The 227,860-nt window shown below is 65.3% G+C and carries 209 protein-coding genes, 2 tRNA genes and 4 pseudogenes (2 of these 215 running past the window's edge); 101 read left to right on the forward strand and 114 right to left on the reverse strand.

Features of this window, described 5'->3' with window-relative positions; genetic code table 11:
* From AC2FAN_RS02545 to AC2FAN_RS02555, 3 genes are all read right to left on the reverse strand, one after another.
* On the reverse strand, positions 1-191 hold the 5' end (the start) of the coding sequence (locus AC2FAN_RS02545) for an ABC transporter permease subunit (protein ID WP_485172596.1). Its footprint begins 1,189 nt before the window's first position; 191 of the gene's 1,380 nt are visible here — the first part of the coding sequence; it begins with the start codon at positions 189-191; the stop codon falls past the left edge of the window.
* Between the two features lie 10 nt (positions 192-201).
* Positions 202-1,398 (reverse strand): amino acid ABC transporter permease, encoded by a 1,197-nt coding sequence (locus tag AC2FAN_RS02550; protein WP_265053024.1) that lies wholly within the window; start codon positions 1,396-1,398, stop codon positions 202-204.
* A gap of 617 nt (positions 1,399-2,015) precedes the next feature.
* The gene (locus AC2FAN_RS02555; RefSeq protein WP_485172597.1) at positions 2,016-3,038 is read right to left on the reverse strand and encodes an amino acid ABC transporter substrate-binding protein; all 1,023 of its coding nucleotides are present in this window, start codon (positions 3,036-3,038) and stop codon (positions 2,016-2,018) included.
* 264 nt (positions 3,039-3,302) lie between these two features.
* Between AC2FAN_RS02555 and metC the strand changes: the two genes are divergently transcribed.
* Complete coding sequence (gene metC / locus AC2FAN_RS02560; RefSeq protein WP_485172598.1) at positions 3,303-4,493, forward strand: cystathionine beta-lyase; 1,191 nt, start codon at positions 3,303-3,305, stop codon at positions 4,491-4,493.
* Positions 4,494-4,534: 41 nt separating this feature from the next.
* Here metC and ppx read toward each other — a convergent pair whose 3' ends face one another.
* The 5 genes from ppx to AC2FAN_RS02585 all read right to left on the reverse strand — a co-directional run bounded on the left by ppx (position 4,535) and on the right by AC2FAN_RS02585 (position 10,802).
* The gene (gene ppx, locus AC2FAN_RS02565; protein WP_485172599.1) at positions 4,535-6,109 is read right to left on the reverse strand and encodes an exopolyphosphatase; all 1,575 of its coding nucleotides are present in this window, start codon (positions 6,107-6,109) and stop codon (positions 4,535-4,537) included.
* Positions 6,045-8,240, reverse strand: coding sequence for an RNA degradosome polyphosphate kinase (locus AC2FAN_RS02570; protein WP_265053020.1), 2,196 nt, complete (start codon positions 8,238-8,240; stop codon positions 6,045-6,047). Before AC2FAN_RS02570 ends, ppx begins: the two co-directional genes overlap by 65 nt.
* Positions 8,241-8,363: 123 nt before the next feature.
* Positions 8,364-9,062, reverse strand: a complete 699-nt coding sequence (locus AC2FAN_RS02575) for a P-loop NTPase family protein (RefSeq protein WP_485172600.1) — start codon at positions 9,060-9,062, stop codon at positions 8,364-8,366.
* Between the two features lie 7 nt (positions 9,063-9,069).
* The gene (locus tag AC2FAN_RS02580) at positions 9,070-10,179 is read right to left on the reverse strand and encodes an AI-2E family transporter (RefSeq protein WP_485172601.1); all 1,110 of its coding nucleotides are present in this window, start codon (positions 10,177-10,179) and stop codon (positions 9,070-9,072) included.
* A gap of 92 nt (positions 10,180-10,271) precedes the next feature.
* Positions 10,272-10,802: a CDP-alcohol phosphatidyltransferase family protein gene (locus AC2FAN_RS02585; protein WP_476805886.1), complete on the reverse strand. Its 531-nt coding sequence runs from the start codon at positions 10,800-10,802 to the stop codon at positions 10,272-10,274.
* 142 nt (positions 10,803-10,944) lie between these two features.
* Here AC2FAN_RS02585 and purM point away from each other — a divergent pair, with 142 nt between their 5' ends.
* Positions 10,945-12,018, forward strand: coding sequence for a phosphoribosylformylglycinamidine cyclo-ligase (purM, locus tag AC2FAN_RS02590; RefSeq protein ID WP_476805885.1), 1,074 nt, complete (start codon positions 10,945-10,947; stop codon positions 12,016-12,018).
* A complete protein-coding gene (gene purN / locus AC2FAN_RS02595) occupies positions 12,015-12,638 on the forward strand; it encodes a phosphoribosylglycinamide formyltransferase (RefSeq protein ID WP_265053015.1) in 624 nt (207 codons plus the stop codon). Before purM ends, purN begins: the two co-directional genes overlap by 4 nt.
* Here the strand turns inward: purN and AC2FAN_RS02600 are convergent.
* From AC2FAN_RS02600 to AC2FAN_RS02610, 3 genes are all read right to left on the reverse strand, one after another.
* A complete protein-coding gene (locus AC2FAN_RS02600) occupies positions 12,566-13,396 on the reverse strand; it encodes a helix-turn-helix transcriptional regulator (RefSeq protein ID WP_485172602.1) in 831 nt (276 codons plus the stop codon). The genes purN and AC2FAN_RS02600 overlap by 73 nt on opposite strands.
* A 187-nt stretch (positions 13,397-13,583) precedes the next feature.
* On the reverse strand, positions 13,584-13,931 hold the full coding sequence (locus tag AC2FAN_RS02605) for a hypothetical protein (RefSeq protein WP_476805882.1): 348 nt from the start codon (positions 13,929-13,931) through the stop codon (positions 13,584-13,586).
* A 101-nt stretch (positions 13,932-14,032) separates the two neighbouring features.
* Entirely contained in the window at positions 14,033-14,230 is a 198-nt protein-coding gene (locus AC2FAN_RS02610; RefSeq protein WP_485172603.1) for a hypothetical protein, read from the reverse strand.
* A gap of 284 nt (positions 14,231-14,514) precedes the next feature.
* Between AC2FAN_RS02610 and AC2FAN_RS02615 the strand changes: the two genes are divergently transcribed.
* Positions 14,515-15,357, forward strand: coding sequence for a MipA/OmpV family protein (locus AC2FAN_RS02615; RefSeq protein ID WP_265053012.1), 843 nt, complete (start codon positions 14,515-14,517; stop codon positions 15,355-15,357).
* A gap of 110 nt (positions 15,358-15,467) precedes the next feature.
* Here AC2FAN_RS02615 and ndk read toward each other — a convergent pair whose 3' ends face one another.
* A complete protein-coding gene (gene ndk, locus AC2FAN_RS02620; protein WP_485172604.1) occupies positions 15,468-15,890 on the reverse strand; it encodes a nucleoside-diphosphate kinase in 423 nt (140 codons plus the stop codon).
* Between the two features lie 158 nt (positions 15,891-16,048).
* Between ndk and AC2FAN_RS02625 the strand changes: the two genes are divergently transcribed.
* A complete protein-coding gene (locus AC2FAN_RS02625) occupies positions 16,049-16,183 on the forward strand; it encodes a hypothetical protein (RefSeq protein WP_485172605.1) in 135 nt (44 codons plus the stop codon).
* A 47-nt stretch (positions 16,184-16,230) separates the two neighbouring features.
* On the opposite strand, the gene AC2FAN_RS02630 is transcribed toward AC2FAN_RS02625, so the two are convergent.
* On the reverse strand, positions 16,231-16,500 hold the full coding sequence (locus AC2FAN_RS02630; RefSeq protein WP_485172606.1) for a sel1 repeat family protein: 270 nt from the start codon (positions 16,498-16,500) through the stop codon (positions 16,231-16,233).
* A gap of 350 nt (positions 16,501-16,850) precedes the next feature.
* Here AC2FAN_RS02630 and AC2FAN_RS02635 point away from each other — a divergent pair, with 350 nt between their 5' ends.
* Positions 16,851-17,237, forward strand: coding sequence for a DUF2147 domain-containing protein (locus tag AC2FAN_RS02635; protein ID WP_485172607.1), 387 nt, complete (start codon positions 16,851-16,853; stop codon positions 17,235-17,237).
* Positions 17,238-17,348: 111 nt separating this feature from the next.
* Here the strand turns inward: AC2FAN_RS02635 and AC2FAN_RS02640 are convergent, their stop codons facing one another.
* From AC2FAN_RS02640 to gatB, 4 genes are all read right to left on the reverse strand, one after another.
* Positions 17,349-18,056 (reverse strand): glutathione S-transferase N-terminal domain-containing protein, encoded by a 708-nt coding sequence (locus AC2FAN_RS02640; protein ID WP_485172608.1) that lies wholly within the window; start codon positions 18,054-18,056, stop codon positions 17,349-17,351.
* A gap of 165 nt (positions 18,057-18,221) precedes the next feature.
* Complete coding sequence (locus tag AC2FAN_RS02645) at positions 18,222-18,716, reverse strand: GNAT family N-acetyltransferase (protein ID WP_485172609.1); 495 nt, start codon at positions 18,714-18,716, stop codon at positions 18,222-18,224.
* Positions 18,717-18,745: 29 nt separating this feature from the next.
* The gene (locus AC2FAN_RS02650; protein WP_476805876.1) at positions 18,746-19,252 is read right to left on the reverse strand and encodes an N-acetyltransferase family protein; all 507 of its coding nucleotides are present in this window, start codon (positions 19,250-19,252) and stop codon (positions 18,746-18,748) included.
* Between the two features lie 140 nt (positions 19,253-19,392).
* A complete protein-coding gene (gene gatB, locus AC2FAN_RS02655; protein WP_265053004.1) occupies positions 19,393-20,874 on the reverse strand; it encodes an Asp-tRNA(Asn)/Glu-tRNA(Gln) amidotransferase subunit GatB in 1,482 nt (493 codons plus the stop codon).
* A gap of 274 nt (positions 20,875-21,148) precedes the next feature.
* Between gatB and AC2FAN_RS02660 the strand changes: the two genes are divergently transcribed.
* The gene (locus AC2FAN_RS02660) at positions 21,149-22,303 is read left to right on the forward strand and encodes an efflux RND transporter periplasmic adaptor subunit (protein WP_265053003.1); all 1,155 of its coding nucleotides are present in this window, start codon (positions 21,149-21,151) and stop codon (positions 22,301-22,303) included.
* Positions 22,304-22,374: 71 nt separating this feature from the next.
* Positions 22,375-25,575, forward strand: coding sequence for an efflux RND transporter permease subunit (locus AC2FAN_RS02665; RefSeq protein ID WP_485172610.1), 3,201 nt, complete (start codon positions 22,375-22,377; stop codon positions 25,573-25,575).
* A 165-nt stretch (positions 25,576-25,740) separates the two neighbouring features.
* Here the strand turns inward: AC2FAN_RS02665 and gatA are convergent, their stop codons facing one another.
* The 3 genes from gatA to AC2FAN_RS02680 form a co-directional block, all read right to left on the reverse strand.
* Complete coding sequence (gene gatA, locus AC2FAN_RS02670; protein ID WP_485172611.1) at positions 25,741-27,255, reverse strand: Asp-tRNA(Asn)/Glu-tRNA(Gln) amidotransferase subunit GatA; 1,515 nt, start codon at positions 27,253-27,255, stop codon at positions 25,741-25,743.
* A gap of 83 nt (positions 27,256-27,338) precedes the next feature.
* A complete protein-coding gene (gene gatC, locus AC2FAN_RS02675; protein ID WP_265053000.1) occupies positions 27,339-27,626 on the reverse strand; it encodes an Asp-tRNA(Asn)/Glu-tRNA(Gln) amidotransferase subunit GatC in 288 nt (95 codons plus the stop codon).
* A gap of 114 nt (positions 27,627-27,740) precedes the next feature.
* Positions 27,741-28,439 carry a metal-dependent hydrolase gene (locus AC2FAN_RS02680; RefSeq protein WP_485172612.1) on the reverse strand — a complete coding sequence of 233 codons (699 nt, stop codon included), beginning with the start codon at positions 28,437-28,439 and terminating at the stop codon, positions 27,741-27,743.
* 122 nt (positions 28,440-28,561) lie between these two features.
* On the opposite strand from AC2FAN_RS02680, the gene ade reads away from it, so the two are divergent.
* Positions 28,562-30,262, forward strand: a complete 1,701-nt coding sequence (gene ade, locus AC2FAN_RS02685; RefSeq protein WP_485172613.1) for an adenine deaminase — start codon at positions 28,562-28,564, stop codon at positions 30,260-30,262.
* 131 nt (positions 30,263-30,393) lie between these two features.
* On the opposite strand, the gene AC2FAN_RS02690 is transcribed toward ade, so the two are convergent.
* Genes AC2FAN_RS02690 through AC2FAN_RS02700 form a run of 3 tightly spaced genes read right to left on the reverse strand, consistent with a single transcriptional unit; the run spans position 30,394 to position 32,992 of the window.
* Positions 30,394-31,326 (reverse strand): hydroxyacid dehydrogenase, encoded by a 933-nt coding sequence (locus tag AC2FAN_RS02690; RefSeq protein WP_485172614.1) that lies wholly within the window; start codon positions 31,324-31,326, stop codon positions 30,394-30,396.
* 32 nt (positions 31,327-31,358) lie between these two features.
* Positions 31,359-32,411 carry a YeiH family protein gene (locus AC2FAN_RS02695; RefSeq protein WP_485172615.1) on the reverse strand — a complete coding sequence of 351 codons (1,053 nt, stop codon included), beginning with the start codon at positions 32,409-32,411 and terminating at the stop codon, positions 31,359-31,361.
* On the reverse strand, positions 32,408-32,992 hold the full coding sequence (locus AC2FAN_RS02700) for a GNAT family N-acetyltransferase (RefSeq protein ID WP_485172616.1): 585 nt from the start codon (positions 32,990-32,992) through the stop codon (positions 32,408-32,410). The genes AC2FAN_RS02695 and AC2FAN_RS02700 overlap by 4 nt, the downstream gene beginning before the upstream one ends.
* Before the next feature lie 171 nt (positions 32,993-33,163).
* On the opposite strand from AC2FAN_RS02700, the gene ruvX reads away from it, so the two are divergent.
* The gene (gene ruvX, locus AC2FAN_RS02705) at positions 33,164-33,664 is read left to right on the forward strand and encodes a Holliday junction resolvase RuvX (protein WP_265052994.1); all 501 of its coding nucleotides are present in this window, start codon (positions 33,164-33,166) and stop codon (positions 33,662-33,664) included.
* A 33-nt stretch (positions 33,665-33,697) separates the two neighbouring features.
* Here the strand turns inward: ruvX and AC2FAN_RS02710 are convergent, their stop codons facing one another.
* A complete protein-coding gene (locus AC2FAN_RS02710) occupies positions 33,698-34,072 on the reverse strand; it encodes a hypothetical protein (protein ID WP_485172617.1) in 375 nt (124 codons plus the stop codon).
* Positions 34,073-34,212: 140 nt separating this feature from the next.
* Positions 34,213-34,779, reverse strand: coding sequence for a hypothetical protein (locus AC2FAN_RS02715; RefSeq protein ID WP_485172618.1), 567 nt, complete (start codon positions 34,777-34,779; stop codon positions 34,213-34,215).
* 48 nt (positions 34,780-34,827) lie between these two features.
* Between AC2FAN_RS02715 and AC2FAN_RS02720 the strand changes: the two genes are divergently transcribed.
* Together AC2FAN_RS02720 and AC2FAN_RS02725 are read left to right on the forward strand one after the other, a co-directional pair.
* Positions 34,828-35,742: an AEC family transporter gene (locus AC2FAN_RS02720; protein ID WP_485172619.1), complete on the forward strand. Its 915-nt coding sequence runs from the start codon at positions 34,828-34,830 to the stop codon at positions 35,740-35,742.
* 113 nt (positions 35,743-35,855) lie between these two features.
* Positions 35,856-36,104 carry a hypothetical protein gene (locus tag AC2FAN_RS02725; protein WP_485172620.1) on the forward strand — a complete coding sequence of 83 codons (249 nt, stop codon included), beginning with the start codon at positions 35,856-35,858 and terminating at the stop codon, positions 36,102-36,104.
* 56 nt (positions 36,105-36,160) lie between these two features.
* On the opposite strand, the gene dprA is transcribed toward AC2FAN_RS02725, so the two are convergent.
* The 5 genes from dprA to AC2FAN_RS02750 are packed head-to-tail and all read right to left on the reverse strand — an operon-like array spanning position 36,161 to position 40,580.
* The gene (dprA, locus tag AC2FAN_RS02730; RefSeq protein ID WP_485173045.1) at positions 36,161-37,378 is read right to left on the reverse strand and encodes a DNA-processing protein DprA; all 1,218 of its coding nucleotides are present in this window, start codon (positions 37,376-37,378) and stop codon (positions 36,161-36,163) included.
* Between the two features lie 15 nt (positions 37,379-37,393).
* A complete protein-coding gene (gene plsY, locus AC2FAN_RS02735; RefSeq protein WP_485172621.1) occupies positions 37,394-38,017 on the reverse strand; it encodes a glycerol-3-phosphate 1-O-acyltransferase PlsY in 624 nt (207 codons plus the stop codon).
* 31 nt (positions 38,018-38,048) lie between these two features.
* Entirely contained in the window at positions 38,049-39,395 is a 1,347-nt protein-coding gene (pyrC, locus tag AC2FAN_RS02740; protein WP_485172622.1) for a dihydroorotase, read from the reverse strand.
* Positions 39,388-39,630 carry a hypothetical protein gene (locus AC2FAN_RS02745; protein WP_485172623.1) on the reverse strand — a complete coding sequence of 81 codons (243 nt, stop codon included), beginning with the start codon at positions 39,628-39,630 and terminating at the stop codon, positions 39,388-39,390. The genes pyrC and AC2FAN_RS02745 overlap by 8 nt, the downstream gene beginning before the upstream one ends.
* A gap of 5 nt (positions 39,631-39,635) precedes the next feature.
* The gene (locus tag AC2FAN_RS02750; protein ID WP_265052986.1) at positions 39,636-40,580 is read right to left on the reverse strand and encodes an aspartate carbamoyltransferase catalytic subunit; all 945 of its coding nucleotides are present in this window, start codon (positions 40,578-40,580) and stop codon (positions 39,636-39,638) included.
* A gap of 139 nt (positions 40,581-40,719) precedes the next feature.
* On the opposite strand from AC2FAN_RS02750, the gene AC2FAN_RS02755 reads away from it, so the two are divergent.
* The gene (locus AC2FAN_RS02755) at positions 40,720-41,856 is read left to right on the forward strand and encodes a serine hydrolase domain-containing protein (protein WP_485172624.1); all 1,137 of its coding nucleotides are present in this window, start codon (positions 40,720-40,722) and stop codon (positions 41,854-41,856) included.
* 181 nt (positions 41,857-42,037) lie between these two features.
* Here AC2FAN_RS02755 and panB read toward each other — a convergent pair whose 3' ends face one another.
* Positions 42,038-42,856 (reverse strand): 3-methyl-2-oxobutanoate hydroxymethyltransferase, encoded by an 819-nt coding sequence (gene panB / locus AC2FAN_RS02760; RefSeq protein WP_485172625.1) that lies wholly within the window; start codon positions 42,854-42,856, stop codon positions 42,038-42,040.
* A gap of 206 nt (positions 42,857-43,062) precedes the next feature.
* On the opposite strand from panB, the gene topA reads away from it, so the two are divergent.
* Positions 43,063-45,714 carry a type I DNA topoisomerase gene (gene topA / locus AC2FAN_RS02765; protein ID WP_485172626.1) on the forward strand — a complete coding sequence of 884 codons (2,652 nt, stop codon included), beginning with the start codon at positions 43,063-43,065 and terminating at the stop codon, positions 45,712-45,714.
* 136 nt (positions 45,715-45,850) lie between these two features.
* The gene (locus AC2FAN_RS02770; RefSeq protein WP_485172627.1) at positions 45,851-47,761 is read left to right on the forward strand and encodes a methyl-accepting chemotaxis protein; all 1,911 of its coding nucleotides are present in this window, start codon (positions 45,851-45,853) and stop codon (positions 47,759-47,761) included.
* A 31-nt stretch (positions 47,762-47,792) separates the two neighbouring features.
* Here the strand turns inward: AC2FAN_RS02770 and AC2FAN_RS02775 are convergent, their stop codons facing one another.
* Positions 47,793-48,188, reverse strand: a complete 396-nt coding sequence (locus AC2FAN_RS02775; RefSeq protein ID WP_485172628.1) for a RidA family protein — start codon at positions 48,186-48,188, stop codon at positions 47,793-47,795.
* A 247-nt stretch (positions 48,189-48,435) separates the two neighbouring features.
* Positions 48,436-49,518 (reverse strand): DUF2778 domain-containing protein, encoded by a 1,083-nt coding sequence (locus tag AC2FAN_RS02780; protein ID WP_485172629.1) that lies wholly within the window; start codon positions 49,516-49,518, stop codon positions 48,436-48,438.
* 456 nt (positions 49,519-49,974) lie between these two features.
* On the opposite strand from AC2FAN_RS02780, the gene AC2FAN_RS02785 reads away from it, so the two are divergent.
* A complete protein-coding gene (locus AC2FAN_RS02785) occupies positions 49,975-51,231 on the forward strand; it encodes an MFS transporter (RefSeq protein ID WP_485172630.1) in 1,257 nt (418 codons plus the stop codon).
* Between the two features lie 7 nt (positions 51,232-51,238).
* Here the strand turns inward: AC2FAN_RS02785 and AC2FAN_RS02790 are convergent, their stop codons facing one another.
* Complete coding sequence (locus AC2FAN_RS02790) at positions 51,239-53,563, reverse strand: bifunctional salicylyl-CoA 5-hydroxylase/oxidoreductase (protein WP_485172631.1); 2,325 nt, start codon at positions 53,561-53,563, stop codon at positions 51,239-51,241.
* 234 nt (positions 53,564-53,797) lie between these two features.
* On the opposite strand from AC2FAN_RS02790, the gene AC2FAN_RS02795 reads away from it, so the two are divergent.
* The 6 genes from AC2FAN_RS02795 to AC2FAN_RS02820 all read left to right on the forward strand — a co-directional run bounded on the left by AC2FAN_RS02795 (position 53,798) and on the right by AC2FAN_RS02820 (position 59,353).
* On the forward strand, positions 53,798-54,553 hold the full coding sequence (locus AC2FAN_RS02795; RefSeq protein WP_485172632.1) for an SDR family NAD(P)-dependent oxidoreductase: 756 nt from the start codon (positions 53,798-53,800) through the stop codon (positions 54,551-54,553).
* A 1-nt stretch (position 54,554) separates the two neighbouring features.
* Positions 54,555-55,103 carry a MarR family winged helix-turn-helix transcriptional regulator gene (locus tag AC2FAN_RS02800; RefSeq protein WP_476805850.1) on the forward strand — a complete coding sequence of 183 codons (549 nt, stop codon included), beginning with the start codon at positions 54,555-54,557 and terminating at the stop codon, positions 55,101-55,103.
* Complete coding sequence (locus AC2FAN_RS02805; RefSeq protein WP_485172633.1) at positions 55,103-55,936, forward strand: enoyl-CoA hydratase family protein; 834 nt, start codon at positions 55,103-55,105, stop codon at positions 55,934-55,936. Before AC2FAN_RS02800 ends, AC2FAN_RS02805 begins: the two co-directional genes overlap by 1 nt.
* 1 nt (position 55,937) lies before the next feature.
* Complete coding sequence (locus AC2FAN_RS02810; RefSeq protein ID WP_485172634.1) at positions 55,938-57,197, forward strand: acyl-CoA dehydrogenase family protein; 1,260 nt, start codon at positions 55,938-55,940, stop codon at positions 57,195-57,197.
* A gap of 62 nt (positions 57,198-57,259) precedes the next feature.
* Entirely contained in the window at positions 57,260-58,900 is a 1,641-nt protein-coding gene (locus AC2FAN_RS02815; RefSeq protein ID WP_485172635.1) for a benzoate-CoA ligase family protein, read from the forward strand.
* Positions 58,901-58,945: 45 nt separating this feature from the next.
* Complete coding sequence (locus tag AC2FAN_RS02820) at positions 58,946-59,353, forward strand: RidA family protein (protein WP_265052973.1); 408 nt, start codon at positions 58,946-58,948, stop codon at positions 59,351-59,353.
* A 120-nt stretch (positions 59,354-59,473) separates the two neighbouring features.
* Here the strand turns inward: AC2FAN_RS02820 and AC2FAN_RS02825 are convergent, their stop codons facing one another.
* The 8 genes from AC2FAN_RS02825 to AC2FAN_RS02860 form a co-directional block, all read right to left on the reverse strand.
* Positions 59,474-61,126 (reverse strand): sulfate adenylyltransferase subunit 1, encoded by a 1,653-nt coding sequence (locus AC2FAN_RS02825; RefSeq protein WP_485172636.1) that lies wholly within the window; start codon positions 61,124-61,126, stop codon positions 59,474-59,476.
* A complete protein-coding gene (cysD, locus tag AC2FAN_RS02830) occupies positions 61,126-62,028 on the reverse strand; it encodes a sulfate adenylyltransferase subunit CysD (RefSeq protein ID WP_485172637.1) in 903 nt (300 codons plus the stop codon). The genes AC2FAN_RS02825 and cysD overlap by 1 nt, the downstream gene beginning before the upstream one ends.
* Entirely contained in the window at positions 62,025-62,834 is an 810-nt protein-coding gene (locus AC2FAN_RS02835; RefSeq protein WP_485172638.1) for a phosphoadenylyl-sulfate reductase, read from the reverse strand. Before AC2FAN_RS02835 ends, cysD begins: the two co-directional genes overlap by 4 nt.
* 154 nt (positions 62,835-62,988) lie before the next feature.
* Entirely contained in the window at positions 62,989-66,654 is a 3,666-nt protein-coding gene (locus AC2FAN_RS02840; RefSeq protein WP_485172639.1) for an error-prone DNA polymerase, read from the reverse strand.
* Positions 66,651-68,195, reverse strand: a complete 1,545-nt coding sequence (locus AC2FAN_RS02845; RefSeq protein WP_485172640.1) for a Y-family DNA polymerase — start codon at positions 68,193-68,195, stop codon at positions 66,651-66,653. Before AC2FAN_RS02845 ends, AC2FAN_RS02840 begins: the two co-directional genes overlap by 4 nt.
* The gene (locus AC2FAN_RS02850; protein WP_485172641.1) at positions 68,101-68,967 is read right to left on the reverse strand and encodes an ImuA family protein; all 867 of its coding nucleotides are present in this window, start codon (positions 68,965-68,967) and stop codon (positions 68,101-68,103) included. The genes AC2FAN_RS02845 and AC2FAN_RS02850 overlap by 95 nt, the downstream gene beginning before the upstream one ends.
* 358 nt (positions 68,968-69,325) lie before the next feature.
* Positions 69,326-70,504 carry a pyridoxal-phosphate-dependent aminotransferase family protein gene (locus AC2FAN_RS02855; RefSeq protein ID WP_485172642.1) on the reverse strand — a complete coding sequence of 393 codons (1,179 nt, stop codon included), beginning with the start codon at positions 70,502-70,504 and terminating at the stop codon, positions 69,326-69,328.
* A 143-nt stretch (positions 70,505-70,647) separates the two neighbouring features.
* Positions 70,648-71,025 (reverse strand): cupin domain-containing protein, encoded by a 378-nt coding sequence (locus AC2FAN_RS02860; protein WP_485172643.1) that lies wholly within the window; start codon positions 71,023-71,025, stop codon positions 70,648-70,650.
* A gap of 61 nt (positions 71,026-71,086) precedes the next feature.
* Between AC2FAN_RS02860 and AC2FAN_RS02865 the strand changes: the two genes are divergently transcribed.
* Positions 71,087-71,461, forward strand: a complete 375-nt coding sequence (locus AC2FAN_RS02865) for a VOC family protein (protein WP_485172644.1) — start codon at positions 71,087-71,089, stop codon at positions 71,459-71,461.
* A 366-nt stretch (positions 71,462-71,827) separates the two neighbouring features.
* Here the strand turns inward: AC2FAN_RS02865 and AC2FAN_RS02870 are convergent, their stop codons facing one another.
* Positions 71,828-72,094, reverse strand: coding sequence for a DUF6894 family protein (locus AC2FAN_RS02870; protein ID WP_476805836.1), 267 nt, complete (start codon positions 72,092-72,094; stop codon positions 71,828-71,830).
* Positions 72,095-72,178: 84 nt separating this feature from the next.
* On the opposite strand from AC2FAN_RS02870, the gene AC2FAN_RS02875 reads away from it, so the two are divergent.
* Positions 72,179-72,478 (forward strand): PRC-barrel domain containing protein, encoded by a 300-nt coding sequence (locus tag AC2FAN_RS02875; RefSeq protein WP_485172645.1) that lies wholly within the window; start codon positions 72,179-72,181, stop codon positions 72,476-72,478.
* A 59-nt stretch (positions 72,479-72,537) separates the two neighbouring features.
* On the opposite strand, the gene AC2FAN_RS02880 is transcribed toward AC2FAN_RS02875, so the two are convergent.
* A complete protein-coding gene (locus AC2FAN_RS02880) occupies positions 72,538-72,840 on the reverse strand; it encodes a DUF982 domain-containing protein (RefSeq protein ID WP_265052962.1) in 303 nt (100 codons plus the stop codon).
* Between the two features lie 304 nt (positions 72,841-73,144).
* Between AC2FAN_RS02880 and AC2FAN_RS02885 the strand changes: the two genes are divergently transcribed.
* Complete coding sequence (locus AC2FAN_RS02885; RefSeq protein ID WP_476807732.1) at positions 73,145-73,366, forward strand: hypothetical protein; 222 nt, start codon at positions 73,145-73,147, stop codon at positions 73,364-73,366.
* A gap of 235 nt (positions 73,367-73,601) precedes the next feature.
* Here the strand turns inward: AC2FAN_RS02885 and AC2FAN_RS02890 are convergent, their stop codons facing one another.
* The 3 genes from AC2FAN_RS02890 to AC2FAN_RS02900 all read right to left on the reverse strand — a co-directional run bounded on the left by AC2FAN_RS02890 (position 73,602) and on the right by AC2FAN_RS02900 (position 74,652).
* Entirely contained in the window at positions 73,602-73,847 is a 246-nt protein-coding gene (locus AC2FAN_RS02890) for a hypothetical protein (protein ID WP_485172646.1), read from the reverse strand.
* Positions 73,844-74,086, reverse strand: a complete 243-nt coding sequence (locus AC2FAN_RS02895) for a hypothetical protein (RefSeq protein ID WP_265052959.1) — start codon at positions 74,084-74,086, stop codon at positions 73,844-73,846. The genes AC2FAN_RS02890 and AC2FAN_RS02895 overlap by 4 nt, the downstream gene beginning before the upstream one ends.
* A 62-nt stretch (positions 74,087-74,148) precedes the next feature.
* Positions 74,149-74,652, reverse strand: a complete 504-nt coding sequence (locus tag AC2FAN_RS02900; protein WP_265052958.1) for a YciE/YciF ferroxidase family protein — start codon at positions 74,650-74,652, stop codon at positions 74,149-74,151.
* Between the two features lie 660 nt (positions 74,653-75,312).
* On the opposite strand from AC2FAN_RS02900, the gene AC2FAN_RS02905 reads away from it, so the two are divergent.
* The 4 genes from AC2FAN_RS02905 to AC2FAN_RS02920 all read left to right on the forward strand — a co-directional run bounded on the left by AC2FAN_RS02905 (position 75,313) and on the right by AC2FAN_RS02920 (position 80,580).
* A complete protein-coding gene (locus AC2FAN_RS02905; protein WP_485172647.1) occupies positions 75,313-76,482 on the forward strand; it encodes a zinc-dependent alcohol dehydrogenase in 1,170 nt (389 codons plus the stop codon).
* 151 nt (positions 76,483-76,633) lie between these two features.
* Positions 76,634-76,915: a hypothetical protein gene (locus tag AC2FAN_RS02910; RefSeq protein ID WP_485172648.1), complete on the forward strand. Its 282-nt coding sequence runs from the start codon at positions 76,634-76,636 to the stop codon at positions 76,913-76,915.
* 429 nt (positions 76,916-77,344) lie between these two features.
* Positions 77,345-78,199 (forward strand): class I SAM-dependent methyltransferase, encoded by an 855-nt coding sequence (locus tag AC2FAN_RS02915; protein WP_485172649.1) that lies wholly within the window; start codon positions 77,345-77,347, stop codon positions 78,197-78,199.
* A gap of 350 nt (positions 78,200-78,549) precedes the next feature.
* Positions 78,550-80,580, forward strand: a complete 2,031-nt coding sequence (locus tag AC2FAN_RS02920; protein ID WP_485172650.1) for a putative bifunctional diguanylate cyclase/phosphodiesterase — start codon at positions 78,550-78,552, stop codon at positions 80,578-80,580.
* Between the two features lie 192 nt (positions 80,581-80,772).
* On the opposite strand, the gene AC2FAN_RS02925 is transcribed toward AC2FAN_RS02920, so the two are convergent.
* The gene (locus AC2FAN_RS02925; RefSeq protein WP_265052953.1) at positions 80,773-81,666 is read right to left on the reverse strand and encodes a LysR substrate-binding domain-containing protein; all 894 of its coding nucleotides are present in this window, start codon (positions 81,664-81,666) and stop codon (positions 80,773-80,775) included.
* A gap of 134 nt (positions 81,667-81,800) precedes the next feature.
* On the opposite strand from AC2FAN_RS02925, the pseudogene AC2FAN_RS02930 reads away from it, so the two are divergent.
* The 4 genes and pseudogenes from AC2FAN_RS02930 to AC2FAN_RS02945 all read left to right on the forward strand — a co-directional run.
* Positions 81,801-81,878, forward strand: a pseudogene (locus tag AC2FAN_RS02930) (hypothetical protein); the annotation flags it as partial.
* Between the two features lie 79 nt (positions 81,879-81,957).
* The gene (locus AC2FAN_RS02935; RefSeq protein WP_476807931.1) at positions 81,958-82,944 is read left to right on the forward strand and encodes an aldo/keto reductase; all 987 of its coding nucleotides are present in this window, start codon (positions 81,958-81,960) and stop codon (positions 82,942-82,944) included.
* A gap of 107 nt (positions 82,945-83,051) precedes the next feature.
* Positions 83,052-83,884: pseudogene (locus AC2FAN_RS02940) on the forward strand (SDR family oxidoreductase).
* A 22-nt stretch (positions 83,885-83,906) separates the two neighbouring features.
* Positions 83,907-84,362: a cytochrome P460 family protein gene (locus tag AC2FAN_RS02945; protein ID WP_485172651.1), complete on the forward strand. Its 456-nt coding sequence runs from the start codon at positions 83,907-83,909 to the stop codon at positions 84,360-84,362.
* A 152-nt stretch (positions 84,363-84,514) separates the two neighbouring features.
* Here the strand turns inward: AC2FAN_RS02945 and AC2FAN_RS02950 are convergent, their stop codons facing one another.
* From AC2FAN_RS02950 to AC2FAN_RS02980, 7 genes are read right to left on the reverse strand one after another with little or no spacing between them, the layout of a single operon-like run.
* A complete protein-coding gene (locus tag AC2FAN_RS02950; protein WP_265052950.1) occupies positions 84,515-85,330 on the reverse strand; it encodes an HAD-IIA family hydrolase in 816 nt (271 codons plus the stop codon).
* Entirely contained in the window at positions 85,323-86,093 is a 771-nt protein-coding gene (locus tag AC2FAN_RS02955; RefSeq protein ID WP_485172652.1) for a glycerophosphodiester phosphodiesterase, read from the reverse strand. Before AC2FAN_RS02955 ends, AC2FAN_RS02950 begins: the two co-directional genes overlap by 8 nt.
* Complete coding sequence (locus AC2FAN_RS02960; protein ID WP_485172653.1) at positions 86,090-86,950, reverse strand: ABC transporter permease; 861 nt, start codon at positions 86,948-86,950, stop codon at positions 86,090-86,092. The genes AC2FAN_RS02955 and AC2FAN_RS02960 overlap by 4 nt, the downstream gene beginning before the upstream one ends.
* A complete protein-coding gene (locus AC2FAN_RS02965; protein WP_485172654.1) occupies positions 86,947-87,864 on the reverse strand; it encodes an ABC transporter permease in 918 nt (305 codons plus the stop codon). Before AC2FAN_RS02965 ends, AC2FAN_RS02960 begins: the two co-directional genes overlap by 4 nt.
* Positions 87,861-89,612, reverse strand: a complete 1,752-nt coding sequence (locus AC2FAN_RS02970; RefSeq protein ID WP_485172655.1) for a dipeptide ABC transporter ATP-binding protein — start codon at positions 89,610-89,612, stop codon at positions 87,861-87,863. Before AC2FAN_RS02970 ends, AC2FAN_RS02965 begins: the two co-directional genes overlap by 4 nt.
* Before the next feature lie 2 nt (positions 89,613-89,614).
* Positions 89,615-91,165, reverse strand: coding sequence for an ABC transporter substrate-binding protein (locus AC2FAN_RS02975; RefSeq protein ID WP_485172656.1), 1,551 nt, complete (start codon positions 91,163-91,165; stop codon positions 89,615-89,617).
* Positions 91,166-91,208: 43 nt separating this feature from the next.
* On the reverse strand, positions 91,209-91,994 hold the full coding sequence (locus tag AC2FAN_RS02980) for a DeoR/GlpR family DNA-binding transcription regulator (RefSeq protein ID WP_485172657.1): 786 nt from the start codon (positions 91,992-91,994) through the stop codon (positions 91,209-91,211).
* Between the two features lie 450 nt (positions 91,995-92,444).
* Here AC2FAN_RS02980 and AC2FAN_RS02985 point away from each other — a divergent pair, with 450 nt between their 5' ends.
* On the forward strand, positions 92,445-93,338 hold the full coding sequence (locus tag AC2FAN_RS02985; protein WP_485172658.1) for a hypothetical protein: 894 nt from the start codon (positions 92,445-92,447) through the stop codon (positions 93,336-93,338).
* A 558-nt stretch (positions 93,339-93,896) separates the two neighbouring features.
* Here AC2FAN_RS02985 and AC2FAN_RS02990 read toward each other — a convergent pair.
* Positions 93,897-94,141 (reverse strand): annotated as a pseudogene (locus AC2FAN_RS02990) (sulfatase-like hydrolase/transferase); the annotation flags it as partial.
* 463 nt (positions 94,142-94,604) lie between these two features.
* Here AC2FAN_RS02990 and AC2FAN_RS02995 point away from each other — a divergent pair.
* The 7 genes from AC2FAN_RS02995 to AC2FAN_RS03025 all read left to right on the forward strand — a co-directional run bounded on the left by AC2FAN_RS02995 (position 94,605) and on the right by AC2FAN_RS03025 (position 102,821).
* Entirely contained in the window at positions 94,605-95,381 is a 777-nt protein-coding gene (locus AC2FAN_RS02995; RefSeq protein ID WP_485172659.1) for a transporter, read from the forward strand.
* 508 nt (positions 95,382-95,889) lie between these two features.
* On the forward strand, positions 95,890-97,569 hold the full coding sequence (locus AC2FAN_RS03000) for an arylsulfatase (protein WP_485172660.1): 1,680 nt from the start codon (positions 95,890-95,892) through the stop codon (positions 97,567-97,569).
* 384 nt (positions 97,570-97,953) lie between these two features.
* On the forward strand, positions 97,954-98,340 hold the full coding sequence (locus AC2FAN_RS03005; RefSeq protein WP_485172661.1) for a hypothetical protein: 387 nt from the start codon (positions 97,954-97,956) through the stop codon (positions 98,338-98,340).
* A 264-nt stretch (positions 98,341-98,604) separates the two neighbouring features.
* Complete coding sequence (locus tag AC2FAN_RS03010) at positions 98,605-99,534, forward strand: formylglycine-generating enzyme family protein (protein ID WP_485173046.1); 930 nt, start codon at positions 98,605-98,607, stop codon at positions 99,532-99,534.
* Positions 99,535-99,592: 58 nt separating this feature from the next.
* Positions 99,593-100,627, forward strand: a complete 1,035-nt coding sequence (locus AC2FAN_RS03015) for an HAD family hydrolase (protein WP_485172662.1) — start codon at positions 99,593-99,595, stop codon at positions 100,625-100,627.
* Positions 100,628-100,982: 355 nt separating this feature from the next.
* The gene (locus AC2FAN_RS03020) at positions 100,983-101,630 is read left to right on the forward strand and encodes an LssY C-terminal domain-containing protein (protein ID WP_485172663.1); all 648 of its coding nucleotides are present in this window, start codon (positions 100,983-100,985) and stop codon (positions 101,628-101,630) included.
* Between the two features lie 108 nt (positions 101,631-101,738).
* Complete coding sequence (locus AC2FAN_RS03025; protein ID WP_485172664.1) at positions 101,739-102,821, forward strand: AI-2E family transporter; 1,083 nt, start codon at positions 101,739-101,741, stop codon at positions 102,819-102,821.
* Between the two features lie 321 nt (positions 102,822-103,142).
* Here AC2FAN_RS03025 and AC2FAN_RS03030 read toward each other — a convergent pair whose 3' ends face one another.
* A complete protein-coding gene (locus AC2FAN_RS03030) occupies positions 103,143-104,183 on the reverse strand; it encodes a helix-turn-helix domain-containing protein (protein WP_485172665.1) in 1,041 nt (346 codons plus the stop codon).
* Positions 104,184-104,411: 228 nt separating this feature from the next.
* On the opposite strand from AC2FAN_RS03030, the gene AC2FAN_RS03035 reads away from it, so the two are divergent.
* The 6 genes from AC2FAN_RS03035 to AC2FAN_RS03060 all read left to right on the forward strand — a co-directional run bounded on the left by AC2FAN_RS03035 (position 104,412) and on the right by AC2FAN_RS03060 (position 111,498).
* Positions 104,412-105,167: a hypothetical protein gene (locus tag AC2FAN_RS03035; RefSeq protein WP_485172666.1), complete on the forward strand. Its 756-nt coding sequence runs from the start codon at positions 104,412-104,414 to the stop codon at positions 105,165-105,167.
* Between the two features lie 178 nt (positions 105,168-105,345).
* Complete coding sequence (locus tag AC2FAN_RS03040) at positions 105,346-106,797, forward strand: DUF1254 domain-containing protein (RefSeq protein ID WP_485172667.1); 1,452 nt, start codon at positions 105,346-105,348, stop codon at positions 106,795-106,797.
* A 321-nt stretch (positions 106,798-107,118) separates the two neighbouring features.
* Positions 107,119-108,378: a transposase family protein gene (locus tag AC2FAN_RS03045; protein WP_485172668.1), complete on the forward strand. Its 1,260-nt coding sequence runs from the start codon at positions 107,119-107,121 to the stop codon at positions 108,376-108,378.
* Positions 108,375-108,536: a hypothetical protein gene (locus tag AC2FAN_RS03050; RefSeq protein WP_485172669.1), complete on the forward strand. Its 162-nt coding sequence runs from the start codon at positions 108,375-108,377 to the stop codon at positions 108,534-108,536. The genes AC2FAN_RS03045 and AC2FAN_RS03050 overlap by 4 nt, the downstream gene beginning before the upstream one ends.
* An 11-nt stretch (positions 108,537-108,547) precedes the next feature.
* Positions 108,548-109,492, forward strand: coding sequence for a TniB family NTP-binding protein (locus tag AC2FAN_RS03055; protein WP_485172670.1), 945 nt, complete (start codon positions 108,548-108,550; stop codon positions 109,490-109,492).
* Positions 109,489-111,498, forward strand: coding sequence for a TniQ family protein (locus AC2FAN_RS03060; protein ID WP_485172671.1), 2,010 nt, complete (start codon positions 109,489-109,491; stop codon positions 111,496-111,498). The genes AC2FAN_RS03055 and AC2FAN_RS03060 overlap by 4 nt, the downstream gene beginning before the upstream one ends.
* A 331-nt stretch (positions 111,499-111,829) precedes the next feature.
* Here AC2FAN_RS03060 and AC2FAN_RS03065 read toward each other — a convergent pair whose 3' ends face one another.
* The gene (locus tag AC2FAN_RS03065) at positions 111,830-112,858 is read right to left on the reverse strand and encodes a helix-turn-helix domain-containing protein (RefSeq protein ID WP_485172672.1); all 1,029 of its coding nucleotides are present in this window, start codon (positions 112,856-112,858) and stop codon (positions 111,830-111,832) included.
* 255 nt (positions 112,859-113,113) lie between these two features.
* Between AC2FAN_RS03065 and AC2FAN_RS03070 the strand changes: the two genes are divergently transcribed.
* The 10 genes and pseudogenes from AC2FAN_RS03070 (at position 113,114) to AC2FAN_RS03115 (ending at position 123,870) form a co-directional block, all read left to right on the forward strand.
* Positions 113,114-115,384, forward strand: coding sequence for a TonB-dependent receptor (locus AC2FAN_RS03070; RefSeq protein WP_485172673.1), 2,271 nt, complete (start codon positions 113,114-113,116; stop codon positions 115,382-115,384).
* A 15-nt stretch (positions 115,385-115,399) separates the two neighbouring features.
* On the forward strand, positions 115,400-115,777 hold the full coding sequence (locus tag AC2FAN_RS03075; RefSeq protein ID WP_265052928.1) for a hypothetical protein: 378 nt from the start codon (positions 115,400-115,402) through the stop codon (positions 115,775-115,777).
* On the forward strand, positions 115,774-117,033 hold the full coding sequence (locus tag AC2FAN_RS03080) for an MFS transporter (RefSeq protein WP_485172674.1): 1,260 nt from the start codon (positions 115,774-115,776) through the stop codon (positions 117,031-117,033). Before AC2FAN_RS03075 ends, AC2FAN_RS03080 begins: the two co-directional genes overlap by 4 nt.
* 48 nt (positions 117,034-117,081) lie before the next feature.
* Complete coding sequence (locus AC2FAN_RS03085; RefSeq protein WP_485172675.1) at positions 117,082-118,527, forward strand: phospholipase D-like domain-containing protein; 1,446 nt, start codon at positions 117,082-117,084, stop codon at positions 118,525-118,527.
* Positions 118,528-118,616: 89 nt separating this feature from the next.
* Positions 118,617-119,423 (forward strand): annotated as a pseudogene (locus AC2FAN_RS03090) (endonuclease/exonuclease/phosphatase family protein); the annotation flags it as partial.
* Between the two features lie 327 nt (positions 119,424-119,750).
* Entirely contained in the window at positions 119,751-120,314 is a 564-nt protein-coding gene (locus AC2FAN_RS03095; protein WP_265052925.1) for a chromate transporter, read from the forward strand.
* Between the two features lie 7 nt (positions 120,315-120,321).
* Positions 120,322-120,858 (forward strand): chromate transporter, encoded by a 537-nt coding sequence (locus tag AC2FAN_RS03100; protein ID WP_485172676.1) that lies wholly within the window; start codon positions 120,322-120,324, stop codon positions 120,856-120,858.
* Between the two features lie 116 nt (positions 120,859-120,974).
* Entirely contained in the window at positions 120,975-121,682 is a 708-nt protein-coding gene (locus AC2FAN_RS03105) for a GntR family transcriptional regulator (RefSeq protein WP_485172677.1), read from the forward strand.
* A 122-nt stretch (positions 121,683-121,804) separates the two neighbouring features.
* Positions 121,805-122,767: a dihydrodipicolinate synthase family protein gene (locus AC2FAN_RS03110; protein WP_485172678.1), complete on the forward strand. Its 963-nt coding sequence runs from the start codon at positions 121,805-121,807 to the stop codon at positions 122,765-122,767.
* Positions 122,768-122,868: 101 nt separating this feature from the next.
* Complete coding sequence (locus tag AC2FAN_RS03115; protein WP_485172679.1) at positions 122,869-123,870, forward strand: 4-hydroxyproline epimerase; 1,002 nt, start codon at positions 122,869-122,871, stop codon at positions 123,868-123,870.
* 262 nt (positions 123,871-124,132) lie between these two features.
* Here the strand turns inward: AC2FAN_RS03115 and AC2FAN_RS03120 are convergent, their stop codons facing one another.
* The 5 genes from AC2FAN_RS03120 to AC2FAN_RS03140 are packed head-to-tail and all read right to left on the reverse strand — an operon-like array spanning position 124,133 to position 130,090.
* Positions 124,133-125,311, reverse strand: a complete 1,179-nt coding sequence (locus tag AC2FAN_RS03120; protein ID WP_485172680.1) for a Gfo/Idh/MocA family protein — start codon at positions 125,309-125,311, stop codon at positions 124,133-124,135.
* Positions 125,312-125,371: 60 nt separating this feature from the next.
* Entirely contained in the window at positions 125,372-126,334 is a 963-nt protein-coding gene (locus AC2FAN_RS03125) for a substrate-binding domain-containing protein (protein WP_485172681.1), read from the reverse strand.
* 39 nt (positions 126,335-126,373) lie between these two features.
* Positions 126,374-127,390, reverse strand: a complete 1,017-nt coding sequence (locus AC2FAN_RS03130; RefSeq protein WP_265052919.1) for an ABC transporter permease — start codon at positions 127,388-127,390, stop codon at positions 126,374-126,376.
* Positions 127,377-128,897 carry a sugar ABC transporter ATP-binding protein gene (locus AC2FAN_RS03135; RefSeq protein WP_485172682.1) on the reverse strand — a complete coding sequence of 507 codons (1,521 nt, stop codon included), beginning with the start codon at positions 128,895-128,897 and terminating at the stop codon, positions 127,377-127,379. The genes AC2FAN_RS03130 and AC2FAN_RS03135 overlap by 14 nt, the downstream gene beginning before the upstream one ends.
* The gene (locus tag AC2FAN_RS03140; protein WP_485172683.1) at positions 128,894-130,090 is read right to left on the reverse strand and encodes an ROK family protein; all 1,197 of its coding nucleotides are present in this window, start codon (positions 130,088-130,090) and stop codon (positions 128,894-128,896) included. The genes AC2FAN_RS03135 and AC2FAN_RS03140 overlap by 4 nt, the downstream gene beginning before the upstream one ends.
* 594 nt (positions 130,091-130,684) lie before the next feature.
* Here AC2FAN_RS03140 and AC2FAN_RS03145 point away from each other — a divergent pair.
* Positions 130,685-131,854 carry a GGDEF domain-containing protein gene (locus AC2FAN_RS03145; protein ID WP_485172684.1) on the forward strand — a complete coding sequence of 390 codons (1,170 nt, stop codon included), beginning with the start codon at positions 130,685-130,687 and terminating at the stop codon, positions 131,852-131,854.
* A gap of 505 nt (positions 131,855-132,359) precedes the next feature.
* Here AC2FAN_RS03145 and AC2FAN_RS03150 read toward each other — a convergent pair.
* Together AC2FAN_RS03150 and recJ are read right to left on the reverse strand one after the other, a co-directional pair.
* Positions 132,360-132,434, reverse strand: a tRNA-Glu gene (locus AC2FAN_RS03150).
* 103 nt (positions 132,435-132,537) lie between these two features.
* Entirely contained in the window at positions 132,538-134,340 is a 1,803-nt protein-coding gene (gene recJ / locus AC2FAN_RS03155) for a single-stranded-DNA-specific exonuclease RecJ (RefSeq protein ID WP_265052878.1), read from the reverse strand.
* A 119-nt stretch (positions 134,341-134,459) separates the two neighbouring features.
* On the opposite strand from recJ, the gene AC2FAN_RS03160 reads away from it, so the two are divergent.
* Together AC2FAN_RS03160 and AC2FAN_RS03165 are read left to right on the forward strand one after the other, a co-directional pair.
* Positions 134,460-136,115 carry an FAD-binding dehydrogenase gene (locus tag AC2FAN_RS03160; RefSeq protein WP_485172685.1) on the forward strand — a complete coding sequence of 552 codons (1,656 nt, stop codon included), beginning with the start codon at positions 134,460-134,462 and terminating at the stop codon, positions 136,113-136,115.
* Between the two features lie 62 nt (positions 136,116-136,177).
* A complete protein-coding gene (locus AC2FAN_RS03165; RefSeq protein WP_485172686.1) occupies positions 136,178-138,259 on the forward strand; it encodes an ATP-dependent helicase in 2,082 nt (693 codons plus the stop codon).
* 96 nt (positions 138,260-138,355) lie between these two features.
* Here AC2FAN_RS03165 and glpX read toward each other — a convergent pair whose 3' ends face one another.
* Positions 138,356-139,354 (reverse strand): class II fructose-bisphosphatase, encoded by a 999-nt coding sequence (glpX, locus tag AC2FAN_RS03170; RefSeq protein WP_265052875.1) that lies wholly within the window; start codon positions 139,352-139,354, stop codon positions 138,356-138,358.
* Between the two features lie 47 nt (positions 139,355-139,401).
* Positions 139,402-140,742, reverse strand: coding sequence for a homoserine dehydrogenase (locus AC2FAN_RS03175; RefSeq protein ID WP_265054799.1), 1,341 nt, complete (start codon positions 140,740-140,742; stop codon positions 139,402-139,404).
* Positions 140,743-140,890: 148 nt separating this feature from the next.
* On the opposite strand from AC2FAN_RS03175, the gene AC2FAN_RS03180 reads away from it, so the two are divergent.
* Positions 140,891-141,610, forward strand: coding sequence for a hypothetical protein (locus AC2FAN_RS03180; RefSeq protein ID WP_485172687.1), 720 nt, complete (start codon positions 140,891-140,893; stop codon positions 141,608-141,610).
* A 15-nt stretch (positions 141,611-141,625) separates the two neighbouring features.
* Here AC2FAN_RS03180 and AC2FAN_RS03185 read toward each other — a convergent pair whose 3' ends face one another.
* From AC2FAN_RS03185 to AC2FAN_RS03195, 3 genes are all read right to left on the reverse strand, one after another.
* A complete protein-coding gene (locus AC2FAN_RS03185) occupies positions 141,626-142,057 on the reverse strand; it encodes a hypothetical protein (RefSeq protein WP_265052873.1) in 432 nt (143 codons plus the stop codon).
* 111 nt (positions 142,058-142,168) lie between these two features.
* Positions 142,169-143,389, reverse strand: coding sequence for an LL-diaminopimelate aminotransferase (locus AC2FAN_RS03190; RefSeq protein ID WP_265052872.1), 1,221 nt, complete (start codon positions 143,387-143,389; stop codon positions 142,169-142,171).
* Between the two features lie 183 nt (positions 143,390-143,572).
* Entirely contained in the window at positions 143,573-144,028 is a 456-nt protein-coding gene (locus AC2FAN_RS03195; protein ID WP_476807306.1) for a hypothetical protein, read from the reverse strand.
* Between the two features lie 116 nt (positions 144,029-144,144).
* Here AC2FAN_RS03195 and phaC point away from each other — a divergent pair, with 116 nt between their 5' ends.
* The 3 genes from phaC (at position 144,145) to AC2FAN_RS03210 (ending at position 148,012) form a co-directional block, all read left to right on the forward strand.
* A complete protein-coding gene (phaC, locus tag AC2FAN_RS03200; RefSeq protein ID WP_485172688.1) occupies positions 144,145-145,968 on the forward strand; it encodes a class I poly(R)-hydroxyalkanoic acid synthase in 1,824 nt (607 codons plus the stop codon).
* A gap of 24 nt (positions 145,969-145,992) precedes the next feature.
* On the forward strand, positions 145,993-147,117 hold the full coding sequence (locus AC2FAN_RS03205; protein ID WP_485172689.1) for an SGNH/GDSL hydrolase family protein: 1,125 nt from the start codon (positions 145,993-145,995) through the stop codon (positions 147,115-147,117).
* Positions 147,118-147,226: 109 nt separating this feature from the next.
* Positions 147,227-148,012 carry a hypothetical protein gene (locus AC2FAN_RS03210; protein WP_485172690.1) on the forward strand — a complete coding sequence of 262 codons (786 nt, stop codon included), beginning with the start codon at positions 147,227-147,229 and terminating at the stop codon, positions 148,010-148,012.
* 103 nt (positions 148,013-148,115) lie between these two features.
* Here the strand turns inward: AC2FAN_RS03210 and AC2FAN_RS03215 are convergent, their stop codons facing one another.
* Positions 148,116-149,774 carry an OmpP1/FadL family transporter gene (locus AC2FAN_RS03215; protein ID WP_485172691.1) on the reverse strand — a complete coding sequence of 553 codons (1,659 nt, stop codon included), beginning with the start codon at positions 149,772-149,774 and terminating at the stop codon, positions 148,116-148,118.
* A gap of 83 nt (positions 149,775-149,857) precedes the next feature.
* Between AC2FAN_RS03215 and AC2FAN_RS03220 the strand changes: the two genes are divergently transcribed.
* A complete protein-coding gene (locus AC2FAN_RS03220; RefSeq protein WP_485172692.1) occupies positions 149,858-150,706 on the forward strand; it encodes a fumarylacetoacetate hydrolase family protein in 849 nt (282 codons plus the stop codon).
* A gap of 274 nt (positions 150,707-150,980) precedes the next feature.
* Here AC2FAN_RS03220 and AC2FAN_RS03225 read toward each other — a convergent pair whose 3' ends face one another.
* From AC2FAN_RS03225 to AC2FAN_RS03260, 8 genes are all read right to left on the reverse strand, one after another.
* Entirely contained in the window at positions 150,981-152,081 is a 1,101-nt protein-coding gene (locus AC2FAN_RS03225) for a helix-turn-helix transcriptional regulator (RefSeq protein ID WP_485172693.1), read from the reverse strand.
* 123 nt (positions 152,082-152,204) lie between these two features.
* Complete coding sequence (gene argC / locus AC2FAN_RS03230; RefSeq protein WP_485172694.1) at positions 152,205-153,140, reverse strand: N-acetyl-gamma-glutamyl-phosphate reductase; 936 nt, start codon at positions 153,138-153,140, stop codon at positions 152,205-152,207.
* A gap of 351 nt (positions 153,141-153,491) precedes the next feature.
* Positions 153,492-154,448 carry an agmatinase gene (gene speB / locus AC2FAN_RS03235; protein WP_485172695.1) on the reverse strand — a complete coding sequence of 319 codons (957 nt, stop codon included), beginning with the start codon at positions 154,446-154,448 and terminating at the stop codon, positions 153,492-153,494.
* 14 nt (positions 154,449-154,462) lie between these two features.
* Positions 154,463-154,741 carry a hypothetical protein gene (locus tag AC2FAN_RS03240; RefSeq protein WP_476807298.1) on the reverse strand — a complete coding sequence of 93 codons (279 nt, stop codon included), beginning with the start codon at positions 154,739-154,741 and terminating at the stop codon, positions 154,463-154,465.
* Positions 154,742-154,933: 192 nt separating this feature from the next.
* Positions 154,934-155,725, reverse strand: coding sequence for an SDR family oxidoreductase (locus AC2FAN_RS03245; RefSeq protein ID WP_485172696.1), 792 nt, complete (start codon positions 155,723-155,725; stop codon positions 154,934-154,936).
* Between the two features lie 58 nt (positions 155,726-155,783).
* Entirely contained in the window at positions 155,784-156,263 is a 480-nt protein-coding gene (gene rpsI / locus AC2FAN_RS03250; protein ID WP_265052861.1) for a 30S ribosomal protein S9, read from the reverse strand.
* Positions 156,264-156,265: 2 nt separating this feature from the next.
* A complete protein-coding gene (rplM, locus tag AC2FAN_RS03255) occupies positions 156,266-156,727 on the reverse strand; it encodes a 50S ribosomal protein L13 (protein WP_265052860.1) in 462 nt (153 codons plus the stop codon).
* Between the two features lie 301 nt (positions 156,728-157,028).
* The gene (locus tag AC2FAN_RS03260; protein ID WP_485172697.1) at positions 157,029-157,445 is read right to left on the reverse strand and encodes a PaaI family thioesterase; all 417 of its coding nucleotides are present in this window, start codon (positions 157,443-157,445) and stop codon (positions 157,029-157,031) included.
* A gap of 141 nt (positions 157,446-157,586) precedes the next feature.
* On the opposite strand from AC2FAN_RS03260, the gene AC2FAN_RS03265 reads away from it, so the two are divergent.
* Complete coding sequence (locus tag AC2FAN_RS03265; RefSeq protein ID WP_485172698.1) at positions 157,587-158,399, forward strand: enoyl-CoA hydratase; 813 nt, start codon at positions 157,587-157,589, stop codon at positions 158,397-158,399.
* Between the two features lie 41 nt (positions 158,400-158,440).
* On the opposite strand, the gene AC2FAN_RS03270 is transcribed toward AC2FAN_RS03265, so the two are convergent.
* Positions 158,441-158,869, reverse strand: a complete 429-nt coding sequence (locus tag AC2FAN_RS03270) for a hypothetical protein (RefSeq protein ID WP_485172699.1) — start codon at positions 158,867-158,869, stop codon at positions 158,441-158,443.
* 148 nt (positions 158,870-159,017) lie between these two features.
* On the opposite strand from AC2FAN_RS03270, the gene AC2FAN_RS03275 reads away from it, so the two are divergent.
* From AC2FAN_RS03275 to AC2FAN_RS03285, 3 genes are all read left to right on the forward strand, one after another.
* The gene (locus tag AC2FAN_RS03275) at positions 159,018-159,548 is read left to right on the forward strand and encodes a CoA-binding protein (RefSeq protein WP_485172700.1); all 531 of its coding nucleotides are present in this window, start codon (positions 159,018-159,020) and stop codon (positions 159,546-159,548) included.
* Positions 159,549-159,576: 28 nt separating this feature from the next.
* The gene (locus AC2FAN_RS03280; RefSeq protein ID WP_485172701.1) at positions 159,577-160,800 is read left to right on the forward strand and encodes an FAD-dependent oxidoreductase; all 1,224 of its coding nucleotides are present in this window, start codon (positions 159,577-159,579) and stop codon (positions 160,798-160,800) included.
* Positions 160,801-160,871: 71 nt separating this feature from the next.
* Complete coding sequence (locus AC2FAN_RS03285) at positions 160,872-162,149, forward strand: O-acetylhomoserine aminocarboxypropyltransferase (protein ID WP_485172702.1); 1,278 nt, start codon at positions 160,872-160,874, stop codon at positions 162,147-162,149.
* Between the two features lie 269 nt (positions 162,150-162,418).
* On the opposite strand, the gene AC2FAN_RS03290 is transcribed toward AC2FAN_RS03285, so the two are convergent.
* The gene (locus AC2FAN_RS03290; protein WP_485172703.1) at positions 162,419-163,483 is read right to left on the reverse strand and encodes a COX15/CtaA family protein; all 1,065 of its coding nucleotides are present in this window, start codon (positions 163,481-163,483) and stop codon (positions 162,419-162,421) included.
* 140 nt (positions 163,484-163,623) lie between these two features.
* Here AC2FAN_RS03290 and AC2FAN_RS03295 point away from each other — a divergent pair, with 140 nt between their 5' ends.
* Entirely contained in the window at positions 163,624-163,833 is a 210-nt protein-coding gene (locus AC2FAN_RS03295; RefSeq protein ID WP_476794472.1) for a DUF2842 domain-containing protein, read from the forward strand.
* Positions 163,834-163,839: 6 nt separating this feature from the next.
* On the opposite strand, the gene AC2FAN_RS03300 is transcribed toward AC2FAN_RS03295, so the two are convergent.
* Positions 163,840-164,892 carry a polysaccharide deacetylase family protein gene (locus AC2FAN_RS03300; protein ID WP_485172704.1) on the reverse strand — a complete coding sequence of 351 codons (1,053 nt, stop codon included), beginning with the start codon at positions 164,890-164,892 and terminating at the stop codon, positions 163,840-163,842.
* Between the two features lie 130 nt (positions 164,893-165,022).
* Between AC2FAN_RS03300 and AC2FAN_RS03305 the strand changes: the two genes are divergently transcribed.
* Entirely contained in the window at positions 165,023-166,249 is a 1,227-nt protein-coding gene (locus AC2FAN_RS03305; RefSeq protein WP_485172705.1) for a GNAT family N-acetyltransferase, read from the forward strand.
* A gap of 16 nt (positions 166,250-166,265) precedes the next feature.
* Here the strand turns inward: AC2FAN_RS03305 and AC2FAN_RS03310 are convergent, their stop codons facing one another.
* Positions 166,266-168,431, reverse strand: a complete 2,166-nt coding sequence (locus tag AC2FAN_RS03310) for a GumC family protein (RefSeq protein WP_485172706.1) — start codon at positions 168,429-168,431, stop codon at positions 166,266-166,268.
* 176 nt (positions 168,432-168,607) lie between these two features.
* Between AC2FAN_RS03310 and AC2FAN_RS03315 the strand changes: the two genes are divergently transcribed.
* On the forward strand, positions 168,608-169,168 hold the full coding sequence (locus AC2FAN_RS03315; protein ID WP_485172707.1) for a polysaccharide biosynthesis/export family protein: 561 nt from the start codon (positions 168,608-168,610) through the stop codon (positions 169,166-169,168).
* Positions 169,169-169,187: 19 nt separating this feature from the next.
* Complete coding sequence (locus tag AC2FAN_RS03320) at positions 169,188-170,354, forward strand: glycosyltransferase (RefSeq protein ID WP_485172708.1); 1,167 nt, start codon at positions 169,188-169,190, stop codon at positions 170,352-170,354.
* Between the two features lie 7 nt (positions 170,355-170,361).
* Here the strand turns inward: AC2FAN_RS03320 and AC2FAN_RS03325 are convergent, their stop codons facing one another.
* Together AC2FAN_RS03325 and AC2FAN_RS03330 are read right to left on the reverse strand one after the other, a co-directional pair.
* The gene (locus AC2FAN_RS03325) at positions 170,362-170,697 is read right to left on the reverse strand and encodes an SMR family transporter (RefSeq protein ID WP_265052846.1); all 336 of its coding nucleotides are present in this window, start codon (positions 170,695-170,697) and stop codon (positions 170,362-170,364) included.
* Positions 170,694-171,059, reverse strand: a complete 366-nt coding sequence (locus AC2FAN_RS03330; protein ID WP_265052845.1) for a DMT family transporter — start codon at positions 171,057-171,059, stop codon at positions 170,694-170,696. Before AC2FAN_RS03330 ends, AC2FAN_RS03325 begins: the two co-directional genes overlap by 4 nt.
* A 527-nt stretch (positions 171,060-171,586) precedes the next feature.
* Here AC2FAN_RS03330 and AC2FAN_RS03335 point away from each other — a divergent pair.
* From AC2FAN_RS03335 to AC2FAN_RS03350, 4 genes are all read left to right on the forward strand, one after another.
* Entirely contained in the window at positions 171,587-173,140 is a 1,554-nt protein-coding gene (locus AC2FAN_RS03335; RefSeq protein ID WP_485172709.1) for an undecaprenyl-phosphate glucose phosphotransferase, read from the forward strand.
* Positions 173,137-174,411 (forward strand): O-antigen ligase family protein, encoded by a 1,275-nt coding sequence (locus AC2FAN_RS03340; RefSeq protein WP_485172710.1) that lies wholly within the window; start codon positions 173,137-173,139, stop codon positions 174,409-174,411. The genes AC2FAN_RS03335 and AC2FAN_RS03340 overlap by 4 nt, the downstream gene beginning before the upstream one ends.
* A gap of 785 nt (positions 174,412-175,196) precedes the next feature.
* Positions 175,197-175,274, forward strand: a tRNA-Pro gene (locus AC2FAN_RS03345).
* A gap of 761 nt (positions 175,275-176,035) precedes the next feature.
* Positions 176,036-176,767, forward strand: a complete 732-nt coding sequence (locus AC2FAN_RS03350; RefSeq protein WP_265052842.1) for an outer membrane protein — start codon at positions 176,036-176,038, stop codon at positions 176,765-176,767.
* Between the two features lie 551 nt (positions 176,768-177,318).
* Here AC2FAN_RS03350 and AC2FAN_RS03355 read toward each other — a convergent pair.
* On the reverse strand, positions 177,319-177,813 hold the full coding sequence (locus tag AC2FAN_RS03355; RefSeq protein WP_265052841.1) for an outer membrane protein assembly factor BamE: 495 nt from the start codon (positions 177,811-177,813) through the stop codon (positions 177,319-177,321).
* A 135-nt stretch (positions 177,814-177,948) separates the two neighbouring features.
* On the opposite strand from AC2FAN_RS03355, the gene AC2FAN_RS03360 reads away from it, so the two are divergent.
* The 6 genes from AC2FAN_RS03360 to AC2FAN_RS03385 all read left to right on the forward strand — a co-directional run bounded on the left by AC2FAN_RS03360 (position 177,949) and on the right by AC2FAN_RS03385 (position 182,236).
* Positions 177,949-178,488 carry a ubiquinol-cytochrome C chaperone family protein gene (locus AC2FAN_RS03360; protein WP_265052840.1) on the forward strand — a complete coding sequence of 180 codons (540 nt, stop codon included), beginning with the start codon at positions 177,949-177,951 and terminating at the stop codon, positions 178,486-178,488.
* Complete coding sequence (locus tag AC2FAN_RS03365) at positions 178,485-179,042, forward strand: YceD family protein (protein WP_485172711.1); 558 nt, start codon at positions 178,485-178,487, stop codon at positions 179,040-179,042. The genes AC2FAN_RS03360 and AC2FAN_RS03365 overlap by 4 nt, the downstream gene beginning before the upstream one ends.
* A gap of 114 nt (positions 179,043-179,156) precedes the next feature.
* The gene (gene plsX / locus AC2FAN_RS03370; protein WP_265052838.1) at positions 179,157-180,215 is read left to right on the forward strand and encodes a phosphate acyltransferase PlsX; all 1,059 of its coding nucleotides are present in this window, start codon (positions 179,157-179,159) and stop codon (positions 180,213-180,215) included.
* 12 nt (positions 180,216-180,227) lie between these two features.
* Complete coding sequence (locus AC2FAN_RS03375) at positions 180,228-181,205, forward strand: beta-ketoacyl-ACP synthase III (RefSeq protein ID WP_320109575.1); 978 nt, start codon at positions 180,228-180,230, stop codon at positions 181,203-181,205.
* 189 nt (positions 181,206-181,394) lie between these two features.
* Positions 181,395-181,709 (forward strand): integration host factor subunit alpha, encoded by a 315-nt coding sequence (locus tag AC2FAN_RS03380; protein WP_265052837.1) that lies wholly within the window; start codon positions 181,395-181,397, stop codon positions 181,707-181,709.
* Positions 181,706-182,236 carry a MerR family transcriptional regulator gene (locus AC2FAN_RS03385; RefSeq protein ID WP_485172712.1) on the forward strand — a complete coding sequence of 177 codons (531 nt, stop codon included), beginning with the start codon at positions 181,706-181,708 and terminating at the stop codon, positions 182,234-182,236. Before AC2FAN_RS03380 ends, AC2FAN_RS03385 begins: the two co-directional genes overlap by 4 nt.
* Before the next feature lie 8 nt (positions 182,237-182,244).
* On the opposite strand, the gene AC2FAN_RS03390 is transcribed toward AC2FAN_RS03385, so the two are convergent.
* Entirely contained in the window at positions 182,245-182,730 is a 486-nt protein-coding gene (locus AC2FAN_RS03390; protein ID WP_485172713.1) for a translation initiation factor 2, read from the reverse strand.
* Between the two features lie 213 nt (positions 182,731-182,943).
* Here AC2FAN_RS03390 and sugE point away from each other — a divergent pair, with 213 nt between their 5' ends.
* Complete coding sequence (gene sugE, locus AC2FAN_RS03395) at positions 182,944-183,261, forward strand: quaternary ammonium compound efflux SMR transporter SugE (protein ID WP_485172714.1); 318 nt, start codon at positions 182,944-182,946, stop codon at positions 183,259-183,261.
* Between the two features lie 28 nt (positions 183,262-183,289).
* Here the strand turns inward: sugE and AC2FAN_RS03400 are convergent, their stop codons facing one another.
* The 3 genes from AC2FAN_RS03400 to AC2FAN_RS03410 form a co-directional block, all read right to left on the reverse strand.
* Complete coding sequence (locus tag AC2FAN_RS03400) at positions 183,290-183,460, reverse strand: hypothetical protein (protein WP_265052834.1); 171 nt, start codon at positions 183,458-183,460, stop codon at positions 183,290-183,292.
* 109 nt (positions 183,461-183,569) lie between these two features.
* A complete protein-coding gene (locus AC2FAN_RS03405; RefSeq protein WP_485172715.1) occupies positions 183,570-184,532 on the reverse strand; it encodes a LysR family transcriptional regulator in 963 nt (320 codons plus the stop codon).
* Positions 184,533-184,578: 46 nt separating this feature from the next.
* Positions 184,579-185,004: a DoxX family protein gene (locus tag AC2FAN_RS03410; RefSeq protein WP_265052832.1), complete on the reverse strand. Its 426-nt coding sequence runs from the start codon at positions 185,002-185,004 to the stop codon at positions 184,579-184,581.
* 191 nt (positions 185,005-185,195) lie between these two features.
* Here AC2FAN_RS03410 and AC2FAN_RS03415 point away from each other — a divergent pair, with 191 nt between their 5' ends.
* Together AC2FAN_RS03415 and AC2FAN_RS03420 are read left to right on the forward strand one after the other, a co-directional pair.
* Positions 185,196-186,128 (forward strand): ring-cleaving dioxygenase, encoded by a 933-nt coding sequence (locus tag AC2FAN_RS03415; RefSeq protein WP_485172716.1) that lies wholly within the window; start codon positions 185,196-185,198, stop codon positions 186,126-186,128.
* A 133-nt stretch (positions 186,129-186,261) separates the two neighbouring features.
* The gene (locus AC2FAN_RS03420) at positions 186,262-186,885 is read left to right on the forward strand and encodes an alpha/beta hydrolase (RefSeq protein ID WP_485172717.1); all 624 of its coding nucleotides are present in this window, start codon (positions 186,262-186,264) and stop codon (positions 186,883-186,885) included.
* A 295-nt stretch (positions 186,886-187,180) separates the two neighbouring features.
* On the opposite strand, the gene AC2FAN_RS03425 is transcribed toward AC2FAN_RS03420, so the two are convergent.
* From AC2FAN_RS03425 to AC2FAN_RS03485, 13 genes are all read right to left on the reverse strand, one after another.
* Positions 187,181-187,999 carry a class I SAM-dependent methyltransferase gene (locus AC2FAN_RS03425; protein WP_485172718.1) on the reverse strand — a complete coding sequence of 273 codons (819 nt, stop codon included), beginning with the start codon at positions 187,997-187,999 and terminating at the stop codon, positions 187,181-187,183.
* Positions 188,000-188,233: 234 nt separating this feature from the next.
* Complete coding sequence (locus tag AC2FAN_RS03430) at positions 188,234-189,160, reverse strand: DMT family transporter (RefSeq protein WP_485172719.1); 927 nt, start codon at positions 189,158-189,160, stop codon at positions 188,234-188,236.
* A gap of 197 nt (positions 189,161-189,357) precedes the next feature.
* Positions 189,358-191,514 carry a sodium-translocating pyrophosphatase gene (locus tag AC2FAN_RS03435; RefSeq protein WP_476806730.1) on the reverse strand — a complete coding sequence of 719 codons (2,157 nt, stop codon included), beginning with the start codon at positions 191,512-191,514 and terminating at the stop codon, positions 189,358-189,360.
* A gap of 210 nt (positions 191,515-191,724) precedes the next feature.
* Entirely contained in the window at positions 191,725-192,525 is an 801-nt protein-coding gene (gene allE / locus AC2FAN_RS03440; RefSeq protein WP_485172720.1) for a (S)-ureidoglycine aminohydrolase, read from the reverse strand.
* Positions 192,526-192,562: 37 nt separating this feature from the next.
* Positions 192,563-193,765, reverse strand: a complete 1,203-nt coding sequence (locus tag AC2FAN_RS03445; protein WP_485172721.1) for an MFS transporter — start codon at positions 193,763-193,765, stop codon at positions 192,563-192,565.
* A gap of 35 nt (positions 193,766-193,800) precedes the next feature.
* Positions 193,801-194,796 carry a thiamine-phosphate kinase gene (gene thiL / locus AC2FAN_RS03450; protein ID WP_485172722.1) on the reverse strand — a complete coding sequence of 332 codons (996 nt, stop codon included), beginning with the start codon at positions 194,794-194,796 and terminating at the stop codon, positions 193,801-193,803.
* 155 nt (positions 194,797-194,951) lie between these two features.
* The gene (gene nusB, locus AC2FAN_RS03455) at positions 194,952-195,419 is read right to left on the reverse strand and encodes a transcription antitermination factor NusB (RefSeq protein WP_265052823.1); all 468 of its coding nucleotides are present in this window, start codon (positions 195,417-195,419) and stop codon (positions 194,952-194,954) included.
* Positions 195,416-195,937, reverse strand: a complete 522-nt coding sequence (ribH, locus tag AC2FAN_RS03460) for a 6,7-dimethyl-8-ribityllumazine synthase (RefSeq protein WP_476806733.1) — start codon at positions 195,935-195,937, stop codon at positions 195,416-195,418. The genes nusB and ribH overlap by 4 nt, the downstream gene beginning before the upstream one ends.
* A gap of 34 nt (positions 195,938-195,971) precedes the next feature.
* Positions 195,972-196,619, reverse strand: a complete 648-nt coding sequence (locus AC2FAN_RS03465; protein ID WP_476806734.1) for a riboflavin synthase — start codon at positions 196,617-196,619, stop codon at positions 195,972-195,974.
* Positions 196,619-197,716 carry a bifunctional diaminohydroxyphosphoribosylaminopyrimidine deaminase/5-amino-6-(5-phosphoribosylamino)uracil reductase RibD gene (gene ribD / locus AC2FAN_RS03470; RefSeq protein ID WP_485172723.1) on the reverse strand — a complete coding sequence of 366 codons (1,098 nt, stop codon included), beginning with the start codon at positions 197,714-197,716 and terminating at the stop codon, positions 196,619-196,621. Before ribD ends, AC2FAN_RS03465 begins: the two co-directional genes overlap by 1 nt.
* Before the next feature lie 85 nt (positions 197,717-197,801).
* Entirely contained in the window at positions 197,802-198,296 is a 495-nt protein-coding gene (gene nrdR, locus AC2FAN_RS03475) for a transcriptional regulator NrdR (RefSeq protein WP_265052819.1), read from the reverse strand.
* 39 nt (positions 198,297-198,335) lie between these two features.
* On the reverse strand, positions 198,336-199,634 hold the full coding sequence (glyA, locus tag AC2FAN_RS03480; protein ID WP_485172724.1) for a serine hydroxymethyltransferase: 1,299 nt from the start codon (positions 199,632-199,634) through the stop codon (positions 198,336-198,338).
* Between the two features lie 119 nt (positions 199,635-199,753).
* A complete protein-coding gene (locus AC2FAN_RS03485) occupies positions 199,754-200,221 on the reverse strand; it encodes a helix-turn-helix domain-containing protein (protein WP_485172725.1) in 468 nt (155 codons plus the stop codon).
* Between the two features lie 68 nt (positions 200,222-200,289).
* Between AC2FAN_RS03485 and AC2FAN_RS03490 the strand changes: the two genes are divergently transcribed.
* On the forward strand, positions 200,290-201,501 hold the full coding sequence (locus tag AC2FAN_RS03490) for an MFS transporter (RefSeq protein ID WP_485172726.1): 1,212 nt from the start codon (positions 200,290-200,292) through the stop codon (positions 201,499-201,501).
* 153 nt (positions 201,502-201,654) lie between these two features.
* On the opposite strand, the gene AC2FAN_RS03495 is transcribed toward AC2FAN_RS03490, so the two are convergent.
* The 4 genes from AC2FAN_RS03495 to AC2FAN_RS03510 form a co-directional block, all read right to left on the reverse strand.
* Positions 201,655-202,899: a L,D-transpeptidase family protein gene (locus tag AC2FAN_RS03495; RefSeq protein WP_265052815.1), complete on the reverse strand. Its 1,245-nt coding sequence runs from the start codon at positions 202,897-202,899 to the stop codon at positions 201,655-201,657.
* Between the two features lie 313 nt (positions 202,900-203,212).
* Positions 203,213-203,725, reverse strand: coding sequence for a transcriptional regulator LdtR (ldtR, locus tag AC2FAN_RS03500; protein WP_265052814.1), 513 nt, complete (start codon positions 203,723-203,725; stop codon positions 203,213-203,215).
* Between the two features lie 369 nt (positions 203,726-204,094).
* A complete protein-coding gene (locus AC2FAN_RS03505) occupies positions 204,095-204,535 on the reverse strand; it encodes a DUF6163 family protein (RefSeq protein ID WP_265052813.1) in 441 nt (146 codons plus the stop codon).
* Between the two features lie 2 nt (positions 204,536-204,537).
* Positions 204,538-205,593 (reverse strand): enoyl-CoA hydratase/isomerase family protein, encoded by a 1,056-nt coding sequence (locus AC2FAN_RS03510; protein ID WP_485172727.1) that lies wholly within the window; start codon positions 205,591-205,593, stop codon positions 204,538-204,540.
* 248 nt (positions 205,594-205,841) lie between these two features.
* Between AC2FAN_RS03510 and hemB the strand changes: the two genes are divergently transcribed.
* The 5 genes from hemB to AC2FAN_RS03535 all read left to right on the forward strand — a co-directional run bounded on the left by hemB (position 205,842) and on the right by AC2FAN_RS03535 (position 210,766).
* Positions 205,842-206,900, forward strand: coding sequence for a porphobilinogen synthase (hemB, locus tag AC2FAN_RS03515; RefSeq protein ID WP_485172728.1), 1,059 nt, complete (start codon positions 205,842-205,844; stop codon positions 206,898-206,900).
* A gap of 102 nt (positions 206,901-207,002) precedes the next feature.
* A complete protein-coding gene (locus tag AC2FAN_RS03520) occupies positions 207,003-207,518 on the forward strand; it encodes a 2'-5' RNA ligase family protein (RefSeq protein WP_485172729.1) in 516 nt (171 codons plus the stop codon).
* Positions 207,519-207,622: 104 nt separating this feature from the next.
* Positions 207,623-208,963 (forward strand): branched-chain amino acid ABC transporter permease, encoded by a 1,341-nt coding sequence (locus AC2FAN_RS03525; protein WP_485172730.1) that lies wholly within the window; start codon positions 207,623-207,625, stop codon positions 208,961-208,963.
* Positions 208,964-208,990: 27 nt separating this feature from the next.
* The gene (locus tag AC2FAN_RS03530) at positions 208,991-210,235 is read left to right on the forward strand and encodes a threonine ammonia-lyase (RefSeq protein WP_265052808.1); all 1,245 of its coding nucleotides are present in this window, start codon (positions 208,991-208,993) and stop codon (positions 210,233-210,235) included.
* A gap of 57 nt (positions 210,236-210,292) precedes the next feature.
* Complete coding sequence (locus AC2FAN_RS03535) at positions 210,293-210,766, forward strand: RDD family protein (RefSeq protein WP_265052807.1); 474 nt, start codon at positions 210,293-210,295, stop codon at positions 210,764-210,766.
* Positions 210,767-210,771: 5 nt separating this feature from the next.
* On the opposite strand, the gene AC2FAN_RS03540 is transcribed toward AC2FAN_RS03535, so the two are convergent.
* Positions 210,772-211,602, reverse strand: a complete 831-nt coding sequence (locus tag AC2FAN_RS03540; RefSeq protein ID WP_265052806.1) for a class I SAM-dependent methyltransferase — start codon at positions 211,600-211,602, stop codon at positions 210,772-210,774.
* 156 nt (positions 211,603-211,758) lie between these two features.
* On the opposite strand from AC2FAN_RS03540, the gene AC2FAN_RS03545 reads away from it, so the two are divergent.
* The 8 genes from AC2FAN_RS03545 to AC2FAN_RS03580 all read left to right on the forward strand — a co-directional run bounded on the left by AC2FAN_RS03545 (position 211,759) and on the right by AC2FAN_RS03580 (position 218,653).
* Positions 211,759-212,523, forward strand: coding sequence for an arginyltransferase (locus tag AC2FAN_RS03545; RefSeq protein ID WP_265052805.1), 765 nt, complete (start codon positions 211,759-211,761; stop codon positions 212,521-212,523).
* A 112-nt stretch (positions 212,524-212,635) separates the two neighbouring features.
* Complete coding sequence (locus AC2FAN_RS03550; RefSeq protein WP_485172731.1) at positions 212,636-213,283, forward strand: RraA family protein; 648 nt, start codon at positions 212,636-212,638, stop codon at positions 213,281-213,283.
* 150 nt (positions 213,284-213,433) lie between these two features.
* Positions 213,434-213,745, forward strand: coding sequence for a UxaA family hydrolase (locus AC2FAN_RS03555; protein WP_265052803.1), 312 nt, complete (start codon positions 213,434-213,436; stop codon positions 213,743-213,745).
* Positions 213,742-214,941 (forward strand): UxaA family hydrolase, encoded by a 1,200-nt coding sequence (locus tag AC2FAN_RS03560; protein WP_476806745.1) that lies wholly within the window; start codon positions 213,742-213,744, stop codon positions 214,939-214,941. The genes AC2FAN_RS03555 and AC2FAN_RS03560 overlap by 4 nt, the downstream gene beginning before the upstream one ends.
* A 61-nt stretch (positions 214,942-215,002) precedes the next feature.
* Complete coding sequence (locus AC2FAN_RS03565) at positions 215,003-215,392, forward strand: hypothetical protein (RefSeq protein ID WP_485172732.1); 390 nt, start codon at positions 215,003-215,005, stop codon at positions 215,390-215,392.
* 35 nt (positions 215,393-215,427) lie between these two features.
* On the forward strand, positions 215,428-216,789 hold the full coding sequence (locus AC2FAN_RS03570; RefSeq protein WP_485172733.1) for a PepSY-associated TM helix domain-containing protein: 1,362 nt from the start codon (positions 215,428-215,430) through the stop codon (positions 216,787-216,789).
* A 154-nt stretch (positions 216,790-216,943) separates the two neighbouring features.
* Entirely contained in the window at positions 216,944-217,969 is a 1,026-nt protein-coding gene (locus tag AC2FAN_RS03575) for a DUF2336 domain-containing protein (protein WP_485172734.1), read from the forward strand.
* 90 nt (positions 217,970-218,059) lie between these two features.
* Positions 218,060-218,653: an outer membrane protein gene (locus AC2FAN_RS03580; protein ID WP_485172735.1), complete on the forward strand. Its 594-nt coding sequence runs from the start codon at positions 218,060-218,062 to the stop codon at positions 218,651-218,653.
* A 176-nt stretch (positions 218,654-218,829) separates the two neighbouring features.
* On the opposite strand, the gene parC is transcribed toward AC2FAN_RS03580, so the two are convergent.
* From parC to AC2FAN_RS03595, 3 genes are all read right to left on the reverse strand, one after another.
* Positions 218,830-221,076: a DNA topoisomerase IV subunit A gene (gene parC / locus AC2FAN_RS03585; RefSeq protein WP_265052797.1), complete on the reverse strand. Its 2,247-nt coding sequence runs from the start codon at positions 221,074-221,076 to the stop codon at positions 218,830-218,832.
* Between the two features lie 122 nt (positions 221,077-221,198).
* Positions 221,199-221,945: a DNA repair protein RecO gene (gene recO / locus AC2FAN_RS03590; RefSeq protein ID WP_476806750.1), complete on the reverse strand. Its 747-nt coding sequence runs from the start codon at positions 221,943-221,945 to the stop codon at positions 221,199-221,201.
* A 182-nt stretch (positions 221,946-222,127) separates the two neighbouring features.
* Positions 222,128-222,511 (reverse strand): tautomerase family protein, encoded by a 384-nt coding sequence (locus AC2FAN_RS03595; protein WP_485172736.1) that lies wholly within the window; start codon positions 222,509-222,511, stop codon positions 222,128-222,130.
* A gap of 113 nt (positions 222,512-222,624) precedes the next feature.
* On the opposite strand from AC2FAN_RS03595, the gene AC2FAN_RS03600 reads away from it, so the two are divergent.
* Positions 222,625-223,464: a LysR family transcriptional regulator gene (locus tag AC2FAN_RS03600; RefSeq protein WP_485172737.1), complete on the forward strand. Its 840-nt coding sequence runs from the start codon at positions 222,625-222,627 to the stop codon at positions 223,462-223,464.
* 120 nt (positions 223,465-223,584) lie between these two features.
* On the opposite strand, the gene AC2FAN_RS03605 is transcribed toward AC2FAN_RS03600, so the two are convergent.
* The 3 genes from AC2FAN_RS03605 to AC2FAN_RS03615 form a co-directional block, all read right to left on the reverse strand.
* A complete protein-coding gene (locus AC2FAN_RS03605) occupies positions 223,585-225,798 on the reverse strand; it encodes a RelA/SpoT family protein (RefSeq protein WP_265054795.1) in 2,214 nt (737 codons plus the stop codon).
* 161 nt (positions 225,799-225,959) lie between these two features.
* Entirely contained in the window at positions 225,960-226,349 is a 390-nt protein-coding gene (rpoZ, locus tag AC2FAN_RS03610) for a DNA-directed RNA polymerase subunit omega (RefSeq protein ID WP_265052793.1), read from the reverse strand.
* Between the two features lie 102 nt (positions 226,350-226,451).
* Positions 226,452-227,860 carry the 3' portion of an ATP-binding protein gene (locus AC2FAN_RS03615; RefSeq protein WP_485172738.1) on the reverse strand. Its footprint extends 301 nt past the window's final position, so only the last 1,409 of its 1,710 coding nucleotides appear in the window; the start codon falls outside the window, past its right edge; its stop codon occupies positions 226,452-226,454.

A 227,860-nucleotide genomic window follows, 5' to 3' on the forward strand; every position in this document is an offset into this window, starting at 1 on the left:
ATCAGCCCCGGCACCGCATCGATCACCAGATAGAGGCAGAGCAGGGTCAGGATGGTGTTGAGAGGGCCCGAGAACAGGTGGGCCCTGATCCAGGCCAGGGGGCCGGCGACGGAAAGCGGCGCGGGCTCCTGCTCCAGCGTATCCCTGCGAACGAAGGCAAAGGGCGCGAGTTCGGTGGTTGCGTCGGTCATCGGTCAGCCCTCACCGTTCAACCAGCGCCATGCGCTTGTTGTAGATGTTCATGAAGAACGACGTCACCAGCGAGATCGTCAGATAGACCGCCATGGTGATCGCAACGACCTCTACCGCCTGGCCGGTCTGGTTCAGCACCGTGCCGGTGAAGACCTGCACGAGATCGGGATAGCCGATCGCCACCGCCAGCGAGGAGTTCTTGGTGAGGTTGAGGTATTGCGAGGTCAGCGGCGGGATGATGACGCGCATCGCCTGCGGGATGACGACGAGCTTCAGCGTCGGGCCGGAGCGCAGACCGAGCGCGTTGGCCGCCTCCGTCTGTCCTCTGGACACCGCCAGGATGCCGGCCCGCACCACCTCGGCGATGAAGCCACCCGTGTAGGTCGACAGGCCGATCAGCAGCGCGACGAACTCCGGATAGATCTGCATGCCGCCGGTCAGGTTGAAACGACCCTGCTGCGGATAGTCGAAAGTGAGCGGACGGCCCGTGATGAAGAACACGAGAAGCGGCAGCCCGACGATGAGCGCGAGCGCGACCCAGCCGTTGTGGTACTGCTTGCCGGTCTGCATCTGCTGGCGCCGCGACCAGACGAAGAAGGCGATCGCCCCGGCGATGCCGATGAAGAAGGCGATGACGACCGCCTCGAAGGCCGGGCCGAAATTCGGGCTCGGCAGGATGATGCCGCGGTTGTTGAGATAGATGCTGCCGGGCAGCGCAATCGAGTTGCGGGCATCAGGCAACGGCTTCAGCACCGCGTTGTACCAGAAGAAGAGCTGAAGCAGCAGCGGGATGTTGCGGATCACCTCGACATAGATCATCGCCAGCTTGGCGACGATCCAGTTGTTGGAAAGGCGCGCCACACCGACGAAGAAGCCGATCATGGTGGCGAGTACGATGCCGAGCGCGGCGACGAGCAGCGTGTTGAGCAGGCCGACCAGGAAGGCCTGGCCATAGGTCGAGCCACCGGATGCCGAGAACGGGATCAGCTTCTGATTGACGTCGAAACCGGCAGCGTTGTTCCAGAAGCCGAAACCGGAGGCGATCTTCTGGGCACGAAGGTTCTCGATGGCGTTGGATGCGGCGGACCAGATCAGGAAGCCGACGACCGCCAAAAGAAGGATCTGATAGACATAGCCGCGGATCTTGGGGTCGTAGAACAACGACGCCTTGCCGGGTGATACCGTTTCGGTCGGAATGCTCGACACTTGTCACGCCCTTTTTGCTTCGCTTGTTGCGGCCGGCGATCCTTCGGCGGTGCGGTTGCGCCGAGGTCGTGTTGTTGTCCGTGCCGCTATTCTTCGTGTTTCGTGCAGGAGGCGCGCTATGCGAGGGAGCGCCTCCCCGTCATTCAGGGAAGCGTCGCGCTACCGACGCCGATAGCTGCCGCCCCCGCGGCAGTCGCGATCTCTGTCCTCATGCCGCCGTACCCCTGTTCGGAGCGGGTTTGTCCCGCTCTCCCCGATTGTGCAAATCTTGAGCAGCAAATGCCGATGCGGCAAGTCCTGCTGACGTAAATTTCCAATCAGCAAATCCCGGACCAACCGCCCCGGTGGTCCTGTCTGGCGCCGTCCGCAAATTTCTGCGCCCCCGCCCTCGTCGTCAACGAACAATCCCGTCAGCGGGATGGAGCGGCACACAGCCTGCCGGAGACCCCTTTCCTGAAGACCGTGCCGGGCGAAATGAAGCGTTCTCGCGCAGGATCTGCCGGTGCCTGCCGAGATACAAGAACGCCGCGAAACGCTTGCAGGCGGCTCGCGGCGATGGTGCAGCGGATGTCACTAAAAAACGGGGCACCGGTCAGGCCGGCGCCCCGCAAGACGTATCAGCGAACCGGCGGGGCGTATTGCAGTCCGCCCTTGGTCCAGAGCGCGTTCTGACCGCGGGCGATCTTCAGCAGCGAGCCCTGGCCGACGTTGCGCTCGAAGGATTCGCCGTAGTTGCCGACGTGCTTGACGATGCGGACGACCCAGTCCGCCGTCAGGCCGACCTGCTCGCCGAACTTGCCCTCGGTGCCGAGCAGGCGCTTGACCTCGGGGTTATCCGACTTGAGCTGCTGATCGACGTTGGCCTGGGTCACGCCCAGTTCCTCGGCGTTCAGCATGGCGAAGCCGACCCACTTCACCAGGTTGAACCATTGCGGATCGTTGTTGCGGACGGACGGGCCGAGCGGCTCCTTGGAGATGATCTCCGGCAGGACGATGTGGTCGTCGGGGTTCGTCAGCTTCAGGCGCTCGGCATAGAGGCCCGAGGCGTCGGTAGTGAAGGCGTCGCAGCGGCCGGCGTCATAGGCCTTGATCGTCTCGTCCGCCGAGGCGAAGGCGACGACTTCGTACTTCAGGTTGTTGGCACGGAAGTAGTCGGCCAGGTTGAGTTCGGTCGTGGTGCCCTGCTGGGTGCAGACCGAGGCGCCGGAAAGCTGCAGCGCCGAGTTCACGCCGAGCTTCTTGCGGACCATGAAGCCCTGGCCGTCATAGTAGTTCGCGCTGGTGAAGAGCAGGCCGAGCGACGCGTCGCGCGTCATCGTCCAGGTCGAGTTGCGGACCAGCACATCGATCTCGCCCGACTGCAGCGCGGTGAAGCGATCCTTGGCCGAGAGCGGGATGAACTTCACCTTGTTCGGGTCGTTGAAGATTGTCGCTGCGATGGCGCGGCAGACATCGACGTCGAGCCCCTTCCAGTTGCCCTGCGCATCCGGAACGCCGAAGCCGGCGAGCCCGGTGTTGGAGCCGCAGTTGAGGGCGCCGCGCTGCTTGACCTGCGCGAGGGTCGCCTGGGCGGAGGCCCCGGTCGCCGAAATGGCCATGCCAATTCCCGCTGCGAGGGCGGCTGCTACAAACTTTTTCATCGGTACTCTCCCATTGAAGCCACGTTCCCGGCTCGCGCCGAACGCCATCCTGGTCTCGCCGCCGGCAGCGATTTCGCTGCTCGGTTCACCTTGCGGTTGCGCGGCGCTCCCCCGTCATCGAGTCGATTGCCAGAGCGACCCATGAGCGTCAAGCAACCGCCATACGCATGAGCCGCCCCTTGTCCACTGCATACATCACATGCGAGTTTGTGGGTCGTGGTCAAGTGCGACCGCATTCTCCCGCCTGCCGGACGTGCCGTTTCCATGAAAAAGTTGTCTTCGCCTGAATTTGCCCGCCTCGGCGAGCGGACACGCCTTGTGCTTGCCGGCCGCGACCCCGAGGACAGTTACGGCTTTGTCAATCCGCCTATCGTACGAGGCTCCACGGTCGTTTACCCGAACACGGCGGACTTCCTGGTTCGCAAGGCGCGCTACACCTACGGCACGGATGGCAGCCCGACGCTGGACGCGCTGATCGCGGCGGCCAACACGATCGAGGGCGGGGCCGGTGTGGTCGCCACCCCGTCCGGGCTTCTTGCCTGCACGCTCGCCTTCCTGACCATCCTGTCCTCCGGCGATCACGTCCTGGTGACGGACAGCGTCTACCGCCCGACGCGCATCTTCTGCGACACGTTCCTGAAGCGCATGGGCGTAGAGGTCACCTATTACGATCCGCTGATCGGCGGCGACATCGCCAAGCTCTTCAAGCCGAACACCAAGGCGGTCTGGACCGAGGCGCCTGGATCCCAGACCTTCGAGATGCAGGATATCCCCGCCATCGTGGCGGCAGCCCATGAGCGGGACATCCTGGTCGCGTTGGACAACACCTGGGCGACGCCGCTCTTCTTCGACAGCCACAAATTCGGCGTCGACTTCTCGGTGCAGGCCGGCACGAAGTACTACGCCGCGCATTCGGACGTGCTGATCGGCACCATCTCGGCGCGGACACCGGAACAGTTCAAGAAGCTCAAGGCCGCCTGGCACCAGCTCGGGATGATCGTGGCGCCGGAAGACGCCTTCCTCACCTTGCGCGGCATGCGCACCATGGCCGTGCGGCTCAAGGAGCAGATGCCGGCCGGCATCGCCATGGCCGAATGGTTGCGCGAGCGCCCGGAAGTCGCTCGCGTCCTTCACCCCGCCCTGCCGGGCGCACCAGGGCATGAAATCTGGAAGCGCGACTTCACCGGCGCCTCCTCGCTCTTCACGATCGAGCTCGAACCGGTTTCGATGACGGCGGTCGGCGCGATGCTGGACGGGCTGACGCTGTTCGGCATCGGCGCATCCTGGGGCGGCTATGAGAGCCTCGTCCTGCCCTTCGACTGCAAGGACTACCGCACCGCGACCAAGCCGGACTTCAAGGGTCCGACGATCCGCATCCATATCGGGCTGGAAGACATCGAGGATCTGAAGGCCGATCTCGATGCCGGCTTCGCGCGGTTGCGCGCCGCGGCCTGACAAACCAAGGCTGCCGGTCTCTCGGTCTCCGGCCGGCTCGTTCAGAGTCGGCCGATCTCGACATCACGCCCGAGCAGCTTGGCGAGCTGCTTGAGGCGGCCTTCGACACGGTCGCTGGCCAGAGCGGCGAGATCGTCCGGAAAGCGCAGCACCAGGCGGTTGTCGACACAGGCTGCCGGGATACGCGGCAGGATGCCGGCCATGCCGGCGGACAAGAGATAGGCGACACGGAAGATCGCCGCGATCAGCGTCGCACGGGCGAGCAGGGTCGGCTGCAGCAATGTCTTCAGGCCATCGGCAGCCGGAGAGCTTGCCTTGAGGCCGGCGTAACGATGGAAGATCGTCAGTGCCAGGAACGCCCGCCCGACATGGTCGATGCCCGTGAAATAGGCATGCGCGATCACGTTCATGCTCTGCTCGCCGCGATAGTCGGGATGGGCGCGCCAGCCGATATCGGACAACAGACAGACGGTCTCGATCAGCCGTCCCGACGGCTCGTCCTGCGGTAGGCCCGCGGTTTCGAGGATGCCGCTCGCCCAGGCGATCAGGTCGGCAGCATGGCGCGGATCGCGAGCCCGCAGGAGATTGTAGTCGCGCGCGGCCTGCAGCAGCGGATCGGCCACCTGTTCCGCCGGCGAAAGCTGCTCGTGCAGGAGGCCCTCGCGCACGCCCTGAGCTGAGATGACGATGTTGCGCGGCTTACCGCGCTTGATCAGTTCGTCGAGCACGAGCGCGCCATAGGCGAGCAACGGACGCCGCGCCGAGGACACCGAATCGATCGCGTCGAGAACGGACGCATCGGCCCGCTCGACCAGCTTGGCGAAATCGGCCGCATCCTTCGGCGGAATCGCATAGCCATGCATGACGTTGAGGGGGTAATTCGCGCGTCGCTGGTGCAGGGTCGCCAGCGCGCGCCAGGTCCCGCCGACGGCATAGAAGTCGCGGCCCTTCATCGCAGCGAGCTGCGGCAGCTTGTCGAGTTCGTCCCGGACGATCTTCTCGGCCGCCCGGATCGAGCCCTTCGAGCGATCGAGCAGCGCGAGGCCGCCAAGCGGCACGCTGGCGCCCTTCCCCACTGCGCCGTTCTTGACGGAAATCAGCTCAAGGCTGCCGCCGCCGAGATCGCCGACGACCCCGTCGGGGGCATCGAAACCGGAGATCACGCCGAGGCCCGAGAGAATCGCCTCGCGGCCGCCGGAGATCAGCTCGATCGGCTGGCCGACCGCCTTCTCGGCGCGGGCGATGAAGTCCGGCCCGTTCTCGGCATAGCGCGCCGCGGCGGTGGCGATGACGCGAATCTCGCCGACATGCATCGCCTCGCAGAGGATGCGAAAGCGCACGAGCGCGTGGATCGCCTTATCGATCGCATCCTCGGCGAGCCGGCCGGTCGAGGCGACCTGCCGGCCAAGCCCCGCCATCTCCTTCTCGTTGAAGACCTGCGAAGGCGCCCGCGCCAGCATCTCGTAGACGACGAGGCGGACCGAGTTCGAGCCGATATCGACGATGGCAATGGTGTCGGAGAGCGCAAGCCGCCCCGGCGCGTGCCTGAGCTCAGGCTTTACGGCCTCCCCGGCGCGTGAGGGAACGGGGACTTGAATTGGAGAGCGATTTTCCACGTCCAGACAGACTCGGGTTTGTCATGAAGTACTTATGCGCGTTGAACGGCTCTTCGTTCGCCGCCGGGACAATGCGGCGCGAGCCGCCATCGGCCAATATCGTCCAGCTCTGCTCGTTGTCGAGCAGGTTGGCCAACATAATCTGATCGAGCAACTGCTGATGCACCGTCGGGTTCAGAATCGGCGTCAGCGCCTCGACCCGGCGATCGAGGTTGCGCGGCATCAGGTCCGCCGATGAGATCGAGACCTTGGCCTTGGCCGAGGGCAGGCCGTGGCCGGCGCCGAAGGCGTAGATGCGGGTGTGCTCGAGGAAGCGGCCGATGATCGACTTGACGCGGATGTTGTCCGACAGGCCGGGCACACCCGGCCGCAGGCAGCAGATGCCGCGCACGACGAAGTCGATCTCGACGCCGGCCTGGCTGGCATCATAGAGCGCGTCGATGATCTCGGGATCGACCAGCGAGTTGCACTTGCCCCAGATCGCGCCCTTGCGGCCGGCCTTCACATGCGCGACCTCCTCGGCGATGTCGGCGAGCAGCCGCTGCTTCAGGCCGGTCGGCGAGATGGCCATGCGCTCCAGCCCGTCGGGCTCGGCATAGCCGGTGATGAAGTTGAAGACGCGCGCGACATCCTGCGCGATCACCGGGTCGGCGGTGAAGAAAGAGACGTCGGTATAGATGCGCGCCGTGATCGGGTGATAGTTGCCGGTCGCGATATGGCAGTAGCTGACGAGCTGGCCCGCCTCGCGGCGCACGACCAGCGAGAGCTTGGCGTGGGTCTTGAGCTCGATGAAGCCGTAGACGACCTGGACGCCGGCGCGCTCCATCTCCTTGGCCCATCGGATGTTCGCCTCTTCGTCGAAGCGGGCCTTGAGCTCGACCAGCGCGGTGACGGACTTGCCGGCCTCCGCGGCCTCCGTCAGCGCCTTGACGATCGGCGAGTTCGCGGAGGTGCGGTAGAGCGTCTGCTTGATCGCGACGACGTTGGGATCGCGCGCCGCCTGCTGCAGGAACTGCACGACGACGTCGAAGCTCTCATACGGATGGTGGACGAGCAGGTCCTTCTGGCGGATCGCGGCGAAGCAATCGCCGCCATGCTCGCGGATGCGCTCCGGGAAGCGGGCGTTGTAAGGCTTGAACTTCAGGTCCGACCGGTCGACGCCGACGAGCTGGGAAAGCTCGTTCAGTCCGATCATGCCGTCGACCTCGACGATCTCGTCGGCATCGACCTTGAGTTCGCGCACGATCAGCCGGCGCAGATGGTCGGGCATGCCGAGCGAAAGCTCGAGCCGGATGACGACGCCGAGTCGGCGCTGCTTCAGCATCGTCTCGAAGACGCGGACGAGGTCCTCCGCCTCCTCCTCGATATCAAGATCGGAGTCGCGGATGACGCGGAAGGAGCCGGTTCCCTTGACCTCGTAGCCCGGAAAGAGCTTGCCGATGAAGAGCGAGATCGCATCCTCGAGCGTGATGAAGCGATGCAGGCCTTCGCGGGCAAGATCGGGCAACTCGATGAAGCGATCGATCTTGATCGGCACGCGGATCAGCGCGTCGAGCTGGCGCCCGTCGTTCTTGCGCTCCAGCGCCAGCGCGATGGTGAAGCCGAGGTTGGGGATGAAGGGGAACGGGTGCGCCGGGTCGATCGCCAGCGGCGTCAGCACCGGGAAGACGTAGTTGAGGAAATAGTCCTCGAGCCAGATCCGATCCTGCGAGCCGATATCGGCGGGCTGCAGCAGGTGGATGCGGTTCTCATGCAGATCGTGCCGCAGCTCGGCCCAGCGGGCCTGCTGGTCACCGGTCAGTGCGTGGACGGCCTCGCCGATCGCAACGAGCTGCTCGGCCGGGGTCAGCCCATCCTGGCTGCGGGTGACGACGCCGGCTTTGAGCTGCTCGCGCAGGCCGGAGACGCGGACCATGAAGAACTCGTCGAGATTGTTCGCCGAGATCGAGAGGAAGCGCAGCTGCTCCAGCAATGGATGGCTGCGGTTCGAGGCCTCTTCCATGACGCGGCGATTGAACTGCAGCCAGCTGAGCTCGCGATTCATGAAGCGCCCGGGCTGCTGACGCAGCGCCAGCGAGTCGGTCTCGCCGGTGAGCCGCTCCGGCTCGTCGGTCACGGTATCGAGATTCATGCGCTTCACCCGCGTCCTGGTCGCTTTTTCGCTCATGGCGCCGTTGAAGCCATCCTAGCGTGACGGTTCGATGACAGGCGACATGATTTCACGCCGAGACATGTCGGTCTTGCCCGCGATCGCTCAACCCAGCTCTTCCGGGAAGAGTTCCGCCAGCACCTCCTGCACCAGCAGGCGCGTCACCCGCCGGCCGCGCTCCAGCGCCACGCGATCGAGACGGTCGACGACCTGCCGGGCGGCGGCGAAGGAGCGCTCCATCCTCAAGGCGAGGGCTTCAATCACGGCGGTGTCGACGACGAGCTGCCGGTCGATGAAGAGCTTGACCAGGACGGCTCGCAGAAGCCCGTCATCGGGCGGCTCGATGGTGGCGCTCGGCGCCAGCCGCAGCCGTGACAGCAGGTCCGGCACGCGCAGGCCCCAAAGATCGGGCTGGCGACGCGCCGTCAGGAGCAGCGAGCCGCCGCGCGCCTTGACCGCGTTCATCAGATGGAACAGCGCGGCCTCGTCAATCGGGCCGGCATCGCAATCCTCGATCACCAGAGCACCGCCCGAGACCAGATGCGGCACCTTGGCCTCGCTCAATTCGACGGCGGAAAGCGTCCAGGCATGGGCGGCGCGGGCCCAGATGGCGGCGAGATGGGTCTTGCCGGCGCCCTCGGGCCCGGTCAGGCGCAGCCAGGCATCCGGCCATTGCGGCCAGCTTTCGACGAGCCCGTAGGCCGCCTCATTCGACGGGCCGACCAGAAAATCCTCGACGCCATGGCGGCTGTCGACGGGCAGGTCGAAGGCGAGCTGGCGCGGGCGCGGCGGTATGTCGGACATGATCGGATCAGAGATCGGCGTCGGCGCGCGCCCTCGTCCGGGCCGTGCGCGTCGTTTCGCTGCCATGGTAGAGCTTGCTGGCCAGATATTCCCTGAGCGCGAAGCGGCAGAGCACGCCGGTGACCGCCGCAAGCGGCACCGCGAGCAGCAACCCGACGAAGCCGAACAGGGAGCCGAAGGCAAGCAGCGCGAACATCAGCCAGACCGGATGCACACCGATCGAATCGCCGACGAATTTCGGCTGGAAGATGTTTCCTTCGAGGAACTGCCCGGCAAAGAAGACGCCGAGCGTCACCAGCGGCCAGGTCCAGTCCGGCCAGAACTGCACGATGGCGACGCCGACCGACAGCACGAGGCCCGTGAGCGAGCCGACATAGGGAATGAAGGAGAGGAAGCCCGAGATGATGCCGATCAGGGCGCCGAAATTGACGCCGATCACGCTGAGTCCGATCGCATAGAAGCTGCCGAGCAGCACGCAGACCAGGGCCTGGCCGCGCAGGAAGCCGGCGATGGCCAGATCCATCTCGTGCAATAGCCCGCGAATGGTGTCGCGGTGGTCGCGCGGCAGCCAGCTGTCGACGGTCGCGACCATCCGGTCCCAGTCGACCAGCAGATAGAAGGCGATGACCGGCGTCAGCACCAGGAGCGAGAACACGCCGACGATGGCGGTGCCGCCGCTCCAGAGCGACTGAAGCAGGCCGCCGACCCATTTCGTCGCCTCGCCGACGAGGTTGCCAAGCGAGTTCTGCGCTTCCTGCTGCAGGTTTCCGCCACCGAAACGCTCGAGCCAGGGGGCGCCCTTCTCCATCGCGAGCGCCTGGAGCTTGGCGGCATCGGCGGGCAATCTCTCGACGAGCCCGGCCAGCTGCCGTCCCAGCAGCGGCGCCAGCAGCACGAGCGCCAGTACGAAGATGATCAGAAAGACGACCAGGATGACGATGGTCGCCGTAAGCCGGTTCATGCCCATCCGCTCCAGCCTGTCGGCCAGCGGATCGAGCAGATAGGCGAGCGCCAATGCGGCGATGAAGGGCAGCAGAATATCCCGCAGCACCACCAGCAGGAGGATGAAAACCAGGAGGGACCCGAGCCAAAAGCCGATCTGGCGTTGCAACGTCATCGATCAGCCTCTTTCGCGTCTCCGGCCGGCGGAAGGGGATAGATGTGCATGGAAGCCCATGGTTCCAAGCCGCGGCGGCGGGTGAAGACCGGTCAGCCCGCCATATGGCGCAGCCAGAAGGCGAGATAGGCCGTCATCGAGGCGAGCGTCAACAGAGCGACGAGAATCTCGCCAATTGTGGAGACGTGGCCGGGATCGACCCCGAAGGCGCGCGAGCCGAGCGCCAACGCCGCGAAGGCGATCTGCGCGGCCGTGTTGAGCTTGCTGACGAGCAAGGGGGCGATCGTCACCGGCCGGTCCATCAGCCAGGACAGGATCACCGCCGCCACGATCATCAGGTCGCGCGCCACGACGAAGATGACCAGCCAGGTCGGAATGGCGCCGACCATGGCCAGGGTGATGTAGATCGAGACGATCAGCGCCTTGTCGGCGATCGGGTCGAGATAGGCGCCAAGCTCGCTCGCCATGCCGCAACGCTTCGCGAGGAAGCCGTCGACGGCATCGGATATGCCGGCCACCACGAAGATGATGAAGGCGGCCTGCCAGCGCGCATTGACGATCATGACGATCACCAGCGGCACCAGGAAGAGGCGGCCGACCGTGATCAGGTTGGGGATCGTCATTCACAACGCCCGAGCGAAACTCGACAGAGAACGACGCTAAGGGCGCCGGCAGTGGATCGGCAAGAGCGAAAACGCCGATACGCCTTGCAAGGCGCGGCGTGCTTGCCTATCGCTCGCGCGACCACAAGGAAGGCGGAATTCAATGAGCAAGCCCGGTGCGAACGGACTGACCTATGCGCAGGCGGGTGTCGATATCGACGCCGGCAATGCCATGGTCGACGAGATCAAGCCGCTGGTGCGCGCCACGCGCCGGCCGGGCGCGGACGCCGAGATCGGCGGCTTCGGCGGGCTGTTCGACCTCAAGGCCGCCGGCTTCAGCGATCCGATCCTCGTCGCCGCCAATGACGGCGTCGGCACCAAGGTGAAGATCGCGATCGAAAGCGGGCTGCATTCGACGATCGGCATCGACCTCGTCGCGATGTGCGTCAACGACCTGATCGTGCAGGGTGCCGAGCCTCTGCTCTTCCTCGACTATTACGCCACCGGCAAGCTCGACCCCAAGGTCGGCGTCGAGATCGTGCGCGGCATCGCCGATGGCTGCCGCCAAGCCGGCTGCGCGCTGATCGGCGGCGAGACCGCCGAGATGCCCGGCATGTACGCCGAGCAGGACTATGACCTTGCCGGCTTCGCGGTCGGCGCCGCCGAGCGCGGCACCTTGCTGCCGCGCGAGGACCTGAAGCCCGGCGATGTGGTGTTCGGCCTGCCCTCCTCCGGCGTGCACTCCAACGGCTATTCGCTGGTGCGCCGCATCGTCCAGCTCAGCGGCCTCGCCTGGGAGGCGCCCGCCCCCTTCGCGCCGGAAAAGACCCTGGCCGAAGCCCTGCTGGAGCCGACCCGCATTTATGTGAAGCCCTTGCTTCAGGCGCTGAAGGCAACCGAGGGCATCAAGGCGCTGGCGCATATCACCGGCGGCGGCTTCCCTGATAACATCCCGCGCGTGCTGCCCGAGGGGCTCGGCGTCGCGCTCGACCTGCCCGCGATCCCCGTACCGCCCGTCTTCGGCTGGCTCGCACGGATCGGCGGCGTCGTCGAGCGCGAGATGCTGCGCACCTTCAACTGCGGCATCGGCATGATCGTGGCAGCCGATGCGGCCAAGGCCGACGAGGTTTTCGCCGCGCTGAAGGCGGCCGGCGAAGCTCCGGTCAAGCTCGGCGAGATCGTCCCGGTCTCGGGCGGCGAGGAGCAGGTCAGTTATCGCGGCAAGCTCTCGCTGTGAGCCCAAAGCCTGCCCGCATGCGCGTCGGAGTGCTGATCTCCGGGCGCGGCTCCAACATGGTCTCGCTGGCGGAGGCGGCGCAGTCGCCGGACTATCCGGCCGAGATCGCGCTCGTCATCTCCAACATCCCGGATGTCCTTGGGCTGGAACGGGCGCGGGGCTTCGGCATCGCCACTGCGACGGTCGACCACAAAACGTTCGGCAAAGACCGCGAGGCGTTCGAGCGCGCGATGGACGAGCTGCTGCGCGTCAACCAGATCGAGCTCATCGTGCTCGCCGGTTTCATGCGCATCCTGACCCCCTGGTTCGTGAAGCGCTGGGAAGGGCGGGTGATCAACATCCACCCCTCCCTGCTGCCGCTGTTCAAGGGCACGCATACCCACCGGCAGGCGCTTGAAGCCGGCGTCGTCGAGCATGGCTGTTCGGCGCATTTCGTCGTGCCCGACCTCGATGCCGGGCCTGTGATCCTACAGGCGAAGGTGCCGGTTCTGCCTGGCGACGACGAAGACAAGCTGGCACAGCGCGTCCTCGTCGAGGAACACAAGCTCTATCCGGCGGCGCTGGCCGAGGTCGCCTCCGGCCGGGCGAGGCTCGCGGGGGATGCCGTCATCCGAGCCTGATCGTCCTCAGGCCGCTTCGCACCGGGCGGAAGCTCGCCGCCGCCCTCGCGCTTGCAGCGCTCCCATTCCTCGCGGGTCTTCTCCTCTTCCTTCTGCCAGCGGCGGAAAAGATCGGCACGGCGGGCGGGATAACGCTCTTCCAGCGCGGTGAGCCCGGTCATGCGGTCGGTGCGGAAATGGCGGAAGGCCTGCCTGAGCTCGCACCAGGCGATGACGATGCGCACGCGCTCGTAGAAGGTCATGCCGATCGGCCAGATCATGCGCTGAGTCGCATGGCCGCTCTCGTCGCTGTACTCGATCGAAAGCTTGCGGCCATTGCGGATGGCGGCGCGCACGGCGGCGACATCGACCTGATCGGACGGCACATCGCCGGGATAAGAAGCGGCGAACAGCGCGCCGTCGAGCAGGATCGGCCGGAGATGCGGCGGTAACACGGCCGCGACCTTGCTGACCACATCCTCCGCCGCACGCGCCAAAACCGGGTCGGCGCGTTCGCTCAGCCAGCGCATGCCGACCAGCACCGCCTCGATCTCGTCGGGCGAGAGCATCAGCGGCGGCAGGTCAAAGCCGGCGTCGAGCACATAGCCGATGCCGGCCTCGCCGCGCACAGGCACGCCCTGGCGCACGAGCGCGCCGATGTCGCGGTAGACCGTGCGCACGGAGACGTCGAGCTCGGAGGCCAGCGTCTCGGCGGTAACGGGGCGCCTGCGTCGCCGCAGGCTCTGGATCATGTCGAGCAATCGTTCGGCGCGCTGCACGGCGTCGTCTCCCCACTCGTCTCCGGTCCAATGCCCGTTCCGTTCGACCGGAGCGATCGAACGGATGACGGCTTTGACCTGCGGCAAGATGGCTCAGCCGCGCTGACAGCTTCTGTCAGGAGTCTGTCAGCAGCAAGGCGGCGTGGGAAGAATGCGAACGCGCCAGTGCCCCGGCGCGTGGATCAGCTCAGAACGGGCGCTTGAGTTTGCACTGGTCGATGAAGCGCAGGCCCTTTTCGCGGGCCGTATCGTTGAAGTAGCCGGTGTCACGGAACGCCTGGATCTCGTCCTTGGTCATGGCGTTGACAGTGCCCTTGGCGTAGCAGCTGCAGGGCGTGTGCACGGCCTCGCGCGTCGTGCCGAGGAGCTGAGACTGCGTGACCAGGCAGGCGTCGAAGGCGCGCAGCTGGATCATGTAGGGGGTCAGGTTCTTCGCCGTCGGATCGGGAGCCGGCAGCGTCGTCGAGCTGCTCGCGGCGTAGGCCGAAACGCTCGCCAGGATCGATAGTCCACCGGCCAGCAAGACCGCACCCATCCGCCGCATCATCATGATTCCGCCTGCTCTTCGAGAATGGGGCACATCGAAGACCACATGCTGCGCCCGTTTCCCGGCATGGCCATAGAGCTAGCTCAACGTCAAGAGGATGCGTGTTCGCTCATCGCTGTTTTCAGGGACAGTGCTTCCGCTGCGACGCTCTCCGGCTCGTCGCCGCCCATATGCCGGGCGCCAGAGTCGATCCCGAGCCCCGCTTCGTCGATCACCGGAGCCCGGTCCGCCAGCTCGAGAAACACGGCGGCGCAAAGCAGCCAGACAACCGCCACTTCCATGATCATCGCCGCCTCCTGCGACCCTGTCGATCGGACCTTCAGATCCCTGGGACACATTCTGGCCACCATCGATTAACGAGCGGTTCCCGGTGCCCGCCGGCGCCAGCCTCCGGCACGGCCACGGCGGCTGCGATCAAGCCCGGCTAACGCCAAGAAAAAGCCCCGACGTCACAACACATTGATATTCCTGAGATAACGAAAAACTCACCTTAACCGCGCATTAATCCCCTTCCCGCAGATTGCCCCCATTCAAATCCACCGGGCGCGCTGCCGCGTCGGAGTTCTGGACTATGCGTTGCGTTGCGTATCTGGCGGGTCTGGCGACCTGCTTCTTCCTCTCGCTGCCTGGCCAAGCCCAGGCGCAGTCGAAAGACTACTCCACCCTGACCTCGCCCCAATCGGCGCAGAACTGGTATGTGACGCTTGGTGCAGGCGTGCGCTATCAGCCCGACTACACCGGCTCGGACGATTACGTGTTCCGCGCGCGCCCGATCATCTCGCTGGGCAAGGGCCTGAAGAGCACATGGTGGAGCGCCGAGGACGACGCGATGCTGAGCATCGGCGTCTTCTCCGGCCAGGGCTGGCGCATCGGCTTCTCCGGCGACCTGCTCTGGAAGCGCAGCGCCAAGGTCAATCCGTTGCTCGTCGCCGTGCCCGCGACCAAGTTCGGCGCCGAGGCCGGCGCCTTCGCCGAATTCTATCCGACGTCCTGGCTGCGAGGCCGGGTCGACCTGCGCCGCGGCATCGTCGCGCATGACGGCGTCGTCGCCGACCTCAAGCTCGATGCCTTCACCAATATGGGCCCGTGGACTCTCGGTGTCGGCCCGCGCATGCGGATCGCCTCGGCGGACTATGTCCGGACCTATTTCGGAACCTATGGAGCCCAGCCCGGTACCGGCGGCCTGCTGCAGCGCTTCAACACCGGCGTCCATACGGTCGGCGCCCTGGCGCAGATCACCTATCACTGGTCGGATCAGCTCAAGACCACGGCCTATGTCGAGTACAAGCACCTCGTCGGCGACGCGACCCGCTCGGCCATCGTCAGGCCGTTCGGCTCGCGCGACTCGCTCACCATCGGCCTCTCGGCGAGCTACTCCTTCGATACCGGGTCGAGCTATTCTCTAGGGCTCTGAGGACAACGGCATCGCGGCCGGGCTTGCCCGGCCGCGTACCGAGGCTCAGAAAAGAAAAAGGCGGACCGGGAAACCGGTCCGCCTTTCTGCTTTTCAGGAGGCGGCTGCGATCAGCCGACGATCTCGTTGCCCGCGAAGAACTGGGCGATCTCGACGGCCGCGGTCTCCGGCGCATCGGAACCGTGCACGGTGTTCTCGCCGACCGACTCGGCGAAGAGCTTGCGGATGGTGCCCTCGGCGGCGTTGGCCGGGTTGGTGGCGCCCATCACGTCGCGATAGGCGGCGATCGCATTCTCGCCTTCCAGCACCTGCACGACCACGGGGCCGGAGGTCATGAAGTCGACGAGCTCGCCGAAGAAGGGACGCGCCGAGTGGACGGCATAGAAGGTCTCGGCCTGAGCCTTGGTCATCTGGATGCGCTTCTGAGCGACGATGCGCAGGCCGGCCTTCTCGATGACCGCGTTGACCGCGCCAGTGAGATTGCGCTTCGTCGCATCGGGCTTGAGAATGGAGAAGGTACGCTGAACAGCCATCGAAAAATCCTAGGGTACGAAAAGGGAATTGCGGCGCGCTTATAGCCGCCGCTTTCGTCCCTCACAAGGCAGGGGGGCGGTCCGGCTCGTCCGCAATCCGCAAGCCCGAGGATCATTTTCGTGCTAGGATCGCGCCTGGAGAACAAGGGAGGCGATCCATGGGTATCGTCGCGATTGTATTCCTGGCCTGTCTGGCGTCGCTCTGCGAATTGCTTCTGGTGACGGCCGACGGCATCACCAAGGACCGCAGGAGCAACATGCCCCCGCCCTCGGGCGGTATCGGAGCCTTCTGAACCGCGCATACAAGCGCGGCGCGGCAGAATAGCAGAACGTGGCCCTCTCAGTGCCGCGTGAGGAAAGCGCGTGCTTCGCGCAGCGCCTCGGCGATCTCGTCCCGGCTCATCTCAAGCGCGAGCTCCTGACGATGGGCCGCTGCCCGGGCGCAACCGCGGGCAAAGGCGACGTTGAACCATTTCTGCGCCGCGACGAGGTCGACGTCCCCTGCCCGCCCCGAAGCATGCATCAGCCCGAGTTCGCAATAGGCCTCGGCCGACACCTCAGCCGGGATCACCAGCGAAGCCGGAACAGCGCTCATCTCCATACGTGCCATGACACCACCCTCTTTTCGTTGTCCCGGCCACCCGTCCAAGGCCCCGGTCGATGGATGCGAGAGTGAGCTCGACCTTTAAAATGCGCGCTAAATTTTGCGGTGAATCGAGTCTCAACGAGGCGTAATCGTCCGGTTAAAGTAACCAAGGATTCACTTCAGAATTCCGAAAATACAAGCGATTTCAACCGGATGCCGAAGCACCTTCGCGCGCGCCGTTGAGATTGGATTCACCTTGCGCAACGGAACGGGCCGCAACCTCTTCCCTTGCGGCAGCTTGAGCTGCGCCTAAACCCCGATATAGTTCATATCTGAACCATGCAGGCATAGCGGGTCGGATAAGGGAGGATCGAATGAAGGACGGGACCGGATCGAGGCTCGCGGGGCTGGCGGCGCTCGGCATGCTGGCGAGCGCCGCAACGGCGGCTGCGCAGGAAGTGGCAGGCGTCTGGGAGCGCGACACGGGCGCCTCACGCGTACGCTTCACCAAATGCGGCGAGGCGCTTTGCGGCACGATCTCGTGGCTCAAGGAGCAGAACGGGCCGGCCAAGGTCGGCCAGCGCATCTTCTACGACATGAAGCCCGACGGCGACGGCAAATGGGCCGGCAGCGCCTTCAACCCGGAAGACGGCAAGACCTATTCGGGAACGATGAAGCTCTCCGGCAGCACGCTGACCACCGCCGGCTGCGTGATGGGCGGGCTGATCTGCCGCTCGGTCAAGTGGACGCGGTCGAACTGACGTTCTCACGTCCTAGGCGGGGAAACGTCATCCTCGGGCGAAGCGAAGCGCAGACCCGAGGATCTCTTTTCCAGAGAAGCCCGGGTCAAGCCCGGGCATGACGATTTACGTTCATCGGGCCTTCTGGCCGAAGAGGACCGCCTTTTCCTCGGGCGTGCTGATGCCGGCGGGGTTGCGCAACTCCTCCGCAGCCTTCAGCCCGCGCTGGACCGCCGGGCGCGCCTGCATCGTCTCCAGCCAGCGCGCGACATTGGGGAACTGCCTGATGTCCTGGCCCTGCCGTTCCCAGCCGCGTGCCCAGCCGATGCAGGCCATGTCGGCGATGGAATACTCGCCGCAGATATAATCGCGGCCTTCGAGGCGCTTGTTCAGCACGCCGTAGAGGCGGTTGGCCTCGTTGGTGTAGCGGTCGATGGCGTAGGCGACCTTCTCGGGCGCGTAGATGCGGAAGTGATGGGTCTGGCCGAGCATCGGGCCGAAGCCGCCCATCTGCCAGAACAGCCATTCGTCGACGGCGACACGCCCGCGCTCGTCCTTCGGGTAGAACTTGCCCGTCTTGCGGCCGAGATACTGCAGGATGGCGCCGGATTCGAAGACCGAAATCGGCTTGCCGTCCGGCCCTTCGGGATCGACGATCGCCGGCATGCGGTTGTTCGGGGATATCGCGAGGAATTCCGGCTTGAACTGGTCGCCCTTGCCGATGTTCACCGGCACGATGGTGTAGGGCAGCCCGCACTCCTCGAGCATAATGGAGATTTTCCAGCCGTTCGGTGTTGGCCAGTAATAGAGGTCGATCGGCTTGGCGGCAGCTTCGGACATCAGTCTCTTCCTTCCTGGCGTGAGGCCTCGGCGCGAAACGTAAGGAGCACGCCGAAGCGCCGGAAGAGGCATGAGCCCGCCCTCAGCGCGACCTCGCCATGCCGCTGGAGCATCGGCCCGACAAGTGGAATGCGGTTTTCGGAAAAGCTGATGCAAGATCAAAGCTCAGGGCGAGACGACCTTCTTGAAGCCCTCATGGCTCTGGTCGAAGCCGAGATTGCGGTAGAAGCGATGGGCGTCGGGCCTCGCCTTGTTCGACGTGAGCTCGACGAGACCTACCCCTCTCGCCGCAGCGTAGGCGAGAGCATGGCGCATCATCACGCCACCGATGCCCAGGCCTCGGCACTCGGGCGCAACATGCACGCTCTCGATCTTGGCGCGAACACGCCCGCGCTCGGCGAGCCCCGGCAGCAGCGAGATCTGATAGGTGCCGACAACGACTCCGCCGCGCTCGGCGACGATCAGGCTGCAATAGGGATTGGCTTTCATCGCCTTGAACGCCTCGCGATAGGCTGGATGCAGCGCTTCGGCGGCAATTGCCTCAGGGGTGCGGGCCTGCGTCGGCGCCCCGTGCAGGATCAGCGTGGCGATCCGCGGCACATCGTCTGCCGTGGCTTCGCGCATGAGGATGTCGGATGCGTCGACGGCTTTCTGTTTCATTGCGCTTTGTCTCCGAGGCCGAGCGGCCTTCACTCTGCGAAGAGGCGCTTGGCCATCAGCAGCGTGTTCGGCGTGTCGTCGCGTCCGTCGAAGCGGGCCTGTCGCTGCAGGAAGAAGCCCATGCGCTCGTAGAAGGCGATCGCCAGCTCGTTCTGGCTCTCGACCTCGAGGCGGGCAACGGGCGCCTTCGGGAAACAGGCGAGCGCGATCTGCAGAAGCGTGCGGCCGATGCCGACGCCCTGCCAGGCCGGCAGCACGTAGAGCCGCGTCAGCAGCGCCGCGCCATCGCGCTCCGGCCGGGCCGAGGCGGTCGCAACGATATCCTCGCCGATCAGAGCGACGAGGAATACGCCCTCGTCGCGGCCGAGCTGGCTGCGCAGGTTTTCCGGCGAATGCCAGGCATTGGTGATCTCGGCGACCCGCTGCCAGCCGTAGACGCCGTCATAGGTAGCGTGCCAAGTCTCGACCAAAAGCGCCCTCACCGCCAGAATATCGGCGGCTTCAGCGTCGCGGATGACGAGACCTGCGGGCGTCATCCCAATCGTCCAGATTGCACAAGAAATACGGCCGTCATCCCGGGCTTAACCCGGGATCCATGCCGGCACGCTCCCGTTGAAGGTTCAGGCATGGATCCCGGATCTCCGCTTCGCTGCATCCGGGATGACAGCATGTTTGATCACTCGATGCCGAGCTTCTTCTTCAGGATCTCGTTGAGCGCCTGCGGGTTGGCCTTGCCGCCCGAGGCCTTCATGGCCTGGCCGACGAACCAGCCCAGCATGGTCGGCTTAGCCTTGACCTGCTCGACCTTGTCGGGGTTCGCCGCGATGATCTCGTCGACAGCCTTCTCGATCGCGCCGGTGTCGGTGACCTGCTTCATGCCGCGGGTCTCGACGATCTCGCGCGGGTCGCCACCTTCGGTCCAGACGATCTCGAACAGGTCCTTGGCGATCTTGCCGGAGATGACCCCCTCGCCGATCAGGTCGACGAGCCCGCCGAGCTGGGCAGCCGAGACCGGAGAGGTGGTGACGTCCTGGCCTTCCTTGTTGAGGCGGCCGAACAATTCGTTGATCACCCAGTTGGCGGCGGCCTTGCCGTCGCGTCCCTTGGCCACGGCCTCGAAATAGTCGGCCTGATCGCGCTCGGCGACCAGCACCGAGGCGTCGTAGGGCGACAACCCGTATTCGGCGATGAAGCGCGCCTTCTTCGCATCCGGCAGTTCCGGCAGCGCGCCCCTGAGCGACTCGACGAAGGCGTCGTCGAATTCGAGCGGCAGCAGGTCCGGATCGGGGAAGTAGCGGTAGTCATGCGCCTCTTCCTTCGAGCGCATGGAGCGCGTCTCGCCCTTGCCGGGATCGTAGAGGCGCGTTTCCTGGTCGATGGTGCCGCCGTCCTCGATGATGCCGATCTGGCGGCGCGCCTCGGTCTCGACCGCCTGGCCGATGAAGCGGATCGAGTTGACGTTCTTGATCTCGCAGCGCGTGCCGAGGGCGCCGCCGGGCTTACGAACGGAGACGTTCACATCGGCGCGCAAATTGCCCTTCTCCATGTCGCCGTCGCAGGTGCCGAGATAGCGCAGGATGGTGCGCAGCTTCGAGACATAGGCCTTGGCTTCGTCCGCCGAGCGCAAGTCCGGCTTCGAGACGATTTCCATCAACGCCACGCCGGAGCGGTTGAGATCGACGAAGCTCATGGTCGGATGCTGGTCGTGGATCGACTTGCCGGCATCCTGCTCGAGATGCAGCCGCTCGATGCCCACCGTGATCTGCTCGGTCGGCGAGAGATCGACGACGATCTCGCCTTCGCCCACGATCGGGCTCTTGTACTGGCTGATCTGGTAGCCCTGCGGCAGATCGGGATAGAAGTAGTTCTTGCGATCGAAGACCGAACGGTTGTTGATCTGCGCGCTCAGGCCGAGCCCCGTGCGCACGGCCTGGCGGATACATTCGGCGTTGATGACGGGCAGCATGCCGGGCATGGCCGCATCGACGAGGCTGACATGCTCGTTGGGCTCGGCGCCGAAGCCGGTCGAGGCGCCGGAGAACAGCTTGGCATTGGAGGTGACCTGGGCATGGATCTCCATGCCGACGACGATCTCCCAATCGCCGGTCGCGCCCTTGATCAGCTTCTTCGGGTCGGCGGGGCGGGCATGCGCATTCATCTGAAATCTTCCGGCTCGAATGGTCGCCTACGCGTTACGATGTCAGCGGGCGTGCGGCAAGCGTCGTTGCCTCGATCCGGCGCATCAAACCGCCCTGTCATGGTGCAGCGCCGTTGCGCTCCTGCAACCAGATGGCGGGAATATGACTTATATGACGCAATATTGCGCTCGATGATGGGTGATGGTTCTTGACATTCGTCACTCCCCATCCCTTTTTGCGGCACAGACCGGAAAACCCGCTATGTTGCGCCGGTCCGCCACACGGAGTTCCGTCATGCCACGCAGCCGTTTCATCGGCCTGGTGTTCACCGCTATTGCCACGTCGACCGGCTTCACCGCACTCGACGCCGCTGCCCAGGGAGCGCCGCCTGCCCCGCCGGTTCAGGTCGCCAGCCCGCTCGCCAAGCGCATCACCAACTGGGACGAGTATACCGGCCGCTTCGAAGCGAGCGAGCAGGTCGAGGTGCGCGCCCGCGTCTCCGGCTTCATCGACAGCGTGCACTTCCCGGACGGCTCGATCGTCCAGAAGGGCGACCTGCTCTTTACCATCGATCAGCGGCCTTACAAATTGGCTGTCGACGTTGCCCGCGCCGAAGTCGCCCGCTCGAAGGCCCAGGTCGAGCTCTCCCAGAACGAGGTCGACCGCGCCGAGGGCCTGACCCAGAACCGCACGATCACCGCTCGCGACGTCGACCAGCGCCGCGCCAACCTCAACAGCGCGATCGGATCGCTGCAGGGCGCCGAGGCCAATCTCAAGAACGCCGAGCTCAATCTCGAATGGACCGAGGTGCGCGCGCCGCTCTCCGGCCGCATCTCGAACCGCCGCGTCGATCCGGGCAACCTGATCGCCGGCGGGCAGTCGGGCGCGACGCTGCTGACGACCATCGTCGCGGTGGCTCCGATCTACTTCACCTTCGACGTCTCGGAAGCCGACTTCCTGCGGTACAACCGCATGGCCAATCTGCGCGATACGACCAGCAAGGACACCGGGACGCCGGTCGAGGTGCGGCTCTCCGACGAGACCAAATGGGGTCGCCGCGGCAAGGTCAACTTCCTCGACAACGCCCTGAACGCCCGTTCGGCGACGATCCGCGGCCGTGCCGTGTTCGACAACAAGGACCAGTTCCTGACGCCCGGCGTGTTCGGCCGCCTGCGCTTCTTCGCGGGCGAATCCGACGCGCTGCTGGTGCCCGATACGGTCATCGCCTCGGACCAGGCCAGCAAGGTCGTGCTGACGGTCGGCCCTGAGAACAAGGTCGTGCCGAAGCCGGTCGTGCTCGGGCCGATCAGCGAGGGCTTGAGGGTGATCCGCTCCGGCCTGACGGTCGAGGACAAGGTGATCATCGGCGGCAACGCCAATCCCATGGTCCGCCCCGGTGTCGCCGTCACGCCGCAGCCCGGCGAGATCAAGGTCGCGACGACGAACTGAGCGACCTCCTCCAAGATTGAAACATGGGCGCCTGCGGGCGCCCACCCGCCTTTTCCGGACAGGACATTTCCATGTTCCGCTTCGCCCATTTCTTCATCGACCGGCCGATCTTCGCCACCGTGCTCTCGGTGCTGCTGACGATCGCCGGCGCCATTGCCCAACGCTCGCTGCCGATCTCCGAATATCCCGAGATCGCGCCGCCGACCGTCTCGATCACCGCGACCTATCCAGGCGCCTCGGCCGAGGTCGTCGCCGCCACGGTGGCGACGCCGATCGAGCAGGAGGTCAACGGCGTCGACGACATGCTCTACATCACCTCGCAGTCGACAGGCGACGGGCGGGTGACGATCAACGTCGTGTTCAAGGCCGGCGTCGACATCGACCAGGCGCAGGTGCTGGTGCAGAACCGCGTCTCGCAGGCCGAGCCGCGCCTGCCGCAGGAGGTTCGCCAGCTCGGCCTGCAGACGCGCAAGGCCTCGCCCGACTTCCTGATGGTCATCAACATGATCTCGCCGGACGGGTCGCGCGACGCGCAGTACATCTCCAACTACGCCTCGCTCTATGTGAAGGACGTGCTCACCCGCGTCGACGGCGTCGGCGACGTGCAGGTCTTCGGCGCGCGCGACTTCTCGATGCGCATCTGGCTCGATCCGGCCAAGGTCTCGTCGCGCAACCTGACGGCGGGCGACGTCGTCGCCGCGCTCCGGGCCGCGAACGTGCAGGTGGCCGCAGGCGCGCTGAACCAGCCGCCGGCGAAGTCGGACGAGGCCTTCCAGCTCTCGGTCAACACGCTCGGCCGCCTGACGGATGTCTCCGAGTTCGAGAACATCGTCGTGCGTGCCGACGCCGATGGCGGCACGATCCGCGTGCGCGACATCGCCCGCGTCGAACTCGGCTCGCAGGATTACACCTCCAACGCCTATCTCGATAACAAGAACACCGTCGCCATCGCCGTCTTCCAGCGGCCAGGTTCGAACGCGCTCGCGACCTCAGACTCGCTGATCTCGACGATGAACACGATGGCCAAGCAGTTCCCGGCCGGCCTCGAGCACCGCATCATCTACAACCCGACCGAGTTCATCGGGGAATCCGTCGACGCCGTGGTTCACACCCTGCTCGAGGCGGTGGCGCTCGTCGTCGTCGTGGTGATCCTGTTCCTGCAGACCTGGCGCGCCGCGATCATCCCGATCGTCGCGATCCCGGTCTCGCTGGTCGGCACGTTCCTCGTGATGAGCGCGGTCGGAATCTCCTTCAACACGATCTCGCTGCTCGCGCTCGTCCTGGCGATCGGCATCGTCGTCGACGACGCGATCGTGGTCGTGGAGAACGTCGAGCGCTATCTGGCCGAGGGCATGTCGCCGAAGGAAGCGGCGCACAAGACGATGGACGAGGTCGGCGGCGCGCTGCTGGCGATCGCGCTCGTGCTCTGCGCGGTGTTCATCCCGACTGCCTTCATCAGCGGCCTGCAGGGCACCTTCTACCAGCAGTTCGCGGTCACGATCGCAGCCTCGACGGCGATCTCCTGCTTCGTCTCGCTGACGCTGTCGCCGGCCATGTCGGCGGTGCTGCTGAAGCCGCACAAGAAGCATGACGAGAACGAGCAGCACGGATTCTTCTACAAGCTGGGCGCGCCGATCCGCTGGTTCTTCCACTACTTCAATGCGGGCTTCGACTGGCTGTCGCGGACCTATGGACGCATCACCTCCCGGCTCATCCGCATCGCGGTGATCCTGCTGATCGTCTATTCCGGCCTGATCGCCGCGACCGTCTGGGACATCCGCAGGACGCCGACCGGCCTCGTGCCGCAGCTCGACCGCGGCTACTTCATCGTCGCGATGCAGCTGCCGCCGGGCGCCTCGCTCCAGCGCACCGACGCGGTGCTGCGCAGGGCCAACGAACTGCTGCAGTCGCGGCCGGGCGTCGCCCACACCGTGGCCTTCGCCGGCCTCGACGGCGCGACCTTCACGATCGCGCCGAATGCCGGCGTCGCCTTCGTCACGCTCGCTCCGTTCAAGGACCGCGAGAAGGCAGGGCTGACCTCCGCCGGCATCCTGAACGACCTGCGCCAGCAGATGTTCTCGATTCCCGAAGCCTTCGCTCTGGTCATCGAGCCGCCGGCCATTCCCGGCATCGGCACGGGCGGCGGCCTCAAGGGCTATGTGCAGGATCGCAGCGGCCGCGGGCTCCCCGCGCTGGAAGGCGCGGCCTGGATCGTCGCCGGCTCGGCCGGGCAGGTGCAGGGCATCCAGCAGCCCTTCACGCTGTTCTCGACCAAGACGCCGCAAATCTATGCCGATATCGACCGTACCAAGGCGGAGATGCTCGGCGTGCCGATCACGCGCATCTTCGAGACGCTGTCGGTCTATATGGGCTCGGCCTATATCAATGACTTCAACCTGCTGGGTCGCACCTATCGCGTCACGGCGCAGGCCGACAATCCGTTCCGCCTGACCACCCGCGACGTCGCCGGTCTCAAGACCCGCAACGCGGATGGCGAGATGGTGCCGATCGGCTCGGTCGCCTCCTTCCAAGACACGACCGGCGCCTATCGCGTGCCGCGCTACAACCTCTATCCGGCGGCCGAGGTGCAGCTCTCGATGGCGCACGGCTTCTCGACCGGACAGGGCATCGCGGCGGTCGAGAAGATCGCGGCGGAGCGGCTGCCGGCCGGCTTCGGCTTCGAGTGGACCGAGATCGCGCTGCAGGAGAAGCTCGCCGGCAACACCGCGATCGTCGCCTTCGGGCTAGCGGTGGTGTTCGTCTTCCTGCTGCTGGCGGCGCTCTATGAAAGCTGGCTGCTGCCGCTCTCGGTCATCCTGATCGTGCCGATGTGTATCCTGGCCGCGATGTTCGGGGTGAACTACGCCGGGCTCGACCGGAACATCCTCGTCGATATCGGCCTCGTCGTGCTCGTCGGCCTCGCCGCCAAGAACGCGATCCTGATCGTCGAGTTCGCCAAGCAGGCGGAGGAGGAAGGCATGCACCGTCGCGACGCGGCGATCGCAGCCGCCCGCACCCGTCTGCGGCCGATCCTGATGACCTCGATGGCCTTCATCCTCGGCGTGCTGCCGCTGACCATCTCGGTCGGCGCCGGTGCCGAGATGCGCCAGGCGATGGGCATCGCGGTGTTCTCCGGCATGCTGGGCGTGACGATCTTCGGCCTGATCTTCACGCCGGTGTTCTACGTGATGGTGCGCTGGCTTGCGGATCTGCGCGGGAGCAAGCGCAAGGTCGAAGCGCAGGTGCCGCAGCAGCCGAGCGGCGCGCACTGAACGCTCGGCCGTCTTTCCGGGGCTTCGCGACAGCGAAGAGCCCGGAACACCGCAGAAATGGAAAAGGGGCTGCACCGTCGCAGCCCCTTTTTTTGATTCTCACGGCTATGGGTTCCGGGCTCGGACCTGCGGTCCGCCCGGAATGACAAGGGAGGAGCTACTCCCTCACCCCCACCAGCGCTCGGAAACCGGGAAGCGGCCCGCCGCTTCCTCGATGACCTGCCCGAGCGAGAACAGCGTCTCCTCGTCGAAGGGGCGGCCGATGAGCTGCAGGCCAAGCGGCAGGCCCTGGGCGTCCAGCCCCGCCGGAACAGCGATGCCGGGAAGGCCCGCCATATTCACCGTCACCGTGAAGACGTCGTTGAGATACATCTCGACCGGATCCGCCGAACCCTTCTCGCCGATGCCGAAGGCGGCCGACGGCGTCGCAGGCGTCAGCACGGCGTCGATCCCGGCCGCATAAGCCTCGTCGAAATCGCGCTTGATCAGGGTGCGAACCTTCTGGGCGCGCAGGTAATAGGCGTCGTAATAGCCGGCCGAGAGGACGTAGGTGCCGATCATGATGCGGCGCTTGACCTCGGCGCCGAAGCCGGCGGCGCGGGTCTTCTCGTACATCTCGACGATGTCCTTGCCCTGCTCGCGCAGGCCATAGCGGACGCCGTCATAGCGGGCGAGGTTGGACGACGCCTCGGCCGGCGCGACGATGTAATAGGCCGGCAGAGCGTATTTCGTGTGCGGCAGCGAGATCTCGACGATCTCGGCGCCAGCGGCCTTCAGCCAGTCGATGCCCTTCTGCCAGAGCGCGTCGATCTCGGGGTTCAGACCCTCCAGCCGGTACTCCCTGGGAATGCCGATCTTCATGCCCTTCACCGAGCGGCCGACGGCCTGCTCGTAATCCGGCACTGGGGCATTGACCGAGGTCGTGTCCTTCGGATCATGGCCGGCCATGGAGCGCAGCATCACGGCGCAGTCGCGCACGGTCTTGCCGATCGGGCCGGCCTGGTCGAGCGAGGAGGCGAAGGCGACGATGCCCCAGCGCGAGCAGCGGCCATAGGTCGGCTTGATGCCGACCGTGCCGGTGAAGGCGGCCGGCTGGCGGATCGAGCCGCCAGTATCTGTAGCAGTCGCGGCCAGGCAGAGATCGGCAGCGACGGCCGAGGCCGAACCGCCAGACGAGCCGCCTGGTACGAGATGATTGCCCTCGATGGCGCCGCCTGAGCCTGCCGAGACATTCGAGCCTTTGCGGCGCCAGGGGTTGACGACGTTGCCGAAGGCCGATGTCTCGTTGGACGAGCCCATGGCGAATTCGTCGTTATTGAGCTTGCCGAGCATGACCGCGCCGTCGCGCCAGAGCTGGCTGGAGACGGTCGATTCATAGGCCGGCACGAAATTGCCGAGGATGTTCGAGCAGGCCGTGGTGCGCACGCCCTCGGTCGCGAACAGGTCCTTGATGCCCAGCGGCAGGCCCTCGAGCGGCCCGCCCTGCCCCTTGGCGAGCTTCTCGTCGGAAGCGGCGGCCTGCTTCAGAGCGTGATCGGGCGTTTCGAGCACATAGGCATTGAGGGCGCGGGCCTTCTCGACGGCGGCGATATGGGCTTTCGTCAGCTCTGTGGCGGTGAAGGTCTTGGCCTTCAGGCCGTCGCGAGCCTCGGTCAGCGTCAGGCGGGTAAGATCGGTCACGGGAGAATTCCGGCGTTATCTGGTCAGGAGACCCCGGATCGCGCGCGGCGCGTCCGGGGTGATCGAACGGGCGGCTTCACCCTTCACTCGATCACCTTCGGCACCATGAAGTAGTTGTCCTCGGAGACCGGCGCGTTGGCGACGATCTTTGCGGCGATCTCGCCGTCGTTCACAACGTCCTCGCGCTGCTTCATCGCCATCGGCGTCACCGAGGTCATCGGCTCGACGCCCTCGACATTCACTTCGTTGAGCTGCTCGACGAAGCCGAGAATGGCGTTGAGCTCGCCTTGCAGCTTGGGCAGATCGGCCTCCGGCACGGCGATGCGCGCGAGATGCGCGACGCGTTTGACGGTGGCGAGATCGACCGACATGGCGGACTCCTGAAAAGGTGGCGGCGCAGGACGCCGGGAAAGCTTCGCCGGGCTATAGCGCGGCGAGCATGCAGACGTAAATCAGCATTGCTCGATCGGCCGGGTTTCTCCGGCTCAAACCGAGAAAGCCTCGCCCTTCCTGGGCACGACGACCTCGATGCCGCTGCCCTTCACACCCGCAAGGAAGGCATCGGCGTTCTGGTCGATGATCGGGAAGGTGCCGTAATGGCTGGGGATCGCGACCTTCGGCTTGACGAAGCGCGTCATGGCGAGCGCAGCGACCTTGCCGCCCATGGTGAAGCGATCTCCGATCGGGCAGATGCAAGCCTCGACGCCGTGAATCTCCGCAAGCAGAGCCATGTCGGAGAAGATGTCTGTGTCGCCCATGTGCCAGAGCGTCTTCTCGCCCCTGGCCTTGATGATCGCGCCGTTCGCGTTGCCGACGGGAACGTTGACGCCGCCCTCGCCCATGCCGGCCGAGTGATCGGCACGGACGAGCGTGACGCTGAAGGGGCCGAGATCGACGGTGCCGCCGGTGTTCATGGGCTGGAAGCTCTTCAGCCCCTGCGCGGCCAGATGCATGGCGAGATCATAGTTGGTGATCACCGTCGCTCCGGTCTTCTCCGCGATGTCGAGCGTATCGCCGACATGGTCGCCATGGCCGTGGGTGACGACGATGTGGCTCACGCCCTTCGAGATTGCCGCGACATCGCCCTCGAAAGCCGGGTTCCCGGTGAAGAAGGGATCGATCAGAACGGCGGCGCCGTCGATGTCGACGCGGAAGGCGGAATGGCCGTACCAGGTGAGTTTCATGCGAAGGCTCCGGGCTTTCGAAATGCCGGCCTCTATCTAGGCCGATCCGCACGCCCGACCAAGTCGACAATGCCGTTCGGGAGTTGCAGGCTGGCGCAATGCCAAACCAACGGAATCGCCCCATGACCGACGCCGCCACACTCGCTCGCCGGATCGCCCAGGGCCATGGCGACGAGCCAGCCGATCTCGTCATCAAGGGGGCAAAGCTGCTCGACCTCGTCACCGGCGATCTGGTCGAGAGCGACATCGCGATCTGCGGCGACACCATCGTCGGGACCTATGGGCGCTACGAAGGCAAGCGCGTCATCGATGCCAAGGGCCTCATCGCGGTGCCCGGCTTCATCGACACGCATCTGCACATCGAATCCTCGCTGGTGACGCCGCTCGAATTCGAGCGCTGCGTGCTGCCGCACGGTGTCACCACCGCGATCTGCGACCCACACGAGATATCCAATGTGCTCGGGGCCGAGGGCATCCGCTATTTCCTCGCCTCTGCCGAGGCGATGCGGATGGACCTTCGCGTCAATCTGTCGAGCTGTGTGCCGGCGACCCATCTGGAGACTGCCGGCGCAAGGCTCGAAGCCCACGACCTGACGCCGATGATGGACCACCCCAAGGTGATCGGCCTCGCCGAATTCATGAACTTCCCCGGCGTGATCCACCGCGATCCCGGCTGCCTCGCCAAGCTTGAAGCCTTCTCCCACCGCCATATCGACGGCCATGCGCCGCTGGTGCGGGGCATGGACCTCAACGCCTATCTCGCCGCCGGCATTCGCACCGATCACGAGACGACCACCGCCGACGAAGCTCGCGAGAAGCTCGCCAAGGGCATGGCGATCCTGATCCGCGAGGGCTCGGTCTCGAAGGACCTGCATCAGCTGATTCCGCTGATCTCGCGCGACGCCTCCCCCTTCCTCGCCTTCTGCACCGATGACCGCAACCCGCTCGACATCGGCGAGGAAGGCCATCTCGACTACATGATCCGCACCGCCATCGCCGAGGGCGCCGATGTGCTGGCGACCTACCGAATCGCCTCGCTCTCGGCGGCGCGAAATTTCGGGCTGTTTGACCGCGGCTTCATCGGGCCGGGCAAGCGCGCCGACATCGTGCTGGTCGAGGATCTCGCTGCCTGCTCGGTCAAGCAGGTCTTCACCGGCGGGCGCTTGGTCGAAGACGCGCTGTTCGAGGGTCGGACGGAGGTGGCGCCGGTCGGGCATGGCAGCGTGAAGTGCCGACCTGTCACGCCGGAGGATTTCCGCGTGAAAGCGCGCGATGGCGAGACGCCGGTGATCGGCGTCGTGCCGGGCCGGATCATCACCGAGCGGCTGTCAATGCCCCTGCCCTCACGTGACGGCGAAGCCCTGCCCGATCTCGGCCAGGACGCGATCAAAGTCACCGTGATCGAGCGGCACGGTCAGAACGGCGGCATCGCCAGCGGATTCGTCCACGGCTTCGGCATGAAGCGCGGCGCCATCGCTTCCTCGGTAGGCCATGACAGCCACAACCTCTGCGTCGTCGGGGTCGACGATGCGTCGATGGCAGCAGCGGCCAACCGGCTGATCGAGATCGGCGGCGGCTTTGCGGTCGCGGATGGCGACGAGGTTACGGCTGAGCTGGCGCTGCCTGTCGCTGGGCTGATGAGCGAAGAGCCGTTCGAGACGGTGCGGCACGATCTGGAGCATCTGCGCGCTGCGGCGAAGGCGCTCGGCGTCGTGCTGGCCGAGCCGTTCCTGCAGGTCGCCTTCCTGACGCTCCCGGTGATCCCGCATCTCAAAATCACCGACAAGGGACTGGTCGATGTCGACCGTTTCGACTTCGTGTGAAGAGACGGAGGCTCCCATCATGCTCGGGCGTGACCCGAGCATCTCTCGCAGGACGAGGCTCCAGCGCTTTCTGGTCCTGAGATTCTCGGGTCTGCGCTTCGCTTCGCCCGAGAATGACGCCACCCCGGTAGCTAAATCCGCCCTTCCAGCGCGGCCATGACCTTCTCGGCAACCAGCCCGGAGACGCGGCCGTTCGACTCGACCGTGTTCCCGGCGATATGCGGGGTCAGGATCAGGTTGGGCGCCCCAGTGAAAACCTTGGCGGCATCCTTGCCGAGCGGCTCCTGCTCGTAGACGTCGATCGCGGCGCCGCCGAGCTTGCCGGCCTTCAGGGCCGCGACCAGCGCCGCATCGTCCATGATGCCACCGCGCGCGGTGTTGATCAGGATCGCGTCGGGCTTCATCCCGGCAAGCGCCTTCGCGTCGATCATGCCCCGCGTTTCGGCCGTCAGCGGCACATGCAGGCTGATGACATCGGCCTCGGCCAACAGTTCGGCGAAGTCGAGCCGTCGCACACCACTCCAGGCCGGATCGTCGACCGGCAGGCGCGGATGATAGGCCGCGACCTCCATGCCGATCGCGCGGGCATGATGGGCGACGTCGCGCGCGATGGCGCCGAAGCCAACGAGGCCCATCAGCTTGCCGGCGATCTCCCGGCCGATCAGCTTCGTCTTCGGGAATTCGCCAGCCAGCATCGCCGCATTGGCGAAATAGGCTCCCCGCAGCAGCGTCATCGTCGTGCCGATGACGTATTCAACGACGGAGAGGCTATTGGCGCCCGTCGCGGGAAAAACGCGGATGCCGCGGTCGGCGCAAACCTTCATGTCGAGATTGTCGAGCCCGACGCCGAGGCGACCGATCACCTTCAGCGCCCGCCCCGCGTCCAGCACCTTGCCACGCACCTGCGTCTGGTTGCGCACGATCACGGCCGGGACATCGGCGACCAATCGCGCGATCTCGTCTGGGCTGGCGAAAAGCTCGGGGTCGTAATGAACCGTGTAGCGCGCCTTGAGGTTCGCGACGGCGGTCTCGTCCATGAATTCGGTGATGACGATGTCGGTCATGATGCCCCCGGGGCCATTTTTCCTGTCGTGGCTCAGCCCAGCAAAGCGAGGCCGGCCGCGACGACCACGAGGATTGTCACGGTCGTTCCCGTGACCAAAGCCAGATGCCGCCAGCCGAGCCGGGCCATCGCCGCCATCGAAGTGCCCAGCCCCAGCGCCGCGATGGCGATGAGCAGGCCCCAGCGCGAGGCTTCGAGCAGGGCGTCGCGAACCGGCTGATAGAGCGGCGCCAGCGTGGGCATCAGCGCCAGCAGGCTGTTCAGCACGCACAAGATCAGGAAGACGATGGCGAAGACCGGGACCGGCACCTTGGCCTTCGAGAGCTCGCCGCTGTCGCGCACCAGCCACCAGCCGACGATCAGCACCGAAGGCAGAAGCAGGAAGACCCGGAAGAGCTTGACGATCACCGCCGCATTGGCGACCTCGTCCGAGACGGACTGGCCGGCGCCGACGACCTGCGCCACGTCGTGGATGGTGCCGCCGAGCATGATGCCGGTCTGCTGCGGCGAGAAGCCGAGCCAGACGCAGATCAGCGGATAGGCCAGCATCGCGACGGTGGCGAAGACATTCATGGCGATGACGGTGAAGGCGACGTCCGCCGCCTTGTTGCGATAGTCCGGCACGACCGTCGCCGTGGCGAGCGCGGCGGAAGCGCCACAGACCGCCGTGGCGACGCCGGCGAGCGCGCCCATGCCGGCCTCACGGCCGAGCAGGCGCGCCAGCGCGAAGCCGACGACGACCGTCACCACCATCGAGCCGACGATCAGAAGCGCCGTCGAGAGGCCGAGCGCCGCGATATCTCCCAAAGCGATGCGCAGGCCGAGCAGCGCGATTGCCCAGCGCAGCAACTTCTTGACGCAGAAGGTCATGCCTGGCGCGAAGCGCCGGGTGTTGGCCAGGGGGTGCAGCAGCATGCCGATCACCAAGGCGATGACGATGGCCGGGATGCCGATGCGGCCGCCCGCTGCGGCCTTGAAGAGCGGCTCGAGGAAGGCGGAGGCTATCGCGACCGCTGCAGACAGCAGGATGCCGGGCAGAAGCGGGCCAAGGGAGCCCGCTTTGCGGGAAGCGGCGATGTCGGTCATGGCGCGGTGCTGACGATGAAAAGAAGGCGTGGATCGGGGCTGTAGAGCGGAGCGACGAAGGTTTCGGCGAATCGACCGCCGTTTTTCTCGATGATACGGCGCGAGGCGTGGTTGTCGGCATCGCAGGTGATCGTGATCTCCGGCAGCCCGGCCTCATGCGCAACGCCCAGCATCGCCGCAAGCGCAGCAGTGGCGTAGCCATGACCGGCGTAGGCCGGAAGGATGGTGTAGCCGACATGGCCGAGCACATGCTCAGGCAAGGCCATCATCGGGCGGCCGTCGCCATCCTCCTGCCAACGCAGGTTGATCGAGCCGATGAAGGGGCGCTCGGCCCGATCCTCGGCGAAGATCCAGCGCGTCGGCCCGGGCATGCGCTCAACCTCGCGGCCATCGGGCAGACGGATGCGACCGGGTCCGCCGCGAATCTCGGCCAGGAATGCATCGGCATCGCGGGCGATGGCGGCGAGCTGTTCCGGCGCGACATCGCGCGTCGTGTTCGGCGACCAGCCCCCGCGCAGCGCCGCCTCATAGGCGCCGAGCAAGGCTTTGTCGGGAACTTGCAGGGAGATGCGCGCCGGCACGGCGAGAAGATCCTTCTACGCGGCAACGCCGCTCCAAGCGCGCGCATATAGCCTGATCGCCGCCGATACGCGATGGCTTCCGCGCTACAGCTGCCGGGAAGCCGCCATTCGCCGGGTGTATCGGAGAAGGTATTGCTCGCGAGGCAAGGCAGCGCGTGATACCGCCTTGCGATGGCCAGCCAGATCGTTTCGCTCGAAGCCTTTCTCGACCTTCCGGCGCATGCGCGCCTGCTCGGCCTCGACCTCGGCACCAAGACGATCGGGCTCGCGCTGTCCGATCTGGAGAGGCAGATCGCGACGCCGCTGGAGACGATCCAGCGGGTCAAGTTCGGTCTCGATGCCGCTGCGCTGCTGAAGATAGCGCAGAAGCATCAGGTTTCCGGGATGGTGATCGGCTTGCCGCTCAACATGGACGGCACCGAGGGGCCACGCGTGCAGTCGACGCGCGCCTTCGTCCGCAACCTCGCTCCCCTCACCGATCTGCCGATCGTGTTCTGGGACGAGCGGATGTCGACGCTTGCGGTGACGCGCACCCTGCTCGATGCCGACGCCTCCCGCGCCAAGCGCGCGGCAGTCGTCGACAAGATGGCAGCGGCCTACATCCTGCAGGGCGCGCTCGATCGGCTGGGCAGGCTCGTGCCGATCGAAGACGATGAAGACGGCCCGTACTGACAGCGCCCGAATTGAAAGCGGGCGGCGGCGTCTTTACTGGATGAATATTCCGCGCTTGATCGCCTTCTTCTGCGCCTCGCGCTCGTTCTTGATCGCCCGCTTGCGCTCGTCCAGCGACATGCCGGCCATCGGATCCTGCTGGCGACGGCCGCCATCCACGCCGGAACGGCGATCATTGCGCCAGTCGCCGCGGCCGTCGTCTCGCCCATAACCGCGACGGTCGTCGCGCCAGCCGCCACGATCGTCGCTACGACCGTAGTCGCGCCGATCGTAGCCGTCACCGCGCCGTTCATACGAACGGTCATAGCCGGGGCCACCATAATACTGCGCAGCTGCGGGCTGGACACAGGCCAAGCCGATCGCCGCCATTCCCAGCCCCGCGACCAGAGCGCTTCGAAGCGAGATCATGTGAAGATACCCCCAACCTTCCATCGAGATGCGACGCCATACATCTGACGGCGAATCGCAAAGATTTTCCTGACGCAGGCCCTCACATAGCAAGGCCCGCGCAGATTGCGCGGGCCTTGCAGGGAGCACGGAACCGCAGATCAGCGATTATCGCGGAAGTCATACGGCGCGTAGTAGCGGTAAGGCGCGTAATAACCCCGCGGATAGGCATAGACCGGAGCCGGCGGAGCCGCGTAGTAGTCGTCTTCGTAATACGGCGCCGCATAAGCGCGGTTATTCGCCGCAACCGCCGCAGCACCCAGAATACCCAGGCCGACGGCGCCGGCGATCGCCGCACCACGCGACGGGCCGCGCCAGCCGCCATGGTAACCGCGATAACCACGGTAATATTGCGAGTACCCGGCTTGCGCCTTGTCGAGGCGGGCGGAGTCGAACATCCGCTGCTCCTTCGCCAGTGCGGGGGCAACGAAGCCCCCAGCCGCGACGCTCGCTGCGGTCAGCGCGATGGCAACCTTCTTGTGCAGAGACCTCATGACGGCATCTCCTTTCTCGGGATCATCCCGAAACATGGCGAGAGTTTCGTTCGATCCGCTTGAATGAGACCTGAACCAATCGCGGCGGCATTGCGGCAGGAACACAGCGGCTTTCCATCCGCGCTCTTGCCGGGCGCAATCCGCCATGGGACAGGCCTGTTGATACGCGTTCATCAACCTCTGGCGGGTTCCGTTGTTCCCCCCGCCCCTTCCGGTTCAGCCATGCTCGACAGCCTGATTGCCGTTTTCCTCGTCATCGCGACGGGCTGGCTCCTGAAGGTCCGCAACATCGTCTCGCCGGCGCATTGGGTCGGCGTCGAGCGCCTGACCTATCAGGTGCTGTTCCCGGCCGTCGTCATCCACACGCTCGCCATGGCCGATCTGCGCGGCGTGCCCGTCCTCGCCATGGGGTCGAGCCTCGTGCTGGCCATCCTGAGCGTCGCGGCGCTGCTGCTGCTGACCCGGCCGGTGCTGGCGCGGGCGGGTATCGACGGCCCGGCCTTCACGTCGATCTTCCAGGGCTCGGTCCGCTGGAACACCTTCGTTGCCCTCGCACTCGCGGCCGGCCTGCAGGGCCGCAACGGCGCGACGCTGATGGCGATCGCGGTTGCCGCCATGATCCCGCTGCTCAACGTGATGTGCGTCGTCGTCCTCGCGCGCTTCGCAAACGGCAAGCCGATGAGCGTCGGTGCCACCATCCGCTCGATCCTCTACAACCCCTTCATCTGGTCTTCCGCCGTCGGTCTCATCCTCAATCAGGCCCAGTGGCTGCTGCCCTCGGCGTTCACCGGCTATCTCGACGTGCTGGGGCGGGCCTCCCTGGGCATCGGCCTCCTCGTCGTGGGTTCGGCGCTCGATCTGAACCGGCTGGCGCGCCCCCGCTTGGCCCACTGGGCCGCGGTCGGATTGAAGCTCGTGGTGATGCCGTTCGCGGCTTGGCTCTATGCCGGCTGGTTCGGCGTCACGGGTCCGGCCCTGACGATGACCGTCATCGCCGGCGCCGTTCCCACGGCCACCGCCGCCTATTTCCTCGCCCGCGATCTCGGAGGCGATGCGCCGCTCATGGCCGAGATCACGACGCTCCAGACCCTGCTGGCGCTGGCGACGCTTCCGGCTGCAGTGCTGATCCTGACCTAGCTACTTTAGCTTGAAATTTATTGGACACTACAATCTATAATTGTATACCGCCCGGAGGATCGAAGCCCCTCCACACGAGTTGGTCCCCGATCCTGCGAGGGAATCCAGTCGCCATGAAGCAAAAAGCCCAAGATCTGGCCTCGCTCAAGCCCGACCCTGACGACAATCAGGACGATGCCGCTCCCGATCGGTCGATGACCCCGCTGGAAGCCGCCTCCTTCATCGAGAGCATGACAGCCGAGCTACGGATCATGGCGCGCGACACGAAGCTGAACACATTGTCCTATTTTCTGGAGATGGCGCGGGTCGAAGCCTCAGCCGAAATCGTGCGTCAGGCGCGCTCGAGCGACGACAGCCAATAAGCCGATCTCGCCCGTCAAATCGTCCCCTCGACCACCGGCCTCCCGAACCCGGAAGGTCAGACGCGCGCCCGCGACAAGGCTCCTCCCGGATGCCGGCGCACTTCGCCTTCGAGCTCCAACTCGACAAGGACCCGGTTGATCTCGCGCGCCGCCTGGCCGCTCGCGCGGACGAGGTCATCGAGCGCGACCGGCGTCGGCCCAAGCAGGCCCATGACGAGGCGCCCGAGATCCGGTGCTCCGGCCGGTCCTTCCAGCGTCGCGGCAGATTGCAGCGAAGCATAATTCTCGTCATGCCGGACGAAGCCTGGGGCCGGTGTCACCTCCGGCAGGTCGAGTTCATCCCACATCGCCTCGCTTGGCGGCTCGCCCGAAGCCTCTCGCAGGGCGGAGCGTTCCAGCCAGGAAGCCGGCTCTTGCCGGCGCAGCGGCGCCAGCGCCTCGATGACATGGGATGCTTCGGCACAAAGCGTGGCTCCCTCCCGGATGAGGTGATTGCCGCCCTCTGCGCGCGGATCGAGCGGGGAGCCCGGCACGGCGAAGACCAATCGGCCCTGTTCGTTGGCAAAGCGCGCGGTGATCAGCGAACCGGAGCGCCGCGCCGCCTCGACGACGACCGTACCCAGCGAAAGACCCGAGACCAGCCGGTTGCGGCGCGGGAAGTCGCGCGCCCGTGCGACCCAGCCGAGCGGCATCTCGCTGACGATGGCACCTCTCGCGACGATACGTTCCGCCAAGGGAGCGTTCTGCGGCGGGTAGATCTCGTCGAGGCCGCCGGCGAGCACGGCGATCGTGCCGGTCTCGAGGCTCGCCTGATGGGCGGCCGTGTCGATGCCGCGCGCAAGGCCGGAGACCACGATGTAATCGGCCTCGCCGAGTTCGCGCGCCAGCCGCGCGGTGAACTTCATCCCTGCCGCGGAGGCGTTGCGGGAGCCGACAAGCGCTACCGCTGGCCTTTGCAAGGCTTGCACCTGTCCGAGCACCGCGATGAGTGGCGGCGCGGAATCGATCGCCTGCAGAGGCAAGGGATAGTCCGCCTCACCCAGTGCAACGAGGCGACCGCCGAGGCGCCGTAGCCCCTCCAGCTCGCGCTCCGCCTCGGCCAGCGTGCAGATGCGGATCGGGCGGCCGGCCTGACGGGCAAGGTCCGGCAGCGCCGCCAGCGCGGCTCCCGCCCCGCCGAAACGGTTCATCAACGAGAGGAAACTGCGCGGGCCGATGCTCTCGCTGCGGATCAGCCTCAGCCAATCGAGGCGCTGGCGATCGGAGAGAGCGATGCCAGCCATCCGCGTTCAGCCCTTCTGGCCGATCTTGCCTTCGCGCCCGGTCAGGAGCCTGGCGATGTTGGTTCGGTGCATGATCCAGAGCAGCCCCGTCAGGATGCCCATGACGATGGCGGCCTGGTGCATGCCGGCCCAGAACCAGAGCAGGAGCGGCGTCAGCAGGCTGGCGACCAGCGCGGAAAGCGATGAATAGCGCGAGAGATAGGCGATGCTCAGCCAGACAGCGGCGAAGACCAGCGCGATCGAGGCCTTCACGCCGATGAGCACGCCGAGATAGGTCGCCACGCCCTTGCCGCCCTTGAAGCGCAGCCAGACCGGGAAGAGATGGCCGATGAAGGCGCCAATGCCCGCCATCAGCGCTGCCTCTGGCCCGCCGAGCAGGCGCGAGCCGACGATGACCGCCACCGTGCCCTTCAGCATGTCGCCGACGAGGGTGGCGGCCGCGAGCTTCTTGTTGCCGGTGCGCAGCACATTCGTCGCGCCGATATTGCCCGAGCCGATGCTGCGCAGATCCGGCCCGCCGGCCAGACGCGTCAGGACGATGCCGAAGGGGATGGAGCCGAAGAGATAGCCGACGACAAGGGCAATCAGCGTGGCGGAGCCGGAGAGGCTCCAGTTCAAAACATCCGTCATGCCGCCCCTTTTCCCGCAGTCCGCATAGAGCCTAGCCCGGCTCGTATTCGTACACCACCCGTCCGCCGACGATCGTCGCCTGGACGATGCCTTCCAGGCGCGCCTCGTCGAAGGGCGAGTTCTTGGCGCGCGATTTCAGCTTGCGCTTGTCGACGACGAAGGGCGCTTCGGGATCGAACAGGATGAGGTCGGCCGGGGCACCGGGCGCAAGCCGCCCCGCTTCCAGTCCGAGCAGGGCGGCAGGGCGCGCCGACAGGGCGGCGAAAAGCTGCGGCAGCCCGATCTGCCCGGCCTGCACCATGCGCTGCGACGCCGACAGCATGGTCTCGATGCCGAGCGCGCCGTCCGCCGCCTCGGCGAAGGGCTGGCGCTTGGTCTCGACGTCCTGCGGATCATGGTCGGAGACCACGACATCGATCACGCCTTCGGCGAGCGCGGCGACCAAGGCGAGGCGATCGTCCTCGTGACGCAACGGCGGCGAGACCTTGCAGAAGGTGCGGTAGTCCCCGACGTCGTTCTCGTTGAGGGTCAGGTTGTTGATCGACACGCCGCAGGTGATGCGCACGCCGTCCTGCTTGGCGCGGCGGACCAGCTCAACCGATTCCGCGCAGGAGATCATCGCGGCGTGGTAACGGGCGCCGGTGGCTTTCGCGAGGCGGATGTCCCGCTCCAGCATCACCGTCTCGGCCTCGAGCGGGATGCCCGGCAGGCCCTTCCGGCTGGCGAACTCGCCCTCGTTCATCACGCCGAAGCCGCGCAGCTCGGGATCCTCGAGATGGTTCATGATGAGGGCGTCGAAATCGCGGGCATAGATCATGGCGCGGCGCATCACCTGCGGATTGCGCAGGCTCCTGGCGCCATCGCAGAAGGCGACCGCGCCGGCTTCGAGCAGCAGCCCGAACTCGGTGATCTCCTTGCCTTCCAGTCCCTTGGTCAGCGCCGCGCAGGGCAGCACGTTGACGATCGCCTTGTCGCGGGCGCGGCGCTTGAGGAAGTCGATGATCGCGGGGTCGTCGATCGGCGGATCGGTGTCGGGCCGGCACACCACGGTCGTGACGCCGCCGGCAGCGGCGGCATGCGAGCCCGTGCCCAGCGTCTCGCGGAATTCGGCGCCGGGCTCGCCGAGGAAGGCACGCAGGTCGACCAGGCCCGGCGTCAGCACGAGACCCTTCGCATCGACGTGGCGCACGCCCTCGGGCGTCGCGGGCGCGACGCCCCATTCGACCGCGGCGATCGCGCCGTCGCGCAGCAGCACGGAGCCGGCCCCGTCGCGCCCGGTCACGGGGTCGACCAGCCGGGCGTTGACGATCGCCAGGTCCCGCGATGCGATGTCCCGAGTTGCCAAGTCCTGCGCTGCGATGTCCTGAGATTCAGCCATGTTCGGTTCCATCCCGGCGATCAGCGCTCGGCCGGCGTGTGAAGACGTAGCTCGAGAAGGCGACGAGCCTCCAGAACAGCAGGCAGAGCAGGCCACCGGCGATCACGATGAACCATGTCCAGCCCGCACGCGGGTCGGCATAGAGGAAGCCCGCCGCGACCACGAAATAGAGCCCCGTGAAGACGAAGCGCGCCCGGCGCATCAGGGAGAGCAGCCAGGCGAGAGCTCCTTCCATCCCGCTCAGACATTCGGCAGGTGCTGGGCCAGCGCGTCGAGCACGGCCATGCGGACCGCGACGCCCATCTCGACCTGCTCGCGGATCAGCGACTGAGCGCCGTCGGCAACCTCGGAGGAGATCTCGACGCCGCGGTTCATCGGGCCCGGATGCATCACCAGCGCATCCGGCTGGGCGCGCTCCAGCTTCTCGCGGTCGAGCCCGTAATAGCGGAAATACTCTTTCGAGGACGGCACGAAGGCGCCGTGCATCCGTTCGAGCTGGAGGCGCAACATCATCACGATATCAGCGCCTTCCAAGCCCTTGTTCATGTCGGTGTAGAGCTCGACGCCCATGCGCTCGATGCCGGGCGGCATCAGCGTCGAGGGTGCGATCAGACGGACTTTCGCGCCGAGCGCATTGAGCAGGATGATGTTCGAGCGGGCGACGCGCGAGTGCACGATGTCGCCGCAGATCGCCACGGTCAGGCCCATGATGCGGCCCTTGTTGCGGCGGATCGTCAGTGCGTCGAGCAGCGCCTGCGTCGGATGCTCATGGGCGCCGTCGCCGGCATTGACCACCGAGCAGTCGACCTTGCGGGCGAGCAGGTTGACCGCGCCTGCCGCGTGATGGCGCACCACGATGATGTCGGGGCGCATGGCGTTGAGCGTCGCCGCGGTATCGATCAACGTCTCGCCCTTCTTCACCGAGGACGAGGCGACCGACATGTTCATCACGTCGGCGCCGAGACGCTTCCCCGCGAGCTCGAAGGAGGCCTGTGTCCGGGTGGAGGGCTCGAAGAACAGGTTGATCTGGGTTCGGCCGCGCAGCGTCGCGGTCTTCTTCTCCACCTGCCGGGAGAGCGCGACATAGGCCTCGGCCCGGTCCAACAGCGCCTCGATGTCCAGATGGGACAATCCCTCGATGCCGAGGAGATGGCGGTGCGGGTAGAGCGGTGCTGGCGATGTCATTTGAAGCAGGCTGTTTAGGCGCGAGTCGGGCCGGGCGCAAGCCGCTCATGGCCGGGATGGGGCCATGTCCTGTGAACCGTGGAACTTTCGATGAAACGGCGCTAGGTCACATCCTTTCCGCCGCGAGAGGACTCGAGCCTTGTCCAGCCCGATTGACGCTTACGCTCCAGCTGCCGACGGCGCCGAATGGCAGGTGATCTCGCCGGCCGATGCAGGCTTCGATCCGGAGAGGCTCAAGGCTGCCGTCGCTTTTGCCACCGAGAACGAGAGCCCTTGGCCGCGCAGCCTCTACTATCCGGACGGCAGCTATGTCGGGAATGTCGAATGGAACGAGCGCGGTCCCTGGACCGAGATCGTCGGCCCCGTGCGCGAGCGCGGCGGGCCGGCAGGCCTCGTCCTGAAAGGTGGCCGCCTCGTCGCCGAATGGGGCGACACCGCCCGCACCGACATGACCTTCTCGATCGCCAAGAGCTATCTGGCGGTGCTCGCCGGCATCGCCTTCGATGACGGGTTGATCCGCGATGTCGAGGAGCCGGTCGGCAAGAGCGTCGACGATGCCGCCTTCGCCGGCCCGCATAACGGCACGATCACCTGGCGGCATCTGCTGCAGCAGTCGAGCGAATGGCAGGGCGAGCTCTTCGGGAAATCTGACCAGGTCGATCACAACCGCCAGATCGGCCCGGGCGCCGACAACAGCCGCAAGGGCGAGCGCCGCGAGCTGAAGACGCCCGGCAGCTTCTACGAATACAACGATGTCCGCGTGAACGTGCTGAGCTATGCCCTGCTCCAGCGCTTCCGTCGCCCGCTGCCGGAGGTGCTGCGCGAGCGCGTCATGGACCCGATCGGCGCCTCGGCCGATTGGGAGTGGCAGGGCTACAGCACTTCCTTCGTCGAAATCGACGGCCGCCGGCTTCAGTCGGTGCCGGGCGGCGGGCATTGGGGCGGCGGCCTGTTCATCGGCGCGCGTGACCATGCCCGCTTCGGCCTGCTGATCGGCCGCAAGGGATTGTGGAACGGCCGGCAGCTGCTCTCGCAGGCCTGGGTCGAGCGGATGCTGACGCCCTCTCCCACCCTCGGCAATTACGGCTATCTCTGGTGGCTGGCACGCGGACCCGCGGCGCGGCCTAGCCTGCCGCCGACCGCCTTCTCGGCGCTCGGCGCCGGCAGCAACGTGATCTGGGTCGAGCCCGAGCAGGATATCGTCGCGGTGCTGCGCTGGATCAACGGTGCCTCGACCGAAGGCTTCATCGACCGGCTGCTGGCGGCGCGGGGCTGAAAGCTCGCCGCATTCGCCTGGAAACCACTTTCGTCATTCCGGGGCAAGCCGCAGGCTTGAGCCTGGAACCCATAACCGCAGCGCTTGCCGGATTAAATAACGGCCGGCCCGCTTTATCCCGTTCCATCGGCGGTTAGGGCTCTTCGCTGCGCGAAGCCGGAATGACGAGGCGGTTCCGGGCTTAATCCTTCACCGCATAGACATGCGCCGGCCCGGGGAAGCGCCGGGCCCGCACCGCGGCGGCATAATCGCCGACCGCCTTGTCCACCCCCTCGGCGAGATTGCCGAAGAGCTTGACGAATTTCGGCACGCGGCCGGTCAGGCCGAGCATGTCGTCAAGCACCAGGATCTGGCCGTCACAGGCGGCGGAGGCGCCGATGCCTATCGTGGGAACCGCGACCTTGCCGGTGATCTCCGCCGCCAGCGGCTCGGCCACGGCCTCGACGACCACCGAAAAAGCCCCGGCCCGCGTCACCGCTTCGGCATCGGCCATGATCGCCGGCCATTCGGCCCGGTCGCGACCCTGCGCCTTGAAACCGCCGAGCACGTTCACCGCCTGCGGCGTCAAACCGATATGCGCCATCACCGGGATGCCGCGTTCGACGAGAAAGCGGATCGTCTCCTCCATGCGCGCCCCGCCCTCCAGCTTGACCGCGCCGCAGCCCGTCTCCTGCATGACCCGGGCCGCGTTGCGGAAGGCCTGCTGCGGGCCTTCCTCATAGCTGCCGAACGGCATGTCGACGACGACCAGCGCCCGCTGCGAGCCGCGCATCACCGCCTGTCCATGCAGGATCATCATCTCCAGCGTGACCGGCACGGTGCTGTCGAGGCCGTGCACGACCATGCCGAGGGAATCGCCGACGAGCAGGAAATCGCAGTGCCGGTCGGCCAATGCCGCCATCGGCGCGGTGTAGGCCGTCAGCGAGACGACCGGCTCGCCGCCCTTGCGGCCGCGGATATTCAGCGCCGTCACGCGCTTGATCTGTGCTTGCGACGACACGCTCTTCTCCCCATGTAACGGCCGGTGCCCGCGAAAGGGCCTAAACGCTCTCCCCCGTCCCGAAAAGCGCAATCGGCGTTTGACAGGGCCGGCGTGCTGAACCACTTTCGCGCGCAATTCCGAACCGCCGGAGCCTCGCCGGTCGCTGAACCGCCCGTTAAGGGACGGGTCAGCGCTCTGAAAAGGCTGTCATCGAGACCAAAATCATGAAGCTCCTCGTCGTCGAGTCGCCGGCCAAGGCCAAGACGATCAACAAATACCTGGGCTCCGACTACGAGGTCGTGGCGTCGTTCGGCCATATCCGCGACCTGCCGGCCAAGGACGGCTCGGTCGAGCCCGAGAACGACTTCGCAATGAAGTGGGAGATCGAGGGGCGCGGCGCCAAGCAGGTCTCGGAGATCGTCAGGGCGCTGAAGGGCGCCGACAAGCTCATCCTCGCGACCGACCCGGATCGCGAAGGCGAGGCCATCTCCTGGCACGTGCTGGAAGCGCTGAACCAGAAGAAGGCGCTGAAGGGCATCCCGGTCGAGCGCGTGACCTTCAACGCCGTGACCAAGGACGCGGTGCAGAAGGCGCTGGCCGAGCCACGCGCCATCGACCAGGCGCTGGTCGATGCCTATCTGGCGCGCCGGGCACTGGACTATCTCGTCGGCTTCACGCTCTCGCCGGTGCTGTGGCGCAAGCTCCCCGGCGCCCGCTCGGCGGGCCGCGTGCAATCGGTGGCGCTGCGCATCGTCTGCGAACGCGAACGCGAGATCGAGGCCTTCCGGGCGCGGGAATACTGGTCTCTGGTCGCGACGCTCGCGACGGAGTCGGGCCAGACCTTCGACGCCCGGCTCGTCGGCGCCGACGGCAAGAAGATCACGCGTCTCGACATCGGCAATGCCGAGGAGGCCAAGGCCTTCAAGGAAGCTTTGGAGAGCGCGCTCTTCACCGTGACCGAGGTCGAGGCCAAGCCGGTCAAGCGCCACCCCCAACCGCCGTTCCAGACCTCGACGCTGCAGCAGGAAGCCTCCCGCAAGCTGGGCCTCGCCCCGGCGCGGACCATGCAGCTCGCGCAGCGGCTCTATGAGGGCGTCGATATCGGCGGCGAGACCGTCGGCCTCATCACCTATATGCGAACCGACGGCGTCGACATGGACGGCTCGGCGATCGCCGCCGCGCGCAGCGTCATCGGCAAGGAATTCGGCGAGCGCTACGTGCCGAATGCGCCGCGCAAGTACATGGTCAAGGCCAAGAACGCGCAGGAGGCCCACGAGGCCATCCGCCCGACCGATCTCGGCCGGCTGCCGGCCATGGTCGCGCGCCAGCTCGAGCCGGAACAGGCGAAGCTCTACGAGCTGATCTGGAAGCGCACCATCGCGAGCCAGATGGAATCGGCCGAGATGGAGCGCACCACGGTCGACATCGCGGCCAAGGTCGGCGCGCGCAACCTCGACCTGCGCGCCTCCGGTCAGGTCGTGCTCTTCGACGGCTTCCTGACGCTCTATCAGGAGAGCCGCGACGACGAGGAGGACGAGGATTCCAGGAAGCTGCCGGCGATGAAGGCCGGCGACAAGCTGGAGAAGCGCACTATTGCCGCCGACCAGCACTTCACCGAGCCGCCGCCGCGCTATTCGGAAGCCAGCCTCGTCAAGCGCATGGAAGAGCTCGGCATCGGCCGGCCCTCGACCTATGCCGCGACGCTCTCGACGCTGCGCGACCGCGAATATGTCCGCATCGAGAAGAAGCGCCTCGTGCCCGAGGACAAGGGCATGCTGGTCACGGCGTTCCTCGAGAGCTTCTTCAAGCGCTATGTCGAGTTCGACTTCACGGCGAACCTCGAAGAGAACCTCGACCGCGTCTCCAATGCGGAGATCGACTGGAAGGCGCTGCTGCGCGACTTCTGGCAGGAGTTCCAGGCTTCGATCGGCGAGACCAAGGATCTGCGCGTCGGCGACGTACTGGAAGCGCTGAACGGCATCCTCGGCGACTACATCTTCCCGAAAAAGGCCGATGGAACCGACCCGCGCATCTGTCCGACCTGCGGCAACGGCCAGCTTTCGCTGAAGCTCGGCAAGTTCGGCGCCTTCGTCGGCTGCTCGAACTATCCGGAATGCCGCTATACGCGCCCCCTCTCCGTCCCCGCCGCCGAAGGCGAGGCCTCGGCCGAGGGCGGCCAGGGCACGCCCGGCGTGCGCATCCTCGGCACCGATCCGGTGACCAGCCTCGAAGTCACGATGCGCGACGGCCGCTTCGGCCCGTATATCCAGCTTGGAGAGGGCGAGAAGCCCAAGCGCTCCAGCCTGCCGAAGGGCATGAGCCCGGGAAGCGTCACGCTCGACAACGCGCTGGCGCTGCTCTCGCTGCCGCGGGAGGTGGCGCGCCACCCGGTGTCGGGCGAGCCGATCCTCGTCGGCATCGGCCGCTTCGGGCCTTATGTCCAGCACGGCAAGGTCTACGCCAATATCGACAAGGATGACGACGTCCTGGAGCTCGGCGCCAACCGCGCCATCGACCTGATCGTCGCCAAGGAGAGCGGTGGAGGCGGCCGGCGCGGCGGCGCGGCAACGCCGGGTCGCGCACTCGGCGACCATCCCACGGGCGGCGGGCTCGAGGTGAAGGCCGGCAAATACGGCCCCTATGTCGCCTGGGGCAAGGTCTTCGCCACCCTGCCGAAGACGATGGCGCCGGAAAGCATCACGCTGGAACAGGCGATAGAGCTGGTGAACGCCAAGGCCGAGCTCAAGGGCGGCGCCAAGGGCGGCAGGACCAGCGCGCGGGCCAGCAGCACGAAGCCGGCAGCCAAGGGCAAAGCCGCCGGAGGCAAGCCGGCCGCAAAGTCACCGGCCCGCAAGAGCAAGACGTCGGAGGGCTGAAGGCGCTGCCTCGTTTCTCACCCCGCATGACGCTTATTTCGCCAGAGGTCACGCCCTTAGGTTAACCAGCCATTCAACGCCCTTTATTACAAGTTGTTTCGCGGCAAAGCCGTGGAGTGGCCGTCGGGGGGGTGGGATGAAGTCGATTGGGACCAAGATCCTGGGGCAGATCGCGATCGTCGCGGTCGGCGCCCTGATCGCGCTGGGCTGCGCGCTGCTCGCAATCTCGCGGATGGAGGCCATGTACGGCCGCTCTTCCGAACAGAACAACCTCGCCCTGATCGCCGAGCGCCTCAACGTCGCGGTCAACCAGGTCGTCGCCAACTCGCTGCAGGTCTATACCGCGCGCAATCCGCATGATGCCGGCATCGCCGCGGGCACGGTCGAGACCGGGATCAAGCAGGTCGACGAGCGCATGAAGGGGCTGGTCAGGCTCGCCCCCGAAAGCGAGCGCGAACGCATCGACAAGATCAGCAAGCTGATCGGCGAATTCGTCACTATCCGCACCGAGACCGCACGTCTCGCCCGCGAGGTCTCCGGCCGCGCCGCCGACGCCTGGGGCAACGGCGAAGCCAGCAAGAAGAACCGCGCCACTCTCCAGGAGGAGCTGACGGCCTTCAGCGGCTTCAACGAAGAGCGCGCCGATGCGGCCGAGGCAGAGACGCTCTCCTTCGCGTCGCAGGTCCGCACCTTCCTGCCGGTGGCCCTGCTCGTGCTGCTCGGCGGCACGATCGCCGGCGCACTGGCCTTCTCGCGCCGCTCGATCGTGCGCCCGATGACGGATCTGAGCGCGGTGATGGAGCGCCTGACCGAGGGCGACACCGCCGTCGAAGTGCCCCATACAAAGCGCGCCGACGAGATCGGCGTGATGGCTCGCTCCGTCGCGGTGTTGCGGGAGGCGACCAAGCAGGTCGCCGAGCTGCAGGAACAGGAACGGGCGGCTGCGGCGGCGCGTCTGGCGCGTGCCCAGTCGATCGAGGCGGTGGTCTCGGATGTCGGCGAGGTGGTGGCTGCCGCCGCTGCCGGCGACTTCAGCGCCCGGCTCGAGATCAAGGATTCCGATGCCCAGATGCAGCGCCTCGTCGAAGGCATCAACGAGATCAACGCGGTGGTCGATTCAGCGACGACCGAGTTCGCCGGGGCGCTCGCAGCGATCGCCGGCGGCGACCTGACCAACCGCGTCGAGACCGCCTATCGCGGCCGCTTCGCCGATCTCAAGCGCGCCATCAACGAGACCGTCGACCGCCTGTCCGAGACGGTCTCGACTATCCAGACCACCTCGGCCGATGTCGGGCTCGCGGCGCGTGAGATCAACATGGGCGCCGACGATCTCTCCAAGCGCACCGAAGAGCAGGCTTCTTCGCTGGAGGAGACCGCCGCCACCACCGAGGAGCTCGCGGCTTCCGTCAAGGCTTCGGCCCAGGCCGCCCGCCAGGCGACCGAGATCGCCGAGGAAGCCATGAGCGCGGCGCAGTCCGGCGGCACCATCGCCGGCCAGGCTGTCGATGCCATGGCCCGGATCGAAACTGCCTCGCAGAAGATCTCCGACATCATCCGGGTGATCGACGACATCGCCTTCCAGACCAATCTGCTGGCGCTGAACGCGGCGGTCGAAGCGGCCCGCGCCGGCGATGCCGGCAAGGGCTTTGCCGTCGTCGCCTCCGAGGTGCGCACCCTGGCCCAGCGCTCCAGCGCCGCCGCCAAGGACATCTCCGGGCTGATCTCGTCCTCGAACGCCGAGGTCACCGTGGGCGTCAAGCTGGTGCGTCAGGCCGGTGAGTCGCTGACCCGCATCCTGGAGGCCTCCCAGAAGGTCTCGGCCACCATCGCAGACATCTCGGCAGCGTCGGGCGAGCAGGCCAACGGCATCGACGAGATGAGCCAGGCGGTGGCGCATCTCGACGAGATGACCCAGCAGAATGCGGCGCTTGCCGAGGAGAGCGCGGCCTCCGCCTCGTCGCTCTCAAGCCGCATCGGCCAGCTCAACGACCTCGTCGCGACATTCCGGACCCGGCGCGAGGCCACCAGCGGACGCATGGCCGCCTGAAGTTCACAGGATGGAACAGGAATGCGGCTGATCAGCCGCGCGTCGCCACGCATTCGATCTCGATGTCGAACGGCAGGGGCCAGGGTTTGATCGCGGCGCTGGTACGCGCCGGGAAGCCTTCGCCGAAACGTTCCCTGTAGACGGCGTTGACCGCGCCCATCAGCGCCGGATCGGTCACGAACACAGTCGCCTTCACGACCTTGTCCAGCGACGAGCCGGCGTGGCGCAACGCCATGTCCAGCGCGTCGAGGCAGGCGTGCGTCTGCGTCCCGATATCGCCCGCCACGATCTCACCGGTGCGGATGTCGATCGGAGGCATGCCGCAGGTGAAGAGCAGATCGCCGGCCCGGACCAGCGCCGAGGTCGGCGCTCCCAGCTTGCGGATGGCTTCGGAGATGACGGGGATCTCGATCACTTCGCGCTGCATGCTGGCCTCGCTGCCGGAACTGGAACGGCTGTAGCACGCCGTGTCGATGCAGAGTCAGACTGTCATTCCTGGGCTTCGCGCCAGCGACGAGCCCGGAATCCATGAGCAGCGACGGAACGCAAAACGGCGGCGTCGCCGCAGCCTCTGTTTCGGAGCCGTGGTTTCGTGTGTTTCATGGGTTCCGGGGCTCAGGCCTTCGGCCTGCCCCGGAATGACCGGGTGTTTTCCGCGCAAATCCCGCGCCGGTTTAAAGACTGGCAACCACCACGATGCGCTTCACCTCGCCGCGCAGGAAGGCCTGCAGGAAGCGCTCGTAATCCTTGAAGGAAATGCAGCCATTGGAGTCGCCGCGCGGCCCGAGCAGATAGGTGTGAGCCAGCAGGCCGGCGCGGCCATGGATGGCGCCGCTGCCGCCGACCGGGTTCAGCCGGATGGCGCGCACGCCGTGGAACAGGGCCTCGCGCTCGGTCAGCGTGTAGGTGTGCGGCGGCGTGACGCCCTTCATCCGGACATGGGCATAGCGCGCATCGTCCATCATCTCGCCGAGGCCGGAATGGGCCTCGAGCCGCTCGCCATTCGGCATGTAGACCATCTTGGCGCCGATATCGTAGATCGCCGTGCCGGCCTCCGCTGTGCGCGGCGGCGTGCCGGCCGAGGGGCTGAGGCGGGTGATGCGCCCGCGATCGACGACATCGTCCTGCGGCGCGGCATAGGCCAGCGCCGTACCGGCCGGCTCCTGCTTCTGCACGCCGAAGAGCTTGTCGAAGAAGGAGCGATTATCCTCGGGCGTCGGAGCCGCCGCGGCGGTGCGGCTCCGGCGAGGCGCGGTCGGCTGCGCGACGCGCGGCTGGAGTGGCTGTTGAGGATCAGCCTTCGGCAGCAGGTCCAGGGGCCGCGGCACCGGCATGGGCATCGGCACGGACTTCTCCGCCAGGGTGACGGGCGGCTGCGGCGGCAGAGGCAATGCGGGCTCGGCAGCCGCGACGGAGGTTGAAGACGGGGCCGGGTTCGCCGACTGGAACGCAGAGCGCACCGGAGCGCCCGGCACGAAGGAAGCGGCATTGCCGCCGGACAACGCGGGATCGAGCAAGCCGCTATAGGCCGGGGCAGCCTGCGAAGCGGCACGGCCTGGCGGCGTCTTGCGCGCATTGGCGGAGGGGGCGTTCGCGGTGTCGTTTCCCGGAGTGCCCTGCCCGAGCATCCAGAAGCCCGACATGGCGCCGCAGCTCAGGGCGGCGGCCAGGAAGAACCCTTTCAGCAGAGGCCGGCGACGGCGGCGCGACCGCACATAGGGTACGCCACCTTCCCGCACATAGGTCGCATAGGTCATCCGCCGCACTCTCGATACGCTTACGCTACGCCCGACGGCCGCGGACACGGCTTCGCCGCTCGCACTCCAGCCGAGGGAGCGCGACGCACGTCGCGATGTGTCCGAGCATGCCGGGAAAACCAAACTTTGTTCTGTTCCGATAAGGCGCTTTGTTGGTTAATCGCCGGTGAACCGCATCGATAATTTTTGCGATGTCGCGGCGTTCGCCTGCCGCCGCGGCGCTCCCAAGGCCACGGAAAGACGGCGCCATGATGGCGGGCCGCTTCTTGGGCCGGAGGCGAAAATTTCTCGACCCTTCGCCCCGATTGGCCCATCATTCTGCGCAAGGCTGGATTTCCGCCCGTTTTTCCCACCTCAACGCTCGAATCGGATATGTCACAGGGATCGCAGCCCCAGGGACAACAATCCCAAGGACAGCAAGCCTTCGCCATGGCTGCGCAGGAGGCCGGAAGCGCCGTGACCAAACCAGCCGAGCCGAGGACCAGCTCCGTCGCGGCGCTGGGCGCCATCGTCAGCGGCGCGCTCATCCTGCAGATCGCCGCGACGATCGTGAACACGGTGGTGCCGCTGAAGATGGCGGTGGAGCAGAAGGCGCCGCTGCTGATCGGCCTCGTGGGCTCGGCCTATTCGGTCGGGTTCCTGGCCGGCTGCTTCGTGATCCCCGCCTTCATCCGCCGCGTCGGGCATATCCGCGCCTTCGCCGTGTTCGCGGCGCTGCAGGCCGTGCTGACCTTGAGCTTCGCGATGACGCCGCTGGATATCTGGGGCGCCTCGCGGCTGGGGATGGGCTTCGCCGGCGCGGGCCACGCCATCTGCATCGAAAGCTGGATCAGCGGACAGGCCAAGGCCGGCCAGCGCGGGCGCGTCTTCGGCTTCTACCAGATCCTCAACCGCCTCGCCCTGATCGGCTCGCAGATCGGCGTCGGCTATGTCTCGCTACAGTCGGGCGACATCTTCCTGTTCGCCAGCGCCGCCTTCTCGATCGCGCTGATCCCCGTCGCCATGACCAAGGCCAAGGGGCCGGAATCGGGCGAGGTCGTCTCGGTCAGGCTCAACACGATCTGGCAATATGCGCCGGCCTCGGTCATCGGCTGCCTCTATGTCGGGCTGATGGGCGGGGCGCTGACCAATGTCGCACCGGCCTACGGCATCCTGATCGGGCTCGACCAGGCCTGGGCGATCCTGCTGACGGCCGGCATCCAGATCGGCGCGCTCATGCTGCAATGGCCGCTCGGGCTGCTGGCCGACCGCGTCGAGAGCCGGATCATCATGCTGAGCGCCACGCTCTCTGTGGTGCTCTGCTCGCTGGCGCTGGGCGCCGTGCTCTGGCTCGCCGTGCCACATACCCGGTTCTGGCTGTTCGGGCTGTTCGCGCTGATCGGCGCGGGCAGCATGCCGATCTATACGGTCGCCGTCGCCCATGCCTATTTCCGGCTCGGCCGCGAGCGGGCGCTGGGCTTGTCGGCGCAGCTGCTGTTCCTCTGGGCGACAGGCTCGGCCATCGGCCCGCTGGTCTCGACCGCCTTCATGCAGGCCGTCGGCCCCAACGGGCTGCTGGCTTATCTCGGGCTGCTCTCGGCTGCGGCCAGCGCCTATCTCACCTTCCGGCTGAGGCGCAACCCGCCCTCGGCCAGCCCCTTCGGCGAGCGCCCGACGACGGCGCCGACCATCCCCGACGTCTCGCCGTCCGGCCGCTCGCAGGGCGGCAAATAGTCCGGGCCTACGCCGCCGGCGCGTGGCGGCTCGGCTTGGCCTTGAGTTTCAGCTCTTCCAGATCCTCGCGCTCGCGCGGCGTATTGCGCATGAGCTGGTCCTTGCCGGGCTGGTACTGCACCGGCTGGGCCGTATCCACGCCATACCAGGCCGCGGCGCGCAGCACGAAGGACGGATCGGCCAGATGCGGCCGGCCGAGCGCGACGAGATCGGCGCGGCCGGCGGCGACGATGGTGTTGACCTGATCGGCCGTGGTGATGTTGCCGACGCACATGGTCGCGACCTCCGCTTCGTTGCGGATGCGATCGGAGAACGGCGTCTGGAACATGCGGCCATAGATGGGCCGGGATTCCTTCACCGTCTGGCCGGTCGAGACGTCGACGAGATCGCAGCCCTCGGCGGCGAAGGCCTCGGCAATGGCGAGGGAATCCTCCGGCGAGAGCCCGCCATCAGCCCAGTCCGTCGCCGAGACGCGGACCGACATCGGCTTCTCGCGCGGCCAGCTCTCGCGCAGCGCACGGAAGACCTCGAGCGGGAAGCGCAGCCGGTTCTCGACCGAGCCACCATAGTCGTCCGTGCGCTTGTTGGTCAGCGGCGAGAGGAAACTCGCGAGCAGATACCCATGGGCGCAGTGCAGCTCCAGCATGTCGAAGCCGGCGCGTTCGCCGCGCGCGGCCGCCGCGACGAACTCGGACTTCACCTTGTCCATATCCGCCCGCGTCATTTCGCGCGGCACCTGGCTGTCCGGATAGTAAGGCAGCGGCGATGCCGAGACGATCGGCCAGGCGCCATCGGCGAGCGGCCGGTCCATGCCCTCCCACATCAGCTTGGTCGCGCCTTTTCGCCCGGCATGGCCAAGCTGGAGGCAGATCTTCGCGGCCGAATGAGCGTGGACGAAAGCGACGATGCGCGTCCAAGCCGCTTCCTGCTCGTCGTTCCAGAGGCCGGTGCAGCCGGGGGTGATGCGGGCGTCCGGCGCGACGCAGGTCATCTCGGTGAAGATCAATCCGGGGCCGCCGATGGAGCGCGAGCCGTAATGCATCAGGTGCCAGTCATCAGGCAGGCCGTCCTGTGCCGAATATTGGCACATCGGCGAGAGGGTCATGCGGTTCTCGACCTGCATGTCCCGGAGCCTGAAGGGCTGGAAGGCCGGCGGGACCGGCGAGCCGTCCTTGCGACGCCTCGCCAGCGGGCCGAGCCCCTGGGCGACCAGCTCGTCCACGGCCGACACCATCGCCGGCGCGCGCAGCGCCAGATTGTCGTAGGTGATCGCCTTCGAGCGCGTCATCAGACCGAAGGCGAAGCGCAGCGGCTCGAAATCCCAGAAGCGCCTGAGCTCCTCGAACCAGACCAGCGAGACATCGGCCGCGTGCTGCGTCTTCTCGACCTCCTCGCGGCGCTGCTTCTCGTACAAAGCTAGGCCGGAAGCGACATCGAGTTTGGCCTGCCCCATCGCCTTGTGCAGCGCGATGGCATCCTCCATCGCAAGCTTGGTGCCGGAGCCGATCGAGAAATGCGCGGTCGCCTTGGCGTCGCCGATCAGCACGACGTTCTCGCTCACCCAGTTGCGGCAGCGGATCATCGGGAAATTGCGCCAGAGCGAGCGGTTGGTGATGAGGCTGTGGCCCTGCAGTTCCTCGGCGAAGACGCCTTCGAGGAAAGCGGCCGACTGCGCTTCGTCTAGCTTATCGAGCCCGGCCTTCTCGAAGGTCTCGGGGTCGGTCTCGAGAACCCAGGTCGAGCGCCCTGCTTCGTACTGGTAGCAATGAGCGATGAAGACGCCATGCTCGGTCTGCTTGAAGAAGAAGGTGAAGGCGTCGAAGGGGCGGGTCGAGCCCATCCAGGTGAAGTGGTTGGGCCTGAGATCGACCTGCGGCTGGAAGCGCTCGCGCCAGTTCTCGCGGATGCGGCTGTTGATGCCGTCGGCAGCGACGACCAAGTCGTAATCGCGTTTCAGCGTATCGATATCGGCGATATCGGTTCCGAAATGCAGGTTGACGCCGAGTTCGCGCGCCCTCGCCTGCACCAGCATCAGCAGCGAACGGCGAGAGCAGCCGCAGAAGCCGTTGCCGGGCACGCGGTAGGTGTCACCCTTGAAGCGGATTTCGATATCGTCCCAATAGGCGAAGTTGTCGCGGATGGCGGCATAGCTCTCCGCATCCGCCGCCTTGAAGGTGTCGAGCGTCTGGTCGGAGAAGACGACGCCGAAACCGAAAGTGTCGTCGGCCTGGTTGCGCTCGAACACGTCGACGGTGAGCTGGGGCCAGTCCCGCTTCATCAGCAGCGCGAAATAGAGGCCCGCCGGCCCGCCGCCCACAACCGCGATACGCATCGACGCCTCCATCAGGGAACCGGCCGATCCGGTCTAGAAATTATTTTAAGCCTAAAATGATTTTGAACTCAAGGGGCTTTCGACCTTTCCGGCCCGAACATCACAACAGAGCCAAGTGTGGCCGGAAACGCCTTCGAATGCCGCAAAATCATCGCTGCATCGCATACTCACAGACAAGCCGCTTGCAAATTGATTGAGACTTAAAATATATTCGACGGCGGAGGTCGAACGGTCATGACTCTGCAGGGACAGCGCGCGCTGGTGACGGGAGGCGGACGTGGCATCGGCCGCGCCATCGCCGCCATGCTGACACAGGCAGGGGCGCAGGTCAGCATTCTCGGCCGCGACGAGGCTGCCTTGCGGGATGCCGTCGCAGCCGGCGCGGCAGCCGATTTCGCGACCTGCGACGTGCGCGACGAGAGTTCGGTTTCCGCTGCCCTGGATCAGCTCCCCGGCGGACGTGCCTTCGACATCGCGATTGCCAATGCCGGTGCGGTCGAGACCGGCCCGTTCATGCGCAGCGATAGCGAGCGCTTCCGCCGCATGGTCGAGATCAACCTGATCGGCACCGTCAATCTGTTCCATGCCGTGCTACCGGGCATGCTGGAGCGCCAGCGCGGCCGGCTGATCGCCATCGCCTCGACGGCCGGATATCGCGGCTACGCCTATGTCAGCGCCTATGCGGCGGCGAAGCATGCCGTGATCGGGCTCGTGAAATCGCTGGCGCTGGAGACGGCGCGCTCGGGCGTCACCGTCAACGCCGTCTGCCCGGGCTATGCCGACACCGACATGGTCGCGAGCGGGCTCGACGCCATCGCGGCGAAGACCGGCAAGAGCCGCGAGCAGGCGCTGGCCGAGATGGTCAAGGACAATCCGCAGGGACGGCTGATCGCGCCGGAAGAGGTCGCCGCCGCGGTGCTCTATCTCTGCGGACCGGGCAGCGATGCGGTCACCGGCCAATCGCTCCTCATCAATGGCGGGGAGTTCTGAGATGGACACGCCCTCTTCCGCCCTGATGCTCGATCGCGAGACCAAGGCGAGCGAACGCCCCGGCGACCACAAGGACGAGCTCAGGCTCTGGCTGCGCCTGCTCACCTGCTCGACCCTGATCGAGACCGAGATCCGCAACCGGCTGCGCGAAGAATTCAAGACCACGCTGCCGCGCTTCGACCTGATGGCGCAGCTCGACAAGAGCGTGGTCGGCATGACCGTCGGCGAAGTCTCGCAGCGGCTGATGGTCTCGAACGGCAATGTCACCGCCGTCGTGGCCGGCCTCGTCACGGATGGGCTGGTCGACAAGCGCTCCGCGCCGCAGGACCGGCGCGTGCAGATCCTCACGCTGACGGCGCAGGGTCGCAAGGCCTTCAGGGCCATGGCCGAGCGCCACGAAAGCTGGATCGCCGAACTCTTCGCCGGGCTCGACCAGCCCGAGATCGGGCAGCTCTTCCGCTTGCTCGGCGAGACCAAGACCTCGCTTCATCGCGCCATTGCCGGCCGGGCGAAGGACGCAGCCGACGCGGCCGCGAAGGGAGACGCCTGATGACGATCGCCAACGCCACCACCCTGCCGCTGGCCGGCTTCACGCCGCAGCATTTCGCCCTTTCGGTCGCCGGCAAGGTCGCGACGGTGACGCTCAACCGGCCTGAGAAAAAGAATCCGCTGACCTTCGCAAGCTACCGCGAACTCACGGATTTCTTCCTCGCCGCGCAGAAGGAGGAAGACGTCAAGGCGATCGTGGTGACGGGCGCCGGTGGCAATTTCTCTTCGGGCGGCGACGTCTTCGAGATCATCGGCCCGCTGGTCGCGATGGAGACGAAGGACCTGCTCAAATTCACCCGGATGACGGGCGAGCTGGTCAAGGCGATGCGCGCCTGCCCGCAGCCGATCATCGCCGCCATCGACGGCATCTGCGCAGGGGCCGGCGCCATCGTCGCGATGGCATCCGATCTCAGGTTCGGCACGGGCGGCAGCAAGATCGCCTTCCTGTTCAACCGGGTCGGCCTCGCCGGCTGCGACATGGGCGCCTGCGCGATGCTGCCGCGCATCATCGGCCAGGGCCGCGCCGCCGAGCTGCTCTACACCGGCCGCGTGCTCAAGGGCGAGGAAGCGGACCGCTGGGGCTTCCTCAACCGGCTCTGTGCGTCCGAGGCCGTGCTTTCCGAGGCGCAGACGCTCGCGGCAGAGTTGGCTGATGGCCCGACCTTCGCCAATGCCATGACCAAGCGCATGCTCGAGATGGAATGGGCGATGTCGGTCGAGAGCGCGATCGAGGCCGAGGCCGTGGCGCAGGCGCTGTGCATGCAGACCGAGGATTTCGCCCGCGCCTATCACGCCTTCGCCGAAAAGCGGAAACCGGTCTTCGAGGGCAACTGATATGCACCGCGCCGCTCATCTCGGCCTCGGCATCCTCGGCGATACGCTGGACTGGCCGTTCTTCGAGGAGCGCCATCGCGCTTTCGCTGAGGAACTCTCCGGCTGGGCCGATTCCTATCTCGCCGATCTGCCGCATGACGATGTCGACGAGGCCTGCCGGGCGCGTGTCGCCGCCTTGGGCGCAGCCGGCTTCCTGAAAGCCGTGGTGCCGGCTGCCTATGGCGGGCTTTCCGACAAGCTCGACGTGCGCACGCTTTGCCTCGCCCGCGAGATCCTGGCTGCTCATGACGGGCTCGCCGATTTCTCCTTCGCCATGCAGGGGCTCGGCACGGGCTCGATCAGCATCGCTGGTTCTGAGGACATGAAACGGCGCATCCTGCCGGATGTCGCGGCGGGCAAGCGCATCGCCGCCTTCGCCCTCTCGGAGAAGGAAGCCGGTTCGGACGTTGCCGCCATGGCGACGACCGCGACACCGGACGGTGCCAACTATGTCCGCATCGACGGCGAGAAGAGCTGGATCTCGAATGGCGGCATCGCCGACCATTACGTCGTCTTCGCCCGCACCGGCGAAGCGCCGGGCGCACGCGGGCTCTCCGCATTCCTGGTCGAGGCCGATACGCCCGGCCTGACGATCGCGGAGCGTATCGAGGTGATCGCGCCGCATCCGCTCGCGACGCTGCGCTTCGAGGGCTGCCGCGTGCCGCTCGATAACCGCATCGGCGAGCCGGGCGATGGTTTCAAGGTCGCGATGGCGACGCTCGACATCTTCCGCTCGACGGTCGGCGCCGCCGCGCTCGGCTTCGCCAGGCGGGCGCTGCACGAGACCCTCGCCCATGCCAATGGCCGCAAGCTCTTCGGCGGTACGCTCGGCGACCTCCAGCTCTCGCAGGCGGCCATCGCCGACAGCGCGGCGGAGGTCGATGCCGCCGCCCTCCTCGTCTACCGCGCCGCCTGGACCAAGGACCGCGGCGCGGCGCGCGTCACCCGCGAGGCCGCGCTCGCCAAGCTCATCGCGACGGAGAACGCCCAGCGCGTGATCGACCGGGCCGTCCAGATCCATGGCGGCCTCGGCGTCACCAAGGGCGTCAAGGTGGAGGAACTCTACAGGGAGATCAGGGCGCTGCGCATCTACGAGGGTGCCAGCGAGGTCCAGAAGGTCGTGATCGCGCGCGACCTGCTCAAAGCACATGCCGCTGGAGCACGCGCCGATCAGGTTGCACCGCAACCTGATCGGATAACGCGTTCTCCATTCAATAATTAGAGGCGGATTCACTGATCAGGTCTCTCGACCTGTTCAGATCCGGCTCTAGGCAGGGGAACGAGATGACAGCAACCGCATTCGCGAGATCGGGGCATAAGGACAGCTTCGCGCGGGACAACCTGCCCCCGCGCGAAAGCTGGCCCGATCTGAGAGTGGAAGAGGCAGGGCTCGCCTATCCCGAGCGGCTGAACTGCGTCGCAGAGCTGCTCGACAGGCACATCACCGAGGGGCGCGGCGGCCGGACCGCAGTGCTCGCGGCCGACCTGAACTGGAGCTATACCGACCTCGCGGAGCGGGTGAACCGCATCGCCAATGTTCTGAGCCGCGATCTCGGCATGGCCAGCGGCAATCGCGTGCTGCTGCGCGCCGGCAACACACCGATGATGGTCGCCGCCTATCTCGCCGTCATCAAGGCCGGCGGCATCGCCGTCGCGACCATGCCGATGCTGCGGGCTGGCGAGCTCGCCTATCCGCTGCGCAAGGCGAAGATCGCACTGGCACTCTGCGATCATCGCCTCACCGCCGAACTTGAAACCGCGAAAGCGCAGGCGCCGGAGCTCGCCCGCATCGTCGCTTTCGGTTCAGCCGGGAGCGAGCTGGAAGCGCTGATGGCGCAGCCGGGCTACGAGCATTTCGAGGCCGCCGACACCGCCCGCGACGACGTCTGCCTGATCGCCTTCACCTCCGGCACCACCGGCGAGCCGAAGGGCACCATGCATTTCCACCAGGACATGCTGGCGATTTGCGACTGTTACGGCGCGCGCGTCCTCAAGGCCTCGCCCGACGACCGCTTCACAGGCTCGCCGCCGCTCGCCTTCACCTTCGGCCTTGGCGGGCTCGTCCTCTTCCCGATGCGGATCGGCGCAGCGATGGTGCTGCCGGAGAAGGCGGGTCCGGCCGACCTGATCGACGCGATCGAGCGCCACAAGGTCAGCGTCGTCTTCACAGCGCCGACCGCCTATCGCGCCATCCTCGACAAGCTGGAAGGGCGCGACATTTCCTCGCTCAACATCTGCGTCTCCGCCGGAGAGGCGTTGCCGAAGGCGACATTCGACGCCTGGCAGGCGCGGACCGGTCTGCCGCTGATGGACGGCATCGGCGCGACCGAGATGCTGCATATCTTCATCGGCGCGCCGCGCGAGGCGATCCGGCCGGGCGCGACCGGGCTTCCGGTGCCGGGCTACGAGGCGAAGATCGTCGACGATGAGGGCAAGGACGTGCCGGATGGCACGCCAGGTCGGCTCGCCGTGCGCGGGCCGACCGGCTGCCGCTACCTCGCCGATCCCCGGCAGGCGAAATACGTCCTCGACGGCTGGAACATCACCGGCGACACCTATCTGCGCGATGCCGACGGCTATTTCTGGTATCAGGCACGCTCCGACGACATGATCATCTCGGCCGGCTACAACATCGCGGGGCCGGAGGTCGAAGCCTGCCTACTGACGCACGAGGCGGTGGCCGAGTGCGGCGTGGTCGGCGCCCCCTGCCCCGATCGCGGGCAGATCGTGAAGGCCTATATCGTGCTGCGCCAGGGCGTCACTGGCGATGCGGCGATGGCCAAGGCGTTGCAGGAGCATGTGAAGGCCGGTATCGCCCCTTACAAATATCCGCGCGCCATCGAATTCGTCGCCGCCTTGCCGAAGACGGCGACCGGCAAATTGCAACGCTTCGCCTTGCGCCAGATGGCGCGCGACGAGGCCTGATCCTCCGACCAACCAGAGCCGAACGGCCGAAACCGAGGCGACACCATGTCCAACGCTTCCTCTTCCCGCGCCATCCTGCCGGAAGGCTGGCCGCAGCCGCGCGGCTACGCCAACGGCATGGTGGCCGAAGGCCGCGTGCTGGTGACCGGCGGGCTCGTCGGCTGGAATGCCGAAGGCGTCTTCGCGCAAGACTTCATCGGGCAGCTGCGCCAGACCTTCCTCAACATCAAGGCGGTGGTCGAGGCCGGCGGCGGTTGCGTCGAGGATATCGTGCGCCTGACCTGGTACGTCACCGACATCGCGGCCTATCGCGCCAGCCTCAAGGAGATGGGGCCGATCTATCGCGAGGCCTTCGGCCGGCATTTCCCGGCGATGGCGGTAGTGGCCGTGAGTGCGCTGGTCGAGCCGGAGGCGCTGCTGGAGATCGAGGCGACGGCGGTTGTCGGGGGTTGAAGTCTTGCGTCATGCTCGGGCTTGACCCGAGCATCTCTCGTCCCGGAACGCTCCCGCGCCTCATCGGCCAGAGATTCTCGGGTCGGCGTTCCGCCGCCCGAGAATGACGGCTGGATATCCTCAGATCCCCGCGCCGTCCTGGAGCGCGCCGGCCGGTTGCTTGCGCCAAAGATGCATGTGCAGCGCGCGCAAGCTCGGCCGCAGCAGGATGTCGCCAAGGGCGAGCGCCAGTGAGACCGTGGCATTGGCGGTGAGCAGGAAGGCCGCGGCGAACAGCCCCGCGGTGCTCAGGACGCGCCAGCTCAAGGCGGCGAGCCAGGCGCGACGGTCCGGCGTGCCACGTCGACCGACGATGCGGATGAGGGCGCGCTTGGCCTTTGCCAGTGCCCCGCCCTCGCCCACCGCCTGCTGCGTATCACCCTCTCCGGGCTCGATGAAGCCGAAGGCAACCGTCTCGTTGCTGATGCGGTCGATCAGGATGAAGCCGCCGAGCTCGTGGCTTTCGGCATAGGGCAGCGAGACCAGCGGCCGGTCGAGCCGAAGCGTCACGAGGCCGATGCCGTTCATGCGCAGGCTCTGCGCCGGCTGGGGCCGGAAGCCCTCGATGTCGACGCTGTGATGCAGCGCCTCGATCGTGGCCGTCGCGCTCTGCGTCGCGAGCTTCACGAGGAACTGCGAGCCTTCCAGCATGGCGCGCTCGCCGGTCCAGAGTAGCCGCGCCTTCACGCCCCGGCTGATGCGCAACGCCGAGCCGGCGGCAGCGATGACATCGCCGCGCGAGATGTCGATGTCGTCCTCAAGCGTCACCGTCGCCGCCTGGCCTGCGCCGATCTGGCTGGCCTCGCCGGCCGCGCCGATCAGGCGGGCGATGCGGCTGGTACGGCCGGAGGGCAGCGCGATCACCGGATCGCCGACGCGGGCGCGGCCTGCGACGGGCGCGCCGGCATAGCCGCGAAAGTCCAGATCCGGACGATTGACCCATTGCACCGGCAGGACGAAGCTTTCGTCGCGCGGCGCCGGCTGCGTGATCGCGACGCTCTCCAGATAGGGCAGCAGCGCCGGCCCGTCATACCAAGGCATGGCCGCCGACGGCCGCATGACGTTCTCGCCGTCCCGCGCCGAGACCGGGATGAAGCGGATCGAGGCGAAGCCCAACGAGGCGACCGCCGCGCGGTAATCGGCCGCGATCTGCTCGAACACCGCCTCGTCGTAGCCGACGAGGTCCATCTTGTTGATCGCCACGACGATATGGCGGACGCCGACCAGCGAGACGATGAAGGAATGGCGGCGCGTCTGCGGCAGCAGGCCCTTGCGGGCGTCGATCAGGATGATGGCAAGGTCGGCGGTGGAGGCGCCGGTCGCCATGTTGCGGGTATATTGTTCGTGGCCGGGCGTGTCGGCGACGATGAAGCTGCGATTGTCGGTGGCGAAATAGCGATAGGCGACATCGATGGTGATGCCCTGTTCGCGCTCGGCCGAGAGCCCATCGACGAGAAGGGCGAAATCAGGGGCGGCGCCTTGCGTTCCGAACTTGCGGGAATCGCTGTCGAGCGCGCTGAGCTGGTCGTCGAAAACCGCGCCGGCCTCGTAGAGCATGCGGCCGATCAAGGTCGACTTGCCGTCGTCGACCGAGCCGCAGGTGATGAAGCGCAGCAGGGAGTGCTGGCCGGTTTCGCTGGCGCTGGGCGTGTCGTTGGCGGGGAGAAGGCTCTGCGCCGGCCTCAGTGCCTTCAGGTTCTTTTTGGCCAGGTTCCTGGCGATGGCGAGGCCCATCAGAAATAGCCTTCCTGCTTCTTCTGCTCCATCGAGCCCGAACCGTCATGGTCGATGACGCGGCCCTGCCGCTCCGAGGACCGGGAGGAGCGCATCTCGGCGATGATGTCGGTGAGATTGGCCGCCTCGCTCTCGACGGCGCCGGTCAGCGGGTAGCAACCCAGCGTACGGAAGCGGACCATGCGGGTCTCGACGACCTCGCCGGGGAGAAGCTCCATGCGCTCGTCGTCGCGCATGATCCAGGCGCCGTCACGCTGCACGACCGGGCGCGGCGCCGCGAAATAGAGCGGCACGACGGGGATATTCTCGAGCGCGATGTAGTCCCAGATGTCACGCTCGGTCCAGTTCGAGAGCGGGAAGACACGAAAGCTTTCGCCGCGATGCTTGCGGGTGTTGAAGAGCTGCCAGGGTTCCGGGCGCTGGTTCTTGGGGTCCCAGCGATGCTCGGGCGAACGCAAGGAGAAGACGCGTTCCTTGGCGCGACTCTTCTCTTCGTCGCGGCGCGCGCCGCCGAAGGCCGCATCGAACTTGTGGAAGTCGAGCGCCTGCTTCAGCCCCTGCGTCTTCATCACGTCGGTGTGGATGCGGGAGCCCGAGGTGAAAGGGTTGATGCCGGCCGCGACTCCGTCCTGGTTGATGTGGACGATGAGATCCAGCCCCAGGCGCTTCGCCGTCTCGTCGCGGAAGGCGATCATGTCGCGGAACTTCCAGGTCGTATCGACATGGAGCAGCGGGAAAGGCGGCTTGGCCGGATAGAACGCCTTCATGGCGAGATGCAGCAGGACGGCGGAGTCCTTGCCGATCGAGTAAAGCAGCACTGGCTTGTCGCAGGTCGCCACCACCTCGCGGATAATGAAGATGGCTTCCGCTTCGAGCTTCTGGAGATGGCTGAGCTGGATCATGCGTGCACCTGTGCCGGAGCGCTCTGGGCCCGCGCCAGCTTTCCGTCCGGCCCGACATGCAGGCCGCATTCCTTGGCGGCGTCGTCCTCCCACCACCAACGCCCCGCCCGCTCCGGCTCGCCGGGGCGGATGGCGCGGGTGCAGGGCTGGCAGCCGATCGAGACGAAGCCCCGCGCGTGGAGCGGATTGATCGGCACGCCATTCGCCTCGGCGAAGGCGAGCGCGCGCTCACGCGTCCAATCGATGAGCGGGCTCGCCTTGACGAGGCCGCGCGCCGGATCGGCTTCCGCAAGCTGGACATCGCCGCGCGCGGCCGACTGGTCGGCGCGCAGGCCGGTCAGCCAGACATCGGCGCCGGCGAGCGCGCGGCCGAGCGGCTCGACCTTGCGGATGTCGCAGCAGGATTTGCGAGCCTCGCGAGAGCCGTAGAAGCCGTTGATGCCGTTCTGACGGACATGGAGCTCGACTGCGTCGTGCCGGGGATAGTAGGGGCGGATCAGGATGCCGTAGCGCTCCTCCGTCTCCTGCCAGAGCGCATAGACCTCGGGGAAAAGCCTGCCGGTATCGAGCGTGGCGACGGTGACCGGCAGCTTCGCAGCCGCAATGAAATGGGTCAGGACCTGATCTTCGAGGCCAAAGGAGGTGGTGAAGACCACGGGCCCGGCCGCGCCTGCAACGATGCCGGCAAGGCGCTGGGCGACATCGGCTGCACCGAAGGCTGTATTGAGCGCGGCCGAACGGTGCGCCAGCGTGTCGATGGACTGCACGTCCGTCGTTATTTCATCCGGGCCGGGGCTTGTCGCCATCGTTTTGGCCGTTCGTTCGGTAAATCGAACGAACCACTTATACCCATAGGGCCAAAGCTTCAATTCACAGCCGGTAGCGTGTTTTTTCTTATTTTACTTCCATTGGAGAAGATTGTTTCGGCTGATGGTTTGCGGGTGGGCGACCTTCAGGATTTCAATGAAAATCCCGCGATTTCGGCAGGATGCGCACGTTGCGCGGGTGGCGGTGGCGCGGCAATGGCGGGTTCTTCAGCTCATCGACGCAGGGCGGCGGCATCTCGGCGCGGTGCGTATCGGAAAGCGAGAGCAGATCGGCGGAACGATCGAAGATGCGCTGGGCCATCAGGTGTGTGACGCCCTCGACGCTCTTCTGCACCCTGCCCTCGACCAGCATCAAACGAGCGCCCATGACCTCGCGGCGGAAACGCTCGAACAGCCGGGCCCAGATCACGACATTGGTGATTCCGGTCTCGTCCTCCAGCGTGACGAAGATCGCCTTGCCGTTGCCCGGCCGCTGGCGCACCAGCACGACACCCGCTGTACGGACGAAAGCGGCGTCCGGCTTCGCCTCGGTTTCGGCGCAGCTCAGGATGCCCTCGCGCCGGAAGCGCGGACGCAACAGCTGCATCGGATGGCCCTTCAGCGAAAGCCTGACCGTCTGGTAGTCGGTGACGATATGCTCCGCCAGCGGCATGGCAGGCAGCGCCATCGCCGGCTCGCGCCCAAGCTCGCGGGCCTGCGCGGCCGCGAAAAGCGGCAGTGCCGGATCGTCCGGCAGGCGGCGCACGGCCCAGAGTGCCTCGCGGCGATCAAGGCCGAGGGAACGAAAGGCATCGGCATCGGCGAGCAGGCGCATGGCGCGGGCCGGCAGCCCGGCCCGGCGCATCAGCTCCTCGACGTCGCGGTAAATGCCTCCCGCTTCCCGCGCCTGCACGATGGCGAGGCCCCATTCCTCCTTGAAGCCGTCGATCTGGCGGAAGCCGAGGCGGAGCGCGAAGGGGTGTTTTTTCGTCTCCTCCTTCTCAGCCCTCATCCTGAGGAGTGCCGCAGGCGCGTCTCGAAGGATGGTTCGTGAGGCACTGGACCGCTCTGGACCATCCTTCGAGACGCCGCTTCGCGGCTCCTCAGGATGAGGGCTGCGAAAGTTGGAAGAATGCTGGACGTCATCCCGGGCGAAGCGAAGCGAAGACCCGGGATCCATATCCGAGCCTTCATCGGAAACGCTCAGGCATGGATCCCGGGTCTCCCTACGGTCGCCCGGGATAACGATGTTCAGTTCCTCCAAAGGCTCCAACCCGTTGTCCCAACCGCTCGCATTCACATCGACGGGGCGTGGCTCGACGCCGCCATTCTCCTGCGCCTCCCGCACGATCTGGGCCGGGGCGTAGAAGCCCATCGGCTGGGAGTTCAGCAGCGCGCAGGCGAATGCCGCCGGGTGGTGCTTCTTCAGATAGGAGGAGATGTAGACCAGCTTGGCGAAGGAGGCGGCGTGGCTTTCCGGGAAGCCGTAGCTGCCGAAGCCCTTGATCTGGTCGAAGCAGCGCTGGGCGAAATCGCGCTCATAGCCGCGCGCGACCATGCGCTCGACCATCATGTCCTGAAAATGATGGATGGTACCGTCATTACGGAAGGTCGCCATCGCCTTGCGCAGGCCGTTGGCTTCCGGGTCGGTGAATTTGGCGGCAACCATGGCTAGGCGCATCGCCTGCTCTTGAAAGAGCGGCACGCCGAAGGTCTTCTCCAGCACCGGGTAGAGTTCATCCGGCAGCCCGTGCTCGGGTGACGGCGAAGGATAGCTCACCTCCTCCAAACCGGCCCGCCGCTTCAAATAAGGATGGACCATATCGCCCTGGATCGGGCCGGGCCGGACGATCGCGACTTGAATGACCAGATCATAGAACTTCCGCGGTTTGAGACGAGGCAGCATGTTCATCTGGGCGCGGCTCTCGACCTGGAAGACGCCTAGCGACTTGCCCTCGCAGAGCATGTCGTAGGTGCCTTCGTCGCCGTCCGTGAAGTCAGCGAGTTCGTACCGCTTTTTCTCATAGCCCTTAATCAAATCCCCATAGCCCTCGATCAGATCGAACGCTTTGCGGATGCAGGTCAGCATGCCGAGAGCCAAGACATCGACCTTCATCAGCTTGAGTTCATCGATATCGTCGCGGTCCCATTCGATGAAGGTGCGGTCCTTCATTGCGGCATTACCTATCGGCACCGTCTCATCGAGACGGCCGCGCGACAGTACGAAGCCGCCGACGTGTTGCGAGAGATGGCGCGGGAAGCCGAGCAGCCGAATGGCGAAACCGACGGCGCGGCGGATCGACGGGTTCGTCGGGTCCAGCCCGGCTTGGCGGACGCGGTCATCGCCGATCTCCGTGCCCCAGCTTCCCCATTGCGTATCGGCGATGCGAGCGGTGATGTCCTCGGTGAGCCCCAGCACCTTGCCGACTTCGCGGATAGCGCTGCGCGGCCGATAGCGGATCACGGTGGCGGCGATACCGGCGCGATGACGACCATACTTCTCATAAATCCACTGGATCACTTCCTCGCGCCGCTGATGCTCGAAATCGACGTCGATATCGGGCGGCTCGCGCCGCTGCTCAGATATGAACCGCTCGAACAGCACGTCGTTGTCGGTGGGGTCGACGGCGGTGATACCGAGCACGTAGCAGACGGCAGAATTGGCGGCCGAGCCGCGCCCCTGGCAGAGGATACCTTCGCTCTCGGCGAATTCGACGATCTGGCGAATGGTCAGGAAGTAGCGGGCGTATTCCAGCTTCTCGATGAGAGCGAGTTCCTTAACCAGCAGTTTCTCGACCTTGTCGGGAACGCCGTCCGGATAGCGGATCAGGCTGCGGCGGCGGACCAGCTCCGCGAGCCAGTCCTGATCCTTCCAACCGGGTGGGACGGGCTCCTCGGGGTACTCGTATTTCAGCTGGCCGAGATCGAACTCGACGCGGGAGAAGAGATGCTGCGTCTCGGCGATGGCCTCGGGCGCGTCGCGGAAGAGGCGGGCCATCTCCTGCGGCAGCTTGAGGTGGCGCTCGGCATTGGCCTCGAGTGACCGCCCGGCACGCTCGATGGTGACGCCCTCACGGATGCAGGTGAGCACATCCTGCAAGTCGCGCTGTTCGATGGAATCGTAGAGCGCGTCATTGGTCGCGATCAGCGGCGTGCGGGTCGCGGCGGCGATGGCCTTGAGACGCGCCAGACGGCGGCGGTCGTCGCCACGCCGGTGCATGGTGGCGCCGAGCCAGATCGCGCCAGGCGCGGCCTCGTCGAGCCGGGCAAGCAGCGCCGGCAGGCCATCGAGATTGCGGCTGGGCATCAGGATGAGCAGGAGGTCGCGCGCATCGTTCAGGAGATCGTCGAGGTGGAGGATGCACTCGCCCTTTTCCGCCCTGAGATTGCCTTGGCTGAGCAGCCGGCAGAGCCTCCCCCAGCCCTCGCGATTGGCGGGATAGACGATGATGTCCGGTGTGCCGTCGGCGAAGACAAGGCGGGTGCCGGTCGCGAGCTTGAAACTCTGCGCCATGGCCTGCATGTGCTCACGGGTGAAGGGCAGGTCGGCGAAATCCGGGTTCTCGATCCAGACATATTCGCCGGGGCTGCCGCCCTCGCGGATTCTCTCGGGCGACGGCAGGCCGTCCTCGCGCAGATGCTTCAACGCGGCCCAGGCGCGTACGACGCCGGCGACAGTGTTGCGGTCGGCGATGCCGATGCCGGCATATCCCAGCAGCAGCGCCGTCAGCACCATGTTCGGCCCCGGCGAGGCCCCGCGCAGGAAAGAAAAATTCGTCGCGGCAACGGGTTCGGCGAAGGAGCTCGCAATCTGATTCACGCGAAGAGCCCGTGCAGGAACCAGCGCGGCGGGGCGCTTTCGGCCTCGTAGAAACCGATCCGGAACAGCCAGAAGCGGCGCCCCTGCGCATCCTCGACGCGATAATAGTCGCGCATCGGCTCGTCACTGCCGTCGCGCCACCATTCCGGCGCGATGCGCTCCGGCCCCTCGGCGCGGGCGACGTCATGGATGAGGCGGCGCCAGCGAAAACGGATCGGGGGGCCATCCGGCACCTCGGCGATGGCCTCGACCGGCTGGGGCGGCTCGAAGAGCTGGAGCGGGCGGGCCGGCGGCTCCTGCGGCTCAGGCTCGGGCCATGCCGCCTCCGGCAACGGAGCGGCAGCCGAAAGCGCCTTCGCGGCACGGACGGGATGATGCGTATCCTGCGCCGCGAAGCGCAGCACGCGGTCGCGGCCGAAGCGGGTGACGAGCCGGTCGACCAGATCGGCCACTGCCTCCTCCTCGACGGCGCGGCCGTCGAGGCTTTGCTGCTGATCCGTCAGCGGCTCGCAGATCGGCACCGCGAGCTTGACCGCGTCGAAGCCGAAGCCGGGATCGAGCGGATCGGCCAGCGCCTCGATGCGCTCGCGATAGAGCCTGAGCAAAGCCTTCGCATCGCGCGAGGGCCGGCCGGTCTCGATGGCGAGGCGGCGGACGGCCCCGTCGCTGCGGAAAAAGCCGATCTCGAAGACGCGCCCGCCTTCGCCGCGCGCCTCCAGGACCCGCGCCGCCTCCCCGATCAGCCGGACGACGACCGCCTCAAGGCTCGCGGTATCGGCGAAAGGCTCGGCGAATTGGCGCTCGACCACGCAATTGGGCGGCGGCCGCAAGGGGGTGATGCGGCGATCCTCTCGGCCGAGCGTGCGCCTTAGCTTAGTCGCCAGCGCCTCGCCGAAGCGGGCCGAAAGCGTCTCGGACGGGCGTTCGGCGAGATCTGCCAACGTCTTGAGGCCGGCCCGCGACAGCGCGATCACGGTCTCCGCCTCGATATCGAGCGCGTTGACCGGGAGCGGGCGCAGCGTCACTTCCTCCCGCCCCGGAGCGATGATGCCGCCCTGCCCGAAACGGGCGCAGGAACGGGCGGCATCGGGCGTGCCGGCGATGGCGGTCTTCAGCCCAAGACCGATCCGGCGCATGACGTGGTCGACGCGGGCAACGAGCCCTTCCTCGCCTCCGAACAGATGGGAGCAGCCGGTGATGTCGAGCAGGAGGCCGTCGCGGGCGTCGAGCGCGACCAGCGGCGTGAAGCGGTCGCAGACACTCGCGACCTCCTCCAGAAAATGCAGATCCGCCTGCGGCTGCGCCTCCAGCGCGACGAGATCGGGGATGCGGGCACGGGCATCGGCCAGGGTCAGCCCGCGCGTCAGACCGAGCCTGACGGCGCGTCTGTCGCAATCGACGATGCGCAGCGCATTGTGCTGCGTCTCGACCAGGACATGGGGCTTTTCAGCCGGCGCGCCGAAGCCCGGAATCGTGCCCGTCCGCCGCAACCTGTCCGTCGCCAGATAGGGGAACCAGAGGGCGAGATAGCGGCGCGGCATGGTCTGTCCGGATTGCCAGTCTGTCGGAACGGTCGAAAACGCTGCGTTCCTCGAAAGATCGTCGGTCACGGTCCCACTCCACACGCCACTCACGTTCCGCCGCGCCGCCGCGCTGGCGCAGCAATCTCACGGCGAAAGCCGGAGCGCCGGGGGCATTGGCCTCCAGCGCCCGCGAAGCGAGCGCCCGCACCTGCCAGCGCGTGCGGGCTGCGCTCGGCGCCTCCGCAGCCGCCACCCGCAGCAGCAGGACCGGCACGCCCGCGCCTTCGGCAGCTAAAGCGAGGCGCCGGCTCGCCGTCAGGTCGAAAGGGCGCGGCTCACCCCAGGGCTCGATCAGCACGGCGCCTAACGCAGAGCAGCGCGCCGCCTCGGCACCCGCCCGCAAGACGCCCTCGCCGTCGCGCGCCCGCACCAGCAGGAGGCGCGAGGGATCGAGGCCAAGCTCGTTCAGCCCCGGCGCATGCAATCGGCCGGCTTCGGCATCGACGAAATCCTGCCGCGCCCAGAGGATCGGGCGCTCTGGCACCTCGCCCTCTCCGTGCCCAGCCCGCAGGGCGATCCCGAGCGCAAAGCCGGTCGCGGCCGCGAGATCGGCGACCTCGGCGGCATAGACCTCATGCAGCGCCGCTCGCGCGAGCCCGCCGCTCAGGGCTTCGTCGAGCGAAGGCACGCCAAGGCCGATCCGCCCACCCGCGACAGGGCCAGCCCGCAAAGCCGCCTCGGCGAGGCTGCGGCGCAGATCGGACAGGGTCTGGGCGGTCGCTGCTGGCATGGAAACTCGAAAATTGTTCTCTCTTTGTTCTTTTATAAAACGCACCGCGCCGGAAGGCGAGTCGAGTCTTCCGAACTCCGACTCGTCCCTGTGTGCGATACGCAAAGTTTGTCGGCTGGAAAGGGTAGTATGTCGGCATTTGCGCCCATAGTTTGTCGGCACAGCCCTTTTACGGCCTCAACCGCCTATCAGATCGAACCAGCCGCCTTCATCGATCACCTCGACGCCATGCTTGGCCGCGTCCCTGAGTTTGGACCCAGCGCCGGGGCCGGCGAGGACAGGAGTTGCTTCAGTGAATCGGCCGCCTGTAGGGAAACCCTGTCTGTTCGAGGCTCCCGCGATAGAATCGCAGCCTCTTTCACGCTGCGGCGGCTAAGCTGGCGATTGCTGCCGCGACACCGCCAGAGCCGTGCGGGATTTCTCTCGCCTGAAGCGCCATCTCAACTGCTCCGAGCGCGCCCAGCAAGGCTGCAGCGTTGAAATGGCCCATGTGGGCGATACGGAAGGCCTTGTTGTGATAGTCTCCTATGCCCAGGCCAAGCGTCACGCCACAGATATCGCGTGCGAAGGCGGTGATGACCCCTACGTCTACGCTAGGCGTCAGGACCGCCGTCACGGACGGCGCTCGCTCGGTTGCCTCCGTGACTCCGAAAGCCAGAGCCTGACCACTCGTCCAGAGATCGACGGCAGCATGTGTCGCCTTGGCAAGGGCGGTGTGGCGGCGCCAGATTGCCTCCAGCCCCTCCTCGAAGATCATGTCGAGCGCTGCACGCTGTCCAAAGAGCAGGTGCTCCGGCGCGGTCCCGCAATGTTTCATGTAGGCGAGCACGTTCATCCGACCGCTCCAGTCCCAATAGCCGGTGCGCAGGTCGGCGCGCTTGTGAGCGACAAGGGCTTTGTCGTTGGCCGCAACGAAAGCCAGGCCTGGCGATGACATCAGTCCCTTCTGTGAGGCGGAGACAGCGACATCGATGCGCCAGGCATCCATCTCGAATTCCATGCAGGCCAGCGATGCGATGGCATCGACCATGAAGAGGGCAGGATGGCCCGCGGCGTCGATGGCCCTTCGGATCGCGGGGATGTCATTGACGATGCCGGCGGCGGTATCGATCTGAACGACCATCACAGCCTTGATCGTGTGCTGCGTATCGGCGCGCAGCCGAGCCTCGACTGCGACGGGATCAACAGCCCGACGCCAGCTCCCAGGAAGCATCTCGACATCAACGCCCATGAAGCGCGCCATCTCGCCCCAGCCGATGGCGAAGCGTCCACTTTCAAGCACCAGCACCTTGTCGCCACGCGAAAGGACATTGGTGAAGGCTGCCTCCCAGCCGCCATGCCCGTTGGCGGCGTAGACGAAGGTTTCGCCGTCAGTCCGGAAGACGCGTTTGAGATCGACGAGAACCGTTTCAGTTAGGGTCACGATGCTGTCGGAACTTAGTTCCTCCGCTGGTCGCATCATCGCCTGAAGCACGCGATCGGGAATGTTTGTAGGACCGGGCATCGCGAGCAGCGGCCGGCCATTAGCCAGAGACATGCCGAATCCTCAGTACAGGAAATTCATCTCTGCAGAGTTCCGCTATGAGCATGTTCCGAGCAAGCTCGTGCGCGCATTGCTCGGCATCCCGCTTTGCATGACACATGAGCCCAGCTGGACCGGCAGAGAGCGCCCAGAAGCTCCTACGGGCTGTACCGCCGTTTCAGCTCTCCGCTGTCGTCGTAACTCGCCTCGAAAACCGGCGAGGCGAGAGTGGCGCGAACCTTCAGGATGCCGCTGCCGGTATTCGTGAACCCGTGACGGCTGCCGGCGGGCACGATGACCGACTGGTTGGGGAGCACGGACATCACCTCGTCCTCGATGCGTATCTCGGCCTGCCCCTCAATGACCTCGAGGATTTCTTCGACGGTGTGCAAGTGCATAGGCGCGCCCAGGCCAGGTTGGCAAAACTGCTCGAAGATGCAGAGCTGATGCGATCCCACAACCGCTGAGACCCGCATTGAGGTCAGTACGCCCTCTCGCCATTTTTCGAGCTCAGATTGCGGTTCAATCACGCGCATGCGTTCCTCCCTTCAGCCGCTCGCCCGCACTAGGGCGCGGGGCCTTATCGGAGATCAAAGCATGTTCACCCACGTCATGATCGGCAGCAACGATCTGGAGCGGTCAAAAGACTTCTATGACGCCACATTCGTCGCGTTAGGAGGCAAGCCCGGCGAGGTAGATGCCCGAGGCAGGCTGATCTACGCCCACAACGGCGGGCGGCTGATGATCACGAAGCCCATCGACGGCAATCCTGCTACTTCGGCCAATGGTGGGACGATCGGAATCGCCGCGCCAACCCGGGACCACGTTCTCGCGTGGCATAAGGCCGGCACGGCGCACGGTGGAATGGCGATCGAGAGCGCACCTAGTGAGCGCCCGAATGGGGCCTTCGTCGCGTATCTTCGCGATCCGGACGGAAACAAGCTTACCGCGCGCTCGCAGCCGACGGCATAGTACGATCGGTAACGGCTGCGCCGAAGGACCCCCCGCCACCGGAGACGGCCGCTCGAATTCTGCGGCAGGAGCGATGAGTTGCGGATGCGGCAGCAACGGGCGAAGGGTGACGCGCTCCATTAGGAGGAGTCGGTCTCCTGGCCGGAAGGCGGAGGAACCGTGCTCAGTCCAACCTACCACGTTGTGCCCACCGCCTCCTTCAGCTAAGCCGCACTCGCACTGCTATTCATGATGGTAGTATGGTCAGCCAAACCGGCACGCCTCAAGTCGCTGACTCACGGGCGCTCAGAATCCAATCTGGGAAGAGCACCTCACGCATCCTGCCAATGGCGCTCCAACGCCCCCACTCCTTTTCGCCATCCTCCTTCAGCTTCGCGCGTCCGGCTTCGCGTCAAGGGCCCTGGCCACTGCTTCAGCCGCATCATCCGCCGCGGTTTCCAAATCGGCAGTCTTAGATCGTGCCTGTTCGGCCGTTTCGCCGCGGAATTTGAGCGAGGCGTGATAGATTTCTTCGCCGGCCGAATTCTCTACAGCGGCAGTCAGATCGACGGATGTACCATCAGGTAAGACATCGTGAGCCATGTCCGCCAACGCCACCTGAGCCGCGTCTGCGGCGGCTTTGTCGCTGGCCAACAGCCTTTCAAGGACGATCTGTTCTGATCCTGGAACGCCTCAGACCTCAGCTCGTTTATAGGTATGGAGCATGAGGAGCTAACGATGGACCACCCCCACGATATCCCTCTCACCGAGACCGACTTGACTGGCGATATCCTCGATGGCGCGACGATCTACGGACCAGGCGATGAAAAGATCGGCTCAGTTTCCCATGTCCACGGCGCCGGCCCCGCCAGTCAGGTCGTGATCGACGTGGGTGGCTTCCTTGGCATCGGCGCAAAGCCCGTGGGGGTAGCTATCAGCGACCTTGAGTTCATGCGCGACGAAGATGGCAATGTTCACGCCGTCACGAACTGGACCAAGGATCAGCTGACGAAGATGCCGGAGCACATCGATCGCTGATTGATATCCCCAAGCCGCTCCTATTGGCCGTCAGCTCCGGCTGGCGGGGCCTCTTCGCTTCAGGCGGTGCCGTGCGAACCTTTCCGTCCGCTGCTGGCAAACGCCGCGATGTCTGGAGCCAAAATGTCTTGCTTCTCAGCCCACGAGGCAAAGAGACCTTTCGCAGTCTCGGGCTCGATCTCACCGCGGACCGCCGCCAAGCAGGCCTTCACCGCAAAGGCGTGGCCAGGGTCTCGCTGGCTTTTCGGCCAATCGGCCAGGAACATGTACGCCTCCATCGCCGACGAGACGGCGGTCGGAATTCCGAGACCGGTTAGAATGACGACGGGGCGTTCAAATTCATCCGAAGGCGTTAGTGCCATAGCCACATCCTCCTAGAATCAACATGGATTTGGGTCCGCGCGGCCGTTGGCGCCCGGATCACGATGATTTAGGTGTCCCATGTTGAGTCGTTCAAGACCCGGTCACGCTTGGGTGGACAGGGTGTTTTTATCCCTCCTGCCGGGAACCTCAGCGTCGCGCCGCTGTTAACCGATGATCTCCTTCGGTTTGAACGATCTGCCCCGCTGGCTTCCGCCGGCGGGCTTTTTTTGTCTCGCTTCAGTCTTGCAGCGGTGATGCGACTGCCTAAATTTTCGGCCGCACACCCAGGCGGAGGAAGGAGCCATGCCATTCTCATCGTTGAGTGACCCGGTCGACCTGGCCCGCGCGCAAGCAGCGCTCGATGCAGCCTGGTCCGAGATTCGATCGACCATTCCCGATGCGTTTGACGAGCAAGAGCGAACCAAGCTGGCTTACATCGTAGCAAGCTTGGTCGCGGTCGCTGAGGATGAGGACGATCTGACGCTACGTGCGATCGAGCGATATCGACGCTCTGTCGTTGCATGAGTCTTTGCCGCGGCGGAACCCGACCGTGGCTTACCCCGTTGTGGCAGCGCTACCGCTGCTTGTTACCAAGCGCCGGCAGCGATGGTTATCTGCCAAGATGACCATCGAAGGGAGCCGACATTACCCCGCTGACTCCCTTCTGCTACCGCCGATCGGGCGTTAGCCGCGGATGTACCGGCAGCGCCTATCGGCCGGTAGACCATGGCACGTGGGGTACTGCTCCGAATGGTACCAATCAGTCCTTGTATAGCCTTCCGAGATTGCCTAGCAGTCCAGAGAATGGAAGGTCGTCCGGCCGCAGCAGGCTCTGGTCCTCCTCTGGACCATGAGCATTATCGCCCTTGTGGGCTTCATCCCAGTCGCGAATCTCCGCCGTAAGACGACTGAACTCCCGGGCCTCTTCGGACCCCTCGGATGCGTCGCTAAGAGCCACCGCGCGCTCAACGGCCGCACGATACTCGTCGTGGTCGAGGATCGTCATTGAACTGCTCTGAAATCATTTGAGCTTAGCCGGCCCGCCGGTTGTTCATCGAGCAATTCGGCAGCTGCCCGAATAAGCGTTTCCGGAGGCATCATGTCTTCCTGCAGATGCCATTCGACAAAATCGCGGCCTGTGCCGGATCGCTCCGCGAGGAGCGCAACCCAATCGCGTTCGGGAAAAGCCGAGTTCAGACGCAATGCCAAATCCCGGCCGGTGGTGATCGGCTCTGAAGGGTCCATGCTCGCCTCCTATATTGGCTCGGCGAAGAGAGGGCCCCATCCGACGAGATGGGGCCTTTGCATCACGCAGCCTTGCGATTGATGCCGCTGACAGCGAGTTCGGTGAGTTTCTTATCCGTGGCAGCTTCCTCGTCCAGATTCTGCTGCAGCAGGGCTGCGCAATCGTCGCGTCCGAGCTGCTTCGCCCAAGCCACGAGGGTGCCGTACCGGGTAATCTCGTAGTGCTCCACGGCCTGGGCCGCGGCGATCAAAGCAGCGTCCAGAACCTGCTTGTCGTCGACTTCGCCAGCGATGTCGTTGGCCTCCTCGAGGATGCCGTCGATGGCGGGGCAGGTAATTCCCTTTTCCTCGACGCCATGGAGCTTGAACACCTCCTTGAGTCGAGTGATCTGCCCTTCGGTCTCACGTAGATGCATTTCGAAGCCGCGTTTCAGATCCGGGCTCGTCGCCTTCGAGACCATGTCCGGCAATGCCTTCCGGATCTGATTCTCGGCGTAATAAATGTCCTGAAGGGTGTGGACGAACAGATCGTCCATCGTGGCGATGTCTTTAGTGAACCAACCCATGCCGCTCTCCATCTGATTGAATTGTTCCAGCCTGATGGTCGAACGGTGCCCTCAGTCACTTGTTCCAACCTGAATGGATGTGGGCATCGGTCTGCCTCCGGGGCCCAATCTCACCAGCGTTAGAGCGTTCGCGCGGCCGGAATCCCCCGAGTGTCAGTCGTTCGCCCATGATTAGGTTCGCGCGCGGGGGCGCCAGCTTTGAAGTTGCCGTCAGCAACCAGACGCGTCGCTAGATTTTGCCGAGGTCGGTGCGCTGGAAGAATCCACGGGTTCGACCGGAACTATGTCCGTTCGCTCTCAGTTGGTGGCGTATCTGGAGCCAGCGCGACAGAGAGCTGCCGCCGGCAATTCCCGACAATATGCAGACCGCCACTACTCCTTCGGCTGAGGCTCAAGGAGAATCCGATGTTTGTGCCGGTCGATCACCTTCACGCCGAACTGACGTCCTTCAGCAATTGTTTGGCGGGAAGGACAGCGATACGTCGAGCCGCAGAACATGTTCCAGAGCTTGAGTTTCCGCGCAGCAAGGCGAAGTCGCATTTGCTCTGCATCGCCTGAATACTAGTCAGCCACATCGCGGCTAGCCGGCCGGGCCTAAGACGTGGGCTAGTCGAGCAGCGCGAGCCGATCGCGAATTATCCCCAAAGAGGAGTATCCCCAATGCGCGCGCTATGCTGGCACGGCAAAGGAGATGTCCGAGTCGATACGGTGCCCGATCCCCGAATTCAGCATCCGCGCGACGCGGTGATCAAAATCAACTGCTGCGCGATATGCGGGTCGGACCTGCATCTGCTCGACGGATATCAGCCGACAATGGAGAGCGGCGATATCGTCGGTCATGAGAACATGGGGGAGGTTGTCGAGCTCGGCTCAGAGGTAACCAATCTCAAGATCGGCGATCGGGTTGTCGTGCCCTTCACGATCAGCTGCGGCGACTGCTGGTTCTGCCGGCAAGGAATGTTCTCAGCCTGCGACCGCACGAACCCAAATGCGGAGATGGCCGCGAAGGCCATGGGCCAGTCACCGGCGGGCTTGTTCGGCTTCAGCCATATGCTCGGCGGATATAGCGGTGGGCAGGCAGAATATTTGCGCGTCCCAATGGCCGATATTGGCCCGATCAAAGTCCCCGACAGCGTCTCGGACGAGCAAGCGCTGTTCCTCTCCGACATTTTCCCAACCGGCTATATGGCCGCGGAGAATGCCCAGATTCAGGAGGGCGACACCGTCGCAATTTGGGGATGTGGACCGGTCGGCCAATTCGCAATCCGATCCGCCTTCATTCTCGGCGCCGGCCGGGTCATCGCGATTGATGAGGTTGCCGAACGATTGGCGATGGCTGAAGCCGGCGGCGCCGAAACGATCAACTTCTCCAAACTGGACGTCTACGACGAGCTGATGGTGCGGACGAAGGGTCGAGGCCCTGACAGTTGCATTGATGCCGTTGGCTGCGAAGCTGCCGGACACGGCGCAGCTGATGCCATACTCGACAAGGTCAAGACCGCGACGTTTCTCGCTACCGACCGGGTCCATGTTCTCCGTGAGGCGATAATGTGCTGCCGCAAGGGGGGCACGGTTTCAATCCCCGGCGTCTATGTCGGAATGGGCGACAAGATCCCGCTGGGCGCCGCGATGAACAAAGGCCTGACTTCTAAAATGGGCCAGACCCATGTCCAAGCTTACACCAAGCCGCTGCTGGCCAAAATCGAGGCCGGAGAAATCGATCCAGGCTTCGTCATCACCGATCCGGCGAACCTTGAGGATGCCCCCGAAATGTACAGAAAATTCCGCGACAAGGAGGACGGCTGCATCAAGGTTGTATTGAAGCCATAGCGGGAGGTCTGAGCCGAGGGGAGCTGCGGCCGGGTCCGCGGTCGGGCGCTTGCTATCACTTCAATACACGCGCCTAATATGCATAGCGCTGCCTTTGCGCGCTACCTCCCGCCGATTGCGGTTCGGCCGGACAATCAAAACCGAGAACGTCATGAAATCCGGCCAAGGCAGGTTGATCCTGCGCGACGGCACGGACCTCCCGATTGCTTATCGCCTTGTCCACAATGAATACGGCTCGTGGTGCAGTGGCACCCTTATCGGTGATATTCGATCGGTCGACCCCGGCAGCTTCTCACTAGGGATGAGGGCGCAGTTGGGGAATGGTCACGAAATTGTCCTCCTTGTTACCGCCTACTCCGACCGCCATCTCAGCTTCGTGGCAAAATTCGACGGTTCGGCGGCTCGTGGGCCGTCAGTGTTCACACCGGGTTAGCGTCTTGCCCGACGGCAGCTTGAAATAGCACTCGTCGTGGTATTCGACGGGAGTGCCATCTTCGAGCGAATATGAGGTGATCGAAAGACCCGGCCAATCTCGCCACACGATGACGTTAAAATGGCGGCCAGCTGTGTCCTGGCACCGCTCGGTGCAGAGCGCCCGCTTGACGAGGCTGGGGCGCTGATTTGGCCCGGCGGCTCCCCATATCGAAACCATGGCGATACCTCACAAACTCGCGCATTTGCCGATTCAAACGGACGGCCTTCGAGCGAGGTTCCGTAACGGAACCAATCATTCCGTCGCCCGTTGGCGACTCGGTTCGTTGCGTGGGTGTGTTCAATGCGTGCGCGTCAGGTTCTTGGCGCGGGCCTGCTGTCGACACCGCTGCATCACGGACGAGTGACGTCCTCATTCCAAGGCGGGCCAATGACCGACAAGCTAACGAGCCCCATGGTTGAGGCGACACGCAAACAATGGGACGCTGCTGCTGAAGGGTGGGACGCCGAATCTGCGGCGCTCGCGGCGTGGCTTTCGAAGCCGACGCAAACGATGTTTGACCTGGCGGGCGTCAAGCCGGGGGGATGCATCCTGGACGTGGCCGCCGGCGCCGGTGACCAGTCGATTGCGCTCGGGAAACGGTTGGGCCTGTCAGGTCGGATCGTTGCCACCGATCTGTCGCCGATGCTGGTCGATCGCCTTCAGCGCAACACCTTTTCTGCTGGCCTCTCGATCGTCGAAGGGCGGGTTGCAGACGCCCAAATGCCCCTGCCCGAGGTCGACGTCTTCGACGCAGCGATCTGCCGCCTGGGCCTCATGCTCATGCCCGAGCCGGCGCGCTGCCTCGCCGCTGTCCAAGCGGCGTTGAAGCCCACGGGCTGCTTCTCAGCCATGGTCTTCGCCGGGCCGGATCAGAATCCCTGTCTCCGCACTATCATGACGACGGCTTCACGCCATGCGGGGCTTCCGCCGCGAGATCCTTTTGCGCCCGGCGGCCTTCTCAGCCTCGGGCGCGTGGGGGACCTCGACCAGCTCTTTCTGGCTGCTGGCTTCGGCGAAGTTTCAACGGCTCGGCTCGAGGCGCCATTCCGCCTTCCATCCGTCGACGATTACGTCAAATTCCTGCGCGTGGCCGCCGCGCCCGTAATGGCCATGCTGTCACGACTTGCACCTCCCGCTCAGGAGGCCGCGTGGGCGGATATTCGCGACCAACTAGCGGTTTTTACGCAGCCGGACGGTTGGAGCGGGCCGAACACTTTGCTCATAACGACAGGGCGAAAGTGATGTCATACACGGCTGGTGATAACGATCAGCCTTTTGCTCACTCCGAACCGTTGCCGGTAGGAACACCTTCATCAGGCTTTTGCGCCGCGCGCTCGCCGACATCCTTCATCATGGCGAGCGCATCCTCGTAGCCGCCAGGTCTTGGTGGAGGCTAAACGGCGCTTTCGGGCAGCTGGGTAAAGGAAGGTCGTCCAAGCCATCGTTGGACACAGGATATCGGGCAAATCGATCTCGATCTTTCAGCATTTCGAAAGCGCGCGGCCATACCCTGATCGACCGTTAGCTTAGCGAGAGGCCGACGCTTGACTACTCAGCGCATGACTCGATCTTTCCCCGTGGACAGTGCTCTATTGAACGCTGTCCTGGAGCATGTGGACCAGGGAATTCTGATGGTCGATGCCAACGGCTATGTGGCCGTCTGCAATCAGCGCGCGATCGATCTGCTCGGCCTGCCACCCGACCTGATGCGTTCAAATCCATCTTTCGAGGCGGTGAAGAGATGGCAGATGGAACAAGGTGAATTTGGTACTGTCACCGAGGAGCTTCTTCGGGCCATCAAATATGAAGGGATACACGTAGAAATCCTGGACTACGATAGGCAGAGACCAGACGGCACGGTGCTGGAAGTTCGAACCAACCGCCTCCCCAACGGCGGAATGGTGCGCACCTTTACTGACATAACCATACGAAAAGCGGCCGAGAACGCGATCCGGGTGAGCGAGGAGCGCCTGCGGCTGGCTTTGCAGGCCAGCAGGATGGCTGCTTGGGAGCTCGATCTCGAGACGCAGTGGGTCGACCGCTCCGAGAATTCCATGATGCTGCTTGGCATTTCCTCGGGACCGGCAGGCGATTTCATCAACAGGGTCCATCCCGACGACCGAGAAATAGTGACGGCCTTCTGGAGCGCCGTCAGGTCGGAAGGGAGTGGCGCGGCCGAAGTGCGCTACCTTTCTCCTGACGGCTCGCAAACGTGGCTTGCTCTCAGGGCCGAGCGAAAGGACGAAAATCGGCTCATCGGACTGACCTTCGACATCGCAGATCGGAAGGCCGCCGAAGAGGCCATCTGGCGAACCGCCAATCACGACCCTCTGACGGGCCTGGCGAACCGGGCGCTCTTCCAGGCTCGCCTCAACGAGGCGCTGACGAATGCCGGAATCTCTGGGGCCGGCGTGGGGCTGTTGCTACTGGATCTCGACGACTTCAAGGATGTCAATGACACGCTCGGCCATGCGGTTGGAGACCTCCTCCTTCAGGAGGCTGCCCTTCGGCTCAGAAGCTTTATCGGAGAAGGCGATACCGTGGCACGCCTCGGGGGCGACGAGTTTGCCATCATACTCGCCGATATTTCAGCGGGAAGTGAAGCAACTGCCCTTGCTACGGAAATCGTAGAAGCTCTCCGTGCTCCCTTCCAGCACGAAGGACGAGCTCTTTCCACAACGGTCAGCATCGGGCTGGCAACCTTCCCTGAGCATCACCGCGATCCGGTCGAACTGATGAAGGACGCCGACATCGCGCTCTATCGCGCGAAGGAGCAGGGGCGCAGCCAAGCGGTTGCTTATACCAGCGCCGCCCGCGAGACGATGGAGCATCGCGTGACCATCGCACACGACGTCCGCGAAGGGCTCGCAGCACAGCAGTTCGTTCCCTATTACCAGCCAAAAGTGTCGTTGGTGACAGGCCGGATCGTCGGCTTCGAGGCCCTCGCGCGTTGGAACCATCCGACCAAAGGGCTTCTCACGCCTGACTATTTTGGCTCGATGTTCGCCGAGCAGGCCATTTCGATTGCTCTGGGCGAGCAGATGATCCGCCAGGTTGCGGCCGATGTTAGATTATGGCTGAATCAGGGTCTCGAATGCGGTCGCGTGGCAGTCAATCTGTCTTCCGCCGAGATCTCCGACCCGAGGCTCGCCGACAGGATTATCCGCATCCTGGAGGATACATGTGTCTCCTCGGCGCATTTTGAAGTCGAAGTGACGGAAACGGCTTTCCTCGGGCGCAGAACGGCGACGGCGTCCTTCATCTTGAACAAGTTGCACGACGCCGGCGTCTCCATCGCTCTGGATGATTTCGGGACGGGCTTTGCGTCGCTTCTCCATCTCAAGCAGTTCCCCGTGGACCACATCAAGATCGACCAGAGTTTCGTGCGGAACCTGATCAGCGACGACAGCGACGCTGCGATTGTCGCCGCCATCGTAAGCCTCGGTCACGCTATGGGAATGCATACGACGGCGGAAGGGGTCGAAAGCTCCCAACAGGCCGCACGCCTGCGAGAAGCAGGGTGCGATTCTGCTCAGGGCTATTTTTATGCGAAGCCGCTGCGAGGGGAAATGGTGCCGAAGACCATTCAGAGTTGGTTCCCGACAGGCAAGCCAGAGCTTTGAGGGTGAAAGTAGGAAACCCGGGAAGCGTGTATTGCGAGTTTACCGTTACTCGCCGTCTTCCCGGCTCCAAGTCACCGATGGTGTGCGACACCAAGTAGCCGCAGGCTAAACTTGCGCCAACTGCTGACATGACGTCGCTGCCGCAAAGCAGACGCAGAACTTGTGACTATCGCCCAGAGCGATTTCGCTGTTTCACCGTTTGACGCGCAACGCGTCCACTAGCAAGGCAAAAGCCGGCGTAGGCTGCCGTCTGCTGGGGTAGTAGAGGTGATAGCCTGGATAGCTTGGGCACCAGTCTTCAAGGACGCTGACTAAGCGGCCGGCTTCCAGATGATGCCGAACTTTATCCCGCGGCAGGAAACCCAACCCAAAGCCATCCAGCGCTGCCTTCTCGATCAACTCGATCGTGTTGAACGCCAGCGGTCCGTCAGCGCGGACCTTGAGCTCGCGTCCGTCCTTGCTGAAGTCCCACACGAAATGCCCCCGTGACGCCGAGAGGCGAAGGTTGATGCATCGGTGACGAACCAGGTCCTGGGGGACCATCGGCGGCGGCCGCTCGGCGAAGTACGCGGGTGACCCGACCATCGCGATATCCAGATCCGGCGCGATGCGGACGGCGATCATGTCCTTATCGACGTGCTCTCCCAAGCGAACGCCGGCGTCGAGTCGCTCGGCCACGATGTCGACCAGGCCGTAGTCGGAAACGATCTCGACGCTGACGTCGGGATATTTGGGCAGGAATGTCTTGAGCACCGGGTAGATGATGGTGTCGGTCGCATGCTCGACCGAGGTGATGCGGATCGTGCCCGCCGGTTTCTCGCGCATCTCGCTCAATGCCGCGAGGCTCGCGTCCAGCCCGCTCAGCGCCGGCACCAACGTCTCCAGCAGCCGCTCGCCGGCATCGGTTGGCGACACGCTCCGGGTCGTGCGACGCAGCAGCCGCAGGCCCAGCCGGCCTTCGAGCCGTCGCACAATCTGGCTCAGCGCCGACTGCGACATGCCGAGCCTCGACGCCGCCAGCGTGAAGCTCTCGGCCTCGGCCACGGCCAGGAACGCCGAGAGATCGGCTAGGTCCTCGCGTTTCATTCAGTGCGCCTGCTTCTAGGTTCATGCACTTCATAGCGGCTAATCGCTGGACGCGACAGCGCCTAGGCTCACGCCAACGGAACAGCGCTGGCCCTTGGGCATCCCAATGGCAGCCTCCATCGAAGGGAATGGCCATGACCGACGCGTCCGCCGAAACACCCGCCACCGTCTTCAACGGCCGGCGCGGATTCCTGAAATCGACCGCTTTGCTTGGCGCCGCCGCGGCGATTGCACCGCTCTGGGGCGCCCATACGGCAGACGCACAGCCAGCCGGAAACCAAAGGCACGACGATGAAAACCCGCAAGCTCGGCAAACTGGAAGTCTCGGAACTCGGCTTCGGCTGCATGAACCAGAGCGGCAACTACAACGGCCCGGTGCCCAAGGATCAAGGCATCAAGACGATCCGCGCAGCCTTCGAGAACGGGGTGACGTTCTTCGACACCGCCGAGGTCTACGGCCCCTACATTAACGAGGAGCTCGTCGGCGAGGCGCTCCAACCGTTCCGGGACAAGGTCAAGATCGCCACCAAATTCGGGTTCGCGATCGACGGCACCGTCGCCCTGGACAGCCGGCCGGAGCGCATCAAGCGCGTCGTCGAGGAATCCCTCAAGCGTCTGCGGACTGACCATATCGATCTCTACTACCAGCACCGTGTCGACCCCGCCGTGCCAATCGAGGACGTCGCCGGAGCGGTGAAGGACCTGATCAACCAGGGCAAGGTGTTGGGTTTCGGCCTGTCTGAGCCGAGCGCCAAGACCATTCGCCGCGCCCATGCCGTGCAGCCCGTCACAGCCGTTCAGAACGAGTATTCGATGTGGACCCGCAACGTTGAGCTGAACGGCATCCTCGACACCTGCAACGAACTGGGCATCGGCCTCGTGCCCTGGTCTCCGGTGGCGATGGGCTTCCTGACCGGCAAGTACGACCCGTCGACCAAGTACGACGAGAAGACGGATTTCCGTGCCGGCTTCCCGAGGTTCTCGAAGGAGTTCATGCCGCTCAACATGCCCATCGTGGAGTGGTTGAAGGAGTACGCCGCCAAGAAGGGCGCGACGCCGTCCCAGGTCGCGCTCGCTTGGCTGATGGCCAAGAGCCCCAACATCGTCCCGATCCCGGGCACCCGCAGCGAGACCCACCTGCTGGAGAACCTCGGCGCGACCCGCGTGCAGCTCGACGCCGCTGACGTCCTCGCGATCGACACCTCTCTGTCCAAGTTCCCGGTCTATGGCGACCGCATGGGCAAGGACCACATGCTCTCGATCGATTACTCGATCTGATCCGCAGAAGGGGGGCCGAGACGTTCTCGGCTCCCATCGAGCGCCCGATTCCCCAGGCGATGAGGCGGCCTCGGCACGAAGCGTCATCGCCAAAAGAAGCAAACATCATGACCAAGATTTGGTTCGTCACCGGTGCCAGCCGTGGCCTGGGCATTGATATCGCACGCAAGGCACTCGCGGCCGGCCATCGCGTCGTCGCGACGGGACGCGATCCGGAGAGGGTGCGCAAGGCGATCGGCACGCATGACAGCCTGCTCACGGTCGCGCTGGACATCACCGATCCCGAGGCCGCCGGCAGCGCCGCCAAGGCAGCGATCGATCGCTTCGGTCGAATCGACGTGCTGGTGAACAACGCCGGCAACTTCTACGCCGGGTACTTCGAGAACATCGGCCCCGACGATTTCCGGGCGCAGATGGAAACCAACTTCTTCGGGCCTACGATCGTCACCCGCGCAATCCTGCCGATCATGCGCAAGCAGCGCGCCGGCCAGGTCATCACCGTCACGTCCCTGCCGGCCTGATCGGGCAGGAATTCGTCGTCGCATACGCCGCCTCGAAGTTCGCCCTCGAAGGTTGGATGGAATCGCTCCGCTATGACGTGGCACCGTTTGGCATGGAGACGATGGCCGTCGAGCCGGGCTTCTTTCGCACCGAGCTCCTCGTCGAGGGCGCCTCGACGATCTGGCCCCAGTTGGCGGTCGACGATTACGCCGAGCGCACGGCCCAGACCGTCGCTGCCTGGTCAGGCATGAATGGTCTCCAGGGAGGTGATCCGGCGAAGCTGGCCGGTGCGATGGTCACCTTGTCCGATTCCGGGAAGCTCCCGCTGCGCTTCGTCGCCGGCGCGGACGCCATGGCGGCCGTCGAGGCGAACCTGAAGACCATCCAGCAGCAGATCGACGAGCATCGCGAACTCTCTGCCTCGCTTGCTCTGGATTGAACCGCATCGAAAGGGAAACAGCATGACGGTCCACCGCATAGCTGCGATCGCGTTCCTACTGTGCTCGATCGTGACGGCGAACGCCCAGACCAACCGCGCGACCTTCCCGAAGGACTTCGACAAGTACGTGCTCTACGCCACGTACGATCGGGGCTTCAACAAGGAGGAAGCGTTCGCACTGCCGGAGACGCTCGCTCTGGCCAAGGCCGGCAAGCCGCTCCCGCCGGGCACCCGGCTCGTCCTCGGCGTCTGGAGGGCGCGTCAGCTCGCCGAGTATTTCGTGATGGAGAAAGGGGTGAACTGGGGCGCGGATTTCCCGGCAGACGTCAGCACCGGCGACTGGCATTTCCAACAGTTCGATACCAGCCGCCAGATCAGGCGCACGACCTTCGCAGATCGGTGCCAGTCCTGCCACAGCTCGCAATCGCGCGACGACTATCTTTTCACGATCGACCGGATGCGAGCCTATGTTCCATAGGTTTTGCCCCGGAATATCGATCTTGCGCCATTTCCGGACATTCGGTGGCTGCCCGTAAGCGGACTCGGCCTTTTTATCATGTAACCCGGGATGGCTCGATCTCAGGCCGCTTCCCAAATCTGATTCAGGATCTTCGCTGCCAGCGGCACAACTCAGTTTTTGACGTCCAGAATTTCGGAGAGAGATCTCAGAATGTAGGTGGGTGCAATTGCGGAGCTTTCGGCCTCGTCCATGGACGTCGCTCCAGTGAGTACGAGTGCCGATGCAATTCCGGCGTTGTTGGCCATCACAATATCCGTATCCAAGCGATCGCCGACCAATAGGCAGCAACCGGGAGCGGCATCGAGCCGCCCCAGCAGATAGCGAGTCATGACATCGGACGGCTTGCCGACGATGGCTTCGCACTTCGCGCCGGAGGAAGCTTCGATCGCTGCGATGATCGCGGCGGCGTCTGGCTCGCCGCCGTCCACCGTAGGCCGGAAGCGGTCGGCGTTGGTCGCCATCAGCCGAGCACCGGCCCGAACCGCACGGAACGCGCGCTTCAGTTTCTCGTAGCAGAAGGCCCTGTCAAAGCTGGCTATGACGATATCGGTATCCGATATCTCGTCGGTCACGACGAAGCCCGCGAGTTCCAGCTCCATCACAAGGGCGCTCTCGCCCAGCACCATCAGGCGCGCCTCTGGTGTTTCCCGCTTGAGCAGCTCGATCAGGACATGCGCGGCGGTGACGACGTCCTCTGCCTCGACCGGCAGGCCCAGACGAGTCAGCTTGCAGGCGTATTCCGTCGAGCGAGCCGTGGTGTTGTTGGTCAGGAATAGGACAGTGCGACCTTGCGCCCGTAGCTCGCTGACGGTTCTAGCCGCCGTGGGCAGCAACGTCTCGCCGAGCAGGATCGTCCCATCGAGATCGAAAACGAATGCTTGGTAGCGCGACGCGATCGAGGCGATCCCGGCAAGGAGATCAGACATCAGAGGCAATGCCCTGCAACCCGTCTCGTACCCGTTTAGCGATGTCCGGATGATCGGTGAGGATGTAGGCTACCGGCTGCCTGAGCCAGTAGTCGAGCCGGCTCGCATCGTTGACGGTCCATATGCCGGCGGTAAGCCCGGCCTCGCCGGCCAGTGCGAGCATGTCGGGCGTGGTTCGTGCGAACGACAATCCGAGATCGTCGATTCCGGCCTCGGCCGCTTGCGCGACGACAGGCCTGAACGTTTGGATGGATGCCTGGGCGTGCGGCCAGACCGACAGGCTCGTCGGCACCCCCGAGCCCGTGAAGAACGCTAAAGCTGCCGGATCGAAGGACATGACGGTGATGCGGTTGCTCATGCCATGCTTGCCGGCCAGCAACATCACCTGGCGATGGGTCTTCTCGTAGCCGCCAGGCGAACCGCCAGGCTTGACCTCGATACGAACTCGCATCCGGCTAGGCGCGAGGGCGGCCAGCGCCTGGTCGAGCGACGGGGCGCTTTCGTCGATCTGACGCAACGAACTGGATTGGATTTCCGCGAGCGTGAAGCGGCTGATCGGCCCCGTGCCGAAGCTGGTCTGATCCAGTGTCTCGTCATGCATGACGAGCAACTGGTCGTCGCTGGTCAGATGAACATCCAGTTCAACCTGCTCGACGCCGTAAGAGGCAGCGTGGCGAAATCCCGATATCGTATTCTCCGGAAAGCGGCTGCCGCCACGGTGAGCTGCGATCTCCGGGAGCGGGAAATGCTGTGTATCGTTCATTTCAGACTCGGGTCCGTGACGTCGCGCAGCCAGTCGCCGATGGTGCTGATCGACAAGGTGAGGATGAAAATGGCGATGCCCGGGATCGTCGCGATCCACCAGGACGTGACGATATAATCGCGTCCGAGGCCGACCATGTTGCCGAGACTGGCGAGCGGCGGCTGGATGCCGACCCCCAGGAAGCTTAGCCCCGATTCCAGCAGGATGAGTTCGGGCAGCGCGATTGTCATGTTGACGATGATGATCGCCGCGACGTTGGGCAGCACATGCTTGACGGCGATCGCTACCTCTCCGGCGCCGAGTCGGCGCAGGGCGAGCACATAACCCTTCTCGTACTCGACGAGCGCGAGAGCGCGCACAAGCCGGGCATAGCGCTCCCAGCCATAGGTGCCGAGCAACACGACGAACAGAACGATGTTGTTTCCGAAGAAGGCGAGGATCGCTAGCGCGAAGATGAGGAAAGGGACGGATGCGTGGAAATCGATCGCGACCCGGATGAGGCTGTCCACCCAGCCGCGCAGGAAGGCGGCGGCGAGGCCGAGCGTGACGCCGATGGTCGCGGCGATGAGACAGGCGAGTACCGAAACGAGGAGGCTGACTCGCACCGAGATCATCAGACGGCTGAGGATGTCGCGCCCCAGTTCGTCCGTGCCCAGGACGTGGTGGAATGAGCCACCGAAAAAGATGGGCGGCGTGTTGCGCGCGCGCAGATCGATGGACGCGAAACCATAGGGCGCCAGTCGTTCGGCGAAGATCGCGACGAGGATGAACAGGATCACCATAACCGCAGCCAGGGTAACGGCGATCTCGCGCCGCCTGCGGGGCCGCGCGGGTCCGGGAGCGATCAGGTCCGTCATGAAGTGCGCAGCCGAGGGTCGAAGATGGCGTAGAGGAGATCCGTCGCGAGATTGGCGAACGCCATCATCGTCGCGACCAGCACCACGATTGTCTGGACGACCGCCACGTCGCGGCGTGCCACCGAGAACACGAGGAACCGGCCGACTCCCGGCCAAGCGAAGACTGACTCGACGATGGCCGCGCCGGCGATGATCCCTCCGAGCGAGAACCCAAAGAGCGTCAGCAATGGCAGTGCCGAACCCGGCAGCACATGGGCGCGAATGAAATACCAGCGCGGCAGGGGCTTGAGGCTTGCGACCGTGATGTAGGGCTGCGCCAGCACCTCCAGCGTGCTGGAGCGGACGAAACGGGCGACGACGCCGGCCTGGGACAGGCCGATCACCGCGGCAGGCATGACGAGGTGCAGAAGCGATGGCCCGCCGCCGCTCGGCAACAGGCGCAGCGCCACGGCGAGGAGGAGTATGAGCAGGATGCCGAACAGGAAGCTCGGTATGCTGTGAACAAAGATCGCCAGCGACATGATCAGACGGTCGGGAGCGCGTCCGCGATAGCTGGCGGCGAGAAGGCCCAGCGCCGATCCGACCGTAAAGGCAATGACAAGACCCGTCCCCATCAGCAGCAACGTCGCCGGAATCTTCTCGGCGACGACCCGCAAGGCCGGCTGTCTATCGTTCAGCGAGAGGCCGAAATCGCCGCTTGCCAGCTTCATGACGTAGGTGAGGTATTGTTCAGGAAGCGGCTTGTCCAAGCCCCATTCGGTCCGCACCGCCGCGATCTGGTCCTCGGGCGCATCGACGGGCAGCAGAGCGCGCGCAGGATCGCCACTGACGCGCAGGATGACGAAGACGAAGGTCACAGCGAGCAGGACGGTTATCAGGAGTCGCGCGAAGGCGGTCAGGACGGTTCTGGTCATGGGATCGCGTCCTTCAGCAGCGATTCGGTGCTGGGTAGCGACATGGGAATGCTTGCGCGCCGCGAGGTCGGGGCGGCGGCGAAGAGGCTGCGCGAATAGGCATGCCTGGGATTGGAGAGCACCTCCTGGGCCGGTCCCTGCTCGACCATCACGCCAGCGCGCATAACGCCGATCGCGTGCGACATATGGGCTACGACGCGGATGTCGTGGCTGATCAGCAGGATGGTCAGGTCGAGCTCGCGCTGCAGCCTGAGCAGAAGATTGAGGACCTGCGCCTGGATCGAGACATCGAGCGCCGAGGTCGGCTCGTCGCAGATCAGGATGTCGGGCTCGACGATCAATGCGCGCGCGATCGCGACGCGCTGGCGCTGGCCGCCGCTGAGCTGGTGCGGGAGCTTGGCGTAGTGCGCTTCGCCGAGGCCGACCGCCTGCAGCATACGCAGCGCATCCTCGCGCCGACGCGCCCCGGAGCGCTCAGGGAAATGGATGCGACATGCTTCCTCGATCTGCGGGCCGACGGTCTGGCGCCGATCCATCGATCCGTAATGGTCCTGGGCAACCATCTGGACCCGGCGTGCATAGGCCCGCCGCCCATGCGCCAGGAGCTCCTTCATGCTGCGGCCGCCGACGCTGATGCCGCCGCTCTGCGGCTCGCGATCGCCAATGAGCAAGCTCGCGAGCGTGCTCTTGCCGCAGCCGCTTTCACCGATGATACCGAAGGTCGTTCCCGCCGGAACCGCGAAGGAGATGCCGTCGACCGCCTTGGTGATATGCGTGGAGCGGCTGAACCAGCGCCGTTTCGCGAAATGATAGGCGACGTCCGAGACCTCGATCATGGCCGGCTGTTCGGCGGGCTCGGACGCAAGCTGCGGCCTCACATCCACCTTCCGCAGGTCCGGCTGTGTCGGCGATGCCGACAGCGGAGCGTCGAGATTCTGGGGGATTTCCTCGAGCTGCGAGAAAGGCGGTCGATGCCCGGGAATCGCGGCGAAGAGCGCTGCGGTGTAGGGATGCCTGGGTGCGCGGCGGATAGCTTCGCTGGTGTCACACTCCACGACCGCTCCGCGGTACATCACGGCGACGCGATCGCAGAAGCTCGTGACAAGATCCAGATCATGGGAGACGAAGATGATCGACAAGCCCTCGCGCTCGACCAACAGTCGAAGCAGCTTGCAGATCTGAGCCTGGACGGTGACGTCCAGCGCGGTCGTGGGTTCATCTGCGATCAGGACGCGCGGGGATGCGGCAAGTGCCATCGCGATCATCACACGCTGGTTCATGCCTCCCGACATTTGATGCGGGTAGCTAGAGGCTCGCTCGCGCGGCTCGCGGATGCCCACGGTTTCCAGCAGCTCGACGGCCTTGTCCCAAGCTGTATTCTGAGATGCGCCATCCCTGTGAACGAAAATCTCAGCGATCTGCGAACCGACGGTCCGGATTGGATTGAGTCCGCCTGTCGCATCCTGAAAGATCATGGCCAGTGGCAACCTGCCCTGGCGGCGTTCGTGGACGACGGCCGCGACGTCGATTTCGCGGCCATCGAAATGAACCGTGCCGCTCGCCTCGGCCCGCGGCCCCAGAAGCCCCATAAGGCTGAGGCAACTGACCGTTTTGCCCGACCCGCTTTCCCCCACGACCCCGAGTATTTCGCGCTCCCCAAGCGAGAGGTTCACGCCCCTGACGGCCGGAACGAGGCGCCCGGCCGCCGGATAATGCACGTCGAGATCCCGGATCGAGAGCAGCGCCATGGCTACTTGAACTTCAGCCGCGCCGGGCCGAGATCCATGTAGAGGAAGATGTAGGGCGCCCAGTCCACATTTTTGCGGATGCCGTAGAACACAGCGTTCTGGTGAAGGCTGCTGACGCCGGGATCGTCCCACTCGTTGATCTGCAGCATGCGCCGAAAGGCCTCGCGACGCGTCTGGATATCGGTGGCGCGTTCCAGAATCTCGCCTTGCTTGTAGAACTCCTCGCTTTCCCAGGCGCCCTGGGCCTTCTGCACGCTGGCTGGGCCGTGCTGGCTCCATAGCGAGAACAGCGGATCCGGCAGGAGCGCTGAATTCGACCAGTTGCCAGCCGCGCGCCCATCGCCCGGCGCAAACAGGGCCCCGCCAGGTTCAACCATCACGATACGGACGTTGAGTCCGACCGACTGCCACATCGCCACCATGGCCTGCGTCGTCGCCAACTCCGCTGTGTAGTAGTTGTTGAAGCTGCGGAAGGTGATTTCCTCGCCCTTGTAACCCGCCTCCTTGAGAAGTTTCTTCGCCTCTTCCGGATCGTAGCGGTATTTCGGAAAGTCCTGCAGATACATCTTGCCGTAGAAATCGTATTGCAGCCCGTTGGGGATTTTGGTGCGGCCATCCCACATGGCCTCGACGATCGCCTGCCGGTCGATCGAGACGATCATTGCTTGCCGGACACGCGGATCCTTGAGAACAGGGTGCGTCTTGTCGAACCAGATCACACGGTGGTTGTTCACCGGGCCGCCGACGATCTTGATGTCCTGGTTGCGTTCGAGAACTTTGAGCTGGTCGGGCGGGATGTCGGAGGCGATGTCATAGTCACCTGCCAGGAGCCCGGCTACGCGCGCGGACACCTCCGGGACGACCTTGAACAACACCGTCTTGGCGTTCGGCTTGCCACCCCAGTAATCGTCATGGGCGGTGAGGACGATGGCATCGTTCGCGACGACGCGGTCGACCTTATAGGGGCCGGCTCCAACGGGCTTGAGACGCCAGGCATTGTAGTCCGGCGCCTTGAGGTAAGCCGCCTTGGAGATGATCTGCGCTGTCCAGGCTGCGAGGCGCTGCTCGAAGATCGGGTCCTGATACTTGGAGGAAAAACGCACCGTGTAGCGGTCGACGGCTTCCACCTTGTCGAGACTGACCCAGTAGCGCCGAACCATCGGAAAGCCTGGCGCTTTCTGCCCCGTCAGACGTTCGGGGCCGAACGAGAAGACCACGTCCTCGGACGTCATCTCGTTGCCGTCGTGGAATTTCACGCCATGCCGAAGCTTCACTTCAAGCTCGGTCGGCGACTTCCAGTTCCAGCTTTCCGCGAGATGCGGCTTCAATTGGAAATCGCCGCCATAGTCGAACTGCAGCAGTGTGTCGTGGATTGAATAGTTGGTGCGGCAGCCGACATTCGATTCGGCATCGAGCGGCTCAGCCGTGGGCGGGTTGGCCTGAACCGCGATGCGCAAGGTCGGTCGATTGTCCTGCGCCTGCGACGAGGGGCCCGCCAGAACGAGGCATGCGACGAAGGCGCCCGCAAGCGCCGATGCTCTCAAAAGCGTCATCTCTTCCTCCCTATGTTTTCTTTTTTGTTCTTGCCCGGCCGCGTTACGCGGCCGTGACACGGTCATCAGGTGGGTGGTGCACCTGAACGTCGCCTTTCCTGATGGCCGGTATGAATTCGGCCGGCGGGAGTCGATCCGTGAAGAGATGGTCGACCTCGCCAATCTTGCCGCCCCTGACCGGGACGCTGCGGCCGAACTTCGTGTGGTCGGCGACGAGAAGCGAGTTTCGCGATCCTTCGACCATCGCCTCGCGCGCCTCGACCTCGCCCTCGTCGAAATCGAGGAGCATACCGTCGGGGTCGACGCCGCCTACACCGAAAATGGAGAAGTCCACCTTGTAGCGTCGGAAAAAAGCGACAGCCCCCGAACCGATGACGTCGCGGTCGCGGCGGCGCAGCAGTCCTCCGGCAATGGCAATCTCGACGCCGGGATTGGCCGACAAGGCAGCCGCAACGTTCAGGCTGTTCGTGAACACGCGCAGATCACTGTGATCCGCGAGAGCGACCGCCACACATTCCGGGGTCGTCCCCAGTCCGATGAACAACGAAGCGCCATTGGGCACGAACCGCGCGACTGCGGCTGCGATCAGCTTCTTCTCGGCCAAACGAAGCACCTGCCTCGTCCTGTATTCCAGATTGGCCCCGTCGGTAGGCGGGCTGACCCCGCCGTGAGAGCGCTTCAACTTGCCTTGATCAGACAGCCGGTTGACGAGGCGTCGAATGCTTTGAGGCGAAAGGCCGAACGAGCGAGATAGATCTTCAATCGAAACATATCCGTTCGATTGAACGAATTCCACAAGTTGCCCATCTCGTTCATATGAAGCATTCATATGTTCATTCGAGCGAAAGGAGAGACTTCTGTCAAGGATGTAAAACCGCCACAGCCTCCCCTGCAGTCCGGATTTTATGTAAGGAAAGCGGTTCCTATTCCGGACAGCGCCAGGAGCGGACTCTGGATGGTTGCCCGGACCCGGACCTTCGGAGTTCATCTACGTGAGGTCTGTTGGCGACCCATCTCGGACACTGGAAAACGATTCGTCCGTGTCCGAATTCCCGGCGAGAGCGGACGTTTTCGCCGCGCCGTGCAAACGCAGCAAATTCAGGTTCATACCAGCAGGGCGAGTGATTTCGACGTCGAATTCGGGCATACCTTATTAGTAAATATGTCACATCCATCGCTGCCTTGCAGTGGGAAGCAAGTTCCGCATTGTGCGGGAGCAGTGTTCGGCAGATGCTGTGCCTTCGAATTCGCAGCATGAATCGCAACAATGGGGATTGCGATGACACTCAGCCACGCGAAGGCCTGCGGCTTCACTTTATCGATAATCCTGGGGCTGGGCAGCGCCGCGGCGCAAGCCGCCGATCTACCGCCCCCCGCCGCACCCGTGGCGCCCGTGATGACCTCGGCGTGGACCTACCGGTTTACGCCCTATGGCTGGCTCATTTCGCTAAACGGAAATCAGACAGTGAAGGGGCGAACCGCTAGGGTCGATGCGAGCTTCATCGATATCCTCGATGCTTCGCTAGGCGACGGAGGCACTCTGTTTGCGCTGATGGCAGATATTGAGGCCCGCAATGGTAGGTTCTCCCTCCTCGGCAATTTCGCCGGGCTCAAGGTCAGCGTGGATCGCGGGGGCGTGAGAACACGTAGCGCAACGCCCGATATCGCGGGCGCCATCGGCGCGTCGGGCGACGCCAAGACCTCGATGGCCATCCTCGAAGCAGGAGCTACTTACGAGGTCGCCCGCTTCGGGTCGGTCGCCTTCGACATCCTCGCGGGCGCGCGCTATTGGAATCAGCGCGCCGAGTTCTCTTTCGATGCGGGCGCGACGGTCGACATAGGCGACCTCAGCTTCAGGCGCAACGTGGCGATCGCCCGCTCCGGCTCGGTGGACTGGATCGACGGCTTTGCTGGTGCCCGCGTGCGGATTGGCCTGGCGCCTGGTCAGGAATTCGTGGTGCGCGGCGACGTGGGTGGTGGCGGCAGCAATTTCTCGTGGCAGGGCATTGCCGCTTACAGCTTCGATTTCGCCGAGAAGAACGGCATCACCTATTCAGGCGTCATCGGTTACCGGGCGCTCTACGCCGACTATGCCTATGGCGAGGGGCGTCGGCGTTACGCTTTCGACATGTTAATGCATGGGCCCGTCGTCGGGCTAAGTCTGCGGTTCTGAGCAGGGATAGGCGGTTCTGACAATACCGCCTTTCTGACCTGCAGAACTAATACGCCCCGGTCAGGTCATCAGCCCTGGAAGCGCCGGAGCATCGCCCTTAGGCGCGGGAGCCAGTTGGCTGCTGCAACTCCCTGGAAAGGATCACCGGACCCGAACTCGAACGCGCCTGATACAGCCCGCGCGTTCGGACCCGTTGGCGACCGTCTCGGCGCACCGTCGTTGTATTGCAGCGGGCCGATGCTCGACTCGAGCTTATTTAGGGTGTCGATTGGCGGTGGGATCGGGGGCGCCGTCTGGGAGGTGCCTGAGCGGGGGAGTATTAGCGTCGCGCCGGACACGGCTGCAGCAACGGGTCCGATCCGCTTTCATCGGGTCCACCAATCTTCGTATCGAGCTTGGCGATGGGCGCCCGAAAATAGGCAGCGGTATTGGGGGTCGATATTGGGCCAGGGACAATAGACAAATAGGGTTCACATCATAAGGCGACCTCGGGAATTCCGAAGGGCGGCCAGGCAGACGCGCAGTGAAGCCCATGGGAACGTCGGCGAGCCCCCGAGCCGTGGCATTTTCCACGCCGATGGCGGAGTCATACCCGGGGTAGCCCGTCGACTGTTCGGAAATGATACCGAAGCCGGTCGAATGATGGTTACGGCCGGTGATCAGGGCTGCCCGCGCGGCGAACAGAGCGCAGTCGAGTTGAACTGCGGATAGCGCAGTCCCATCCGTGCGATCCGATCCAGGTTCGGCGTCGGTACGACACCACCAAATGTGTCTGAAACGCCATAGCCTTGATCGTCCGTCATAATCAGCAGGATGTTCGGAGCGCCTCATGAACCCGTAGCAATAGTCAAAGCCCATCCCGACCGGCCACTGATCGTAGAGTCCGGCGGCGCTGTTCTCGAAAAACCTGTCCCCAGGGCCGATATCGATCGCTCCAATGATTGGCCCTAACCCGGCAGGCGCGCTGATAACCGCGACGCAACCGAGCATCGCTCGATCAAGCGAATGGGGGTGGCCGATCTCAGTCTGCCGGCTCCTACGGAGCTGCGTCGGATCGTCGACGCCACGCGTCGATAACCGCAAGGTCCGAAATATGGGAAGGCAGATGTTTTCCTTGATGCCCGGGAACGGCAGCTTTCCACAACGCGGACGTCCGCCGTTTGTGGGTTCACGACCTAGTAAACTCAAGCACCCCGTGTTTTGATCTCTGAACCGAAGTCTAGGGAGGTTCCATTGCGACAAATCCGTAGAATTATGTCGGTCGCCATGGTTCTCCTTGCGAATTGCCTGTCACCGGCCTTCGGGCAGGACGCAGATCTCGCCAAGAAACTCAACAATCCGGTCGCAGCTCTCATTAGCGTTCCGTTCCAGTTCAACTACGACGGCCGGATCGGGCCCGGTGATAATGGTGGGCGGGCGACCCTGAATATCCAGCCGGTCATCCCCTTTCACCTCAGCCCCGAGTGGAACCTTATCTCCAGAACGGTTCTTCCAGTCATCTCACAATGGGATATTGCGCCAGGCTCGGGCCGCCAGTTCGGGTTGTCCGATACGACCCAGAGCTTTTTTCTGTCCCCACAGGCTCCTGGTCCTGGGGGAATTATCTGGGGGATCGGACCCGTGTTCCGCCTGCCAACCGCGACGGATCAACTCCTCGGCGAAAGTCGCTGGGGGGTGGGTCCAACCGCCGTTTTACTCAAGCAGGAAGGCCCTTGGACGATCGGCATCTTGGCTAATCAGGTCTGGTCGGCCGGAGGGGCGACCCGCAGTGGTGCGCACCCGGTCAACGCGACATTCGTGCAGCCGTTCATCTCCTACACGACGCACGATGCCTGGACCTTCTCGCTCAACACGGAGACGACGTACGATTGGGCCAATGAGAAGCTCACCGTTCCGATTAACGCTCAGGTCTCGAAACTGATCAGGATCGGAAAGCAGCCGATCAGCTTGTTCGTCGCCGGTCGATATTATGCATTTTCCCCAGTGTCTGGGCCAAAGGGGTTCGGCGCGCGCGCGGGCTTGACCTTCCTCTTCCCTGAGTAGGTCTCGGGAACCGAAAGGCTAAGCCACATCGACCCATCTGCGACGATCACGTCGAACCGCTCTTGGCATACAAATGGCCTATAGCCGATATCTGGAACGACCGCTTCCGGGTATTCAGTTCGCCAGTTACGGAGGCGCAGCTTAAATCGGACCCTTTCCAGACTTTTTGGGGGGCGCCGCACTTTCGCGATGAGCTGGATTTAGGATCCAGCGCAGTGATGTCGTGCGGGCGCGCGGGCTGGGCCGGGCTAATTGCTGACGTTCGTTTCGGGCATTTTCTCCAGTTCCAGCCGGACGCTTCGTTCGCCGACAGGCAGCTCAGTTAATCTCGTGGAGGCCCGGCCCCAGCCTCGGGCCGCATGCTACTGTCCTCAGGTACAATAGTGGCGCGCGACGATTGACTTTTATGTCTCCGGCAATCGTTGCCGCGCAACATTCGAGCTGCGCGGCAAGCGCTGCTTCGCCTGTTCAACGGCCTACCCCCCAGTTTTGCAAACGGAGACGTAGCATGTCGATCTGTCGACGCGGGCTGCTCGGTTTTTGCGCGAGCGTGGCAATTTCGGCGGGAGTAACCTTACCCGCCCTGGCGCAACAGCAGCCGCCAGCCCCGACCCAAAAACCCAACATTATCATGATTATATCGGACGACACGGGTTACGGCGATCTCGGCCCCTATGGCGGCGGCGCCGGCCGGGGCATGCCGACCCCCAACATTGATAAGCTGGCGGCGGAAGGCATGACATTCTTCTCGTTCTATGCCCAGCCGAGTTGTACGCCGGGCCGAGCCGCCATGCAGACGGGCCGGATGCCTAACCGCAGCGGCATGACCACTGTAGCCTTCCAAGGTCAGGGCGGCGGCCTGCCGGCAGCGGAGTGGACTCTCGGCTCGGTGCTCAAGACCGGCGGCTACAAGACGTTCTTTACTGGCAAATGGCATCTCGGCGAGGCTGATTATGCGCTGCCCAATGCGCAGGGCTATGACGAGATGAAGTATTGCGGCCTGTACCATCTCAATGCTTACACTTATGCAGACCCGACCTGGTTCCCGGATATGCCTCCGGAGTTACGGGAGATGTTCCAGAAGGTGACGAAGGGGGCTCTATCGGGCAATGCCGGCCAGCCGGCGCGCGAAGAGTTCAAGATCAACGGCCAGTATGTCGACACGCCGGTCATCAACGGCCGTGAAGGGGTCGTCGGCATCCCATTCTTCGATGGCTACGTTGAAAAGGCTGCGATCGACTATCTCGACAGCAATGCGAACACGGCGGAGCCGATCTTCATGAGCATCAATTTCATGAAGGTGCATCAGCCCAATATGCCGCATCCCGACTACATCCATAAGTCGCTGTCCAAGAGCAAGTATGCGGATTCGGTCGTGGAGCTCGATGCCCGGATCGGCCGTATCATGGATAAGGTCCGGTCAAATCCGAAGCTCGCCGGCAACACGCTCGTCTTCTATACCACCGACAATGGCGCCTGGCAGGACGTGTATCCGGACGCGGGCTACACCCCCTTCCGCGGCACCAAGGGCACTCTTCGCGAGGGCGGCAACCGCGTTCCGGCCATCGCTTGGATGCCCGGAAAGATCGCACCCAGCACCAAGAACCATGAGATTCTTGGTGGCCTGGATTTGATGGCGACTTTTGCCTCGGTCGGCCGCGTTCCGCTCCCAACGCAGGATCGCGCCAACCAGCCCATCATCTTCGACAGCTACGACATGTCCCCCGTATTATTTGGTACAGGTCGATCGGAGCGGAAATCGTGGTTCTATTTCACCGAAAATGAGCTTTCGCCCGGTGCGGTTCGGGTCAACAATTACAAGTTCCTCTTCAACATTCGTGGGGATGACGGAAGCTCTACCGGCGGCCTCGCTGTGGATAGCAATCTCGGCTGGAAAGGTCCAACCAAGTATGTCGCCACGGTGCCGCAGGTGTTCGATCTGTGGCAGGATCCGCAGGAGCGCTACGACATCTTCATGAACAACTTCACTGAACGCACCTGGATGGGGGTCGTCATGGAGGAAGAGCTGAAGAAGATCATGGCCACTTATGTGAAATATCCTCCGCGCAAGGTGCAGAGCTACGGTTACACGGGGCCAATCTTGCTGTCTGACTACGAACGATTGCAGTCTGTCCGCGAAATCCTCGCGAAGGACGGAGTTAGCATTCCGTTGCCAACCGGCAACTGACGGGGGGCATCAATGACTGAGGACGGGCCGCATCCTGCGGGACGCGGCCCGGACGAAGATTCAAAAAATGGAGTCTGGGGCAGAGAGAGGAAAAAACGATGAACTTTGTTCGATCCATGTGCGTGATGACGCTCGCCGGCCTCGCCCTGTCAGCCTGCCAATCCTCACAGTCTAGGCAGGCCGAACTCGCCAGCATTTGCGCCAATCCCGTTAATCGGCAGCCCGGCCAGTTCTATTACAACGAGTGCCAGGCGATCGCTCCATCCTCCAGTGCACAGCTTCGGAGGAATTATCGCCTCGGAGCGCCGACAGGAAACTGACGCGCACAAATGTTGACCCGACTCATTGGGCAACAGCGCTGAACATCACATTCAGGAGCCAAACATGAGTAGTCGTCTCGCCGCCGGTCTGGCTGTTACGTTGAGTATCGGCCTCGCAGGCTGCCAGTCAACCCAACAGGCGGTACAGCAGAAGGAGGACCTCCTCTCTGCGGCGGGCTTCATTCCACAACCTGCAAATACGCCACAGCGGCTTGCGGCCATGAAAAAGCTGCCGCCGAACAAATTCGTGCAGCAGACCAAGAACTCGCAGGTCGCCTACGTGTATGCTGATCCGATTGTTTGCCAGTGTGTCTACTTCGGAAACCAAGCAGCTTACGCCCAGTATCGCCAGATGGTCTTTCAGAAGCGGCTCGCCGACGAGCGGCAAATGACGGCGGCGATGAACCAGGATGCTTTCGACTTCGGGCCTTGGGATGCTCCATTCATGTGATCATAAGCCTATCCCGATTGGCGCAGGCCGCCGGACGGACTTCATCTCCACGGCCCTTGGACCGGGCATCTACACCGACAACCGCAACAACGGCTTTACCTATCGTACGACCCAGCACGGCGTCTTTTCGAGCATCGCTTATCACTTCTGATCCGTCAGCCTTCCCACGGGGATGTCATGACCGACTTGGACATCGCAGACCGAATGGCCGCTGCGCTTCGCGAACGTGACGATGTCTCGCGAGCCAGCCCTGAGCCGGCCGACATGATCGCGGTACCTGGCGGGATATTCCTGATGGGATCCGATCGCCATTATCCCGAGGAGGCCCCGGTCCATCGCGCGGCCGTCGACAGCTTCTGGATGGATCGAACGCCGGTAACGAACCGGCAGTTCAAGGAGTTCGTCAAGGCAACCGGACACGTCACCTTTGCGGAGGTCGCGCCCGACCCAAAGGATTATCCCGGAACGCCCTCTCACATGCTCTACGCGGGCTCTTTGGTGTTCTCCCAGCCAGCGGGCCCGGTCGACCGACGCGATTTCCGTCACTGGTGGAGCCTGAGGATGGGAGCCAACTGGCGCCGCCCCTATGGCCCCGGAAGCAATATTAACGCGCTGGACAATCATCCTGTTGTTCATGTCAGCTTTGCAGACGCGCTCGCCTATGCCCGCTGGGCCGGCAAGGACCTGCCGACCGAGGCCGAATGGGAGTTTGCCGCACGGGGCGGTCTCGCCGGTGCTGAATACGCCTGGGGTGGCAGCCTCTCTCCCGGCGGGCGCCACATGGCGAATACCTGGCAAGGCGAGTTTCCGCATCAGAACCTGGCCGAGGATGGCTTCGAACGCACTTCGCCGGTCACGGCGTTTCCACCAAACGGCTACGGCCTGCAGGACATGATCGGCAATGTCTGGGAGTGGACCACAGATTGGTACGCGCCCAAGCATCAGGCTGAGGCCGCGAAGACCTGCTGCATTCCACAGAACCCGCGAGGCGGCCGCGAAGACGACAGCTACGACCCCGATCTGCCGGAGATTAGAATCCCCCGTAAGGTCATCAAGGGCGGCTCGCATCTTTGCGCACCCAACTATTGCCGCCGCTATCGCCCGGCTGCGCGCCATGCGGAACCGGTCGACACCTCGACCAGCCATCTCGGCTTCCGCTGCGTCTGGAGGCCGCCGTCAACGCAACAGCCTTAGGAACGGCAACAAGCGCCGGCGCCCACCGTCAGTGAGATTCCATTTGATGGAGACCGAAATGAAATCCGTTTTGCCTTACAGCGCCGGTCTAAATCGTCGCGTGTTGATCTCAGTATTGACCGGGGTGCCTGTTCTGATCGGACCACTTCGCCCGTCAATAGTGCTGGCGCAGTCCGACCCGCTGTCGTCCTGGAATGATGGCCCGGTCAAGGCGTCGATCACCAACTTCGTCGCGCGCGTGACTACGCAAGGTGGCGCCGACTTTGTGGCGCCGGCTGAGCGCATCGCGGTGTTCGACAACGACGGCACGTTGTGGGCAGAGCAGCCGATGTACGTCCAGCTCGCGTTTGTCCTCGATCGGGTCAGGGCACTCGCTCCGCAAAACCCCGGATGGAAGACCAAGCAGCCTTTCAAGGCGGTCCTGAATGGCGATATGAGGGCGCTGGCGGCTTCGGGCGAGCAGGGCCTGATGCAACTGATCGCGGTGACACATGCCGGCATGACCTCGGACGAGTTCGCGAAAATCGCCTCGGAATGGCTTGCCACCGCGCGCCACCCGCGCTTCAAGCGTCCCTATACCGAATTGGTCTACCAGCCCATGCTGGAGCTGCTTACCTACCTGCGCGCGAATGGGTTCAAGACCTACATCGCCTCCGGTGGCGGCGTCGAGTTCATGCGGCCATGGACTGAGAGAGTGTACGGCATCCCTCCCGAGCAGGTTCTCGGCTCCTCGATCAAGACGAAATTCGAGATGCGTGACGGCAGGCCGACCATATTCCGTCTGCCGCAGATCAACTTCATCGACGACAAGGCCGGCAAGCCTGTCGGCATCAACCAACAGATCGGCCGACGGCCGATCGCTGCTTTCGGGAATTCGGATGGCGATCTCGAAATGCTGCAATGGACGACGATGTCAGGCGGCCCACGCTTCGGCCTAATCCTTCACCATACAGATGCCGAACGCGAGTTCGCCTATGACCGTCAGGCCCATTTCGGCAAGCTCGACAAGGCGCTCGACGCCGCAGCCGCTAATCAGTGGACCGTTGTCGATATGAAGCGAGACTGGAAGAAGATCTTCCCGTTTCATGATTAAGGTCGAACTGCTGTTCGGAGACTTTGGGTACTGGCGCTGCCGAGGTGTAAGGCGTGGAAAAACTTAGGTCCGACATGTGGACGCGACGCAACTGCCCACTGGTATACTCGCCTGTCGGAAACCGACTACGAATAGCGAGGCGGCCGCGACCGACCGGAGCAAGATAGGACAAGAATTTTGAGATTGCTCACGCGCCTTTTTTCAGAGGTTTCTCATTTTTTGTCTTGGCGTCGTCAGCGTTTGGCTGATTGTGTTTGTAATCTTTGATACGGCGGATCACAGGCTTCCATGGGTCGTGGCGGTAAGCCTCACTTACGGGTTGGCCGCCTATGTCATTCTGCCCAATGTAGTCCGAATGGGTCTGAAGGTCCTTCATCGGTCGCTTATCCCCCGCTACACGATCACCGGCGATGGTCTGCCCGGCGATCCCGTAAACCTCGTCCTCATCGGCACCTTGCAACAATTGCGCGATGCGTTTGCAACGGCAGGCTGGACGACGGCCGATCGCTTGGGGGCCGCAAGCTCGTGGCGAATGATACGAGCGTTTCTGCTCAACTCCCCGTATCCCAACGCCCCGTTCAGCACCCTCTATCTCTTTGGACGGAGGCAGGACATAGGTTTCCAGGAGCCCATCAATAACAGCCCGCGAAAGCGCCATCATATCCGTTTCTGGGCCCTGAGCCTCGCTCGCTCGGAGGAGGATATGGCTGCAGCGAGCTTTTGGATGAATACGGATAAACCGTCGACCGATCAGCCTGTATTATGGGTGGGCGCGGGCACCAGAGACACGGGTTTGTCGCTGGCTCGACTAACGCTCCAAGTAACCCATGCGACCGATTCAGACACGAATGCAGAACGCAGCTACATCCTCGCCCAGCTGACGGCAAAGCGGGTGATCGGGGATGTCGCATTGCATCAGTCCGGTTCACGTTTGCAAGCCGGAAAGGTGAACCACTACGTTACCGACGGCGAGATCGCCTTCGCCAGTCTGATGGAGAATTGAACACGGATTTCTACGACCGTTTCTCGCGCTGGGATCCGAGAATCCGCGCGTTGGTATCGCAGGTAGAATCTGGCAGTCGAGATCGAAACGCATGAGTGACGAACGTCGATGAGAATCGCGCGACCGGCGACCTTCTGGATCGCGGTCTCTGCGATCGCGCTCGTTACGCTGATGCTGGTGCGCCAAATACTGCTGCCATTCGTGGCCGGCACGTTGCTCGCCTATCTTCTCATTCCGGCGGTCGACAAGCTGGAGCGGCTCGGGATTAGCCGTTCCCTTGCAGCTCTGGGCGTCTTCGTGCCGATCGTCGCGGTTCTAATCGGCTTCTTCCTGGTTATGCTCCCGGCCATCGTCGGCGAGTTCAGGTTTTTTGTTGAAGAGTTTCCCGCCTACGTCACCCGCCTTCAGTCGCAGATGGGCGATGCAAGCCGACCGTGGCTGCACCGTATCATGGGCGACGAACTCCATATCGAGCAATCGACCCGCGACATCGCGAAGACGATGAGCACTAACTGGGTTGACGAGTTCCTTCGCTCGCTATGGTCGAGTGGAGAGGCCTTGGTTTCCCTTCTTTCGCTGCTGATCGTCACGCCGGTCATCGCCATCTATGTCGCCATTGACTGGCACCGAATGATAGCGACCGTCGATGGCTGGTTTCCACCGTCCTGCCGCGACGACATGCGAGCGCTTGGGCGCGAAATCCACGAGACAGTCGCTGGCTTCGTGCGCGGGCAGATCCTCATCTGCCTCGTTCTCGCCGTGCTTTATGCGACAGCCCTGAAGGCGACAGGGCTGAACCATGCAGTCTTGATCGGAATCACCGCAGGCCTGATCAGTTTTGTTCCCTATTTTGGAGCCGCAATCGGGTTTTTCGTCGCGGCCTGCGTTGCATTGGCCCAATTCTGGCCGAATTGGGGACCAGTCGCCGTTGTAGGGGGCATCTTCATCGTCGGAGAAATGCTTTCCGATTATGTGCTCTCGCCGCGCCTCATCGGTCGCCGCGTCAACCTCCACCCGGTCTGGATGATGTTCGCGCTGTTCGCCTTTGGATGGCTGTTCGGCTTCGTGGGCGTGTTGTTGGCGATACCTCTCGCTGCGTCGCTAGGCGTGATCCTGCGGTTTGCGAGGCGGCAGTCTCTGGCAGGTAAGGAGTACATCGTCGATCCGCCCCCACCGAGAGGTCCGGTGTGAGTGGTAATTCAGCACCGGAAGCGTAAGCCCTCGCCAAGAGCCACCTAAATCGTGCAGTTAAAAAGGTGGATGGTTTGGCCGAGGCAGCTGTTGCCACACTACACGCAAGCTGCCTTTGCCAGCGGCCGCTAGGGGGGCAGCCGTTCGCCAAATTGAGTTCCGGAAAGCGGACCTTCCAAAGGTCAGCTAGGGGCCAAAAGCGCCGGACGCTGTCCGGGCGGGATTCGCCATAAGCGGAACTTGGTTCTCCGGCCAAAAGCAGACGTCAGTTGCGCTGCCGCATCAGGGCCGGATTTGACCTCTTCCCCGGCCGCGCCCATTTTAGCGGGAACCGGCACCGTCTGGCGCGCCCTCATGGTGGATGTTGGCACGAAACTCCCGTGGTCCGCTGCCCGTCACCTTTCGGAAGGCACGCGCGAAATTGGCTGGCGAGGAATATCCCATCTCTGCCGCAACACGGGTGATCGAGCCATTCGTGTGCCTGAGCAACTCGGTGGCCCGCTGCAACCGTGCCGCATTCGCCAGGCTGCGAAAATCAGTGCCAGCCTGACTTAGCTCACGTTGCAGCGTTCGGACGCTGGTAGCCATCGGTCGCGCGACGCGATCGATGGACACGCTGCCGGTGAGAACCTGAGCCCGGACCTGCTCCATGACGACGTCGAGCAGATCGCGTGGAGCGCCGCCAAGCCGATCTCGGGCCACGTCCTCGATGGTGACGATCGGCCATGCCCCACGGTTAGGAGCAGCCGACAAGAGGTGGCGTTCCATGACGATCGTCACGGCGGGCGCGTTGAACAGGACGGGGCACTGGAAGAGATCTTCGAACAGCCCGATCTGGCGCGGCCTGCTGATATTGAGCTCGACGCGCAGTGGCCGCCAGTCAAAAGGCAAATAAGCCCTGAGGACGCTGAGCAGAACGCCGGCAGCCGCTCCGGCGATCATGTCGTAGCCCGCGTGGCCAGCCAAGGCAAAGACGTAGCTATAGCGTGCCTCGTCGCCGACGATGGCGACGGACATCCTGTCATGGGTGCTGTGATAAGGCAGCGCCACAATGGCCCGCTGGATGGATTGGCCGAGGGTATCGCCCCCCAGAACGTAGCGCCCGAAGCTGCCGTAATTGCCTGCGCTCATCATCGGCGCGATCAGAAGCCCGAGATTGGGCTCGCCGGCCGCCCTTGCCGCAGCATTCACGAAGCCGAGGACTGCGGCATGCGGGATGAAACAATTGCGGCCTTCGGTCAGCTCCAGATCGAAGCCTGCTGCGCGGTTTGCCCGTAGGAGCGCGCTTTCCCCGATTGCATGACGCAGGAATGCCGGCAGGCCGTGCAGGATGTGGCTCGAGATGACTGGGATCTCAGCCACGCGCGGGACGCTCCGGAATGCTTGCAAGGTTGGCGCAAAATGAGTGGTCTCAAGATCTGATTGGTGCTTTGTCACACAGTATAAGTGCTCCCGGCAAACGGAAAACCCCATTTTTCGCCGTTGGCATTAGCTTTGGTATGGCTGAAGGAGCCTGCGTCCGTGAGCGGGAGGAAATTGATCAGGCTAGCTAAACTGGCATTCTCCGCAACCTTGTCATGTTCGGGAGTGGTGCTGGCGGAAGATTCAACGGGCAGCCCCGGCGATCTGGCCAAGGCGGCGCAGAACCCCGTTGCCGACATGATCAGCGTGCCGTTCCAGAACAACTTCAACTTCAATGTCGGTCCGGACAAACAGCTGCAGAATGTCCTCAACATCCAGCCGGTGATTCCGATCACGCTAAACAAGGATTGGAACCTGATCACGCGCTGGATCACGCCTGTGATCTCGCAACCGGCCCTGACGGTGAATGGCGACCGCGAGTTCGGCCTGGGCGACATCAACCCCAGCTTCTTCTTCTCGCCGAAGCAGCCAACTCACGGCATCATCTGGGGCATCGGGCCGACCGTCGTACTCCCCACCGGCACCGACAAGAGCCTCACGTCCGGCAAGTACTCGGCGGGGCCGGCCTTCGTAGCCCTGGCAATCGAAGGGCCCTGGGTTGTCGGCGTCCTCGTCAACAACGTCTGGTCCTTCGCGGGCAAGAGTACCCGCAGCACAGTCAACGCAATGACGCTGCAGCCGTTTGTGAACTACAATTTCCACGGCGGCTGGTATCTGACATCCTCCCCCGTCATCACCGCCAACTGGGAAGCCGGCCAGGGCGACCGCTGGACGGTGCCGATCGGAGGCGGTTTTGGGCGCGTGTTCAACATCGGCCATCAGCCCGTCAATGCGCAGCTGGCAGCCTACTATAATGTCGCAAAGCCCAGCGGCGCCGCCGATTGGCAGCTGAGGGCCCAGCTCCAGTTCCTGTTCCCGAAATGATGGGCGAACGAGCCGCTCATGGGTGCCTCTCGGGGGGCGTGACCGCGCCAAACGCCGACATACAAGCGGCTGTGAATAGGCCGTTCCTGCATTGTCAATAATCGCAGACGTCGCGTAACTTCATCTTGCTACCTACGCGCGCTCAGCCACGAGTTGTGAACCCGAAGGAAGTGTTCAAATGATCACGAAACGCGATCTGCTTGGCTCTGCTGCGCTGGCGGCGCTCACCGCCACGATGGCAAAGGCCGACATCGTCTCCCCTCCGGTCATTGAGCAGAACAGTGTCGAATGGCCCAGCCTGTTCGAGGCCAAGGACATCGCCGAGGAAGGCTTCATCTACGGCCTGCCGCTGGTGATGTATTATGCAGTGATGCAGGAGTTCGCCGTCGATAGGAACTCGGGACAGTTCAAGGCCCCATTCAACGAAATCAAAAACCTGAACCATGTCGCCACCCCGGCGGACACGGCAATCATCACGCCCAATAGCGATACGCCTTACTCGTTTATCTGGCTGGATTTGCGTGCTGAACCCATGGTCATCTCGGTGCCCGCGATCGAAAAGGACCGCTATTATTCGGTCCAGCTCATCGACGGCAACACTTACAATTTTGGCTATATCGGCACGCGCGCCACGGGGACCGAGCCGGGCGACTATCTGGTCGTCGGGCCGGACTGGAAAGGTGGAACGCCCGCTGGGATCAAGCGGGTCTTCTCATCGACAACGCCGTTCCCGCTCGCGATTTTTCGCACTCAACTGTTCAATCCCGGCGACATGCCGAATGTCGAGAAGATCCAGGCCGGCTACAAGGGGCAGCCGCTTTCCGCTTTCCTCAAGCAGCCCGCCCCGCCCGCCGCGCCGAAGATTGATTTCGTTCCCGCCAGCACGGCCGGGATCAGGCATAACTTCTTCGAGTATCTCGACGCGGCCCTGCAATTTGTCCCCGAGACGGCAAGGGACAAGGCGGTTCGCGCGAAGCTTGCGAAGATAGGCATCGGCCCCGCCAAGACCTTTGCGTTCAAGGATCTGTCGTTCGAGCACAAGGCCGAAATCCTGGTGGCCATGAAGCAAGGCAACGGCAAGGTCGACAAATGGCTGGCCGGTGGAAACAAGAACATCAACGGCTGGAACATTGGCTCGTTCTTCGGCGACGAGGCCTTCTATAACAGCGATTGGGTGATGCGGGCCGGGTCTGCAAAGGGCGGTCTCCTCGGCAATGACGCTGTAGAAGCCATGTACCCCTATACCCGCACCGACGCGACCGGTGAGGCGCTCGACGGCAGCAAGTACAAATACACCATCACCTTCGCACCCGGCCAGTTGCCGCCAGTGAATGCGTTCTGGTCGGTTACGATGTACGACGGCAAGAGCCAGTTCCTGGTGAAGAACCCGATCAATCGCTACCTCATCAACTCTCCGATGTTGTCGGGCATGAAAAAGGACGCGGATGGCTCGCTGACTCTGTACATCCAAAAGGACAGCCCCGGTGCGGACAAGGAAGCAAACTGGCTTCCGGCGCCGGATGACAAGATCTATCTCGTGATGCGCCTCTATTGGCCGAAGCCAACACAGCTGTCGATCCTGCCGGCGGGCGCAGGAACATGGCAGCCACCGGGCGTGAAGCGGGTCTGATAGTAGACGAAAGGATTTGCGCGCCCCTTAGTCGCAAGTTCATTGCGATAATGCGGTCATCGTCCGTGCCGTCTGCAGATTTGGCATAATATTCAATCGGAATTATCGCCATGGCGACCCGAAACTGGGTCTCCAATATGATCGGCTTGCCATTTTCGCTCAATAGCTGTGGCTCTTACACTTTCAAACAGGAGATCATAATGCCCAAAACTCTCGCTGTGACCTGAGACCCATTTCTCCTCCGGCCTGAGGGAGAGTCCTAGGTTTGATTGATCCGAGACCACGCGCATCGGTGAGCGCATCGAGATCGATGGATGGCGCGTGAGCCTGCAAACTCTGCTCATCAAGGCTCGGTTATGGAAACAGCTCGATGTCGTGACCAGGCAAAAAGTCGAGACTGCTCGCCCTTGGCTTATATTGGCGCTTGATCGGGCATCGCGCATCGTTCTGGCCATGCGCCTCGTCGACCAGATCAATTCCGACGAGGCGATCGCCACCATTCGCATGATCTTCGCCGACAAAACCCGTCTCCTTGAAGGCACTGGCGCGGTTTCTGATTGGTCGATGGCCACTGGAATCGGCACCCTCGCCTACGACCGCGGTAGCGAATTCGCGGCTTTTGAAACGACCCGGGCTGTGACCGGGACTGGCGGGAGCCCCTCCCATACGCCGAAAGGGATGCCCTGGTTCCGCGGAGCCGGCGAGCGCATCTTCCTCACCGTAGAGCGGCGCTTCATGGGCCACTTTGCCGGACGCACCTTCTCGAACGTCGTCGAGCGCGGCGACTACCCGTCCGAAAGAAAGGCGAACATCCCCTTGGACGTGCTGGCGCGGATGCTCGTACGCCATGTCGTCGACGACTACCACAACCGTCCACACCAAGGGCTCGGCGGCGAAACCCCGCTCAATGCCTGGAACCGCCTGGTGAAGCTCACTGGGAGGATCCCGTTGCCGGACACAAACATGCAGCGCCACATTTTCGGGATCGAACACATTGCCACGCTCGACAAGTCCGGCGTCGAGCTCCTCGGTTTGCGTTTTGCAAGCAAGGACATCCATAGGCGGTTCTTGCAGGTCGGCGAAAGCGAGGTCCGCGTCAAGCTCGACCCGGCAGATATCGGCTGCATCTCGCTCCAGTTCGGCAACGAGTGGTTCAACGTCCCCAACGTCAAGCGGGACCTGAGAGGCGTTTCGCTGCGCGCCTGGATCGACACCGCTACCGCACTGCGCGCACGCTTCAAGAAAGAGGCGGAGCTGTCGCGTCAGATCGTTCTCGACGCACTGCGTGACAACGAAGCGCTGGCCCGCGAATACCAGCGCGAGGCCGGCATCTCCGAGGAGCTGGAGACGCCTGCCGAAGTGGAGCGCGCCATCAGGCATATGGGCTTGTCCTTCCGGCTGCCGTCCTGGGACGAGGACACCCCCGTCAACGATCCCAACTACGATCTGCTCGACGACGTCATCCCGGTCTCCGGTGCCGCCGACATGACAGCAGGCCCGGTGGAGACCCAGCCGACTGACGAGTCACCCGACGAGGCCGCCTCCTGGCAGATGGGCGATCGCAAGGAGGGTACGCCATGACGCTCCCGGCCGATCGCTCGACCCAGGTTCTGCAGAACTTCCTGACCGCGCTCCCACAAGAGGAGCGCGACCAGATCGCGCTGATGGAGCGCGTCAAGTCACGCGTCCTGCGAACGCATGATCGCGATGGCGTAGCCAACGCCGCTTCACCTTCCTAATTCGCGATCTCGTGACGCGCGTCGATCCCACGCGCCCGCTCGGCCCCGGCAACCGGATGGAAACCCGCGCGCTCGTCGTCACGGGCCGGACGGGCGCCGGCAAGAGCTCGCTCCTCTCCCGGATGTTCGCCAACCATCCGGGCTTCACCGGCTACGGCATCCCGCACTCGCAATGCCCTGCGATCACGATCGGAACCCCCTCCCCGTGCACGCCGAAAGCCCTCGGCCTCGAAATCCTGCGCGCCCTTGGCTACCCCATGTCCGCGAGCCGAACCCAAGCCTACATCTTCTCCATGGTGCGCGAGCGGTTGCAGCAGAGAGGCATCCTCGCCCTGCACCTCGACGAGGTGCACAACGTCTTGGAGAACGCCAGCGAGCGTGACGTCCGCGAGATCCGCAAGGTGTTCAAGACCTTCATGGCCTCGGATGCCTGGCCGGTCGTGCTGGTCCTGTCTGGCTTGCCGCAGATCGCCAGCTTCTTTGAAGGCTTGGCGGAGACAGACGACGATGGGCAGACTCGCGCCGACACCAAAGGCGAAGTGCGCAGGCGCAGCCAGTTCATCCACCTGCGGTCTCTGAGCCTGCCTGGCGACATCGCAATGGTGTTCGCAGCGCTCCAGGACATCGCGTCCGTTACCGGCCTCAGCTTCGCGACAAACATCAAGAGCGAGGTCGTTCCCAGGCTTATTCATGCCGGAATGCTTGAGCTCGGCACGACATTGCAGCTGACCCACGAAGCTATCGGCAATGCAATCGCGGCGAACGCACAGCAGCTAAATATCCAGCACTTCGCCCGCGCCTACCAGGCTCGCACCGGATGCGCCGACAGTGTGAACCCCTTCATCGCAATCCGTTGGGAGGCGCTCGACTGCACCCTGGTGCTCAAGAAAACCCAGGCCGAGGCGGAGGCAGCAAGCCACGCCCTCGAACTCAGGAACGCGAGGAAATTGCGATGAGACTCTTTCCCACCACTCCCTTCATCCCCGCCGAAACGCCGGCCAGCTTTGCCTCGCGCCTTGCCATCGTGAACAGCGTAACGCTCAGCAGTTTCTGCAGGGATTTCCAACTCGGGCAAGTGGAGCTGACCCGCGGCACCACCCAGAGCCTGGAGCGTCTGTCCGAGCTCACCGGTGTCGATCCAGGAATGCTCATGCAAGCTACATGGCGAGCCGAGCACCCATTCGCGCATTTCCGCGGCCACGCCTTCGGCACCAAGGACCGTGACGCCGAAGGTTCGCGGGCATGCATCCAGTGCCTCCTTGATGATCATGCGGCCGACCCTAGCGGCGCCTGCATCTGCTTTCGCGGCGAGTGGAGAATCTCGTGCCTGCACACCTGCGAAGTCCACAACGCCCCCATCGTCACGTTGCCAAAAACCGCCCGGCAGTTGAGATGGGATTTCGTTGCACGCGTCCTCGCGCAGAGGAACGGGTTGATCGTTCCATCGCTGAGACGCGCTCCTTCGGGTTTGGAAACCTACGTCCGCTCGCGGGTGAACGGAGTGTCCCAAGAGCCAAACTGGCTTGATGCTCTTCCTGTGCGAGCAGCGGTCGCAAGCTGCAACGCAATCGGTGCAACGGCTGTATTCGGTGGCGAACATAACCGCGACCTGCTGACCGATGACCACTGGTGGGAGGCCGGCGGCAAAGGATTTGAGATCATATCCGGTGGCGCTGACGCTATCGCGGCATTCCTGAGGGATCATCAAGTGCCGACTCATGGCTCGCTGCACCTGTGGCTTTGCAGCGCTAAAGCCAGCGACCCCGTCTACGATCCCTTTCGAGATATCTTGACGCATCATTTCGTGGACACCGTCGCCTTCCACCGGAATGCTAGGATGTTTGGGAAGCCGCTTCCCGCCCGAGAGATTCACTCTGTCGTGACGGCCGCCGAAGAATTCGGGATTTTTCCCAAATTCATTCGCCGCATCGTGCTCGCCAGGCTGCCCGAAGCCGAAGTGGAACAGGAAAAGGCTGACGGCGAACTGACGTTCAAGGCGGCCGACTTCGCTGACGAATTCCGCAGGCTCGCATCAGCCCTGCTAGTGCGAGACCTTCCCAACTATGCCGGATGCAAGCCGATGACCGCGCAAACCCTGGTCAGAAAAGGCTTCATCAAGCCGATCCTAACCCCCAACGGCGATCGCCTCGGCATTCTGCGTTTCGCGCGCGAGGACGTCGATGCGTTCCTGGGACGACTGTCTGCTTGCGCCGAGATCGTGCAAGAAGCACCTCAGGGCGCGCTTCCCATTGCAATCTCGCCAGCGAATGTTCCATGCACCGTCGACGTTGTGATCAACCTCATTCTGAATGAGGAACTGTCCTGGTTGCGCCGCATCGAAGGCGTCCATGGTTTCGACGGACTCCTCATCGACGCCAGCGAGGTTCGCAAGAAGGCCTTCGGCCCTGCGCCCGGAAACCTAACCTTCCATCAGGCTTTCCATATGATGGGCGTGGGCGGGGGTGCGTTTCACCGGCTCGTCAGGGCGGGTCTGATCGAACTGCTGCCGATCACCCAGCCAGGCAATCGCCCAGCGACGCCGCACATCACCTTCGAGGAAGTCATCAGGTTCCGAAACAAATATGCCTCCCTCTCCGATGCAAGCAAGCAGCTCTCGATGAACCCTCGGCACATCAAGTCGGCGCTGGACGCGGCCGGGATCCATGCCCTGGACCTTGGACTCGTCCCCTCCGGCTGTACGAGCGCAAGCATATCGCGCGCGTATTTCCGTCCGTCATGGAGAACATCGGGAGGCCCGAAATCCTCCCACGGACGCCGCGTACCAGGGCGTGGCTCGGAACCTCGCTGCCAAACGACGGCGAGCCTTCCGCTCAGCGCAAGAGGAATTTGGCGATCTCGGCGACCGGAGAACAGGGTTCGGGTGAGCCCTCGGGTTAGAATGCGTCGGGGCGCTACGCGGCACCCCCCGCCCCCACCCATGAGTTTGCGGCGGTCGATCTAATCTTGCTCAACGCCGATAGCCCGCCCGGAACGCGGCGCGCTCAATCGCAGATCTAAAAATTCTTCCACTGGCGAAACCGTAATCGGCCCCGAGCAACTCCCTGCTCGGGGCCGATTGCGTTGTGCGTCCGCGCGATGTTTTTCGTCCTGTTTCAAGCCGGTTTTGCCGGCCTGGGGCTGCATTTCGTAGCCAGAATGCCGACAGACTATGACTTCAAATGCCGACAGACCTTCTGCAGCGTCGAAATTAGACATCAACAATATCAGATACTTACAAAGGCCCCTGCCGACAAACTATGCGTTTCGCACACCCTGCCAGATGGTGACGCGGATCAGGCCTCCACCTCTCCGTTCACGGCCTGCGCCCGGACCTGTGAGGGCTGGCGGCCGAAACGCTTGCGGAAGCAGCGATTGAAATAGGAGAGATCGCCGAAGCCGACCTCGTAGGCGACGGCACTGATGGTCAGCCCCGCCCCATCGGCGGTGACGAGGCGGTGCCAGGCGCGGTCGAGCCGGCGCTCCAGCACATAGTCCGAAAAGGTCCTGCCCGCGCCTTCGAACAGCTTCTGGACGACTCGCGCGCTGACGCCGTGCAGGGTCGCGATCATGTCGACGCCGAGATCGCGCCGATCGAGCCTGGCCTCGATATCGGCCTTGATCGCGGCGAGGCGACCGGCCCGCCGGTCCGTCGCGGCGACCGGCGCGGAGGATTCCAGGTCGGACAGCGCGGCCCCGACCAGAGCATGGACATGGGCCTTGGCCAGCGCCTGAAGCTCGGCCGAGTTCAGCGGCAGCAGGCCGCGCAGCAGCAAGGCGCCGTAATGCGCCAGCGCCTGCAGCCCCGGATTGGAGCGCGGGATGACGCGCATCAGCGCTGCCGGCTCCTCGCCGAGAAGCGGCAGCAAGCCTGCGTCGAGTTCGATCACATCGATGCGACCGGGCTGGGCCAGCACGAACTCGGCCGGGCTGTCCAAGGCAAGCGCCGCCGCCTCGCGCGGCCGCAGCGCGATCCGCCTCTCGCCCTGGCGGATGACCACGCGTCCTTCGGCCGGCCGCACGAGAATATGGCGCGGGCCCTCCCCGCCCCGCCCCGGCGACGACCAGATCCAGTGCGAGGCCGGGGCGAAGCAGGAGCGCAAGCCGATATCGGGGCGCGTGGTCAGCACACAGCGCGCATCGAAGAGCAAGGTCAGGTCGGGAGCCGTGGCCTCGCGGGCCGCATTGCGGCCGAGGATGCGCCGCGAAAGCGTGCTCGCCTCGTCGCGCCCGACATCGGCCGAGATCAGCCAGAACGGCACGAAACTCGCCGTTTCCGGCGACTCCTCCGGCCCGGAGCGTGGCAGCGCGGTCACATCTCCCATTTTCGACACCGGATTCGTCTCAGTCCTATGGCGCGTTCGCAGAAGTCCAAGCTTAGACCTCAGCAATATCGATACAGCAACAACTGAAACAGATCACGAGACTTTGCGAATCCCTTCTCGCAATGGAACAGCCCTACTTTACTATAATTCTAAAAAGCGAATTCTGAGACACTCCAAGTAAATGCTCTTCGAACGGCTTCGACGCCTCTGCTCAAGACATGGGCAGAGGTGCAGCCGGCACCGCCAGGTAGAACCATGACACGATCGCTCAGCCTCGCCACAAGCTTCATTGCCCTCTTCGCCTCTTCCATGGCGGTGGCGCAGGTTTCGCCGCAGTCCGCGTCGCGCCCCGCCACGCCTGCCGCGGCCGCGCCTCAGGCGAACGTGATCGACCTCGACACCATCACCGTCACTGCCGCGCGGGCCGAGCGCAGCACGGCCGAGATACCGCAGTCGATCCAGGTGATTGGGCGTGGCGAGATCGAGGAACAGCTCAAGTTCAGCCCCAACGCCGCCACGGTGCTGGGCAAGCTGGTTCCGGGCTATTCGATGTCGACGCAGACGGTCTCCAGCGCCTCGGAGAACTATCGCGGCCGCGATCTGCTGGTGATGATCGACGGCGTACCGATGAACACGCCGCTGCGCGACGTCTCGCGCATCCTGTCGCTGATCGATCTCAACACCGTGGACCGCATCGAGGTGGTCGCTGGCGCCTCCAGTCTCTACGGCGCGGGCGCGACGGGCGGCACGGTCAACTTCATCACGAAGAAGGCCGCCGAGGGAAAGCCGCGCGTGACGGTCAACACGGCCATCCGTGCCTTCACCCAGAACGTCGGCCGCTCGCTGGCGCCTGAGGCTTCGGTGACGGTCTCCGGCAAGGTGCCTGATGGGATCGACTACTTGTTCTCCGGGCAGATCCGCGGCGCCGGGCGCACCTATGACGGCGCCGGTCGGGAACTGCCCTCGGACGGGCTGCTCGGACAGGGTGGCGGCGACCGCTACAAGGCCGGCAATCTGCTCGCCAAGCTCGGCTACGACTTCGCCGGGGGCAAGCGCATCGAGCTCAATGCTTCCTGGATCGGCTTCGACCAGGACCCGAAATACCTGACGAACTACGCGGCCCCGTTCGCACGGCCGGACCGGACCCAGCTCTATAACGGCCAGAGCGTTCTGGAAGACACCAAGTCGATCTCGCTGCGCTACAGCGACGCCGATTTCGCGCTCGGCAAGCTCAGCGTCCTCGGCTACTACAACGACATAAAGAAGCGCTTCAATTACTCGACCTTCTCCTACCCTTACAATTCGCAGGTCTACTATTCCTTCAACCCGCTCTCGCCGACGAGCCGGGACAACCAGACGACGCTCTATTCGCAGCGCGGCGGCGTCAACGTCACCATCGACACCTCGCTGGATCGCTTGCTGCCCGGCGCCAAGCTGACCTGGGGCGGCGATCTCATCCAGGAGAAAACCTGGCAGACCCTGACCAGCGGGCAGGACGTCTTCACGCCGCTGCAGCAGACGACGGCCGCCGGCTTCGGCCAGCTCCAGATCCCGATCGGCGACCGTGTCGTGCTGCGCGGCGGCCTGCGCTACGAGCACTTCTCGCTCTCGGTCAGCGACTATACCCGCCCGGCCGCCTATGCCGCCGTCGCCGCGAACAATGCGCTGGGCTACCAGTCCTTCGTGCTGCCGGCCCTGCGCGTCCTCGGCGGCGATTTCGACTATTCGGCGCTCACAGCCAATATCGGCGCGACGATCAAGCTCAACGAAACCAGCGAGATCTTCGGCGGCTTCTCGCAGGGCTTCGCGCTGCCCGATATCGGCGCCTTCACGCGCCGCGCCGGCATCTCGACGCAATATGCATGCCCCGTACAGCTGCCGAACTGCCTGCCGGCCAACCGGCAGACCATCAGCTATTCCTCGATCGCGCCCCAAGCGCAGATCGTGAACAACTACGAGCTCGGCATCCGCGGCAGCTATGACCGCTTCAAGGGCTCGCTGACCGGCTATATCAGCACCTCCGACGAAGGCGTCACCTTCGACCCCGTCTCCAACACCATGTCGCAGCAGAAGGAGCGGATCTGGGGCGTCGAGGCGACCGGCGACGTCACGGTCACCGAGGCCTTCACCATGGGTACCGTGCTGTCCTATCGCGAGGGCCGCTACGATACCAATGCCGACGGCAAGCTCGACAGCAACCTGCCCAACAACCGCATCGGCTCGCCCTGGCGCGGCATGCTCTATGGCAGCTACCGCTTCGTGAACGGCATGCAGCTGCGCGTCGAGGGCGAAGCCTTCTCCGACCGCGACGTCGCGATCGACCTGCGCGGCACGCGATACAAGCTGAAGGGCGCCGCCACGATGAACGCCGCGCTGACCGCGCCGGTCTGGGATGGCGAGGCCTATGTCGCCGTCAACAACCTGTTTGACCGCAACTACCAGAACCCGACCGCGACCTCGGTGCGCAATCTCGCGAACTACAGCTGGGGCCGGACCGTCACCGTCGGCTTCCGCAAGACCTTCTGAGGGCGGCGCGACAGCATGGTCAGCCTCGATATCGACGCCGATGCCGTGGTGACGCTGCGCTTCATGCCGCCCTACCAGCCGGCGGACGAGCGCGCCTATCTCGACGCGCTCCACCGCATCGGAGAGCGGGAGGAGCCCTATACGCTGCTGACGATCTTCGGCGGCGGGCGGGCGCTCTCGCAAGCCGGCGAGCGTGAGCAGGCGCTCTGGTTCAAGGCGACGCGGGAGCGGGTCTCGCGCTTCTGCCGCGCCTGCGCCATCGTACGCCCCGACGCCAGCGAGAAGACGGCCGAGGTGTTCCGCCGGCTCTGGCCCTTCCCGATCGTCGCCGAGCGCGAAGAGGCGGCCGGCCGCGCCTTCCTGCTCGGCCATTACAGCGGAACGAGGTCATGAGCAGCGCGACGGAGCCGGTTCGGGTGCAGGCCACGGCCGCGCCAATGCAGCGTTACCGGCTCTTCGCCGTGCTGGGCGGGCTCTATCTCGCGCAGGCGATCCCGTCCTATCTCTTCGTCGCGGCACTGCCGCCGATCATGCGCGAGCTCGGCGTCTCGCGCACCGCGATCGGCGCGATGAGCATCCTGCTGCTGCCGCTGGTGATCAAGTTCCTCTGGGCGCCCTGGGTCGACCGCATCCGCCCCTTCGCGCGGGCGCATCGCGCCGGCTGGGTCTTCATCACCCAGAGCCTGACGATCCTCGCCATCCTCGCGCTGATCACGGTCGGGCCGACGCAGGTCAACGCCATCATCGCGATCGGCTTCGTCGCCTCGCTGCTGATCTCGACGCAGGACATCGCGACCGACGGTTATGCCGCGAAATACCTGCCGGAAGCGGACCGCGCCATCGGCAACGCCATCCAGGGCGGCTCGGTCGCCTTCGGCGTCGTCTTCGGCGGCACACTCGGCCTCGTGCTCTACCATCATATCGGCTGGACGGGGATGCTGGTGACCATCGCCGCGATCTCCCTGCTGCCGCTGGTCGCGGCGGCGATGATGCGGGAGGACGATCCGGTGCCGGGCGCCACGACCGCGCCCCGTCCCTCGATCCGCGCCTTCCTGAAGCGGCCGGAAGCGCGGCAGATCCTCTGGATCGCCCTGACCTATCGGGCCAGCGAAGGCTTGGTGAAGGCGATGGAGGGCGCCTATCTCGTCGATGCGGGCATTCCGCTCGACCAGATCGGCTATCTCTCCGGTCTGTCGGCCACCACGGCGGGGCTCGCCGGCTCGGCGATTGCCGCCTGGATGGTGAAGCGGCAGGGCCTTTCCTTCGTGCTCGCCCTGCTCGGCGGCCTGCGGACGCTGTGCTTCGCGCTGTTCACCGCCCATGCGCTCGGCGCCGTCGTCGGGGTATGGCCGCTTTTCGGCGCCGCCGGCTTCCAGACGCTGATCCGCTACATGGAGATCGTCGCGCTCTATTCGCTGTTCATGGCGGTGACGACCTCGGAACAGCCCGGCACCGATTTCACCATCCTCGCCTGCGCCCAATTGCTGGTCTATCTCGCCGGCTCGATGCTGGCCGGCAAGCTCGCCGATGTGATGGGCTACGGCTTCCTGTTCGGGCTCGCAACCGCGATCTCGGCCATTGCCGTGATCGCGACGATCAGGATGCTGGCGCAGGCCAGGATCATGCGCCCGGCCGCAGAAACCGCCTGAGGCGACAGGCCATGGCGGAGAGCCTCTCGGCACGCTAGCCTCGTTGGCATGTGGGGGATTCTCCAAGCCTATTGGCCGCATATCCTCGGCGTCATCTCGATCGTGATGGCGAGCATCGCCAGCGCGCATGCCGTGATGACGAAGGACGAGGTGCGCGCAGCGATCGGATGGGTCGGCGTCATCATCCTGTCGCCGATCATCGGGCCGCTGATCTATGCCATCGCCGGCGTGAACCGCATCCGCCGCGCCACGATCCTGGCGCAGCGCCCCGGCCACGGCACGGCCGCGACCCATTTCCACGCCAGCGACGACGACATCGCGACGCGGTTCGGCCGACGCTTCACCGCCCTCAGGACATTGGGCGATCGTGTTGCCCGCCACCCGCTGACGACTGGCAACAGCATCGAAACGCTGCGCACCGGCGACGAGGCCTATGGAGCGATGCTCGCGGCCATCGAGGGTGCAGGGCGCAGCATCATCCTCGAAAGCTACATCTTCGACCGCGACCCGATCGGCCTGCGCATCGCCGACGCGCTGATCGCCGCCCATCGGCGCGGCGTCGCGGTGCGGGTGCTGATCGATGCGGTCGGCGCGCGCTATTCGGTGCCGAGCATCGCCGGGCATCTGCGCGAGGGCGGCGTCGCGGTCGACGTGTTCAACGGCAACATCATCATGGGTCTGCGGCTGCCCTACGCCAATCTGCGGACGCACCGGAAGATCATCGTCGTCGACGGCGCCACCGCCTTCATGGGCGGGATGAACATCCGCCAGGGCTTCACCCGCGAATTCGCCGGCGATGCCTACGCCCACGACACGCATTTCAGGCTGACCGGTCCCGTCGTCGCCAATCTCTTCGCCATCGCTGCGGAAGACTGGTCCTTTGCCGCCGGCGAAATCCTGGAAGGCCCGGCCTGGGACATTACGCCTGCGGCTGCGGGCGAAACCTCCGTGCTGATGCGGGCCGTGCCATCGGGCCCGGACTCCTATCTGGAGACCAATCACAAGCTGTTGATGGGGGCGCTGTCGGTGGCGCGCCGCTCGGTCCGGATCATGTCGCCCTATTTCCTGCCGGACCAAGAGCTGATCAGCGCGATCGTCACCGCGGCGAGACGCGGCGTGGACATCGACATCGTCGTTCCCTCCGTCAACAATCTGGTGCTGGTCGACCGGGCCATGACCGCGCAGTTCGACCAGATCCTCAAGAGCTACTGCCGGATCTGGCGCTCGACCGGGGCGTTCGACCACTCCAAGCTCTTCGTCATCGACGGCAGCTGGGCCTATGTCGGCTCTTCCAACCTCGATCCCCGCTCGCTCAGGCTGAACTTCGAGATCGACATCGAGGTGCTCGACCATGATTTCGCCGGCGCGATCGACAGCCGCATCGAGGCGGTGATGGCGGAGGCGACGCCGGTCGAGCTTGCCGCCCTGCGCGCCCGGCCCTATGTCATGCGTCTGATGGACAGGCTGATCTGGCTCGGCTCTCCCTACCTTTGAGCCGCCACGGTCACATCCCTGACGCGATGGATACCCAGGCTTCGACCCCGTTCGATTCGAATGGGTCCGGAGCCTCAACCGGCAGAGCGATGCAGAAGAAGAGCCCGAGCCTGCGCGCCAGCATCATCGCCTCGCTCCGCCAGCGGAAGAGCCGGCCCGATGCGACCGGGCCTGGCGAACGGCCGGCTGGCACGTTGGTCGCGTCCTACAACGTCCATAAATGCGTCGGCGTCGACGGCCGTTTCGATCCCGGCCGGATCGCGCAGGTGATCCGCGAGATCGCGCCCGACGTCATTGCGCTGCAGGAGGCCGACAAGCGCTTCGGCGCCCGCCACGGCCTGCTCGATCTCGCCCGGCTCAAGGAGGAGACGGGCCTCGTCCCGGTCCCGATCGAAAGCGCCAATGCGGCGGCGCATGGCTGGCACGGCAATGTCGTGCTGTTCCGGCAGGGGCTGATACGCGACGTCCACCAGGTCGCGCTGCCCGGCCTCGAGCCGCGCGGCGCGCTCGTCGTCGACATCGACCTGGAGAGCGGCACCGAGCTGCGGATCGTCGCCGCCCATCTCGGCCTGCTGCGCCGCTCGCGCTCCCAGCAGGCGCGCATGCTCATCGAGATCATGAGAAGCCGCGACGAGCGCCCCACGCTGCTGCTCGGCGACCTCAACGAATGGCGGCTCGGCGAGCGCTCGGCCCTGAAGGAATTCGGCCCGGCCTTCGGCACGCTGCCGATGCCGGTGCCGAGCTTTCCATCGGGCATGCCGCTGCTGGCTCTCGACCGGATCATCGCCAACCGCCCCGAAATCCTCTCGGACGTCGCCGTCCACGACACGCCGCTCGCCCGCATCGCTTCCGACCACCTGCCGATCAAGGCCTTCGTCGATCCCGCCCTTGCCGGGCTTTCCATATCCGGCACGGAATTCGAAACTGTGGGGGTAGAGCATGCCGGCAGCAGCATCGGTTTCCGCAACGGCGAGGCACGGCATACCCCCGATGCTCCCCTGCTGATCCCCGGCCTTCCGGATGGCAGCGAGCGCAGCAACCGGGAGCTCGTTCGCAAAGCCGGCGCGCGGTTGAGGCGCGCCGTGAAGCGGACATTGCGGCGGCCGGATACTCCGCCTCGCTAAGGCCTTCTCAGCAGCCTCCGGGCGTCGCGTCATGGCGCACATGCATTGCGACGCTGGCCACATCCGACAAAGCCTGCTTTCTGGCGTCGTAGCTGCCAGATGGCTTGGAATCATATGCCGGATGCCTTGGCCGAGCGCCCGAGCGCGCCGCAACTCTTCCTGATCTTCGCGCGGATCGGGCTGACCAGCTTTGGCGGCGGCCTCAGCGGCTGGCTGCTGCGGGAATTCGTGCAGCGGCGCCGGCTGATGAGCGAGGAGGATTTCCTCAACGGCCTCTCGATCGCGCAGGCCCTGCCCGGCGTCAACGTCACCAACATGGCGATCTGGATCGGCTACAAGCTCGGTGGGCGCAACGGGGCGATCGCCTGCTGGCTCGGCATCGTCGTGCCCGCCGCCTTCGTCATCGTGCTGATCGGCGCCGTCTTCTCCGCGCTCGGTGGCTACGACCTCACCCATGTCGCGCTGGACGGCGCAGCCTCGGCGGCGATCGGGCTCTCGCTGGCCATGGGGCTGACTGCGGCGCGGCGCGTGCCGCGCCGAGCCTTCCCGCTCGCGATCATGGCCGCGACCTTCGTGGCCGTCGCCGTCCTGCAATGGCCGCTGCTCTGGACCGTGCTCGGCGCCGGCTCGCTCAGCGTCGCCGTGACGTATTACGGGAGCTGAGCGCCGGATGCCGACCTTGCCGCTCAGCATCCTGCTGGTCTTCCTGCCGCTCTCACTGGTGACGATCGGCGGCGGCCAGAGCGCCATCGCCGACATGCATCGCCAGATCGTCGACGTGCATCACTGGATGAGCGCCTCGCAATTCGTCGACGCCTTCGCGATCGCGCGGCTTGCGCCAGGGCCGGGCTCGCTGCTGGCGACGCTGATCGGCTGGCAGATCGCCGGCTTCTGGGGTGCGCTCGCCGCGACGGTCGGCATCTTCGGTCCGACGGCCTTCCTGATCTACGGCGTCGCCCATATCTGGTCGCGCTATGAAGGCGCCCGGCTGCTGCGTGCATTGGAAAAGGGGCTGCGCCCCGTCGCGGCCGGCACGATCCTCGCCGCCAGCTACGTCCTCATCCAGTCGCTCGACAGCGGCTGGATCGGGCGCGGCATCGCACTCGTCTCGACCGCGCTGCTGATGCTGACACCGGTCAACCCTTTGCTGCTGATCGCCGGTGGCGCCGGCAGCTTCATCGGGCTGCATATGCTGGCCTTGATCTGAGCAGGCCTTGATCCGAGCACCCGGCCGGCAGGCTCACGACCATCGCCTCCGGCGCTTCGGAAAATTTGCCCGCCTCCTGCCGCTTCAGTATCCCTGTTGTCGACAAGAGGTGTGCGATGAAGACGATGACGGTCACCGGCGCTGTGACGGAACGCAAGCGCGGCTCCGGGGTGAAGCTCGTCTACGACCTGCTGCGCGATGAAATCCTCGATCTGGTGCTGCCGCCGGGCAGTCCGATCGACGAGGTGCAGCTCGCCGAGCGTTTCAAGATGTCGCGCACCCCCATCCGCGAGGCGCTGGTGCGGCTCGCGAGCGAAGGGCTGATCGTCACCCTGCCCAATCGCTCGACGATGGTGTCGAACCTCGACTTCCTGAACCTGTCGCCCTTCTTCGACGCGCTGATGCTGATGTACCGGGTGACGACGCAGCTCGCCGCCCAGAACCATCGCCCGGAGGATCTGGACGCGATCCGGGTGAGGCAGGCGGAGTTCGCCGCGGCCGTGAAGGCGCAGGACGCGCTGGCGATGATCGCCACGAACGCAGCCTTCCATTCGGCGATCGCCGATGCCGGCCGCAACAGTTATTTCAACAGCCTCTTCAGCCGCCTGCTCGACGAAGGGCGGCGGTTCCTGCGGCTCTACTACCAATCCTATGACGACCGGCTCCCGCAGCAATTCGTCGACGAGCATGAGGCGATGATCGCCGCGATCCTGGCGCGCGACACCGTGGCGGCCGAGCGCCTCGGCAAGGCTCACGCCGACCAGATCGTCCAGCAAATCCAGAAGCTCATGATCGGTGACGAGCGGCTGGAGATCGCCCTCTGAAAATCCAGGTCCAATCTTGTCGACAAATAATATGCAATGTGCGATAGAGATTTCGAGGAGAGACGGAGCCGTCTGGTCGGCCCGGCCTCTCACGCCACCCGCGAAGCCAGCAGGAGAGCGAGATGAAGGCCAAGATTTTCTCCGGCGTAGTCCCCGCCTTGATGACGCCATGCAAGGCAGATCGGAGCCCTGACTTCGACGCGCTCGTGCGCAAGGCGAAGGACCTGATCGCCGATGGCATGTCGGCGGTGGTCTATTGCGGTTCGATGGGTGATTGGCCCCTGCTCACCGATGCGCAGCGGATGGAGGGCGTCGAGCGGCTGGCAAAGGCCGGCATCCCGGTCATCGTCGGGACCGGCGCGGTCAACACCGCCTCTGCCGCGGCTCTCGCCGCCCATGCGCAGAAGGTCGGGGCCAAGGGCCTGATGGTGATCCCGCGTGTCCTGTCGCGCGGCACCGTCGTTCTCGCCCAGAAGGCCCACTTCAAGGCGATCCTGTCGGCTGCGCCCGATCTGCCGGCCGTGATCTACAACAGCCCCTATTACGGCTTCGCGACGCGTGCGGATCTTTTCTTTGCGCTACGCGCCGAGCACCCGAACCTGATCGGCTTCAAGGAGTTCGGCGGCCCGACCGACATGCGCTACGCCGCCGAGAACATCACCAGCCGCGATGACGATGTGTCGCTGATGATTGGCGTCGATACCGCCGTGTTCCATGGCTACGTCAACTGCGGCGCGACGGGCGCGATCACCGGCATCGGCAATGTGCTTCCGAAAGAGGTGATCCATCTGTGCAAGCTGTCGCAGGCGGCGGCCGCGGGTGATGCCGAGGCACGCCAGCGCGCGCTCGAACTGGAGCAGGCGCTCGCCATCCTCTCCTCCTTCGACGAAGGCCCCGACCTCGTCCTCTACTTCAAGCACCTGATGGTGCTGAAGGGAGACAAGGAATACACGCTGCACTTCAACGAGACCGACGCGCTGACCGAGAGCCAGCGCGGCTATGCCGAGGCGCAGTTCAAGCTGTTCAACAGCTGGTATGCCGCCTGGACCAAGCAGCCCGGCGCCGTCCAGAAATACGCCGCCTGAGGGCCATGCGCCGCTTGCGCTTTCCTTGAAGACGAGTCGGGCGCTCTGTAAGCCCGACTTCTTTGCGGCATTCCCCCCAGCGCTTCTGAGGGAACGGACCCATGGCGAGCTACACCTTCTCCTGCCTCGACGGACACACCTGCGGAAACCCCGTCCGGCTCGTCTCGGGCGGCGGGCCGCGGCTGGAAGGCGCCGATATGCTGGAGAAGCGCGCGCATTTCCTGCGCGAGTTCGACTGGATCCGCACCGGCCTGATGTTCGAGCCGCGCGGGCACGACATGATGTCCGGCTCGATCCTCTATCCGCCGACCCGGCCTGATTGCGACGTCGCCGTGCTCTTCATCGAGACTTCGGGCTGCCTGCCGATGTGCGGCCACGGCACCATCGGCACGATCACCATGGGCATCGAGAACGGCCTGATCACACCGCGCGAGCCGGGCAAGCTCTCCATCGACGCGCCGGCCGGCAAGGTCGACATCACCTATCGCCAGGAAGGCCGTTTCGTCGAAGAGGTCCGCCTGACGAACGTGCCGGGCTTCCTCCATGCCGAGGGCCTGACGGCGGAGGTCGAAGGCCTGGGAGAGATCGTGGTCGACGTCGCCTATGGCGGCAATTTCTATGCGATCGTCGAGCCGCAGAAGAACTTCCGCGACATGGCCGATCACACTGCCGGCCAGCTCGTCGGCTGGTCGCCCAAGCTGCGCGCGGCGCTCAACGCGAAATACGAATTCGTCCACCCTGAACACCCGCAGATCACGGGTCTCAGCCATATCCAGTGGACGGGACAGCCGACGAAGCCGGAGGCTCACGCCCGTAACGCGGTATTCTACGGCGAGAAGGCGATCGACCGCTCGCCCTGCGGCACCGGCACATCGGCGCGGATGGCGCAGCTCGCGGCCAAGGGCAAGCTCAAGGTCGGCGACGAGTTCGTCCATGAATCCATCATCGGCTCGCTGTTCAAGGGGCGTGTCGAGGCGGCGACCACCGTCGCCAACCGCGAGGCGATCATCCCCTCCATCGCCGGCTGGGCGCGGATGACCGGCATCAACACGATCTTCATCGACGACCGCGACCCCTTCGCGCACGGCTTCGTCGTGATCTAGAGCGCGCTGCTTTTGCACGGAACCACGCCGTCATCCCGGGCTTGACCCGGGATCCATGCCGGAGCGCTTCCGGTCGAGGTTCAGGCATGGATCCCGGCTCTCCGCTTCGCTCCGGCCGGGATGACCCGCGTTTCCTCGAAAATGCAGCAGGCTCTAGAGGCTGACAGGAAGGAGCGTCGCCTCCCTTTTGGAGCCGGCGTTATTTGACCGAGCCTAAAATTGGGTATTGCGGGACGCCTGTAGCGCCCGGCGCCCCGACCCCTCAGGTGCTTTTCGGTTGCTCGAACCGCAGCCAGCGGCGCTCGGCCGAAGAGGCAACCGCGCATTCGATGAAGCGGACGCCGCGCGCGCCGTCGATCACCGTCGGGTAGTCCGCATCGAGCGGGTCGGCGTCCCGCCCGGCTTCGCGAGCGCGGATATCGGCGAAGACGCCGCGATAGATGTTGGCGAAGGCCTCGATGAAGCCCTCCGGATGCCCCGGCGGTATCCGGCCGGCCCGGCGCGCCGCTTCGCAGAGCCAGGGTGTCCCGCGTGTCAGGATCTGCATCGGCCCGTCCTGGCGATGATGGACGAGCCGGTTCGGCTCTTCCTGCCGCCATTCGAGCGTCCCGAGTTCGCCGGACACGCGCAGGCGCAGGTCGTTCTCAAGCCCGGCATTGATCTGCGAGGCGACGAGCACGCCTCGTGCTCCGCCGACGAAGCGCAGGAGGATGCTGGCATCGTCGTCGAGGGCTCGGCCGGGAACCAGCGAGCCGAGATCGGCAACGAGCTCCTCGATCGCGAGACCGGTCACGCTCGCGACGAGATTTTCGGCGTGCGAGCCGATATCGCCCAGCGCGCCGGCGATGCCGCTGCGGGCGGGATCGGTGCGCCAGCTCGCCTGCTTGTTGCCGGTCGTTTCCAGCGCACTGGCGAGCCAGCCCTGATTGTATTCGACCACGATCTTGCGGATGGCGCCGAGCGCCCCCGAACGCACCATCTCGCGCGCCTGCCGGATCATCGGGTAGCCGGTGTAATTGTAGGTGACGCCGAAGACGCCACCCTTCTCCCTCACTGCCGCGACCAGCGCATCGGCCTGGGCGCTCCTATGGACCAACGGCTTGTCGCAGACCACGTTGAAGCCTGCCTCCGCGAAGGCCAGCGCAACGGGATAATGCGTGTCCGTCGGGGTGACGATCACGACAGCGTCGACATGCTCCGCGGCTGGTCGCTTCAACTCGGCTTCGAGCAGCGCCTGCCAGCTCGGATGGTTGTGCGCGTCGGGCAGGCCCAGCGCGCGACCGGATTCCAATGCACGCTCCGGCGTCGACGACAGGGCGCCCGCCGCCAGTTCGGCCAACCCGTCCAATGCGATGGCGTGGCGGTGGACCGCGCCGATGAAGGCGTCCTTGCCGCCCCCGATCATCGCGTAACGCAGCCTGCGTCCGTTTGCTTCGCTCATGGTCGTTCCGTTCATCGTGGCGGCCGCCAGTGCGGCGGCCGCCTTGTCTCAGGCCCGTCCTCAGAACGGCGAGTCGGGGTGGTAGAAGTTCTTGGCGTTGGCCTTGTCGATCAGCACCGAGGGGATGATGGTCGTGGCCGGCAGCTTCTCGCCCTTGAGGCGCGCCTCCGCCGTCAGCTGGATCGCGTCATAGATGAATTTCGGCGAATAGCTGACATTGGCCTGGATGCGAGGGTCCTTGCCGTCGAGGATCAGCTTGACCATGTCCTTGGCGCCGGCGCCGCCGAAGATGACCTTGATGTCCTTGCGTCCGGCCTGGTCGATGGCACGAATGGCACCGAAGGCCATGTCGTCATCCGCCGCCCAGAACGCGTCGATGTCCTTGAAGCGCGTCAGGAAATCCTGCGTGACCTTGTAGGCGTCGTCGCGATTCCAGTTGGCGTATTTGGCGTCGAGCACCTTGATGTCGGGATGGGCCTTGAGCACGCCGTTGAAGGCGTCCATGCGCTCGTTGTCGAGCGTGGTGGGGATGCCGCGCAGCGCCACGACATTGCCCTTCCCGTTCAGCGTCTTGGCGATGTATTCGGCCGGAATCTTGCCGAAGGCGGTGTTGTCGCCGGCGACATAGGCGTCCTGGGCCGAGGTGTCGGTCAGGCCGCGATCGACCACGGTCACATAGGCGCCCTTGGCCTTCACATTGGCGACGGGCCGGGTCAGCGCCGCCGACTCGAAGGGGAAGACGACGAGCGCGTTGATCTTGTTGACCGTGCTCAAATCCTGGAGCTGGTTGGCCTGCTCGGTGGCGTTGGCGGCGGTGCGGATCGTGATCTTGAGGTCCTTGTGCTTGGCCTCGAGATCCTTCTTCGCCTGGTTCGCCCAATAGTTGATGCCGCCCATGAAGCTGTGCGTCGCGGCGGGGATGGAGACGCCGAGATTGACGGGCTCGGCGGCGGCACTTGTCGCCGCGAAGGCGAGGCCCGCTGCGGTGGCAAGCATGAGGCTGCGTCTGGTCTGCATGGACATCGCTTCTCTCCCTTTTTTGGCTCGCCCAGGGTCCAAACCCTAGCGGCGGCCTTTCTGCAAAAACGCGACGGTGATGATGACGAAGCCCTGCACGGCGGCATTGAGATAGACGCTGATCAGGCTCGTCAGGTTGAGGATGTTGCCGATCACCGACAGCAGGATCGCGCCGATGACGGTGCCCGTGATGCTGCCGTGCCCGCCCTTCAGCGCAGCGCCGCCGACGATGACCGAGGCGATCGCTTCCAGTTCCCAGAGCAGGCCGGTGGTGGGCGATGCCGAGCCGAGCCGCGGCACGTAAAGCAGCGTGGCGATGCCGACGCAGATACCGAGCAGCATGTAGGTGAGAATCTTGACCCGCTCGACATCAACGGCCGCATAGCGGGCGACCGTCTCGTTGGAGCCGATCGCCTGGACATGGCGGCCATAGACCGTCTTGTTCAGGATCAGCGCGCCGATGACGGCGACCACGAGGAAGACGATGACCGGGATCGGGATTCCCGCGACGCTGCCATAATAGACGGGGGCATAGATGTCGGCGAGATTGTTCTCCAGCGTCAGCGCGCCGCCATCGGCGAAGTAGGTCAGATAGGCGCGGAAGATGCCGAGCGTGCCGAGCGTAACGATGAAGGGCTCGATCCGGCCCTTGGCGATCAGCACGCCGTGGATCAGCCCGAAGGCGGCGCCGAGCAGCACCGCGAGACCTGCGCCGCAGATCACTGCGAGCACGGGCGAGCCCAGCACGCCGGCCGCCCAGTTGATGAACATGATGACGCAGCCGGCGATCAGCGCCGCCATCGAGCCGACCGACAGGTCGATGCCGCCGAGGATGATGACGAAGCACATGCCCACCGCGATGATGCCGATGAAGGCCGTGCGGGTGAGCACGTTGAGGCCGTTGTCGAGCGTGGCGAAATCGCCGTTGAGCAACGCGCCCAACCCGCAGAGCAGGATGAGGCCGACCACCGGGCCGATGCTGGCGATGCGCTCCGCCAGCGGCGTTCCCGCGTCGCGACGGCCGGCAGCGGCGCCGGCCTGCACGGTCTCAGGCTGCGACATGGCGCGCTCCCGTTGCGTAGGCGATCATCGTCTCTTCCGTCATGTCGTCGCCGCTCACCGTCGTGACGAGCCGGCCTTCGCGCATGATCGCGACGCGGTGCGCGAGGCCGATCAGCTCGACGAGCTCCGAGGAGATGACCACGACTGCGAGCCCCTGCGCCGCGAGCTTCTGGATCAGGAAATAGATCTCGCGCTTGGCGCCGACATCGACCCCGCGCGTCGGCTCGTCGAGCACCAGCACCTTCGGCTGCGGGTGCAGAACCTTGGCGAGCGCCAGCTTCTGCTGGTTGCCGCCGGAAAGCGAGGCTGCGCGGGCCTCCAGCGAGCCGGTGCGAATGCCGAATTCGGCGACCGCCGCCTTCAGCGCCTCGCGTTCGGCGCCCTGATCGAGCCAGGGCGTCGCATAGCGCTCCAGCGCCATCAGCGTCAGGTTCGGGCGCAACGCAAAGGCGGTGTGCAGTCCCTTTCCCTTGCGATCCTCGCTCAGATAGGTCAGCCCGTTGCGGGCGGCGTCCCGCGGCGAGCGCAGCGCGACGCTCTTGCCGTCGAGGGTGGTCCTGCCCTCGCCCGGCCTGAGCCCCATGATGCCTTCGAACAGCTCGGTCCGCCCGGCGCCGACCAGCCCGGCGAAGCCGAGGATTTCGCCCGGCCGAACCGCGAAGGAAATATCGCGCGCCCAGCCGGGAACGCTGAAGGCCTCGACCTGCAGTGCCGGCGCTACGGAAGCTTCCGGCTCGATCTTGTCGGGGAAGAGATCGGAAATTTCGCGCCCGACCATCATCGTCGCCATGTCGTGGCGGGTGAGGGAGGCGGTGGGCGCGCGGCCGACCAGCCTGCCGTCGCGCATCACCACGACCTCGTCGGTGATGCGCTCGACCTCGTCGAGCTTGTGCGAGATGTAGACGATGGTGACGCCTTGCGCCTTCATGCGCTCGATCAGGCCGAAGAGCCGCGCAACCTCCGAAGGCGTCAGCGTCGCCGTCGGCTCGTCCATGATGAGGAAGCGGGCCTTGCGGGAGAGCGCCTTGGCGATCTCGACGAGCTGCTTCTCGGCGACGATCAGGCGCCGCACCGGCGTCTCGGGATCGCGGGCGAGACCGACTTCGGCAAGAGCCGCCTGAGCCTCCCGGCGCATGGCGCGCTCGTCGAGAAACCAGCCCTGTCGCCGCTCATGCCCGAGGAAGACATTGCCGGCGATCGACAGATCCTCGGCCAGGTTGAATTCCTGGTGGATCAGGACGATGCCGCGCGCCTCGGCGTCTCGCGAGCCGGCAAAAGCGACAGCCTCGCCATCGACGAGCACGCGGCCTTCGCTCGGTTGCTCATAGCCGGCGAGGATCTTCATCAGGGTCGACTTGCCGGCGCCGTTCTCCCCGAGCAGCCCGTAGACGCGGCCGGGCTCCAACGCGAAGGAGACGCCGTGCAGCACCTGGACCGGGCCGAAGCGCTTGACGATGCCGTCGAAGGCGACGGACAGGCCCGGACGATCCTGCCGCATTTCGCTCATGCCAGGCTCCCGCTGCGCAGGGCCTCGCGCATGGCGAGCACGCCGGCGCCGATCAGCCCCGTTTCAGGGCCGAGAGGAGCGGCGGTGATTTCGAGATGGCGGGTCGAAAGCGCCAGCGAACGCTGGTTCACGCTTTGGCGGATCGCGGCCAGGAACATCGGTCCGATTGCCGAGACGCCGCCGCCGATGAAGATGTGCGACGGGTTGTAGAAATTGACGAGCGCCGCGAGCACCTGCCCGATCAGCCGGCCGGAGCGGCGCACGATGGCATCGGCCTCCGCATCGCCGGCGCGAGAGGCGGCACCGACATCGCTCGCATCCACACTGCCCTTCTCGGCAAATCTCGCGGCAAGCGCGGGGCTGCGCCCGCTCTTCGCCGCATCCGTTCCCATCGCCACGATCGCCGGCGCTGCCGCCATGGCCTCGACGCAGCCGCGGTTGCCGCAACGGCACAGCGGACCTTCGGGGTCGGCGCAGATATGGCCGATATCGCCGGCCGAGCCCGTGGCGCCGCGATAGAGCTCGCCATGACAAACGATGCCGCAACCGATGCCGGTGCCGACCTTGATGACCAGGAAATTGTCGATCTGCTTGCGCTGGCGCCAGAGCACACCGAGCGCCATCAGGTTCACGTCGTTGTCGACGAAGACCGGGGCATCGGTGATCTCGCGCATGTCGTCGCGGATGGCGTAGCTGTCCCAGCCCGGCATGAGCGGCGGGTTGACGAGCTGGCCGACGGCGAAGTTGACCGGGCCGGGCACGCCGATGCCGACCGCGAGGATCCGGTCCTCGGCAATACCGTGCTGTGCCAGCATGGCGGGCAGCAGACTGCGCAGACGCGCCATGATCGGCCCCGGCCCCGCCTGGACATCGGCCTCCTGCGAATGCCGGGCGATGAGGGAAAGGTCCGGTCGCAGCAACGCCACGTCGAGGCTGGTCGCACCGATATCGACTCCGACGAGCACGCCGATGCGGCCGTGGACCCTGAGCGTCTCGGGGCGGCGCCCGCCGGTCGAATGCTGGACACCGGCCTCGTCGAGCAAGCCCTGATCGAGCAGGCCGGCAGCGAGCGCATTGGTCTTGCTGCGCGAGAACTGCAGCGCGTCCGCGAGCGCGTGCCGCGCGACGCCGCCCGACCAGAAGGTCGCCTCAAGCAGCGCGAGCTCGTCCGGACTCAACCTGTGCCAGGGCAAGGCTATGGCCGTCCTCCCATATCCGTTCGGTCTTGTCGCGACCGATTACCCTGAAGCTAGGAAAGGCCGGGCGGTCGGTAAAGACCGAACTTCAGCCAAGAGTTGGCGAAAGAGAGATCGAAGACGTGATGGCGTTACAATGCGGCGATTGGATCGCTCGTCCGACGCGCGCTCCTTGGCGCTCTGTGACCGCCTCCACCGGGACAGCGACGATGTGCTGCGCTTGGAGTGACAAGGCGGACTCCGAGCACACCGCGCAAAACCGCCGACGCGCGCAGCCAAATTCAGAATACCCGCTGAAACTAATACTTATATCTTACGCAAATGATATCCGCCGCTATTTCAGAGATTTATTAGAGACCATATCAAATCCAATAGTACGATTTACGCGAATACCGATCGCCGCGGCTGTAAATATAATTTTGCTTAGATTTCACCAATACCGTTCGCGCACGGTGATCAACCGCACCACGCGCCCGCTCACAAGCTGAAATTAACTCATTTCTGCCAGCATAGCCTCACGTACCAGGCAGAATGGAACGTCCTCCATGATGCCCGGGAGCTGAACACAGGCCCGTTGATACGACGATACCGATGGATCTTCCGACCCTCTGGTACCTCACGATCGGAACGCTCCTCATCGCGTTCGCGATGACGCTCTGGGAGCGGAAAGCGCATGCCCAGCGGTCGCGGGAGCTCGGCCTTTGGGCAGCCGCCTATGCCGCATTCGCCGTCGGCTGCGTCCTCGCCATGAATCGCATGGCGTTTCCGGGCGTCGTCGGCCCTGCCCTGACGAATGTCGTCATGATGCTCGGCTACCTGCTTGTGCTGCAGGGCGTGGCAGCGCTGGATGGCAAGGGCTGGCGCCCGAGTCGCATTACCTGCCTCCTGGCGGCTATCGGCGCTGCCTGGCTTCTCGCCGGAGCCGGCTGGGGAAGCATCTTCTGGAACCATGTCAGCGCGTTTCCCATCGCAGCCATCAGCGCCCTGACCGCATTCACGCTCTATCGCAGCCGGACGGCAAAAGGACTGCGCTCTCGGCCGATCGCGATTGCCGTCTTCGTTTGCCATAGCGCCTTCTACGGCGCCCGCACCTTCGTCGTGCCGGTCATCGTGTCACTCTACGGCGACGGGATGCTGCCCATCGTGGCCAAGATGACGATGTACGAGGCGGTGCTGTTCTCGGTTGCGATGCCCATGTCGTTTCTCGCGCTCGTGCGGGAGGAGGAGCGGGCCGGGCTTCTGGCGGCGTCCCGCACCGACTACCTGACCGGCCTCAACAACCGTCACGGCTTTTTCGAGCTCGGCGCCGAGCTGCTGCGGCAGCAGCGCACAAGCGCGCCGCATTCGTTGCTCGCCTTCGATCTCGATCACTTCAAGACGATCAACGACAAATATGGCCACGACGCCGGAGATCGCGTCCTGAAGCTCTTCGCCAGCATCGCCCGCGAGACTGCCGGGCCCGATGCCATGGGCGTTCGTCTCGGTGGGGAAGAATTCGCGATCCTGCTGCCGAACACGGCCGGACAGGAGGCCCGCGCGGTCGGACAGAGCGTGGCCGAGCGATTTGCCGAAATGACGGCCCGCGCTGACGGGCTGGGCATCCCCGCGACGGTCAGCGTCGGCCTGGCAGAAGCCGGGACGGGCGACGTCGACCTGACCGAGCTTCTGGCCGCGGCGGACCGCGCCCTTTATCGCGCCAAGAAGATGGGCCGAAATCGCATAGAGATCGCAAAGCCCGGCAAGATCGGCCGAGCGGCCTGACCGGCGGTCCCGGCCCTGCAAGGCGCAGGGTAAACGGAGCCGAGTGGCATGCGCTCGGTGGTTGTTCATTTGGTTGAAATCCGACGCGGTGGCCGGAAATCGGACGCTGCAATCGCGGCCGTTAGCAGATCAGTGGATAGCTTCACCGGTCGTCCAGCTTCCGCATGGCGTAGGCCGCCTACCGTACGCTCCACCAGGAAGGATCGACGCTCTGATTGATGCGGCCTAGACGCCAATCGCTCGATGAGGTCAGCGTCGAGCCGCATGTGGTGCTTCCAAGGCGCACTCTCATCACCTCAATGCCCGCTCGTTCGCTGGAAGCTTCGCCCAGCGCGGTGATGGATATCAAGCGACGACGGCACCGCCATGGCCCGGCCACATCCACCATGCTTGAAGAACGCTCCCAAAAATTTGGGGTCCATTCGAAGAGACCCACTGGGTCCACATCGAAATAAAATCCAATAAACCCGTTGTTTTCAATGGATCTTCTTTGGTGCCACTGAAGTGGCGCGACCTACGGGAGTCGAACCCGTCTCCCCAGCGTGAAAGGCTGGTGTCCTAACCGATAGACGAAGGTCGCTTTGCCTCGAACCGGGAAGGTTCTTGCCGAAGCGGGGCGAGGTATAGTGGCAGGCCTCCCGCTTCGCAAGCTCCCGTTCACAAGAAATGTCACGGAGCCCTCGTCAGATCGGACGAGCGAGATCGAGGATGCGCAACTCCGCCGTCTCATTGCCGCCCCAGCGATTGAGCGAAAGCGTCGCGGCGAGGTGAACGGTCTCGCCGCGCGCCGCGAGCAGGGCTTGGCCCAGCGGCTCCTGCGCCGCGCGGAAAGCGATGCCGCCGATGGTTGCGCCATCGCCGGAGCGCAGCTTGATGCGGACATGGCCGCCGCTGCCGATCTCGATGGCATCGGTCAGACGGTGCGCGGGGAAGACGAAGACGGGCTCCGGGCTGCCCGAGCCGAACGGGCCGGCCTTCTCAATCTCGGCAATGAGGCGCGGGCTGGCGCCGCCGGCGCTGAGTGCGGCGTCGACGAGCAGCGCCTCGGCCTCACCCGCTGCTCCGACCTCGCGTGCCAGATGTTGGTTGAGAAAGGCATGGAAGGGCCCGGCCTGCCCGCCGGCCAGCGTCACGCCGGCCGCCATGGCGTGGCCGCCGCCCTTGACCGCGAGACCGGCCTCGACCGCCGCACGCACGGCACGCCCCAGATCGACGCCCGCGACCGAGCGGCCGGAGCCGGTGGCCCCACCCTCCCCGTTCAAGGCGAGCGCGAAGGCGGGGCGGCGGAAGCGCTCCTTCAGCCGCGCGGCGACCAGACCGACGATGCCGGGGTGCCAGTCGGCACTGCCGGCGAGCAGCACCGGCATGTCCTCGATTCCCGCCAGCTCATGCTCGGCCTGCGACACCGCCTCCAGCACGGCGAGCCGCTCGATCTCCTGCCGCTCCTGGTTGAGGCGGTTGAGCTCGGCGGCGATGGTGCGGGCCTCGACCTCGTCGTCGGTCATCAGCAGGCGCGCGCCCAGCGCCGCATCGCCGATCCGCCCGCCGGCATTGATACGGGGGCCGAGCAGGAAGCCGAGATGCCAGGGCTGGATCGGGCCATCGAGGCCGGACACGTCCATCAGCGCGGCGAGGCCGGGACGGGCACGGCTGCGCATCATCGCCAACCCCTGCCGCACGAAGGCGCGGTTGAGGCCTTGCAGCGGCACGACATCCGCCACCGTCGCCAGCGCGACGATATCAAGCGCGGCCAGCAGATCGGGCTCACCGCCGCGCGCGGCCCAATGGCCCTGCCGGCGCAACTCGCGGCTGGTGGCGACCAGCGTCAGGAAGACCACGCCGGCGGCGCAGAGATGACCGAGGCCGGAGAGATCGTCCTGCCGGTTCGGATTGACCAGCGCTTCGACAGGAGGCAATCGCTCAGGCGCCTGATGGTGGTCGAGCACCACGACATCGAGGCCGAGCCGGCGCGCCTCCGCCAGCGGCTCGTCGCTCGTCGTTCCGCAATCGACCGTGACGAGGAGGGTCGCGCCCTCGCCGGCCAGCATGCGGATCGCCTCGCTGTTGGGGCCGTAGCCCTCGATCAGGCGGTCGGGGATATGGATGCGCGGGCGCGCTCCACCTTGCGTCAGGAAGCCCGCGAGCAAGGCGGAGGAGCAGGCGCCGTCGACATCGTAGTCGCCGAAGATCGCAACGCGCTCGCCACGCAGCGCCGCTTGGGCGAGCCGCGCCGCGGCGGGTGCCATATCGGTGAGGATGGCGGGATCGGGCAGCAGGTCGCGCAGTTTCGGCTCGAGGAAGCGCCCAGCCTCGGCCGGCTCGACACCGCGGACGGCGAGCAGGCGCGACAGAATGTCGGACAGGCCCTCGCGCTGGGAGAGCGCTTCCGCCCGGCCGAGCCCGGCCGTATCCAGCCGGTCGCGCCAGGGGCGGCCGAGCGCGGAGCGGGTTACGCCAAGAAAAACACGGGGCTGTATCGGACTCATCGTGCCAAGGGCGTCGCGCAAGCGGAGCATAAGGTCAACCAGCGCCGAACTTGGCCGGCCCGCGAACGGCCGCCATACTGCGCCGAAGCCGCCGGCAAAGGCGGCATTCGGGGCGGGACATGCTGCACGAAACCGACGTGGCGATCGTAGGCGCCGGACTTTCGGGGCTTGTCGCTGCCTGCGAGATCGCGGAAGCGGGGCGCAAGGTCGTGCTGCTCGACCAGGAGCCGGAAGCATCGCTCGGCGGGCAAGCCTTCTGGTCGCTCGGCGGGCTGTTCCTCGTCGACAGCCCCGAACAGCGGCGCCTGCGCATCCGCGATTCGCGTGAGCTGGCTGATGACGACTGGTTCGGCTCGGCCGGCTTCGACCGGGCGGAGGACGAATGGCCGCGGCGCTGGGCCGAGGCTTATCTCGACTTCGCCGCCGGCGAGAAGCGCAGCTGGCTGCACGCCATGGGCATGCGCTGGTTCCCGGTCGTCGGCTGGGCCGAGCGCGGCGGAGGCCTCGCGACCGGCCATGGCAATTCGGTGCCGCGCTTCCATGTGACCTGGGGCACGGGACCTGGCGTGCTGGAACCCTTCCTGCGCCGCGCAAAGGAAGCACAGGCCAAGGGGTTGCTCTCGTTTCATTTCCGCCATCGCGTCACCGGCGTCACGAAGAGCGGCGGAGCGGTCGACGGGGTCGAGGGCGATATCCTGGAGCCGAGCGCCGTCGGGCGGGGCGAAAAGAGCAGCCGCAATGTCGCCGGGCATTTCTCGCTGAAGGCACAGGCCGTGATCGTCTCCTCCGGCGGCATCGGCGGCAATCACGATCTCGTCCGGGCGCAATGGCCGGCGCGGCTCGGCAAGGCCCCTGCCCGGTTGCTTTCGGGCGTGCCCGATCATGTCGACGGCGCGATGCTCGGCGTGGCGCAGGCCGCTGGCGGCCGGCTGATCAATGGCGACCGGATGTGGCACTATGTCGAGGGCATCGCCAACTGGGCGCCGATCTGGCCGCACCATGGCATCCGTATCCTGCCCGGCCCCTCCTCGCTCTGGTTCGATGCGCGCGGCAACCGCCTGCCGGTGCCGCTCTTCCCCGGCTTCGATACGCTCGGCACGCTCGAGCACATCATGGGGACCGGCTACGACTATTCCTGGTTCGTGCTCAACCGCAGCATCATCGCCAAGGAATTCGCGCTGTCGGGCTCCGAGCAGAACCCCGACCTGACCGGCAAGAGCTGGCGGCAGGTGCTGGGCCGTGCCGGCGGCGGCGTGCCGGGGCCGGTGCAGGCCTTCATGGACAAGGGCGAGGATTTCATCGTCGAGGGCGATTTCTCGCGTCTCGTCACGCGCATGAACGAGCTGACCGGCGAGCAGTTGATCGACGAGGCGGATCTGCGCGGGCAGGTCGAGGCGCGCGACCGCGCTCTCGCCAATCCCTTCGGCAAGGACCTGCAGGTGACGGCGTTGCGCGGCGCGCGCGCCTATCTCGGCGACAAGCTGATCCGCACGGCGAAGCCGCACCGCATCCTCGACCCGGCGCATGGCCCGCTGATCGCGGTGCGCCTCAACATCCTGACGCGAAAGTCGCTCGGCGGGCTGATGACGGATCTCTCGTCGCGCGTTCTGGACGAGGCTGGCGAGCCGGTGCCCGGGCTCTATGCGGCGGGGGAAGCGGCCGGCTTCGGCGGCGGTGGCGTCCATGGCTACCGCGCACTCGAAGGCACCTTCCTTGGCGGCTGCATCTTTTCGGGGCGGGCTGCAGGGCGGGCGGCGGCGCAGTCCATCGCCTGACAGAGACTTTTGCACGCAAGGATCGATTGCGAACAAAACGCGAAAATGATCGAATCCGGGCCATGCTCGCCCTTGATTCGCCGCTGCTCGCCACATCCTATCTCGACAATCTCAACCCTGCCCAGCGGCGGGCGGCGACGTATGGCGTGGGCGTGCCGGCGGCTTTGCCCTTGCTGGTCATCGCGGGGGCGGGCTCCGGCAAGACCAACACCCTCGCCCACCGTGTCGCGCATCTGATCGTCACCGGCGCCGATCCGCGCCGCATCCTGCTGATGACCTTCTCGCGCCGGGCGGCGACAGAAATGATCCGCCGGGTCGAGCGGATCGCCCGCAAGGTGATCGGCGAAGGTGCTGCCGTCCTGACCGACGCGCTGACATGGGCCGGCACGTTCCATGGTCTCGGAGCACGGCTGCTGCGCGAGAACGCCGAGCAGTTGGGGCTCGCGCCCTCCTTCACGATCCATGACCGGGAGGATTCGGCCGACCTGATGAATCTCGTGCGCCACGAGCTCGGCTTTTCGAAGACAGAGGCGCGTTTTCCGACGAAAGGCACCTGCCTCGCCATCTACTCGCGCTGCGTGAATGCCGAAACGGAGATCGATAGGGTGCTGGCGCGCTCCTACCCCTGGTGCGTGAACTGGGCGGCCGAGCTGAAAAGCCTGTTCGCGGCCTATGTGGAGGCCAAGCAGCGCCAGAGCGTGCTCGATTACGACGACCTGCTGCTCTACTGGGCGCAGATGATGACCGACCCGGATCTCGCCAGCGATATCGGCGAGCGCTTCGACCATGTCATGGTCGACGAATACCAGGACACCAATCGGCTGCAGGCGTCGATCCTGCTGGCGCTGAAGCCCGATGGCCACGGCGTGACCGTCGTCGGCGACGATGCGCAATCGATCTACGCGTTCCGGGCGGCGACCGTCCGCAACATCCTCGACTTTCCCGCCGCGTTCTCGCCCGCGGCCGAGGTCATCACGCTCGACCAGAACTACCGGTCGAGCCAAGCCATCCTCTCGGCCGCCAATGCGGTCATCGATCTCGCCGCGGAGCGCTTCACCAAGAACCTCTGGACCGAGCGCGCGGCCGGCTCAGCCCCCCAATTGGTCAATGTCCGGGACGAAGCCGACCAGGCGCGCTTCATCGCCGAGCGGGTGCTGGAGAACCGCGAGGCCGGCGCCACCTTGAAGGAACAGGCCGTTCTGTTCCGCGCCTCGCATCACAGCGGGCCGCTGGAGATCGAGCTGACGCGGCGCAACATCCCCTTCGTCAAGTTCGGTGGGCTGAAGTTCCTCGATGCCGCCCATGTGAAGGACATGCTGGCGCTGCTGCGCTTCGTCGAGAACCCGCGGGACCGGGTCGCGGGGTTCAGGCTCATGCAGCTGCTGCCCGGCGTCGGCCCCACGACCGCGCAACGCGTGCTCGACCAGATCGAGCTCGCAAGCGAACCGCTGGCCGCCCTCGGGGCTGCCGAGCCACCGCAGCGAGCCGGAGCCGACTGGCCGGATTTCCTCGCCACGATCGCCGCGCTCGCCTGCGGGCATGCGGCCTGGCCCGCCGATCTCGAACGTGCCCGGCTCTGGTACGCGCCGCATCTGGAACGCAAGCACGAGGACGCCGCCAGCCGGCAGGCCGACCTCATCCAGCTCGAACAGATCGCGGCAAGCTATCCCTCACGGGAGCGTTTCCTGACCGAGCTGACGCTCGATCCGCCGAACGCGACAAGCGACCGGGCGGGACCGCCGCATCTCGATGAAGACTATCTCATCCTCTCGACGATCCATTCGGCCAAGGGGCAGGAATGGTCGTCCGTCTTCGTGATGAACGTGGTCGACGGCTGCATACCGGTCGATCTCGGCGTCGGAGCTCCCGACGAGATCGAGGAAGAGCGGCGTCTGCTCTATGTCGCGATGACGCGCGCCAAGGACCATCTCGACCTCATCGTGCCGCAGCGCTTCTTCACGCATGGGCAATCGAGCACGGGCGACCGGCATGTCTATGCGGCGCGCAGCCGCTTCATTCCCACCACGCTGCTCGGCCGCTTCGAGCAGACCGCCTGGCCGCGCGCGGCAGCGCAACCCGCCCGGCCGCCGAGCGCGGGTCCACGCATCGACCTGCAGGCGCGCATGCGCGGCATGTGGCGCTGAGGCTGCCCCAACCGTTGCGGCACTGCCGGTGGGACAAGAAAAAAGCGGCCGGGAGCAACCCGGCCGCTTCTGAACAATGCTTGCGCTGCGATAGGCTCAGTCGAGTTGGAACTTCGAGAACTCGCGGTGCTCGCCATAGATGCGGCGGACCGTGCCGGTGATCGAGCGATAGACCAGCGTCTCGGTCTCGATGAAGTCCTTGCCGAACTTCACGCCCGAGAGCAGGCCGCCATCCGTGACGCCCGTCGCGCAGACGATGACGTCGCCCGAGGCCATCTCCGACATGTCGTACTTCTTGTTCGGGTCAAGCACGCCCATGCCGTGGGCGCGCACGCGCTTCTCCTCGGTGTCGAGGATCAGCCGACCCTGCATCTGGCCACCGACGCAACGCAGCGCCGCCGCCGCGAGCACGCCTTCCGGCGCGCCGCCGATACCGAGATAGAGGTCGATGCCGGTTTTCTCGGGCTGGGTGCAGAAGATCACGCCAGCGACGTCGCCATCGGTGATGAGGCGGATCGAGCAGCCGGTCTTGCGGACCTCCTCGATCAGCTTGGCATGGCGCGGGCGGTCCATGATCAGCGTCGAGATCTCGTTGGGCTTCACGCCCTTGGCCTTGGCCAGCGCGTTGATGTTGTCGGCCGGCGAGGCGTCGAGATCGATCACGCCCTTGGCGTAACCCGGGCCGCAGGCGATCTTGTCCATGTAGACGTCGGGTGCGTAAAGCAGGCTGCCGGCGCCGGCCATCGCCATCACGGCGATCGAGCCCGGCATGTCCTTGGCGCAGAGCGTGGTGCCCTCGAGCGGATCCACCGCGATATGCACCTTCGGGCCCTGCTTGTTGCCGACCTTCTCGCCGATGAACAGCATCGGCGCCTCGTCGCGCTCGCCCTCGCCGATGACGATCTCGCCGTCGATCGGCAGGCGGTTCAATTCGCGGCGCATCGCGTCGACGGCGGCCTGGTCGGCGGCCTTCTCGTTGCCGTGGCCGCGCAGGCGGGCGGCGGAGACGGCGGCGCGCTCGGTGACGCGGACGAGTTCCATCGAGAGATAGCGCTCGATGATCTGATCGGGGGAGATACGAAGATCGACGGACATGAAATGAGGTCCCCTTGCAAAGACGTGGCTGGGTACGGGCGCGAAGCCTATTCCCGCTCTATGCGAATAACTTGCGGCGGTTCCGCGACATGGCCATCGGCCGTGACCTTTTCGAGCGCGGCGCGGATGGCGGTCTCGCTGGTGGCGTAGGTGATCAGCACGACCGGGACCGGCGCGCCGGAGCGGCCACCCGGATCGCGGGTCACGGCCTCAGGCGAGCGACGCTGGACGATGCTTTCGAGCGAGATATCGGCTTCGGCCATGCGGGTCGCGATGGCCGCGGCGGCGCCGGGCCGGTCGGCGACGGCGAGGCGGACATAGTAGCCGCCTTCATGGCGTTGCATCGGGGCGCGCTTGGCTTCTTCCAGACGCGCGACCGGCAGGCCGAAGGGCAGACCGGCCGTGCCGCGGGCGACATCGGCGATATCGGCGACGACGGCCGAGGCTGTCGGGTCGCCGCCCGCGCCGGGACCGACCAGCGTGATCTCACGGACCGCGTCCGCATCGACGCTGACGGCGTTGAGCACGCCCATCACCTGCGCGATGGCCGAGGATTTCGGCACCATAGTGGGATGCACGCGCTGCTCGATGCCGGTCTTGGTGCGCTCGGCGACGCCGAGCAGCTTGATGCGATAACCGAGGTCGTCGGCCATCTTGAGGTCGAGCGGCGTGATCGCGGAAATGCCTTCGACATGAATCGCTTCGGCGTCGATCTTCGTACCGAAGGCGAGGCTCGTCAGGATGGCGAGCTTATGCGCCGTATCGAAACCCTCGACGTCGAAGGTCGGGTCCGCTTCGGCATAGCCGAGACGCTGGGCGTCCTTCAGGCAGGCCTCGAAGGTCAGCCCCTCCTGCTCCATGCGCGAGAGGATGTAGTTGCACGTACCGTTGAGGATGCCCGAGATGCGGCTGACATTGTTGCCGGCCAGCGCCTCGCGCAGCGTCTTCACGATCGGGATGCCGCCGGCGGAGGAGGCCTCGAACGCCAGGGCCGCGCCTTTCGCTTCAGCCAGTTCCGCCAGCGCGTTGCCATGGGCAGCAAGCAGTGCCTTGTTGGCGGTGACGACATGCTTGCCGGCCGAGAGCGCCGCCTCAACGGCCGCCTTGGCCGGCCCGTCGGAACCGCCCATCAACTCGACGAAGCAATCGATCTCGTCCGACTGCGCCAGAGCGACCGGGTCGTCGAACCAGGCGAGGCCGCCGAGATCGATGCCGCGATCGCGGCTGCGATCGCGCGCCGAGACGGCGGTGACACGGATGGCGCGACCACAGCGGGCGGCCAGCGCATTCTCCTGGCGCTGGAGAATTCCGGCGACGGCTGCTCCCACCGTGCCAAGGCCGGCAATGCCGACCCGCAAGGGCGTGTTCTCGGGGAGTGGGGCGTGCATCGTCATGGCGTGGGGGTCGCATGCGGCGCAGTTCGAGTCAACGGCGCGCCCGCCTCCCCGGCCGCCGCGCGGCCAGCCAAGGCACGGAACTTGCTTTGAATTCCACGAGATGCCTTCGCCGTTTCCCACCTCTGGAAGGAGACCTGCGATGCTTGCGACTGCCCCACTGCAAACCGCGACGGATACCGCCGAGATCGCCCGGCGCATCGATGCGGACGGCTATGCCGTCATCGAAGGCTATATCCCGCCCGCCGAGCTGGGATCGGCCCAGGAATTCGTGCGGCAGGCGGTGGCGCGCAACGGCGGAAACTACCTCTCGATCCGCGGCGCGAACGGACTCGAAGGAACGTTCCTCCACTCCTGGCCGGAGGACGCGGACTTCATCGCGCTATGTCACGCCATCTATGAGCGAACCACCGGCAAGGTCGCGCCCGACGCACCGTTCTATCAGGTGCTGCGCTGCCTCTCCGGCAGGCTAGCGGCCGCGAATTCCCTGAACTTCCACTACGATTCCTATCTGCTGACGGCGCTTATCCCGATCATCATCCCCGAGCGCGGCAAGACGGGCGACCTGCTGATCATGCCCAATTCGCGCAAGCTGCGTTCATCCTACGCACTGAATTTCATCGACAAGATCCTGCTCGACAACCCGCTTTCGCAGAAGGTCCTGAGAGCGCGCTATGAGCGAGGGCATCGCGGCATCCGGCACCTCAAGCTCACGCCGGGCAATCTCTATCTGTTCAACGGGTACCGCTCGATCCACACCAACGAAGCCTGCGACCCCGACGCGATCCGCTCGACCGCGCTGCTTCACTATGTCGACCCGCATGCGGACAGCGCCCTCAAGCGCCTGCTGCGGCGGGAGTAAGCCGGGTCGACGCCTTCAGCCGAAATGGCAGACCACTTCGGCTGCGACGCGCTTCACCTTCGCGTCCTCGAAACCGAGATAGATGCGCAGCAGGTTGGTACCGAAGGCCGTTGCCTTGATCGTATGCAGCGCCTCGATGGAATTGCCCTCGGAGACCGTGCTGTTCTCGACGGCCGGCGTCCAGAACCAGGGCTTCGGAGGGTCGATCGTGACCTCGGCGAGTTGGCGCTCGGCCTCGGCCCGGCCGGTGCCGACGGGGATGAAGCGAGAGACGATCTCGGTCGCGTCACGGGCGCATTCGCGTCCGTTCGTCACCGACAGAACCTCCGAGACCAGCGCCGAATTCGTCTGGGGAATCCGCCCCTTCGAATAGTCGTAGGTCGCGACCAGACAGACCAGGGCGAAGACGGCGAAAGCAACGCCGAGCAGGCGGCCTTTTCGTGGCATGGGAGCGGGCCTCGGGCGCGATGCGGAACGAGCCGTCCGCATCGCATCGGTTCCCATGTTTTGCGGCCTTGAGTCCAGAGGCCGAAGCACCACACCCTCTGAAGTTCTGCCCTACCCCGCCTTCGGCATCTGGATGACGTTGTGCAGCGTGGCGTCGGCACCCTTCAGGAAGCGTCCGATATTGCGGGCGGCCTGGCGGATGCGCTGCTCGTTCTCGACGATGGCGATGCGGACATAATCGTCGCCATGCTCGCCGAAGCCGATGCCGGGCGCGACCGCGACCTCGGCCTTCTCGATCAGCAGCTTCGAGAACTCCAGCGAGCCGAGATGGCGGAACTTCTCCGGGATCGGCACCCAGGCGAACATCGATGCCTCCGGCGCCGGGAACTCCCAGCCGGCCTTGCCGAAGCTCTCGACCAGCGCATCGCGGCGCTTGCGATAGATGTCGCGCATCTCGCGGATGCAGTCGTCGGGGCCGTTGAGAGCCGCCGCCGCCGCGACCTGGATGGGGGTATAGGCGCCGTAGTCGAGATAGGACTTCACGCGCGCCAGCGCCGCCAGGAGCCGTTCGTTGCCGACGGCGAAGCCCATGCGCCAGCCGGCCATGGAGAAGGTCTTCGACATCGAGGTGAACTCGACGGCGACATCGATCGCGCCCGGCACCTGCAGCATCGAGGGCGGCGGATTGCGGTCGTCGAAATAGACCTCGGCATAGGCGAGGTCTGAGAGCAGGATGAGCTCGTGCTTCTTCGCGAAGGCGACGAGATCGCGGTAGAAATCGAGCGAGGCGACATAGGCCGTCGGGTTCGCCGGATAGCAGGTGACGAGCGCGATCGGCTTCGGCACCGAATGCATCACCGCCCGCTCCAGCGCCGGGAACATCGCCGGTGTCGGCTCGGCCGGGACCGAGCGAATCACACCGCCCGCCATCAGGAAGCCGAAGGCGTGGATCGGATAGCTCGGATTCGGCACGAGCACGACGTCGCCCGGGCCGGTGATGGCCTGCGCCATATTGGCGAAGCCCTCCTTCGAACCCAGCGTGGCCACGACCTGCGTGTCAGGGTTCAGCTTCACCCCGAAGCGACGCTCGTAATAGTTCGCCTGGGCGCGGCGCAGGCCGGTGATGCCCTTCGACGCGGAATAGCGGTCGGTGCGCGGCTTGCCGGCGGTCTCGACCAGCTTCTCTATGACATGCTTCGGCGCCGGCAGGTCCGGATTGCCCATGCCGAGATCGATGATGTCGACGCCCTTGGCGCGCTCGGCTGCCTTGATCTTGTTGACCTGTTCGAAAACGTAGGGCGGCAGGCGCTTGATACGGTGAAAATCGGTCATCTCGAACAGGTCCTCGGCCGGAGGCGCCGGCAATATCTTTTCGCGCGCATCACTTCCTTGCGCCGGAGGTGCTTAGCACCGCATCTTTCGTCCGCACAGGAGAAAAAACGCAAGATTTTGCGACTGCGACGAAATGGCGACACCTGCGGCGGGGCGCTCCGCTGCAAAGACGAAAGCCGTCGGTCAGTTCGTGGGGATCTTTGCGGGCTGCGGTGGCGGCGTCGCCCCCAGCGCCTTCGCCTGGTTGCCGGCGCTTTCGTTGACCTGCCGCTTGGCCTCGAGCTGGGCTTCGATCTTCTCGAAATCCGAGCGCCGCTTGCAGGGGTCGTTCGCGCCGCGGGCAGGCTTCGGCGCAGCGAAGCGGGCGGCGTCTCCGGACGGCACATAGGGCGGCGGCGGCTTCGGTCCCGGGCAGAGGGTGTCGACCGGGATCCTGCTGCCGACAGCGATGTAGTTCGTGTCCGCCTGCCGGGTCTCCCTGACGAAGGTCTTCGCCTCCTGCGGCGTCGTCGCCATGCCGGCTGCTTCCGCCACGCCCTTGATGCCTTCGTCGCTCGCGCAGCCTGCCAGGGCGAGGCCGGCCGCAAGCACCACCCCCGCAATTAGAAGCGGCTTTCTCGCGGGCATCTCGATCGGCATGGGTTCATCCAGCGGGTTTGTCGAATGTGCTTGGTAAAGCACAGCGGCTGCGTCCTTAATAGGACCAAAATGGGAAGCCATGCGCTATCCTAAAACACGAGGGGGAAGGACGACTCATGAGCCGGCACGCCGACGACAAGTCCAAGGGCACCAGCAGCTCCGCCGAAGCCGCCGTCCCCGACTTCGACCAGTTCGCCCAGAACATGGGCCGGCTCGTCGAGGAATACGGCAAGGTCACGGCCGCTTATCTGAAGCCCCTCGAACGCGGCGATGCCAAGACCGGCCAGGCCGAGGAGGCGAGCGACATGGTCAAGACGCTCAGCCGCGTGGCCGAGCGCTGGGTCAACGATCCCGCCAAGATCATCGAGGCGCAGGCCTCGCTCACCGGCGACTTCATGAATCTGTGGAGCACGGCCCTGAAGCGCGCCAGCGGCGAGGAGGTCGCGCCCGTTGCCGAACCCGACAAGCGCGACACCCGCTTCAAGGATCCGGACTGGACGAACCATCCGACCTTCGACTTCATCAAGCAGGCCTATCTGATCGGCTCGCGCTGGGCCGAGGCCATGGTCGACAAGGCCGACGACCTCGATCCCCATACCCGCAACAAGGCACGCTTCTACATCAAGCAGATCGCCGGAGCGCTCTCGCCGACCAATTTCGTCGCGACCAATCCCGAGCTGCTGCGCGAAACCCTGCAGCAGAGCGGCGAGAACCTCGTGCGCGGCATGAAGATGTTCGCCGAGGACGTCGAGGCCGGCGGCGGTGAGCTCAAGATCCGCCAGTCCGACGCCAGCGCCTTCGAGGTCGGCGTCAACATCGCGACTACCCTCGGCAAGGTCATCTTCCGCAACGAGATTATGGAGTTGATCCAGTACGCCCCGGCGACACCGCAGGTGCTGAAGCGGCCGCTGCTGATCGTGCCGCCCTGGATCAACAAGTTCTACATCCTCGACCTCAACCCGGAAAAGAGCTTCATCCGCTGGTGCGTCGAACAGGGGCTGACGGTGTTCTGCGTCTCCTGGGTCAACCCCGACGCCCGGCACGCCGCCAAGGATTTCGAGAGCTATATGCGCGAGGGCATCTTCGCCGCCCTCGACGTGATCGAGCAGGTGACGGGCGAGAAGCGCGTCTCGGCCATCGGCTACTGCGTCGGCGGCACGTTGCTCGGCGTGACGCTGGCTTACATGGCCGCCATCGGCGACAAGCGGATCGAAAGCGCCACCTTCTTCACCACGCAGGTCGATTTCTCGCAGGCCGGTGAGCTCTCGGTCTTCGTGGACGAAGAGCAGATCCGCGCGATCGAGGATCAGATGGCCAAGACCGGCTATCTCGACGGCTCCCGCATGTCCGGCGCCTTCAACATGCTCAGGCCCAACGACCTGATCTGGTCCTATGCGATCAACAACTACCTCAAGGGCAAAGCTCCGACCGCCTTCGACCTGCTTTACTGGAATTCGGATTCGACCCGTATGCCGGCGGCGAACCACTCCTTCTATCTGCGCAACTGCTATCTCGACAACAAGCTCTCCAAGGGCGAGATGCGCATCGGCGGCAAGACGCTCGACATCGGACGCGTGAAGATGCCGATCTACAACCTCGCCACGCGCGAGGACCACATTGCCCCCGCGCAATCCGTCTTCAACGGCTCGCAATGCTTCGGCGGCCCTGTCGAGCATGTGGTGGCGGGCTCCGGCCATATCGCCGGTGTCGTCAATCCGCCAAACAAGGTGAAGTACCAGTACTGGACGGGCGGGCCGGCCAAGGGCACCTACGCCGACTGGCAGGCTAAGGCCGAGGAGCATCCGGGCTCGTGGTGGCCGCACTGGTTCGCCTGGGTCCAGGCCCAGGCGCCGAAGAAGGTCGCAGCCCGCGAGCCGGGCGGCGGCAAGCTGCCGGCGCTCGCCGACGCGCCCGGCACCTATGTGAAGGTGAGGGTCTGAGCCAATCGGAGGTCCGGGCTCGCAGTGAGAAGCGCGATCATTCGTCATCCTTCCCGGCGCGGTTTCCTCAGTGGGAGTCTCGCCCTCGCGCTATCTCCATCGGCAAGCCGTGCCGCAGGCATTGAGGCGCTGCGCAATTTCGACGGGCACAAGCTGCCGAGGCTCCGCGCCGCGCTCGCTGAAACGCGTGCCGGAAAGGCCGATACGCGAATCCTCTACGAGGGCGACAGCATCACGCGCGGCATCGGCACCATCCGGCAATGGGGCGGCGAGGCTTATGCGAAGGCGGTCCCGCAGCGCGTCGCCGACATCATGAATGCGCCCGGGCTGAAATGGTCGCGCGAGACCATGATGGCCCTCGGCGGACTTGCTGGCGGCGACGGGCGGCTGTCGACTGCAGGCGCGACCGTCGCATCCAATGCGATCCGCCTCGAGCCGGGCGATGTTGCGACACACACCACAGCCGTCGCCTGCACCCGGTTCGAAGCGTTGTACTACGCATCCGGCGCCTCCTCCTTCAGCTATGCGATCGATGACGGGGCCGAAACCGCGGTGCCGTTCAGCACGACGGGTTTCCATCGGCTAACACTGTCCGGTCTGACGCCGTCCATTCATGCGGTTCGGTTCACGGCCCTGACCGGCACGATCCGCCTGCTGGCGCAGCACGGACACTCGCCCGGGACCCGCGAAGTCGCGATATTCAACCATGGCATCAGCGGCGCGACCGTCGCGATGGCCGCAGACACCCGCTCGCCCTATTCCGTGGCGAACACCATTCCGCAGATCCGCCCTCACCTCTCCGTCATCAACTTCGGGCTCAACGACTGGCAGAAGGGCGTCGCCCCGGAGGAGTTCAAGGCCAGCCTGCGCGCGCTGATCAACCTGTGCACCCCGACCGGCGACGTCATTCTCGAAACCAGCAACCCGGCTGGCCCCCGCGGTCCCTATGCCTATCCGCTGAGTGCCTACTGGCAGGCCATGCGCGAATTATCCGACGAGATCGCCTGCCCGCTCATCGATACCGCCGCCGTGTGGGGTGACTACGACAGCGCCGTGGCGCGGAATTTGATGTCCGATACGCTGCACCCAAACGCCGCGGGCTATGACGAGAAAGCCGAGAGACATGCGGCGCTCTTTCGCCAGCTATAGCTTTCGACTGAATTCGAACCTTTTTTGAAATGTTGCGCGTCAGTATCATCGTTCTATTGTCCGCTTCCTTCAGCCTATCTTAGTGCAATTTGAAGGGAGGCCTCCCGGCGTGATCGTTTACGACGACGACGAGATTCAAGTCATCTTTCATCGGGGAGCTGGCGACATCCTGCTCGTCACCTTCGGCCCCTTGAACACCCTCGCCGATGGCACGGATTTCTTCGGTCGGGCGCTGGCACAGCGAACGGATCTGAGCGTGCTCGGCTTCATGGCCAAACGCCCGAATTGGTACCCGGAGGCCAATATGCTTCGCGCGCTTGCGGCAACGAAGGATCTGCGCGCCGCTTACCCGGAGATCGTGACCTATGGATCGTCCATGGGTGGATACGGGGCGGCGAAATATTCCCGCCCGCTCGGTGCCTCCACCGCGCTGTCGCTCTGCCCGCAATGGTCGATCGATCCGGCGCATGTCGCCCCGTACGATCGGCGCTACGAGCAGTATTTCGTCGCAGGACGCACGGGAGACGCGATCCGGGCCCACGATGTTTCCGGCAGGGTCTACGTCTTCGTCGATCCCTCCTACGCCCCGGATTTCGGCCATGCCGAGCGCATACCGACCGCTGAACTCGTGCCGGTACACTCCGCCCAGCACCATGTGACCGGGATGCTGGCGGGCACGGTCGCGTTCCAATCGCTCCTCGCCGCGACCCGGCGGCGCAACGGGCCAGAGCTCTCAGCTGCCGTGGCCAGACTGCGCCGTGCAAGTCCCCGCCGTCTCGTCGAAGTGATCAAGAAGGCGAAACGCCGGCATCCGCAATGGGCCGGAGCCTTGACGCAGGCCCGAGCGAGCGCCCTGACTGCCAATCCGAGATTGCTGGCGGAAGTGTCGGCCTGAACTTCAGACCAGATGGCCTTTGGCAGACAGGCCTGCTTCCGCCTGCTCCCAAAACAGGAAAGCCGGCCCAAGAGCCGGCTTTCTCGAACGCTCGTCGGAACGCTCAGTACTTGCGGACGACCGGTTGGACCGGGATCGTCTGCTTCGGATCGTCCCAGTTATACGTGATGCCAACCGAGGCGATGTGAATGTAGGGCTTGGCCTCGGCGGTGTAGAACACCGCACCCTGCTGCGGATGGCCGCCAGTGTAGTTCACCGACGCCTTCTTCACGTCGATATAGGTGTAGCCAACGTCGAGCTTGATCCGATCGGTAACCTGATAGCTCGCACCGGCACTGAGCCACAGCCGGTCGTTGTCCGAGATGTAGATCGTGCGATTACGGTCGTTCACCGCGGACAGTTCGTAGCCGATACCGGCGCGCAGGGTCAGATCATTGCTATACTTGTACTCGACGCCGCCGCTGAAGAACCAGGCGTCGTCGTACTGGAAGTTGAGGCTCGTCGCCGGGAGGCCGTTGAGCTTGCTCACCACGGGGATGTTGCGGAAACGGCTCCAGTTCGTCCACTCGACGCCGGCGTGGACTTGCCACTGGTCGTTGATAACCTGCGAAAGACCGAAGACGACCGAATCGGGAAGGTTGAGGTTGGCCTTGACCGGGATGCGGGCGAGCGGCGTGCTCAGCGAGCCGTTGAGGCTCTGGTGTATCGACGAACGATAGGCCAGGCCGATGTTGGTCCCGTTGAACGGCGTCAGCGTCAAACCGAAGCGATAGCCAAAATCGATCGTATCACCGTCGAGAATGACAGGTGCTGCCGTCGGGGCAAGACCGCTCGCCTGCTTAAGGGTCGCGCTGAGGTACTGGACCTGCATGGCGGCACCGACAGAGAGCCAATCATTGACCTTATAACCTATGGTCGGCGAGACGTTCACCGTCACGACCTTAGCCGAGCGACCATAAATCTGGGCGGCGTGGGCCTGGTTGTCGGGCTTCGAGCGCAGGCCATAGGGGGCGCCCGTGGTCATGCCAACCCAAAGTCGGTCCGTCAGCTGCCAGGCACTGGCCGAAGCCGGGATGAAGGCGCCGTCGCCGCCGAGGTTGCCGGTACCGAGCTGAATGGGATTCAGCGGCCCGACGGGCGAGCCGATACGCGAGGGTGACGTCGGCTGATAATCGCCATTGGCGTTGAGGTAGGTGAAGTTCCAGTTGCTGTGCCGGCCGGGGAACATGGTGATGGTCGCCGGGTTCCAGGCCATCGCGCCCATGCCGATCCCGCCGGACGCGGCGCCCGCATAGGCCATACCAAGACCTTCGGCGCCCTGGCCGCTGCGGATCGCGAAGGAACTCGCCGAGGCGGCTCCAGCAGCAAGAAGAGCGGCAACGGAAACCGTGGCGGCGGCAGCGGTACGAACAAGGCCCTTCATCGAATCCATCCCAGTTACGGTTCTTCGAGGTGCAGGACCTCGCTTGATTCGAACCATGCCGCGTGCCGTTTGCCGCCGCAATCCCGCCCGCATCGTCCAAAATCCGCCGCCAGATTTCCAAATTCGCGCCTGCGAAGGCAAAAAACAGCCAAAAATGACAGTTTTCGCGAGGTCGGCCGAAAGATCGTTCAGAAAAGGATGGTTCACATGCGAACTATTGCCGGTTTTGCGCCCGTGGCGCTTCCGCCAACCCGGCCGGCATTCGTCACCGCGACAGTCGCTTTGAAACGTCACGTTGCATTCGGGCAACAACCCACCATCATGCTGCGGGCGGGTCATGCGCCGATATGGGCTTGCGCTTCGGACAGGCATCCAGTCAAAGTCCCGGACCCATTTAGATCGTTTGAAACGGGGGAAACACCTTGAAACTGCTCCGCTACGGCGCGCTCGGCCAGGAAAAGCCGGGCCTTCTCGATGCCCAGGGCGGGTTGCGCGACCTGTCCGGCGTCATTTCCGATGTCGCCGGCAAGGCGCTGACCTCGGCCTCTCTCGCCAAGCTCAAGGCACTCTCCCCGGACTCGCTGCCGCTCGTTTCGGGCTCGCCGCGCATCGGCGCCTGCGTAGGCGACGTGCGCAACTTCATCGCCGTCGGCCTCAACTTCGCCGACCACGCGGCCGAGACCGGAGCCGAGATTCCGAAGGAGCCGATCCTCTTCAACAAGGCACCGAACTGCATTGTCGGCCCCAATGACGACGTCGTCATTCCCAAGGGCTCGAAGAAGACCGACTGGGAGGTCGAGCTTGCGATCGTGATCGGCGATGGCGGCTCCTATATCGAGGAGAAGGACGCCATGGCCGCGATCGCCGGCTTCTGCGTCTGCAACGACGTCTCCGAGCGCGAATTCCAGCAGGAGCGCGGCGGCCAGTGGGCCAAGGGCAAGGGCTGCCCGACCTTCGGCCCGCTCGGCCCGTGGCTGGTCACGACCGACGAGGTCAAGGACATCCAGAATCTCGGCATGTGGCTGGCGGTCGACGGCGAGCGCGTACAGAACGGCTCGACCAAGACGATGATCTTCGGCGCCGCCTATCTGGTGCACTACATCAGCCAGTTCATGCGCCTTGATCCGGGCGACGTGATCACCACCGGGACGCCTCCCGGCGTCGGCCTCGGCTTCAAGCCGCCGCGCTTCCTGAAGGGCGGCGAAGTGGTGACGCTGGGCATCGAAGGCCTCGGCGAGCAGAAGCAGAACTTCGTCGTCTACAAGGGCTGAGCCCGCCATAGCGCGAGCGAATTGCCCGCTCCCACCATCAGACGCCGGCAATCGCCGGCGTCTTTCTTTTTTCGAGATTGGCAAGGGCGCACGAAGCCCGCGGGCTGGCAGCGGCAGACGCAGTCGACCGGACGGTTCGGCGAAAAAAAACCGCCACGCCGCTTGACCCGGCTGTGGCGGCGCGAGGTTACGTTCGCTCGAGCATAAAGCCCGCGCCCGGACAGCCTCGCCCGGCTTCGACAGGCGCGCATCCCCCAAATGGGGGGTTGCGGCTTCAACGCGGCGGCGCAGCGCTTTTGAGAAGGCCGACGAGGTCTGCCTGCCGCCGCGATCCCGTCTTCGCCAGGATATGCTTCAGTGTCGTGCGGGCCGTCGCCTCAGTCACCCCGAGACGCTGTGCGGCTTCGCGCGGCGTATGGCCGGCGGCGATAGCAGCGGCCAGGCGCGCTTCCGCCGGCGTCAGGTCGAAGAGCCCGCCGATCAGGCTAGCTTCCGGGCCGGCACTCGCCGTCACCGGCGTGGCGACGACGATCGCGCTCGCAAAAGAGAAAACGTCGCGAGCTCGCCCACGCACCGGCGAGACATGCAGCACCATCGGCATATCGCCTCGCCGTGCGGGGATCGGCAGGGAGCGCACCGGCTGCGGCAGATCAGGCCGGGACAATGCGGCAATCGACGCGGCCAGCATCTGATCGGCCGGGGCATGCGCAACAGTGAGGCGCAGCGTGCGATCCTGGAAGATGCTTGGCATGAGGTTGTGGAACAGGGCGTTGGCATCGATCACCTGCCCGCGCAGGCCAAGCACCGCAGCCGGCAATCCCATCAGTTCGAGGGCTTGCGATGCGGCTCGCGCCCGCTCCATCGCCAGCCGGCGGCCGAGCAATCCGGCGCGGGCGAAATGCGAGCGCAGACTGTCGAGAGCGGCGATCCCCGCGGCGCCCACAAAACCTTCCGAGAAGGAGCGCTCGCAGTGGATGATCGTCATGTCGCCGGATGGGGCCGCGATCGCGGTCGCGACGCCGGAACCGTATCCGGCCGGAATCAGGATGTCCTGATAAAGCGGCTCGCTTGCGATCTCCTCGCGAGTGAAGACATCCTCATCCGTGATGAAGCCGTGCCGGCCGCTGACCAGCAGGCGTTGCGCCCGCTGGTTGATCTGAAACGGGATGCGCCGCAGCACGTCCTCATAGGCCTCGGCGAACTCCGGAGACGAACCGACCAGACGGGCCTCGTCATCGAGCACCGTACCAAGCAAGGCTTCCCTGCAACCGGCGAGCCGAGCCGTGTCCCGCAACACGCGGGACCAGCCTTCAGGCACGATCGCGGCTTCATAAATGCCGTCGATCAGGGTGTTTTCGAACTCGCTGCCCGGCACGTCAGCCCCCAACGACGTTCAGCGTAGCCCGGCCGCAGCAAAATGGCCTCCCCCATTTGGAGGAGGCCACATGCGCCTTTAGCCGAAGCAATGACCGGGAAAGATATCTGGCAGTTCGAAATCTCAGCCTTCGGGCAGGCCGAGCATCAGGCGGATGTTCTGGACCGCAGCCCCCGATGCGCCCTTGCCCAGATTGTCGAGGCGGGCCACGAGCACGGCCTGGCCGAGATCGTCCTGCCCGAAGACGCGCAGCTCGAGCTTGTTGGTGTCGTTCAGCGCCTCGGGCTCGATCTTGCCGGCCGTGCCGTCCTGCGAGAGCACGCTGACATAGGTCGAGCCGGCATAGCGCTCGGCCAGGGCGTGATGGAGATCGCCGACGCTCGGCCGCCCGGGCAGCGTGTCGAGATGCAGCGGCACCGAGACCAGCATGCCCTGCCGGAAATTGCCGACGGACGGCACGAAGATCGGCCGGCGGGTCAACCGCGCATAGGCCTGCAACTCGGGCAGGTGCTTATGGCGCAGGTTGAGCCCGTAGAGCTCGAAAGCCGGCGCGACACCGGTCTCGTAATCCTCGATCATCGACTTGCCGCCGCCGGAATAGCCGGAGACGGCGTTGACCGTGACCGGATGATCCTGCGCCATCAGCCCGGCATCGACGAGCGGACGCAACAGCGCGATGGCGCCGGTGGGATAGCAGCCGGGATTGGCGACACGGTCGGCCTTGGCGATCTTCTCGGCATGGCCGGGCGCGAGCTCGGCAAAGCCGTAGACCCAGCCCGGCGCGATGCGGTGCGCGGTTGCGGCGTCGACGATCTTCGGAGCATCCGCGCCGAGTTCATCGGCAAGAGCGACAGATTCCTTCGCGGCCTCGTCCGGCAGGCAGAGCACGACGAGATCGACGCCCGCCATCATGTCCTTGCGGGCAGCCGGGTCCTTACGCTTGTCGGGATCGATGCTCTTGACCGCGACTTCCGGCACAGCGGCAAGGCGCTCGCGGATGCCGAGCCCGGTGGTGCCGGCTTCGCCGTCGATGAAGATGGATTTCAGGTTCTGGCTCATCAGGACCCCCGATCGCCGGGCAGGCGAGTTGGCTAAGGGCATAAAAAAACCGCGCTCCATGGCGCGGTCGCGGGCGTTCGGACTTCAGCCGAGCGTCATCGCGGGCGCGCCGGAGCGGCCTGGACAGTGCGACGTCGGATGAAGCTCGTCATCATGATCCCGTATATGTTCGCGCTCGGGTCGGGTGTCAATCGAAGCTTTGAGGGCGGCGTCATTCAGGCTTGGCCCGAGAGAGCGGACGCGGGAACCTCCTTCGGCGGGAGATGCTTGGGTCAAGCCCGATCATGACGGACGCGAGCCCGAAAGCGCGAGTCATCAGAATCGCTTCGCGGCCTTTCCTCGCAAGCCGATTCAACCAGCCTTCTTCAGTGCCAGCGCCTGGATATGGTGCTGTACGATGGTCGAGGCCACGATCGCCGTGATGTCGGCATGGTCGTAGGGCGGCGAGACCTCGACCACATCCATGCCGCGTATGTCGAGATCGCGCAGTGCCCACAGAATGCGCAGCGCCTGATCCGCACTGAAGCCGCCCGAGACCGGCGTTCCGGTGCCGGGCGCGACGGCCGGATCGAGTGCATCGATGTCGAAGGTGAGATAGGCAGCCCCCTCGCCCACCCGCTCGCGGATGCGCTGCGCCACGCCGGCGACGCCGAGTTCATGCGCCTGATAGGCATCGATGATGGCGATCCCGCAATCGCGCGGTGCGACGGTGCGGATGCCGATCTGGATCGAGCGTTCCGCGTCGATCAGCCCTTCGCGCACCGCCTCCAGCACGAAGCTGCCATGGCCGATCGCGCCGGCGCCGTCGTCCCAGCTGTCCTGATGGGCGTCGAACTGGATCAAGGCCAGCTTGCCGTGGCGGGCGACATGGGCGCGCAGCAGCGGCAGCGTGACGAAATGATCGCCGCCCAAGGTGACGAGATGGGCGCCGGAGGCAAGGATACCGGCGGCCTCCGTCTCGATGGCCCTGGCGCAGCCATGGAGATCGCCGCGCGGCAGGGCGCAGTCGCCATAGTCGACCGCGCTGAGGCGGGTGAAGGGATCGATGCCGGACGGATATTGCGGATCGCCGTCGAAGATCGCGCTGGCACGGCGGATCGCCTGCGGGCCGAAGCGTGCGCCCGGCCGGTTGGTGACGGCCAGATCGAAGGGCACGCCCCAGATGACGAGATCGCAACCGGAGACATCCTTGTCGTAGCGGCGGCGCATGAAGGACAGCGCGCCGGCATAGGTCGGGTCCGCGGCTCCTCCCCGCCTGTCGCCGGTGAATGCATGGTCGATGGGCGGCTTGTCCCTGGCTTCGGTCATGATCGTCCTCGAAATCAGCGCCGCGCGGTGAACCAGACGAAGAGGCACCAGGGCAGGATCAGCGCGAGTGCCGTCAGGACAAGCCGCAGCATCGTCCAGGCATAGGGATTGTTCAGCGCGCGGCCATCCAGTTCCGGCACGCCGTGGATGAAGCCGAGCGCAATGGCGGGCGCGAGGAAGACGACGAGGGCACGGCCGATGCGCCGGCCGCGCGGCAACTCCTCACGGGCGAGCATCAGCAGGGCCGGCACCGCGATCATGCCGAAGGCGAGGAGGACGAGGAGGACGCGCATTGGGTTCCGGGCAGGTGGTCGTTGACCAGCACTATATGTCGCTTGCCGGCCGCGCCGTCATCCCGGGTGACCGAAGGGAGACCCGGGATCCATGCCCGAACCTCAATCATCAGCGCTCCGGCATAGATCCCGGATCGGCGCGACTACGTCGCTTGTCCGGGATGACTGCGTGGTGGAGATCAGAGGCTTGGGTTACCTCCCGCCCGAGACCTTCAGGATGATTCCAGTCGTGTAGCTCGAGGCTTCCGAGAGCAGGAACAGCACGGCCTCGGCGATCTCGTCGGCGGTCGCGGCGCGCTTCAGCGGGATCAGCGGCGCGATGCGCGCGACACGGCCGGCCTCGCCTGTGGAGAGGGCGTGGATCTCCGTCTCGGTGATGCCGGGCGCAACGGCGTTCACGCGGATGCTGTGAGGCGCGAGTTCCTTGGCGAGGCCGATGGTCAGGGAATCGACCGCGCCCTTCGAGGCCGCATACCAGACATATTCCCCGGGCGAGCCGAGTTCGGCGGCAACGGAGGAGATGTTGACGATCGCCCTCGCCGGCGCCGCATCGTTGGCGATCAGGGCGCGCGCCGCCTCCCGTGCGACCAGGATCGCGCCGGTGACGTTGACGTCGATGCATTCTCGGATCGCGGCGATGTCCGCCTCGGCGAGCGTGCCGGACTTGCCGGTGATGCCGGCATTGTTGACGACATGGCTGAGCGGGCCGAGCGCGGCCTTCGCCTCGGCGAAGACGCGGGTGATGTCGGTTGCGCTGGCCATGTCGCCCTGCAGCGCGACGGCCTTGGCGCCCGCAGTCTCGCAGGCCTCGACGACCTCGGCGGCCGCCTTGTCGTTGCTCTGGTAGTTCACCGCGACATCGTAGCCGCGCCTTGCCGCCATGATGCAGGTCGCGGCGCCGATGCCGCGGCTGCCGCCGGTGACGAGAAGGACGGGGCGGGTAATGGCGGGCTCCTGTCGATGTGTCGAAGAGGCGCCAGACAATACGAAAAGGGCGGCTCTTGCGAGCCGCCCTTCCGCATACCGGATGATCCGGAAACGATCAGCGCTTCGAGAACTGGAAGCTGCGGCGGGCCTTGGCCTTACCGAACTTCTTACGCTCGACGACACGCGAGTCGCGGGTCAGGAAGCCTTCCTTCTTGAGCGGGCCACGAAGCTCCGGCTCGTAGAAGGTCAGCGCCTTGGAGATGCCGTGGCGCACCGCGCCGGCCTGGCCGGAGAGACCGCCGCCCTTGACCGAGACGACGACGTCGTACTGCGTCACGCGATCGACGAGCTGCAGCGGCTGCTTGAGCACGAGGCGCAGCACCGGACGGGCGAAATAGATCTCCTGGTCGCGGCCGTTGACCGTGACCTTGCCGGAGCCGGGCTTGATCCAGACGCGCGCGATGGCGTTCTTGCGCTTGCCGGTGGCATAGGCGCGGCCCTGCGCATCGACCTTCTTGACGTGGACCGGAGCGGCCGGCTGATCGGGCTTGGCGACATCGCCGAGCTGGGAGAGGGACTGAAGAACCTCGGCCATGGTCAGACCCTCTTGTTCTTGCTGTTGAGCGCGGCGACGTCGAGCGCCTCCGGCGACTGGGCGGCGTGCGGATGCTCCGAGCCCTTGTAAACGCGCAGGTTGCCGAGAATCTGGCGGAAGAGCGGACCACGCGGCAGCATGCGCTCGACGGCCTTCTCGACGATACGCTCGGGGAAGCGGCCTTCCAGGATGAACTTGGCCGAACGCTCCTTGATGCCGCCCGGGAAGCCAGTGTGGTGGTAATACACCTTCTGGTCACGCTTGCGGCCGGTCAGGGAGACCTTCTCGGCATTGATGATGATGACATTGTCGCCGCAGTCGACATGGGGAGTGTAGGCAGCCTTGTGCTTGCCGCGCAGACGCATCGCCACCACGGAGGCGAGACGGCCCACGACGAGCCCGGAGGCGTCGATCACTACCCACTTCTTTTCGACATCGGCGGGCTTGAGCGAGACGGTCTTCATCGCGGCACCCTTCGGTTGCGTTAGAAAAAGGACAAGCCGCCGGATGACCGGCGGCGGTGTAGGGTCGCAATAGGGGGAGCAGAGCCGGCTGTCAAGCGCGTCGTGAAGCACGATAATCTGAAAAACTTAGGTTTTTCAGTGACCTGACAAAAAAGGTATCATGATACCGTAACGCGGCGCGCCGTCGTGAGGTGCCCGGGCTTAACCCGAGCACCTCATGACGAAGCGGCGCCTCGTCCGGCAAGAGATTCTCTGGTCACCGCTGCGCGGCGCCCAAGAATGACGGAGGACGCGGCCTTGTTCATCGCGCTGCCGGGATCGAGTAGGTGCCCGTCGCGTGGCAGACCATGTCGGCGTCGCCCTGCGAATAAAGGCAGACCTCACCGACGGCGAGGCGCTTGCCGAGCTTGAGCAGCTTGGCTTCGCCGATCAGCGCGGCCTGCTCCGGCTTGCGCAGGAAGTTGTAATTGAGGCTCGTCGTCACGGCGAGGCCGACCGGGCCGATCTGGGCGAGGATCGCGACATAGAGGGCAAGGTCCGCGAGTGCCATCATGGTGGGGCCGGAGATCGTACCCCCCGGGCGCAAATGGCGCTCGTGATAGTCGCAGCGCATCCGCGCCGTCATCGGCCCGACATCCTCGATGAAATAGGTGCGTCCGCCATAGTGGATTTGCGGGAAGGCCTCGTCGAGATAGCTTTCGATCTCGGAGGCGCTCATGCGGGTCGTCATGCGGAAAACCGAAGGCTGAGGCGGGACTTCCCCCCTTGCAGCATGGGCGGCCGGCTCCGACAATAGGCCAAAATGCGCAAGCGGCGCGCGCGAACGCGATGCATCCGAGCGGTGCCGAGAGGGAACGTCATGAACGCCCATCACCAACCCGACGCCGCGTCGGTCCTGCTGCGTCAGGATGCCGACGGCATCGCGACGCTGACGCTGAACCGCCCGCAGGCCCGCAATCCGCTGAGCGAGGCGATGCTGGCGGCACTGAGCGAGACCTTGGCCGCCATCGCCGCCGACCGCTCGGTGCGGGCCGTCATCCTCGCCGCCGCCGGCCCCGTCTTCAGCGCCGGGCACGATCTCAAGGAGATGACCGCCCATCGCACTGACGCGGATCGCGGCCGGGCCTACTTCGCCGATATCCTTGGGCGCTGCTCGGCCGTGATGCAGCAGATCACCACCCTGCCCCAGCCGGTCATCGCGGCTGTCGAAGGCACCGCCACGGCCGCCGGCTGCCAGCTCGTAGCGAGCTGCGACCTCGCCGTCGCCGGCAGCGAGGCGCGCTTCTGTACGCCGGGCGTCCATATCGGATTGTTCTGTTCGACGCCGATGGTCGCGCTCTCGCGCAATCTTTCGGCCAAGCACGCCATGGAGATGCTGCTGCTCGGCGAGATGGTGCCGGCCGAGGAGGCTTTGCGGATGGGGCTCGTCAATCGCGTCGCCCCGGCAGGTCAGGCGCTCGCCGAGGCAGGCCGCCTTGCCACCGTCATCGCCTCGAAATCGCCTGCGACGGTCAAGGTGGGCAAGCGCGCGTTCTACGAGCAGCGCGAGATGGGGCTGAAGGGCGCCTACGACCACGCCTCGGCGGTGATGGTCGAGAACATGCTGGCGCGGGACGCAGAGGAAGGGATCGGCGCGTTCATGGAAAAGCGCGCGCCGATCTGGGAGTCATAACCGGCCAGGCGAGCTGGCGGCAGGGCTTATCCGACCGAGCGTCAGACGACTTCCCAATGCCGATAGCCCGCCCGCTCCACCGGGGCGGCGGTCTCGCCTTCAGGCGCCGGCTCGGCCGGCAGTTGCAGCACCGTGACACGCTGCCCCTCGATCAGGCTGGTGACCATCACGAGTTGCCCACTCGGCAGCTCGAGAGCGTCGTGGTGGACATAGGGCTTGTCGATATCGATCTGGCGGAAGCGCGCGACACGGGCATGGTACTTCCGGTTCGGCAGCAGCCCCATGCCGCGGTCGCATTCGATATCGGCCGCGAAGGCCAGCTCCGTCCCCGGCATCACGCAAACGGCCACATCCGGGCGATCCGCGCCGCAGAAGCCGCGTGTGCTCGCTTCCGGAAAGCGGGTCGAGACGAGCTCGTCGCCGACCTTGGCCGGAGTGGACATAACATTGTGCAGGCTGTAGTCGCACATGGCAGGCACTCCTTTCGCAGATGGCAAGTCGGGGCCCATTCCCCGAACCGTCAGGAAAGCACGAAAGCATGGCAAGCCTATGTTGAGCAGGCATTGACACGCCGCCGGAGCGCCTTGATATCCTTCGCTTTTCTTCGGACGCCCTCCATTGAACCACGATTCCTATGACGATGCGCTGATCCGTCGCATCCTGCGCGAAACGAAGAGGATCGCTCTGGTGGGCGCCTCCGCCAACGAGGCGCGGCCGAGCTGGATCGTGACGAAATACCTGATCGATCGAGACTACGACGTCATACCCGTCAATCCCGGCCTCGCCGGCAAGACCCTCCTTGGGAAGACGGTCTATACCTCGCTCAAGGAGATCCCCGGCCCGATCGACATGGTCGAGATCTTCCGCAACTCGGAGGCCGCCTCGGCCATCACCGACGAGGCGCTGGCGCTCGACCCGCTGCCGAAGGTAATCTGGATGCAGCTTTCGGTTCGCAACGACGAGGCCGCGGCACGAGCCGAGGCGAAGGGCATCACCGTCATCATGAACCGCTGCCCGAAGATCGAATATGGGCGGCTTTCCGGCGAGATCGGCTGGCAGGGCATCAATTCGCGCATCATTTCGGCCAAGAAGCCGATGTTGGCCGGCAAGGGCTTCCAGAAGCTGACGATCAACCGGCCGGGCACCTGACTGCCCGCGCCTCGAACGGTAGGCGAGCATGGGCACGATCACGACCACCTGTTGCATCGCCGGCGGCGGGCCGGCGGGGATGATGCTGGGATTCCTGCTGGCGCGGGCCGGCATCGACGTGACCGTTCTGGAAAAGCACGACGATTTCCTGCGCGATTTTCGCGGCGACACCATCCATCCCTCGACGATGCAGCTGATGGAAGAGCTCGGCCTGTTGGAGGATTTCCTCAAGCTGCCCCACACCAAGGAGCGGCACATCGTGGCTCGTTTCGGCAGCGAGGACGTGCCGATCGCCGATTTCACGCATCTGCCGGTGGCGGCGCCGTACATCGCCTTCATGCCGCAATGGGACTTCCTCGATTTCCTGGCCGATCGCGGCCGCGAGCTGCCACACTTCAAGCTGCTGATGCGGACGCGGGCGAGCGGCCTCGTCCGCGAGGGCGGGCGCATCGCGGGCACCACCGCCGAGACGGAGGACGGCCCGATCACGATCCGCGCCGATCTCGTCGTCGCGGCGGACGGGCGCCATTCCGATCTGCGGCAGGCCGGTGGCTTCACGGTCGACGAGATCGGCGCGCCGATGGACGTGCTCTGGTTCCGGCTGTCGCGGCGCGAGAGCGACGCCGCCCAGACCTTCGGGCAGGTCGCACGCGGGCGCTTCGCCGTCATGCTGAACCGCGGCGACTATTGGCAATGCGCGTATGTGATCCCCAAGGGTACGCTCGAGACCCTGCGCGCGGCCGGGCTCGACGCCTTCAAGGCCAGCCTTGCCGAATTGCTGCCGATCGTCGCCGACCGCGCCGGCGAACTCGCCAGCTGGGACGATCTCAAGCTGCTCTCGGTCGCGGTCGACCGGCTGGAGCGCTGGTGGCAACCCGGCATCCTCTGCATCGGCGACGCAGCACATGCGATGTCGCCGATCGGCGGTGTCGGTGTGAACCTCGCGATCCAGGACGCCGTGGCGGCCGCCAACCGGCTGGCGGCGCCGCTGCGCGAAAAGCGGCTGCGCGACGAGGACCTCGCTGCGGTACAGGAGCGCAGGATGTTCCCCACGAAGGCGACGCAAGCCCTGCAGGTCGCGATCCAGAACCGCGTCATAACACCACTTCTGACCGGGAGCGGGCCGGTGAAGCCGCCCTTCGTGCTGAAGCTCCTGCAATGGCTCCCGGTGCTGCGCCGCATCCCGGCACGGCTCGTCGGCATGGGCTTCCGCCCCGAGCATATCGGGCCGGAGCTGGCGCCGCGCCGCTGAATTGACGCTGCGAGCCCCGTTCGTTAAATCGAACGAACGGTTTCGAAGTCAGAAATGTCAGGGAGCACGCCATGTCCGATCGCGCACCGGGGTTCCACACGCTTGCCGTCCATGCCGGGGCCGCTCCCGATGCGGCGACGGGCGCACGGGCCACGCCGATCTACCAGACGACGTCCTTCGTCTTCGACGATGTCGACCACGCCGCATCGCTGTTCGGACTGCAGGCCTTCGGCAACATCTATACCCGCATCGGAAACCCGACGAATGCGGTGCTGGAAGAGCGCGTCGCGGCGCTCGAAGGCGGCACGGCGGCGCTCGCAGTGGCCTCCGGCCACGCCGCGGAATTCCTGTGCTTCCACGCGCTGATGCAGCCCGGCGACGAGTTCGTCGCGGCGCGCAAGCTCTATGGCGGCTCGATCAACCAGTTCAACCATTCCTACAAGAACTTCGGCTGGAACGTGATCTGGGCCGACTCCGACGATCTCGAAGGCTTCGCTGCCGCCGTGACGCCGAAGACCAAGGCGATCTTCATCGAATCCATCGCCAATCCGGGTGGCGTCGTCGTCGACATCGCCGGCATCGCCGCAATCGCCAGGAAGCACAACATCCCGCTGATCGTCGACAACACGATGGCGACGCCCTACCTGATTAGGCCCTTCGAGCACGGCGCCGACATCGTCGTGCACTCGCTGACCAAGTTCCTCGGCGGCCATGGCAATTCGATCGGCGGCATCATCGTCGATGGCGGCTCGTTCAACTGGCTCGGCGACGAGCGCTATCCGATGCTGTCCAAGCCCCGGCCCGAATATAACGGCATGGTGCTGGCGGAGACCTTCGGCAATTTCGCCTTCGCCATCGCGACGCGCGTGCTCGGCCTGCGCGACATGGGGCCCGCGCTCTCGCCCTTCAACGCCTTCATGATCCTGACCGGCATCGAGACCCTGCCGCTGCGCATGCAGAGGCATTGCGAAAGCACGCTCAAGGTGGCCGAGCATCTCGCCAAACATCCGGCGGTGGAGTGGGTCAGCTATCCCGGCCTCGCCGGCGACAAATACCATGATCTCGCAAAGCGCTATTCACCCAAGGGGGCGGGCGCGGTGTTCACCTTCGGGCTCAAGGGCGGCTACGACGCCGGCGTCAAGCTGGTCTCGAACCTCAAGCTGTTCTCGCACCTCGCCAATATCGGCGATACGCGCTCGCTGGTGATCCACCCGGCCTCGACCACGCACCGCCAGCTCAACGACGAGCAGAAGACGGCTTCGGGCGCCGGCCCGCAGGTGGTCAGGCTCTCGATCGGGCTCGAGGATGTCGAGGACCTGATCGCCGATCTCGATCAGGCGCTGGCATAGCCGTCATTCCGGACGTTGCAGGGTTTTGGGTCGCGCCCCTTCACGCCTGCCGTCCTGAGATGGAACCGCGCCGTCATTCCGGGGCGGCCTGAAAGGCCGAGCCCGGAACCCAGAACCGATGCCGTCCGTCATGAAGCGGTCTCTTCCCCGCAGTTTTCACGATCGAGGGCATCGGTTCTGGGTTCCGGGCTCATCGCTGACGCGATGCCCCGGAATGACGGCGTGGTTCCGTATATGAACAACCAGAACGCGGAGCGCATTCCCGCCGTTCAGCCGCGCGCCGCCTGCTCGGTGCGCGTGACATGGACCACGCCCATGGCCAGCACGGCGAAGCCGAGCGCCTGATGGGCGAGCCCGGCCCAGAGCGGCACGACCAGCAGCAACGTCGCCACACCCAGCGCCGACTGCGCCAAGACCATCCCGGCGATGGCGCTCGCGCGCTTGGCGCTGCCCGAACCCGGCGCGGCACGGCGCAGTCTGACGACGTTCCAGAGCGCGACGGCAAAAAGAACGTAGGCGCCGATGCGGTGGTTGAACTGCACCAGCGCGACATTGTCGACGAAGTTCTCCCAGAACGGTGTCTGGGCGAAGAGCAGCGAGCCGGGCGGGACAAGCGTGCCGTCCATCAACGGCCAGGTGTTGAAGGTGAAGCCGGCCTTGGAGCCGGCGACGAGCCCGCCGAGGGCGACCTGCATGAAGAGCAACACCAGCAGCAGCCAGGCGGTCGAGCGGGCGCGCGCCGGCTCGACCCGCCGCAGCGGCGTCAGCGCGGTGGCAAAGGCGACGACCGAGGCGAAGAACAGCCCGGCGAAGGTGAGATGCAGCGTCAGCTTCACCGGCGCCACGGCGACCATGCCGGGCTGGAGACCGGAGGCCACCATGATCCAGCCGATCGCGCCCTGGAGGCCTAGCAGCAGCCCCATGCCGAACAGCGTGACGACCTGCCGCGCTGGCAACAGGCGGCGCAGCGCGACCACGAGGAAACCCGCGAGATAGATCAGCCCGATGAAGCGGCCGAGCTGGCGATGACCCCATTCCCACCAATAGATGAACTGGAACTCGCCCAGGCTCATGCCGTCGTTGAGGATCTGGTATTGCGGGCTCGCCCGATACTTGCCGAACTCCTCGGCCCAGGCTTCGGCCGATAGCGGCGGCAGCGCGCCGGTGATCGGCTTCCACTCGGTGATCGAGAGGCCCGAGCCCGTCAGCCGCGTCGCGCCGCCGACCACCACCATCAGGAAGACGAGCCCCGCCACCGCCCAGAGCCAGCGGCGGATGCCGGCATGATCGGCCTTGGCGAGAGCACCGGCGGTCTGGTTCAGGGCGAGGGTCAAGGATGCGTGCTTTCGGTCGCAGAAGCTGGCTGGCGCTTCACAAGCGCCGATGGCGGTGACATAGACCCGTCGCGACAGCGCGACAACGCCTGCAATGCCGCAGGAGCGATGCAAGGCCCGAGCGGGCGGCGGAGAATTCGATGAGACAACGCAACCGCAAGCTGCTCGGGACGGTGCTGATCCTCGTCTTCGTCTGCGTCTATGCGCTGGTTGCGATGGCGCTCGCACAGGGCCGGATCACGGAAGCGCCGAAGCTCGTCCAGACCATCGCCTATGTCGTGCTCGGCTTGGCCTGGGTGCTACCCCTGCTGCCGCTGATCAAATGGATGGAGCGCAAGGACGAAGCCTAGCCTGCGCTAGGCAAGATCCAGTCTCCGGCCCCGGTTCCGCAGCCAGAACGGCAGCCCGGACAAAAGCGCCCGCAGCGCCGCCTCGTTCTGGTGCAGGCCGTTGAGCGAGACGCGCGGCAGAGCCTGCAGATGCTCGGCATGCTCCGCGAAAAGATGGCCCGGGCGTGTCGTCACGGCACTGACGAAACCGGCCTCCTGCGCCAACGCGAATTCGCGCGGCCCAGCCGAACCGGAATCGCCGACCGGATAGGCGAAATGGTGGATGGGCATCCCCAACTCGGTCTCCAGCCGCGCCTTGCTTCCTGCGATCTCGCGGCGCGCGGTCTCCGCATCGTGCTTGGCCAGCATTGGATGCGTCAGGGTATGGGCGCCGATTATGACGCCCGGTGCCCCGGAGAGCGCGCGCAGCGTTTCCCACGGCAAACACTCGCGCTCGACCAATGCGGCGGGATCGATACCGGCCTCGGTCGTCAATTCGGAAATCGCCGACAGCAGGATTTCTTCGGGGCCTCTGCGCAGACGCCAATAGAGCTTGTCGAAGGCGCGGCTCTTCTCCGAATCCGTCTCGGTCCGGGCGCTAAAACGGCCATCCGGCAAGACGACGTCGAGCAGCGGCAAGACGCGGATCGCCTCCTCCAGCTCCAGCCACCAGAGCCTCGCGGTGCGATCGGCGAAGCCGGGCGTGACGAGGAGCGTCCACGGCGCGCCGTGCTTCGCCAGGACCGGCCAGGCATGCTCGACATTGTCGCGATAGCCGTCGTCGAAGGTCAGCGCGACGAAGAAGCGCCCGCGCTTCGGCTGCTGCAGGCGCAGCAGAGCTTCGTCGAGCGAGACGATGTCGTAGCCCTCGGCCCGGATCAGCCCAAGCGTGGTGTCGAGGAACTCGGGCGTGATCTCCAGCAGGGCGTTGGGCGAGAAACCTTGCGGTGCCTGCGGCCGGACATGGTGCAACGTCAGGATCACGCCCGCGCCTTGCGCGAAGCCGCGACTCCAGCGATCCGCGCCTGTCGCCGCCATCAGCTTGAATGCGGCCGCGATGGCCTTGTGACGTCCGTTCATCGCCAGTCCGTGCAACCGCCCGCTAACGCTGTTGCGCAATGGCGCTGCCGGGCGGGAGGATCATGACCGATCCGTTCACAATGACGGGTTAAGGACGATGCGCCCTCAGCTACGGAGGCGCCGAGGAACCATGTCCGCCATCGCCGCCGAGACACCGCATCCGCAAGGCGCAGCTGTTGCCGGCCACCCGGACGAATGCCCATGGGCCTCGATCGGGATCGAGAGTGACATTCGCTTGCTGGAAGGCGAGTGGCGTGCGTTCGAAGCAACTGCGCTGGTGACGCCCTATCAGGCCTATGGCTGGGTCCGCCCTTTCGCGGAGACGATCGGCGTCGCTCATGGGATGTCGTTCCGCTATGCCCTTCTGCGCGATGCGCAGGGGGCGCTCTGCGCGCTCCTGCCGCTGGTCATCACCCGGCGCAGCGGCATTCGCTTCGCTGAATTCATCGGCGGCAAGCACGCCAATTACCATATGGGGCTCTATGCCCCGACTTTCGCCGCCGCGCTCGATATGGCCCGCACGAAGCAGATGCTGGCCGAGATCGGCGCGGCGATCGGCGGGCTCGATGCGTTCGTCTTCGTCAATCAGCCGGCGCAATGGCAGGGCCATGCCAATCCGCCGGCCCGCCTTGCGGCCGGGCCGAGCCCGAGCCGCTCCTATAAGCTCGCGCTGATCGCCGGCGATGGCGAGGCGACGCTGAAACGCTCGATGAGCAGCCACGCACGCAAGAAGCTCAAGAACAAGCATAGCCGTTTCAAGGATTTCGGCCCTTCGGCGATGGTCCGGGCGACAACGCCGGCAGAGATCGAGCGCGTCGCCTCGGCGTTCCTCGAACAGAAGGCGGAACGCTTCCGCGCGATGGGCGTGCCAGACCCCTTCGCCGAGCCGGCGGTCCGCAGCTTCCTGACAAGCGCGGCAAGCGACGACCTGAACGGCTCCCCGGTGATCGAGCTCTACTCTCTCGATCTGGCAGGAGAATGCGTCGCCACCTATGTCGGCGCCACGCAGGGCGAGCGATTTTCCGGAATGGCAACCTCGTTCGACATGAGCAGCGCGACCGTCCGGACCAGCCCCGGCGAATTGCTGCTCGCCGAGCTGATCCGCCAGAAATGCGACGACGGACTAGCCGTCTTCGATCTCGGAGTGGGCGAAGCGCGCTACAAGACCACCTTCTGCGACGACCACGACGATCTGGTCGACACCTTCTTGCCGCTCACCTTCAAGGGCCGGCTCTTCGCCGCGATGGCTCGGGCGAAACGTGAGTTGAAACGGCGGATCAAGTCTTCCCCCGTCGCGCTGAAGCTGGCGCAACGCGTCTCCGGCTGGCTGCATCGCAAGGAACCGGAGCCGGAGTAGAGAGCAGCCGCAGCACTCAGGCCTCGGCCGGCGCCTCGACGCGCGGCGAAGATGCCATGGAAACACCGCTCTCCGCATCGAGCACTATCGTGACCGGCGCTTCGGTCAGTTCGCTCAAGCGGTAGGCGGCTTCGAGGGCGTGGCCGTTGCCGACCTGCCCGCTCATCACCAGCCCGCCCTGCGCGCGCCTGGCGATCGGGCCGAGCACGGCACCGTCGTCGCTGGACGCGGCCGCGACCAGCACCCAGTCATAGGTTTCGCAGAGCGCATCGAGCGCGACATCGACGAGATCGGGCGCCGCCAGCACCGCGGCGCGGCCTGCCCTGCCGGGGCCGATGCTGTGCAGACGCGATCCCGGCGCCCGCATGATGACGTCCGAGAACAGCGCTTCGCCCGCGAGGAGTTCGGAAAAGCCGGGCTCGCCATGTTCGTCATCCGCCGTCAGGTCGACGAGGATGCAACGGCAGCGCTGCGCCAGCAGCTTGGCGAGGTCACGCGCGTTGGAGGCGCCCTCCCCGCCGCCATCGAGCACGAGCGCCATCGGCGCCATGCCGCGCGGCGGTTCCTGCGTCCGCTCCGCGATCTCGGCAAGCGTCCGCTCGGGACGATCCAGATCGAGCCGCACCTGCCCGAGGCGCCCGGCATGGGTCAGCAGGCCGGCGACGCGCTCGCGGCGAGGCTCCTGCGGTGCGGGCCCTGCTTGTTCGGTTTCGTCCTCGTTCGCGCCCGCGGCAACCCAGCGCGGCCCGCGCGGGGCACCCGGCAAGGGCCGCCCCTGACCGTCGAGCAGCTCACGCGTGACGATCGTCGCCAGCGCGATCAGGAAGGTCGCGAGCGTGACGACGAGCATGACCGGGACCTTCTTGGGGAAGGACGGCTCGGTCGGCTCGACGGCGCGCGAGATGATACGGGCGTCCGCCGGGGTGGCATTCATCGTGTCCCGCGCCACCGCCTCGCGATAACGCTGCATGTACTGCTCGAGCTGGTCGCGCAGGGTGCGCGCCTCGCGCTCGAGCGCTCGCAGCTGCACCTCGCTGTCATTGGCGGACGAGGCACTCTTCTTCTGTCCTTCGAGCGCCGCCTGGAAGCTCTCGACGCGCTGGCCGGCGATCTTGGCTTCGTTCTCCAACGTGCGAACGGCGCGCTCGGACGCGGCGCGCAGCTGTCCTTCGAGATCGAGGAGCTGGGCGTTGAGCTCCTTGATCCGGGGATGCTCTGGCAGGAGGCTGCGCGACTCCGCCGCAATCTGCGTGCGCAGGTTGACGCGCTGCTCGATCAGCCTGCGGACGAGGTCGTTATTGGCGACATCCGGGATCTCGAACGTCCGGCCCTGCTTGATCGCGTCGCGGATCAGGCCGGCCTTGGCCTGCGCCTCGGTCTGCTGGCTGCGGGCCGCCGAAAGCTGGCTCGACAGATCGGTGAGCTGCTGGGAGGTGATCGTCGTGTTGTTGGAACCGACCAACAGACCGTTCTTCGAGCGGAAATCCTCGACCTTGGCCTCGGCCTCGGCGACGCGCTTGCGAAGCGGCTCGATGGTGGTCGACAGCCAGTTGGAGGCGCTGCGGGCATTGTCCTGCTTCGCCGCCTCCTGGAATTCCAGGTAGGTCTCGGCGATGGTGTTCGCCGCTTTCGCCGCGAGCGCGGGATCGCGCGAGGTGAACTCGATCGCGACGATGCGCGAACGGCCGACCGGGAAGACCAGCAGCCGCTCGAAGTATTTCTCGATGACACGCTCTTCCGGCGAACGGTCAGCGGGATGTCCGCCAAGCCCGATCATCACGGCGAGCTTTCGCGCGGCGCTGAGAGCGCCGACGCCGGAGTCGAACTCCGGGTTGCCGACCAGGCCGATGCGCTTGATCGCCTCGCGCGCCAGATCACGCGACATGATGACCTGGACCTGGCTCTGCACGGCTTCGGAATCGAATTGCCCGGAGCTGTCCGGCAAGGACTGGCCCGGCAACGCATAGAAGCCGCCGCGGTTTTCGAGAAGCAGCCGCGCCTCGCCCGTATAGCGCGGCGTCACGACATTGACCGCGAGGAAGGACAGACCCAGCGCGGCAACCGTCGGCCCGATGATCCAGAGCTTGCGGCGCTTGATCGCGACCCACAGAGCGGAGAGGTCGAGCATGTCGCCCCGGCTTTCGCCGACGCCGCGCGCCTCAATCCCAGCTTGAGCGGTCATGACACACCTCTGGACGCAGAACTCCCGCGCCCTTCGCAGGACGCAGCGTCATTGAAGCCTCAGTAAGGTTATTGCCCAGTTAAGATGGCGCGCTTCCGGCTGCCACCGACCGCGGGAAGCCTTTGTTAACCATATCACGCCTAAAGCTCGGGCATATCGTGCATGGGTAGCCTGTGATGAGTCGACGCCTCGCCTCTCTCGCCTTGGCCGCCGCCATGCTGACGGGCGCCTGCGCGCCCCAGTACGCGGCGTCGGACTATACGCTTGCCGAGCCGGCAGGCCCGTACAGGCTCGCCAGCGGCGACAGGCTGCGCATCATCGTCTTCGGCCAGGACAATCTGTCGAACATCTATGCCGTCGACGGCTCCGGCCGGATTTCCATGCCCTTGATCAACACCGTCGAGGCACAAGGGCGCACGACCCAGCAGCTCGCCCAGGCGATCGAGGCCAAGCTGCGCGGCGGCTATCTGCGCGAGCCCAAGGTCTCGGTCGAGGTCGACACCTATCGCCCCTTCTTCGTGCTGGGCGAGGCCACCAATTCCGGCCAGTTCCCATTCGTGAACGGCATGACCGTGCAGACCGCGGTTGCAATTGCGGGCGGATTTACCCCGCGGGGCCAACGCTCCTCGGCGGAAATCACGCGCCAGATCGAGGGCCAGACCGTCACGGCGCTCGTGCCGATCACCTATCCGGTCCAACCCGGCGACACCATCGTCATCAAGGAACGCTGGTTCTGAGGTCGCGCGGAATCCTGCCATGACGGATGCCGCCGAACCGCGCCCTCTCCGAATCCTGCATGTCTTCCGCGCCCCTCTCGGCGGCCTCTTTCGTCACGTTCTCGACGTGGCGCGGGGCCAATGCGAACGCGGGCATTCCGTCGGCATCTTCTGCGACGCGAATACCGGGGGGCAGCGGGCCACCGACGTTTTTCGGGAGCTGTCGGGTCAATTGGCGCTCGGCGTGACCCGCGTGCCGATGTCGCGCTATCCAAGCCTGGCCGACGCCAAGGCTCAGTTGTCGGCGATATCGCTGCAGCGCCGGCTGGCTCCCGATGTGGTGCACTGCCACGGTTCGAAAGGCGGCGTCTATGGCCGGCTTCCGGCCCTGCTCTCACCCCGGCGACGCTACATCACAGCCTATACGCCTCATGGCGGCAGCTTCAACTACAAGCCCGGCAGCACGGAGCATAAGGTCTATATGTCGGTCGAGCGCCTGCTCGAACGCGCGACCGACCTCTTCCTGTTCGAGAGCCGTTTCATCGCCGGGCGTTTCGAAGCGTATATCGGCCACCCGCCGCGGACCGACCACCGCATCGTCCTGAATGGTGTCTCCGATGCGGAGTTCGAACCGATCGATCATGGGGAATCTCGGTTCGACCTGCTCTATCTCGGCGAGCTGCGCTCGGCCAAAGGGGTGGACACGCTGATCGACGCCCTCGCGCTGCTGCGCCTGCGGGAGGGGCTGACGCCGCGGATCCTGATCGTCGGCTCCGGGCCGGACGAGGCCGAACTGCGGCAGATGACGCTTGAGCGCGGCATCGCCGATCAATGCGTCTTCGAACCGCCGGGTCCCATCCGCAAGGCGCTCGCGCGAGCGCATGTGATGGTGCTGCCGTCGCGCGCTGAGTCGCTGCCCTACGTCATTCTGGAAGCTGCAGCCGCCGCGCAGCCGCTGATCTCCACCGATGTCGGCGGAATCGGCGAGATCTACGGATCGCGGCACAGCAGCCGGCTGATCAAGGCCAATGACCCGGCAATCCTCGCCGAGGCGATCCGCAGCATGCTCGCGACACCCGAGGCGGAGCGACTGGCCCAGGCCGTCGACCTGGCAGCGCATGTCCGGGAGAACTTCCGCCTCGACTCGATGGTCGACGGCGTCATCCATGCCTATCGCGACGCGATGGCCGCGCGCTGCACGATCTGAGGCGACGTCAGACCAGCTTCAACGCGGCCACTCCGGCAATGACCAGGACAATGCCGAGCCAGCCGATCGGCCGGATGCGCTGGCCGAAGACCAGCGCGCCGATAATCGCGGTGATCACGAGCCCCGCACCACCCCAGACCGCGTAGGCGACGGCGAGGTCCATGCCCTTGATCGCCTGCGCCAGGGCCGCGAAGGCGCCCATGACGAACACGATACCGCCCGTGCCGATCAGGCGGCGGCTCATCCCGTCCGACAGCTTCAGCAGGTAGGTGCCGGCGATCTCGAAGGCGACTGCCAGCAGCAGCCAGAGGAAGGGAGCGGCCTGAATGAACGAGGCATTCACACAAGCCTCCCATCGGCGAGCCGCTCGTCCTGCTTGCGGCCATGGCCGACACCGGCCTCAATGAGAAGGATACCGGCCAGGATCGCGGCGAGGCCGAGGGCGCGGCCAACCGTCAGATGCTCCCCGAACAGGATATGGCCGATGACGGCAATGCCGACGATACCGAGTCCCTCCCAGACGGCATAAGCCACCGCCATCGGAATGACGCGCAACGCGATGCTGAGCAGAACGAAGGAAAAGCCGATGAGGATCAGCGGCAGCGTGCCGACGAGCCATGGTGCCGAGACGACCGACTTCAGCGCAGCCGTCGCGACGATCTCGACGGCTATGGCCGCGAGCAGAACCAACCAATGAAAAGACATGTTGCACACAGGCGAAGCGGGCGCTGGACGTTGCGGATGCAACGCAGGGACAGCCAAGCAATCGTTAGAGTTTTAAATCGATAGGTCCGAAAAGAAGCGGTTGCTGAGGGCCAGCCTCGACAATCGGCGCCATGAGCGAAATAACGCTCCCGACGCAAGGCCCTGAACGGGCGATATATGCTTCTCAGACACTCATCGAAAACGAATATGGCTTTGACGAGGCCGAATGTCAACACGCGATAACTTGCAATAACAATAACTTACGGGAATCCACCTGATTTATACGTGACTTTGCCTGCTGCCAAGCCATTGGCACGCCGAGACAAAATCAGGATTTTGCGTTAATGGTTTTCAGCGTCGGCCACGATCGCTTTTTCGGGTCCGGAACGCCTCGATTTCGGCGGATCTCCTACCGATCCCGCAAAACAACGAGCTGTCGGATTAAGCGTTCCGTGAGCAATTTCGGATAGACCGCGACCGGGATCGCCCGCGCCCCGGCGCTGCGATCCGGGTTGAGGATGGACGCCATGGGGACTTTCGATGTCCGCGACATGATGAAGGCGGACGCGGCCGCCTCGGCCACGCCGACGATGCTCGGCGGGCCGGATGCAGGCCAGACGCGGCGTTTTCATCCCCTCGCCGAGCGCATCGCCGCCATCCCGGTCAAGCCGACGCTCTCGCCGGTGATGATCGAAGGGGTCGCCCGGCTCGTCGATGCGCTTGCCGTGGCGGGTACGGGCGCCCTGATCTACTGGCTCTATGTCGCTGGCAGGGTCGACTATGCCCTGCCCTACCAGATCGCCATCCCGGCGCTGGCGATCGGCGCGCTCGCTGTCTTCCAGGCCCTGCAGCTCTATCCGATCGGTGCGCTGCGGAGCATCCTGCCCAGCGCGGTCCGGCTGCTGACCGGCTGGACGATGCTGTTCCTCATCACATTAGCCGTCTTCTTTTTCCTCAAGGTCAGCGACCAGGTTTCGCGCGGCTGGCTGATCGGCTTCTATTTCGCCGGCGCCGCAGCGCTGCTCAGCGGCCGGATCGGCCTGATGCTCGGCGTGCGTCATCTGACCCGCAACGGCCGCCTGGAGCGGCGCACCGCCATCGTCGGCGGCGGCGAGGCCGGCGAGGCGCTGATCCGGGCCCTGGAAAGCCAGAGGGATACGGGTCTGCGCATCTGCGGCGTCTTCGACGATCGCAACGACGAGCGCTCGCCCGATCTCGTCGCCGGCTATCCCAAGCTCGGCACGATCGACGATCTCGTCGAGTTCGCCCGCCGGACCAAGCTCGACCTCGTCATCTTCACCTTGCCGATCTCGGCCGAGGCGCGGCTGCTGACCATGCTGCGCAAGCTCTGGGTGCTGCCGATCGACATCCGCCTGTCGGCACATCTCTCGAAGCTCAGGCTGCGGCCGCGCTCCTATTCCTATTTCGGCACCGTCCCCGTGCTGGACGTCTTCGACCGGCCGATCGCGGACTGGGACATTGTCGTCAAATGGATGTTCGACAAGGTGGTCGGCGTGCTGGCGCTGATCGCGCTTTCGCCGGTGATGCTGGCGACCGCCATTGCGATCAAGCTCGACTCCAAGGGGCCGGTGTTCTTCCGCCAGAAGCGCTACGGCTTCAACAACGAGACGGTCGACGTCCTCAAGTTCCGCTCGCTCTATCATGACAAGAGCGACTATGCGGCAGCCACGCAGGTGACGAAGAACGACCCGCGCGTCACGCGTGTCGGCCGCTTCATCCGCAAGACCTCGATCGACGAGCTGCCGCAGTTGCTGAACGTGGTCTTCAAGGGCGACCTGTCGCTGGTCGGCCCGCGCCCGCACGCCATTCACGCCTCGACGGCAAACCGCGCCTACGAGCAAGTCGTCGACGGCTACTTCGCCCGCCACAAGGTCAAGCCCGGCATCACCGGCTGGGCCCAGATCCACGGCTGGCGCGGCGAGACCGATACCGACGAGAAGATCCAGCGGCGCGTCGAGCACGATCTCTACTACATCGAGAACTGGTCGGTGCTGCTCGACCTCTACATCCTGCTCAAGACGCCGTTCTCGCTGCTGACCAAGAACGAGAACGCATATTGAGCACCTTCGCCGAGCATCCGTCGCAGCAGGCGCCGGCCCGCCGGCTCGCAATCTCACATGCCGCGATCAAGCGCGCGACGCTGTGGCTCCTCGGCGCATCGAGCGGCTTCGCGCTGATCGAGCCCTCGCCCTACGAGTTCGTGTTCCTGCTGACGCTCTTCGTCTTCGCGGTCACCGGCATCCGCTTCTCGCAGAAGCTGCTGCCCTTGGCGGTATTGCTGCTGCTCTACAACATCGGCGGCATCTTCTCGCTGATTCCATGGTTGGAGGAGGCCGATTCCGTCCGGTTCACGGCCGTCTCGATCTATCTGATGATCACCTGCATCTTCTTCGCCGCGATCATGGCGGATGATGCGCTGGGCCGGCTGGAAACCTTGTGGAAGGGCTATCTCTTCGCTGCCTGGTGCGCGGGTTTCGCGGCAGTGCTCGGCTATTTCGACATTGCCGGCCTCGGCAGCGTCTTCACGCTCTACGGGCGAGCTTCCGGCACCTTCAAGGACGCGAACGTCCTCGGGCCCTTCCTCGTCCTGCCGATCCTCTATGTGCTTCACCGCGTCCTGACCGGACAGTCCGGGCTTTTTCGCGGGCTTGTCCTGGTCAGCCTCCCGCTCCTCGCGCTTTTCCTGAGCTTCTCCCGCGGGGCCTGGGGCAATCTGGTGGCGTCGGCCATACTCATGGTCGGGTTGACGTTCCTGACGGCTCCCAGCTCCGCCAAACGCGGCCGTGTCGTCCTGCTGACACTCGTCGCATTCATGGCGGCCGCGGCCGCGCTTGCCGTCGCCCTCTCCTTCGAGAACATCCGCGACGTCTTCGAGACCCGGGCAAGCCTCGACCAAAGCTACGACCAGGGTGTGACCGGGCGTTTCGGCAACCAGCTTCGCTCGATCCCGCTTCTCCTCGATACGCCGAACGGCCTCGGGCCGCTGCGCTTTCGCTGGTACTTCACCGACGATCCCCACAACGTCTACATCAACGCCTTCGCTTCCTATGGATGGCTGGGCGGAATGGCGTGGCTGGGGCTGATGGTCGCGACCTGCTACGTCGGCTGGCGCCTCGTCCTGCAGCGCCGGCCCTGGCAGCAGCATGCCGTCGTGCTATGGCCGGTCCTGTTCGTCACGATCCTGCAAGGCCTGCAGATCGATACCGACCATTGGCGCCATTTCTACCTGATGCTCGGCCTGATCTGGGGTCTGGCGGCCTTGCCCAACCCGGCTGCCCGGGCAGCACGCCCTGCCCTGTCCGAACCTGTGGCAATCAAAGATAGCCACTAAGGGCCTTTCAGCGGCCTGCGCTGTGCGGCGGCTCGGTTGCTTCAATCCCGGCTACGCGACGCCGATCGGATCCGCCACGACGAGCGGGCTTGCCCTGCGCGCCTGCTCCGCACGCAGAGCCTGATCGATATGGCGGCGATACTCCGCCCAGGAACCGATCGTGCGGCCGCAATTGGCGCAAGAGACGATGCTGCAAGCGGTCAGCAACCGAGGAATCGATACCCCGGGAGAGCCGCAATCTTCGCAATGGAACCAGTCCTGCCTCAACACGACCCCGCCTGCATACGCCCTTCGCGCAACGAACATAGCGTCCGCCGCGGCCGCATGAAAGAAAACTGCGGATGACTGATTGCTGAACGGCCGCATCGCCGTGATGCGAGCCGCTGGCGGCTCTATTCGAGGGGCCGCGATCGGGCTTCGTCCCCCGGCTTCGCCTTGAGATATTCGAGACTGCTGTTCGAAAAGACCAGCCGGAGCCTGGGGTGCCCGGCCTCCTGCGGCGGAAAGGCATCTTTCCTGCCGGCTGCGGCACGGCGGATCTGGGCGCGTCGCACGATGAGCGACATCTGATGCCTGCGTTTCATAACTGCTGTTCCCACACCGCGCCGGCATGATTGCGCCAAGGAAGCGCGATCCGCACCCCCCATTTGGGGGAGACACCCGATTTTGTTGCAGTGCAAAATAACGTTACCGCGATCTCCCGCGGGCCTTCGGAGGCAGGAGCGCTCAAGATCGTTGCGAAGCGCATTGCATCTGCGGCGACCCGCCACTATAAGCCGACCCGTCGGAGCGTAGCGCAGCCCGGTTAGCGCACTTGTCTGGGGGACAAGGGGTCGGAGGTTCGAATCCTCTCGCTCCGACCATAAAACCCAAGAAAATCAGCCCCTTAGGAGCCCTTCGCAACGGAGGGCCGGCGCTGTTTTTTGTCTCTTGGGTTCACCCGGGGTTCCTGTTGTGACCTCGGATTTTCTCCCGCAGCAATCCGCGATTCTCGTCAGAGCACCCGTGCACGCGGATATTTCAGCGCTTGGGACAAAGCGCGATCCGGCTCCTCCGCCTTCTATCCCTGTGCGCCAAATGCGCTAACGAAGGCCTGATCGTCCGCGCAACGGCGGCCGACGATGTCGTGCCGCACCGTATTGATCAGCGGCCGTTCTGAGACGGCCGACTGGGCCTGCGCCAGTCGTCATGCGAGCTGGGAGCGGCGGGACGAGAAGCGGGACTATTCCGCTCGTGTCAGCGCGGACCTGCCTCACTGGGTTCTGGCGCGGTCCGAACCATCAATATCGAAGCAGACGGACTGCCGATGCTCATGGAATCGCCCCCCTCCCTGGCCAGGAATCAGCGTTCGCGCCCAGTCACCAAGAGCAGCCGCATCTGTATAAGTCGGCGCGATTACCCTCATTCCGCCACAGCGAATATTTTATCATAGGTCAACTTTGCTGCCCTTCTCCGCTCCAGAACGCTCGGCGCCTGGCGCGATTCCCGGCATTGGCAAGTTGTCGAAATATCACTTAACAGAAATTTCTTGGGCTGCTCTGGAAGATCGCCAGTCGTTCAGGTTTACCACTCTAGCTTCATATGCAACGATTTAGGCGGTGAATGACCACCGTGGGAGGATATCATGCGTTTAAGCCTTGTATCCGCTACCTTTCTCGCGACATGCCTGGCCTCCTCGGCTTTCGCGGCCGATCTTCCGCCTCGCGCGGCCCCGGCCCCGGTTATATATGCGCCCATTTTCACATGGACCGGCTTCTACGTCGGCCTCAATGCGGGCGTGGGCTGGGCCGATTCCGGCGACGTCATCGTCACCGGACCAACGCCCGGTTCGTCCGGCATCTTGGGCGGGGGCGGTGGCGACGGTGCCTTCGTAGGCGGTGGCCAGATCGGCTATAACTGGCAATCCGGTTCAATCGTTTACGGCCTCGAGACCGACATCCAATACGTTGGGACGAACAGCAACGTCTCCTGGGGAGGCTATTCGTGGTGGGCTGGCAGAGGCGGCGGTGACGGTAGCTACTTCGGGACCGTCCGAGCCCGTCTAGGCTACGCTGTCGACCGAACGCTGTTTTATGTCACGGGTGGCTTGGCCTATGGCGGCCTGAACACCAACCCTTTGACCGGTGACGCAACAAGCAACGCCGGTTGGACCGTCGGCGGCGGTGTCGAATACGCCTTCACCAACAACTGGACCGTCAAAATCGAAGGTCTCTATGTCGATACGGGCGAAGGCCGAAAGAGCCGCGCCTTTGTCAATGCGCCGGGCGGCGTGCTTCCGGCCGGAACCTATACCGCAACCAGCGATGGGAGCGGTGGCGGTGGCCTTCTTCGTGTCGGCGTGAATTACAAATTCTGATACCAGGGATTTGTATCTGAAACAGCCCAGCGCGTCGCGCTGGGCTGTTTGAGTTCTGCGTACCCGACCTAACCCAACAACCGCGATCGACCGCCTTTTCTAGGCGACATCGGCCCACTCTCGCTAGCGAACCCTTTCCGGCAACCCTCCCGGAGCCGCAGCGTCTGCAATCTGGTTCGGATGCTTAACCCGGCGAACTCTAGACGCCGCCCATGGCTCTCGCGCCGGTCAGGCAGCGAAACGCAGTCGGGGCCTGGCGAGGTTCTCGCGAGGCTGAAGAAGCGGATCGGTGGGTTCATTCCCCTTATCCAGCCAGCGCCCGATCTCGCGCGCAGTTGTCGCCGGAGAAACGCACGGCCGTCCCGAACGAACTTCTGCAGCTGCCAACCCCGCCAGATGTTCTCCTGACGCTCTCGTGCATGCAGATGCAGGATTTCCACGCCGAAAGCCGCGCGCCTTCGAAATCAGCTGTGAAATCAGCTGTCCCGCCCGCAACAAAAAAACCCCGCGGCCTGGGCCGCGGGGTTTTTGCATCGCGAAGCGAAACCCGCCTAGCTGCCGAGCGGGTTGAACTTGGTGACGCCGCGGAAGAGGTTGCGCAGGAAGCTCTGCTCCTCGCCCCCGGTCGGCGTGGTGCGGCTGATGAAGTCGAAGACGATGCCGTCCTGCAGGCCGTAATGGGCGATACGCTCGACCTTGAAGCTCTTGTTGAAGTAGATGACCAGCACCTGCTGGTCGATGACCTGCGGATCCTGGAACTGGAAACGGCGGCGCACGGTCTGGCTGATATAGTAGAAGGTGCGGTTGCCGACGGTCGAGGTGGTCGAGGGCGTGCCGAGGATCTGCAGCACCGACTGGACATCCATGCCGGGCTTGATCTGCGCGACCAACCCCTCATCCATGACGAAGCCGCGCGTGAAGGTATCGTTCATGCCGGTCGAGGTTGGCAACACGAAGCCGCCGGCATCAGGTCCACAACCGGCCAGCAACAGGGAAGAGGTCGCGAGGGCTCCGAGCAGAGCCGTGCGGCGGGTAGTGTGGGTCATGCGGGCACGATCCGGGGCAGCACGGCTCGGGAGGACCCCAAGCCGCTTGTCAAAAGGGTAAGGGTTGGCGTAACGCCCGAGGATGGCTTTGGCAAGGCAAGGACGCCCGCGAGAGCGGTGGGCGGAGGCGGACTGTTGATTTTCGGGTTGTTCGGCAAGCGCGCGTCACGGCGCGCCCCTGTGGATGCGCTCTTCGGACGCGTCGCCGAGGCGTCGCGCCAGCCCGGCCTCTATATCGAGGGCGGCATTCCCGACAGCTTCGAGGGCCGTTTCGAATCGCTGGCGCTGCATGTCCTGCTGGTGCTGCGGCGCCTGCGCGAGCTGCCGGCGCCGGCCTCGGAGCTGGCGCAGGAGCTGATCGACGCCTGCTTCGCCTATCTCGAGCTGGGCTTCCGCAATGGCGGCATCAGCGATGTCGCGGTGCCCAAGCGCATGAAGAAGATCGGACAGATGTTCTATGGCCGCGTCCAGGCCTATGAGGCGGCGCTGGCCTCCCCCGGGATCGATGCACTCTCCGAAGCCCTGCGGCGCAATGCCTGCTCGCCGGAGGGCGCCCCTCGCCTCGCGGCTTATATCCGCCAGGCACAGGCGGCGCTCGCCGACCGTGATCTTGCCGCCATTCTCAGCCAGGAGAATGTGTTTCCGGCTTTTTCTCGCGAGGAGGCCTCGCAATGACAGTTGAGCACATGCCGGTTCTGCCACTGAGTCACCCGATCCGCGTCGAGACGATCCGCCAGCGCGGTACCGAGGTCACGGTCCGCGCCGAGCCGGAGCAATTCGCGGCCATCGCGGCGATGCTCGGCCTCACCTCGCTCGAATTCCTCGAGGCGCGCTATATGCTGTCCCGCAACGGCGACCGGGTGAAGCTGGAGGGGCGAATCGCAGCACGGCTGCATCAGACATGCATCGTCACGCTCGATCCTTTTCCGGTCCAGCTCGACGTTCCGGTCAAGCTCGACTTCGCGCCCGAGACCGAGGACGAAGCCGCATCGCGTCGCGCCGAGCGCGACAAGGCCGAGATCGACATCGAAGTCCTGCTCAACGAGGACGACCCGCCCGAGCCGATCGTCGACGGCGTCATCGATCTCGGCAGGGTCACGCTTGAATTCGCGGCGCTGGCGCTCGACCCCTACCCGCGCAAGCCGGGCGCGAGCTTTGAAGTGCCTGCCGAGGAGGCCGGCGCGCAGTCGCCTTTCGCCGCTCTTGCCAAGCTGAAACGCAGTGATTGAAGCTTTCGCCACCTCTTGCGCGGCTTGCGGCAGCCGCCCAAGTCGCTATTGTCCGGCCGGCCATGAGCCGCCCCGGATCGAAGGTCGGCCATATCCGGGACACGCCAGAACTCCATGACAAGACCGGTTACAATCGCGCTCGATGCGATGGGCGGGGATCACGGCCCCTCCATCGTCATCCCAGGCGCCGCCTTGATGCTGGAGCGCCGCCCGGATGCACGCTTCGTGATATTCGGTGACGAGAAGCAGGTTCTGCCGCTGCTCGACCAGCATCCGAAGCTCAAGGCGGTGACGATCTTCCACCACACCGAGGTCTCGGTGAAGATGGACGACAAGCCGAGCCAGGCGCTGCGCTATGGCCGTTACAAATCATCGATGTGGCGGGCGATCGACGCGACCAAGACCGGCGAAGCCGATGTCACCGTCTCGGCCGGCAACACCGGCGCGCTGATGGCGATGTCGAAATTCTGCCTGAAGTCGATGGCGCAGGTCGACCGGCCGGCGATCGCGGCGCTTTGGCCGACAATGCGCGGCGAGAGCGTCGTGCTCGATGTCGGCGCGACCATCGGCGCCGATGCCCGCCACCTCGTCGATCTCGCGGTGATGGGCGCGGCGATGGCCCGCGTCGTCTTCGATCTCGACCGACCCACCGTTGGCCTGCTCAATGTGGGCGTCGAGGAGATCAAGGGCGTCGAGGCGGTCAAGGAGGCCGGACGCATCCTGCGCGAGAGCAATCTGCCGCATCTCAGCTATCATGGCTTCGTCGAGGGCGACGATCTCGGCAAGGGCACTGTCGATGTCGTGGTGACAGAGGGCTTCACCGGCAATATCGCGCTGAAGACGGCCGAGGGCACGGCCCGCCAGATCGCGTCCTATCTGCGCGCGGCGATGAATCGCTCGCTGATGGCCAAAATCGGCTATGTCTTTGCGCGCGGGGCTTTCGCCGCCTTGCGGGAAAAGCTCGATCCGCGCAAATCCAACGGCGGCGTCTTCCTGGGGCTGGAAGGCATCGTCATCAAGAGCCATGGCGGCACGGATGCCATTGGCTTCGCCAGCGCAGCCGAGCTCGGCTACGAGATGGCGCGCGAGGACCTGATGGCGAAGGTCCGCGAGATGGTCGCCGCAAGCACGCGCCCCGAGCTGCCCGCCGCGCAGCCGGCCGTCGCCGAATAGGGAACGGTGTCCTTGTCCATTCTGCGCTCACAAGTCGTCGGCTGCGGCTCCTATCTGCCCGCCCGCGTCGTCACGAATGCCGAACTCGCCGAGCACGTCGAGACCACCGACGAGTGGATCGTCCAGCGCACCGGCATTCGCCAGCGTCACATCGCCGCCGATGACGAGCCGACTTCGATCGTCGGCCTCAAGGCCGCGCAGGCGGCGATCGAGGACGCCGGCATCGATCCCTCCGAGATCGACCTGATCATCGTGGCGACGGCGACGCCGGACCACACCTTTCCGGCCACGGCGACCCAGATCCAGGCTGCGCTGGGGATCAATGGCGGCGCCGCCTTCGACCTGCAGGCGGTCTGCTCCGGGTTCGTCTTCGCGCTGGCGACGGCCGACAAGTTCCTGACGACGGGCAGCGCCAGGATCGCCCTGGTGATCGGCGCCGAGACCTTCTCGCGCATCCTCGACTGGGAGGACCGTGCCACCTGCGTGCTGTTCGGCGACGGCGCCGGCGCCGTCGTGCTCAAGGCCGCACCAGGCGAAGGAACGCTCGCCGATCGCGGCATCCTCACCACCCATATCCGCTCGGACGGGCGCTACAAGGACAAGCTTTACGTCGATGGCGGCGCGGGCTCGACCAAGACCGTCGGCTTCCTGCGCATGGAGGGCAAGGAGGTCTTCCGCCACGCCGTGAACAATCTCGCCGAGACGGTGCGCCACACTTTCGAGCAGACCGGCCTCTCCGGCGCCGATATCGACTGGTTCGTGCCGCACCAGGCCAACCGGCGCATCATCGACGCGACGGCCACCAAGCTCGGCATCAGCCACGACAATGTCGTCGTCACCGTCGACCGCCACGGCAACACCTCGGCGGCCTCGATCCCGCTCGCTTTGGCCGAGGCGCATGCCGATGGCCGGATCAAGCCGGGCCAGCTCGTCCTCGTCGAGGCGATGGGCGGCGGCTTCACCTGGGGCTCGGCCCTGATCCGCTGGTGACGCTGCGGCAGCGAAATCGCGAAAATTGTCACGATTCATCACCAAATCGGGTTGATTTCGGTCAAAGCTGGCGCAAGATCCACGCTTGAGGATTGACCCGCGCGGCGGGGGCGCCTAGCGTCCGCCGTCCGTAATGGCGAAAGGCCGGCGGTCACCGCCGATGCCTGCAATACGCCTTGGAGGATATGAATGGCGGGGCAAACGGTCACTCGCGCGGATCTGTGCGAGGCTGTGTATCAAAAGATCGGCTTGTCGCGGACGGAGTCGTCGAAGCTCGTCGAGGTGGTACTCGACGAGATCTGCGATGCGGTCGCGCGCGGCGAGAACGTGAAGTTATCCTCATTCGGTTCCTTCGTCGTGCGAGACAAAGGCGAGCGAATCGGGCGTAATCCAAAAACGGGCGTTGAAGTACCGATCGAGCCGCGTCGGGTAATGGTGTTCAAGCCTTCGAACGTGATGAAGGCCCGCATCAACGGGCAGAGTGGTGAGGGTGAGACTGAGTGAATCTGGAGTTCCACGCCGGCGACACCGAGGCCGAATTGGACACCAAGAGCCCAGATGCCTTTCGAACCATCAGCGAGGTCGCAGAAGACCTCGACATTCCCCAACATGTGCTCCGCTTCTGGGAAACCCGCTTCAGCCAGATCAAGCCGCTGAAGCGCGGCGGCGGACGCCGCTACTATCGGCCTGACGACGTCGCCCTCCTCAAGGGCATCCGGCGCCTGCTCTACGGCGAAGGCTATACGATCAAGGGCCTGCAGCGCATCCTCAAGGAGCACGGGCCGCGCCATGTCCAGGCGATTGGCCGTGGCGGGCCGATCGGCGCGAGCCAGGCTGCGTCCGGCTCCGCGCCTGCCGAAAACCCGGCGGCCATGCAGGTCGACGAGGCCGCGCCCGGTTTTGCTCCACCTCGCCAGCCTGTCCCGGAAGGGCTCGACGACATCACCGTGCTGACCGCCGTGATGAACGAGCTCGGGGAATGCAGGCGCATCCTCGAGCGCGCTCTGGAGCCGGCAGACGACGCGGCCTGAGCCGTCGCTCAGCTCTGCGGCGGCGCTTCTTCCTCGATCCTGGGACGACCCACGGGGTCGCGGCGTGCAGCAGGCCTTTGCCGGCGATGCGCCGCGGCACCGGCCTTCCTGTGCTGCACCAGGCTCGCGAGCACCGGATTCGGATAGTGTTCGAGCGTCGAGCCCGTCGCGGCATCGACACCCATGCCGATCAGGCCGCCGACGATGACGTTGCCGGCGAAGCCGGCTGCGCCCGCCCCGGCGATGCGCGTGGAAACCGGCACCTGCAGATCGGCATAACCCTCCTTCGAGAAGTTGACGACGAACTCGGATTTGCGGCTCACCTCCCAGGTGCAGGGGGTCGCCGTGCAGGCGTGCCCCAGCGATGACCGCGCCTCCGCTCCCGCCGGCTCGCTGGTGATCGTCACCTGGCTCGTCGTCCCGCGCGTGACAGTCGCGCAGCCGCCCAGTGCGGCCGCAACGGCGGCCGCGATAAGAACTCGAATTTTCAGCATGTTAGCCCCACCCCTTACCCAACGACATAGCTAGTTTGGGGCTCGGTGAGGGGGCAAGATGTGTATGCGAGCCAACTGTGCACAACTTGCACGCGCGCCAGATTCAGCCGGTTGATGTTATCGGCGCGCAACATAGCTTCCAAACCGAGGACGACCTCGGAACTTCCCACATCGTGCGTAGAGGACTGCGCCGCATCATCAAGGAGCGCCGCGATGGCCTGGCTCTATCTCTTTGTCGCGGGCCTGTTCGAGGTCGGCTGGGCCATCGGCCTGAAATACACCCAAGGCTTCACCCGGCTCGTGCCGACGCTGTTCACCGCTGTCAGCATGGTGGTGAGCCTCGGACTCCTGGGTCTCGCCCTGAAATCGCTGCCCGTCGGCACCGCCTATGCGGTCTGGACCGGACTCGGAACGATCGGAACGGCGATCCTCGGCATCGCCCTGCTCGGCGAGCCCGCAAACGCCTTGCGGCTGGCCTGCATCGGCCTGATCGTCGCCGGTATCGTCGGGCTCAAGCTGGTCTCGCCCTGACGGGTATGCGAGCCTATGGTGAAGTAGGTCAGCTTCGCCGCCAGGCCTCGGGCCAGTAGCCCCCGCGCTCCAGCAGAACGATCAATACGATGATGACGAGCGTGACGGCGATCGTCATCACCTTCGCGTTCCAGGGCACGCCACGGCCGATCAACCAGATCAGGCTCAAGCCGATGATGAGAGGGACCACGATCTCCATGGCGCGATCGTAGCCCGCACGTCGGCGCCCCGGCAATCACCATCGGACTGAAAGCAACCTGTCGACGCCAGGCCGGCAACAAGCCTCGGCGGACGTCGGGAGGCGCTCTTCAGGCGCCCTCCTCCGCCAAGGCGATGGCGGGCGGCGAACTGCGTCCGATCAGACGTTCGCCCTCGATCAGCGGCCGCAGCTTCGAGACCTCGACGGCGAGAAAATCGAGGAACAGCCGAACCCGCGGCGTATGCCGCAGGTCGGGGTGGGTCAGCAGCCAGAGATCGGCGGAGAGGTCCGGATCGGGCGGGGCCAGCCGCGTCAACCCGGGGCGGGTATCGCCGATGAAGCATGGCAGGAAGCCGATGCCGATGCCGGCCTCGACCGCTTCGGCAAGACCAAGCACGGTGTTGAGCTTGTAGACGACGCGCTCGGGCGCGACGTGGCGGGCGAGGTAGCGGACGGCGCTCAGCATGGTGAACTGCTCGCCCAGCGAGATCCAGCTGCGCTCCCACAGGCTTTCCGTCGTCGGCGACTCGGCATCGGGAAAATCGGCGGCGCGGCCATAGAGCGCCCAGGCGATGCGGGCCGGCTTGCGGCCGATCAGTGTTTCCGGCGGGTTGTCGGTGGCGCGGATCGCGACATCGGCATCGCGCTTGGAAAGGTTTGCCGCCTGGTTGCCGATCAGCATGTCCAGCCGGATGTCCGGGCATTGCCCGAGAAACCGGGCGAAGAGCGGCGTCAGCAGGTCGACCAGCAGCGAGTCGTTGGTCGCAACGCGCAACTCGCCGGCAGGTTTGATCTCCTGGCCGGCGAGCTTACGGGCGAAAGCAGTGATGTCGTCGTCGACGCGGGCTGCGAGCTGGATCATCTCCTCGCCGGCCGGCGTCGCGACATAGCCACTGCGGTGGCGCTCGAAGAGCCTGACGCCGAGCGCCTCCTCGATCTGGCCGAGGCGGCGGAAGACGGTGGAGTGGTTGACGCCGAGCGCTGCCGCGGCTGCCGGCAGCGCTCGCTTGTCGGCGATGGCCTTGATCAGGCGGAAATCGTCCCAGGCCAAGGGCTTCGCGGATTGAATCATCCGGTCACTCTTGGCCAAGGCTTCCGTTCCAGCAAGTGCCGCTCGCTCAGGCAATGGCCGGCTTGCCCTGCCATTCGCTGCGGCCGGACTTCAGCGCCAGCGCGCCATCGCCGATCAGCGCGTGGGCGAAGGCAGTGAGCGCCAGGAAGGCGGGATATTCCCAGCCGCCGTTCGGGGCGTTGAAGACCCAGCCATTGGGAGCATGGACTGCCAGGGCGCCCAGCAGGATCGGCACCAGCGCCAGCGAGACATAGCGGCCATAGAAGCCGAGGAGGATCGCGAAGCCGCCGAGAAGCTCGGCCAGCATGATCGGCCAGGCCAGGAACGCCGGCAGGCCGACCTGCCCGAGGAAGCCGGCAAAGCCGGCGGGGGTGAAGATCACGAGCTTCAGATAGGCATGTGCGATGAACATCAGGCCGAGCGCGACGCGCAGGCCAAGGGCGCCATAAGGGGCAAGGCGATTGTCGATCATGGTGGTGTCTCCTGAAAAGGGACCGGTTGGTCTCGGGTCAGGATTTTGGTCTGATCCACCCGCAAATCAAATTGTAAATCGAGGCATCATACATTGCATGATTGCAATAAACTCCCTCTGGCGCTTTTGCGGTTCCGGGCCAATCTTTCGGCCAACAGGGCAGACGCCCACATGTTCGGAGGACAAGCATCATGCAGATCAACGGCCTTCACCACGTCACCGCCATTTCCGGCCCCGCGCGCCGCAACCTCGACTTCTACAGCCGCGTGCTCGGCCTGCGCCTCGTCAAGAAGACGGTGAACTTCGACGATCCCGGCACCTATCACCTCTATTTCGGCGATGCCGATGCGGCTCCGGGCTCGATCCTGACCTTCTTCCCGTGGGAGCATGCCGCTCCCGGCCGGCTCGGCGTCGGCGAGACTCAGGAGACGGTCTTCCGGGTTCCGGCAGGCTCCATCGGCTACTGGGCGCATCGCTTCGTCGAGCAGGGCGTGCCGCATGAGGCGCCGATCAAGCGCTTCGGCGAGAGCGTGCTGAGCTTCCGCGATCCGGACGGCATGAGGCTCGCCCTCGTCGGCCTGCCCGGCGTGGAGAAGGAGCCGGCCTGGGCCGAAGGCGGCATCCCGGCGGAGCATGCCCTGCGCGGCTTCCACAGCGTCAGCTTGCTGCTGGCCGATGCGGCACCGACGGCTGCGATCCTGAGCGACGTCTTCGGCTTCGCCGAGGTCGGCCGCGAGGAGACGCTGATCCGCTATGCCGCACAGGGCACGACGGTCGGCGGGGTGATCGACCTGCGCGTCGCCGGCGGCTTCCTGCCGGCCCGGCAGGGCGCGGGCTCCGTGCACCACATCGCCTTCCGGGCGGCCGACGACGCCGCGCAGGAGGAGATGGTCCGCCGCCTCTCTGAGAACCATGGCATCCACACCACGGAGCAGCGCGACCGGAACTACTTCCGTTCGGTCTACTTCCGCGAGCCGGGCCATGTCCTGTTCGAGATCGCGACCGATGTCCCCGGCTTCGCGGTCGATGAGCCGGCTGCCGAACTCGGGCGGGCGCTGAAGCTGCCGCCCGGCCTGGAGGCGCACCGCAAGCAGATCGAGGCGGTGCTGCCCGAACTCGGCTGAACACGTCCTGCCGCCCGGCCATGAGCCGGCGGGCGGCAGGACTCTCATGCGGACCGGTGAAGACCGGCCGGCAAACCGACCTGCCTGCCATCTTGGGGACAGGTCGGCTCCGCTTTCGTCAAGGGAGATGACCATGATCGACACGAAGACCGACACTGACTTCATCCACGTCTTCGAGCCGGGCAGCGATCCGGCCCGCAAGCCGCTCCTGCTGCTGCACGGCACCGGAGGCGACGAGCGCGACCTGCTGTCGCTCGGCCGCACCGTCGCCCCGGGCGCGAGCCTGCTCTCGCCGCGCGGCAAGGTTCTGGAAGGCGCTGCGCCGCGCTTCTTCCGCCGATTGGCCGAAGGCGTCTTCGACGAGGCCGATTTGCGCCGCCGCACGGATGAACTGGCTGATTTCGTACTGCAGGCGCGGGAGCGCTACGGCCTCCCCGCCCCGATCGCGCTCGGCTTCTCGAACGGCGCCAACATCGCCGCGGCGATGCTGCTGCAGCGCCCGGAGGTTCTGGCCGGCGCGGCCCTGCTGCGCGCGATGATGCCGTTTTCGGACGCGCCGCGCAGTCAGCTCAACGGCAAGCCCGTGCTGGTTCTCTCCGGCGCGCTCGATCCGATCGTGCCGGCGGCCAATGCCGAGGGGCTCGCCTGCCAGCTCGAGGATAGCGGCGCGCTGGTGGAGCATCGCGTGCTGCCGGCCGGGCATGGCCTCGGCCAGGCCGATCTCGGCTTGCTGAGCGACTGGCTGGCGCGGGTCTGAGGAAGGCGGCAGGCTCTTCCGCCGCTTTTTTCATACGGGCAAGCGGCTTCAGCCAGCCAGCGGAATCATGATTGCCATGGCGACGACAACCACGACAAGGGCGCGCAACAGCACGGCGCCATGGTTGGAAAGCGGAACGTCCGAACTACGCGACAGAGCACGCATCACGACTCCCATCAACGCGGCAGTGCCTGATGGTGACGTGACGTAGGGTCAGCTGGCAAGTATCGACCGAGCGGAGACGGTGGACAACTGCGCTTGGCTCAGCGGCCGGCAGGTCGCGCATGACAGCGCCTCAGGCACGGTCCTTGCGGACGACGACATAGGCGTAGGTCGTCACCAGGTTCCAGCCGATCCGCGCGGCGAGCGCATTGAAGGCATGGTCGAGCTGCTTCAGGCCCGGCATCCGGTCGAAATAACCATGACCCCAGAAGCGCTGGATATGGACGTCGCTGAAGCCCGCACGGTTCAGCATCGGCGTCAGCAGTGCCGGGCTGCCGCGGCACCAGTCATACAGCGCCGGAAACTTCGGATCGCCACCGCCGTCGCGCCGCGCCGGGAAGAGCGCATGGACGATCGCCCGCGAGGCGTTCTCGGGCAGGATATGGTTCAGCGCGAAGACGGGCGCCCACAGCGTCGGAAAGAAGGCCAGCGCCACGCCGCCGGGCGCCAGCAGGGCATGGATGTTGCGCCAGGCCTGCTCGACACCGTCGATATGCTCGAAGACCATGCGGGACACCATCATGTCGTAGCTCCCGCGCACCGCATCCGGCTCCGTGAGGTCGCCGGCGATGTCGAAGTGCGCGGTCTTCAGGCCGGGCGGCGTCAATGCGAGTTCGCCGGCATCGATATCGTTCACGATGAACTCGATCCCGGCATCGGCCGCCTGCGCCTGCGTGAACAGGGGATCGCGCCCCCCACCGATCTCGCAGATGCGGCGCAGGCCGAACTGGCTGGCCATGCCGAGGATGGTGGGCTCGTAATTGTCCCAGGCCCATTCCGAGTGCCAGTTCGGCGAGACGCTGCGAAAGTACTCGGCGGTGGAGGCGGGTGCAGGCCCAACGGCCTGCGAGGTCGCCTCAACGCGAACCGGGGCCATGGTTGCCAGGGACATGTTCGCTTCCGCTCCAGATGCTCGCGCTGCAGCATTCAGAATGATCTCGCCCCCGGCCTCCCGCAATCGCAGTTTTAGTCCACGGTTAATCAAAACGTTCACCAAAGGCAGGCGGCACAGTCGTCTACGTGGGTCTCCAATACCGGTTGGAGCCGCGAAATTCGCTCCAGGTGCCGGCCCAGGCAGACCGGTACCGCGTCTCCCCCTGCCCGCTCCGGCCAGCCCGCCTCGGCTTCAACGCGCCGCGGCCGGGCGCCGCTCCGGCAGCGTCATCGCCATGACGCCGACGACCACGAAGCCGAGGCCGACCCAGGCGGTGGAACTCAGGGTCTCGCCCAGGAAGACGAGGCCGATGACGACGCCGATCGGCACGCGCACATAGGACACGGCCGTCGTCCCGACCGAGCCGAGCGTGCGGATCAGGCGGAAATAGATGGCGAAGGCGAGCGCCGTCGAGAAGACGGACAGGGCGATCAGCGCCATGACCGATTCCTGCGACGGAGCGAGGGTCCAGGGCCGGTCCACGATCAGCGCCGCCGGAATGAGCAAGGCCGTGCCGGCCAGCATCGAGCCTGCGGCGGGCAGCAAGGGATCCATGCCGGAGAAGTTGCGTCCGAACAGGGCGGCGCAGGCATAGGCGACCGTTGCCGCGATGATGGCGAGTTGCGGCAGTACGGCATGGCCGAGGCCGGAAAAGGCGTCGACGCCGACGATCAGGCTGACGCCGGCGATGCCGGCACCGACTCCGCGCCCCTTGCGCCAGTCCGGGCGCTGCCCTGGCATCAGCATCAGCGAGATCAGGAAGACGAAGACCGGCGTGGTGCCGTTGAGGATCGAGGCGAGGCCCGCATCGACGCTGCGCTCGGCCCAGGCGATCAGCGTGAAGGGCACGACGCTGTTGAGGCAGGCCTGCGTCAGGAAGCGCCGCCAGGTGACGAGATCGCGCGGCAGGCGCAAGCCGCGCCAGCGCATGACGGCGAGCAGGATCAAACCGGCGATCAGGGTGCGGGCCGCGATCAGGGTCAGCGGCGGAATGGTCTCCACACCAATCTTGATGAAGGTGTAGGAGCCGCCCCAGAGCGTGGCGAGCGCCAGCAGCAGGGCGAGTTCGGTGGCACGGTTCGGCGTTGCGGCCGGGGCATCCAGCGCTTGCATCGACATATGTTTCTCCTTGGGTTGGCGAAACATGACAGCAGCGACGCGTCGATGCATGCGGGAACGCTACGGTTTCGGCCGTAGCTTCGAAGCCTGATTCAACAGCCTGCGAAGCTGAGTCAACTGCTCCATCTAAACCGTTGGCCCAAAAGAAAAACCCGCGGCCTTCGCCGCGGGTTCGATTGTTGCGACGACGCTTTCGCTCAGGAATGCGCGAGGATCGCCAGCAGCAGAAGCGCGATGATGTTGGTGATCTTGATCACCGGGTTCACGGCGGGTCCCGCCGTGTCCTTGTAGGGGTCGCCGACGGTGTCGCCGGTGACCGAGGCCTTATGCGCCTCCGAGCCCTTCATGTGACGCACGCCGTCCTTGTCGACGAAGCCGTCCTCGAAGCTCTTCTTAGCATTGTCCCAGGCGCCGCCGCCCGAGGTCATCGAGATCGCCACGAAGATGCCGGTGACGATGACGCCCATCAGCATGGCGCCGACCGAGGCGAAGGCGTTGTTCTTGCCGGCGATCGCGTAGATCACGAAATAGGTCACGATCGGCGCCAGCACCGGCAGCAGGGACGGCACGATCATTTCCTTGATCGCGGCGCGGGTCAGCATGTCGACGGCACGGCCGTAATCGGGCCGGTCCGTGCCCGCCATGATGCCGGGCTTCTCCTTGAACTGGCGCCGGACCTCCTCCACCACCGAACCGGCGGCGCGGCCGACCGCGGTCATGCCCATGCCGGCGAAGAGGAAGGGGATGAGGCCGCCGAGCAGCAGGCCGACGACGACGTAGGGGTTCGACAGCGAGAAATCGACGACCACGCCCTTGAAGTACTGGAAGGTGGTCGAGCCCGCCTTGTTGGCCTCGGCGATGAAGAAGTTGAGGTCCGAGGTATAGGCCGCGAAGAGCACGAGCGCTCCGAGGCCGGCGGAGCCGATCGCATAGCCCTTGGTGATCGCCTTGGTGGTGTTGCCGACCGCGTCGAGCGCATCGGTGGAGTGGCGGACTTCCTTGGGCAGGCCCGCCATCTCGGCGATGCCGCCGGCATTGTCGGTGACGGGACCGAAGGCGTCGAGCGCCACGACCACGCCCGCCAGCGCCAGCATCGCGGTCGTCGCGATGGCGATGCCGAACAGGCCGGCGAGACCATAGGACACGATGATACCGGCGATGATCACGATGGTCGGCAGCGCAGTCGATTCCAGCGAGACCGCGAGGCCCTGGATGACGTTGGTGCCGTGGCCGGTGACCGAGGCCTGGGCGATCGAGACCACCGGGCGCTTGCCGGTGCCGGTGTAGTATTCGGTGATGACGACGATCAGCAGCGTCACCGCGAGGCCGACCAGCGCGCAGCCGAAGAGGCCGCCCGAGGTGAAGGTGATGCCCTGCCCCGTGGTGAAGGACGCCGAGAAGCCGCCGAACATGGCGTAGTTCACCGCCGCGATCGCCCCGACCGAAAGCACGCCAGCGGCGATGAAGCCCTTGTAGAGCGCGCCCATGATCGACTGGTTGGCGCCGAGCTTCACGAAGAAGGTGCCGATGATCGAGGTGACGATGCAGGCCGCGCCGATCGCCATCGGATAGAGCATCATCGTGCCCAGCACCGGCTGGCCGGCGAAGAAGATCGCGGCGAGCACCATGGTCGCGACCAGCGTCACCGCATAGGTCTCGAACAGATCGGCGGCCATGCCGGCGCAGTCGCCGACATTGTCGCCGACATTGTCGGCGATGGTCGCCGGGTTGCGCGGGTCGTCCTCGGGGATGCCGGCCTCGACCTTGCCGACGAGGTCGGCGCCAACGTCGGCGCCCTTGGTGAAGATGCCGCCGCCGAGACGGGCGAAGATCGAGATCAGCGAGGCACCGAAGCCGAGCGCCACCAGCGAATCGATGACCGTGCGGCTGGAGGCCTCGAAGCCGAGATAGGAGGTCAGGATGCCGTAGTAGACGGCGACGCCGAGCAGCGCGAGGCCGGCGACGAGCATGCCGGTGACGGCGCCGGCCTTGAAGGCGACGTCGAGGCCCTCACCCAGCGACTGCATCGCCGCCTGGGCGGTACGGACGTTGGCGCGCACCGAGACGTTCATGCCGATGAAGCCCGCCATGCCCGAAAGTACCGCGCCGATCAGGAAGCCGATCGCCACCCATTTGCCGAGCAGCCAGGCGAGTACGACGAAGAGCACGACGCCGACCATCGAAATGGTCATGTACTGACGCTTGAGATAGGCCTGCGCGCCTTCGGCGACCGCGCCGGAAATCTCCTGCATGCGCTGGTTGCCGGCATCGCGCTTCATCACATCGCCATAGGCCCAGACGCCGTAGGCTATGGAAAGCGCACTCAATATGATGATGAGAAGCAGAGCTGACATTCGTTTTCCTGACCTTGAGCTTCCGAGCCGTCGGGAGCGCTGTCGCTCCTCTTTGCAGCGTTGGACGTCAGGCAGCGAAAAAACGGGCCCTAAAGACTCAAGGCCCGCTCCGCGTCGCCAGTGTCAGGCGAATTTGTGGCAAGTTTCGGCGAGGAGCGCAAACGCCTCGGCTTACAAATTTGGTCGAATGTCAGGCAGACCCGCGAAAGCTCAGAGCGCGAAGTCGCGATTGACGTTCTTGTAGAGCAGATAACAGGCGTCGACTTGGCCGGTCGGATAGAATTGTTGCGGGCAATACCCACCCATCCAGATGAAATCCTGCGCCCAGATCTCGTGCCAGTCCTCGCCGAGCAAATAGAGCCCCTGCCCTTCCAGCATATAAAGACCGTGCTCCATCACATGGGTCTCGACGGCAGGAAAGCAGACGCCGGGCTTGAACCACATCAGGTTCATTTCGAAGTCGAACCGCATGTCGCCATAGGGCAGCAGGAACTGGAAGGCGCGCCCTTCCATGCCGGTGTGATTCGTCATCGGCACCGCGTCCTGATGCGACAGGATCGGCTCGGGGATGGCGAGACCAGGCGCCGCCTCGTAGCGCTTGCGCAGGGCGAGGACGCGAGCGGGCCCGGCCGATTCGTTGCGCAGCGTGAAGGGCGTCGCCGGCGGGAGATAGGCGAAGCCACCCGCGGCCATCCCTTGGGGCGCGGCACCCTCGATTGCGAAGCTCACTTCACCGGACAGAACGTAGAAGAAATGCTGGACGCCGTCCTCGCTGAAGGCGGCCGGCGTGCCGCCACCCGGCGCGATCTCAAGCACGTACTGGGCAAAGAAGGCGCCTAGGACGGGCGCGGCGAGAACGCGCACGATCGTGTCCCGGTATTGCGGCAGACGGCTGATCAGCACGCCTTCAGGGGGCATGAAGGCGTAGTTGGAGCGCACGACGCCGCGATTATGGCCGATCGCGCCGGGCGGCACGCGGCCGGTCGCGGGCGGGAATGCGCGGTTGGTCATTCGGATGTCTCCAAGGATGGATGAAGCGCCGCAGCGCTCAGGCGGCCGCCGGGCGCTGGAGGCGCTGCCAGGCAACCATCGCGAGAGCGATGGCGACAGGCGGGAAGACGAGCCAGTTGACGCTGTCCCAGCCACCATGGCTGAGCAGCCCCCCGGCCGAGAAGGAGGCGATGGCAACCGAGCCGAAGACGAGGAAGTCGTTCGCCGCCTGCACTTTCACCCGCTCTTCCGGCCGATAGCAATCCGTCACCAGCGCGGTCGCGCCGATGAAGCCGAAATTCCAGCCGAGGCCAAGCAGGATCAGAGCCAGCCAGAAATGCCCCACGCTAAGGCCGGTGAGGCCGACGACGGCAGCAAGCGCCGTGAGCACCAGGCCGATCGAGGTGATCGTGCCCTTGCCGAAGCGGGCGATCAGGCGGCCGGTGAAGAAGCTCGGCCCGAACATCGCGAGCACGTGCCACTGGATGCCGAGGGCGGCATCCCCGACCGAATGGCCGCAGGCCACCATCGCCATCGGCGCCGCCGTCATGACGAAGCTCATCAGGCCATAGGCGACCAGCGAAGCAATCACCGAGGCGATGAACTTCGGCTGGCGCATGATCTCGCCGAGCGGGCGGCCGCCGCCGGAGCGCGCGGTCGCGACCGGCGGGGCGCGCAGCTGGGAGACGATACCGATCGCCAGCAGCGCCAGCAGCCCTTGCGCGAGGAAGCTCGCTGCGAAGGGCGCCGAGGGCGTGAGATCGCGCGTCCAGTACACAGATTGGGGGCCGATGATGCCCGCGGCGAGGCCGCCGATCATCACCCAGGAAATGGCGCGGGGCTTGAAACCGTCGCTCGCCGTGTCCGCCGCGGCGAAACGGTAGCTCTGGACGAAGGAGCCGTAGAGGCCGCAGACGAAGGTGCCCAAGCAGAACAGCCAGAACAGCTGGAGCGCGACGCCGCCGGCCGCAATGCTCGCCCCGGCGGCGCCGATGAGCGCGCCGATCAGATAGCCGCTGCGCCGGCCGAGCCGGCGCATGACCATCGCAGCCGGAATGACCCCGGTCGCGATGCCGAGCTGCAGCAGGCTGACCGGCACCGTCGCGAAGGCCTTGTCCGCCACGAGCTGCGCGCCGACGATGCCGCCGAGCGAGACGATGATCGCCGGGTTGGCTCCGCCGAGCGCCTGTGCGCCGGCCAGCACCAGCGCGTTGCGCTTCGCGAGCCTGTCGCCATCGAGGACCGGAACATGCTGGTTCATCACAACGCCGCCTCGCGGCCCGCGATGCGCCGCCGTCAGAAGTGAGAGAAGGAGCCCTGCGCGAAGCTGCGCGGTTGACCTTTCTCCCGATATGTCACCACGCCGGCCTCGGCCGTGATCCGGCCGATCGGCACCAGCGGAACCATCGTCTCCGCCGCGGCTGCGATCAGGGCAGAATATTCCCCTTCCGAAGCCGTGCAGAGAATTTCGTAGTCGTCTCCACCGGTCCAGGCCAGTTCCGCCAGCGCGGGATCGGCCATGAGCGCGGCGCGGGCCGGATCCGACAGCGGGACGGCGTCGAGATCGATTTCGGCGCCTGTTCCCGAAGCGGCAAGCAGCTTGGCAAGGTCTCCGACGAGGCCGTCCGAGACGTCCATCGCCGCCGAGGCATGGCGTTGCAGGGCGTCGGCGAGAATGAACCGCGGCTGCGGATGCAGGTAACGATCGGCCAGGAACACCCGTTCATCGGCACCGAGGCTCGCGACCCAGCCCGGCTTGTCGGGGCCGTGCACCTTCAGCCCGAGCGCACCGTCGCCGATGCTGCCGGAGACGAGCACGACATCGCCAGGCTTCGCACCGGCACGCCGAACCATGCGCCCGGCCGGCACTGTGCCGAAGGCGGTGATCGACAGGGTGAGCGGCCCGGAGGTCGAGACGGTGTCGCCGCCGATCAGCGGGCAGCCGCCGCTTTCGGCCATACGGGCGAGGCCCGCCGCGAAGCTGGCGAGCCAGGATGCGGTCCAGCCACGCGGCAAGGCGAGCGCCAGGACGAAGCCTTCGGGCTTCGCGCCCTTGGCGGCCAGATCGGAGAGATTGACCGCGAGCGCCTTCCAGCCGATCGCGTCGGGCGGATCGTCCGGGAAGAAATGCACGCCTGCGACGAGCGCGTCGGCGGTGACGACGACCTCGTAGCCCCGGCCCGGCCGCAGCAGGCCGGCATCGTCGAGAAGACCCAACCCGCCTGGCCCGGCGATCGGCGCGAAATAACGGCCGATCAGCTCGAATTCGCCGGGGCGCTGGTTATCGGCCATGGGTCAGCTAAGCTCCGCAACTGTTCCAAGGTCATCCCGGACAAGCGGCGTAGCCGCGTCGATCCGGGATCCATGCCTGAACCCGATCCGGAAGCGCTCCGGCATGGATCCCGGGACTCCCTTCGGTCGCCCGGGATGACGGTTGAGGTATTAAACTACGCCGCCGGCGCGTCGAACTCGTCGGCACGGAAGTCCCGCGCCATCTTGTCGAGCACCGCGTTGACCATGCCGATCTCCTCGCCCTCATAAAAGGCGCGCGCAACCGCGACATATTCGGAGATCACGGCGCGGCCGGGCACGTCCTTGCGGAAGGCGAGCTCATAGGCCCCGGCACGCAGGATCGCGCGGACCACGGCCTCGACCCGCTTCAGCGGCCAATTGTTGGCCAAGAGATCGTCCACGGTGCGGTCGACCAGGCGCTGCTCCCGCACGACGCCACCGAGAATATCACGGAAGAAGGCGAGCTCGGCCTTCGGCAATTCGATCTCCTCGACCTCCTTGCCGATCCAGAAGGCCTCGAACTCGGCCATCGCCTCGACGACGCCACGGCCGCCGACTTCCATCTCGTAAAGCGCCTGCACGACCGAGAGCCGCGCCCCGCGCCGCATCTCGGCCCGGCTCATCGAGCGCCCTCCGGCGACGGCTCCGCCAGGGAGCGCTTGTAGCGCAGCACGGCGAGCGCCGCTTCCGCCGCGCCGCCGCCCTTGTCCATCTCGGAGCGGTTGGCGCGGGCCCAGGCCTGCGCCTCGTTCTCGACGGTGAGGATGCCGTTGCCGAGCGGCAGCGCGAAGGCGACCGAGAGATCCATCAGCGCGCGCGAGCTCTCGCCGGCGACGATATCGTAATGGCCGGTCTCGCCGCGGATGACGGTGCCGAGCGCGACGACGGCCTCATAGGGATCGACGGCCTCGTCGGCGGCGCGCAGGCCGATGACGATCGCCGAGGGGATTTCCAGCGCGCCGGGCACGGTGACGACGTCGACGCGGCAGCCGGCTTCTTCCAGCACCGCCGTCGTGCCGGCAAGGAGCTCGTCCGCGAGCTTGTCGTAGAAGCGCGCCTCGACCACGAGGACGCGCGCGCCGTCGATCTCGACGGCAGGAGTTGCGGCCTTGTCGGCCGATGTCTGCCGGGGTCCGGCCATTTCTTCTATCCTTCTTGGAATGTGATCGGGCTGGTTACCCTTGCGGGCGCGCCTCCGCAAGCCGCGCGGCATACCGTGCCATCAGATCGACCTCGACATGAACGGAGTCACCCTCCTTGCGCTGCCCCCAGGTGGTGACCGCGAAGGAGTGCGGAATCAGCAGCACGGTGAAGACATCGTCCTCGACCGTGTTGATGGTCAGCGAGGTGCCGTCGAGGCAGATCGAGCCCTTCGTCGCAATGAAGCGCTCCAGCCCCTGCGGCGCGCGGATATGGAAGCGGGCGGTCGCGCCCCAGGGCTCGTCCGGATCGGGCTCGATCGCATCGATCTTCAGGATGCGGCCGGGACCGTCGACATGGCCGACGACCATATGGCCGCCGAGCTCGTCACCCACCTTGAGCGAGCGCTCGAGATTGACCAGCGTGCCGGGCTCCCACTCGCCGACCAGCGTCTTCGCCAACGTCTCGGCCGCGGCTTCCACCTGAAAGATGCAGCCGGGCTGGCCATCCGTGCGGGGACGCAGCGCGGTGACGGTGAGGCAGACGCCGGCGCAGGCGATCGAGGCGCCGATGGCGATGCCTTCCGCCTCATAGGGGCAGGATATGGCGAGGCGCTTGAGGCTCGGCCCCTTGCGCTCGGCCTCCACGACCTCGCCGATGGCGGTGACGATGCCGGTGAACATCAGCCTCTCCTCGTGAAATGCTCGAAACGGTCCTGACCGATCATGCCGGTCTCGACAAGGCCGTATAGATCGGGGTCGGCAAGCTGAGCGGCAAGCCCCGGACGCACGGCAACGATGCCGGGCTGCCCCAGCGTTTTCGGGGACGTCGAGACGATGACCTCATCCGCCAGCCCTGCGAGCGCGAGCTTCTCGCCGATACGCGGCCCGCCTTCGGAGAAAACGCGGTTGATGCCGCGCGTGCCGAGCAACGTCAGGGCCTCGCCCAGGTCGAGATGGCCGTCGGGGGCCATCGAAACCCGCATGACCTCTACGCCGGCCGCGACAAGCGCCTGCTCCGGATCGACCGGCGCAGTCTCGGCCGCGATCACCCAGACGGGGACCTCATGGGCCGTGCGGACGAGCTTCGAGGTCAACGGCAGGCGCAGATGCGTGTCGAGGATGACGCGAATCGGCGATCGCTCCGCCATGCCGGGCAAGCGGACGGTGAGCTGCGGGTCGTCCGCGAGAACCGAGCCGATGCCGAGCATGATGACATCGTGATGCGCGCGCTGGAGATGAACCCAGCCGCCTGCGACCGGGCTCGATACGGCGAGCGGAACGCCCCCTGCCCCGCCGGCATAGCCGTCGGCAGTCCGGGCGACCTTGAAGGTCACCATCGGCCGTCCCTGCGTGATGCGCGTGAGATAGCCGCGATGCGCCTGCCGCGCCTCCTCCTCCAGCACGCCGACCGTGACCTCGATACCGGCCGTGCGCAGGAGGGCATGGCCGAGCCCGGCGATGAAGGGGTTCGGGTCGGCCATCGCCGAGACCACACGCTTCACGCCGGAGAGGATGGTGTGCTCGACACATGGGATGCCGCCGCGCACCGAGCGATGCGAGCAGGGTTCGAGCGTGACGTAGAGCGTGCCGCCCATCGAGGCCGCGCGCGCCCGCGAGAAGGCATGCGCCTCGCCATGGGGGCGACCTCCGGGCTGGGTATGGCCGCGCGCGACGACCACGGGGCCATCCGGCGTGTCGCGCGTGATGATGGCGCCGACCGAGGGGTTCGTCGCGGTCGTGCCGAGGCCGCGGGCGCCATAGGCGAGCGCCTGACGCATGAAAGCGCGGTCGACGGCTTGTTTTTGTTCTGGCGCATTTTCCCGATGCGAAGCGGGCCCCGCTTCGCTCGAAAACGCCTTGGGATCAGTCATCGGCGCGGGGCGGCGGGGCGGAGACGCCCTCTTCCTCGATCGTGCCGAGCTGGCCGAGCAGTTCCTCGAAGTCCTTGGCCTCGCGGAAATTCTTGTAGACCGAGGCGAAGCGGACATAGGCGACGTCGTCGAGGCCTTTCAGCCCCTCCATCACCAGCTCGCCGATGGCCGAGCTCTGGATCTCGGCCTCACCGGAGCTTTCGAGCTGGCGCACGATGCCATTGACCATGCGCTCGATGCGTTCCGGCGCGACCGGGCGCTTGCGCAGCGCGTGCGCAATCGAGGTCTCCAGCTTGTCGCGGTCGAAGGGTGCGCGCCGTCCCGAGCGCTTCACGACAGTGAGCTCACGCAACTGCACGCGCTCGAAGGTGGTGAAGCGGCCGCCGCAATCGGGGCAGACCCGGCGGCGGCGGATCGAGGCGTGGTCGTCGGTGGGACGGGAGTCCTTCACCTGCGTGTCGAGGGAGCCGCAATAGGGACAGCGCATCCAGCCGCTAACCTTTCTCAGAGCCCCTTCGAGACGCCGTCAATAGATCGGGAAGCGCGCGGTCAGCGCCTTGACCTTGGCGGTGACGGCCTGCTCGACGGCGGCGTTGCCCTCCTCGCCGTTCTGGCTGAGCCCGTCGAGCACCTCGGCGATCAGCTCGCCGACCTGCTTGAACTCGGCGATGCCGAAACCGCGCGAGGTCGCGGCCGGGGTGCCGAGCCGGACGCCCGAGGTCGTCATCGGCTTTTCCGGATCGAAGGGGATGCCGTTCTTGTTGCAGGTGATGTGCGCCCGGCCGAGCGCCGCTTCCGCCGCCTTGCCGGTCAGCTTCTTGGAGCGCAGGTCGACCAGCATCAGGTGGTTGTCGGTGCCGCCGGTGACGAGGTCGAAGCCCTTCGACTTCAGCGTCTCGGCCAGCGCCTTGGCGTTGGCGACGACGGCATGGGCGTAGGTCTTGAACTCGGGCTGCAGCGCCTCGAGGAACGAGACCGCCTTGGCGGCGATAACATGCATCAGCGGGCCGCCCTGGATGCCGGGGAAGATCGCCGAATTGATCTTCTTGGCCAGCGCCTCGTCATTGGTCAGGATCATGCCGCCGCGCGGGCCGCGCAGGGTCTTGTGGGTCGTGGTGGTGACGACATGGGCGTGCGGGAACGGCGAGGGATGCGCGCCGCCCGCGACGAGCCCGGCGAAATGCGCGATATCGACCATGAAGTAAGCGCCGACCTTGTCGGCGATCTCGCGGAAACGCGCAAAGTCCCAGTGCCGGGCATAGGCGGAGCCGCCTGCGACGATCACCTTCGGCTTATGCTCGACGGCCAGGCGCTCCATCGCGTCATAGTCGATGATCTGATCGACGACGCAGACGCCGTAGGAGACGACGTTGAACCACTTGCCGGACTGGTTGACCGGCGCGCCATGGGTCAGGTGCCCGCCGGCGGCGAGGTCGAGACCCATGAAGGTGTCGCCCGGCTGCATCAGCGCCATGAAGACACCCTGGTTGGCCTGGGAGCCCGAATTCGGCTGGACATTGGCGAAGCTGCAGCCGAACAGCCGGCAGGCGCGCTCGATGGCGAGCTTCTCGGCGATATCGACGAACTGGCAGCCGCCATAATAGCGCCGGCCCGGATAGCCCTCGGCGTATTTGTTGGTCATCACCGAACCCTGCGCCTCGAGCACGGCGCGGGAGACGATGTTCTCCGAGGCGATCAGCTCGATCTCGTCGCGCTGACGACCGAGCTCCAGCTCGATGGAACGAGCGATCTCGGGATCTGCATCGGCCAGCGAGGCCCCGAAAAACGAGTTCGAGAGGTGCTTGTCCAGCGCGGCTTCGGTCATGTCCGGCTCCTGAAGTTCAACGGCCGGTGGGCGCCCGGCTCCGTCGCGGGCTCCCTATCATGTGCCGTGAGGCTGTCCAAGCGATAGATGGACACGACCAGGCAACGCCACCGTCGCCATCATTGACCTATCGGCTTTCGCCGCGTCGGCAGCAGTTTCTTCTCCGTATCCGGTCGGGACGGGTGATAGACGAGCGGTCTGCGCGAGGCCGTCTTCAGCAGCGCCCGGAAAGTCGGGCATTCCAGGTGAGTCGGCGCGCGGCAGTCGGCAACATGGCGCAGAGCGTCGCGCAACGTCCTCAGTCCGACCATTTGCCGCTGCAATTCGTCGGCCCGGGCCCGCAACTGCTCGCGCGGGATGTTCGGCTGCCCGTCCGCCCCGAACATCGCGGCGATCTCCTCGAGCGAGAAGGCCGCGGTCTTGCCGAGGCCGATCAGCGACAGCCTGAGCAGCACATCGGGATCGTACTGCCGCCGCAACCCGCGCCGCCCCTCCGAGCGGATCAGGCCGATCTCCTCGTAATAGCGCAAGGCCGAGGCCGGCACGCCGGAGCGTTCCGCGACCTCACCGATATCCAGCAACAGCATGCTTGACCTCAAGTCGACTTGAATTCGTAGGCTCTGCTGGACGGTTGATTTCCGCAAGAGGAAAAATCATGGAAAGCGTTGTCACAGCGAAAGAAAATCCGATCTGGCAAGACCCGCGCGCCATCGCCTTGCTGATGGCGGCCTCGCTCACGACCATGGCCAATGCGACGATCAGCCCGGCGCTGCCCGGACTGGAGCGCCTGTTCGCCGGCGACCCGAACGCGGCGATGCTGACGCGTCTGCTGGTGCCGGCGCCCTCGCTCAGCGTCGCACTCTGCGCGCCATTCGCCGGGATCGTGGCGGACCGATTCGGGCGGCGCGCGATGCTTCTGGCCGGCGTCATCCTGTTCGTCATCGCCGGATGCGCCGGCCTCGTCCTGCCGGACCTGCCGTCGATCTTCGCAAGCCGCCTCGTCCTCGGCGTCGCCGTCGCCTTCATCATGACCGCACAGACCGCGCTCGTCGGCGACTATTTCAGCGGGGACGACCGCAACACGCTGACGGGTTTGCAGATCTCCGCCCGGAACTTCGGCGGGCTCGTCTTCATCTCGCTGGCGGGCTGGGTGGCGTCGATATCCCCTCGCCTGCCCTTCGCCATCTACGGACTCGCCGCGATCTTCCTGCCCTTGATGTGGCTGGTCATCACCGATCCGCCCCGCAGCGCGCCGATGATTGGCGGTAGACCGCTGGATGGCCACGATGGACATCCGTCCTGGCGCGCCCTGCTCGCGCTGCTGGTGCTGCTCCAGGCCGCGACGAACATGATCTTCTTCCTGATGCCCACCCAAATCTCGTTCTTCCTGGAGGTGCAGGGTTATGAGAGCGCGGTCATGACCGGCATGGTTCTGGGCATGCTCATGATCTCCGGCGGCTGCTTCGCGCTGCTCTATAGGCGAATCCAGCGGGCGACCGATTATCCCGGCATCTTCACGCTGGGTTATGCCGCGATGGCGATCGGCTTCGCGCTGTTGCCCTTCGCGGGGGCGGCTCCGGCGTTGTTTGCGGCGGCATTGCTGATCGGCGCCGGCTACGCGCTGGTGTCGCCGAGCTTTATCGCCATCGCGCTGAACCTCGCACCGCCCTCCTCGCGAGGGCTGGCCGGCGGCATCCTGACCGCCTCGATCTTCATCGGCCAGTTCTGCTCTCCGCTGATCAGCACGCCGCTCATCGCCGCACATGGCTATCGGGGGTTGTTCTGGAACACCGCTCTGCTTCTGGCTGCGATGGCGATCGCGGCGGGGCTGGCAGCGGGCGTGAAATCAATGGGCAAGAAGAGCTAGCGCCCTAGCGATCGGTGAGATCGCCATAGAAATCCAAAGCTGCGATCTCGTTTCCTGCCGCGATATTCGCGACGTCAGGATCGAATATCCCGCGCCAACAAAAAACCCGCCGGAGACCGGCGGGTTTTTCCAGAAGCAGCGAAAGCCGAAGCCTCAGATATCCTGATCGCCCTGCAGAGCCGCGACCGGCGCGGGGCCGAGGCCGTCCTTGTTGTAGATGTCGTCGCGGAACTGCACGCCGCCATCGGCGGTCGCCCAGGCCGTGACATAGACCCAGTAGCAGGACACAGGGTCGGAAATACGCGCATTGACGCGCTGGCCGGACTGGATGGTCTCGTCGATCCTGGCGCGATCCCAGCCGGCAGTGTTCTTCAGCAGCCAGGCGACATAGTCCCGCACGTTCTGCACGCGCATGCAGCCCGAGGAGACGAAGCGGTAATCGTCGCCGAAGATGCCCTTCGAGGGCGTGTCGTGCATGTAGACGCCGTGCGGGCTCGGGATGTTGATGCGCACGAAGCCGAGCGAGTTGAAGTCGCCGCCCGGGTCCTGCCGGAAGGTGTAGCGCGTCGCCTCGTCCGAATTCCAGTTCACGCTGGCGGGAGAAATCTCGCCGCCATTGGGCGAGATGATGCGGATCTTGTTCTCGGTGAGGTAGCTCGGCTCCTTGCGCATCTTCGGGATCAGATCCTTGCGGATGATCGAGGCGGGAACCGTCCAGGTCGGGTTGAAATTGATTTCCGGAATCTTGGTCTGCAGCAGCGGCGACTGGCGGTCGATCTTGCCGACGCCGGCGGCGTGGCGTGTCGCGACATGGCCGTTCTCGACCGTCTCCACCATCGCGGCGGGGATGTTGGCGACGACATAGCGGCCGCCGAGATTGCCGGACCAGCTGCGCAGCCGGACGACATTGGTCTCGAGCTGGCGGATGCGGCGGTCGATCGGCACGTTGAGCGCAACCACCGTCGCGCGGTTGATCGTGCCGGTGGTCGAAAGCCCGACGCGGGACTGGAAGCGGCGGACGCCGGCCTCGACGTAGGAATCATAGATCGGGCTGTCGCCGGCAGCGGCATCGAGGTCGCCGGTGACGATCAGGCGGCGGCGCAACGCGACCACGCCCGGCCCCTTGGCACCGACGCTCATGCGATCGGGAAGCTGAACCTGCGGCCAGCCGCCGCGCGCGGCGAGATCGCGATAGGCCGTGATCGCCTCCTCGGTCGCCTGCAGCGACTCGGACGACAGCATCGGCGTGGAGGAGCGCAACACGGCATTGCGCATGCCCGCGTCGTAGCTCTGGCGCCACTCGGCCTGCTGGGCGAGCGCCGGGGCTGCAGCGGCCGTTGCGGCGCCCGAGAGAAGGGCCAGCACGGTTTCGCGGCGGGTCAGGCTCAGTTGCGACATCTCTTCCCTCTTCAAGACTACGCGCCTCTTCTAAGACTACATGCAGGCAGGCCGCATAAAAACGTCGCCAAAAAGGCGACGTTCGCGGCGGACTGCCGCAACAACCTCATGACCGACGACGGTGTCCTAGCACGGTTAACGAGGCGTGATGACAGAGGCGAATTTAGGGCATGGCATGGTTTTGCCCGATGCATGGCAACAAAACCACAGTTGGGGCGAACGCTTGGCCGGAATCATGCCGGCGCGGCCGAGGCTGTGCCCCGACCGCGCAACAGGCAGGTGATCTTCAGAACCGCGGAAAGCCGCGGTTTTCTCAGAGCTTGTAGCGGATCTGGTCGGTCCAGAAGCGCTCGAGGCGCAGCAGGGCGTTGTTCATCCGCTCGAAATCATCGGCCGCGATGCCGCCGATCTGCTCGACCGTGCGGACGTGCTTGTCGTAGACGCCCTTCACGATATCGTGCACTTCCGTGCCCTTGTCTGTGAGGCTGATGCGGACCGAGCGGCGATCGATGCGCGAGCGGGCATGGTGGAGATAGCCCAGCTCGACCAGCTTCTTGACGTTGTAGGAGACGTTCGAGCCGAGATAGTAGCCGCGCGTCCTGAGCTCGCTGGCGGAGAGCTCGGCGTCGCCGATGTTGTAGAGCAGCAGAGCCTGCACGCTGTTGACGTCGTCACGACCGCGGCGCTCGAACTCATCCTTGATGACATCGAGAAGGCGGCGATGCAGCCGCTCCACCAGCGTGAGAGACTCAAGATAAAGAGGCTTCACGTTGAGTTCGGCGTCGCTAGTCTTGGCAACGTCTGAAGTCTTGACGCTCGCTTTCATGGTATATCCCGCCTGTTGTGTGTCGGCCAGGATTTGTCTCCTGGTCCGCTTCTGAAAAAGACCATAAGCTGGCGCGGATGAAAACGAGTTTAAATATCAGGATGAATCAGGGATTTACCGCTTTGGGTGAATCGTAGGTGAAGCCAGAAACGCTTAAGCTAAAGCGATTCTTACCATGACTCGACGCAATCGAGAGGCCTCAGGACGTCATTGCGAGCCATCGCGCAGCGATGAGCCCGGAATCCAGAACCAATGGGGCGGCCCGGAAAGGCTCGCCCTCAACGCCTCCATTGCTGACGCTCATCGGTTCCGGGCTCAGGCCTTCGGCCTGCTTTGGAATGACGGAGCGGTTCGCGCGCTCATGTCGACTTACTCGGCTTCATTCTCCGCGGCCCAGGTCGCCAGGAAGTAGACCGCCATCAACCCGATATAGAGGGCGATCAGCCAGACGGTCATCGGCACGAAGCGCGGGAAGAAGAAGCTCAGCAGCATCTGGCTGATCGCGGCCAGCAGCCAGAGCACGCCGCCCCAGGTCGAGGTCAGCCAGAGCCCGACGGCAGCGACGAGATCGATCACCGCGAAATACACGATGATGGCCTGATAGCTCAGCAGGCGGCTTTCGAAGGGCGGCTGCGGATTGCCGGGGAGGCCGAAGATCACCGCCCAGGCGGTCAGGCCTTTCGCCAGCCAGAACGCCGAAAGCAGGCGCAGGAACCAGACGAGCAGAAGCCGCCAGCGGCCCTGCCGCTTTGCGCCATCCTCGCCAGCCCGCGCCCCGCGCAGGGCCTCGCCGTCACCGCCTAGCCCCAAGCTCAGCCCTCCAGCTTGAGTTCGTCGGCGCCGAGCGGCGCGAAATAGGCGTCGATATCCGCCTGCCTGACCGCGTCGAGCGTCGCAGGCTGCCAGCGCGGCGCCTGGTCCTTGTCGACCACCACGGCGCGCACACCCTCGTAGAAATCATGGCCGCGCGCGATGCGCGAGACGATGCGAAACTCCGTGCGCATCGCCTCGGCGAAATCGAGCCCGGCGCCGCGCCGCATCTGCTCGAAGGCGACGGCGACGCTCGTCGGGGATTTCGCGGCGATCGTCTGCGATAGCTTGCCGGCGAAGGCGCTGCGATCCGTGGCCGACTTGCCAAGGCGCTCCATCACCTCCGGCAAGGCCTTTGCCCCGAAGGCATCGGCGATCACGGTCCGCTCCGCCTGCAGGGGGCCGGGTCCGCGCTGCATGGCGAAAGCCGCGAGAATCTCGTCGAGCGCGCCACGGCCCGTCAGCGCATCGGCCAGTTCCGCCATCCGCTCGCTCGGCACCCCATGGGTCGCGAGCCCGACCGAGAGCGCATCGGCCGCGCCGATCCGCTCCCCCGTCAGCGCGAGGAAACTGCCGAAGCCGTCAGCCAGTCGCGGCAGCGCATAGGTGGCGCCGACATCGGGGAAGAAGCCGATGCCGACCTCCGGCATCGCAAACAGGTAGCGGTCACCGGCGATACGGTGGCTGCCATGCAGGGAAATGCCGACGCCGCCGCCCATGACGATGCCGTCGATCAGCGCGACATAGGGCTTCGGGTAAGTCTTGATGCGGTGGTTGAGGATGTATTCCTCGCCCCAGAAGGCGAGCATCTCGTCGTAGCGGCCGGCCTTGCCGCAATCATGCAGCCAGCGGATGTCGCCCCCGGCGGAGAAGGCCTTCTCGCTGGTGCTGATGACGACGACGCGGGTGACCTTCGGATCGTCTTCCCAAGCATCGAGCGCGCGGGCGAGCTCGCGGACCATGCCGAGGCTCAGCGCGTTCAGCGCCTTCGGCCGGTTGAGCACCACCACGCCGGCGGCGCCGCGGATCTCGCAAATGATCTCCTGGTCCTGCGTCATGGCCCGATCCCGCTTCCGATGGCTGCGGTTCTGGAAGGCGGGGGCAGGCTTGTCAACGCGACGGAACGGCAGCCCGCCTTGGCCCCGTCGCACCGACGGACACCGCAAGAGTTGCGTCGCGCTGGACCAAGCCTTGCGACCATGCGCCCTGTTTTGGAATTATTCCGATGTGGTATGGAGGACATCGCCGACTTCGCCCGCATGACGAAAGCCGGGTCACCTACCTTTCATCGCTCGAGGCAGATTTCATGGAATCCCGGGTCGTGCGGCCTTTCCCCCTTCCCCGTTCCCGCCAGGACGAGGCGCCTGCGGCGCCTTCGCTCGGGCTCACCCGCCGCATGCGCCGCAACCGCAAGGCCGAATGGTCGCGCCGGCTGGTGCGGGAATCTGTGCTGACGACGGACGACCTGATCTGGCCGATCTTCCTGATGGATTCCTCCGACGCCCGCACGCCGGTGGAATGGATGCCCGGCGTCGACCGGCTCAACATCCAGGAGGCCGTGCGGCAGGCCGCCGAGGCCGCTGCGCTCGGCATCCCGGCCATCGCGCCCTTCCCCTTCGTCGACAAGGCGCTGCGCGACCCGACGGGCTCGGAAGCGCTCAACATCAACAACCTGATGTGCCGCGCGGTGCGCGCCATCAAGGCCGAGGTGCCGCAGATCGGCATCATCTGCGACGCCGCGCTCGACCCCTACACCTCGCACGGCCATGACGGCGTCATGGATGGCGAGCGTGTCCTCAACGACGCCAGCGTCCATATTCTCGTCCAGCAGTCACAGGCGCTCGCCGATGCCGGCGCCGACGTCATCGCGCCCTCCGACATGATGGACGGGCGTGTCGCGGCGATCCGCGCCGCGCTCGATGGCGACGGCCATGAGGACGTGCAGATCATGGCCTATGCGGCGAAATACGCCTCGGCCTTCTACGGCCCGTTCCGCGATGCGATCGGCACCAACGCCACCCTCATTGGCGACAAGCGCACCTACCAGATGGACCCGGCCAACTCCGACGAGGCGATCGCCGAGGTGATGCTCGACCTCGAAGAGGGCGCCGACATGGTGATGATCAAGCCCGGCCTGCCCTATCTCGACGTGGTGGCGCGGGTGAAGGACCACTTCCGCGTGCCGACCTTCGCCTACCAGGTCTCCGGCGAGTACGCGATGATCATGGCCGCCGCGAACAATGGCTGGCTCGATGGCGAAAAGGCGATGCTGGAGAGCCTGATGGCCTTCAAGCGCGCGGGCGCCGACGGCGTGCTGACCTATTTCGCGCCGCGCGTGGCGAAGAAGCTGAAAGCGGCGGTCTGAGCGGGACGCGTCTCGTTTTCCTGCACGTCTCGTTCCGGCTATGCCTCGTCAAGGCACGTGGCACCGCCATAATCGTCGAGGCTTTTTCGAGTCGCTCCGGCCATGTTCGGCATCACGATAAGCGCGACGTCCGACGCGCTGCCATTTTGGGAACTGGTCGACGAAGCCGCCCGGCTTGAGCCGACTTCCTCGAACCGGGCGCTGGCATACCCACCGCATATCACGCTCGCCCGATATCAGCAGATTTCTCCGGACCTGCTTTTCGCAGCCGCCGCAGCTATCGAGGGTCAGCGGCTCGCCCTGACATTCGATCGCATTGGCATTTTCGATACCGATCCAATTGTTCTCTGGCTGTCGCCGCGAGCGGATCGGCATCTACTCGACATGCATGACAGGCTGCACAAAGCAGCCGGTTCGACATTGTGCGATCCCCATTATCGACCGAAGCAATGGACGCCCCATCTTACGCTTGCGATGTCGATCCCCTCGGAGCGCCGCGCTCTGGCGCTTGGATTCGCCGAACGAGCGGTCGCGCCGTTCAGCATGACATTCGAGACGGTCGAGTGCGTTTCCTGGCCACCCGTGCGCGTGTTGCGGAGATTGCCGCTCCGACGCTGACAGGCGAAGCCCGACGCTCTTCGGCATCGTCCGTACTATGCACAGCACCGGCAGCCTGAGCCTCGTGTTCCAATGCGCACGGGCAAGCGCTACCGTCTCGGCACATGCGCCCGCTCCTCCTGCCGATTCTGGCTGTTGTCCTGCTCGCCCTCGCGGGGTGCGGCGAGGATTTCGACACCGACCAGATGCGGCTCTGCCGGCAGGCGATCCCGCCGCTCAATCCGCCGAATGCCCGCATCGAGATCGAACGGGCGACCAAGGGGCCGGTCAGTCGCGCGCTGAGGCTGCTCTACCGGGTCCAGCTCGGCGACGGCATATCGCGCCATCGCAGCATCGATTGCCTTTTCGCCGGGGAAGGCAGCGGGCCCGGCCGCGGCGCCATGATCGGCATCGCCTCCGACGGACGCCCGATGGCCGATGCCAGCTTCTATCTGCTGCGGCGCTTCTATCTCGAAGACCGGGCCGAACCACCTCCCGACCCAGCCGCGCCCTCGGCCGAAGACTTGCCGGCGATTCCGGGCGGTCTCGCCTACGGCCTGCAGCAAGGCTTGAGCGCCCTGCCCTCGGCGGCGATCTACAGCCTGCTCGCCGCGGCCTATGCTCTCGTCTATGGGCTGACCGGACGGATCATCCTCAGCTTCGGCGAATTCGCGGCAATGGGCGCGCTGTCCTCCGTCGTCGGCGTGGCGCTCCTGCTCTCTCTCGCGATCTCGACACCGCTCTCGGGACTCGCCGTCGCCTTCACCGTTGCGATCGTCGTCTGCGCCCTGCACGGCTTCGCCATGGGCCGCTTCGTGCTGCGCCATCTCGAACGCGCCAGCGGCCAGCAGATGCTGATCGCCACCATCGGGCTCGCCATCGCGATGTCGGAGTATCTCAGGCTGGTGCAGGGGCCGGAAATGCGCTGGCTGCCGCCCGTCTTCAACACGCCGATTCCCCTGGCGCATGCCGGCGATTTCATCCTCACCTTAAACCCGCTGTCGCTGGCCCTCGCCGTCATCGGACTCGGCACGGCGCTCGGCCTCGTCGCGCTGATCCGGCGCACGGCCTATGGCCGGGCCTGGCGGGCCGTGTCGGACGATGCGCACACTGCGGCGCTGTTCGGCGTCGATGCCCGCGCGGTTCACGACGTCGCCGTCATCATCGCCTGCGCGGTCTGCGGCATGGCTGGGGTTATCGTCACGGTGATCTACGGCGGCATGGGCTTTGCGGGCGGCTTCTCGCTCGGGCTCAAGGCCCTCGTCGCCGCGATTCTCGGCGGGATCGGCTCGGTCAGCGGCGCGGCGCTGGGCGGCCTCTTCATCGCCGTCTTCGAAGCCGCCTGGTCGTCGACCTTGCCGATCGAACAGCGCGACCTCGCCGTCTATTCGCTGCTGGCCATCGTCCTGATCTTGCGCCCAGGCGGGTTTTTCGGCGATGGCGATCTGACACCGCGGCAGGTCTAGCGACACCACATCCGGATGGAGCGTATCATGAGCGAAGCTTTCGCGATCACCCCCGAGGATATCGACACGGCCGCGAACCGCATCGCCGGGCACGTGCTGCGCACGCCGCTGGTGCCGGCACCGCGCCTGTCGGAGCTGACGGGCGCGACCGTGCTGGTGAAGCATGAGAACATGCAGGCGACCGCCTCCTTCAAGGAACGCGGCGCGGTCAACAAGCTGCTGACGCTCAGCGAGAGCGAGCGGGCGCGCGGCGTCATCGCCATGTCGGCCGGCAACCATGCACAAGCCGTGGCCTATCACGCCAAGCGCTTCGGCATCCCGGCGACGATCGTGATGCCCGAGACGACACCGCTGGTGAAGGTCGAGAATACCCGCGCCCATGGCGCCCGCGTCGTGCTCCACGGCGAGACGCTCTACGAATCCGGCCACAAGGCACGCGAGCTCGCCGGCGCGGAGCAACTCGTCTTCGTCCACCCCTATGACGATCCGGCGGTCATGGCCGGACAAGGCACGGTGGCGCAGGAGATGCTGGCCGACGCGCACGATCTCGACGTGCTGATCATCCCGCTCGGCGGCGGCGGGCTGATGGCTGGCAATGCCATCGCGGCAAAGGCGATCAAGCCCGGCATCGAGCTGATCGGCGTCGAGGCCGATCTCTATCCCTCCTTCTTCAACGCCGTGCATGCGCAGGACCGCCCGATCGGCGGCCCGACGCTGGCCGAGGGGATCGCGGTCAAGACCGTCGGCCAGCTCACCCTGCCGGTGATATCGAGCCTCGTCAGCGATATCGTCCTCGTCGGAGAGGATCTGATCGAGCGCGCGGTCAATGCCTATGCGAGCCTTCAACACAGTCTGGCAGAAGGCGCCGGCGCGGCGGGGCTCGCCGCGATGTTGAAGGAGCCGCAGCGCTATGCCGGGCGCAAGGTCGGGCTCGTGCTCTGCGGCGGCAACATCGACACCCGCCTGCTTGCCGCGATCATGGTGCGCGAGCTGGAGCGCGAGGACCGCATCGTCGCCTTCCGCCTGACCAGCAACGACCGGCCGGGCCTGCTCGGCAAGATCGCGAGCCTGCTGGGCAGCGAGGGCGCCAACATCCTCGAGGTCAGCCATGGCCGACTCTTCCTCGACGTTCCCGCCAAGGGCGTCTCGCTCGACGTCACCGTCGAGACGCGCGGCGAGGCGCATTCGCGCGCGATCGAGGACGTTCTTGCAAAAAACGGCTTCGCGCCACGGCGCATCCTGCCGCGCGGCCTTGCGGAACCGGCACGCTGAACAAACATTATTCGCCGGGCGACGCATTTCGCGCGCCGATGGAGGATCGAAGTCTCGATGAGCGACACCCGCTACGGCCAGCCGCCGGTCACGGCACTCGAACAGCGCCCCTACCAGAACGTCAGCGGCGTTCTCGGCTCAAGGCTGTTCGCCTGGTTCATCGACATCGTCGTGCTGTTCTTCCTCGGCTGGCTGGTCTTCCTTCTGCTGGTCCTCCTTGGCGTGGTCACCTTCGGCGCGACCTGGCTCCTCATCCCGATCGCGACGGTCGCGACCGCGCTCGGCTATGCCGCGCTGACGATCGGCGGGCGGCGCCAGTCGACCTGGGGCATGCGCGTCGCGGGCTTGAGGGTCGAGACTGCCGATGGCGGCCGGCCGGATGGCCTTGCGGCAGCCGTGCATGCGCTGCTGTTCTACGTCGCGGCCGGCACCTTCGTGCTCTGGCTTCTCGACGTCGCCTGCGGCTTCGCCCGCGCCGACCGGCGCATGGGTCATGACCTGCTGACCGGGTTCGTCGTCGTCAGGGCGTAAGAACCCTAGAAGCGGAAGCGCAGCAGGCGGCCGGCCCTCGCCAGCGCGGGAATCCATCCGAAGAACTGGACGGCGACCTGCGCCGGCAGCGACATGCGCGCAACCTGGCGCGGGTCGTGTCCGTCCGGACCGTAGCCCATCAGCTCCTGGACGAGTTCGAGCTGGGGAAACTGCCGAACCAGTTCCTGCGGGTCGTCGAGCGCCCAGTGCAATGTCGCGCCGGTGGAGCGCACGGAGGGCTGCCACGCGATCATGGAGAGCCCGAGGCGGCTATAGGCGTCGAAAGCCAACTCGCCGCCCGGGAAATGGCCGATCACGCGCTCCAGCAGGTCCGGCACGTCCTGCGCCTGCAGATAGGGCAGCAGCCCCTCGGCGACGACCAAGGTCGGTCGATCCCGGGGCACCGCCTCGATCCAGCCGGGCTCGGTCACCGACGATCCCACCAATTCGTAGTTCTCGCAGGTCGGATAGAGGCGCTGCCGCAAGGCGACGACATCAGGAAAATCGACGTCGAACCAGCGGATGCCGGCGGGCGGCGCGATCCTGAAGATGCGGCTGTCGAGCCCGCAACCGAGATGCAGCACGGTCGCCTCGGGATGACGAGCGATGAAGTCCCGCGTCCAGCCATCGATCACATGGGCACGCAGCGCGACGCCGATCATCAGGTCGCGGTCGATCTTCAGGCGGGAGAAATCATAGTCGATCCGATCCATCGCCTCGGCGGCGAAGTGGTCTCCCAGCAGCGAATCAGGCAACCGGCTTTCGCCCGCCTTCGCACAGAGCGTGATCAGGAGCGTTTCCTTCGAGCCACTGAGCGCCACCTTCTCGCCGGGCATCTCGCACTCCTGGGTCGCCGGTTCGCCGCACAGTCGCCGCCGCGAAGATGTCGACTGCAAGATCACTCCAGAGCGTAGCATACCCCATCGTCATAGCTTGTTGCCGCCGCAGCCGATGTTACATTGAACGGCGCAGCTATTCCGGAGCCAGCCGACGTGACGCGCCCATTGCGGGATGCTCCGCAATTCTATCTGACCTCCCCGACCACGTGCCCCTATCTGCCCGGGCGCGAGGAGCGGAAGGTCTTCACGCATCTGGTCGGCTCGCGGGCGCGCGAGCTCAACGACGTGCTGTCCCAGGGCGGCTTCCGCCGTTCGCAGAGCATCGCCTATCGACCGGCCTGCGAGATCTGCCGATCCTGCATCTCCGTACGGATCTGCGTCGACGATTTCCGCTATTCGCGCGGCTTCCGCCGGGCGCTGGCGCATAACAGCGATCTGATCGGCGAGGCCCGGGCGCCGCAGCCGCGCTCCGAGCACTACTCGCTGTTCCGCTCCTATCTCGACGAGCGCCACCCGGATGGCGGAATGGCGACGATGTCGGCGCTCGACTTCGCGATGATGGTCGAGGACACTCATGTCGAGACCCAGCTGATCGAGTATCGCCGCCGCGGTCCCGATTCCGGCTTCACCGGGCGGGGCGAAGGCGATCTCTTCGCCATGGCATTGACCGATACACTCGGCGATGGGCTCTCCATGGTCTATTCGGTCTACGATCCCGGGCTGGAAGCCCGCTCGCTCGGCACCTTCATGGTGCTCGACCATATCGCCCGCGCCCGGCGGCTCGGCCTGCCCTATGTCTATCTCGGCTACTGGGTCGAAGGCTCGCCCAAGATGGCCTACAAGGCCCGCTTCCTGCCGCAGGAGCGTTTGATGCCGCAGGGCTGGGAGCGCGTCGACCGCGCCGATTCAACCGATTGAAACGCATCAGCGACGCGCGGAAAACGCGCTTGCGACGCCCCCTCCCTCCCGGCACTGTGCCGCCAACGGCCAGCGCGGCAAACCCGCCGCGATAAGGCCCGCCGGAGGAAACATGAGCGAAGACCTGACGCAGCGGCTGGAGCGTTGCTACACCGGCATCATCCACGACACGATGCGGGCGATGGGGCTGAAGGATTTCGTGCTGCCGCCGGAATTGCGCCCGCTCCTGCCGGGCCAGAAGCTTGCCGGCCCCGCCTTCACGGTGGAGGGCAAGACCGGGGAATTCGACGCGCATGAGACGCTGCTGGGCTGGACCGGCCTGCTGTCGGCCGCCAAGGCCGGCCATGTCTGGGTCTGCCAGCCGAACACCAACGAGATCGCGCTGATGGGCGAACTTTCGGCGGAAACGCTGAAGAACAAGGGCGTGCGCGGCTGCGTCATCGACGGCCTGTCGCGCGATACCGAGTTCATGGTCGAGATGGGCTTCCAGGCCTATTTCAAGGCCTATACCCCGCGCGACATCGTCGGTGCCTGGCTGCCGAAGGCGGTCGACGAGCCGATCAAGATCGGCGATGTCTGGATCCGCCCCGGCGACTACATCCTGGCCGACCGCGACGGTGTCGTCCGCATTCCCGCCGAGATCATCGAAGAGGTTCTGGAGAAGTCGGAGACCGCGATCTCGGCCGAGAACAAGGTCCGCACCGCGATCCTGGCCGGCACCGATCCGCAAAAGGCCTATCTGCAGTACGGCAAGTTCTGAAAGACAATCCAACCGCGCCGTCATCCCGGGCGACCGAAGGGAGGCCCGGGATCCATGCCGGAGCGCGGCTGGCAGAGGTTCAGGCTTGGATCCCGGATCAGCGCCGCCAAGGCGGCTTGTCCGGGATGACGACCAGAGGGAAAGGACGCCATGTCCCACGATCCGCGCCTCATCCTGCTCGATCCGCGCGACAATGTCCTCGTCGCGCGGGTGCGATTCAAGGCCGGCGAGACGGTCGAGACCGGCTCGGGCCCGGCAGCGCTCGACCGTGATATCGCGCTCGCTCACAAGATCGCCCGCCGCGCCATAGCGGCCGGCGAGAAGATCCTGAAATACGGCGCGCCGATCGGCGTGGCGACCGAGGCGATCGCCGCCGGCGCGCATGTCCATGTCCACAACATGCGAAGCGACTACACGCCGACCTATCATTTGGAAGACGAGCGCAAGGGAGCTTCGGCATGAGCGAGATGCGCGGCTATCTCCGGTCCGACGGGCGCAAGGGCATCCGCAATACCGTCGCGGTCGCCTATCTCGTCGAGTGCGCCCATCATGTCGCGCGCGAGATCGCACTGCCCTGGCGCGAGGAAGGCGTCCACGCCATCGGCTTCCCCGGGTGCTATCCGAACCCCTATGCGGAGCGGATGATGGAGCAACTCTGCACCCATCCGAATGTCGGCGCCGTGCTGCTGGTCTCGCTGGGGTGCGAGAGCTTCAACAAATACGCGCTGGAGCGGGCAGTGCGCGCCACCGGCCGGCCGGTCAAGACTATCATCATCCAGGGCACAGGCGGCACGCGCGCCTCGATCCGCGAAGGCCGCGCCTGGGTCGAGGAGCAGCGCATCGCGCTCGACACGCAGGAGACGGTGCCGATGGCGGTGTCGGAGCTCGTCGTGGGCACGGTCTGCGGCGGCTCGGACGGCACCTCCGGCATCACCGGCAACCCTGCTGCCGGGCGCGCCTTCGACCAGCTCATCTCGGAGGGCGCCGCCTGCATCTTCGAGGAAACCGGCGAGTTGATCGGCTGCGAGCACATCATGGCGGCGCGCGCGGTCACGCCCGAGCTCGGCATCGAGCTTGAGAAGTCGGTCGCCAAGGCGGCGCGCTACTATGCGACGCTGGGCTACGGCTCCTTCGCGGCCGGCAATGCCGAGGGCGGGCTCTCGACCATCGAAGAGAAATCGATGGGCGCCTACGCCAAATCGGGGGCATCGCCGATCTCCGGCCTGATCAAGCCCGGCGACGTGCCGCCGCATGGCGGGCTCTACCTGCTCGACGTCGTGCCGGATGGCGAGGTCCGCTTCGGCTTCCCCAACATCAACGACAATGCCGAGATCGCGGAGCTGATCGCCTGCGGGGCGCATTGCGTGCTGTTCGTCACCGGCCGTGGCTCGGTCGTGGGATCGGCGATCTCGCCGGTGGTGAAGATCTGCGCCAATCCCGAGACCTATCGCCGGATGTCGGAGGATATGGACATCGATGCCGGGCGCATCCTCGAAGGCCGTGCCGGCCTCGACGAAGTCGGCACCGAGATTCGCGACCTCGTCGTCTCGCTCGGCCAGGGCGGCAAGACCAAGTCCGAAGAACTCGGACATCAGGAATTCATCCTGACCTATAAGAGCTTCGAGCCGCTCGGTCCGGCCTGCCTGCCGGCAGCCTGACAGAAGGCCGCGTCACGCTGCGCGCTTCCGCCGGCCCGACGGATCGGCTAAGCGCTTCTGCATGAAGGGGACGACAGGACGGACGAACTGGCACAGGAGCGCCATCGCGCTGCTGGCCGTCTATGTCCTCGTTCTGCAGACGACGCTCGCGGCGCTCGCCGCCGGGATATCGGCGCAGCCTTCGCCCACTCTGCTGCATCCGCTTTGCGCGCCCGGCCAAACCGCCCCGGCGGAGCCTGCTCCGGATAGCAGCGGCGGCAGGCTGCCCGATTGCTGCGCGAGTCTCTGTCTGTCGGCTGCGACTGCGCTGCCGCCGCCCGCAGTGCCCTTCGCGATCCCCAGGCGAGAGCCGGCGCCGCACATCGTCCCCATTCGACGGGCGGCTTCCGACTTGGCTCCCGCAGCGCATGGCTATCCGCTCGGCGCCCGCGCTCCCCCTTCCCTGGCCTGAAGCCCTTCCCCTTCAGCTCAGACCAGGAATTTTCCATGACAACCGTTTCCACGGCTACGGCCGCGCCCGAGCGCGCGGGCCGGCAAGCCGCATCTCTCTATCGCGCCGTCTGGCGCTGGCATTTCTATGCCGGGCTGATCACCCTGCCCTTCCTCATCCTGCTGGCCGTGACGGGCGGGCTTTACCTGTTCCGGGCCGAGATCGACGGCCTGATCCATCGCGACGTCAAGCAGGTCGAGGCCCGCATGACGGGTGAGCTCCCGCCCAGCGAGATCGTGGCGCAGGCCGTGAAGGCCTTCCCCGGCAAGCCCGTGAAATACGTGCCGCCGGAGACCGCGACCGCTTCGGCCGAGGTCACCCTGCGCGATGCTGCCGGGACGCGGATGGTGGTCTATGTCGACCCCTATGACGGCCGCGTCCTCGGCCAGATCCCCGATCGCGGCACGGTGATGTGGGTGATCCGTCAATTGCACAGCCTCGCCTATTTCGGGCCGATCGCGAACGGCATCATCGAGATCGTCGGCGGCTGGGCGATATTGCTCGTGCTCACCGGCCTGTACCTGTGGTGGCCTCGCAAGCAGCGCGGCGGTGTCGTCACCGTGCGCGGCAAGCCGCGCCAGCGTGTGTTCTGGCGCGATCTCCATGCCGTGACAGGGCTCGTCGCCGGCGGCTTCATCCTGTTCCTCGCTATCACCGGCATGCCCTGGTCGGTGCTCTGGGGAGCCAAGGTCAACCAATGGGCCAATGGCCACAATTTCGGCTATCCGGCCGGTGTCCGCGTCGCCGTGCCGATGTCCGACGAGCACCTCGCCCATGCCGGGCCGACCCCATGGTCGCTCGAACAGGCCAGGATGCCGGAATCGGCAGGCGCCAGAGGCGAGCCGATCGATCTCGATGCTGCCATCGCGACCTTCGATCGCCTCGGGCTGAAGCGGGGTTATGCCGTCAATCTCCCGAGCGGTCCGGCCGGCGTCTATACGGGCTCGGTCTACCCGAAGGACATGGCGTTCCAGCGGGTGATCCATCTGGATCAATACAGCGGCAAGCCGCTGATCGACATGGGCTTTTCCGACTACGGACCGCTCGGCAAGGCGCTGGAATGGGGCGTCAACGTCCATATGGGCCAGGAATTCGGTCTGGCGAACCAGCTTCTGATGCTAGCGGTCTGCTTCGCGATCATCCTGCTGGCTGTCTCGGCTCTGGTGATGTGGTGGAAGCGGCGGCCCCAGGGCTCGCTCGGTGTCCCGCCGCTGCCGGCGGAGAGGGGGACGCTGCGCATTGTCGTCGGCCTGCTCGCGGTCGGGGGGCTCGTCTTCCCGCTGGTCGGAGCGTCGCTGATCGCGATGGCCCTGATCGATCACCTCTTGATACGAAGTACGCAACCTATAGGTGCATAACCTGGAAGACTGGCTGTCAGGAGCCGGCGCGTACACCACGGGCTGGACGGCGGGGCATCACCATCCCGCTGTCCAGAAAACGAGCCTGTTGCCTTAAGAGTAAATCAAGCTGGTTCGGGCATGGTGCCGTCGCTGCTTTGCCGTGGGGGCCTTCATGTTGCGTAACCTGACCCGGATGCCGGCCGACATGTCGTCGGATTCGCGCCGGCAGTTGCTTCATGCCGTCACGGATTTGTTCCTGCTCGATCAGGAACCCAGCGACACCGTCAAGGATCACTATGGGGAGATCGCGACGAGTTCGCTTCCCCATCTCGGCGACGACGAGCGCAAGGGCTATGCCGACCGCGTGGCGAGCATGCCGACGCTGCCGCATAACGTCGCGGTCACGCTCGGCGGCGACAGCAATGCGGAGGTCGCCCGGCTCGTCCTGACCCTTTCGCCTGTGCTGACGGACACCGACCTCGCCGCCATCGCGGTGAGCCAGTCGCAGCAGCACCTCGTCGCCATCGCCGAGCGCGCCCGTCTCTCCGAAGGCGTCACGGACATCCTCGTCGAACGCGGCGACCAGAAGGTGTTGCACACCGTCAGCGCCAATGAGGGCGCCGCCTTCTCGGATCGCGGCTTCGACCGGTTGCTCGAGCGTGGGAGTAACGACGCCGCTGTCACCGGCGCTCTCGCCCGCCGCTCAGACCTCGCACCGAACCGGGCGCAACGCGTGCTGCGGATCGTCGAGCAGTTCGCCGATGGACCTGCCCCGAGCGCCAACGCGACGGAGGAAGCTGTCTCGCTTGCCCGGCAGGCGCGCCAGCAGCGCCTCGAGGTCAAGCTCCTGCTCTCCGACCTTGCGGCGAAGGTCCGCGAGGTCGACGACGTGCTCACCATGCTGGCCGACGAGGATCGCGCCTACCATCTCGCGCAGGTTCTGGCGCAGATATCCGACATCTCGATCGAGCAGGCGCTGCGCGTGCTGATGCAGCGGGATGCCAGTGGCATCGCCGTCACCTGCCGCGCGCTCGGGATCGGCACCACGGCCTTCCGCGCCATCCTGCAATTGCGCGCGCGGCGGCTCTACTTCTCGTCGCGCGACATCGACGACGATGTCGACGCCTACGCCAAGCTCGATCTCGCAACGGCGGAACGGACGCTGCGCTTCCTCAAGCTCAGGACGAAGATCGCCTGAGCCACCCGTGGCCGCGCCACAAAACCGCGACATTCGACCCGCCTCATGCTAGCTTCCCGCAGGGCGCTTCTGCGCGAGGATGGCTTCGACGTGAGATTTCCGCTTCTTTCCGCTGCGGCGCTTTCGATCTTCTTCACCGGCGCGGCAGAGGCGCAAACCTTCCTGCCCCTAACCGGCTTCGCCGCCGTACCCTCCTTCGCCTGGGACGAGCCGAGTCTCTCGCCGAAATGGGAAGGTTCCTATGCCCGTATCTCGTCGGGCTTCCAGGTGACCAGCTCGAAGCACATGCGCACCAGCGCCGGGCCGACCTTCGGGCTCGAGGCCGGGACGATGCGGCGCGAGGGCAATTTCGTCTACGGCATCATCGGCGCGATCGACTACGCCCCCGCGATCGGCGGCTACGGCTATCCGAGCTTCGGCAACGCCGCCTACACGCGCGACTTCGCCGGCGCCTTCCAGATCAAGACAGGTGTGCTGGTGACGCCGGACGTGCTGCTCTACACCAAGGTCGGCGTGAGCGCCGCCAACGAGACCTGGCGCTATGGCGCGACCGACTTCTCGGCCCCCTTCAGCCGCAGCGACATCGCCGTGCGCCCGGAAGCGCGCGCCGGGGTGGAATGGGCCGTAACCGACAAGATCACGCTCGGCGTCGAGGTGGGTGTCTTCGGCCAGGCGATCCGCTGAGGATTCGATTCAGGCGACTGCGGAGGTGATTCCGGAACGCCGCGCAAAGCCTTGATCTTGCGTCATTCTCGGGCAAAGCGCAGCGGCGACCCGAGAATCTCTTCCCGAATGAGGCGCCTCTCCTTCCAGAGATACTCGGGTAGAGCCCGAGCATGACGCCTCGTCGTACTCCGCGCCTACCCCCCGAACGTATTGCTCTTCGGGAAGCCCTTGGGCGGCAGGCGGCCTGCTTCGGCGCGATGGCCGAGCCATTCCAGCAGATCGGCCTGCGTCACGGTCCAGGTCCGGCCGGAGGTGTCGAGCCAGGTGAGGCCGTCGGCGAGGTTGAAGGTCCTGGCGTCGGACAGGCCGCCATCCTTGTAGCGCTGCAGGCGAACGCCCTTGCCGCGTCCCATCTCCGCCACTTCCGAGATCGGGAAGCAGAGCAGCTTGCGGTTCTCGCCGATGATCGCGACATGGTCGCCCTCCGCAGGAACCGCCAGCACCGCGACCGCCTTGCCGTCGACATTGAGCACCTGACGGCCCTTGCGGGTGTTGGCGACGACATCGTCGGCCGGCGCGACGAAGCCCCTGCCCTCGCTGGTCACCATCAGCAGCTTGGAGCCCGGCTTGTAGGCGAAAGCCGAGACGATCTCGGCCGCCTCCTCCAGCTCGATCATCAGGCGGATCGGATCGCCGAAGCCGCGGCCGCCCGGCAGCTTGGAGGCGTCGAGCGTGAAGACCTTGCCGTTCGAGGCAAGCACCAGCACCTTTGCCGTCGTCTCGGTGAAGAAGGCCGTCTGGAGCGCGTCGTCGCCCTTGAAGGAGAAGCTGGAGCGATCCTGGACATGGCCCTTCAGCGCGCGGATCCAGCCCTTCTTCGAGATGACCACCGTGACCGGCTCGCGCTCGACCATGGCCTGGGTCAGGTCGATGTCGGTCGTCTCGGGCATATCGGCGAAATCGGTGCGCCGCTTGCCGATCACCGTTTCCGGGCCGAAGGTCTTCTTCACCTGGCGGATGTCCCAGGCGATGGTCTTCCACTGCGTCACCTCGGAGGCGAGCAGACCTTCGATCTGCTCCTTCTCCTTGGTCAATTCGTCGAGCTCGGTCTTGAGCTGCATCTCCTCGAGCTTGCGCAAGGCGCGCAGGCGCGTGTCGAGGATGGCGTTGGCCTGGACCTCGCTGAGCTCGAAATAGCGCATCAGCTCGATCTTCGGCTCGTCCTCCTCGCGGATGATCTTGATGACGCGATCGAGATCGAGATAGACGATCAGCAGGCCGCGCAGGATTTCGAGACGCTTCTCGATCTGGCCGAGCCGGAAGCGCGAGCGCCGCAGCAGCACGTCGCGGCGATGGTCCAGCCAGGCACGCAAGGCTTCGGAGAGACCAAGCACGCGCGGCACCAACCCGCCGGTCAGCACGTTCATGTTCATCGGAATGCGAGCTTCCAGCTCCGAGAGCCGGAAGAGCGATTCCATCATCAGGTTGGCATCGACGTTGCGGGCGCGAGGCTCGATGACGATGCGGATGTCCTCGGCCGACTCGTCGCGCAGATCGGCGACCAGCGGCAGCTTCTTGTCGTTGAGCAGTTCGGCGATCTTCTCGATCAGCCGGCCCTTCGAGACCATGTAGGGGATTTCGGTGACGACGACCTGCCAGGCACCTCGCTCTAGATCCTCCTTCATCCAGCGCGCGCGAGTGCGGAAGGCGCCGCGCCCGGTGCGATAGGTCTCCGCCATCGAGGCGCGGGTCTCGACGATGATGCCGCCGGTCGGGAAATCCGGGCCCGGCACGAAGGTCATCAGCTGTTCGGAGGAGGTCTCCGGATGCTGGATCAGATAGAGCGCTGCGTCGCAGAGTTCGGCGGCGTTGTGCGGCGGGATCGAGGTCGCCATGCCGACCGCGATGCCCTGCGAACCGTTCGCGAGCAGGTTCGGGAAGGCCGCCGGGAGCACGACCGGCTCCTCGTCCTCGCCGTTATAGGTCTCGCGGAAATCGACCGCATCCTCGTCGATGCCGTCGAGGAGCAGGCGCGCGACCTCGGTCATGCGCGCTTCGGTGTAGCGGTAGGCGGCGGCGTTATCGCCGTCGATATTGCCGAAATTGCCCTGGCCGTCGACGAGCGGGTAGCGCTGGGCGAAATCCTGCGCGAGGCGCACCAGCGCGTCGTAGACCGACTGGTCGCCATGCGGGTGGAACTTGCCGATGACGTCGCCGACGATGCGGGCGCATTTCTTGTGGACCTGGCCCGGATCGAGCCGGAGCAGCCGCATGGCGTGCAGGATGCGGCGGTGGACCGGCTTCAGCCCGTCGCGCGCGTCCGGCAGGGCGCGGTGCATGATGGTGGAGAGCGCATAGGCGAGATAGCGCTCTTCGAGCGCCGATTTCAGATCGATGCGCTCGGATTCGTCCTCCGGCGGCGGATCGACCGGTTTGCCCATGCTTCGTCAGCCCTCGTCTCGTCGAAATTCGCGTGATGCTCTATGGCACAGCACGAATCAGCCCGCCAGAACAATGCAGGTACGAGCCCATGCGCGCAAACGCCGGGGCTGGCATTTTGCGTTCAATCGGTGGATGAATTCGCGGCCGCGCGCGTCGCCAGCTCGACCAGCCGCGCGCGCTCCGGCGGCTCCGGCAAACCGCGCGGTTCGAAGAGGTGCCGACGTAGGAAAAACCCGGTCAAGGCGAAGCCCGAGAGAATATCGGCGGCCGATGGCTGGCGCCCGCCCTGCCCCTCGACGAGAAAGGCCGGCAACGCCAGCAATCGGTCGAGATAGGGCTGCGCCGCCGGGCGGCTGACCGCCTTGCCCGACTTCGGCGAGACATGGCTGAGATCGTCGGTCGAGCCGGTCGCAGCGCAGCGCGCCAGATCGAGCCCGAAGCCGAGCTCCGAGAGCATGGCGAGCTCGAAGCGCACGACCAGCGCGGGTGCAAGGCGCTGCTCGTCGAGATGGGCGATCAGCACCGAGAACCCTTCGTAGAGACCGGGATGCGGATCGCGCTCCGGCAGCAGGCGCAGCAGGCCGGCAACCGTCGCCAGCCCGTAGAGCGCGACCGGCGCCTCGATCAGCCTTGCGGCATGGGAGGTCAGCAGTTCGACCTTGTATTCGCCGAGATGCTCGTCGAGCCGGGCGCGCCACGTCAACGAGACGCTGTTGCCCGGCTGCAGCGGGGCCTGAGCCTTGGCCGAGCGCCCGCCCCGGACGAGCCCGAGATGGCGGCCATGGTCGCGGGTCATCACCTCCAGGATCGCGGCGCTTTCGCCATGAGCCTTGAGGCCGATGATCGTGCCCTCGTCCGTCCATTCCATGAGGACAGGATGTAGAGTGGGAGGGTCGTCGCTGCAATTTCCAGTGCAATGTCATCCCGGCCGAAGCGAAGCGGAGCGCCGGGATCCATCGTAGGGTTCCGGTGCTCTACGATGGATCCCGGATCTGCACGGCTTCGCCGCTTGTCCGGGATGACGGCGCGGAGGTGAGCGGAAACGACGCCTCACGCCACGTACTGGGCGATCCCGCCGCCGAAGGACCAGTCCTCGCGCTTGACCTCGACGAGGTTGATGAAGATGTCGTCGGGCTTCAGCCCTGGCTCGCGCGCGAGGTTCTCGGCGATCGCGGCATAGAGCTTCTTCTTCTGCGTCACGCCGCGCGTATTGGCGACGGTGATCTGGATGATCACCAGTCCCGCGCTGCGGTTGAAGCCGAAATAGTTGGCATCGAAGACGAACTCGTCAGCATCATGCTGGTGCGCGACGGCGAAGAGGTCCTTTTCCGGCACCTCGAAGGTTTCGCGCAACGCCTTGTAGACGCCGTCGATGATCGCGGCGGGCTCGGAAGCCGGGCGGCCGCGCCGCATGGAAATACGGATCAGGGGCATGGGTATCGTCTCCTTCGCGGCGCGTGATCGCGCCTTCGAGAAGAACCATAGGCTTGCGATATCGATCTGAAAATCGTATTTCTGATGATATCAAAGATACGGAATTACGATCTATGAGCACGCTCGATATCGATGCCGTCGCCTCCTTCCTGCGCGCTGCCGAACTGAAGAGCTTTACGCGCGCCGCCGAGGCGCTCGGCACGACGCAATCGCTGGTCTCGACACGGGTGAAACGGCTGGAGGACGGGCTCGGCCGCCTGCTGCTGCAGCGCCATCCCCGGCTGGTCCGGCTGACGGCCGAGGGAGAGCGCTTTCTGCCGGCCGCACAGGACCTGATGGCGGCGCATGGCAAGGCGCTCCTGGCCTTCACCGCCACGACCGAGCGAATCGCGGTCGGCATCAGCGAACAGGCTGTTGGCGCCGAGGTTCCGGCCGTGCTGGCGCGGCTGTCCGCCCATGATCCCGGCATTGTCATCAACCTCAGGATCGAGTCGTCGCGGGCGCTGGAGGAGGCGTTCGAACGGGGCGAGATCGACGTCGCGATCGTCCGCCGGATCGGGCCGGGGCGGACGGGCGAGGTCTTGCGCGACGACGCTTTCGGCTGGTTTGCGGCAGGCAGCCTGGTGCGGCAACCGGATGCGCCCGTGCCCCTCGTCAGTCTCGTCGCCGATTGCCGCCTGCGGGCGCACGGCATCGACACGCTCGACCGCGCCGGCATCTCTTGGCGCGAGGCCTTCATCGGCGGCGGCATGGCGGCGGTCGCGGCGGCGGTTCAGGTCGGGCTCGGCGTCTCGCCGCTGGCGGCGCGGATCGCGCCTCCCGGAACGATCGATGTCGGGCCGGACTGGGGCCTGCCGGCGCTCGGCGCCTCGCAGGTCGTGCTCAGGAGCAATGTCGCGACACCGCGCGCGAGCGCCTTCGTGCGTGAATTGGCGGCGGCGTTTCGCGGGTAGTCTCCAGCCTCGGCGTCATTCTCGGGCGGAGCGAAGCGCAGACCCGAGAATCTCTTTCCAGAGAAAGCCCTGGTCACGAGATGCTCGGGTCAAGCCCGAGCATGACGGCGCCATTCGCGCCTACCCGACCACGCGCTCGACCCGGCTGATCACACGCTTCTCGCGCAGTTCGCTGATGATCGCCGAGAGATGCTTCAGGTCCCATACCGTCAGATCGATGGTGACGTCGGTGAAGTCCGGATTCGGGCGGTTCATCGAGACGGCGTCGATATTGCCGTCATGTTCTGCGATGGTCGTGGTGATCTGGGCGAGCGAGCCCGGCTCGTTGATCGACTTCAGGGCGATGCGGGCGGGGAAGCGCTGCGGCACCTTGTCGTCGAGATCCCAGCGCACATCGAGCCAGCGATCTGGCTCGTTGTCGAAGGCCGCGAGCGCCGATGACTGGATGGGGTAGATCGTCACTCCCTCGCCCGGCGTGAGGATCCCGACGATGCGATCCCCCGGTACGGCACCGCCATTTGGAGCGAAGCGCACCGGCAGGTCGCGCCCGAGCCCGCGGATCGGAATCGCACTGTCGGAAGGCGCCTCGCCCGGCAGCTTGAACTTCAGGTTCTCGCCCTGGCGCAGCTCGAACCAGCCCTTGCCATTGGTCCCGGAGGGAGGCTTCGCCTCGGGCGAGCCGCGCTTCTCCGGTTCCAGATCAGGATAGACCGCCTTCACGACATCGCCGGAATACATCTCGCCGCGGCCCACGGCGGCGAGCACATCGTCGACCGTATTGCGCGCGAGCCGCTTCAGCGCGGCCTTCAGCTTGTCGTCCGAGAAGGCGCGTTCGGCGCGAGAGAAGGCCCGTTCGAGGATTTGGCGGCCGAGGCCGGCATATTGGCGGCGCACCGCCGTGCGCGTGGCGCGGCGGATCGCGGCGCGGGCCTTGCCGGTGACGACGAGCGCTTCCCAGGCCGCGGGCGGCGCCTGCCCTTCGGCACGGGTGATCTCGACCTCGTCGCCGTTCTGCAATTCGGTCAGCAGCGGGGCGATGCGCCCGTTGATCTTGGCGCCGACGGCGCTGTTGCCGACATCGGTGTGAACGGCATAGGCGAAGTCGATCGGCGTCGCGCCACGCGGCAGGGCGATCAGCCTCCCCTTCGGCGTGAAGCAGAAGACCTGATCGTGGAACAGCTCGAGCTTCGTATGCTCGAGGAATTCCTCGGGACTGTCGCCCTCGTTCAACAGATCGACGGTGCGGCGCAGCCATTGATAGGCGCGGCTCTCGTCGCCGAGCTGGCTCGGCTCGCCGGTGCGGCCATCCTTATAGTGCGCATGGGCAGCGATGCCGTATTCGGCGATGCGGTCCATCGAATCGGTGCGGATCTGCAGTTCGACGCGGCTATGGCCCGGCCCGACCACGGTGGTGTGGATCGAGCGATAGTCGTTCTGCTTCGGCGTCGAGATGTAGTCCTTGTAGCGGCCGGGCACCATCGGCCAGGTCATGTGGACGATGCCGAGGACGCGATAGCAATCCTCCGGCTTCTCGACGATGACGCGGAAGCCGAAGATGTCCGAGAGCTGCTCGAAGGAGACGGATTTCCGCTCCATCTTCTTCCAGATCGAATAGGGGCGCTTGCGGCGGCCCGAGACCTGCGCCTGGATGCCGCTGGCGGCGAGCTTGCCCTTCAGATCGTCCTCGATCTCCCCGATCACCCTGCCCTCGCGCTCGGTGACCTCTTCCAGCCGCTTGGTCACGGTGGCGTGGGCTTCCGGCTTGATGTGGCGGAAGGAGAGTTCCTCCAGCTCCTCGCGCAGCTCCTGCATGCCCATGCGGCCGGCAAGCGGGGCGTAGATTTCGATCGTCTCCTCGGCGATGCGCAGACGCTTCTCGGGCGGGACGAAATGCAGGGTGCGCATGTTGTGCAGCCGGTCGGCAAGCTTGACCAGCAGCACCCGGACATCGTCGGCGATGGCGAGCAGGAGCTTGCGGAAATTCTCGCCCTGCGCGGCCTTCTTCGAGACGAGGTCGAGCTTCTTGATCTTGGTGAGGCCGTCGACGAGCCGGCGGATATCCGGCCCGAACATGCTCTCGATCTCTTCGAGCGTCGCCGCCGTATCCTCGACCGTATCGTGCAGGACGGCGGCGACGATGGTCGCGTCGTCGAGCTTCAGATCGGTCAGGATCGCCGCGACTTCGAGGGGGTGGGCGAAGAAGGGGTCGCCCGAGGCGCGCTTCTGCGTGCCGTGCGCGCGCATGGCATAGACATAGGCCCGGTTGAGCAGGTCCTCGTCGGTGTTCGGATTGTAGCTCCTGACCCGGTCAACGAGCTCGTATTGCCGCATCATGCCCATGCGGGCCCCTGCCTCATCCCTTGATCGTTGCAACACATTATTATCGGCACGGGCATCAGGGGCGGCAAGGCGTTTTCCGGAAGGCGGGCATGAAAAAGCCCGGCACTGCCGGGCTTTAGCGTCAAACAATGAACAATCGATTCACAGTTCGAGGATCAGTCCTCGTCGTCGGCGCTCTCGGTCGGCGGCACGAGGCCGTCGAGGCCGCGCAGAAGGTCTTCCTCGCTCATGCGGTCGAACTGGACTTCGCTGTCGGGCGTCGCGGCGGCAGAGGGACTGGCAAGCAGCGGCACCGTCTCCTGCTCCGGCTCATCGACCTCGACATGCTTCTGCAGCGAGTGGATCAGGTCTTCCTTGAGATCCTCGGGCTTCAGCTTCTCGTCGGCGATCTCGCGGAGCGCGACGACAGGGTTCTTGTCGTTGTCGCGGGCGACGAGGATCGACGAGCCCGACTGGATCATCCGCGCGCGGTGGCTGGCGAGCAGCACCAGCTCGAAGCGGTTCTCGACCTTGTCGATGCAGTCTTCAACGGTAACGCGAGCCATGGCCGGCTCCTTCCGATCTCAGCGATGCAGGGAAATGGATTGAGCACGGCCTTACAGGCAATGCCGCCGCGATGCAAGAATTTCGCGCTTGCCTGCCGGCAATCACGCCCGCATGCGCCGGACCATGTCGTCGAGGGTCGGTTCCAGCCGCCCGCCGCCCTCGCCCGCACGGCCGCCCATCGCCGGCAATTCGTGCGGTTTGAGCTCGGCGAAGCGCATCCGCATCGTGGTGGCGACGCCCTCGCCGAAGGCGATCGCCTCGCGATTGCCGATCGAGGACAGGAAGTTGATCGTGCTGGCCGAGGCGTCCGAGATCGCCGAGCGGATGATCTGCTGGTCGCGCTCATTGGCCAGCCGCATCGCGAAGACCGTCGAGCACTGGGACAGGATCGTCGGATCGAGTTCGCCCGGACGCTGGGTGACCACGCCGAGATAGCAGCCGTATTTCCGGCCCTCCTTGGCGATGCGGGCGATCGCCTGGCGGGTCGGGGAGAAGCCCAGCGCCGGGTCGGACGGCACATAGCGATGCGCCTCCTCGCAGAGCACGAGGACCTCGCAGGCGCCCTGGCTCGCCATGGCGAGATCGAAGGCGAGCCGCGACAGCACCGAGGCCACGGCATTGACCACCTCGCCCGGCAGGCCACCGAGCTGGAAGGCGGTGATGGGCCGGCCATGCATGGGAATGCGGAAGATCTGGCCGAGGATCGGCGCCACCGTCTCGTACATGTTGGCGCGGCCGAACATGAAACGGTAGCGCGGATCGGCATGGAGCGATTCCAGCCGCACCTTCAGCGAGCGCAATGCCGCCCGCGGCCAGCGCTGCTCATGCAAACCGATGAGCTCGTCGATGACCGAGAAGGCATCCTTCAGGCGATAGGGCGTCGCCGCATCGATGCCGGCCGTTGTCGGCGCCGGCTCTGGAACACCGCGCCCGGCGCCGAGATCGAGCGGGCGCTTGAGCAGGCTCGAACCGAGATCGCGCGCCAGCTCCTGACCACTCGGGATGCGGTAGCGCGTGCGGGCAGCGGCGATGACCTCGCGCAGGATGTCGGGCTCGTCAGCCAGAGCCGGCCGGCCGCGGAAGACGACATCGGCCAGTTCTTCCTGCTTGAACATCCAGAACGGCAGGTCGAGCGCCTCGCCGTCGATCGTGAGGGCGAGGTCCGGAAAGGCGACGGAGTATTCGTTGTGCGGATCGAGAATGAGCACACGCAGGCGCGGGCGCGCCGCCACAGCCCGGCGCAGCAGCAGCGAGACCGCGCTTGACTTGCCGACGCCGGTCGTGCCGACGAGGGCGAAGTGGCGCGACAGCATGTCCTGGATGCTGACGGTGGCGGGGATGCTGGCATCCTGCGTGACGTGACCGATCTCGGCCGCCGTTCGGTCGCCGAGATCGTGAACGAGTGCGAGATCGCCCGTCCGTATGCGGTGAGCCACGGCGCCGATCGGCGGATAATTGGTGATGCCGCTCTGGAAGCGCGGCGGACCGTCGGGCTTTTCCTGCACTTCTC

It is taken from the genome of Allobosea sp. RIT-PG3_2 (genome assembly GCF_057321085.1).

Coding starts and splice junctions, on each gene's coding strand:
- AC2FAN_RS02555 (WP_485172597.1), bottom strand. CDS start 3,038: ATGAAAAAGTTTGTAGCAGCCGCCCTCGCAGCGGGAATTGGCATGGCC.
- metC (WP_485172598.1), top strand. CDS start 3,303: ATGAAAAAGTTGTCTTCGCCTGAATTTGCCCGCCTCGGCGAGCGGACA.
- AC2FAN_RS02570 (WP_265053020.1), bottom strand. CDS start 8,240: ATGAATCTCGATACCGTGACCGACGAGCCGGAGCGGCTCACCGGCGAG.
- AC2FAN_RS02575 (WP_485172600.1), bottom strand. CDS start 9,062: ATGTCCGACATACCGCCGCGCCCGCGCCAGCTCGCCTTCGACCTGCCC.
- AC2FAN_RS02580 (WP_485172601.1), bottom strand. CDS start 10,179: ATGACGTTGCAACGCCAGATCGGCTTTTGGCTCGGGTCCCTCCTGGTT.
- AC2FAN_RS02585 (WP_476805886.1), bottom strand. CDS start 10,802: ATGACGATCCCCAACCTGATCACGGTCGGCCGCCTCTTCCTGGTGCCG.
- purM (WP_476805885.1), top strand. CDS start 10,945: ATGAGCAAGCCCGGTGCGAACGGACTGACCTATGCGCAGGCGGGTGTC.
- AC2FAN_RS02605 (WP_476805882.1), bottom strand. CDS start 13,931: ATGGGTGCGGTCTTGCTGGCCGGTGGACTATCGATCCTGGCGAGCGTT.
- AC2FAN_RS02610 (WP_485172603.1), bottom strand. CDS start 14,230: ATGATCATGGAAGTGGCGGTTGTCTGGCTGCTTTGCGCCGCCGTGTTT.
- AC2FAN_RS02615 (WP_265053012.1), top strand. CDS start 14,515: ATGCGTTGCGTTGCGTATCTGGCGGGTCTGGCGACCTGCTTCTTCCTC.
- ndk (WP_485172604.1), bottom strand. CDS start 15,890: ATGGCTGTTCAGCGTACCTTCTCCATTCTCAAGCCCGATGCGACGAAG.
- AC2FAN_RS02625 (WP_485172605.1), top strand. CDS start 16,049: ATGGGTATCGTCGCGATTGTATTCCTGGCCTGTCTGGCGTCGCTCTGC.
- AC2FAN_RS02630 (WP_485172606.1), bottom strand. CDS start 16,500: ATGGCACGTATGGAGATGAGCGCTGTTCCGGCTTCGCTGGTGATCCCG.
- AC2FAN_RS02635 (WP_485172607.1), top strand. CDS start 16,851: ATGAAGGACGGGACCGGATCGAGGCTCGCGGGGCTGGCGGCGCTCGGC.
- AC2FAN_RS02640 (WP_485172608.1), bottom strand. CDS start 18,056: ATGTCCGAAGCTGCCGCCAAGCCGATCGACCTCTATTACTGGCCAACA.
- AC2FAN_RS02645 (WP_485172609.1), bottom strand. CDS start 18,716: ATGAAACAGAAAGCCGTCGACGCATCCGACATCCTCATGCGCGAAGCC.
- AC2FAN_RS02650 (WP_476805876.1), bottom strand. CDS start 19,252: ATGACGCCCGCAGGTCTCGTCATCCGCGACGCTGAAGCCGCCGATATT.
- gatB (WP_265053004.1), bottom strand. CDS start 20,874: ATGAATGCGCATGCCCGCCCCGCCGACCCGAAGAAGCTGATCAAGGGC.
- AC2FAN_RS02660 (WP_265053003.1), top strand. CDS start 21,149: ATGCCACGCAGCCGTTTCATCGGCCTGGTGTTCACCGCTATTGCCACG.
- AC2FAN_RS02665 (WP_485172610.1), top strand. CDS start 22,375: ATGTTCCGCTTCGCCCATTTCTTCATCGACCGGCCGATCTTCGCCACC.
- gatC (WP_265053000.1), bottom strand. CDS start 27,626: ATGTCGGTCGATCTCGCCACCGTCAAACGCGTCGCGCATCTCGCGCGC.
- AC2FAN_RS02680 (WP_485172612.1), bottom strand. CDS start 28,439: ATGAAACTCACCTGGTACGGCCATTCCGCCTTCCGCGTCGACATCGAC.
- ade (WP_485172613.1), top strand. CDS start 28,562: ATGACCGACGCCGCCACACTCGCTCGCCGGATCGCCCAGGGCCATGGC.
- AC2FAN_RS02690 (WP_485172614.1), bottom strand. CDS start 31,326: ATGACCGACATCGTCATCACCGAATTCATGGACGAGACCGCCGTCGCG.
- AC2FAN_RS02695 (WP_485172615.1), bottom strand. CDS start 32,411: ATGACCGACATCGCCGCTTCCCGCAAAGCGGGCTCCCTTGGCCCGCTT.
- ruvX (WP_265052994.1), top strand. CDS start 33,164: ATGGCCAGCCAGATCGTTTCGCTCGAAGCCTTTCTCGACCTTCCGGCG.
- AC2FAN_RS02710 (WP_485172617.1), bottom strand. CDS start 34,072: ATGATCTCGCTTCGAAGCGCTCTGGTCGCGGGGCTGGGAATGGCGGCG.
- AC2FAN_RS02715 (WP_485172618.1), bottom strand. CDS start 34,779: ATGAACGCGTATCAACAGGCCTGTCCCATGGCGGATTGCGCCCGGCAA.
- AC2FAN_RS02720 (WP_485172619.1), top strand. CDS start 34,828: ATGCTCGACAGCCTGATTGCCGTTTTCCTCGTCATCGCGACGGGCTGG.
- AC2FAN_RS02725 (WP_485172620.1), top strand. CDS start 35,856: ATGAAGCAAAAAGCCCAAGATCTGGCCTCGCTCAAGCCCGACCCTGAC.
- plsY (WP_485172621.1), bottom strand. CDS start 38,017: ATGACGGATGTTTTGAACTGGAGCCTCTCCGGCTCCGCCACGCTGATT.
- pyrC (WP_485172622.1), bottom strand. CDS start 39,395: ATGGCTGAATCTCAGGACATCGCAGCGCAGGACTTGGCAACTCGGGAC.
- AC2FAN_RS02745 (WP_485172623.1), bottom strand. CDS start 39,630: ATGGAAGGAGCTCTCGCCTGGCTGCTCTCCCTGATGCGCCGGGCGCGC.
- AC2FAN_RS02750 (WP_265052986.1), bottom strand. CDS start 40,580: ATGACATCGCCAGCACCGCTCTACCCGCACCGCCATCTCCTCGGCATC.
- topA (WP_485172626.1), top strand. CDS start 43,063: ATGAAGCTCCTCGTCGTCGAGTCGCCGGCCAAGGCCAAGACGATCAAC.
- AC2FAN_RS02770 (WP_485172627.1), top strand. CDS start 45,851: ATGAAGTCGATTGGGACCAAGATCCTGGGGCAGATCGCGATCGTCGCG.
- AC2FAN_RS02775 (WP_485172628.1), bottom strand. CDS start 48,188: ATGCAGCGCGAAGTGATCGAGATCCCCGTCATCTCCGAAGCCATCCGC.
- AC2FAN_RS02780 (WP_485172629.1), bottom strand. CDS start 49,518: ATGACCTATGCGACCTATGTGCGGGAAGGTGGCGTACCCTATGTGCGG.
- AC2FAN_RS02790 (WP_485172631.1), bottom strand. CDS start 53,563: ATGCGTATCGCGGTTGTGGGCGGCGGGCCGGCGGGCCTCTATTTCGCG.
- AC2FAN_RS02795 (WP_485172632.1), top strand. CDS start 53,798: ATGACTCTGCAGGGACAGCGCGCGCTGGTGACGGGAGGCGGACGTGGC.
- AC2FAN_RS02800 (WP_476805850.1), top strand. CDS start 54,555: ATGGACACGCCCTCTTCCGCCCTGATGCTCGATCGCGAGACCAAGGCG.
- AC2FAN_RS02805 (WP_485172633.1), top strand. CDS start 55,103: ATGACGATCGCCAACGCCACCACCCTGCCGCTGGCCGGCTTCACGCCG.
- AC2FAN_RS02810 (WP_485172634.1), top strand. CDS start 55,938: ATGCACCGCGCCGCTCATCTCGGCCTCGGCATCCTCGGCGATACGCTG.
- AC2FAN_RS02815 (WP_485172635.1), top strand. CDS start 57,260: ATGACAGCAACCGCATTCGCGAGATCGGGGCATAAGGACAGCTTCGCG.
- AC2FAN_RS02820 (WP_265052973.1), top strand. CDS start 58,946: ATGTCCAACGCTTCCTCTTCCCGCGCCATCCTGCCGGAAGGCTGGCCG.
- AC2FAN_RS02825 (WP_485172636.1), bottom strand. CDS start 61,126: ATGGGCCTCGCCATCGCCAGGAACCTGGCCAAAAAGAACCTGAAGGCA.
- cysD (WP_485172637.1), bottom strand. CDS start 62,028: ATGATCCAGCTCAGCCATCTCCAGAAGCTCGAAGCGGAAGCCATCTTC.
- AC2FAN_RS02835 (WP_485172638.1), bottom strand. CDS start 62,834: ATGGCGACAAGCCCCGGCCCGGATGAAATAACGACGGACGTGCAGTCC.
- AC2FAN_RS02845 (WP_485172640.1), bottom strand. CDS start 68,195: ATGCCGCGCCGCTATCTCGCCCTCTGGTTCCCCTATCTGGCGACGGAC.
- AC2FAN_RS02850 (WP_485172641.1), bottom strand. CDS start 68,967: ATGCCAGCAGCGACCGCCCAGACCCTGTCCGATCTGCGCCGCAGCCTC.
- AC2FAN_RS02855 (WP_485172642.1), bottom strand. CDS start 70,504: ATGTCTCTGGCTAATGGCCGGCCGCTGCTCGCGATGCCCGGTCCTACA.
- AC2FAN_RS02860 (WP_485172643.1), bottom strand. CDS start 71,025: ATGCGCGTGATTGAACCGCAATCTGAGCTCGAAAAATGGCGAGAGGGC.
- AC2FAN_RS02865 (WP_485172644.1), top strand. CDS start 71,087: ATGTTCACCCACGTCATGATCGGCAGCAACGATCTGGAGCGGTCAAAA.
- AC2FAN_RS02875 (WP_485172645.1), top strand. CDS start 72,179: ATGGACCACCCCCACGATATCCCTCTCACCGAGACCGACTTGACTGGC.
- AC2FAN_RS02880 (WP_265052962.1), bottom strand. CDS start 72,840: ATGGCACTAACGCCTTCGGATGAATTTGAACGCCCCGTCGTCATTCTA.
- AC2FAN_RS02885 (WP_476807732.1), top strand. CDS start 73,145: ATGCCATTCTCATCGTTGAGTGACCCGGTCGACCTGGCCCGCGCGCAA.
- AC2FAN_RS02890 (WP_485172646.1), bottom strand. CDS start 73,847: ATGACGATCCTCGACCACGACGAGTATCGTGCGGCCGTTGAGCGCGCG.
- AC2FAN_RS02895 (WP_265052959.1), bottom strand. CDS start 74,086: ATGGACCCTTCAGAGCCGATCACCACCGGCCGGGATTTGGCATTGCGT.
- AC2FAN_RS02900 (WP_265052958.1), bottom strand. CDS start 74,652: ATGGGTTGGTTCACTAAAGACATCGCCACGATGGACGATCTGTTCGTC.
- AC2FAN_RS02905 (WP_485172647.1), top strand. CDS start 75,313: ATGCGCGCGCTATGCTGGCACGGCAAAGGAGATGTCCGAGTCGATACG.
- AC2FAN_RS02910 (WP_485172648.1), top strand. CDS start 76,634: ATGAAATCCGGCCAAGGCAGGTTGATCCTGCGCGACGGCACGGACCTC.
- AC2FAN_RS02915 (WP_485172649.1), top strand. CDS start 77,345: ATGACCGACAAGCTAACGAGCCCCATGGTTGAGGCGACACGCAAACAA.
- AC2FAN_RS02925 (WP_265052953.1), bottom strand. CDS start 81,666: ATGAAACGCGAGGACCTAGCCGATCTCTCGGCGTTCCTGGCCGTGGCC.
- AC2FAN_RS02935 (WP_476807931.1), top strand. CDS start 81,958: ATGAAAACCCGCAAGCTCGGCAAACTGGAAGTCTCGGAACTCGGCTTC.
- AC2FAN_RS02945 (WP_485172651.1), top strand. CDS start 83,907: ATGACGGTCCACCGCATAGCTGCGATCGCGTTCCTACTGTGCTCGATC.
- AC2FAN_RS02950 (WP_265052950.1), bottom strand. CDS start 85,330: ATGTCTGATCTCCTTGCCGGGATCGCCTCGATCGCGTCGCGCTACCAA.
- AC2FAN_RS02955 (WP_485172652.1), bottom strand. CDS start 86,093: ATGAACGATACACAGCATTTCCCGCTCCCGGAGATCGCAGCTCACCGT.
- AC2FAN_RS02960 (WP_485172653.1), bottom strand. CDS start 86,950: ATGACGGACCTGATCGCTCCCGGACCCGCGCGGCCCCGCAGGCGGCGC.
- AC2FAN_RS02965 (WP_485172654.1), bottom strand. CDS start 87,864: ATGACCAGAACCGTCCTGACCGCCTTCGCGCGACTCCTGATAACCGTC.
- AC2FAN_RS02970 (WP_485172655.1), bottom strand. CDS start 89,612: ATGGCGCTGCTCTCGATCCGGGATCTCGACGTGCATTATCCGGCGGCC.
- AC2FAN_RS02975 (WP_485172656.1), bottom strand. CDS start 91,165: ATGACGCTTTTGAGAGCATCGGCGCTTGCGGGCGCCTTCGTCGCATGC.
- AC2FAN_RS02980 (WP_485172657.1), bottom strand. CDS start 91,994: ATGAATGCTTCATATGAACGAGATGGGCAACTTGTGGAATTCGTTCAA.
- AC2FAN_RS02985 (WP_485172658.1), top strand. CDS start 92,445: ATGACACTCAGCCACGCGAAGGCCTGCGGCTTCACTTTATCGATAATC.
- AC2FAN_RS02995 (WP_485172659.1), top strand. CDS start 94,605: ATGGTTCTCCTTGCGAATTGCCTGTCACCGGCCTTCGGGCAGGACGCA.
- AC2FAN_RS03000 (WP_485172660.1), top strand. CDS start 95,890: ATGTCGATCTGTCGACGCGGGCTGCTCGGTTTTTGCGCGAGCGTGGCA.
- AC2FAN_RS03005 (WP_485172661.1), top strand. CDS start 97,954: ATGAGTAGTCGTCTCGCCGCCGGTCTGGCTGTTACGTTGAGTATCGGC.
- AC2FAN_RS03010 (WP_485173046.1), top strand. CDS start 98,605: ATGATCGCGGTACCTGGCGGGATATTCCTGATGGGATCCGATCGCCAT.
- AC2FAN_RS03015 (WP_485172662.1), top strand. CDS start 99,593: ATGAAATCCGTTTTGCCTTACAGCGCCGGTCTAAATCGTCGCGTGTTG.
- AC2FAN_RS03020 (WP_485172663.1), top strand. CDS start 100,983: ATGGGTCTGAAGGTCCTTCATCGGTCGCTTATCCCCCGCTACACGATC.
- AC2FAN_RS03025 (WP_485172664.1), top strand. CDS start 101,739: ATGAGAATCGCGCGACCGGCGACCTTCTGGATCGCGGTCTCTGCGATC.
- AC2FAN_RS03040 (WP_485172667.1), top strand. CDS start 105,346: ATGATCACGAAACGCGATCTGCTTGGCTCTGCTGCGCTGGCGGCGCTC.
- AC2FAN_RS03050 (WP_485172669.1), top strand. CDS start 108,375: ATGACGCTCCCGGCCGATCGCTCGACCCAGGTTCTGCAGAACTTCCTG.
- AC2FAN_RS03060 (WP_485172671.1), top strand. CDS start 109,489: ATGAGACTCTTTCCCACCACTCCCTTCATCCCCGCCGAAACGCCGGCC.
- AC2FAN_RS03065 (WP_485172672.1), bottom strand. CDS start 112,858: ATGGGAGATGTGACCGCGCTGCCACGCTCCGGGCCGGAGGAGTCGCCG.
- AC2FAN_RS03070 (WP_485172673.1), top strand. CDS start 113,114: ATGACACGATCGCTCAGCCTCGCCACAAGCTTCATTGCCCTCTTCGCC.
- AC2FAN_RS03075 (WP_265052928.1), top strand. CDS start 115,400: ATGGTCAGCCTCGATATCGACGCCGATGCCGTGGTGACGCTGCGCTTC.
- AC2FAN_RS03080 (WP_485172674.1), top strand. CDS start 115,774: ATGAGCAGCGCGACGGAGCCGGTTCGGGTGCAGGCCACGGCCGCGCCA.
- AC2FAN_RS03085 (WP_485172675.1), top strand. CDS start 117,082: ATGTGGGGGATTCTCCAAGCCTATTGGCCGCATATCCTCGGCGTCATC.
- AC2FAN_RS03095 (WP_265052925.1), top strand. CDS start 119,751: ATGGCTTGGAATCATATGCCGGATGCCTTGGCCGAGCGCCCGAGCGCG.
- AC2FAN_RS03100 (WP_485172676.1), top strand. CDS start 120,322: ATGCCGACCTTGCCGCTCAGCATCCTGCTGGTCTTCCTGCCGCTCTCA.
- AC2FAN_RS03105 (WP_485172677.1), top strand. CDS start 120,975: ATGAAGACGATGACGGTCACCGGCGCTGTGACGGAACGCAAGCGCGGC.
- AC2FAN_RS03110 (WP_485172678.1), top strand. CDS start 121,805: ATGAAGGCCAAGATTTTCTCCGGCGTAGTCCCCGCCTTGATGACGCCA.
- AC2FAN_RS03115 (WP_485172679.1), top strand. CDS start 122,869: ATGGCGAGCTACACCTTCTCCTGCCTCGACGGACACACCTGCGGAAAC.
- AC2FAN_RS03120 (WP_485172680.1), bottom strand. CDS start 125,311: ATGAGCGAAGCAAACGGACGCAGGCTGCGTTACGCGATGATCGGGGGC.
- AC2FAN_RS03125 (WP_485172681.1), bottom strand. CDS start 126,334: ATGTCCATGCAGACCAGACGCAGCCTCATGCTTGCCACCGCAGCGGGC.
- AC2FAN_RS03130 (WP_265052919.1), bottom strand. CDS start 127,390: ATGTCGCAGCCTGAGACCGTGCAGGCCGGCGCCGCTGCCGGCCGTCGC.
- AC2FAN_RS03135 (WP_485172682.1), bottom strand. CDS start 128,897: ATGAGCGAAATGCGGCAGGATCGTCCGGGCCTGTCCGTCGCCTTCGAC.
- AC2FAN_RS03145 (WP_485172684.1), top strand. CDS start 130,685: ATGGATCTTCCGACCCTCTGGTACCTCACGATCGGAACGCTCCTCATC.
- recJ (WP_265052878.1), bottom strand. CDS start 134,340: ATGAGTCCGATACAGCCCCGTGTTTTTCTTGGCGTAACCCGCTCCGCG.
- AC2FAN_RS03160 (WP_485172685.1), top strand. CDS start 134,460: ATGCTGCACGAAACCGACGTGGCGATCGTAGGCGCCGGACTTTCGGGG.
- AC2FAN_RS03165 (WP_485172686.1), top strand. CDS start 136,178: ATGCTCGCCCTTGATTCGCCGCTGCTCGCCACATCCTATCTCGACAAT.
- glpX (WP_265052875.1), bottom strand. CDS start 139,354: ATGTCCGTCGATCTTCGTATCTCCCCCGATCAGATCATCGAGCGCTAT.
- AC2FAN_RS03175 (WP_265054799.1), bottom strand. CDS start 140,742: ATGCACGCCCCACTCCCCGAGAACACGCCCTTGCGGGTCGGCATTGCC.
- AC2FAN_RS03180 (WP_485172687.1), top strand. CDS start 140,891: ATGCTTGCGACTGCCCCACTGCAAACCGCGACGGATACCGCCGAGATC.
- AC2FAN_RS03185 (WP_265052873.1), bottom strand. CDS start 142,057: ATGCCACGAAAAGGCCGCCTGCTCGGCGTTGCTTTCGCCGTCTTCGCC.
- AC2FAN_RS03190 (WP_265052872.1), bottom strand. CDS start 143,389: ATGACCGATTTTCACCGTATCAAGCGCCTGCCGCCCTACGTTTTCGAA.
- AC2FAN_RS03195 (WP_476807306.1), bottom strand. CDS start 144,028: ATGCCGATCGAGATGCCCGCGAGAAAGCCGCTTCTAATTGCGGGGGTG.
- phaC (WP_485172688.1), top strand. CDS start 144,145: ATGAGCCGGCACGCCGACGACAAGTCCAAGGGCACCAGCAGCTCCGCC.
- AC2FAN_RS03215 (WP_485172691.1), bottom strand. CDS start 149,774: ATGACCCGCCCGCAGCATGATGGTGGGTTGTTGCCCGAATGCAACGTG.
- argC (WP_485172694.1), bottom strand. CDS start 153,140: ATGAGCCAGAACCTGAAATCCATCTTCATCGACGGCGAAGCCGGCACC.
- speB (WP_485172695.1), bottom strand. CDS start 154,448: ATGACCGAAGCCAGGGACAAGCCGCCCATCGACCATGCATTCACCGGC.
- AC2FAN_RS03240 (WP_476807298.1), bottom strand. CDS start 154,741: ATGCGCGTCCTCCTCGTCCTCCTCGCCTTCGGCATGATCGCGGTGCCG.
- rpsI (WP_265052861.1), bottom strand. CDS start 156,263: ATGGCCGAGGTTCTTCAGTCCCTCTCCCAGCTCGGCGATGTCGCCAAG.
- rplM (WP_265052860.1), bottom strand. CDS start 156,727: ATGAAGACCGTCTCGCTCAAGCCCGCCGATGTCGAAAAGAAGTGGGTA.
- AC2FAN_RS03260 (WP_485172697.1), bottom strand. CDS start 157,445: ATGAGCGCCTCCGAGATCGAAAGCTATCTCGACGAGGCCTTCCCGCAA.
- AC2FAN_RS03265 (WP_485172698.1), top strand. CDS start 157,587: ATGAACGCCCATCACCAACCCGACGCCGCGTCGGTCCTGCTGCGTCAG.
- AC2FAN_RS03270 (WP_485172699.1), bottom strand. CDS start 158,869: ATGTGCGACTACAGCCTGCACAATGTTATGTCCACTCCGGCCAAGGTC.
- AC2FAN_RS03280 (WP_485172701.1), top strand. CDS start 159,577: ATGGGCACGATCACGACCACCTGTTGCATCGCCGGCGGCGGGCCGGCG.
- AC2FAN_RS03285 (WP_485172702.1), top strand. CDS start 160,872: ATGTCCGATCGCGCACCGGGGTTCCACACGCTTGCCGTCCATGCCGGG.
- AC2FAN_RS03295 (WP_476794472.1), top strand. CDS start 163,624: ATGAGACAACGCAACCGCAAGCTGCTCGGGACGGTGCTGATCCTCGTC.
- AC2FAN_RS03300 (WP_485172704.1), bottom strand. CDS start 164,892: ATGAACGGACGTCACAAGGCCATCGCGGCCGCATTCAAGCTGATGGCG.
- AC2FAN_RS03305 (WP_485172705.1), top strand. CDS start 165,023: ATGTCCGCCATCGCCGCCGAGACACCGCATCCGCAAGGCGCAGCTGTT.
- AC2FAN_RS03310 (WP_485172706.1), bottom strand. CDS start 168,431: ATGACCGCTCAAGCTGGGATTGAGGCGCGCGGCGTCGGCGAAAGCCGG.
- AC2FAN_RS03315 (WP_485172707.1), top strand. CDS start 168,608: ATGAGTCGACGCCTCGCCTCTCTCGCCTTGGCCGCCGCCATGCTGACG.
- AC2FAN_RS03320 (WP_485172708.1), top strand. CDS start 169,188: ATGACGGATGCCGCCGAACCGCGCCCTCTCCGAATCCTGCATGTCTTC.
- AC2FAN_RS03330 (WP_265052845.1), bottom strand. CDS start 171,059: ATGTCTTTTCATTGGTTGGTTCTGCTCGCGGCCATAGCCGTCGAGATC.
- AC2FAN_RS03335 (WP_485172709.1), top strand. CDS start 171,587: ATGGGGACTTTCGATGTCCGCGACATGATGAAGGCGGACGCGGCCGCC.
- AC2FAN_RS03350 (WP_265052842.1), top strand. CDS start 176,036: ATGCGTTTAAGCCTTGTATCCGCTACCTTTCTCGCGACATGCCTGGCC.
- AC2FAN_RS03355 (WP_265052841.1), bottom strand. CDS start 177,813: ATGACCCACACTACCCGCCGCACGGCTCTGCTCGGAGCCCTCGCGACC.
- AC2FAN_RS03365 (WP_485172711.1), top strand. CDS start 178,485: ATGACAGTTGAGCACATGCCGGTTCTGCCACTGAGTCACCCGATCCGC.
- plsX (WP_265052838.1), top strand. CDS start 179,157: ATGACAAGACCGGTTACAATCGCGCTCGATGCGATGGGCGGGGATCAC.
- AC2FAN_RS03380 (WP_265052837.1), top strand. CDS start 181,395: ATGGCGGGGCAAACGGTCACTCGCGCGGATCTGTGCGAGGCTGTGTAT.
- AC2FAN_RS03390 (WP_485172713.1), bottom strand. CDS start 182,730: ATGCTGAAAATTCGAGTTCTTATCGCGGCCGCCGTTGCGGCCGCACTG.
- sugE (WP_485172714.1), top strand. CDS start 182,944: ATGGCCTGGCTCTATCTCTTTGTCGCGGGCCTGTTCGAGGTCGGCTGG.
- AC2FAN_RS03400 (WP_265052834.1), bottom strand. CDS start 183,460: ATGGAGATCGTGGTCCCTCTCATCATCGGCTTGAGCCTGATCTGGTTG.
- AC2FAN_RS03405 (WP_485172715.1), bottom strand. CDS start 184,532: ATGATTCAATCCGCGAAGCCCTTGGCCTGGGACGATTTCCGCCTGATC.
- AC2FAN_RS03410 (WP_265052832.1), bottom strand. CDS start 185,004: ATGATCGACAATCGCCTTGCCCCTTATGGCGCCCTTGGCCTGCGCGTC.
- AC2FAN_RS03415 (WP_485172716.1), top strand. CDS start 185,196: ATGCAGATCAACGGCCTTCACCACGTCACCGCCATTTCCGGCCCCGCG.
- AC2FAN_RS03420 (WP_485172717.1), top strand. CDS start 186,262: ATGATCGACACGAAGACCGACACTGACTTCATCCACGTCTTCGAGCCG.
- AC2FAN_RS03425 (WP_485172718.1), bottom strand. CDS start 187,999: ATGTCCCTGGCAACCATGGCCCCGGTTCGCGTTGAGGCGACCTCGCAG.
- AC2FAN_RS03430 (WP_485172719.1), bottom strand. CDS start 189,160: ATGTCGATGCAAGCGCTGGATGCCCCGGCCGCAACGCCGAACCGTGCC.
- AC2FAN_RS03435 (WP_476806730.1), bottom strand. CDS start 191,514: ATGTCAGCTCTGCTTCTCATCATCATATTGAGTGCGCTTTCCATAGCC.
- allE (WP_485172720.1), bottom strand. CDS start 192,525: ATGACCAACCGCGCATTCCCGCCCGCGACCGGCCGCGTGCCGCCCGGC.
- AC2FAN_RS03445 (WP_485172721.1), bottom strand. CDS start 193,765: ATGAACCAGCATGTTCCGGTCCTCGATGGCGACAGGCTCGCGAAGCGC.
- thiL (WP_485172722.1), bottom strand. CDS start 194,796: ATGGCCGATAACCAGCGCCCCGGCGAATTCGAGCTGATCGGCCGTTAT.
- nusB (WP_265052823.1), bottom strand. CDS start 195,419: ATGAGCCGGGCCGAGATGCGGCGCGGGGCGCGGCTCTCGGTCGTGCAG.
- ribH (WP_476806733.1), bottom strand. CDS start 195,937: ATGGCCGGACCCCGGCAGACATCGGCCGACAAGGCCGCAACTCCTGCC.
- AC2FAN_RS03465 (WP_476806734.1), bottom strand. CDS start 196,619: ATGTTCACCGGCATCGTCACCGCCATCGGCGAGGTCGTGGAGGCCGAG.
- ribD (WP_485172723.1), bottom strand. CDS start 197,716: ATGCGTCAGGCGCTCGCCTATGGCGCCCGCGGCCTCGGCACGACCGCG.
- nrdR (WP_265052819.1), bottom strand. CDS start 198,296: ATGCGCTGTCCCTATTGCGGCTCCCTCGACACGCAGGTGAAGGACTCC.
- glyA (WP_485172724.1), bottom strand. CDS start 199,634: ATGACCGAAGCCGCGCTGGACAAGCACCTCTCGAACTCGTTTTTCGGG.
- AC2FAN_RS03485 (WP_485172725.1), bottom strand. CDS start 200,221: ATGCTGTTGCTGGATATCGGTGAGGTCGCGGAACGCTCCGGCGTGCCG.
- AC2FAN_RS03490 (WP_485172726.1), top strand. CDS start 200,290: ATGGAAAGCGTTGTCACAGCGAAAGAAAATCCGATCTGGCAAGACCCG.
- AC2FAN_RS03495 (WP_265052815.1), bottom strand. CDS start 202,899: ATGTCGCAACTGAGCCTGACCCGCCGCGAAACCGTGCTGGCCCTTCTC.
- ldtR (WP_265052814.1), bottom strand. CDS start 203,725: ATGAAAGCGAGCGTCAAGACTTCAGACGTTGCCAAGACTAGCGACGCC.
- AC2FAN_RS03510 (WP_485172727.1), bottom strand. CDS start 205,593: ATGACGCAGGACCAGGAGATCATTTGCGAGATCCGCGGCGCCGCCGGC.
- hemB (WP_485172728.1), top strand. CDS start 205,842: ATGGAATCCCGGGTCGTGCGGCCTTTCCCCCTTCCCCGTTCCCGCCAG.
- AC2FAN_RS03520 (WP_485172729.1), top strand. CDS start 207,003: ATGTTCGGCATCACGATAAGCGCGACGTCCGACGCGCTGCCATTTTGG.
- AC2FAN_RS03525 (WP_485172730.1), top strand. CDS start 207,623: ATGCGCCCGCTCCTCCTGCCGATTCTGGCTGTTGTCCTGCTCGCCCTC.
- AC2FAN_RS03530 (WP_265052808.1), top strand. CDS start 208,991: ATGAGCGAAGCTTTCGCGATCACCCCCGAGGATATCGACACGGCCGCG.
- AC2FAN_RS03535 (WP_265052807.1), top strand. CDS start 210,293: ATGAGCGACACCCGCTACGGCCAGCCGCCGGTCACGGCACTCGAACAG.
- AC2FAN_RS03540 (WP_265052806.1), bottom strand. CDS start 211,602: ATGCCCGGCGAGAAGGTGGCGCTCAGTGGCTCGAAGGAAACGCTCCTG.
- AC2FAN_RS03550 (WP_485172731.1), top strand. CDS start 212,636: ATGAGCGAAGACCTGACGCAGCGGCTGGAGCGTTGCTACACCGGCATC.
- AC2FAN_RS03555 (WP_265052803.1), top strand. CDS start 213,434: ATGTCCCACGATCCGCGCCTCATCCTGCTCGATCCGCGCGACAATGTC.
- AC2FAN_RS03560 (WP_476806745.1), top strand. CDS start 213,742: ATGAGCGAGATGCGCGGCTATCTCCGGTCCGACGGGCGCAAGGGCATC.
- AC2FAN_RS03565 (WP_485172732.1), top strand. CDS start 215,003: ATGAAGGGGACGACAGGACGGACGAACTGGCACAGGAGCGCCATCGCG.
- AC2FAN_RS03570 (WP_485172733.1), top strand. CDS start 215,428: ATGACAACCGTTTCCACGGCTACGGCCGCGCCCGAGCGCGCGGGCCGG.
- AC2FAN_RS03575 (WP_485172734.1), top strand. CDS start 216,944: ATGTTGCGTAACCTGACCCGGATGCCGGCCGACATGTCGTCGGATTCG.
- parC (WP_265052797.1), bottom strand. CDS start 221,076: ATGGGCAAACCGGTCGATCCGCCGCCGGAGGACGAATCCGAGCGCATC.
- recO (WP_476806750.1), bottom strand. CDS start 221,945: ATGGAATGGACGGACGAGGGCACGATCATCGGCCTCAAGGCTCATGGC.
- AC2FAN_RS03595 (WP_485172736.1), bottom strand. CDS start 222,511: ATGCCCCTGATCCGTATTTCCATGCGGCGCGGCCGCCCGGCTTCCGAG.
- AC2FAN_RS03600 (WP_485172737.1), top strand. CDS start 222,625: ATGAGCACGCTCGATATCGATGCCGTCGCCTCCTTCCTGCGCGCTGCC.
- AC2FAN_RS03605 (WP_265054795.1), bottom strand. CDS start 225,798: ATGATGCGGCAATACGAGCTCGTTGACCGGGTCAGGAGCTACAATCCG.
- rpoZ (WP_265052793.1), bottom strand. CDS start 226,349: ATGGCTCGCGTTACCGTTGAAGACTGCATCGACAAGGTCGAGAACCGC.